This window comes from Mesorhizobium sp. B264B1B (assembly GCF_020165765.1).
Taxonomy (GTDB): domain Bacteria; phylum Pseudomonadota; class Alphaproteobacteria; order Rhizobiales; family Rhizobiaceae; genus Mesorhizobium.
Genome location: NZ_JAIUIS010000008.1, coordinates 1 through 223715, shown reverse-complemented (window position 1 = coordinate 223715; position 223715 = coordinate 1). Strand labels below are relative to the sequence as shown.

The window sequence follows — 223715 nt, the reverse complement described above, 5'->3', positions numbered from 1 at the left end:
GTCGCCAGGCTGTTCGTGCGTTCGATCGGCGACCTCGACGGCATCCTCGATCGGATCGCCGACAAGGCCGAGACCAGCACCGCCATCATCAAGGCGCAGCCGATCCGGCGGCGGCCGCCACCGCTCGGCGCATGACCGGTCCGCGTTTCTTGACTCTGCTTGGCGGTGGCGGAAATGCGTGGCGGCTCCGCCAGTCAGGCATATGAACAACGAGGAAAGAACATGGCGCAGAATGTCTATGATCAGCCGGACTTCTTCGCAAGCTACAGCCAACTCGGCCGGTCCGTCGAAGGGCTGGAGGGCGCCGCCGAATGGCCGGCGCTGCGCGCGATGCTTCCCGACGTCAGCGGCTTGCGAATCGTCGATCTCGGTTGCGGCTTCGGCTGGTTCTGCCGCTGGGCTCTTGAACACGGGGGCCAAGGAGGTTCTGGGTCTCGACCTGTCGGAAAAGATGCTCGCCCGGGCGCGTGCCGCCGGCCCGGACGCCGGCATCGTCTACGAACGCGCCGATCTCGATGAACTCAGCCTGCCGCCGACGGCTTTCGATCTCGCCTACAGCTCGCTTGCCCTGCACTATGTCAGCGATGCCGCGCGGCTGTTCCAGACCGTGCACCGGTGCCTGGTCCCCGGCGGGCATTTCGTCTTCTCGACGGAGCATCCGATCTATATGGCTCCGACGCATCCCGGCTGGTCTGTCGATGCCGAAGGCCGCAAGACATGGCCCGTCGACCGGTATCTGGTGGAGGGACCGCGCAAGACAGACTGGCTGGCCAAGGGAGTTGTGAAACACCACCGCACCATCGGCACCACGCTCAACACGCTCATCCGGTGCGGCTTCACCATCGAGCATGTCGAGGAATTCCGTCCGACGGACGCGCAGATCGCGGCCAAGCCCGAACTGGCGGAAGAGCTCGATCGGCCGATGTTCCTGCTGGTCTCGGCCCGGCGATAGGCAGAGCAGAATGGGCCGGCCTTGCTGTGGCGACGCCCACATTTGCTGTCGCTCCGCTCGGGAATCTGGGCTATTCAGGCGTTGACTCGCTTTCCCTCCAGACCAGTTCCTCCTCCATGTCAGGCCTGCTTTCCGATCCGTGGTTCTATGCGGCCGCCGTCCCGGCGGTCATTCTGGTCGGCCTGTCCAAGGGCGGATTTGGCGGCGCGGTCGGTTTCGTCGGCGTGCCGCTGATGGCGCTGACCATGCCGCCGGTGCAAGCGGCGGCCATCCTGCTGCCCATCCTATGCCTGATGGACATCGTTTCGGTATGGACATGGTGGGGCGTCTATAACAGAAAGATGCTGGTCGACATGATGCCCGGCGCGGTGATCGGCATCGGTCTCGGTTGGCTGACGGCCGCACTGGTCACCGAGGAGGCCGTGCGGCTGATCGTCGGCGCCGTCGCCATCATTTTTCGTGCTGCGCTGGCTCTATCTGAAGTACCGCCACGGCGCCGACCATGCGGCGCAGCCCAACCGCGTCGCCGCGGCCCTCTGGGGCACGGTCGCCGGCTTCACCAGCTTCGTCGCCCATGTCGGCGGCCCGCCCTTTCAGGTCTACGCGCTGCCGATCCGGCTCGACCCGAAGGTGTTGTCCGGCACGGCGGCGATCTTCTTTGCCGCCACCAACGCGCTGAAGCTCGTTCCCTATTTCGCGCTCGGCCAGTTCGACAGCACCAATCTGACCGCGTCGGCGGTGCTGATGCCGCTGGCGCCGCTATCCACCATCGCCGGCGCCTGGCTGGTGCGCCGCATGCGTCCGGAGATCTTCTATCCCTTCACCTATGCGACGGTGGCCGTCGTCGCGGTGAAGCTTCTGTGGGACGGGATCGCCGGCCTGATGTAGCCGCGACCGTTTTCGCCTGCCTCAGGCGACGCTCGGCACCATGCGCCTTGGTCGGCCGAGCGCCAGGGTGGCGCCAGCCGCCAACACAAGCCCCATGGCGGCAAGGACCGTGAAGTCGTCGATGGTCGGCTTCAGCACCATGTCGGCGATGATGATCAGCATTACCGCATAGTCGAAGCGCGCCGCCCGCAGGATGCGCTGGCCATAGGCTAGGGCGGCCGGCGTCACGCCATCCCTGGCGATCATCGCGCCCATGCGATCGGCGCTCGGCTTGAAGACGAACATGCCGATTGAAAAGGTGGTGGCGTAGCCGGCAAGGCCGATCAGGATCCACAGTTGCGAGAAGCCGACCCAGAACCAGCACATGATTAGCCCGAAGGCCAATGTCAGCATCGACATCGGCGCGAAGAAGCGGTTTCCCAATTCGCCCGTAGCCCGCATTGCCTGCAGCGTTCCCTGGATGTTTCCCGACCGATCGGCGAGCGTCGCCAGCACCATCAGCGCGAAACCGCCGCCGACCCATAGGGTCGCCGAAAGAATGTGCAGCAATTTAACGATCGAATACCAGTCCATGCTTCTCCCCGGCGCCTGATGTAGCGGAAGGAGCGAATCCTCGCCTGCCGCTTCGATGGCCAAGCGTTTATCGCCGCGCCTGTTTCGGAACGATGTCGTGAAAAAACCAGTTCTGTTTCAAGTGCCGGCTAACGTAAGGAGCCACTGATATTGCGAGCGCGCCATTCGGTTTTCTGCTATTATGAGGGGCGTCCGGGGGCGCGACATCGTCCAGAAACAGTGCCGATGCTAGTGCGCCCGCGCCGGGAGCCCGGTGGCGAGAGCAATCGCCTGACGATCAACCCTTTCCCGAACACGGGAAAGGCAACTCGGGGGAAAGATATGCAAGGGGTAGCACGGAATTTCTTCACGCTGGCCGTTATCTATGCGCTGTGCGGCATGGCGCTCGGCCTGTACATGGCGATCAGCCAGGACCATGGCCAGATGCCGACCCACGCCCATACGATGGTCGCTGGCTGGCTGATGTCGGCGGTCTTCGCCTTCTTCTATCACCTGTTTCCGGCGGTCGGACAGAAGACGGTTGCCGTCGTTCACTTCTGGCTGACCGCAATCAGCGGCATCGGCCTTTTGATCGGGCTCTACTTCCTGCTTGGCGGCGATGCCGCGATCGAACCGCTGGTGGCGGCGTCTTCGATGGGTTTCTACGCGGCCTTGCTGCTGTTTGCCTTCATTGCCTTGCCGGCGGTTTGGAAAACGGCCTGAGCCGAGGCTCGGCACATCCTTCAGGAACTGTGCTGTTACGGCACAGTGGCGCGGGGTTCGCTCAAAAAACATCGGCGCCGTTAAGGGTTCATTAAGCTTTACAGGCGTTTACTATGCGCATCCAGTGATCTGGATTCTTACCGAGTGGTTGGAGCCACTTTGTTTGACGCCTCCCTGTTAAACTCCTGAGAGCCGCCTTATCCGCGGCTCTTTTTTTGTCCGCTTTCCAGCGACACGGTCCGCACCGGATCACGTTAACCTTCTGTTAAACATGTGCTTGCCTTCACCCCGGACGAGGCGCATTTTCAAGCTTCAGTTATGTAGGGTTCCGGGTGTATCGGCAGTAAGCCGAATCGGCCGGTTGCAAGTGCAGGGGCGTATCGATGAACGAGCCTTCGAAGGGCAGCGCGAAAACCGTCAAGCTGGCGGAACGTCGGGTCTTTTCGCACTCCTTCAAACCGCTCTACCAGGAAGGCATGGGGCTAGTCGAACAGGCGGCGGAGTATCTCGACGGCAAGGGCCGGGCCGAGGCCAAGAAGCTGTCGCGGCTGGCGGCCACGCTCTATGCGGCCGAATCGATGCGGCTGACCACCAGGCTGATGCAGGTCGCCTCGTGGCTGCTTCTGCAGCGCGCCGCGAATTCCGGCGAGATGACCCGCGACCAGGTCGCATCGGAAAAGTCCAAGGTGCGCCTCGACACCGCCTCCGCCCATGACGAGGCGGCCGGCTGGGCCGAACTGCCCAAGGATTTCCTCGACCTCGTCAACCGGTCGCTGCGCCTGCAGGCACTGGTGCGCCGCATGGACGAGGAGATCTACGGCGCCGGCGCGGTGGTCGACATGCAGCCCATGAGCCGCCGGCCCAATCCGGTCTCGGACCAGATCAGCCTGCTCAACACGGCTTTCGCCCGAAACTGAACTATTCTGGAACGTTCCCGGTCAGCGCGTTACTGTTTCCGGTTTGTTCACATTTCGCTGGCATCGCTGTCTCCGGGAGATAGAGTAACCGGATGAGGGACGCGATTCGCATCATCGGTATCGATCCGGGGCTCAGGCGCACCGGCTGGGGTATTGTCGAAAGCCTCGGCAATTCGCTGCGCTTCGTCGCGTCCGGCACGGTGCGTTCCGAAGACAAGGCGGCGCTGGCGACGCGGCTGTGCCAGCTGCATGACGGGTTGGCTGAAATCCTGCATACGGCCATGCCGCATGAGGCGGCCGTCGAACAGACCTTCGTCAACAAGGATGCGGTGGCGACGCTGAAGCTTGGCCAGGCGCGCGGCATCGCCATGCTGGTGCCGGCACGCGCCGGCCTGGTCGTTGCCGAATATGCACCCAATGCCGTCAAGAAGGCGGTGATCGGCGTCGGCCATGGCGACAAGAAGCAGATCCACATGATGGTGAAGGTGCTGCTGCCGAAAGCGACCTTCGACACCGAACATGCCGCCGACGCGCTCGCCATAGCCATTTGCCATGCGCATCACCGGCAAAGCGTCGCCTATCGGATGGCACTTGCCGGTTGACGATGTTCTTGACTTGTTCCCTTGTCTGTCGTAGGTAATACTTTGAGGTATTACCATGCGCGTCACCACCAAAGGCCAAGTCACGATCCCCAAACAGATAAGGGATCACCTGGGTATCCGCCCGGGCTCCGAGGTGGAATTCGTGGCCACCGATGAGGGTGCTCGGCTTGTGGCCGTCAACGAGAATCTCCCCGAGGAGGAGAAATTGCGCAGGTTCAGTAATGTCCTTGACCGGATGGAGGGGACGTTGGATCTGGGTGGCATGACGACCGACGAGTATATGGAGTGGCTGAGGGGGCCGCGTGAAGATCTCGACGTTGATTGACACAAATGTCCTGATCGACGTTTGGGGGCCGGCCGGACCGCTGACAAAATGGTCGGCGTGTGCAATCGCCTCATGCCGCCGCGACGGCGACTTGGTGGTCAATACGATCATCTGGTCTGAATTGGCGCCGCTGATCGCCTCGGAGGCAGCGCTTCGAAAAGCGGTCGACATGCTCGAGATCGATCGCGAGTTTCTGCCCTGGGATGCGGCCTTCCTTGCAGGTGTGACGCATTCCCGTTATCGCCGTGCTGGTGGAATCCGCGAACGAACCTTGCCGGACTTCTTTATTGGCGCTCATGCGACCGTTGCCGGACATCGTCTTTTGACGCGCGACGCCGCGCGTTATCGCAGTTATTTCCCGGACCTTGACATCATTTCTCCTGAAACGCACCCATGAGGGCCTATCTTCCATGAAAGATTTGGCATGATCGGCAAGCTCAAGGGTATGCTCGACGAGATCGACGAGGATCATTGCCTGGTCGACGTGCATGGCGTCGGCTACGTCGCCTACTGCTCGGCGCGGACGCTGGCCGCGCTGCCTTCGCCCGGCGAAGCGGTGGTGCTGTTCATCGAGACCTATGTGCGCGAGGACATGATCCGGCTCTACGGCTTCCAGTCGGTGCTGGAGCGCGAATGGTTCCGGCTGTTGATGAGCAATGTGCAGGGCGTCGGCGCCAAGGTGGCGCTGGCCATCCTGTCGACACTGGCGCCGGCCGACCTTGCCAACGCGATCGCGTTGCGCGACATCGCCATGGTTTGCCGGGCGCCGGGCGTCGGCAAGAAGGTGGCCGAGCGCATCGTTACCGAATTGAAGAACAAGGCGCCGGCCTATGCCGGTGCCGCGTCGGGCACGATCGGCTTGAAGCAGGAGCTCGGCGAAGGCGTGGCAGCCGCGCCGATCACAGACGCGGTCTCGGCCCTAGTCAATCTCGGCTATTCCCGCGACACCGCCGCCAATGCGGTGGCGGCGGCACTGAAGACGGCGGGCGAGGAGGCGGACGCGTCGAAGCTGATTCGCTTCGGGCTCAAGGAACTGGCGCGATGAGCGCACGCTTGTTCGGTTCCCGGCCATATGCAAGGAAGGCGGCATGAGCCTTTCCCCCCGTCTGATCGCTCCGGAAAAACGCGGCGAGGATGCCGACCAGAGTTTGCGGCCGCAGACGCTTGACGATTTCGTCGGCCAGGCGGCGGTGCGGGCCAACCTCAAAGTGTTCATCGAGGCCGCCAAGGGGCGCAAGGAGGCGCTCGATCATGTGCTGTTCGTCGGGCCGCCAGGTCTAGGCAAGACGACGCTGGCGCAGATCATGGCGCGCGAGCTCGGCGTCAACTTCCGCTCAACCTCCGGACCGGTCATCGCCAAAGCCGGCGATCTCGCCGCACTCTTGACCAATCTCGAAGAAGGCGACGTCCTGTTCATCGACGAGATCCACAGGCTGAATCCTGCGGTGGAAGAGATCCTCTATCCGGCGATGGAGGATTTCCAGCTCGACCTGATCATCGGCGAGGGGCCGGCGGCGCGCTCGGTCAAGATCGACCTTGCCCGTTTCACCCTGGTCGCCGCCACCACGCGGCTCGGCCTGCTCACCAATCCGCTGCGCGACCGCTTCGGCATCCCGGTGCGGCTCAACTTCTACACGGTCGAGGAACTGGAGCAGATCGTGCGGCGCGGCGCACGCATCCTGCAAATGCCGCTCGGCGATGACGGCGCGCTGGAGATCGCGCGGCGCGCGCGAGGCACGCCGCGCATCGCCGGCCGGCTGTTGCGGCGCGTGCGCGATTTCGCTTCGGTCGCCGGCGATGGTCATGTGAACCGCTTGATCGCCGACGAGGCCTTGACCCGGCTGGAGGTCGACGCGCTCGGCCTCGATGCGCTCGACCGCCGGTATCTTTCGATGATCGCGCGCAATTTCGGCGGCGGGCCGGTCGGCATCGAGACGATCGCCGCCGGCCTGTCCGAGCCGCGCGATGCCATCGAGGACATCATCGAGCCCTATCTCATCCAGCAGGGTTTCATCCAGCGCACGCCGCGCGGCCGTGTGCTGACGGCCAATGCCTGGCGCCATCTCGGCCTCGACGCGCCGAAGGACCTGGCGCAACAGCAGATCAATTTGTTCCAGGAAGAATAGCGGCCCCAGCGGCGGCGTTCGGGCCGGCGATCAAGCGTCCGCAACCGCTTTGCGGCGTGCGACCGGAGATCTTGCTGATCGATCCCGGCGGCGTGGAGCAACGGCGCTCAGTGAAGCGACCGGATCACGTCCAGCACATCGTGCTCGGCCTTTTCGCCGTTGAAAGCATCGACAATGCCGAAAGCGCCGCCGTAACTCCAGACCGACCAGGAGAAGCCATGCGCCTCGGCGCGCGCGATCATGTCCCGGACATAGGCGGCACGATAGCCGGCCGGCATCACATAGGGATTGCCGTATTCCTGGCGGATCATGCCAAACTCGCCCAGCGTGACGTTTTCCGGCCTGATGCGGTTGGCCTTCGCCCAGGCATCGACGGCCTTGAACGGGGCGTCCATGAGACCAAGTAGCTTGGCGTCGGTGTCCATGCTGGCTACCTGCTCGTCGAGATAGGCAAGCAGCCCGTCCTGCCGCGCCCAAGGCGCCTCGGCCTTGATCCTGGCGCGGATGGTGTCGAGCGTGACGTCGAGCTCAGCCCGCGGCACCGCGGTCGGCGGGTAGGGCAGGCCGGTCACATAGGGAATGAAATCGCCGGCCCAGGTCGCGCCCTGATGGGTAAGCAGGAACGGATCGTAGGAATGGAAGGTCCAGATGACGTTGTCGTCCGGGATCGCCATCGGATCGATCTTTTCCAGCGACGACGCCGCGGAATAGCAGGCCCCGGTCAGCACAAGCGTCAATCTCGTCGCCGAAGAACGCGCCGCGGCGAACAACCTCTGCTGGCGTTGCGGCCACAGGCTGGTGCCGTCGGCGTCGCAGTCGACGATCGGTTCGTTCATCGGTTCGAAGGCCACTTGCCCCGGGTCTTCCCCGGCGAGCGTGTGCGCCATCTTGCGCACCATCTCGACATAGGCATCGAATGTCACCGGGTTGTTCATCACCTCGGCCATGCCGATCTTGCGCCCGCCGCCGGCTGGGATCAGATGCATGTCGACGACAACCTTCAGGCCGGCGCGGTTGATCATGCGGACAGAGTCCAGCACGCTGGCATAGAGATCCTCGCGCAAGGCCATCGTATTTTCGGAAAGGAAAGGCGAAGGATCGACCGGCATGCGCAGGAAATCGAAGCCTGCATGCTTCAAAGCCTCGAGATCGTCGTCCTTGAGAAATTTGCGCCATTCCGGGTAGGGCAGGATGGCCTTGGCGTTGCCCCATTGGTCTTCGCCCGGCCAGGTCACCCACTGGTCGAGATTGAGCCCGCGCTTCGTGGAGAAGGTCGCGGCCTGGCCCGGCCCGGCCAGAGCCATCACGACGAACAGAGCCATCACCACGAACAGCGCCGCCACCAAGGTCTTGATCATCGCCGTCAACAGTGCCATCCGATGCCATGTCACGCGCGGCACAGGTGCCTTGCCGCGACTGAAAAAGGAAGCGCAATGGATGATCATGGTGAATCCGCGACCTTGCTGGCGGGGATTTCCGGTGCGCTGACGGCGTTCGGCCACCGGCTGATGGCGCGGGTCTACTATGCCGACACCGATTTCTCCGGCGTCGTCTACCACGCCCGCTATCTCGAATTCCTCGAGCGCGGCCGCTCCGACTATCTGAGGCTGAGCGGCGTCCACCACACCGAACTTGCCGATGGCAAGCATGGCGAAAGAATAGTCTGGGTGGTGCGTCGCATGGAGATCGACTTCCGCATCCCGGCCCGCATGGACGACATCCTGACGATCGACACCCGGACCGAGGAAATTTCCGGCGCGCGCATCTTCATGGCCCAGCAGCTCAAGCGCGGCGACGAGGTGCTGGTCGAGGCCAGGGTGGAGGCGGCGATCATCGGCGAGAATGGCCGGCCACGCCGCTTCCCCAGGGAGTGGATAGCAGCGTTCATACCCAAGGCGGGCTAAAAGGGTCGGCGTCGTTGGTATCGCCGGCGCCGGCTTGAAGCGCGGCAATGCGCCGCGCCTGATGGACTAACCCATCCTTAACCATAACGGTTCATGAAGAGATTGGTGAAGATTGGCGCTATCCAGCGCCTTCCTTTCACCAACATTTGCCCCGAAAAGGCCGCGAAAGGCACGTTTTGGGGTTGTTCCGGTAGCTTCGCGCGAACCGACCACAAGGGATGCCAGGGGCCAGCCGCCAGCTTCGCCCGGAAATCTTAAGGACGTTACGATGGAAAATATCGCACTCGCCGAACCGGGCGCGCAATTGTCGATTTGGGCGCTGTTCATGCAGGCCAGCTGGGTGGTCAAGCTGGTCATGATCGGGCTGCTCTGCGCCTCGGTCTGGACCTGGGCGATCATCGTCGACAAGCTCGTATCCTATGCCCGCATGCGGCTGGCGCTGAACCGGTTCGAGCAGGTGTTCTGGTCGGGGCAGTCGCTGGAGGAGCTTTACCGCACGTTGGCCGACCGCAAGACATCGGGCATGGGCGCCATCTTCGTCGCTGCCATGCGCGAGTGGAAGAAGAGTTTCGAAAAGGGCGCCAAGACGCCGCTCGGCTTGCAAACCCGCATCGACAAGGCGATGGACCTGGCGCTGACCCGCGAGATGGAGAAGCTCGAAGGCCGCCTCGGCTTCCTCGCAACCACGGGCTCGGCGGCCCCGTTCATCGGCCTGTTCGGCACCGTCATCGGCATCATGACGTCGTTCCAGGCGATCGCCGGCTCCAAGAACACCAGCCTGTCGGTGGTCGCGCCCGGCATCGCCGAGGCGCTGCTGGCGACCGCCATCGGCCTGCTCGCCGCCATTCCGGCCGTCATTGCCTACAACAAGCTGTCATCGGATGCGAGCAAGATCGCGGTGCGCATGGAAGGGTTCTCCGACGAGTTCTCCGCCATACTCTCGCGCCAAATCGATGAAAAAGTAGCGCCGAAGGCCTGAGGAGTAAGCCGATGGGAATGTCCGTAGGCATGGCTGGACGCGGCGGGCGCGGCCACAGGCGGCGCGGCCGCCATCATGGCCTCATCGCCGAGATCAACGTCACGCCGATGGTCGACGTGATGCTGGTGCTGTTGATCATCTTCATGGTCGCGGCGCCGCTTTTGACGGTCGGCGTGCCGATCGATCTGCCGGATACGCAGGCCAAAGCGATGAATGCCGACACGCAGCCGATCACCGTTTCGATCAATGCCGCCGGCCAGATCTATCTCCAGGAGACCGAAATCCCGATCGAGGAACTGGTGGCGAAGCTGCAGGCGATCTCGAAGACCGGCTATGACGAGCGCATCTTCATCCGCGGTGACAAGTCCACCGACTATGGCACGGCGATGAAGGTGATGGCCCGCATTTCGGCCGCCGGCTACAAGAATATCGGCCTGGTTTCACTGCAGGAACAGGATCAATAGACCCACTATGAGGACCGGCCTCACCACATCGGTGATCATGCATGCGGCGCTGATTGGCTTCGGCCTGTTCACGCTGTCGGCACCGGCCGCGCTTCCGTCGGCCGACGTCGAGTCGGTCGCTGTCGACATCGTGCCGATCGAAGCCACTGCCCAGGTGCTGCAGGGCGACAAGAAATCGGTGGTGCATGAAAAGCCGGCGCCCTTGCCCACGCAGCGTCCCGATGTGGTGCCGGATGCGCAGAAGGTCGGCGAGAACAGCGTCGATACCGACAAGCCGATAACGCCCGAGGCCAAGCCGAAGCCGGTCGACATGACGTCGGCTCCGCCGCCGGCGCCAACGCCGATCGAAAAGCCGAAGACCGAGGACGTACCGAAGCCGCAGGAAAAGCCCAAGCCGACGCCGGCCACGGAAGTGGCTCCCGCGCCGCAGCCCAAGGAAGAGGTCAAGCCCGAGCCGGTCAAGCAGACCGAGCCGAAGCCGGCGCCGGCCAAGGAGCCGACGCCCGCACCGCCACAGGACAAGACCGCGGCCATCGAGCCGACGCCCGAGGTGAAGCCGGACGCGGTCGCCCAGGCGATCGCCAAGGACCAGCCTGACGATGCCCAACTGCCGGACTCCGCGCCCGCGCCTCAGGCGCGGCCGAAGCCGCAGCCGGCACAGGCCGAAAGCGCCAAGGCGCCGGAGCGCAAGGACGCCGACAAACCGGTCAAGGAGGCTTCATCCAAGCCGAAATCGGAGGACAAGCAGTTCAATTCCGACGAGATCTCGGCCCTGCTGGACAAGCAGAAGCCCTCCGGCGGCGGCGCCAAGCGTTCGACACAGCAGGCTTCGCTCGGCGGCGAGAAGGACCAGGGCCAGAAGCTGTCGAGATCAGAACTGGGCGCCCTGTCGGATCAGCTTGGCGGTTGCTGGACATTGCCGGCGGGGCTGGAGGGCTCGGAGAATTTCGTCGCCGTGGTCATGTTCAACCTCGACCCCTCGGGCAAGCTGGATGGCCGGCCCACCGTCGAGAAATCGAGCGGGAATCGCCAATTCGATGAAAGCGCCGTGCGTGCGGTTCAGAAATGCAACATGGCCGGCCTTCGGGTTCCGGCGGGCAAACAGGACATCTGGGCCCAGGTCCGTGTCACTTTCGATCCGAGGGAAATGCTTGGCCTTTGAGGCCTGCCCTCCGCAGAATCAGTGAAGAGAAGCGAGAAGACATGAAATTCATCCTCAAGCCGCTCCTGATGGTCGCGACAATGGCGCTGGGCTCGATGGCCGGCGCCGTCATGCCTGCGTGGGCGCTCGTCGAGATCAACGTCAACAAGGGCAATGTCGAGCCGCTGCCGATCGCTATCACCGATTTCCAGTCGGGCGATGGGCTTGGCGCGCAGATTTCCGGCATCGTCACCGCCGACCTGAAGCGCTCGGGCCTGTTCGCACCGATCGACAAAAGCGCCTTCATCGAGAAGATCGCCAATCCTGACGCAGCGCCTCGCTTCGACGACTGGAAGGTGATCAATGCCCAGGCTCTGGTCACCGGCAGCGTCAGCAAGGAGGCCGACGGGCGCATCCGCGCGCAGTATCGGCTGTGGGACACGTTCGCGGGACAGCAGATGTCGGGCGAACAATTCTTCGCCAACGACGCCAATCAGCGACGCGTCGCTCACATCATCGCCGACGCCATCTACGAGCGGCTGACCGGCGAGAAGGGCTATTTCGACACGCGCGTCGTTTTCATCGACGAGTCCGGCGCCAAGAATGCGCGCAAGAAGCGCCTCGCCATCATGGACCAGGACGGCGCCAATGTGCGCTATCTCTCGGACGGCAGGGCGATCGTCTTGACGCCGCGCTTCTCGCCGAACCGGCAGGAAATCACCTACATGTCCTATGAGAGCGGCCAGCCGCGGGTGTATCTCCTGCAGATCGAGACCGGCCAGCGCGAACTGGTCGGCAATTTTCCGGGCATGACGTTTGCGCCGCGCTTTTCGCCGGATGGCCAGAAGGTGATCATGAGCCTGCTGCGCGACGACGGCAATTCCAACATCTTCGCCATGGACCTCAGGAGCCGCTCGACGACCCGGCTCACCAACTCGACCGCCATCGACACTTCGCCTTCCTATTCGCCCGACGGCAGCAAGGTGGTGTTCACCTCCGACCGCGGCGGCCGCGCGCAGATCTATGTGATGGGCGCCGACGGTTCGGGCCAGACCCGCATCTCCTTCGGCGACGGGGTCTATTCGACGCCGGTGTGGTCGCCGCGCGGCGATCTCATCGCCTTCACCAAGCAGACCGGCGGCGAATTCCAGATCGGCGTTATGAAGACCGACGGTTCGGGCGAGCGCATCCTGTCATCCGGCTTCCAGCAGGAAGGACCGACCTGGGCGCCGAACGGCCGCGTGCTGATGTTCTTCCGCGATTCCGCCGGCGGCCCGAAACTGGTTTCTGTCGATCTCACCGGCCGCAACGAGCAGTCGATCCCGACCGCGAACTTTGCCTCCGATCCGGCCTGGTCGCCGCTGCTGGAGTGAGAGGAATTGGAGAAATGAAGAAATGAAGAATTGAGGGATGGAGAGAGAAGCGGGCTACATCAAGCGCGCGAAGGATTTGGATGTCTATAGGCACGCTTACGGGGTTTCCCTCGACGTCCACAAGGCCACGCTTGTTTTTCCGAAAAACAATACGCGTTGGCTGACCAAATGCGGCGATCCAGCAAGGCGATCTGTGCCAATCTGGCTGAAGGATTTGCCAAACAGACCCATTCCAGGCCCGAATTTGCGCGTTTCATTTCGATGGCCATGGGATCATGCAGCGAAGTAGAGACGTGGACTTCGTATGCGTTCGACCTTGGCTACATCACCCACGCGCAGCGCGATGAATGGCTGCAATCCTATGTCCATATCTATGGAATGCTGGTGAATCTCAGGAAGAAGTTGAAATGACCCTTTTCCTCATTTCTTCAATTCCTCAATTCTCCATTTCCACCTCTTTGTCGCGTTTTGGCCGCATTTCCGCCTAGGGTCCGCGCCAACTGTGGCCCGGATCAAAGGGCTGCGGACGGCAGCCTAAACCAAATTTTAACCGTGTTTCTTGAATGCCGGTTAACCCAAACGTGGTTACTGGGTGATCAACGAAATCACTCGAATGCGAAGGAGAGGCGGCATGAGCCGTATCGCAGCACTTACCAGAAATCCCGTCATGATCGCGCTGGTGGCGATGCTCGCCATTGCCGGTTGCGCTTCGAAGAAGACGCCCAACAGCGCCGCCGATCTCGGCCTCAACGGCGCCGGTGCCGCAACGCCCGGATCGGCGCAGGACTTCACCGTCAATATCGGCGACCGCATCTTCTTCGACACGGACTCCTCCTCGATCCGCGCCGACGCCCAGACGACGCTGTCGCGCCAGGCGCAGTGGCTGAACCAGTACAAGCAGTATGCGATCGTCGTTGAAGGCCATGCCGACGAACGCGGCACGCGCGAATACAATTTGGCGCTCGGTGCCCGCCGCGCCGCCGCCACGCGCGACTTCCTGGTCTCCAAGGGCGTCTCCGCCAACCGCCTGAAGACCATTTCCTACGGCAAGGAACGGCCGGTCGCGGTTTGCGACGACATCTCCTGCTGGTCGCAGAACCGCCGCGCGGTCACCACGCTCAGCGGCGCCGGTTCCTGACATTTTTCGCGCGTCGAGCGACGCGCGAAAAACACGACGACAAAAATGCAACACAGGTTTGCGAAAGGCGGCTGAAAGGCCGCCTTTTTCATGTTTGGTCCCTTCAAACAAAATTTGGCCGAAGTCTCGCGTCCTGCTATGAGCCGAGGGCGCTTGGCTGGTCCCATACCGATTGGAAGGCGCGAACAAGCTAACGACACGGCGAGAGGCATATGCATTTGAGATCAGTTCTGAGCGGCACGCTTGCGCTGCTGCTCCTTTCAGGCGTCACCGCGATGGCGGGTGGCTTAGGGACTGATGGCACGGGACAGCCAGCCGACAGCGGCTTCTCGTTCCATCTGCCCAGCATCGAGTTGCCTGGCGTTTTCGGCGAAAAGAAGAAGTCGGACCAGGTTCAGTTCGCGCAGCAGTCGACTGGCACAGGCGCCACCGGGCTCGAGGACCAACTGCGCCAGATGAACGGCAAGATCGAGGAACTGAACTTCCAGATCCTGCAAATGCAGGAGCAGATCCGCAAACAGCAGGAAGACAACGAGTTCCGCTTCCAGCAGCTCGAAGGCGGTACGCAGGGTGCGCAGCAGCCGGCCGGGCAGAAGAAGTCACAGGCCGCGCCCGCCGACAGCGATGACAGCGTGGCCGAGGCGCCGGCCACGCAACCGCCCGCGAAGGCCGACAATCGGGCAGCGGCCGGCCAGTCGGCTGGCGGCGGCCAGAGCGTCGAGGACGTCATCGTCGAATCCTCTGACGGTGATCCGGGCAAGGTTATCCCCGGAACGGGAGCGCCCGAAAAGACCTTCGGCAGCATCACCGTCGACAAGAACGGCAATGTGGTCGATGCCGGCGGCAGCACGCAGGCGACCGCACCGGCGCAGGATGTCGCTCCAGCCATCGGCGCTCCGGCCAAGAGCGGCAAGTCCGACGGCACGGTGGTTGCGGCGCTGCCTTCCACGAACGATCCCGAGGAGCTCTACCGCAACTCCTACCAGTTCATCCTTTCGGGCGACTACGGCACCGCCGAACAGGGTTTTCGCGACCACATCGCGCGTTTTCCCCGTGACGCGAAAACGGCGGATGCGCACTATTGGCTGGGCGAATCGCTGCTTGGCCAGCAGAAATACCGCGATGCCGCGGAGGTCTTCCTCGCCGCCAGCAAGGACTATCCCAAGGCCAAGAAGGCCCCCGACATGCTGCTGAAGCTCGGCGTGTCGCTGGTCGGCCTGAAGCAGCACGACGTGGCCTGCGCCACCTTCAGCGAGGTCGGCAAGCGCTACCCCGACATTTCCAACACGCTCAAGGAGCGCGTGAAGCAGGAAAAGGCCCTGGCGGCGTGCTAGCCCTTCTCCTGCCTGCCGTTGCCTTGCCCTCGGAGCCGTGTTCGGGCGACATGCATTGATGCTCGACACCGAGCCTGATCTTTCGAAAGACCTTTTTTCGCACATCGACTTTACCAGCGGCGCCGTTGCGGCCGTATCCGGCGGCAGCGACTCGACCGCCCTACTTCTCCTTCTCAAACGACATCTCGACCGAACCGCGCCGTCCGCGAAGCTGCTGGCGGTGACGATCGACCACGGTTTGCGGCAGGGCGCGGCGGCCGAAGCGGAAGCGGTGGCCAGGCTTTGCGCCGCGCACGCCATCGCGCACCGCATCGTCGCCTGGTCCGGACGCAAGCCGTCGACCGGGCTGCCGGCCGCCGCGCGGGAGGCTCGCTACCGGCTGCTGGCCGAGGCGGCGCGGGAGGAAGGCCTCGGTCTGATCGTGACCGGTCATACGGCGGACGACCAGGCCGAGACGGTGCTGATGCGGCTAGTCCGAGGCAAGGGCGCCCGCGAGGAAGGGCGCGGCCTTGCCGGCATGGCGCCGGTCACCTTGCACGACTGGCACGAATGGATCGTGCGGCCGCTCCTTGGCATTCGGCGCGCGGCTTTGCGCAACTTCCTGCGGCGCGAGCATGTCGGCTGGGCCGAGGATCCGACCAATGCCGACGCGGCCTTCGAGCGACCGCGCATGCGCGCGGCACTGGCCGGCGCTGACGGTGCGCAGCGCATTGATGACGCATTGACGCTGGCGGCGCGCGAGAGCGAGGCGCGCAGCCGGCTTGGCATCCGCGCCGCGGATTTAATCGCGCGCTTCGCCAGCCAGCCGGCGCCGGGTCTTGTCCGCCTCGATCCGACCCTGCTTTCGGCCGGCGACGATCCGGCGGCCGTCTATGCGCTGCGCATCCTCCTCGCCACAAGCGGGGGCGTTGCGTTTCTGCCGGACCAGGCGCGATGCGAGGCGCTGTTCGGTAGGCTGAAGGCTGGATTTCTTTGCGCCACATTGTCGCGGACGGTGGTCGATTCCAGGCGCGCCGGCATCTTTCTGCGCCGCGAGACGCGAGGCTTGCCGCGTGTGGTCGCGGCCACCGGCGGGCTGCTCTGGGACGGCCGCCGGAACATCACGTTGGACGACGGCGGCAGTGCATTGTTGATCGCGCCGTTCGGGGCAGCGGCGGCGAAGCGTCTGGCGATCGCGGAAGGCGAAACGCCACGCAGCCTCGTGCGCGCCGCGCTGGCCTGCGAGCCGGCATCGCGGCAAGCCGTTGAGAACCCTGGCCTGCCTCAGGGTGGGCAGGCGTCGCCGGGGTTCACGGCACAGGCCGTCGTCGCCCCTTTTGTCCGTTTCCTGCCGTCCTTCGACCTGGCGCCGGCGCGGGTCGTCGCCGAATTGATCGGCGCACCGTTGCCTCCCGCCCTGCCTTTCAAGCGGCCATAGCGCCGGTCGGTCATGGGCGAAAGCTTAACCCAGACGTGCTGTTCTGCTTGGCAAGGGGGGGCGCTCTCCCTATGTTAGGCTCAAGTTTCCTCTCACGACGCGTGTCCGCCCGCGGACGCCAACGGGACAATTGATGAATCCGAACTATCGCAACCTCGCGCTCTGGGCGATCATAGCGGTCCTGCTCATCGCCCTCTTCAATCTGTTCCAGACGCCGCAGACGCGTGGGGCTTCGAGCGATGTACCTTATTCGCAGTTCCTGCAGGATGTCGCGGCGGGCCGGGTCAAGACGGTGACCATCGCCGGCGCCCGCATCTCCGGCACCTACACCGACAATTCGAGCGGCTTCCAGACCTATTCGCCCGGCGATCCGTCGCTGGTCTCGCGGCTGCAGGACAAGAACGTCACCATCAATGCGCGGCCGGAGACCGACGGTTCAAACTCGCTGTTCGGCTACCTGATCTCGTGGCTGCCGATGATCCTGATCCTCGGCGTATGGATATTCTTCATGCGCCAGATGCAGTCCGGCTCCGGTCGTGCCATGGGCTTCGGCAAGTCGAAGGCCAAGCTTCTGACCGAGGCGCATGGCCGCGTCACCTTCCAGGACGTCGCCGGCGTCGACGAGGCCAAGGAAGACCTGGAGGAGATCGTCGAGTTCCTGCGCGATCCGCAGAAATTCCAGCGGCTCGGCGGCAAGATCCCGCGCGGCGTGCTCTTGGTCGGCCCTCCGGGAACCGGCAAGACGCTGCTCGCCCGCTCGGTCGCCGGCGAGGCAAACGTGCCGTTCTTCACCATTTCGGGTTCGGACTTCGTCGAGATGTTCGTCGGCGTCGGCGCCAGCCGCGTGCGCGACATGTTCGACCAGGCCAAGAAGAACGCGCCCTGCATCATCTTCATCGACGAAATCGACGCGGTCGGCCGTCACCGCGGCGCGGGTCTCGGCGGCGGTAATGATGAGCGCGAGCAGACGCTGAATCAGCTGCTGGTCGAGATGGACGGCTTCGAGTCCAACGAAAGCATCATCCTGATCGCCGCCACCAACCGGCCCGACGTGCTCGACCCGGCGCTGCTGAGGCCCGGCCGTTTCGACCGCCAGGTGGTGGTGCCGAACCCCGACATCGTCGGACGCGAGAAGATCCTGAAAGTGCATGTGCGCAACGTGCCGCTGGCGCCCAATGTCGACCTCAAGGTCGTCTCCCGCGGCACGCCGGGCTTCTCCGGCGCCGATCTGATGAACCTCGTCAACGAGGCCGCCCTGATGGCGGCGCGGCGTAACAAGCGCCTCGTGACCATGGCCGAGTTCGAGGACGCCAAGGACAAGATCATGATGGGCGCCGAGCGCCGCTCCTCGGCCATGACCCAGGCCGAGAAGGAGTTGACCGCCTATCACGAGGCCGGTCACGCCATACTGGCGCTCAACGTGCCGTCGGCCGATCCGCTGCACAAGGCGACAATCATTCCGCGCGGCCGCGCGCTCGGCATGGTCATGCAGTTGCCGGAAGGCGACCGCTATTCGATGAGCTACAAGTACATGATCTCACGGCTTGCCATCATGATGGGCGGCCGCGTCGCCGAGGAGTTCAAGTTCGGCAAGGAGAACATCACGTCGGGCGCTTCCTCCGATATCGAGCAGGCGACCAAGCTGGCGCGCGCCATGGTCACGCGCTGGGGCTTTTCCGACAAGCTCGGCCATGTCGCTTATGGCGACAACCAGGAGGAAGTGTTCCTCGGCCATTCGGTGGCGCGCACGCAGAACATCTCGGAAGAAACCGCGCAGATCATCGACGCCGAGGTGCGGCGCCTGATCGACGAGGCCTATTCGACCGCGAGGTCGGTGCTGACTAAGAAGAAGAAGGAATGGATCGCGCTGGCGCAGGGCCTGCTCGAATACGAGACGCTGTCGGGCGACGAGATCAAGCAGCTGATCGCCGGCGAGAAGCCCGCGCGCGATCTCGGCGACGACACGCCGCCGAGCCGTGGTTCGGCCGTGCCGAAGTCGGGCCGCCGCAAAAAGGGTCCCGAGCCCGAGGGCGGCATGGAACCGCAGCCGTCGAGCTGAACTCGGCCAAGAACAAATTGAGAAACGCCGCGGTTCGACCGCGGCGTTTTTGTTTGGGGCAGGCTGCTGAGTTTCTCCGTGGCCTGCGCCTGCAAGGTTGGCTAGGCGATTGGCGGAAGCCGGCGTGGCAGCAGCCAATCTTCCCACTTTGTGGAAGATGACGGGCAGCTCAGCGGGGGCAGCGTCCGCCGACAAATCGAGTTAGGCCTTCCGGGCTGCGGGGGAGGATCTCTCTTGCCGTTCGACGATTCCTCGAGCCACCCTCGCCCAGCTTTTCGTGAATGCGAGGCAACCTGGCCGGAGCAGGCAACGATCCTTCGTGCCCCCCCTCTGGCCTGCCGGCCATCTCCCCCACGAGGGGAGTTTGCAGCGTCGCCGGCAACGCGCCTCTCGTCAGCGGGGATTCCTGCTGAAGCTGCGGGCAAAAAAGCCCGCGAACCCTGCGGCTCGCGGGCCTTACTTTCCTCAAATAGTGCTGTCGCTCAGCTCTTCAGCTTGGCATTGCACAGGCTGTAGAAGCCGCCGCCCTTCTGGATCCACTTCAAGCCGCCAAGCGTGTTGGCGTCCTTGTTGGCATAGTACTGCTGGAGGCAGGTATGCATGCGGGCCTTGGCCGGGGTTTCGGTGGCGAATTTCGGCGAGATTGCGGTCGGGAAACTCACGCCCTTCGGCGCAGCGACAGTCGGCTTTGCCGGCTCCTTGGTGTAGGTCGCCTCTGTTGGAGCCGGGACGGTGTCATCGTCCGAGGCGCTGGCGCCGCATTCGGCCTTCCGGAAGTCGTTCCACTTCATGCCGTTGAGCGTATTGGCGGTCTTGGCAGCCTGGTACTTGCTGCTGCAGTCGGCCATGCTCAGGCCCTTGCCCGAGCTGTCGGTCGCCGCAGCCGTGGTCGCCGCCTTGGTGGTCGCCGGTTTGGTGGCGGCGGCAGCGGATGCGCCGGCGGCAGCGGACGCGCCGGTGGCGCATTCGCTCTTGCGGAAGTCGTTCCACTTCATGCCGTTGAGCGTGCCGGCGGCCTTGGCCGCCTGGTACTTGGTGCTGCATTCCTTTGCGGTCAGGCCTTTGGCTCCGTCGTCGGCGGCGGCCGCAGCCTTGGTCGCCTTGGCCGGCTTCGTATCGGCCGCCTTGGTGTCCGCTGCCTTGGCGTCGGGCTTGGCTGTCGCGGCGGCATCAGTGCCGCACTGCGCCTTGCGGAACTGGTTCCAGGTCTGGCCGGCAAGTGTCCCCGCGTCCTTGGCCGCGTTATACTTCGTGCTGCACTCGGCCATCGTCAGCGCGTTGGCTGGCGCGGCCAGGAATAACGTCGCGACCGCAAGGCCGGTCAAAGTGGCAAGTCGGTGGATGAGCATAGCGTTTCTCCGTTGCAGCAGCCCATTATACGTCCCAGCGAATCAATAACGCTCAACGGTCGGTTGCGCCAGATGCTAAGTGGCGTATACATCGCCGAAACCCGGCTTCTGCCGGCAAGGTGATGAAATCGTTGCCTGTTGCCGGCTGGAAGACAAGAATTTGTGGGTAAATCCATGTCGAATGGTCCACAGGCATGGTATATTGTGGCGAGGCAGCGCCATCACGCTAGGTTGCGCCAGTCTCTGTGCAATGCACAACAAGGGTTTTCTAAAGGATTGGTAACAGATAATCACGAAATGTGATCGTAGTGCGCCGGCCAATTATGGCATGACGTACCGGGCAAGAACCACCGGGGACACTGACTAGCATGGCAGGAAATTATTTCGGCACGGACGGTATTCGCGGGCGCGCCAACAAGTTTCCAATGACGGCGGAAATCGCGATGAGGGTCGGCATGGCGGCCGGCCTGTCCTTCCAGCGCGGCAGCCATCGTCACCGTGTGGTGCTCGGCAAGGACACCAGACTTTCCGGCTACATGATCGAGAACGCCATGGTGGCGGGCCTCTGCGCCGCCGGCATGGACGTGTTCCTGCTCGGCCCCATCCCGACGCCGGCGGTCGCCATGTTGGTGCGTTCGCTGCGCGCCGATATCGGCGTCATGATCTCGGCCTCGCACAATCCTTATTACGACAATGGCATCAAGCTGTTCGGTCCCGACGGCTACAAGCTCTCCGACGAGATCGAAGAGCGCATCGAGAGCATGCTGGACAAGGATATCGAACTGGCACTCGCCGATTCCGACGGACTTGGTCGCGCCAAGCGCGTCGATGGCGTGCATGACCGCTACATCGAGTTTGCAAAGCGCACCTTGCCGCGTTCGATGTCGCTTTCAGGTTTGAGGATCGTCGTCGATTGCGCCAATGGCGCCGCCTACAAGGTTGCCCCCGAGGCGCTTTGGGAACTGGGCGCCGAAGTGGTGGCCATCAATGTCGAGCCCAACGGCTTCAACATCAACAAGGAATGCGGCTCGACCCATCCGGCAGGCCTGCAGAAGAAAGTGCACGAGGTGCGCGCCGACATCGGCATCGCGCTCGACGGCGATGCCGACCGTGTCGTCATCGTTGACGAGAACGGCGCGATCGTCGACGGCGACCAGATCATGGCAATGATCGCCGAGTCCTGGCACCAGAGCGGGCGGCTTGCCGGCGGTGGCGTCGTTTCGACGGTCATGTCCAATCTCGGCCTCGAACGCTTCCTCGGCGACATGAAGCTGCAATTGCACCGCACCAAGGTCGGCGACCGCTACGTCGTCGAGCATATGCGCGCGCACGGGCTCAATGTCGGCGGCGAGCAGTCGGGCCACATCGTGCTGTCGGACTTCTCGACCACGGGCGACGGCCTGGTTTCGGCGCTGCAGGTGCTGGCCTGCATCAAGCGGCAGGGCCGGCCGGTCAGCGAATTGTCGAAGAAGTTCGAGCCGGTGCCGCAACTCCTCAAGAACGTCCGCATCGCCGGCGGCAAGCCGCTCGAGGAAGCTCCGGTCAAGGCTGCGATCGAGAACGCCCGTCAACGCCTCGGCAAGGCGGGGCGGCTCGTCATCCGGCCGTCCGGCACCGAGCCGCTGATCCGTGTCATGGCCGAGGGCGACGACCCGCAGCTGGTCGAGGCCGTCGTCAACGACATCGTCGAGGTCATCTCGGAAACACGCAGCGCCGCCTGATCTCAGGTGCATTCGGAGGGCCGACGCCGCTCTGATTGCTTAGAAGCCCGCCCGTCCGGCGGGCTTTTGTTTGCCTGCGAAACTGGCTCGAGACATGTGGAACCATCCGAATTCCTCAAATGCTCGAGATTCGTGGTTAATAGACAGGGTTAAATGCCTTTTAACCTTTGCAATTCATTATCCACGCCTGAAAGCCAATCTCATTCGGACGCGACCGCTGTTCCGAGGGTTTCTAGGGGTGACAAGCATGTTCAATACAGCAAGAAAGGCCCTGTTCGCCGCGCTGTTCGCGGGCCTGGCATGGCCGGTGTTCGCGGCCGACCTTCCGGAGCCGGTGGTCGAAGAGGCGCCGCCGCCGGTATACGAGCAGCCAGTCGATGTCGGCGGCTGGTACATTCGCGGCGATCTCGACTACCACAAGTCGAAAGTGCGCGGCATCGATTACACGACCTACACCATCGATCCCTGTAATTGTAACGTCATTCCCGGCGACAGGAGCTTCGATTTCGGCAAGCTCAAGGGCGGCTTCTCGCTCGGCGCCGGCGTCGGCTACAAGATCAACGATCATTTTCGTACGGATTTGACGGCCGATTACTGGTTCAAGTCGAACTTCGACGGCGGAACCTCGGACGCTTTCTCGACGTCGACCGAAGTGTCGAAAATGAGCGCCTTGCTGCTGCTGGCCAACGCCTATGTCGATCTCGGCACTTATCACGGCATCACGCCCTATGTCGGCGCCGGCATCGGCGGCGCGCATGTCAGATGGGACGATGTCAGGGACCCGAACACCACCGAGTTCAACCCCGGTGCGAAAAGCTGGCGCTTTGCCTACGCGCTCATGGCCGGCGCTTCCTACTGCCTGACCGACAAGCTGATCCTGGACGCGGGCTATCGCTACAGCCACATCCAGGGTGGCCGCATGTTCGAGTGGGATATCAGCAGCGCCGGGCCGGGCTTCGACCGCGGCATCGACACGCATGAGGTGCGCGGCGGCCTGCGGTACCAGTTCGGCGGCAACAACGGTTGCGCCGCGCCGACGGTGGCCTATCAGCCCGAACCCGAGCCGATCTACACCAAGTAACATCCGACCATCCAACGGTCCGAAACCGCCCGGCATCAGCCGGGCGGTTTTCGCTTGTCTGGCTGCCCGAAAATCATTCGCTAACGCTCTGTTAGCCTTAACCCCGACTTAACCACTATGGTTAACAATGCTTCCTGAAACGATGGCTGCCGTCTGGTGGCGCCGAAATCGGGAGCAGGGGATCATGAAACTCACATCGCGTATGGCGCCGGTGCTTGCCACATTCGCCATCATGCCGCTGACGCCTGCGCTGGCCGCCGACTATGATCCCCCGGTCTATGTCGACCAGGCGCCCGACTACGTGCCGGTCGAGGTCGGCTCGGGCTGGTATCTGCGCGGCGATGTCTCCTACCTGGTAGAGAAGAGCTTCAAGAATGAGGATTTCGCCTTCACGCCGGCGAGCTTCGACAACGAGGAAGACCCGGTCTTCGCCAGCATCGGCTTCGGCTACCACTTCAACGATTATCTGCGTGCCGATCTCAATCTGGGTTACCTGCCCGGCAACAAGATCGGCATTGGCTATGACGATTCAGCGACCGCGGCAGAGGCGACCCTGGCGTCGGCGTCCCTGAAGAACTATGCCTTTTCAGGCATGCTCAACGGCTATGTCGACCTTGGAACCTATGTCGGCATAACACCCTATCTCGGCGCCGGCATCGGCATCGTCAGGAGCACGCACAAGCTCTCGGCGAGCTATTTCACCGACAATGGCGATCCAACCGACGACTTCGGACTGAGTGACGACAAGACCAAGTATTCCTTCGCTTACACGCTGAATGCCGGCCTTGCCTATCAGGTGTCGAAGAATGTTTCCGTCGATCTCGGCTATCAGTATTTCTCGGCGCCCGACGCCGAATATGTGACGGCCGAGAGCCTGACCTCGTTTCCGGTCCACAAGGGAATCAGCAATCATCAGGTTAAGCTCGGGCTACGCTACGATCTCTGGTAGTAGGCTGGCATACATGAACCCTGGCGGCGGATCTCTTCGGTCCGCCGTTTGCGTTTGAAGCTCACGAGATCCTGATCGCGGATCGCCGATATCCTGCCCGCGACAAAAACTTTCCCCTTGACGCCCGAAGCCCGAGCGCATATCGCCGTCCGTGGGCCACCCCTCCCCAACGAGGGGCCACTATCTGGAAGGATAGACCACGATGACGACGCATACGAAGCCCGGATTCCGTCCGGCAAACCCCAATTTTTCCTCAGGTCCCTGCGCGAAACGTCCCGGCTGGTCGGTCGAGGCGCTGAAAGCTGCCGCGCTCGGCCGTTCCCATCGCGCCAAGATCGGCAAGACCAAGCTCGAACAGGCGATCGCGCTGACGCGCGAAATTCTCCAGGTTCCTGCCGACTACCGCATCGGCATCGTGCCGGCGTCCGACACAGGCGCCGTCGAGATGGCGCTTTGGTCGCTGCTGGGCGAGCGCGGCGTCGACATGGTCGCCTGGGAGAGTTTCGGCTCCGGCTGGATCACCGACGTGGTCAAGCAGTTGAAGCTTGCCGATGTGCGCAAGCTCGAGGCCGGTTACGGCGAACTGCCGGATCTCGGCAAGATCGATTTCGACCGCGACGTGGTCTTCACCTGGAACGGCACGACCTCGGGCGTGCGCGTGCCGAACGGCGATTTCATCCCGGCCGATCGCAAGGGTCTGACCATCTGCGACGCGACATCGGCCGCCTTCGCGCAGAAGCTCGACTTCGAGAAACTCGATGTCGTGACCTTCTCCTGGCAGAAGGTGCTGGGCGGCGAAGGCGCGCATGGCATGCTGATCCTGTCGCCCCGCGCCGTCGAGCGGCTGGAGAGCTATAAGCCTGCATGGCCGCTGCCGAAGATCTTCCGCCTGACCTCGGGCGGCAAATTGATCGAAGGCATCTTCAAGGGCGAAACCATCAACACGCCGTCGATGCTGTGCGTCGAGGACTATCTCGACGCGCTCAGCTGGGCGAAATCGATCGGCGGCCTCGATGCGCTGGTCGCCAGGGCCGACGCCAACGCGGCCGTGCTCGACCGTTTCGTCGCGAAATCCTCCTGGCTTGGCCATCTCGCCGTAGAGCCGGCGACGCGGTCGAACACGTCCGTCTGCCTGTCCTTCACCCACGGACAAGTCGCTGCACTCGACGCCGACGCACAGGCGGCCTTCGCCAAGGGTCTGGTTTCAGCGCTCGACAAGGAAGGTGTCGCCTATGACATCGGTTCCTATCGCGACGCGCCGCCTGGCCTGCGCATCTGGTGCGGCGCAACGGTCGAGACCTCCGATCTCGAAGCTCTGCTGCCCTGGCTCGACTGGGCCTTCGCCGGCCAGAAGGCGTCGCTGAAAGCGGCGGCCTGAAACTCAACAGTTATTTTCTGGAACAGCCCTCATCCGGCCGCTTCGCGGCCACCTTCTCCCACAAGGGGAGAAAGATCGGCGCCCGACCTTCTCCCCCGTGGAGAAGGTGCCTGAGCGAAGCGAAGGCGGGTGGGGTAAGCAACAAGGACCAATCCCATGCCTCGCGTTCTCGTCTCGGATAAACTTTCCACCACCGCTGTTCAGATCTTTAGGGATCGCGGCGTCGAGGTCGACTATCTTCCAGATCTCGGCAAGGACAAGGAGAAGCTGCTTGAAGTGATTGACCAGTATGACGGCCTCGCCATCCGCTCGGCGACCAAGGTTACCGAGAAGCTGATCAATGCCGCCACCAGGCTCAAGGTCGTCGGCCGGGCCGGTATCGGCGTCGACAATGTCGACATACCGGCCGCCAGCCGCAAGGGCATTATCGTGATGAACACGCCGTTCGGCAATTCGATCACGACAGCCGAGCATGCGGTAGCGATGATCTTCGCGCTCGCCCGCCAGATCCCGGAAGCCAACGCCTCGACGCATGCAGGCAAATGGGAAAAGAACCGCTTCATGGGCGTCGAGATCACCGGCAAGACGCTCGGCGTCATCGGCTGCGGCAATATCGGCTCGATCGTCGCCACGCGCGGCGTCGGCCTGAAGATGCATGTCGTCGCCTTCGATCCGTTCCTGTCGGACAAACGCGCCGAGGAACTCGGCGTCGACAAGGTTGAACTGGACGAGCTCTTCGCCCGCGCGGACTTCATCACGCTGCACACGCCGTTGACCGACAAGACGCGCAACATCATCGATGCCGCCGCGATCGCCAAAATGAAGGACGGCGTGCGCATCATCAACTGCGCCCGTGGCGGGCTGGTCGTCGAAGCCGACCTGGTGGCGGCGCTGAAGAGCGGCAAGGTGGCCGGCGCCGGCATCGACGTGTTCGAGGCCGAGCCGGCCGAACAGAACGCATTGTTCGGCATGGAGAATGTGGTGGCCACCCCCCATCTCGGTGCCTCGACGGCGGAAGCACAGGAGAACGTCGCGCTGCAGGTCGCCGAACAGATGGCCGACTATCTGATCAAGGGCGCCGTCTCCAACGCCATCAACATGCCGTCGATCACCGCGGAGGAAGCGCCGCGGCTCAAGCCCTTCGTCAAGCTCGCCGAAGTGCTTGGCGCCTTTGTCGGCCAGGTCACCGAGGACCCGATCAAGGAGGTGGAAATCCTGTTCGACGGCTCGACCGCGACGATGAATACGCGCGCGCTGATCAGCGCGGCCCTTGCCGGGCTGATCAGGCCGCAGGTAGCCGACGTCAACATGGTGTCGGCGCCAATCATGGTGAAGGAGCGCGGCATCATCGTCGCCGAGGTCAAGCGCGACAAATCGGGCGTGTTCGACGGCTATATCAAGCTGACGGTCAAGACCGAGCATATGACGCGCTCGATCGCCGGCACCTGTTTTTCCGACGGCAAGCCGCGCTTCATACAGATCAAGGGCATCAATCTCGATGCCGAGGTCGGCCAGCACATGCTCTATACGACCAATGCCGACGCGCCGGGCATTATCGGCCTGCTCGGCACGGTGTGCGGCGAGAACGGCGTCAACATCGCCAACTTCCAGCTCGGCCGCAACCGGCCGGGGGGCGATGCCATCGCGCTGCTCTATCTCGACGCACCGTTTCCGGAAAAAGTGCTGGAGCAGGTGCGGGCGCACAAATCGATCGATTCGGCCAAGCGGCTGCAGTTCGACGTCGGCAGCGTGTAGGGCTTGTCTGCTGGGGCAACGCCGCCCCGGCAGTCTCGTCCGACTACGTGGCGGCGGTGCGCAAGGAATTGCAGTAGTCCTGCGAATTGCCGGGCGAGCCGACGCTCTCCTTGAAGCTGACGATCGGGGCGCGAAGCGAGTTTACTGGCGCCTCGGCATGGCTGCCTTGCGGCCGCTATATTCGGCAAGCGCGATGCCGCCCAGCACAAGGACGAGCGCCAACGCCTGGTAGAGCTGGAATGTCTCGCCGACGATCAGCACCGATAGCAGGGTGCCGAAGATCGGCACCAGGTTGATGAACAGGCCGGCCCGGTTGGCGCCGATCAGCTCATTGCCCCTGATGTAGAATATCTGCGAGACGACCGAGGCGCCGATCGCAGTATAGACGATCACCGCCCAGCCGCGTGCGTCGGGAACGATGACCTTGCCGGCCGCGATTTCCCATAGGAAGAACGGCAGCGAGGTGACGAGCGCGGCGAGCGACATGGCCAGCATCAGGCTCTGCCATTGCATGGCCGGCTTCAGCCGCAATCCGACCGAATAGCCGCTGTAGAGGATGACCGCGACCAGCATGATGGCGTCGCCGAAATTGAGTTCCAATGTCAGCAGCCGGCGCGGATCGCCGTGGCAGGCGGTCAGGATGACGCCGAAGATCGTCAGCACCACGCCCGCGATCTGCGCCCAGTTCACGCGAAGGCGGAAGAAGATGAAATTGGCTACGATGATCAGGATAGGCATCGCCGCCTGCTCGATCGAAACGTTGATCGCGGTCGTGTAATTGAGCGCCGTATAGAAAATAGTGTTGAACAAGGTGAAGCCGCTGGCGCCAAGCGCGGCGAGCACGAACCAGTGCCTGCGCACGACGGGCCAATCTCTTTTCAGCGCATTCCAGCCGATCGGCAGCAGGATTGCTACTGCCAACACCCAGCGCAGGAAGACCAGCGTCATCGGTGAGACGTGATCGACCGCCAGCTTGCCGGCCACCGAGTTGCCGCCCCACAGCAAGGTGGTGAGCAGCAGGAACATGTAGGCGCTTCGGTGCATGGCGGGTCGCAGCGGGAAGAGGTGAATGGGGCGTGCCCGCCGGCCTATTGCCCGCGCCTGGACAAGTAAATGATGTCAAAGCTGAAAATTGTTGTGCCTCAGCCCATTTTCGGCGGCAAAGAAAGGTCGCATCGGCCTGCTCTTGACGTTATAGAGGCCTGTCGTTTCGAACCGTATCCAAGCCGCGCGGCGGCGCCTCGAAGGAAAAGAAACATGGCCAATGTGGTGGTCGTCGGCTCGCAATGGGGTGACGAAGGCAAGGGCAAGATCGTCGACTGGCTGTCGGAGCGCGCCGATGTCGTGGTGCGTTTCCAGGGCGGCCACAATGCCGGCCACACGCTGGTCGTCGACGGCAAGGTCTACAAGCTGTCGCTGTTGCCGTCGGGCGTCGTGCGGCAGGGCAAGCTGTCCATCATCGGCAATGGCGTCGTCTTCGATCCGCACGCATTCGTCGCCGAAGTGGCGAAGCTCAAGGGGCAGGGCGTCGAGGTAACGCCGGAGCGCCTGAAAATAGCCGAAAACACAGCGCTTATCCTGTCCCTGCACCGGGAACTGGACGGCTTCCGCGAGGACGCCGCTTCAAATTCCGGAACCAAGATTGGCACGACCCGCCGCGGTATCGGCCCCGCCTATGAGGACAAGGTGGGCCGGCGCGCGGTGCGGGTGATGGATCTGGCGGATTTGGAAACACTACCCTTGAAGGTCGACAGGCTGTTGACGCATCACAATGCACTGCGTCGCGGCCTTGGCCATGCCGAAGCCACGCATGACGCGGTCATGCAAGAGCTGACCTCGGTCGCCGGCGAAATCCTGCCCTACATGGACCGGGTCTGGAAGGTGCTCGACGACAAGCGCCGGGCCGGCGAGCGCATCCTGTTCGAGGGCGCGCAAGGCACGCTGCTCGACATCGATCATGGCACCTATCCGTTTGTCACCTCGTCCAACACCGTCGCCGGCCAGGCGGCAGCCGGTGCCGGCGTGGGCCCGGGCGCCATTGGCTATGTGCTTGGCATCACCAAGGCCTATACGACGCGCGTAGGCGAAGGTCCGTTCCCGACCGAGCAGCAGAACGAGATCGGTGAATTCCTCGGCACGCGCGGCCATGAATTCGGCGTCGTCACCGGCCGCAAGCGCCGCTGCGGCTGGTTCGACGCGGTGCTGGTGCGCCAGGCCGTCGCCGTCAACGGCATCAAGGGCATCGCCCTGACCAAGCTCGATGTGCTTGACGGGCTGGACGAGATCAAGGTCTGTACCGGCTACCGCCTCGACGGCGAGACGATCGACTATCTACCCGCCAGCCAGGGCGCGCAGGCCCGCGTCGAGCCAATCTACGAGACGCTGGAGGGGTGGAAAGGCACCACCGCCGGCGCGCGCAGCTGGAACGACCTTCCGGCCCAGGCCGTCAAATATGTCCGCCATATCGAGGAGTTGATCGGCGCGCCGGTCGCGCTCCTCTCCACCAGCCCGGAACGGGACGACACGATACTTGTGACCGATCCGTTTCAAGACTAGTTTCTCAAGCCTTTCCGGGCGTTGCGGCTGATTTGCGGAGGCCGGCCCGGAGCACAATACAGGTCGACTGACGCATGGCGAAAGATTTCGTTTCTGCTCTGAGGGATACGATAAACAATTTTGGCGATCCTACGCCGGAGCTGCGGGCCAAAGTCTACGACAAAGCGCGCTCGACGATTGCAAAGAAGATTGCCGAGCGCGAGCCGCCGCTTTCGCCGTCGGAAGCCGAAAGGCAGAAGCGCGGCCTGGAAGACGCCATATCGAGGCTCGAGCGCGAATATGCCAAAAGCGTGCCGGAGACCGATCCGCTTGCCGAACTGGAGCACATATTTTCCTCCATCGATCGCAACAAGAACCAGTCGAACCATACCAAACAGCCGGTAAAGGCGGAGCCGGCCTGGCCGGCAGCGCCTGCCTCGAAGGCTGAACCCTACAAGCCGCCGCCCCCCGCTCCGGAGCCCGACATCTCCAGGCCTGCATCGCCCGCCGCCGAGGTCGAGCCGAACTGGCAAAAGCCCGTACCGGTGCAGCCGGCCCCGGAGTTCGACGACAGGGCTCAGCCTGGCATGGATGTGGGTCAGGACGACGAGCATGCCGATGTCTTTGCGAGCGACGAAGAGGCTGCGGCCGCCGACACTTTCCAGCGCTTGCGTCCGGCTGAACGCAAGCGCAGCTATGGCGGGCTGATTGCCGCTGCCGTTGCGTTGCTGGTCATTGCCGGCGGCGGCTATGGCATCTGGCTGAACAAGGATGCCTTCGGCAAGATGCTGGGTCTGGGCGGCGGCAGCAAGGTCGCGACGACCGAGCCGGTCAAATCGACACCCGCCAAGCCGGCGAGCGATGCGGCGGCAACGCCCCCGGCACCTTCGGCTAGCGGTGCCGAGCCCGAAGGGACACCGAAGTTCACTCAAAGACTGACACCGCAAGGAAGCGAGGTCGATCCTGGCCCGGCCGGCGGACAGAGCGGCGTGGGCGAGGGCGAGTCCGTCGCGGCGCTGACGACGCCGCCTTCAGCCACGACCACCCCGGCCTTGTCGGCTCCGGCAGGAGGCACGCCGGCCGCAGGCGCGCCCGCCGGGACCACGCCCCCTGCGCCGGCGGCGCCACCCGCCAATCGGACCGCACCCGCGGCGCCGGCTGACAACGCCGCCACGCCGCCCTCGCCTGCCGGTGCGCCGACGCAAACCTCTCTGCCGGTCGGCCAGAAGGCGATCTTCTATGAGGAGCGCACCAGCACCGCGCAGGGTTCGGCCGAGCCGGGCAACATCGTCTGGTCGCTGGTGCAGGAATCGCCCGGCGGCGACCTGCCGCCTGAGCCGGCGATCCGCGCCGAGGCGACCATTCCCGGCAAGGACATCCAGTTGCGCATGACCATCCGCCGCAACACTGACCAGACGCTGCCGGCCAGCCACATCATCGAGATGATCTTCCTGACACCCGACGGTTTCGAAGGCGGCGGCGTCGACAACATCCTGCGCGTGGCCATGAAGAGTTCCGAGCAGGATGCCGGCAGCCCGCTGATCGGCATTCCGGCCAAGATCGCCGACGGCTTCTTCCTCGTCGCGCTCAACGATACCAAGGCCGACGAGGACGCCAATCTGACCTTGCTTCGGGGACAGGACTGGATCGACGTGCCGGTCGTCTACAAGACCGGACGACGAGCGTTGCTGACGATGGAAAAAGGCATTCCCGGCGAGAAGGTGTTCGACGAGGCGATCAAGGCTTGGCAGGCGAAGACGGCGGGCTGAGCCGACGGCAACGGTCGGCTCCGGTCAGAAGCCTTGGAACAGCATGTCGAGCGCGGCGACGATGTCGTCGTGGTGCTTGGAGAGATTTCCCTCGGCATCCGGCAATTCAGTGGCCATCAAGGCAGAGCCGGCGGCCAGGAACGGGGGCTGTGTCGGGCGGCATCAACGGAATGACGACTCTCGTGTTCAGCCTCTCAAGAAGGTCGGACTGAACATCGACAAGGTAACCACTGCCTCCGGCATTCCGATAGAGATCGTAACGGGCCCATCAAAACAGCGGGCGTGTGGCCAATGGCAACCCGTTCCGCTCGACATAGGCGTTGGAGCTCACAATCGCCTCAAAGTTCTCCTCTTGCCACCGACGCGTTTTTTCCGACGCGATGGCCTTCGCAATACCCGCCTCGGCGGCGCGCGAGAGATTGATACCCGACGCTTTGGCGTCTTTGATCAGCTGAGCGTCAATGGATGTATTGACAGACTTTCGCTGAGGTTTTGTCGTCGATTGAAGCACGGAGACAGCCCTCTTTTAAGCGCATAACGTAGCGCATACCATCTTCACCCCTCCATCTCCTCGCGCAACATCTCCAGTTCGAGCCACTCTTCCTCCAGTGCCGCCAGCGTCGCGCGCTCCTTGTCGAGGGCGGCGATGGTCTTCTGGAACGAGGCCGGATCGCGCTCGTAATAGGCCGGATCGGCGATGTTGTTCTCCAGCCGCGAGATCGAGGCTGTCACCGCCTCGATCTTCTTGGGCAGCGATTCCAGCGCGAATTTCTGCTTGAACGAGAGTTTTTTTGCCGGGGCTTTGGCGGTGGGGCTGTCCGCCTTCGCCGTCGGCGCCTCGCTTGCATCCGCCTTCGCCCGCGCCTTGCGGTCGTCGAGCCTGGTGCCGCCGCGCTGCGCCAGCATGTCGGAATAGCCGCCGGCATATTCGACCCAGCGGCCGCCGCCGTCCGGCGCGATCACGCTGGTCACGGTGCGGTCGAGGAAATCGCGGTCGTGGCTGACCAGGATGACCGTACCGGCAAAGCCGGCGACCAGTTCCTGCAGCAACTCCAGCGTTTCCATGTCGAGATCGTTGGTCGGCTCATCGAGCACCAGCAAGTTCGCCGGCCGGGCCAGCACGCGCGCAAGGATCAGCCGTGCCCGCTCGCCGCCCGACAGCTCGCGCACCGGCGTGCGTGTCTGCTCCGGCTTGAACAGGAAGTCCTTCATGTAGGAGACGACGTGGCGCTGCTCGCCATTGATGACAAGGTTCTCGCCGCGCCCGTCGGTGAGATACTGAGCCAGCGTCTCCTGCGGATCGACCGCCTCGCGCTTCTGGTCGAGCGTGGCGATCTCCAGATTGGTGCCGAGCCGCACCGAACCGGCATCCGGCTGCAATTCTCCGGTCAGCATCTTCAGAAGCGTCGTCTTGCCGGCGCCGTTCGGCCCGACGAGGCCGACGCGGTCGCCGCGTTGGATGCGGGTCGAGAACCCCTTGACCACGGTGAGGTCGCCAAAGCTCTTCTCGATGTTCCTGGCCTCGATCACCAGCTTGCCGGATTCGGCGGCGTCGCTGGCCACCATGGTCGCGGTGCCTTCGGCGCCGCGATGGCCGCGAAAACGCTGGCGCATGGTCTGCAATTCGCCCAGGCGGCGCATGTTGCGCTTGCGCCGCGCCGTCACGCCATAACGCATCCAGTGTTCCTCGCGCACGATCTGGCGGCCGAGCTTGTGCTGTTCGCGCTCTTCTTCCTCAAGCACCTGGTCGCGCCATTCCTCGAAATGGCCGAAGCCCTTATCCAGCCGGCGCGTCTGGCCCCGGTCGAGCCACACGGTGGCGCGCGAGACGCGCTCAAGGAAACGGCGGTCGTGCGAGATGACGATGAGGGCCGAGGAGGTGCGGACGAGTTCCTCTTCCAGCCATTCGATCACCGAGAGATCGAGGTGGTTGGTCGGCTCATCGAGCAGCAGGATATCAGGCTCGGGCGCCATGACGCGGGCAAGGGCGGCGCGCCTGGCCTCGCCGCCGGAGAGGTCGCCCGGCTGCTCCTCGCCCGAGAGGCCGAGGTGCTCCATCAGGTAGCTGGCGCGATAAGGATCGTCGGCGGGACCGAGGCCGGCCTCGACATAGGCGCGCACGGTTGCGAAGCCGTCCATGTCGGGCATTTGCGGCAGATAGCGGACGGTCGCCGATGGCTGGCGGAACACCTCGCCGTCCTGCGGCTCGATCAGGCCGGCGGCGATCTTGAGCAGCGTCGACTTGCCGGACCCGTTGCGGCCGACCAGCGCGATCTTGTCGCCTGCCGACGCAGCCAAGTCGGCGCCGTCGAGCAGGGGCGTGCCGCCGAACGTCAGTTTTATTCCGTCGAGATTGAGAAGAGGCGGCGCCATGTCAGCTTTCTGGCAAGGGATAGGGATGGGCGAGCAGCAGCGCGCGCCCCGCTCCCAGCGCGATCTCGAGCCTGCCCTTGACCTCATTAGAGATGGTCAGCGATGAGCCGAACGCGACCTTGACGCGGTCAAGCGGCCATTTCGCGCCGGCGACGGTCAGCCCGGCAAGCTCGGAAAAACCCAGGATCGAGAACAGGGTGCCGTCTGTATAGTCGAAGCGGACCGTGCCGTGCGCCAGGGGCATGCCTTCCTGCGCGCCGCTGGTCAACAGCACCTTTGTCCCGGCCCCGGCCAGCCGCAGGGCGAGCGCCATGTGCAGGAAGGCATGGTCGGCGCGCTTGCCGCCGAAGGCGCCGGCAAGCACGAGGCTGGTCGCGCCGCGCTCCAGGGCGGCCGATATCGCGAGTTCGCCATCGGTGGCGTCCTTCTCTGCCGGGAAGGTTCGGCGCGGCACGGCGGCCAACTCATCCGGCAGGCCGGCGGGCACGGAATCGAAATCGCCGACCCACAGTTCCGGCACAAGGCCGAGCGTGCTTGCATGGCCGATGCCGGCATCGGCGGCGATGACGCGGGTTCCCTCGACCTGACGGTCGAGCCGTGGCGTGCGGATGAGATCGCCGCCAAGCAGGATGGTGAATGTGCTCATATCGTGTGGCCCTTACCAGCCCGACAGCGGAAACGGAAGGCCGGCAAACAGCCACTTGCGCGGTTCACCGGCCGGGCCTATGTGTCGAGGCGCTCTAACGGGGTGCCGGACGCGATATTTCGCGGACCGGCTGAGAGGCAGTCTCGCCAACCCGCTGAACCTGATCCGGTTTGTACCGGCGGAGGGATTAGACGTTTCGGACAGTCCGACGCCTCAATTCCTTTAACCCGAACGAAGGAGGCGCCGATGCGCACGCTTTTATACGCCCTTGTCTCTGCAATGGTCGTGGTTCTGTCCGGGCCGGCCTTAGCCAAGGACAAGCTCACCGTCTACACTTATGAGAGCTTTACCGCCGACTGGGGCCCCGGCCCGGTGGTGAAGAAGGAATTCGAGGCCGAATGCGGCTGCGATGTCGACTTCGTCTCGGTTGCCGACGGCGTCGCGCTGCTCAACCGCGTCAAGCTGGAAGGGGCCGCGACCAAGGCCGACATCGTGCTTGGCCTCGACACCAATCTCACCGCCGATGCCAAGGCCACTGGCCTGTTTGCGCCGCATGGCGCCGTGACCGGGCTCAATGTGCCGGGCGGCTGGAACGACGACATCTTTGTCCCGTACGACTATGGCTATTTCGCCGTCGTCTATGACACGCAGAAGCTGAAGACGCCGCCCAAGAGCCTGAAGGAATTGGTCGAGGGCAGTGCCGACGACAAGATCGTTATCCAGGATCCGCGCACCTCGACGCCGGGCCTCGGCCTGCTGTTGTGGGTGAAGTCGGTCTATGGCGACAAGGCGCCGGAGGCCTGGGCCAAGCTCAAGGCGAAGGTCTTGACCGTGACGCCGGGCTGGAGCGAGGCCTACGGCCTGTTCACCAAGGGCGAGGCGCCGATGGTGCTGTCCTACACGACCTCGCCCGCCTACCACATGGTTGCCGAGAACACCGAGCGCTACCAGGCCGCTTCCTTCGAGGAGGGCGAGTATCTGCAGATCGAGGTCGCCGGCATCACCACGACGGGAGCCAAAAATCCGCTGGCGGAAAAGTTCATCGCCTTCATGACCGGGCCGAAATTCCAGGATGCCATCCCCGAGACCAACTGGATGTTCCCGGCCGGCAAGACCGACAAGCCGCTCAATCCGGCCTTCGACAGACTGGTCAAACCGACCAAAACCTTGCTGTTCAGTCCCGAGGAGGTCGCGGCCAACCGCAAGGCATGGGTGGATGAATGGCTGGCGGTGATGAGCAAGTAGTTTGGTCGTATGATCGGATGATGAGTGCTCTACAGCGCCCCCCACTGTCCTGCCGGACATCTCCCCCACGAGGGGGGAGATTGGCCGTCACGACGGCTTTCGCCAATTGGCGACGTCACAGGAGAGGGTGGAGCGCTGAAGCAGCCAATCTCTCCCCAAGTGGGGGAGATGTCCGGCAGGACAGAGGGGGGCGCGAAGGAACGCGACGCTCGCTAAAGGTCCTTTGGGTGGCGCAGCGTGCAGCGCGCGTCTGACCCCCGCATCTCCGCCGGTATCCTCGCGCTTGCGGCGATCGGGCTCCTGATCGGCGGCGCGTTTGCGGGTCTTCTTTTCGAAGGCGCGAACGATTTCTCCGGAGCCTGGGCAGCCTTCGATCCTTATCTCCTGCGCGTCGTGCGCTTTACGTTGTGGCAGGCGGCGCTTTCGACGCTGTTGTCGGTGGCGCCGGCCCTGTTCGTGGCTCGCGCGCTGTCGCGGCATCCGCGCTTTCCCGGCCGCGGCTTCATCCTCCAGCTCTTCGCCCTGCCGTTGGCGCTGCCGGCGATCGTGGCGGCGCTCGGCATCCTGGCGCTCTATGGCCGCGCCGGCTATTTCGCCGGCTTTCTTGGTGCCGTCGGCGGTTACAATTGGCCGGGCATCTATGGCCTCTCCGGCATCCTCGTTGCTCATGTCTTCTTCAACCTGCCGCTGGCCACGCGGCTGTTCCTCGAAGCGCTGCAAACCATCCAAGCCGACCAATGGCGGCTGGCGAGCCAGCTCGGCATGGGTGCCGCACCGGCTTTCCGGCTGATCGAGTGGCCGACACTGCGCGCCGCTCTGCCGGGCGTCGCCGGCCTGGTGTTCATGCTCTGCATCACATCCTTCACGATCGTGCTGACGCTGGGCGGTGGCCCCGGCGCGACGACGCTGGAGGTCGGCATCTACCAGGCTCTGCGTTTCGATTTCGATCCCGCGCGGGCGGTGGCGCTGACGCTGCTGCAGATCGCGCTGACCTTTGTCGTGGTGCTGGCGTTGACGCGGCTCGGCGCCAACACCACCGGTGACGCCAATCTGCCGGTGGCGCCGCGCCGCTACGTCTCGGCCGGCAGGACCGAGGCCGCGCTGAATGCCGCGCTCGTCGTGCTGGCCCTTTTGTTCGTCGCCGGGCCGATGACGGCGACGGTGATGTCAGGCCTCGGCGCCGACCTCGGTCGTCTCGCCGGCGAAGCGGCGGTGCGGCAGGCGACGCTGACCAGCGCCGTGCTGGCTTTCCTGTCGGCGCTGCTGTCGGTTGCGCTGTCGCTTTCGCTCGCCATGGCGCGCCGCGTGCTGGCCCTGAAGCGCCGCTCCGGTCCGCGGACCGTGCTCGAACACGCCACCGACACCGGTGCCGGCTTCGTCCTGGTCGTGCCGCCCATCGTCATCGGCGCCGGCTGGTTCCTTCTGCTGCGCCATGTCGGCGATGTCTTTGCCATAGCCCCGGTCATGGTCGTCACCGTCAATGCAGTCATGGCGATGCCTTTCGCCATCCGTGCCATCCGCCCCGCCTATGATGCGGCGAGCGAGCGCCATGAGCGGCTCTGCGCGCTTCTGGCAATAGCGGGCTGGGCCCGGTTGCGGCTGGTCGACTGGCCGTCGCTGCGACGGCCGCTGGCCACCGCCTTCGCGTTTGCCATGGCGCTGTCGCTTGGCGATCTCGGTGTCATCGCACTGTTCGGCAGTGATTCCGTGCAGACTTTGCCCTACCTTCTCCTGGCGCGCATGGGCAGCTACCGTACCGAGGACGCCGCCGGCCTGGCGCTGCTGCTCGGTCTGGTCTGCCTTGCGCTTGTGGTGGCGGCGAGCTGGCTGGGAAGGGGGGAACGAGACTGATGGCTGCGGGCGCCACCAATGGTGCGACAAGGGGAGCCGAGGTGCGGCTGGACACGGTCTCGTTCAGCTACGGCGACGCGCCGCTCGTTTTCGATGTCGATTTCGCCGCGTCGAAAATTACCGCCATCATGGGGCCGAGCGGCTCGGGCAAGTCGACGCTGCTCAATCTGGTGGCGGGCTTCGAGACGCCGCGAGCTGGCCGCGTGCTGATCGGCGGCGCCGATGTCGGCGCGGCGCCGCCTTCGGCGCGGCCCGTGTCGATGGTGTTCCAGGAAAACAATCTTTTTGCCCATCTTTCGGTCGAAGAGAATGTCGGGCTCGGCCGCTCGCCCTCGCTGCGGCTGACCGAGGCCGACCGCGCTGACATCGCGGAGGCGATCGCGCGCACCGGCCTCGCGGGCAAGGAAAGACGCCTGCCGCGCGAACTTTCGGGAGGCGAACGCCAGCGTGTCGCATTGGCGCGCGTGCTGGTTCGCAACCGCCCGGTGCTTCTTCTGGACGAGCCTTTCGCTTCACTCGGACCGGCCTTGCGCGACGACATGCTCGATCTTGTCGCCGACGTGCATGCCGAGCGGGGCATGACGCTGCTGTTCGTCACGCATCAGCCACAGGACGCACGCCGTATTTGTGAGGAGGTGGTGTTCCTCGACAACGGCATGGTTGCCGCCAAGGGCAAGGCGGATGATTTCTTTGCCGGGGCTGGTCCTGAAGTTTTCCGGCGCTATGTTGGCACAAGCGCCTGGGAGGCTGGATCACGAGATATTGCCCGGAAGCGGACATAATTTACGCTCAAACCGGCTCCTGGCGACGGGGCGATTGCTTGCCATGACAGAGGTAGTGTGGCTAGGTCCGCCCTGTACCGGTCCGGTGCAGGCCGTGATTTGCCTGCAGCATCCGCCGCGCGTTGGTATGGCGTGGATGCTGTAATGCTTTGATTTGCGCATGAGCCCTTGCGAGGATCGCCCCGATTTTCGCGGGCATGCGCCAGACCCGAAAGGAAGCCGTTCTGCCGACCGGCACGGAAAGACCAAGAGGGAAAATGCTGGCGCGCTTTCTGGCGCTGGCCGGCTTTGTCGTGGCCCTGGCAAGCTGCCAGATGTTCACACCTCCGGAAGTCCAGGAATCCGGCTTCCAGCCTTCCGACAAACCGATCACGGTCGACAATGTCGCGGCCAATAACAAATTGGCCGAACTGGCCAAGGCGCAGCATCCACGCATCCTGGCGACCTATGGCGGCGAATACTCCGATCCCAAGCTCGAGCGCATGGTCGCCAAGGTCGTAGGCAGCCTGACGGTGGTGTCGGCCAACCCGACCCAGACCTATCGTATCACCATCCTCAATTCGCCCAACGTCAATGCCTTCGCACTGCCGGGCGGCTACCTCTACGTCACGCGCGGCCTGCTGGCGCTGGCCAATGATTCGGCCGAGCTCGCCGCCGTCATCGCGCATGAGATGGGCCACGTCACCGCTAACCACGGCCTGCAGCGCCAGCAGCTCGAGGCCGAGGAGGGGCTCGCCACCAAGGTTGTTTCCGACGTGCTCGGCGACAGCCCGACCGCCAAGGCGGCGCTGATCCGCGGCAAGCTGAGACTGGCGCAGTTTTCGCGCAACCAGGAACTGGAGGCCGACGCGATCGGCATCAAGTCGATCGGCGAAGCCGGCTACGATCCTTACGCCGCCGGCCGCTTCCTGCAGTCCATGTCGGCCTACACCGATTTCCGCTCGATCAGCGGCGCCACCGACGCCAGCCTCGATTTCCTGGCAACGCATCCCAATACGCCGCAGCGTATCGACCTTGCGCAACGCCATGCCCGCCAGTTCGGCCCGCCGGGCGTCGGCACCCGCGATCGCGACGCCTTCCTCGCCGGGATAGACGGCCTGCTCTACGGCGACACGCCGGAAGAAGGGTATGTGCGCGGCGAGACCTTTCTGCATCCGGGCCTGGGCGTGTCCTTCTCGGTGCCGGAGGGCTTCATCATCGACAATTCGGCCGCCGCCGTGACAGCGACCGGGCCGGGCGACATTGCGATCCGCTTCGACGGCGTGTCGATCGACAAGAACCGTGCGCTGACCGATTATATCAGGAGCGGCTGGGTGGCCGGTCTCGACGACGCGAGCGTCAGGCAGGAAACGATCAACGGCAACGAGGCGGCGACGGCGCATGCAGGCGCCGAAGGCTGGCAGTTCGATATCGCGGTAATCCGCGCCGGCGGCCAGGTCTACCGGCTGCTGACGGCGGCACCATCCGCCAGCACGTCGCTCGACACCGTGGCGCGTTCCGTCAGCGGCTCGTTCCGCATTCTGAGTGCCGCCGAAAAGGCGGCGCTGAAGCCGCTGCATATCCGCGTGGTCACCGTCCAGCCGGGGCAGACGATGGGTTCGCTTTCGGCGCAGATGGTCGGCGTCGACCGCAAACTCGACCTGTTCCGGGTGCTCAACGCGCTGTCGCCGGGGGCTGCGGTTTCGGCCGGCGACAAGGTCAAGATCGTCACCGACAAATAGCCGATAGTCGGCGCTGACCCGCTCTCTCGTTTTTGGGACGAGAAACTTCTAGGTAGTTTTCCTGGAATGGATTTAGGCGGCGGTGGCGAGGAATTCCGGGTTCTGCTTCACCAGCGCCACTTTCAGCTTTTCCATGGCGCGGGCCTCGATCTGGCGCACGCGTTCCTTGGAAATGCCAAGCGTCTCGCCGAGCGCTTCGAGCGTCGCGCCCTCGTCGCTCAGCCGACGCTCCTCGATGATGCGCAGCTCACGCGCGTTGAGTGCGGCAAGCGCCGCCTTCAGCCACATCGAGCGGCGTTCGATATCGATGGTGTCGCTGACGACCTCGTCGGGCAAGGGATCGTCCGACACGAGGAAGTCCATCCGCTCGGTCGCGCCCCCATCGTCGGCAAGCGGGACATTGAGGGAGGAGTCGGGCGCCGAGAGCCGCGAATCCATCAGCGCGACATCGGCTTCGGAGACGCCGAGGGCCGCTGAAACCTCGCGGTACAGCGTCCTGTTCGACAGCGGCTCCGCGGCGCCGTTCGCCAGCCGGGCGCGCAGGCGCCGCAGGTTGAAGAACAGAGCCTTTTGCGCCGAGCTGGTGCCGCCGCGCACGATCGACCAATTGCGCAGGATGTAGTCCTGCATCGAGGCCCGGATCCACCAGGTCGCATAGGTCGAAAACCGCACTTCGCGCTCCGGCTCGAATCGGGCCGCGGCCTCGAGCAGGCCGACATGGCCCTCCTGGACCAGATCGCCAAGCGGCAGGCCATAGTGGCGGAATTTGGAAGCCATGGAAATGACCAGGCGCATATGCGCCACGGTGATGCTGTGCAGCGCGTTCTGGTCGTTGTCCTTTTTCCAGCGCAGCGCCAGCCGCAACTCCTCGTCGCGTTCGAGATAGGGAGCTCTCATTGCCGCGCGGACCATAATCCGTCCTGCCGTGTCTTCCATCATGAGGCGCTCCCTGGCTCAGGCGATACGGATTTCATTTCGAAGCCCGGCAGCCGCCTCGACTTGAAATGGCGGCGTCCTGCCCTACAACGAAGGCAAAACGTGCCATGCGCGGGAAAGGTTCCGCCGCCGGCGGCGCGGCGTGGAAGCTGCGCGAAAAAACTCAGGGCGGGTTCGATGCACCGCCAGAAACGTCAGTTGTAGAATCTCATTCCGAATAATGGACGTTTTTGAAATTCCATTCCTTATTTTTTCAACTCACATCTGTCAATTTCCAGCACTCACACCATGCCGGATATCAGGCCAGGACGGGATCACAGAAAAATGAAATGGCTCAAGTCGCTCATCGTCGCCGGAACTTTGCAGGTTCTGGCTGTTACCGCAGGCTATGCCGGCGCCAATCTCGACCAGATCAAGCAGGCCGGCGTCATCAAGGTCGGCACGGAGGGCACCTACGCACCCTTTACCTATCATGATGCCGGCGGAGCGCTGGTCGGCTTCGATGTCGAAATCGCCAAGGCGATCGGCGAAAAGCTCGGCGTGAAGGTAGAGTTCCTCGAGGGCAAATGGGACGGGCTGATCGCGGGCCTCGATGCCAACCGCTATGACGCGGTCATCAACGAAGTCGGCATCACCGACGCCCGCAAGGCGAAATACGATTTTTCCGACCCCTACATCGCCTCCAAGGCAGTGCTGATCGTGCGCGGCGACAACACCGATATCAAGAGCTTCGCCGATCTCAAAGGCAAGAAGTCGGCGCAGTCGCTGACTTCGAATTTCGGCAAGCTTGCCGAGGCCAACGGCGCCGAACTGGTCGGCACCGACGGGTTCGACCAGTCGATCCAGCTGCTTCTGACTGGCCGCGCCGACGCAACCATCAATGACAGCCTGTCCTTCCTCGATTTCAAGAAGCACAAGCCGGATGCCAATGTGAAGATCGCGGCCCAGGAAGAGAACGCCGACTATTCCGGCGTCATCGTTCGCAAGGGCGATCCGGAACTGGTTGCCGCGATCAACAAGGCGCTGGCCGACATCAAGGCGGACGGCACCTATCAGAAGATCGCAGACAAGTATTTCGGACAGGACGTTTCGAAGTAATTTACGGCCGGGCCGTTGGCCCGCGCGACATCGCCCGGCGGCGGACCGTTTTGACGGCCCGCCGCCTTTCGCGTGATATACGGCAGTCGCAAGAAGGAGCCCTTTCGTGCCGCACTGGCTGCAACTCATGCTGGAATCGCTGCCTTCGCTGCTGTGGGCCGCGTTGATCTTCACCGTACCGCTGACGCTCCTGTCCTTTGTGCTTGGCTTGAGCGTCGGTCTTGGAACCGCGCTGATCCGGCTCTTCGGGCCAATGCCCCTGGTCGCGGTGGCGCGCTTCTACGTGTGGATATTCCGCGGCACGCCGCTCCTGGTGCAGCTGTTCCTGATCTTCTACGGCCTGCCCTCGGTCGGCATCCTGCTTGACGCGTTTCCCGCAGCGTTGATCGGCTTCACGCTCAATATCGGGGCCTACTCGTCGGAAATCGTTCGCGCGGCGATAGGCGCGGTGCCAAAGGGGCAATGGGAGGCGGCCTATTCGATCGGCATGACCTGGAGCCAGGCGATGCGCCGCACCATCTTGCCGCAGGCTGGGCGCGTGGCGGTGCCGCCGCTCTCCAACACCTTCATCTCGCTGGTCAAGGACACGTCGCTGGCCGCCGCCATCACCGTGCCGGAAATGTTCCAGGCCGCGCAGCGTATCGTCGCCACCACCTATGAGCCGCTGATCCTCTATGTCGAGGCGGCGATCCTCTATCTGGCGATGAGTTCGGTGCTGTCGGCCTTGCAGACGCGGCTGGAGGCACGGCTCAATCGCTATGGCGGGTTCCTGGAGGCGCGCTCGTGATCGACCTTGCCAACATCGAAAAGCGCTTCGGCGACAATCTCGTGCTGAAGGGCGTGACGGTTGCCATTGCCGAAGGCAGCGTCACCGCGCTGGTCGGTCCTTCGGGTGGTGGCAAAAGTACGCTGCTGCGCTGCATCAACCTGCTTGAGATCCCAACTTCGGGCACAGTGCGTATCGGCGATCAGGCGCTGGAGTTCCATCCGGGAGCGAAGGTGGCGGCCCGGGACATTCAGCGGCTGCGGCTGCAGACCGGCATGGTGTTCCAGAACTTCCAACTGTTCCCGCATCGCACCGCGATCGAGAACGTCATGGAAGGGCTGGTGACGGTGCTGAAGTGGCCCCACGCACGGGCGCGCGAACGGGCGCTCGCGCTGCTGGAAAAGGTCGGCATGGCGCACAAGGTCGATGCCTGGCCGGCAACGCTGTCGGGCGGCCAGCAGCAGCGGGTAGCGATCGCCCGGGCGCTGGCGCCGTCGCCAAAGGTGCTTTTGTGCGACGAGCCGACCTCCGCGCTCGACCCGGAACTGGCGCAGGAAGTCGTGGACGTGCTCGGCCGGCTCGCCAGCGAGGGGACGACGATGGTGATGGCCACGCACGATCTGCGGCTTGCTTCAAAGATCGCTCGCGAGGTGGTGTTCCTCGAGGCTGGCATTGTCGTCGAAAAGGGCCCCGCGGCGGTGCTGTTCGGCAATCCGGAGCGCGAACGGACAAGACGGTTCATCGCGACGCTAAAGCAGGAAATGGCGGAGAAGGAGGGTGGGGGAGAAGGCGGCAATTTCTCGTCCTAGGCCTGCGCTGCGCTTGCTCCCTGCCGGGCATTTATCCTCGTGAGCCGCCGTCAGGCACGGTGTTTCTATTTCGATGGACGGGCGTGTCCATGCGCTGCAATAGTGGGGGCCGATGGTTCGCAACGTTGCTCTTGTTCTCGGTGGTGGCGGGGCCGCCGGAAATGCCTGGCTGATCGGCATCATCGCGGGCCTCGCCGACACTGGTGTCGATCTGACCGAGGCCGCCGATCTGGTGATCGGAACCTCGGCAGGCGCCAATGCGGCAGTGCAGGTGCGCAGCGGCATACCGCCGGGCGAGCTGCTGGCCGCGGTGCTGTCCCCGCTGCCGGTTCAACCGGCCGGACCGAGCCGTCAACCGCCGTTGCCGCCGATGGATAGTGTATTCGAGCGGATGCGTTCCATTTCCGCCGCCGCTACCTCGGCAGCCGATCTGCAACGGGCGATGGGCGCATTCGGATTGGAGAGCGATGCCAAATTCGGACCGGAAGTGGCCAAACAGCGGCGCGCGCTGGTCGCCGCCAGATTGCCTCGCCATGAATGGCCGGAAAGGCCGATGATCTTGGTGGCCGTCGACGCGCTTACCGGTGAACTGGCTGCGTTCGACCGCGATTCCGGCGTCGATCTGGTTGACGCGGCCACCGCGAGCACCGCGCTGCCCGGTGCGGGGCCAACGCACAGCATCAATGGCGTCCGCTACATCTCCGGTGGCGTGCGCTCCGCCGATAATGCCGACCTTGCCTCGGGCTATGCGAACGTGATCGTGCTCTCGCCGTTCAGCGGACGGAGCGGGCCGCTACCGGAAGGCCAGTTCGAGGGCCTGCGCAGACCGCCGGGCGCGGACCTTGCAAGCGAGGTCGAAGCCCTGCGCCAGCAGGGCAGCGAGGTGGTGGTGATCACGCCTGACGTCGATTCCCGCGCCGCAATGGGCACCAACCAGATGGATCTGGCGACCCGCATCCCCGCGGCCCGTGCCGGTTTCGCCCAAGGCAAGAAGGAAGCGACCCGCGTAACGTTCCTGTGACGATTCCACGCCCAGGGGCGTGCACCAACTTTCCAAATATTGCCTGCAACAAAAAACCCGGCGCAAGGCCGGGTTTTTCAAAAACTCAAAAGGCGCAAGGCCTCAGGCAGCTTCTTCCTGCTCGGCTTCCTCATTGTCGGCCTTGGCGCCGCGCTTAGGGCCCTTGTTGAGATTGACCTCGATCAAACGCACGGCTTCGGTTTCCGACATGCGGTTGACCGCGGCGATCTCACGGGCCATGCGGTCGAGCGCGGCCTCGTAGAGTTGGCGTTCGGAATAGGACTGCTCCGGCTGGTTGTCGGCGCGGTAGAGGTCGCGAACAACTTCCGAGATCGAGATCAGGTCGCCGGAATTGATCTTGGCATCATATTCCTGCGCGCGACGCGACCACATGGTGCGCTTGACGCGGGCGCGGCCTTGCACGACCTTCAGTGCGCGTTCGACATAATCCTCTTCCGACAGCTTGCGCATGCCGATCGAGGTTGCCTTGGCGACCGGCACCTTGAGGCGCATCTTGTCCTTCTGGAAATCGATGACGAACAGTTCCAGCTTGTGCCCGGCCACTTCCTGCTCGTCGATCGAGACGATCTGGCCGACACCATGCGCCGGATAGACGATGTACTCGCCGGTCTTGAAACCGTGACGTGCAGCGGTGGACTTCTTCTGCGGGGTGATCGTTGCCATTACGCCCTGAACTCCTTGTTGTGGGCCGGCGGCGGTGCCGGCTGAACTCGCGCGATCGGGTTACCGATCATTAGCCGCACAACAGATGAACCCACCGGAAAAGCCGGGACCGGCAAACCGCACGATTGCGATCGCCTGGCCCAGATCGCTCTGGTCCGATATGGGATTTTCACCTTTCAGTGATTTGGGGCGTTAGCGCCATAAATCGACGTTGTGTCACCGGCATGTTTCGCTCATGTAACACAAAAAGTCGGAAGAATCAAGGTTTTGCTGCATAAGCGAAGGCCACAGGTTCACGCCGCCTGTCAAGGCGGTTAATAGGCCGTACCTCTTACGCCGCGTCATGCCGGTTGAAACGGCAGCGCTGTCAGTCGCCTTCTCCGGGTTCAGCCGAGAAATATTTCTCGAACTTGCCGGCCTCGCCATCGAAGGCCTTGGCGTCGGCCGGCGGCTCCTTCTTGGCGGTGATATTAGGCCATTTCTCAGCGTATTCGGTGTTTATCTGCAGCCATTTGTCGAGGCCCGACTCAGTATCGGGCTTGATCGCGTCGGCGGGGCATTCCGGTTCGCAGACACCGCAGTCAATGCACTCGTCGGGATGGATGACGAGCATGTTCTCGCCCTCGTAGAAACAGTCGACCGGACAGACCTCGATGCAGTCCATATATTTGCATTTGATGCAATTGTCGGTCACGACATAGGTCATCGATCTGCTCCGGGACGTCCCGTTTTTGTTGGCTTTTTCCGTGAGGTAACGCCTTTGGCGCCCGCTTGCAAGGGCGGCCATTCCGGCCATGCCGGCATTGCCGGAATGGAATTCCAACGGCTCGGCAATGGCGGGCATCGGTCATGTGCTCGGACCGTTGTGTCGGCGGCGTGGAAGAACATACATGCCTCCGTGCACCGGCGGTCAGTCGTCGCCAAGCAAGCGGTCGGTCTCGCGGCGCTCCTTCTTCGTGGGGCGGCCGCTTCCGGCCTCGCGCAGCCCTGGGATCGCGTCGGGAGGCGCCTCGCCCGTCGGTGCGGCAGGCGGCGACATGTCTTCGTAGAGCGTGCGTGCCTCCACGGCGGGGCCGCGCCGGCTTCCCGCATCGAGCACCTTCCAGATGAAGATGCGCCGCTCCAGCGTGATGGTCAGGACGTCGCCAGGCTTGACCAGGTCGGAGGCCTGCGCTGCTTTGTCGCGATTGATGCGCACCCGGCCGGCCACGACCAGTTTGGCGGCCAGCGAGCGCGATTTCACCGCGCGCGAGAAGAACAGCCATTTGTCGATACGCTGGCGGTCGGTGGCCATCGGGGCGACCATCGGATCCTGTGCGGCTATTTCTTCAGCTGGTCGCGCAAAGCGGCGAGCTTGGCGAAGGGAGAGTCGGGATCGAAGCGCACCGGGCGCTCCTCGCGCGGTTTTGCCTGAAACGAGGGTTTGCCGCCTTGCGGGCCGCCCTTGCCTTCCGGACTGCCGCCCGGCCGGCCCTCACGGCGGTCAGAACGCTCGCCCTGCGGCTTTCCCTCCCGCCGTTCCCCGCCTTCGCCTTGCGGCCTGGGCTTGAACTTCGAGCGATCGAAACGCGGCTTGCCGGCGCCATCGCGGCGCCCTTCATGGGCGGGCCGGGTGCCGGGCTGGCCGACAGCGGCATCCGCCGGGGCATCGGAGCGCGCCGCCTGGCCGTTGCGCGGCCGGGCGCGGTTCTCGTGGTGACGGTGACGAGGCCGCTGGTCGAAGCGACCCTGCCGCCACAACAGGATCGGCTTAGGCTCTTCGGCTTCCGCGGCGGGCACGCCGGCTTCATCCTGTCCCTGTTGGGGAGCGTCGGCGCTGTCACCCCCCTCGCTTCGCTCCGCGACCTCCCCCGTCGAGGGGGAGGTGAGAGCGTCGGCGCTTTCGGCGGCAGAAGTCTCAGGCACGGCTTCTGCTACAGGCGCAACCTCTTGCGTCGCTTCGGCTGGAACTTCGGGTTGTTCTTCCGCAACAGTTTCGGCCGCTTCCGCAATGGGTTCAGCAGGAATTTCGACGGCGGTCTGGGCAGTCGCAGTTTGCGGATCTTCCGCCGATGTGTCCTCAGGCGTGTCCGTCGCAGCCGCCTCCGCCGCCTTGGCCTGCTCGGCGCGCGCGGCCTCTTCCGCTGCCAGCTTGGCCGCCACGGCTTCCCGGGCGGCATTGTCCTGCGCTTCCAGCCGTGCCTTGACTTCGGCCGCCGGCTTCGGCTCGGCACGGTAGCCAAGACCTTTCAGGATTTCTTCCATGTCATCGGCCGTGGCGCCGAGAATCGACATCATCGGCGGCGTCACCATGAAAGACTGGCCGTCATAGGCGCCATCCGGACGCTGGCCGAGGCCGGGCTTCCAGTTGGTCGCCGGGCGGATCAGGTCGGCCAGCCGTTCCAGAATGTCGATGCGCACGGCGCGGCGGCCGAGATTGCGGTAGCCGGCAAGCTTGTAGAAGGCCTTGTCGAAAGCCGGATCGATGACCACCGAGGTGCGGCCCGATGCCAGCGCATGGACGACGTCGCCGAAGCCGGGCTTGTCCTTGCCGTCGTTTTTCAGCGCCCACAGCAACGTCACCAATCCCGCGGGCGCCGGCTTGATCAGCGCCGGCACGAAGACATGATAGGCGCCGAAGCGCACGCCCAGCCGGCGCAATGCCGCGCGGCCTTCCTGGTCGAGCGACTTCATCTCCTCGGCGATGTCGCGGCGATTGATAAGGCCGAAATTCTCGACCAGCTGGAAGGCGATGCCGCGGCCGATACCCGATATCTGCTCGGCATTCTTCAAATCGACCAGCGGCTTCAGCAGGGATTCGATCTGGAAATTGACGAAGCGCTCGGCACGCGCCGCGACCTTGTCACGCGCCGGGCCGGTCAGCTGTTCATCGGCCAAAAGCACCAGGCGCGGCTTCAGCGCGTCCTCGCCGGCAACAAGCGTGCCGATCGGCGCGCCGATCCAGCGCAGCGTGCCGTCGGAACCGAGCGCGATGTCGCCATTGGCGCAGGCGCCGAAGCGTTCGGCGCGTGCCTCGAACTCCGCCGCCAGCGCCTTCTGGGCGGCCGCGCGCACGGCCTTGGCGTCTTCGCCGCCAGCGCTCTGATCGGCGGTGAAACGGAACCCCTGCAACTCGCCGACATGGTGGCCTTCGACGAGGACGGTTCCGGTTGGGCTTATTTCGGCTTCAGGCATGGTATTTTCTCTAAGGCGCCGCATGAGGACGGAAGTCCTGCGGTCTACGAAGCGTTTCGTCAACCGCTCATGCAGCGCATCCGACAATCTGTCTTCGATTTCGCGCGTCTTTTCCTGCCAGTGTGCCTGATCGGCCAGCCAGCCGGGCCGGTTCGACACGAATGTCCAGGTGCGGATCTGGGCGATGCGATGCGACAGCGTATCGATGTCGCCCTCGGTGGTGTCGGCGCGGCGCACCTGCTCGGCCATGTAATTCTCGTCGACATGGCCATGCCTGGCGAGGTCCATGTAGATCGACGCAATGAGGTCGGCGTGCTGGGCCGGCGCTATCTTGCGGTAGTCGGGGAGCGCGCAGGCCTCCCACAGCAGCGCGACGCGCCTTGCGTCGGTGGCGAGCGCCCTGATGTCCTCGTCACGCGACAGGTGCTCAAGCGCCTGCGCATCGACTGCCGGCAGCGCACGGGTCAGGCCCTCCACCGGGGCATTGGTCTCGATCGAGCGCTTCAGCGCGTCGAGGCTGGCGAAATTGAAACGCGCTGTGCGCCACTGCAGAACCTTCACGGGGTCGAAGTCGTGGCTTTCGATCTTCTTGACCAATTCCTCGTCCAGCGGGTCGACCTGGCCGGTGACGCCAAAGGTGCCGTCGCGCAGGTGCCGGCCGGCGCGCCCGGCGATCTGGCCAAGTTCGGCCGCCGTCAGGTTGCGATACTGATAGCCGTCGAACTTGCGGTTCTGGGCGAAGGCGACATGGTCGAGATCGAGGTTAAGGCCCATGCCGATGGCATCGGTCGCGACGAGATAATCGACGTCGCCCGACTGAAACAGCGCCACCTGGGCGTTGCGGGTGCGGGGCGAGAGCGCGCCAAGCACGACGGCCGCACCGCCCTGCTGGCGGCGGATCAGTTCGGCGATGGCATAGACCTCGTCGGCGGAGAAGGCGACGATCGCTGTGCGCCGGGGCAAGCGGGTCAGCTTCTTCGAACCGGCATAGGCCAGATGTGACAGCCGCGGTCGTGTCACCACCGAGACGCCTTTCAACAGGCGCTGCAAGATGCCGTGCATGGTGGCGGCGCCGAGCAGCAGCGTCTCCTGGCGGCCGCGCAGATGCAGGATGCGGTCGGTGAAGATGTGGCCGCGCTCGAGGTCCCCGGCAAGCTGCACCTCGTCGATGGCGACGAAGGCGGCATCGGTCTCGCGCGGCATGGCTTCGACGGTACAGACCGAATATCTGGCGCCTGGCGGCTGGATCTTCTCCTCGCCGGTGATGAGCGCCACCTTGTGGGCACCGACCTTTTCGCAGACGCGGGTATAGACCTCTCGCGCCAAGAGCCTGAGCGGCAGGCCGATGATGCCGCTTTCATGCGCCACCATGCGCTCGATGGCGAGATGGGTCTTGCCTGTGTTGGTCGGCCCAAGCACGGCAGTCACGTCGCGACCCGACAGGATCAGCGGCTCGGTGGGTTTCGGATGGATGTTCATCGGCTCGGAAATAAGGCTTTCTGGCCTCTCATTGTCGGGAGCACGCCTCGGGTGGCGCGTATGACAGGCGACACATAGGGATTTCAGGCGCGAAGCGAAAGCGGAATGTTCCGCTGGCGGCTCGAAGCCGCCTTCGTCAAGCTTCGGTTCGGCTGCTGATTAAGGGTTGGAACGAGTCTGGAACGAATCGGCGACGAATCGCTGACTCGCCCGGATTCATGTTTTGTTCACGGCTAGATGTGGAGTTGTGGCTGATGATTCTCACCACATGCTGAATCACGGAATTGGCCCGTTTCATGCTAGGCGAGAGCCGCCGTTAACTTTCGCCGGCAAAGCCGTGTGGCAGCCCGCCTTGCTTCATCCAAGCTTATGAAATTGTTGAACTTTCTTAATAGAAATTAACAGTTTGACAGGCGATTGCGACTGCTCTCGTTAACATTGCGGCCAAACATGGAACGAAAGGGCGACGAATCGGCGATGTCGGGATTTTCCCTGTTTGTTCACGACAAGATGTAGTGTTGCGCACAGGTTTTCCACCGACAATGCACAGCTTGTCCAGGTAGTTTTGCACAATACCCGCTGCCGCCATTAACCTTTGCGTGCCGGATTGGAACAGCAGACCGACAGCCGTCATCGGACGGCGTCACGGACATCCGAAGCGGATGGCGAACGAGCCCCCTTTCAATCGGCACCGGGAAGCCGGCAGCCCGGCGAGACCTCAGGCGAAGTACTGGCCGCCATTGGCGGTGATGGTCGATCCCGTGATGAAGCCGGCGTCCTCGGAGGCGAGGAAGACGACGCAGCGCGCGATCTCCTCCGGCTCGCCGAGGCGCCCGACCGGGATTTGCGGGATGATGCGTTCGTTGAGCACCTTCTCGTCGATCGCCCGGACCATTTCGGTGGCGATATAGCCTGGGCAGATGATGTTGACGGTGATGCCCGCGCGGGCTCCTTCCTGGGCCAGAGCCTTCGAGAAACCGATGTCGCCGGCCTTGGCCGCGGAGTAGTTGACCTGGCCGGCCTGGCCCTTCTGGCCATTGATGGAGGAGATGGTGATGACGCGGCCGAACTTGCGGTCGCGCATGCCGCTCCACAGCGGATGCGTCATGTTGAAAACGCCGGAGAGATTGGTGTCGATGACCTCCTTCCACTGCTCACGCGTCAGCTTGTGGAACATTGCGTCGCGCGTGATGCCGGCATTGTTGACCAGCACCGCGACCGGGCCCAGATCGGCCTCGACCTGCTTGATGCCGGCGGCGCAGGCGTCGTAGTCGGCGACCGACCATTTGTAGGTCTTGATGCCGGTTGTGGCCGTGAACTTGCTCGCCGCCTCATCATTGCCGGCGTAGTTGGCGGCAACCGAATAGCCGGCTTCCTTCAGCGCCATCGATATTGCCGCGCCGATGCCGCGCGATCCGCCCGTGACGATTGCAACCTTGGTCATGCGCTCCCTCCCTTTGGTTGGGAGAGTGAACAGGGAGTAGCGAATGACGAGCAGGGATCAGATATCCCATTGCGCCGACGCCGTTCTTCCCTATTCGCTACTCCCCATTCACTTCTCTTTTAGAGCGCTTCGACGCACATGGCGACGCCCATGCCGCCGCCGATGCACAGGGTGGAGAGACCCTTCTTGGCACCTCTTCGGCGCATCTCGTGGACCAGCGTGTTGAAAATGCGCGCGCCAGAGGCGCCGATCGGATGACCGATGGCGATGGCGCCGCCATTGACGTTGACGATCGAGGGATCCCAGCCCATGTCCTTGTTGACCGCGCAGGCCTGCGCGGCGAAAGCCTCGTTGGCCTCGATCAGGTCGAGATCGCCGACCGACCAGCCGGCCTTTTCCAGCGCTTTTCGCGAGGCGGGAATCGGACCGGTGCCCATGATCGCCGGGTCAACGCCCGCGGTCGCCCAGGAGACGATGCGCGCCAGCGGGGTGATGCCCCGCCTGGCAGCTTCCGCTTCGCTCATCAAAAGCGCGCCGGCGGCGCCGTCGTTGATGCCGGAGGCATTGGCGGCGGTCACAGTGCCGTCCTTGTCGAAGGCCGGCTTCAGTTTGGTCATGGCATCCAGCGTCGCGCCATGGCGGATGTATTCGTCCTGGTCGACAATTGTATCGCCCTTCTTGCCCTTGATGGTGAAGGCGACGATCTCGTCCTTGAACCGGCCGGCCTTCTGCGCGGCCTCGGCCTTGTTCTGCGAGGCCAGCGCGAACTGGTCCTGGTCCTCGCGGGTGATCTGGAACTGGCGGGCGACGTTCTCGGCCGTGTTGCCCATGTGATAGCCATTAAAGGCATCCCACAGTCCATCCTTGATCATGGTGTCGATCATCTTGTAGTCGCCCATCTTGACGCCAGCGCGCAGATGCTGGGCGTGCGGCGACATCGACATCGATTCCTGGCCGCCGGCGACAACCACCTTGGCATCGCCGGTGGCGATCTGCTGCATGCCGAGCGCGATGGCGCGCAGGCCCGAGCCGCACACCTGGTTGAGGCCCCAGGCGGTGGTCTCCCTGGGCAGCCCGGCGAGGATCGAAGCCTGGCGGGCGGGGTTCTGCCCTTGGGCCGCGGTCAGCACCTGGCCAAGAATGACCTCGTCGACTTCGGCCGCCTCGACGCCGGCGCGCGACAACAATTCCCTTACGACGACGGCGCCAAGCTCGTGAGCCGGGGTGGCGGCGAAAGCGCCGTTGAAGGAACCGACCGGTGTGCGCGCCGCGCTGGCGACGACGATGGCATTGGAAGCGGGCATTCTGTTCTCCAAACTTCAAGCTGATGTTCTGTCATTGAAGACTTTTCTTGCCCTTTCCCAACCCCGAGTCAAACCGGAAATCGGCAGGGCACCCATGCGTCGCAAGCAAGCTGCGCATGGCCGCGACATCAAGCTGTCCGCTGCTGCGCAGCATATTTCACCGGCCATGCAGCGATAATTAATCCCGCACTGCACAAACTGCTTGGAATTGTGACGCTTTTGCGCATATCCTTTGAACGGGCGCAATCGTTACCGGCGGCTTACTCAGGCGCGCCGGTGTCCGGGGAGGATGCAGATGGCTGCGAAAGACGATCCGATCGTCATCAAGAAATATGCCAATCGCCGGCTCTACAACACCGGCACCAGCACCTATGTGACGCTCGAGGACCTGGCCGAAATGGTCAAGAAGGGCGAAGAGTTCACGGTGCAGGACGCCAAGACCGGCGACGACATCACGCATCCGGTTCTGACCCAGATCATCTTCGAATTGGAGAACAAGGACGGGCAGAACATGCTGCCGATCCCGTTCCTGCGCCAGTTGATCGCCTTCTACGGCGACCAGATGCAGATGATCGTGCCGAGCTTCCTCGAACAGTCGATGATCGCCTTCTCCAAGGAACAGGAGCGCTTCCGCGAGCAGATGAAGGGCGCCATCGGCAAGTCACCACTCGACATGATGAAGATGGCCACGCCGATCAAGGCGCTGGAGGAGCAGACGCGCCGCAACATGGAAATGTTCCAGAATGCCATGCGGCTGTTCACGCCTTTCCCGCCGGCAGGCTCGGCACCTGCGGCGGCCCCCGCCGAACCGGCCAGGAAGGAAACGCCGGAAAAACCCGACGATCTGCAGCAGTTGAAGGACCAGATCGCGGCCATGCAGCGCAAGCTCGACACCATGTCGTGAGCGCGCAGCGCTTTTCTTCCGATCCTACGGCAATAATCCCTCATAGCGACCGCGCGGCCTGATGCTGCCGCCGCTCATTGCCTGTTCGACCATGTGGGCGGCCCAGCCAACGCTGCGCCCAAGCGCGAACAGCTGGAACGGCGCATCGCGCGGCAGGTCGAGGCTGCGCGTCAGAACGGCCAGGGCAAAGTCGACGTTCGGGCGGGCGCCGGTCGCGGCAATGGCGGCGATTTCCAGCGATCGCAATGTTCTGTCGGTGTTGTCGATGGCCGCCAAAAGCGCCGTGGCGCGGGGATCGCCTTCGGGATAGAGCGGATGGCCAAACGCTGGCAAAGGCCTGTCATGGCCGAGCCAGCGCCGGATCGCCGCATCGGCGCCGTGCCGCGCCGCATCGTCCGCGAGTTGCATCACCGCCTCGCCGGCGCCACCGTGCCGCGGACCGGAAAGTGTCGCCAGACCCGCGAGCAGGCAGGCGGCGGGCGAGGCTCCGGTCGAGGCCGCGACGCGCGCCGCGAAGGTCGATGCGTTGAGTTCGTGATCGGCAAGCAGCACAAGGGCGCGCCGGATAGCCTGCGCCCCGCCTTCATCCACCGACCAGCCTCGCGCCAACCGCATGTGCACCGGATCTGATCCCGCCGAGGCGCCAAGAGCGCCGGCTAGCACGCCGATCGCGCGCGCGGCGTCGGCGCACAGCGAGGCGGCGCCGCGCCCTAGTGAAGGCCGCGCCTGGCCGGCGAGCATGGCAAGTTGCATGAAGGCCGGGGCTCGGCCGAGTTGTTGGGATTGATCCGAGGCCGGAGCCTCGAAACCCACCGGCTCAGGCAGGGCCCACAGCACGGCGGCGGTCTCTTCGAGCGTGGCATGTTCGGACAGCGCAACGGCGTCGCGGCCCCGATAGACAAGGTGGCCGTGCGAAACGGTCGAGATCGAGGTGACGAGCGAGGGTTCGCCCCAGGCGATGGCGCTTTCGGCGATGGCCGATGGGCTGCGTCCGCGCTCTCTTCGCATCATCAGGGCCGCGATATCGTCGGCGCGATATTGGCTGCGGCGTGGATCGGCACTGTCCGGGCGCATGCCGATGCGCCCGCGACTGACATAGGCGTAGAGCGTCTGCGGCCGCACCTTGAGCCGTTCCAGCGCCTCGTCCCGCGACAGCCATTCGGACATGTCGGTCCCATATTGATTATGTTGATCAAGATTGATGCGCGTGTTGCCCATCCTTATCCTTAGTGTCGGAAAAGCTCAAGGAGACAAAGCCATGGCGAACGGGCTCGATGATGTGGTGGCGGCGGAAACGGTGCTGTCCGACGTGGATGGGCTGGGCGGCCGCTTGACGATCCGGGGGTACTTCCTGCCGGAACTGGCCGGGCGATGGAACTATCCGCAGGTCGTTCGCCTGCTTCTCGACGGCTTCTTCTACGACCTTCCCGGAGACGCGGAACTGGCCGCGAGACTGGACCAGGCGCGCGTCGAGGTGTTCGACCGGCTCTTGTCTTGCCTGCCCCTGCTGGCGCCGCTCGACGTCTATAGCGCCATGCGCGCCGGCATGGCGCTGCTGCCGGACGGCGAGACGCTGACGGACGCGCTTCGGCTGATCGCGGCGCCCGCCGTGCTGACGCCGGCGCTCTTGCGCCTGCAGCACGGCGAGCAGCCGGTCGCGCCGGATGGGAAGGCCGATCATGCCGCCGATATGCTGAGGATGCTCGACGGTTCCGTGCCGACGCCGGTTCTGGCAAAGGCACTCGACACTTACCTCGTGACCGTCTGCGACCATGGCCTCAATGCCTCGACCTTCGCCACGCGCATCGTCGCTTCGACGCAGGCCGGGCTGACATCGTCGGTGCTGGCTGGCCTCGGGGCGCTCAAGGGCCCACTGCATGGCGGCGCGCCCGGCCCTGTCATCGAGATGCTCGACGCCATCCAGGCGCATGGCGACGCCGCCGGCTGGCTGCGCGGCGAGATCGCGCGTGGTGAACGCATCATGGGCTTCGGCCACCGCATCTACCGCGTGCGCGATCCGCGCGCCGATGTGCTGAAGGCGGTGGTGCGGCAGCTCGGCGGCGAGCGCGAGACCGGTCGCCGGCTGGCCTTCGCCGAGACAGTCGAACAGACGGCGCTCGATGTGCTTCGGATTACCAAGCCGCAGCGCTCGCTGCAGACCAATGTCGAGTTCTACACCGCGTTGGTGCTGGAAGCGGCGGGTTTTCCCAGCCAAGCCTTCAGCAATGTCTTCGCGGCCGGGCGCGTCGCCGGTTGGGTCGCGCATGCGCGCGAGCAGCAGACGACGGGACGGCTGATCCGGCCGCTGTCGCGCTATGTCGGACCGATGCCGGACCTCGTCGCCTGAGCATCAAATCTGTTTCGAAGATGCGCCACCCTTCTGTCGCGAGGCGGAGGGGTGTTTCTGCATGATCGAAATTTCATGCGATCACGCGACCGTGCTCGTGTTCTTGCCTTGGTGTGTCCTTATATGCTGCACTGCAACATAGGTCTGCCGTGACGGTGACGCCCCGATTCCCGGGCGCGCGCAATAAGTCAGGCACCGGATCGACAGGAACGCCATGACGAAGAACGGCGAGGCGGAGGAAAAGAAGAAGATCAACATCGCGCTTCAGGGCGGCGGTTCCCACGGGGCTTTTTCCTGGGGCGTGCTCGACCGGCTTCTGGAGGATGGCCGGCTGGAGATCGCAGCGGTGTCCGGCACAAGCGCGGGCGCGATGAACGCGGTGGCGCTGGCCGACGGCTTCGTTCGCGGCGGCGTCGAAGGCGCGCGCAAGAAGCTCGACGACTTCTGGCATGCGGTGGCGGCGAAGGGCCGGTTCAGCCCGGTGCAGCGCATGCCGTGGGACGTCGCCTGGGGCAATTGGTCGATCGAGAACACGCCGGGTTATGTCTTCTTCGACACCATGTCGCGCGTGTTCTCGCCCTATGTCGCCAACCCGCTCGGCCTCAATCCGCTGCGCGACGTGGTCGCGCAGGGGATCGATTTCGACAATGTACGCGCCTGCAAGTCGATGGAACTGTTCATCTCGGCCACCAATGTCGAGACAGGGCAGTTGCGGGTGTTTTCCGATGGCGAGATCGACCTCGACACAGTGATGGCCTCGGCCTGCCTGCCGCAACTGTTCCGCGCCGTCGAGATCAAGGGCGTGCCCTATTGGGATGGCGGTTATGGCGGCAATCCGGCGCTCTATCCGTTCTTCAAGACGGCTGCCACCGAGGACGTGCTTTTGGTGCAGATCAATCCGGTCGTGCGCGAGGGAACGCCCAAAAGCGCCAATGAGATCCAGAACCGCATCGACGAGATCACCTTCAACGCCGGGCTGCTGCGCGAATTCCGTTCGATCGCCTTCGTCAAGGAACTGATCGCCGCCGGCCGCCTGCCGCGGGGCGAGTACCGGGACATCCGCATGCACCGCATCGACGCCGATGAGGCCTTCAAGGACCTGTCGGCATCATCGAAGGTCAATGCCGAATGGGCATTCCTGGCCTATCTGCGCGATCTTGGCCGCACCGCCGCCAGCGACTGGCTGGAGGAGAACTACGATGCCGTCGGCAAGCGGCCGACGCTCGACCTCTCCGGCGAGCTCGACGACGGCTTCAAGCCGGTGCGGGGTCCGGCACCTGGCCGACGGGTGAAGGAATTCCTGGCCGCGCGCAAGAACCCCGAAGCGGAGCGTCGCCGGGCCTGAACCCGCATCCGTCACACGGGCGTGATCTGCCGCGCGGTGCCAGCAAGTTCCTTCCGGCGCCAGCAACAACCATCGCGTGTGAGGCGCGCATCATCATGCTGACGCCTGCTGCCAGTGTCGTGCGGGCGCCGCTGTTGGGCGCCATCCCTCGACCGTATCCGGAACGGTGACTGGCGGGCGAGGAATACTGCCACGAACAGCACCAGCAGGCGTTTTGTTCGAGGCTATATCATGTCTCAAGCCTAGACGGCGGAACGCGATGGAGCAGACGCATCGAGGCGACCCGTCCTCGCTCCTGGAGCATCCGGCTTGACCAGGGAACGACGATCTGGATCAGAGTTGAACGGTCCGTTCTTCAAGCAATTCCAGTGTGTTGCGTGAAATGTCGCACGCCGGGATGGTCCGTCAGGCCGAGGTTATCATCGTGCTCGAAACCCGCGTGGGGTTGAAAATCGCCTCGCGCCGGCGTCGTGCCTCCGAGAGCAGACGCAGGCCCGGCGGCACCGGGCCTTCAACGGCCGATCATCGGTCGCCAACGAGCCCCGCTAAAGCCGCACCCTAGTTGGGCAAAAAAATGCTTCGCGAGGGCTATACTCTGTCCAGCTTCGCAATGCTGCTGCAACTTTCCGACTATATTGCGTTGCAAACTTGATGTAGAAGCGCGCTTCGCCGATCACGGCAATTTGAACACGGCCTGGCGCGCACCCATATCGGCGACGCGCTCCTCGAGGAGGACGCAGTCCCGGCCAAACCCCGCAGTGGAAAAAACGACGATGCCGAAAATCAGGTTTCACAAGCTTGCTGCCATTGTTGTGCTCATCGGTTTCGCCGCCTGGATGGCGACGGGCGAGTTTTCATCCGTTGGCAGTGCCGCCGCCGACGCCCAGAGGGCGGCAGAGGCCGAAAAGGCCAAGACGCCGGAGGCCGGCAAGCCGAACACGGCGCAAGCCGAGCCGAAAGCCGCGCCGCGCACCGTCGCGGTGGTGACGCCGCCGCGCAAGACCTATGCGCGCGCTATCCGCATTTCGGGGCTGACCGAGGCCGACAAGCGCGCGGTGCTGGCAACGCGCGTCGCCGGTGTCATCGACAAACTGCCGGTCAGCCAAGGCCAGCACGTCAAGACGGGCGATCTGGTTCTGATGCTGGCGGCCGAAGAGAAAATCTCGAATGTCGACAACGCCAAGCAATTGCTGGCGCAACGCAGGGCCGAGCTCGACGCCGCCGAACGGCTGGCCAAGACCGGCAATCTGCCGAAGCTGCAGCTCGACACGGCGCGCTCGAATTTGACCTCGGCGCAATCAATGCTGGAGACCGCGCAGGCCGAGCTCGACCGCAACGAGGTCAAGGCGCCGTTCGACGGCGTCATCGACAGGGTGCCGGTGGAACTCGGCAGCTCGGTCATGCAAGGCGGCGAGGTGGCGACCATCCTCAAGCTCGATCCGGTGATCGCCCGCGGCGAAATCAGCGAACGCGACCTGCGCTACATCAAGATCGGCGAAGAGGCCAATGTGCGCCTGGTCAACGACCAGAAGGTCACCGGCACCGTGCGGTATATCAGCCGCGACGCCTCCTCCCAGACCCGCACCTTCCGTGTCGAAGTGGCGATCCCCAATGCGGATGGCAGCATCCCCGCCGGTATGACGGCCGAGATCACGCTCAGCGCCGAGCCGACCGATGCGGTTCTGCTGCCGCGTTCGGTGGTGACGCTGGGTGACAAGGGTGATCTCGGCATCCGCGCCGTCGGCAGCGACGACAAGGTGGCCTTCTACCCGATCGACCTGGTGGACGACACGCCGAACGGTCTCGTGCTCGGCGGAATTCCGAAAGATGCGCGCATCATTGTCGCCGGCCAGGAACTGGTGAAGGAAGGCGATATCGTCAAGCCCGTCGAGGCCGACCAGGCGACCATCAACAAGCTGATCGGCGAAGCCACCGCCGGTACGCAGTAGCGCAAAGCCCGGCGTCGGGATCTCCGGCGCCTCCCGCCAGTTCGCCGCTTCCGAAGAAACAGCAGGCATCAAGTCATGGATATCGTCAGACTCGCAATCCACAACGCCCGCCTCACAATATCCGCCCTGCTGTTCCTGCTGGCGGCGGGCTGGGTCGCCTATCAGTCGACGCCCAAGGAAGCGGAACCCGACGTTCCGATCCCGATGATGTATATCAGCCTGATCTACCAGGGCATTTCGCCGGAGGATTCGGAACGCCTTCTCCTGCGGCCGATGGAAAGCAAGCTGAAGAGCCTGAAGGGCCTCAAGGAGATGCGCTCGGCCGCCTTCCAGGGCGGCGGCTACGTGCTTGTCGAGTTCCAGCCGCAAACCAATCTGGCCACGGCGCTCCAGGACACGCGCAGCAAGGTGCAGGACGCCAAGGCCGACCTGCCGCAGGCGGCCGAGGAGCCGACGGTCAACGAGGTCAACGTTTCCGAGTTTCCGGTCCTCGTCGTCACTCTGTCGGGCGACGTGCCGGAGCGCTTGCTGACGGCGGCTGCGCGCGAACTGCGCGACCGTATCGAAGAGGTACCGGGCGTGCTGGAAGGCTCGCTGCAGGGCGCGCGCGACGATCTGGTCGAAGTGGTCATCGATCCGGTGAAGCTGTCCTCCTACGGGCTGCAGCTCGACCAGCTGATGCAAGGCGTCGGCGCCTCCAACAGCCTGGTCGCCGCCGGCAATCTCGAAGGCTCGGAAGGCAAATACGCGGTCAAGGTGCCGTCGCTGATCGAGACGCCCGAGGACGTGGCCAACCTGCCGGTCGTCGCCACACCCAACGCCGTGGTGCAGGCCAAGGACATCGCCACCATACGCTCGACCTTCAAGGACGCCGAGACGGTCACTCGCCTCGACGGCAAGCCGGCCATCGCCATCGAGGTGAAGAAGCGCATCGGCGCCAACCTGATCGACACGCTGAACCATGTCAGGGAGGTGTCCGACACCTTCATCAAGACGATGCCCGAAGGCATGCATGTCACCTACACGCAGGACAAGTCGGTCTTCGTCAACCAGCTCTTGGGTGACCTCCAGAACCACGTCATGATCGCCGTGATCCTGGTGTTCATCGTCATTCTCTACGCGCTGTCGGGCCGCGCCTCGCTGCTCATCGGGCTGGCCATACCATCGTCCTTCCTGATCGGCATATTGCTGCTTGCCATGATGGGCTACACGATCAACATGATCGTGCTGTTCAGCCTCATCCTGGCTGTCGGCATGCTGGTCGACGACGCCATCATCGTCACCGAGTTCGCCGAGCGGCGCATGAGCGAAGGCATGCCGAAGGCGGATGCCTTCGCGCTCGCCGCCAAGCGCATGGCCGGCCCGGTTATCGCGGCGACGATGACGCGCATCGCCGCGTTCTCGCCGCTGCTGTTCTGGCCCGGCATCATCGGCGACTTCATGAAATACATGCCGATCACGCTGATCGTCACGCTGTCGGCCTCGATGCTCTATGCGCTGGTGTTCGCGCCGACGCTGGGCGCGATCTTCGCCAAGGCGCCGAAGCATCACGAGGACGACAACCGCGACGGCTGGTACATGGCCATCGTCAAGCAGGCGGTGCGCTTCCCGATCACCGTCCTGGTGCTCACCGTGGCGCTGCTGTTCGGCGTCGGCTACGCCTATTCGAAATACGGCGCCGGCGTCGAGTTCTTCCCCAGCGTCGAGCCGGACTACGGCCTGCTCTACGTGCATGCGCGCGGAAATCTTTCGCTGGCCGAGATGGATGCCGCCACCAGGACGGCGGAGAACAGGCTGCTCGGCTGGCCGGGCGTGAAATCGGTCTATACACGCGCCGGCAAGACTCAGGGCGGCGGCCAGGACATTCCCGAGGACGTCGTCGGCGTGATCCAGTACGAATTCGTCGACTGGCGCGAGCGCAAGTCCGCCAACCAGATCCTCAGCGACCTGCGCGGCGTCATGGCCGGCATTCCCGGCGTCGATGTCGAGGTGCGCGTGCCGGAGGCAGGTCCGCCGACCGGCAAGCCGATCCAGATCAGGCTTTCGGCCGCCGATCCCAAGGGGCTCGACGACAAGGCGCGCGCGGTGGCGGCGCGGATCGCCAAGGTGCCCAACGTCATCGACATTTCGGACGGCCTGCCGCCGCCCGGCGTCGACTGGGCGCTCGAGGTCGACCGCGCCAAGGCCGCCCAATACGGCATCAGCCCGACCTCGGTCGGCACCGTGGTGCAGCTGGTGACCAACGGCTTGAAGCTGTCGGAATACCGGCCGGCGGGCGCCGACGATGCCGTCGACATCCGCCTGCGCCTTCCGGAAGACCGGCGCACGCTGTCGACGCTCGACGAACTCAGGGTGCAGACGTCGCAAGGATCGGTGCCGATCTCGAATTTCGTCGTGCGCAAGCCCGAGCCGACGGTCGGCATCCTCAACCGCATCGACGGCGCGCGCACCGTGGTGGTGCAGGCCAATGTCGCCGCCGGCGCGCAGGTCGCCGCCGTACAGGAGCAGGTGACCAAGGCGGTCTCGGACATGGATCTCGGCAGCGGCATACGCTGGAAGCTCGCCGGCTCCAACGAGGACAGCGCGGAAGCGAGCGCCTTCCTCAGCAAGGCCTTCGGCGCGGCGATCTTCCTGATCTTCCTGGTGCTGCTGGCGCAGTTCAACAAGTTCACCAGCGTCTGGCTGGTGCTGTCCTGCGTGGTCATGGCAACGATCGGCGTGTTCCTGGGCCTGCTTCTGACAGGCGAGGCGTTCGGCATCGTCATGTCGGGCATCGGCGTCATCGCGCTGGCCGGCGTGGTGGTCAACAACAACATCGTGCTGATCGACACCTATGACCGGCTGCGCGAGGAGGGTTGGGACAAGATGGAAGCTGTGCTGCAGACCTGCCGCGAGCGTGCTCGCCCTGTGGTGCTGACGGCGGTTTCGGCTATCCTCGGCGTGCTGCCGATCGCCTTCGGCCTCGGTCTCGAGATCTTCCATCATGAGACGACGATCAACGCGCCTTCGACGCAGTGGTGGATTTCGCTGTCGTCGGCGATCGTGTTCGGCCTGTCCTTCGCCACCGTGCTGACGCTGGTGGTGACGCCGTCGATGCTGATGGTGTTCACCCGCGCCAAGGTCAAGCCCGGCGCGCGGCGAGGGTGGTTCAGCCGGCTGTTGCGACGCGGCAAGCGAGAGATCTCGCCGCAGGAGCCAGCGGCCGATGGCGACGCCGAGCCGGCAGTCGCCTTCCCGAAGGCCGCCGAATAGAGCGGTTTCGCAAGGCAGGTCAAAAGGCCGCCCGGGAACTACCGGGCGGCCTTTTGCATTGTTCCCTCGGATTCAACCAGACGGCGAGGGCTCTAAAATGACGATCAGCACGATTCTCATCATCATCCTGATCCTGATCCTGATCGGCGCGGTGCCGGCATGGCCGCATTCGCGCTCCTGGGGCTACGGGCCGTCGGGCATCGTCGGCGTCGTCCTCGTCGTGGTGCTTATCCTGCTTCTGATGGGCCGGATCTGACTGGCAACGATTTGCGGCCGAGCCCGCCGTTCCCGTCTTTTCGGCACGCTCGGCAATCACGCTGCTTGGTGCCAGGCCGGCGCGACGGCGACGCCGATATCCTGCAAGGCTTCGTGCACCGCCTGGTTCAGAGGGGTGTGCGGGATTTCACCGATGATCTCGTTCAGCCGCGCCGAGGCCAGCCGGTGCGCCTCGAAACGCAGATAGGACATCGAGACGATCTCGCGCCACATCGCCACGAACGGGCTGCCGGCGCGCAGCACCCACCAGGGCATGAAGCTTAGTTTAAGCTTGCGTCCGAGCGCCTTTTCGGCGGCCGTCTTGATCTCGATGTCGGTGACGGCATGGCCCGGAAAATTCAGCGCCTCGTAAGAGCCGAGCTTGTCGAGATTGCGCGCCAGTGCGACGAAACCGACAGCGAAATCCGGCAGATAGGCCCATTCATGCACCAGATCGGCCGGGCCGGGCGCAGTGTAGATGCCCTTGCTCATCTTGGCGGCGACGACGAGGTCGAACCAGGAGCCGTTGCCGGTGCCGCCGAAGAAATCGCCGGCGCGCAGAATGATCGTGCGCACCCGACCCGCCTCAGCTTCACGGCGGAACAGCTCCTCCATGGCGCAGCGGATCCGCCCTTTCTCGGTCGTCGGATGGAACGGCGTGTCTTCCGTGATCACCGCCGGCATCGGCGAGCCATAATTGTAGACGGTGCCGGGGGAAGAGATGCAGCGTGCCGTTGGCTCGGCAGGCGGTCATGACATTCTCGGCCATCGGCAGGCACTTGCCCCAGCCGGTGTAGATCGGGTTCAGGCCGTTGAAAATGATGTCGACGCCCTGCGTCGCGCGGATCAGAGACTCGCGGTCCAGCGCATCGCCGGCGACGGCCGTCGCGCCTGCAAGCTCAGCCGGCACCTTGCCGGTGCGGGTGATGGCGCGGACATCATAGCCCGCGTCGATGAAGGCCTTGGCGACCACGCGGCCGAGCCGGCCATTGGCGCCGAGGATTGCAATCTTGGTCATTCTTCGTCTCCTGTTTGCTGTGAAGCGACGGGACAAGCCCACCGCCTTGGGGATATCTCGGCGTCTGTTCAGCGGTTGCCGAAGAGGTCGCGGTTGCTGCCCTGGACGACCGGCTTCCGGATGATTGCATTCGACTTCTCGATCGATGTGGTGATCGTCTTGTCTTTGCTGGCGACAGGCGTCTGGCTGGCATTGTTCGAGCCGAACTTGTCGCTGCTTGCGAAAGCGGCGTTGGCGGCGATGAGGAGGGCAGCGGCGGTGAGTGCAATCCTGGTCATTTGGGTTACTCCTGATTGGCTTATTGCAGGGCGTATCGATGTTTGCAGGCCGAATATGATTGCCTTACCAATGAATTGAAATTGACCATGTGTGCAGTTCTGATATTCAGTTGTGAATGGCTGATATCGACTGGAACCTGATCAAGAGCTTCGTCACGGTCGCTGAGACCGGCAGCCTGTCGGCCGCGGCGAGAAAGCTATCGGCAAGCCAGCCGACGCTTGGCCGCCACATCTCGGAACTAGAACAAGCGCTCGGCGTCATCCTGTTCCGGCGCGGGCGAAGCGGCTACGCGCTGACCGAAGCCGGGGCCACTCTCTTCGAGCGCGGCAAGGCGGTGAGCGCGCAAGCGAGTGCCTTTTCACGGTTGGCGCTGGGTTCGGTCGAAGCGATCGAAGGCACGGTGCGCATCGCCGCCAGCGAGGTGGTGGCGGCCTATGTGCTGCCCGACATGATGGCGCGGCTCGGTGTCGAGGAGCCCGGCATCGAGGTCGAGATCGTCGCTTCCAACCAGGTCGAGAACCTGCTGCGCCGGGATGCCGACATCGCCATCCGCATGGTCAAGCCGACACAGAACGAGCTGGTGGCGCGCAAGGTCTGCGATATCGCGCTCTGCGCCTGTGCTTCCCTAGCCTATCTCGACCGGTGCGGCCGCCCGCGCGAGCCGGCCGACCTGCTCGACCACGCGCTGATCGGCTTCGACCGGAGCGAGGAGATGATCCGAGGCTTTACGCATTCCGGCATATCGGTCACCCGGAACAGTTTTCGCTTCCGGACCGACAACCAGATCGTGCTTTGGGAGGCGGTGCGGGCGGGAAACGGCATCGGCCTCGGCCAGGAGCCGCTGGCCAAGCGGGACCCCCTGGTGGAGGAGGTGCTGCCGGGCCTGCCGCTGCCCAAGCTGCCGGTGTGGCTGGCCATGCATCGCGACGTGCGCACCAGCGTGCGCATCCGACGCGTGGCGGATTTCCTTCACGAGGAACTGAAACGCTATTCGGCCGGCGCCGCTTCGGGAGCGAATTCGGCGCGATGAGCTAATCCGGCCATCAGCAGGACGACGATCAGCAGACCCGACATGGCGATGAAGATCGGGCCGAAGCTGGAATGCTCGGCGACGAAGCCGATCGCCGAGGGCGCCACGAGGATGCCGGAATAGCCCATGGTGGTGACGACGCTCATGCCGGTGCCCGATGACATGCCTTCCTGGTTGCCGCCGGCCGAAAAGATGATCGGCACCATATTGGCGATGCCGAAGCCGCACAGAGCGAAGGCGGAGATGGCAAGCCAGGGTGAGGGCGACAGGCCTGCGATCAGCATGCCGGCGGCAGCGATGATCGCCGAACCGCGCAACGTCGTCACGGCCCCGAAACGATTGCGCACGCCGTCGCCGAAGAAACGCATGATCGCCATGACACCGGAAAAGGCGGCGTAGGCGAGACCGGCAATGGCGAGATCGGCGCCGAGTTCCTGCCTGAGATAAAGCGCTGCCCAGTCGAGTACCGCGCCTTCGGAGACCATCGTCAGCAGCGCCATCAGGCCCACGAGGTAGACCAGCGGGTTTCCCGGCAAGGTGAATTTATGATGCTCCGCAGCCTGCGGCCTGCCCTCGGCGACGATATAGGGCACCGCCGCCGCGATCGCCGCTAAGGCAAGCGCCGTCACGACCGCGGCGTGGGCGAGGTGGCCGTAATTCTGGATGGCAAAGCCGCCAAGGGCACCGCCGGCGAAACCGCCGAGGCTCCAGAAGCCATGCGAGGAGGACATGATCCCGCGCGACAGCCGCCGCTCGACCACCACCGCATTGGCGTTCATGGCGACATCCATGCCGCCGATGGAGCCGCCAAAGATGAACATGGCGACGGCAGCCAGCGGCACGTTGGGCGCCAGCGCCACGACCAGCAGGCCGAGGCTGCCGCAGAGGCCAAACCAGCGCAGCACGGTGCGCGAGCCGTGTTTCGAAATCAGGTGACCGCACCAGGTCATGGCGGTGACGGCGCCGGCGCCGAACAGCAGGATCAAAAGCCCCAGAGTGAACTTGGAAATGTCGAGGCGGGTCAGGAACACCGGAATCTGCGGCGCCCAGCTGCCGGTCAGGAAGCCGTTGGCGAGGAAGATGGCCGCCACGGCCCAGCGGCCGCGAATGGCGGTCTGCATTGCATTCGACGCGTTCATAGGCGAATCCGGTCAGAAAGTGGCTTTGCGCGGCAAATTAGATCGATTCAATTTCCAGTCAAGCGCTGCGCTCGGGAAGCATTTGGGCCAAACCGAACGCTCAAGAAAATCGAGGACGTAAGAGACCACCTAGTGGTCTCTGGGTCGCCTGGCCTCGAATTCGGCCTTCTTGGCGTCGGAGGTTTCGGTCTGGTGCAGCGCCTGCCATTGCGCGTAAGGCATGCCGTAGACGATCTCGCGCGACTGGTCCTTGCTGAGATCGACGCCTTCGGCTTCCGCGGCCTCGCGATACCAGTTCGACAGGCAGTTGCGGCAGAAGCCGGCGAGGTTCATCAAATCGATGTTCTGCACGTCGCCACGCTCACGCAGATGCGCCACCAGCCGGCGAAAGGCGGCGGCCTCGAAGTCGCGTTTCTGTTCGTCGCTGAGTTCGGTCATCGAAACCTCCTCATAACGGCCCGGTGCGCGAGCCGAACATCTTCACTTGGTGTATATCGGGACGGCGATCGATCGCGTCAACGATCGGCGCCAGACGCTCAGCCCACGAAAGCGCATCCCCGCCGGTCGCGATCAGGTCCTGGCGGATTTCGATCAGCGCGTGGGCATAGCCGTTGACGATGGCGTGCCTGAACATGGTGTCGCCCCGCAGCGCGCCGTCATAGGGCTCGTTGTCGCCGACAACGAGGTTTTTGTCAGCGGCCAGCATGTCGATCAGCGGCCGCGCCACGCGGTCGTCGCGGTCCCACAGTACGCCGACATGCCACGGCCGCTGCCTGCCCTGCATGACCGGCGTGAAGGAATGCACGGAGAAGATGAAGGGTGCCTTGCCGGAAGCCTGCGCGACCGAGGCGATCGTGGCGCCGACGGCGTCGTGATAGGGCCGGTAGAAGCGGTCAAGCCGCCTTTCGCGCTCCTCCGGGGCGAGTGGATAGTTTCCTGTCACGACGGTGCCGTCATAGAGCTGACGGATCAGCGTTGGATCATCCTCACCACGATTGGGATCGATCAGCAGCCGCGAAAAATTGGCGAGCACCGCTGGCACATCGAGCAAGGCAGCGAGTTCGCGCGTCACCGCCTCGACGCCGATGTCATAGGCGATGTGGCGGTCGAACGCCGCCGCCGGCAGGCCAAGGCTGCCATAGTCTTCAGGCAGGTCGCGGCGGGCATGGTCGGCCAACAGCACCATGCCCCGCTTGCGGTCGCCCTCGACGACATCGAAAGGCGCGAAAACTGTGGATCGGGTCATTGGCGGGAAATGGTCTGTTCGCTGGCTTCCGGGGAGGATGCTATCGTCTTTCCACGAAGACGACGCGGGCGCAATGCCGTTGTTTGGCCAAGGTTTCCGCTGAAATCTGGCAAGGGGCGACGGATCGCGCGCCGGGAGCCTTCTTAAATCGATTGGAATTGGACAAAACGGCGCGTTGACATGCGCCCGGACTTTTCCGAAAAGGGGCGCAGAGAGATGCTGATGTGGTTCTTGAGGGGTTTCAGGATGAGTTCCGCCGGCGGGCGGCGCGTGCGCTTCGCCTTCGCCATGCCGCTCCTGACGCTCGCCGTGGGTTTGTCCGCGATGGTTGCGGCCTCGCCCGCCCGCGCTGATTTCCGCGTCTGCAACGCGACGCAAAACCTGGTCGGCGTCGGCATCGGCTATCGTGCCAAGGCCGGCTGGATCACCGAGGGCTGGTGGCACATCGAAGGATCGAGTTGCAAGACGCTGATCGAAGGGCCGCTGTCATCAAGGTTTTACTATCTTTATGCAGAAGACGCCGAACGCGGCGGACGCTGGGACGGCCCGATCAACATGTGCGTGGCTGAAAAAGAGTTCAAGATCGCCGGCGTCACCGATTGCGTCGCCCGGGGCTTCCAGCGCGCCGGATTCCAGGAATACGACACGGGCGAGCAGGCAAGCTGGATGGTCCAGCTAACCGACGACCCCGCAACGGGAGGCGCGCCAGCCGCCCCGGGAACAAACAGTCAATGAGACGCAGCCGCAAGGTCAAGATCCTAGCCACCATCGGTCCGGCCTCCTCTTCCGAGGAAATGCTGAAGAAGCTGTTCGAAGCGGGCGCCGATGTGTTCCGCATCAACATGAGCCATACCGATCACGAGTTGATGCGCACGCTGGTCGGACGCATCCGCGCCGTCGAGGAGACGGTCGGAAGGCCGATCGGCATCCTTGCCGACCTGCAAGGACCCAAGCTGCGCGTCGGCAAGTTCGCCAACGGCAAGGAGGTGCTGACCGTCGGCCAGACCTTCACGCTCGACGACAATCCCGAGCCCGGCACCGCGGCCAGGGTCTATCTGCCGCATCCCGAAATCCTGAGTTCGGTCGAGGCCGGCCACCGGCTGCTGATCGACGACGGAAAGCTGGAGCTGAAAGCGGTGAAGGCCAACGGCAAGGCGATCGTCTGCACCGTCGTTGCCGGCACCACGATTTCCGACAGAAAGGGCGTCAGCCTGCCCGATACCGACCTGCCGGTCGGCGCGCTGACCGAGAAGGACCGCAGGGATCTCGACGCGGTGCTCGCCACCGGCGTCGACTGGATAGCGCTGTCCTTCGTGCAGCGGCCGGAGGACCTGGCCGAAGCGCGCAAGATCGCACGCGGCCGGGCGCTGATCATGGCCAAGATCGAGAAGCCGCAGGCGGTTGCCCGTCTGGCCGAAATCATTGAACTCTCAGACGCGCTGATGGTCGCGCGCGGCGATCTCGGCGTCGAGATGCCGCTGGAAGCCGTGCCCGGGATCCAGAAGCAGATCACGCGCGCAGCGCGCCGCGCCGGCAAGCCGGTGGTGGTCGCCACGCAGATGCTGGAATCGATGATCACCGCGCCCGTGCCGACCCGCGCGGAAGTCTCCGACGTTTCGATCGCCGTCTTCGAAGGCGCCGACGCCATCATGCTTTCGGCCGAATCGGCCGCGGGCGCCTATCCGGTGGAAGCGGTGGCGATGATGAACCGCATCGCCACCAAGGTGGAAACCGATCCGACCTATGCAGGCATCATCAACGCCCAGCGTTCCGAGCCTGAAGCAACCGGCGCCGATGCGATCTCGCTGGCGGCCCGCGAAATCGCCGAGACGCTGAAACTGTCGGCGATCATCACCTACACGGCTTCCGGCACCACGGGCCTGCGCGCCGCGCGCGAGCGCCCGCAGGTGCCGATCGTGGCCCTGTCGCCGATCGTCAACACGGCGCGGCGGCTGTCGCTGCTGTGGGGCACGCACTGCGTCGTCTCCCCCGATGCCACCGATCTCGACGACATGGTCGATCGCGCCTGCCGCATCGCGCTTGAAGAGGAATTCGGCAAGCCCGGCGACCGCGTCATCATCACCGCCGGCGTGCCGCTAAGGACGCCCGGTTCGACCAATATGCTGCGCATCGCCTATGTCGGTTCGGACTTGGGCACCCGATAAGCCCGCCCCAGGGCTTCACCGCGTTGCGATCTTGAGAGCTCTTGTTGCCGCTGCGGCGTGGTCAATGCGCTGAAGGAAGCGACGCGCGGGGTATGGGATCTTGCAGATGTTGATCCGGTCCCCGCATCTTTCGCCGCTTAAGTTCGGCAGTGTCGAGCAGATCGAAATCGACCTTTTCCAGCGTGCAGTGCCAGTCGGCGCTGTGCGAACCCATCCTCGTTTGTGGTGTTCCAGAAGCCGTTCGCGGCTGGAATAGCCATGGTAGTCGAAGGCGATCACGCCGTTGGTCACATAGATATGGTTTCCGTAATGGTTCCCGCTTGGAATGATCCGCTCGCCGTAAAATCCGTCCAGGGGAGGATAACTAAGAAAGACGCCCGCAAGGATGGGGCAGGCGCCGTAACCGAAGAAGATGCGATCCGGCAGCGCCCAGAATTTTTCGGGATTTTTCTTTATGCCGTGTTTCAGGACGTACATGCCGCTCTGGCCCCGATACCGTTTTTCGACGACCGTTTTCGGAAGACGCACATCAGGTCGGCGCCAACTCCGCTTCGGGTTCCTTGAGGTCGGCGCATTTGCCGACGCCATAGGCATCGCCGGCGATCCGCGCTTCCACCGCCCTTGCCATCGCCTCCAGATCCACGCTCCTGCCGGCGGCCTTCTCGATGGCGCCAACGACCAGATCAGACGCGATCCAGTCCGGCTTGTGGCCGAGATTGCGCACCCAGACCAGTTCGGCGCCGGCAATGTTGCGCTCGAGGCCGACCGAATGGATATGGGCGTAGACGACCTTGTCTCGATCGCCCGAGATGACCACGGTCGGCGCCTTGATCTCGGCGTAGCGCGGCGCGGCCCCAAGCGCATAGCGGTAGAGGCCGACGACATCGCTGGCATTTGCGCGGAAGGCCGACGGTCTCAGCACCAGCGGGATCGAGGCCTCGGCGACATAATTGTCCGGCACTTTGTTGGGCGAGAAGACGCAGGTCGTAGCGTCGGCGATCCGCAGCATTCCTGCCGGATAGCTCAGCGTTTCGGAGAACAGCCGGCCGATCACCGGAATGGTGGTCAGGTCGTAGTACCAGGCGGTTGCGCCGCCGGGCCACGGATGGGTTGCCGGTGCCAGGAATACCAGCCCGAGCGTCTTGTCGGCATGCTCGCGGCCGAAGGCGGTCGTCACCGCGCCACCGAAGGAATGGCCGACGATGATAGCCTGCTTCATACCGAGATGGTCCATCAGCGCGGCGACGGTGTCGGCCTGCGACCACGGATCCTCGTTGTTGCCGGGCCCGCGTCCCGACCAACCGAATCCCGGCCGGTCGAAGAACAGCAATTCGGCGCGCCCTTCAAGCAACGGCCTGAGCGGCAGCATCTGATCCCTGAGATTGGCGCTGGCGCCGTGGATGAAGACAACAGGCGGCAGGTCGGCCTTGGCGGGGCCAGGAACGTGGACATAGTGGATGCGCGCGCCATCGATGTCGACGAATTCGCCGACGGCCGGGTTGCGGCGCTCGATCAGCCAGGAGCCGACGCGGGTGATGCCGACAAATCCAAAGACAAGTGCCAGAAGGAAGGCAAAGGCGGCATAGAGCAGGTTCATGTGGGATATACGAGAGGGAGTAGGGGAGTAGGGCAAGTATTTCCGGGCGATCTCTTTCCTACTGCCTTACTGCCTTATTCCCCTACTGCCTTAAATATCAAATGCCTTCGCCGGCGAGTTCTTCCGAAAGCGTACCGACTTGATCCTGGGCGCTGCGCAGCATCGGATAGATGGCAAGGACCTTCTGCCAGGCCTCGAGCGCCGATTGCTTGCGTCCGGTCACGGTCATGATCTGTGCCAGGCCCGACAGCGCGCCGAAATGGCGTGGTTCGAGTTGCAACGTATGGTCGATGTCGGACATCGACTTGCCGTAGTTCTTCATCATGAAATGCACCGTGGCGCGCCGGTTCCAGCCCTCGGCATAGGCCGGCTGCAAGGTGACCACCTGGTCGAGGAAATCGAGCGCGACGTCGAACTTCTGGTTCTCGATCGCCTTCTGCGACCATTGCATCATCAGGTCGATCGAGGCGCTGCCCGACTGGGACCATTCGCTCCAGATGATGCCGGCGATACGCTCTGCCGCCTTTTCGTTGCGCTCGCGCTTGAGATCGGCAAACAGCTTGTCGAGCCGGGCCTCCCTGTTCATTGCGGGAGGCGGGGCTTGCGGCACTGGCTGGGCATCCGGAGGCGCCGGCTCCGGGGCCGCTTGCACAGCGGCCCGGTCATCGGCCCGAGCCGGCAACGAGACGGCGCTGCAAAAAAGAAGGACCGTCAAAAATGCAAAAAGAATCCGCATCGCCCGAATCTAGTCCCGGGCGGCGGAACGTCAAACTGATTTTAGCGTGAACGGCCGGCGGACCGACGATAAACACCAACTGCGGAGGCAAAAGCCTCGCGACGAAGCTCAGCCCTGGCGCGCCTTATAGCGGGGGGCGGTCTTGTTGATGATGTAGACGCGGCCCTTGCGGCGAACCAGACGGTTGTCGCGATGACGCGCCTTCAGCGCCTTGAGCGAATTCTTGATCTTCATGGTCTTGCCTGTCGGTGTGGACCCAGTCCGGGTCGAAATTTTAAGGCGCGCCAGAAGACGCGCCTTTGAACTGTGGGTGGCTCATAAACGAGGAGCCTTGTCCGTGTCAACCGCAAGCATGCCCGGTAGCGGAGATGAATGCCCGGTGTCGTCAAATATCCGCAATCGGCCAATGGCTCGGCTCCGGCTGGTATGATGTGGTGGTCGCCACGTGACTTGGGAACGACATGCGCCGAGTTTTCCTGCCCGGTAGCTCGCGGCGTCGAGATTGCTGTCAGGCGCGGCGGCTGATCCGGGTGAAATGGCCCATCTTGCGGCCGGGCCGCGCTGCGGCCTTGCCGTAGAGATGCAACATCAGGTCTGGCTCCGCCAGCAATTCCGGAACGCGCAAGATATCGTCGCCGATCAGGTTCTCCATCACGCAGTCGGAATGGCGTCGCGGGTCGCCGAGCGGCAGGCCGGCCACGGCGCGGATATGCTGCTCGAACTGCGAAACGGTGCAGGCGGCTTCCGTCCAGTGGCCTGAATTGTGGACGCGCGGCGCGATCTCGTTGGCCAGCAGCGAGCCATCGGCCAGCACGAAGAACTCGATGCCGATGACGCCGACATAGTCGAGCGCCGACAGGATCTTCACCGCCGCCGTCCGGGCCGCCTCGGCTGTCCGGGGCGCGATCGCGGTCGGCACGGTCGATGTGTGGAGAATGCCGCTGCGGTGGACGTTCTCGGCCGGATCGTAAGTGGCGACGACGCCATCGATGCCGCGCGCGCCGATGACGGAGACTTCGCGCTCAAAGGAAACGAAGGCCTCGAGGACCAGCGGCACGTTGCCCATGGCCTCGCAGGTGCCGGCGAAGCCGCCGGCTTGCATGTCGCGGAAGACGCGCTGGCCCTTGCCGTCATAGCCCATGCGCCGCGTCTTCAATATGCCGCTGCCGCCAAAGGATTTCAGCGCTGCGGTCAGCTCGCCGTCATTGTCGACCGCGCGGAAATCCGCCGTGGCAATGCCGATGCCGTTGAGAAATGTCTTCTCGGTCACCCGGTCCTGCGCCACATCAAGCGCGCGCGCAGGCGGATAGACCGCCACCTTTGCGGCGAGCGCCTCGGCGGCGGCAACCGGAACGTTCTCGAATTCATAGGTGACGACGGCACTTGCCTCGGCCAATTCGGCAAGCGCGGCGGGGTCATCGTAGGCGGCCGTGACCTGACGGTTGGCGACCTGTGCCGCGGGGCAATCCGGCTGCGGCTCCAGCACCACGGTGCGGTAGCCGAGGCGAGCGGCCGCCATTGCCAGCATGCGGCCGAGCTGGCCGCCGCCGATGATGCCGATGGTCGATCCGGCGGGCAGGCTCATTGCGTGTCCGTGGGTTCGGCCGCGACCTTGGCGGTCTGTGAGGCGCGCCAGGCATCGAGCCGCCCGGCAAGCTTGTCGTCGTTGAGCGCCAGCACGGCGGCGGCCAACAGAGCCGCATTGGCCGCACCGGCCTTGCCGATGGCCAGCGTCCCCACCGGAATGCCGGCCGGCATCTGGACGATGGACAGCAGCGAATCCTGTCCCGACAGGGCCTTGGATTCCACCGGCACGCCGAACACCGGCAGCGGTGTCATCGCCGCCGTCATGCCGGGCAGGTGCGCCGCACCGCCGGCACCGGCGATGATGACCTTGTAGCCGGCGGCCTTGGCGCCCTTTGCGAAGGCGTAGAGCCGGTCGGGAGTGCGGTGCGCCGAGACGATCAGCCGTTTGTGCGGGATGCCAAGCGCCTCCAGTGTCTCGGCGGCATGGCGCATGGTCGCCCAGTCGGACTGGCTGCCCATGATAATGGCGACGTCGGCGCGTTGATCGTCCAAGCTTCTGCTCCCGGCGACAAAGGCGCGCCTTAGCGGAATTCGGCGGCGGCGGCAAGGATGCGGGGCATTGCCGGTGTCCGGCCGGGAAATCGGCCTATGCCGCAGCCTTGCGGAAGCGGGCGACGAAATCGTCGAGTTCGGGCCGCTCCATGTCGGAGATCGCCCAGTAGGAGAAGGCGCCGTCGCTCCACTGCACCAGCGAAAAGCCGCCCGAGGAAAGATCGTCAGGCTCGCTGACCTTGCCGCCCTGCTGCGGTTCGGCGACCAGCGTGATCAGATGCTCGCGGTGGCGGTAGACAAGTGCCGGCATCGGGCGGCCGGAAATCACCTCGACCCGGCCGCCGATCAGCGCAAAACCGTCCTTGGCAAGATCCGGTGCCGGCGGCGACACGCCGATCCGGGCGTCGAGCCAGGGTTTTACCGTATGGCGATCCGACGAGACGATGTCGATCGGGCTGGCGGCAAGCAGGCTGCGGCGATGGCCGCTGGCGACCGCCGCGGCGAAGCTGTCGGACGCGCCGTTGACCATCACCCATTGCGTTGCTCCGCTGGCCAGCACCGCGCTGATCATGATCGAGGCGGCAAGAGCGCGCCAGTCGAACGAGCCGAAGCGGCGCGCTCGACTCGGCGACAGCCGCGTATCGGCGTTTCGCCTCTGGCCTCCCCCGCCTGGGGCAAGCACCCCCGGGAGCGCCAGCGGGCCCTGCTGCGGCTTGGCCGTTTCGCCTGCCGGCTGTGCGGTGGGCGCGGCGCCAATGGCCGCAATGCGCGCGCGAAACGCGTCGCTGACATCTGGGCGCGGCAGGCGGCCAATCGCGCCCCGCAAGGCCACGATGCGGGCATGCTCTGAGGCAAGCCGCAGATCGGCCGCAATGCGCCGCTCCACCGCAAGCGCGGCCGCTGCATCAAGTTCGCCATCGACGAGGGCGTGGATCATCAGCCTGATGCCTTCCGGATCATTGGGCAGTCCATCGTCATGCATGGTCATGGCGCTCTCCCCAGGTCAGACATAAGCAGGCTCCGCGCGCGGGCCAGCCTGGACATCACCGTGCCCATCGGCACGCCGAGCATGGCCGCTATCTCGCGATAGCTGAGGCCGCTGATGTCGCGCAGCACAAGCGTCTCGCGAAACGGCTGCGGCAGGGCTGCTATCGCCGTTTCAAGCGCCACCGTGTCGGCCTTGGCGATCAGGCTTGCCTCCGGACCATATTCGTCCGGCACGCTGATGCCGTGTGCCGCCGCCATCTCGTCGAGATCGCCGAGATCACCGACGGCCAACATGCCGCGCGGCCGGTTGCGCGACATCCAGGTATAGGCGGTGTTGCGCACGATGGTCAGCAGCCAGGCGCGGGCATTGCCGCCGGCATAGCCTGATATGCCCGCATGCGCCTTTATGCAGGCGTCCTGCACGACGTCCTCGGCATCGGCGCCATTGCCGGTCAACCAGCGGGCAAGCGCCAGCGCGTCACCGAGATGAGGCACCACCACCTCGCTGAAGCGCTCGGCTCCGGCCTTCTCGCTCAAAGCAGCACCATCCGATACTCCACGAGGAACAGGCCGTGCGCTTTCAAGCAATACCGGCGGTCTCGCCCCGCCCGTGCGGGCGAAACCCTCGGCAACAGGCAAAGCCGCCTGCCGTGGCGAAAGTGAATTCATCTGCGTCACCAGTGTCAAGCGCAATGGGAAAGCCGTGCATCATGGGAGAGAGGCCGGTTGAGGTCATGCGCTCCAGCACATGGCGGCCGCCGACGCCGCGGCCATGTTCGCTGTCGTGTTCATGATGACGGACATGCGGATCTCCTCAACGCCTGTAGCGGCCTATGTCGAGGAGACCCGTTGCGGCCGAGATTTATTCCCGCGGCGTACGCATCCGGCTGTTCACGGTCACGTGATCAGCCGGTGCTTTGGGTTCGTTGGTCCGCTTGGCGCTCAATCCGGCCAGCGCAAGGCGCCGGAAGAGACCTTGCGAGCAATCTTCATGGCGTCGGCGGGCCGGTCCTTCGCGGTCAACAGGGCGCGCAGCCGTTCGGTGACGATCTCCGCCTCTCCGGGATGAAGATTACAGGGGTCGAGGAAGAAATGGCCGCGTTCGACCTCGTGATTGCGCACGATGATGGGCGGCGATCCACCGGCAAGCGCCGAGGCAAGGCCGGCGGCGGTGAAGCGGCTTTCCGGCAGCACGAAGACCTGCAGGCGGTCGAGCGGGTTGGAGGTCGGGTCGGGAATGATCTCCGCGCCAATGCCCGGGATACCCTGCAGAGCATCCTTCCAAAGGTTGAGGGCGGCCTCTTCGCGCCGGCGGATGCCGGCGTGGTCGCGCTTCTCCCATGCCTCGAGCGCGGCCATGGTGCCGGCGATGCTTTCCTTGCCGACCTTCATGGCGCGGGCGACGCCGCGGTTCTGCAGATAGGCGCCGCGCACCAGATCCTTGCGTCCGGTGACGATGCCGCTGGTCGGGCCGCTCAGGAATTTATGGCCGCTGTAGATGACGATGTCGGCACCACGCGCCAGGAAGCCGCGCAGGTCATATTCGGAAGCCGCGTCGACGATCACCGGCACGCCCCTGGCGTGGCAGATTTCACAGAACTCCTCCAGCGACAGCATGCCGTATTGCACCGTGTGATGCGCGACGACATAGAGCCCTGCCGCCGTGCGGTCGTTGATCGCGTCGCGGACATGATAGTCCTGCGTGACGCTGACCGTGCCGGCGGGCACCACCTTGGCGCCGGCGACGCGGACCGACTGGTCGATCGGGGCGCCGTAGTTGACGATGTGGCCAAGCTGGATGATCACCTCTGACTTGAGGTCGCCGGTGTCGTCCGGCAGGCGTTCGATGGCGAGCAGGTTGGTTCCCGTCATCGCGCCGGCGATCGCCATGGTGATGCCGCTGGCGCAGCAGGCGGTGATGAAGCCGGCCTCGCCGCCGGTGAGGCGCGCGACGACGGCGCTTGCGGCGCGCTGCAGATCGTCCATCTCCACCCATTGCGATGCCATTTCAGACATCGCGCTGATCGCTTCAGGCACAATGATCGACGCACCGAGCGCCGTCATCGTGCCGGAGACGTTGATGATCGGACGAAGGCCGAGCCGTTCGCGGATCGTCGTGTTGGAGCCGGTGTCTGAATATGTTTTCATGTGAGCAATCCCGTGGATGACAGATCAGGCAGCGATCTCGACGACCGCTTCGATTTCGACGGTGATGTTTCCCGGCAAGGAGCCGACGCCGATCGCCGAGCGGGCATGCCCGCCGATCGTGGCGAAAACGTCGGCGAAAAGATCGGAGCAGCCATTCACCACTTTGGGGTGGTCGCTGAAGGTCGGCGTGGCGTTGACGAAGCCGAGCAGCTTGACGACGCGCACGATGCGGCCGAGATCGCCGGCGGCAGCATGCATGACGGCAAGCAGGTTGAGGCCGGTGAGGCGGGCATGCTGATAAGCCTCCTCCACCGTCACATCCTCGCCCACCTTCCCGGTGCAGAGCGAGCCGTCGGCCCGCAGCGGTCCCTGGCCGGACAGGAAGATCAGCCGGCCGCTCTCGGCATGGGTAACGAAGTTGGCGATGGGCGTCGGCGGCTCGGGCAATGTGAGGCCGAGTTCGGCGAGCCTGGTGTAAGGCGTCATGGAAGAAGGCTCCTTGGGATGGCGTCAACCATCCGATGTCAGAAGTGCGAGGCGCGGAAGCGCGCCAGGAAATTGCGCAGACGCTCATTGTCGGCGTCCGCAGCAAGGATCTCCTTCGGCGGGCCGACGGCGCCGACGCCGCCATCGGCCATGAAGACGATGCGGCTCGAGGCGTCGCGGGCAAAGGCCATCTCATGCGTGACCATCACCATCGTCATGCCGTCCTCGGCGAGGCTGCGCACCACTTCAAGCACCTCGCCGACGAGTTCCGGATCGAGGGCGGAGGTTATCTCGTCGAGCAGCAGGATTTTCGGCCCCATGGCCACGGCGCGCGCAATTCCGACGCGCTGCTGCTGGCCGCCGGAGAGCTCCGCCGGCAGGCTGTCGGCCTTATGGGCAAGACCGACGCGGCCGAGCCAGTGTTCGGCAATCGTGCGCGCCTCCGCTGTGCTTTTGCCGCGCACCTTGGTGAGGCCGAGCATGATGTTGCCGGCGGCGGTGAGATGCGGAAACAGGTTGAAGCTCTGGAACACCATGCCGGTCTCGGCGCGCATCGCGGCAAGGTCGCGTTCGCTGCGGCGCTGGCGGGCTCCGGTTTCTCGGAAGCCGACCTCCTTGCCGTCGATGCGGATGGACCCGCTGTCATAGCTCTCCAGGAAGTTGACGCAGCGCAGCAGCGTGGTCTTGCCGCTGCCCGAGGGCCCGATGACCGTCACCACCTCGCCGCGCGCCACGCGCAGGCTGACCGAGCGCAGGACCTGGACGGCGCCAAAGGATTTGGACACATCGCGGATGTCGAGAAGGGCCTGGGCATCGTTCGAGCTTGTGGACATTGCTATTCCCGGATGAAGGAGAAACGCCGCTCCAGCCGCCTGCTGGCAAGCGAAAGCGCATAGTTGACGGCGAAGTAGATGAGGGCGCCAAGGATGTAGAGCGGCATGGCCTCATAGGTGCGGCCGATGACCTGGTTGATGGCCTGCATGAGATCGGTGATGCCGAGCAGCGAGACCAGCGCGCTGCCCTTGACCGCGTCGGTGACGCCATTGATCCAGGGCGGCAGGAAACGCCTGAACGCTTGCGGAAAGATGACATGGGCCAGCCGCTGGCGGAAGGTCAGGCCGATCGCCATTGCGGCCTCCGATTGTCCCTTCGGAATGGAGCCGACGGCGCCCCGCAGGTATTCGACGACCTGGGCCGTCTTGAACAAGGTCAGCGCCAGCACGGCAGCCCAGAAGGACGGCAGGTGAAGCCCGACGGCCGGCATCCCGTAATAGACGAAGAAGATGAGCACCAGGATCGGTATGCCGCGAATGGTGTCGCTGAAGATGCGAACCGCCCAGCGCGCCGGCGCCGGGCCGTAGACCAGGCCGACGCCGAGGACGACGCCGGCGACGAGCGAAAACGTCACGACCAGCAGCGACACCCAAAGCGTCAGCGCAAAACCCTGAGCCAGGAAAGGCAAGGCGTAGGCGATCTGGCCAAGCATGCTAGTGCACCACCTTGAACCAGCGTTCGACGAGCCGGAGCGCGTAAAGCAGGGCGTAGCCGGTCAGCAGATACATCGCCGTCACGACGAGATAGACCTCGACGATGCGGAAGGTGTTGAAGTTGATCCATTGCGCGCCGAAGGTCAGTTCGGGCACCGAGATGACCGAGGCGACGGAGGTGTCCTTGAACAGCGATATGAAGGTGTTGGAAAGCGCCGGCAGCGTGATGCGCAGCATGGTCGGCAGGCGCACATGCAGCAGCCTTTGCCAGGGCGTCAGGCCGATCGCCTTGCCGGCGTCGAGCTGGCCGCGCGGAACCGCTTCGAGACCAGAGCGGAACACCTCGACCAGATAGGCGCCGCTGTAGAGCGCCAGCGTGGCGACGAACGAGGTTTGCGCGCTGTAGGCGATGTCGACCACGGTCGGCAGACCGTAGAAGACGAGATAGACGAGCAGGATCAGCGGCACGTTTCGGATGAATTCGACATAGGCGGCAATGATGCCGCGCACCATGCGTCCGGCCGACACGTACCAGACCGCCAGGACCAGGCCGATGACGATGCCGATGGCGATCGAGATGACGGCGAGCTCCAGGCTGAGCAGCAGACCGCCCCACAGCTTGTCGAAATGCCGCCAGATCAGGTTGAAATTGAGCGCATAACCCATGCGTCGGCCTCAGTGCTCCCGATGTGACGCAAAGCTGGCCGCGTCGCCAGGAAAAAAGGCGGAAGGGTCGGCGCCCTTCCGCCGATGACGTCAGATAACCGGGAAGCCGGGGTGGCGCGCCGGCGGCTCCTGCCCGAAATAGTCCTTGAACGCGGCGTCATAGAGCGCCGTTTCATGGCCGAACATGGCGATGGTGAAGGTCTGGTTGACGAAGGTCAGCCAATCGAGATCGCCTTGCCGGAGCGCCGCGCCATAAAGCATCGAGTACCAGCTCTTGCCGGCATCGAAGTATTTGTCCGGATTGCGCGAGGCGAGCCAGCGCACGGTGGAGAGGTCGACGGCAGCGGCATCGGCACGCTTGGATTCCAATGCCTGCAGCACGTTGGCCTGTGTATCGATCTGCATCACCTGCGCCTCCGGCAAGGCAAAATGCACCGAAGATTCGGCGTCGACATTCTGCAGGATGGAAACGCGCGTCGCGGAGCCTGCGGCAAGCAGCTTGTCGAAGGTCTTGTTCTCGGCGCCGGGCAAAGTCAGCAAGGCGACGCCCTCGACGTAGTAAGGCCTGGAGAAGTTGATCAGCTGCGAGCGCTGCGCGGTCATGGTCATGAACTGGATGGTGATGTCGACCTTGTTCGTCGTCACGTTCGGAATGCGCTGCGCCGGGTCCTGCATGACGAACTCGACCTTGGCCGGGTCATCGAACAAGCCCTTTGCCAGGATGCGCCCCATGGTGATGTCCATGCCGACGAGTTCGCCGGCGTCGTTCTCGAAATGCCATGGCGCATTGGTGCTTCCGGTGCCGACAATCAATTTGCCGCGCTCCAGCACGGTGCGTAGCAGGCTATCGGGCGCAGCCTGCGCCGCCGCCTTCTGGACGTCGACCGTTGCCGCCGCGCTCATGACGCCGGCCGTTGCCAGTCCGGCCATACCCAGTTTCAGAAAATCACGCCTTTTGGATGTGTCGTCCACAGCGACCTCCTTTCGTGTTGTGTTCCCCTACGCACAGGCAATACGCGCACCCGGATCGTTACAGAAATTGTCTCTTACAAGGGACTAGTGTATCCTGTACAAGACAGATACTAACATCAGGAATCGACAATGCAAGATGGCAGCGCCTTGGCGGTCTCAGCGGACGCAAAGATTTCGGTCTCTCGGGAGAAGGGCCTCAACCGGGTGCTCGAGATTCTGGAGTTCCTTCATTCGACGCAGCGCGCCATCGGTATCGGCGACCTCGCCAAGGGGGTCAACGCGCCGCGTTCGACCACCTACACACTGGTGCGATCGCTGGTCGATGCGGGCCTCCTGGAGATGGCCGGCGACGGCAACCGCGTCTATTTCGGTAAGAAGCTCTATCTCTATGGAATGGATTATGTGCGCGGCAACGACCTCTTGAGGCGAGGACGCCAGGAGGTCGACAACCTGTCGCGCGAGACCGGCGAGACCTCCGAACTGTGCATGCTGCAGAGCGGCCGCTACACGATCGTCCACTCGAGCCCGGGCACCCGGCCGTTCCGCATCAGCTCCGCCACCGGTTTGCAGATCCCGCTGCCCTGGACCGCGTCAGGCAGGCTGCTGCTCGCCGGCCTCGAACAGGCCCGGATCGAGGCCATGATATCGGAAGACGATCTCATCCTGCCCGATGGCCGCAGATTGCGGCTGGACGATTTCATCGCCGACATAGCGACGGCGCGAGCCACCGGCTATTGCATCACTTCGGGGCTCGTCGACGCCTATACGAAATGCCTCGCCGCGCCGGTGTTTTCAGCACCCGGCACCGTCGAGGCGACGATGTGCCTGGTGGTGCCCATCGACACGTCGCAGGAGAAGACAGGCGAACTCCTGGCCCTGTTGCGCGAACGCGCGGCGCGGCTTTCGATCGCGGCCTGGACCTGAAGTCAGGCGATGATGTCCGGGATGATCCTGTCTTCCAGCTTCATCAGCCGATCCTTCAGCGCAAGCTTCTTCTTCTTCATGCGCTGGATCTGCAGCGGGTCGCAGTTCATGGCGATCATCGCATTGATAGCGGCGTCGAAATCGGCGTGTTCCTGCTTCAGCCGGGAAAATTCGAGGCGAATATCGGCCTGTTCCTGATCGGACATTCTCTACCGTCTGCACGTCTGCGGCGCCCAAAACTGGGCCTGATTGGGCGGGGGCGGCTCTTTTTGCCACCGGCGCGCAGCCCATATCACATTTCACATTGCCGTGGAATGCTACCACGGATCATTCGACATCGCTGCGCGAAGGTGGCACACTGTCATTGTGCCGTCACAGAGCGAGCCTGCGGTGGACGAGCCTTTGGCGGCTGCAATCGAGGAAACCATGAAAGGGAGAACCAATCATGTCTCTTGCATCCCATCTTGATGAGTTGCAGCGGAAACACGGCGACATCGAACGCGAGCTCGATGACGCGATGAATCACCCGTCGGTGGACGACCTCGAAATCGTGAATCTCAAGCGACGCAAGCTGGCAATCAAGGACGAGATTGAAAAACTGAGGGCCAAACCCACGACGCATTGATGCCCCACTGACATAACCGCTCACCATTCGGGTCTTTCCTGCCGGCGGCAATTGCCGCCGGACTGGTGGTTTTGATCTTCGGTTTCAGGTCGACCATCACAGATATTCGTACCAGGCAGAGGCCTTCCGACTTCCTAGTCCCAGGACGAGCAGGGGCGAAGCTCGTCGCGGCTCCCCTTTACCGTAACTGACCGAAGAGTGCAGCGGAGCAGAATTCCGCCTTGCCGCGGCGCTCTGAGGTCAGGGCTTGGATTCTGGGACTGCGCTGCGTCGCTCTTCTCCTTGCTCCTCCCCGAAATGACGGACTCGTTCCGGGAAAGACAAAGCGATGGGGCCTGCCAATCGCCAGGTAGCCGATTGGCCGACGCAAGCGAGCGATAAAAGTCGGGCGCCGAGCAACCGGCGGCGGCATCGATTGCGGCCAGTGGCGACCTGTCGCCATTGACAAGCCATCTTTGCTCCTCCACCTCATGCCCGGACTTCAGCGCATCGGCCCGGAGCGCGCTTTTGTGCGTCCAAGTGGACGCGCGGCGCTCCAGAGATTAAAGGCTGCCGGCATGACCGGATATTATTCCTTTCCCTTCCCGCGCCGCACCTCGGTTGGCGTCGATGTGGGCGGCGTGGTGGTTGGCGGCGGTGCTCCCGTCGTCGTGCAGTCGATGACCAATACGGATACCGCCGATGTCGACCAGACGGTCGCCCAGGTCGCGGCGCTGCATCGCGCCGGCTCCGAGATCGTGCGCATCACCGTAGACCGCGATGAAAGCGCCGCCGCCGTGCCGCGCATCCGGGAGCGGCTGGCGCGGCTCGGTATCAACGTGCCCATCGTCGGCGACTTCCACTATATTGGTCACAAGCTCCTGGCCGATCATCCGGCCTGCGCCGAGGCGCTGGCCAAATACCGCATCAATCCCGGCAATGTCGGCTTCAAGGACAAGAAGGACCGGCAGTTCGGGGCAATCGTCGAGATGGCGATCAAACATGACAAGCCGGTGCGCATCGGCGTCAACTGGGGCTCGCTCGACCAGGAACTCCTGACCCGGCTGATGGACGACAACCAGGCCCGCGGCTTTCCGTTGACCGCACAGCAAGTGACGCGCGAGGCGATCGTGCAGTCGGCGATCCTCTCGGCCGAGATGGCCGAGGAGATCGGCCTTGGCCGCGACAAGATCATCCTCTCGGCCAAGGTCAGCGGCGTGCAGGACCTGATAGCCGTCTACACCGAGCTCGCCAGCCGTTCCGACCATGCGCTGCATCTCGGCCTCACCGAAGCCGGCATGGGCTCGAAAGGCATCGTCGCCTCATCCGCCGCCATGGGCATCCTGTTGCAGCAAGGCATCGGCGACACCATCCGCATATCGCTGACGCCGGAGCCGAACGGCGATCGCACGCGCGAGGTACAGGTGTCGCAAGAATTGCTGCAGACCATGGGTTTCAGGCAATTCGTGCCGATCGTCGCCGCTTGCCCCGGCTGCGGCCGCACAACCTCGACCGTGTTCCAGGAACTGGCCCAGAACATCCAGGCCGATCTCAGGAAAAACATGCCGGCGTGGCGTGAGAAATACCCAGGGGTCGAGAACCTCAAGGTCGCCGTGATGGGCTGCATCGTCAACGGCCCGGGCGAGTCCAAACATGCCGATATCGGCATTTCGCTGCCAGGCACCGGCGAGACGCCGACAGCGCCCGTCTTCGTCGACGGCAAGAAGGCGGCGACGCTGCGCGGACCCTCGATCGCGCAGGATTTCGAAAAGATGGTCACCGACTATATCGAACAACGATTTGGTCGCGGCAAGGCCGCGGCAGAGTAGGTCGAATGCTGCGCTTCCTCCCGGTGGCGCTAATCCTGCTGTGCGGGTGGCCCACCTTGGCCCAGGCCGATCCGCCGCAATCGGCCAAGCAGCGGCTGATCGACAAGGTCTGCAACCTGATCCAGGCTCATGCCGACCAGAACGGCCTGCCCAGGGATTTCTTCGCCCGGCTGATCTGGAAGGAAAGTCGGTTCGATCCCAACGCCGTCAGTCCGGTCGGCGCCGAAGGAATCGCCCAGTTCATGCCGGGGACCGCCAAGATGCGCGGGCTCGCCAATTCCTTCGACATCAACCAGGCGATCCCGGCCTCGGCGAAATACCTCGCCGAGATGAAGACCAGCTATGGCAATCTCGGCCTGGCGGCCGCCGCCTACAATGCCGGCGAAAACCGGGTCTCGCGCTGGCTGGGCTCGGGCGGCTTCCTGCCGATGGAAACCGAAAGCTATGTCTTCGACATCATGGGCGAGCCGGTCGATAAGTTCGCCGACCGCGCCTATGCCGGAAGCGTGCGACCGCTCGACGCGAAATCCGATTTCGTCGCGGCCTGCCGTAAGCTCCCGGTGATCATGTCGCGCACGGTGGCGATGGCTTCCATCAACATAAAGCCGTGGGGAATCCAGGTGGCCGGCAATTTCCGCCGCAGCGCCGCGATCAACCAGTGGCTCAGGGTGAGAGGCCGCTTCCCGGCCCTGCTAGGCGGGCATGATCCGGTGGTCAGCCGGGTGCGCACGCCGATCGGCCGGCGCGGCATCTACGCGGTCAGGATCGGGGTCGACGACCGTGCCGCCGCCGGCGCTATCTGCCAGAAACTGCAAAGTGTCGGCGGGGCATGCGTGGTGGTGCGCAACCGGTAGAGGGTGTGTCGTTGCGGGTGAAGGGGCGATAAAAAATGCCGGCCGCGGCTATAGGCGACCCTGGATTGGCCGGCATTGCCCTGCCTTCGACGAGCAATGAGGGCCGCAGGATGGTCGACGCATATATTATCTGCGGCACGCCCAGGACCGGAAGCACTTTGCTGTGCAAACTCCTGGCCTCCACGAAGGCGGCGGGCGATCCTCATTCGTTCTATCGGCGGCAGGACGTGCCCGAATGGGCCGAAGAGTGGGGGCTGCCCGGCCGCGACACGATGGGCGAACTCGAATTCAATGCCGCCTATCTCAATGCGGCCATCGCCGCCGGCAAGGATGGGACCGGTATTTTCGGCCTGCGCCTGATGCGAGAGAATCTGGATGAGCTTTCAGCGATACTCGACCGGATTTTCCCGGGGCTTGTCTCGGATAAAGCTCGTTTCGAGAGGGCGTTTGGCCGTGTTCTCTACATACATCTGTCACGCGAGGACAAGCTTGCGCAGGCCGTATCGCTGGTCAAGGCGCAGCAAACCGGCCTTTGGCATGTCGCTCCTGATGGAACCGAGCTGGAAAGGGTGGGGCCTCCCCGGGAACCTCAATATGATTTCGGGCGGATCAAGGATGAGGTTGCCGAGCTCGGAGCTTATGACGCTGCCTGGAACATGTGGTTCGCGGAGCAAGAGGTAATCCCGCTGCGGATCGGCTATGAGCGCCTGTCGAGCGATCCGGTTGCAACGTTGGCGTCCGTTTGCGACGCCTTGGGGGTTCAGGCACCGGATGCTGGGGATATAAGACCCGGCGTCGCAAGGCTTGCCGACGAGACAAGCCTCAACTGGATGCGCCGTTATCATCTGGATGCGGCGTCCGAGGCGTCGACGGTATAGCTATGCCGTCTTCGCCACCACCGTTTCGCTGAGCCAGGTGCCGATCTTGGCGCCGAGGCGGTCGGGTGAAACCGGCTTCGGCAGATAGTCGTCCATGCCGGCTTCGATGCACTTGTCGCGGTCGCCCTTCAGCGCATGCGCGGTGACGCCGATGATCGGAATGTGGCTGCCATCCGAGGCCTCCGTCGCCCGGATGGCGCGGGTCGCCTCGTAACCGTTCATCTCCGGCATGGAGACGTCCATCAGGATCAGCCTCGGGCGCAACGAGCGGTACATCTCGACCGCCGTGCGGCCGTTGCCGGCTATACGATAGCTCAAGCCCAACCCGTTGAGAATCTGGCCGAACACCAGCTGGTTCACCTCGTTGTCCTCGGCGATGAGGATGTCGATCGGACCATTCGGCGCGACCGTCGGTTCCGGCACGGGGACGGCTGGCATTGCCGGGCCGCGGATGACGGTAAAGGCGGGCGGCGCCGCCTGCGGCAGCGCCGGTACGGGTTCGCGAACGAACTGCGCCCTGCCGACCTGCGAGCGGGCTTTCTGGACGACCGAGATGACGGTGCCGAGCAGGACCGCGGAGCGCGCCGGCTTGGTCAGGTGCGCGGCAATGCCGAAATCAATGATCATCTTGCCGAAATCGACCTGGTCGACCGAGGTCAGGAGCACGACCGGTATGGCCGACAGCCGGCTGTCGGCGGCGATGGCTTTCGCGACATCGGCGCCGTTCATACCGGGCATCTGGTAATCGAGGATGATGCAATCGACGGCGGCCCCCAGCTGGCAGGCGCGGTCGAGGAAAGCCAAGCCGACCGCACCGCTTTCGGCGGCGGCGCAGTCGAAGCTCCAGCTCCTGAGCTGTTCGAGCAGGATCTCGCGGTTGACCGGATTGTCGTCGATGACCAGAACGCGGGCGCCGGTGACGTCGACCGGCACGATCTCGTCGCGAGCCTCGGCACGATGCACGGGCAGGGGCACCGCGAACCAGAATACGGAGCCGCGGCCGATCTCGCTCTCGACGCCAATCTTGCCGGCCATCAGGTCGACGAGGCGGGCGGCGATGGCGAGACCAAGGCCGGTGCCCTCGTGACGGCGGGTCGAGGAGCCGTCGACCTGGGCGAATTTTTCGAACACGTTCTGCAACTTTTCGGCCGGGATGCCGATGCCGGTGTCCTCGACGCGCAACTTGAGCTGGACGACGTCATTGACGGTTTCGCCGCCGACGTCGATCAGCACATGGCCCTTCTCGGTGAACTTCACCGCGTTGCCGAGCAGGTTGGTGACAATCTGGCGGAACCGCCCGGCGTCGCCGACGACGTAGGCCGGCAGGCGCGGGTCGACGCGCACGATCAGTTCGAGGTTCTTTTCGGCGACATGGGCGGAGACGAGCGTGGCCACATCCTCGACCGCCTCGGCAAGGCGGAACGGCGCCGGGTCGAGCGTGAGCTGGCCGGCATTGATCTTGGAGAAATCGAGGATGTCGTTGATGATGGTGAGCAGCGCATTGCCGGATTTGACGATGACGTCGGTGAAGGTCTTCTGGCGCGCGGTCAGCTCGGTCTTGGCCAGCAGCTCGGCCATGCCGAGCACGCCGTTCATCGGCGTGCGGATTTCGTGGCTCATATTGGCGAGGAATTCCGATTTGGCGCGGTCGGCCGCCTCGGCCTTGAACAGCGACTCGGCGGATTCGGCGAAGGCGCGGCGGATGGCTTGCTCCATCGGCCGGAAGATCCAGAAAGCGGCGATGGAGAGCACCGCGAACAGCAATCCGCTCGCCCACAGCAGCAGCCGGTCACTGGAGGCGTCGGCCAAATGGCGCTCGTCGTCCATGGCGGTGCGGACGCGGACCAGCATCGGCTGGGCAAACAGGTCGTTCTGGTTGCGGATTTCGCGATAGCTCCACTCATCGACCTTCTGCGCCACCGACATCAGGTTGAAGTTTCGAATCATGTCGCGCGGAGACCAGAACAGGTCGCCATTGACCGAAGCGGATTCGAGCTCGTTGATCGTCTTTGTCGACAGGCGTGGACGCAATGCAGCGATCTGGGCCGCAAGCGTCCCAATCTCGCTGGTCAGGCGTTCCGAATGGCCGCGCGCCGACGCGGTCAGCGCATCGCGCGTCTCCGCTCGCCAGGCGGTTCCCGTCGTCTCGGCGAAGCTGGTCGCGTTGCGCAGATCGCGGGTAAAGATGACAAGGTTGCTGCTCAGGGCATCGATCTGGTGGCGGAAGGAATTGACGCGATCAAGTGCGAGCATGATCGCGAGCGAAGCCAACGCGAAGATCAGCAATCCCGAGAGATAACGGCTCCGGATGGACCGTATGAAGGAAGAATATTCCGGCATGCGCAACCCCAACACATACGCATTATTTTAACGGTCGGGATTACGCTTGATTTACATTAAGATTTCGTTCTGGCGACCGAGAATTTCGGATTCCCGCAGCCTCCCATGTAGCCTGCCGGCTGCGCCGAGATGAAGGGCCGCGGCCACTTCAAGGGACGGTCAAGCTTCGGATATTATTTCAATCCGCGGGCCGTTTGTGATGCCGGGATTCCTGGTTCGAGCCGCGAAGCATTTCACGGTCATCGGCATCGACCAGATCGACGTCGCCGCCCCTGAGCGACTGGCCCTGCTGGCGAGCCGTTCTTTCCTGCTTCGACCGCTTCAGTTCGTCCTCGGCGTTGAAATTCTTGTCCGCATTCTTGGTGTTCACCCGCTCCTCGATGATTTGCACCTGCTGTTCGTGGGTCTTCTTGCCGGTCATGGGATATCTCCCTCTATTTGTTCGTCCGGCCGGTCTGGTCGGGGTTCACACCGCCTTGCGGGGTGGTGTCGTTCTCGACATCGCCCCGAAAAGTATTTTCGCCATCGAGTTCCTCGTCGTCGTCAAGAATGTCGCCACCCTTGATGGTGCCTTTGGATGCGCCGATGCCGGGATCGTTGCGCAAGTCGCGATCGCTTGGCCTCGGCTGTTTGCGATGCTTGTTGTCGTTCATGGGTTGCCTCCTGCTTCTGGTCCCGAACGTCGCGACGGGTGCAATTGTTCCCGAAACGCAAGGTCCCCAAACGCTCTGGCCGGGAGTGAGACCACCGCAGCCGCGTATCTTCGAACAGCGGAATGCTGCCACGAGTGATGTCAGCTCCGCGTCAACCGGTTATCGATCGGGCAGCATTTGGCGCGCCTGCCTGTTCGGCGCGGCGGATCAGATCGACGCTGTGATGCCGCCGTCCACATAGAGAATATGGCCGTTTACGAAAGAGGAGGCCTCGCTGGCCAGGAAGACGCAGGCGCCGACCAGTTCCTCGACCTTTCCCCAGCGGCCGGCTGGCGTGCGCTTTTCCAGCCAGGTGCTGAACGCAGGGTCGGCGACAAGGGCAGCGTTGAGCGGCGTATCGAAATAGCCGGGTGCAACGGCATTGCATTGCAGGCCATGTTTGGCCCAATCCGTAGCCATGCCCTTGGTCAGGTTGCCGACCGCGCCTTTCGTCGCCGTGTAGGGCGCGATGCCCGGACGGGCGAGCGCGGTCTGCACGCTGGCGATGTTGATGATCTTGCCGCGGCCGCGCCTGATCATATGGCGCGCCACGGCCTGGCCGACATGGAAGACGCTGGCGACGTTGGTCTGCAGCAGGCGCTCGAACGCATCGGCGGGAAACTCCTCGAGCGGCGCGCGGAATTGCATGCCGGCATTGTTCACCAAAATGTCGATCGCTCCGCCGTCCAGTTCGAAACCGTCGACCGCCGAGCGAACCGCTTCATGATCGGTAGCATCGAAGGCCAGCTTTTCCGCTCCGGGAATCTGCCTGATCGCGGTGGCGAGCCTTGCCTCGTCACGGCCGTTGAGGATCACCCTGGCGCCGGCTTCGGCCAAACCCTTGGCCAAGGCGAAGCCTATGCCTTGCGAGGAGCCGGTTACGAGGGCGGTGCGCCCGCTGAGATCGAACAATTTGGTCGACATCGAACCTGATCCTCCCGATTGGCCCGTTAAACAGAAACCTTCACGCCAAGCCTCGGGGTCTGCCCCGATCTCAATTGTTGCGCGTCGCCACGAAGGTCGCGGCTGCCTTCAGCAGGCCAGCCTGCTCGCCATAGGGTTCGAGCAGCGCATGCGCCTGATGGACAAGGCCATGCAACTGGGCGCGTGCCCATGCCTCCCCGTGCAGCGCCACCAGCGTTGCCTTGCCGGCGGCGGCGTCCTTGCCCGTCGCCTTGCCCATCTGTGCGGCATCCGCGGTCAAATCGAGAAGATCGTCGGCAAGCTGGAAGGCAAGCCCGATCGCCGAGCCGAACTCGGCCAGTCTTTCGCGGTCCCCGGCAGGCACGCCGGCGACGACCGCGCCCGCCTCGCAGCCAAAGCGGATCAGCGCACCGGTCTTCATCGCCTGCAGCCGGATGATCCCGGCCTCGTCCGGCGCGATGCGCTCGGCCTCGAGGTCCAGCGTCTGGCCGCCGACCATGCCGCCGGCCCCGGCGGCGCGGGCGAGCGCCAGCACAAGGGCGGCCCGCCGCTCCGCCGGCAGCGCCGTAGTCTCGTCGGCGAGGATGTCGAAGGCAAGCGTCAGCAGGGCGTCGCCGGCGAGGATGGCAGTCGCCTCGTCGAAGGCCCTGTGCACGGTAGGCTGGCCGCGGCGCAGATCGTCGTCGTCCATCGCCGGCAGGTCGTCATGGATCAGCGAATAGCAGTGCACGCATTCCAGTGCGGCCGCCACGCGCAGTGCCGCTTCGCCGTCGGCGGAAAACAGGGCCGCGCTTTCCATCACCAGAAAGGGGCGCAGGCGCTTACCGCCGTTGAGCACGCCGTGCCGCATCGCCGCCATAAGGCGCTCGGGCCGCGCGATCTCGCCCGTGAGCGCGCGGTCGTCGAGCAATCGCCGCAGCAACGTCTCGACGGCGGCGGCCCGTGCGACGAGCGCCGTTTCGAACGCCATTTCATCGTCATTCGTCATGGCCCGGACCGGTAGCCGACACTCAGACGTTGCGCAAGAAGACAAGCGCCATTATGCCGGGGGAGGGAGAGACACGGGTTGGGCGACTTGGCGGAACCGATCGTCGATCATGAAACCGAAAAGCTGGACATGGCGACGAGATCCCGTGGCGTGAACCGTCGTGCTCTCAAACGCTGGGTCCGGCGCGGTATCGTCGTGGCTGCCGTGCTGGCGCTTATCCCTACGGTGCTGACCTTTCTCTATCTGCCGTCTTTCGTGCATCCGGTGTCGACGCTGATGCTGAAGGATCTTGCCACCTTCTCCGGCTATGACCGCCGCTGGGTGTCGATCGACGACGTGGCACCGGTGCTGGCCAATTCGGTGATCATGTCGGAGGACGGACAGTTCTGTTTCCATCGCGGCGTCGACCTCGGCGAATTGCGGGGTGTCGTCGACGACGCGCTGGCCGGCGAGGGGACGCGCGGCGCCTCGACCATCACCATGCAGACGGTGAAGAACCTGTTTTTGTGGTCTCGTCCGCTGGGCACGGTTCGTAAAGTGGTCGAGTTGCCGCTGGCCGTGTATCTCGACGCGGTGATGTCGAAGCGGCGCATCATGGAAATCTACCTCAACATCGCCGAGTGGGGGCCGGGCATATACGGCATCGAGGCGGCGGCGCGGCACCATTTCGGTATTTCGGCAAAACAGCTGTCGCGCCGTCAGGCCGCGCTGCTTGCCGTCAGCTTGCCAAATCCGATCGCCCGCAACCCGGCCAAGCCCGGGCCGGGGCTGAGGAGGCTGGCCAACCTGATCGAGCGGCGCGCCGGCCGATCCGGCGCTTATGTCGGCTGCCTCCAGTAGCCGACATAAAAAAATTCGCGGGCAGCGCTGGCCAAAACGGCACCGGGCGTGTATAGGCACCCGACTTTCTCAGATTCCGGCCCCTGACACGGCCCTTTCACGAGGGCGGGCGGGGCTTTTGACCATGTAGTGGAGCATATCCATGGCCGTTCCGAAACGAAAAACCTCTCCGTCCAAGCGCGGCATGCGCCGCTCGGCAGACGCCCTCAAGGCCCCGACCTATGTCGAGGACAAGAACTCCGGCGAAATGCGCCGCCCGCACCATATCGACCTGAAGACCGGCATGTATCGCGGCCGCCAGGTGCTGACGCCCAAGGAAAGCTGAGACCAGCTTTCCTGATGTTTGAGCTAAAAAGACCGGCCGCTGGCCGGTCTTTTTGCGTCTGGCGGGACCGACGACCGACAGCGTAGCTGCGTCTCCAGGCCTTGATCTCCGATCGGCCCGGACGCCGCCTCATCGTGCATCCTCGAGGCATGGCCGATTGCATACCGCACATCGCCTTCGACTCGGTCGACACGACTTTTCCCAATGATCGAACCGTGAGCCCGATGCGCGGCAATCGCCGGAGGCAGCGTCGCTGGTGTTTTTCGCAATCTGTGGGATTGCCATAGACGGTTTCTTATGCGATTTTTGAATTTATAGTCGGAAATCGACACAGATTGGGAATTCGATGTGGGATTTCGTCAGCACAAGTGATCTCGACGATACCGAGCAGGCCGTCCTTTCCCAACTCAAAGTCGATGGGCGGATGTCGAGTGTGGATATCGCCAAGCGCATCGGCGTCACCGAAGCGACGGTGCGGCGGAAAATGGCCCGTGTGCTCGAGGACCCGGATATCTGCATCCAGGCGGTCGTGCGCCCTTTGCGCAGCGATGTCGGCATTGCGGCCATTGTCGGGCTCGACGTCGACCGCGAGCACATCATCAGCGTTGCTCGAAAACTGTCGGAATACTCGTTCGTCGACAGCGTCTACGCCATGACCGGGCCGTTCGACATCATCATCCAGCTCACTTTGCCATCCACGACCAGCCTGCACGATTTCCTCGTCAGTGAACTGGCCAACGTTCCCGGGATCAAGGATTCCGAGAGCTACATGATCGGTCGCGTCTTCAAGCATAGCGGCCGGGCTTACCAGCACAGCAAAACCGAAGAAAAAAGAGGGTAACAATGGGTGAGTTTCTTTCCGCTTCGCGCCGCCGCGTCCTGACCCTTCTTGCCGCCGCGCCGCTCCTCCTGCCGTTCGCTGCCACCGCCCATGCCGATGGGCTGGTCGACCAAATCAAGCAGCGCGGCACCATCCTCGTCGGAACCGAGGCCGCGTTCGAGCCGTTCGAATTCGTCCGCGACGGCCAGATCGTCGGCTATAACAAGGACATTCTCGACTATGTGGTCAGCCAGCTCGGCGTGAAGCTCGACCAGCTCAACCTGCCTTTCCAAGGCTTGCTGCCAGGGCTGCTGGCCAAGAAGTTCGACCTGATGGCGACCTCGACCGGCATCAACGCCGAGCGGGCGGCGAAATACGCCTATACGCGGCCGACCGGTTCGTTCGAGAACGTCGTCGTCGTGCGCGTCGACGAGGAGCGCATCAAGAAGCCGGAGGACATCAACGGCATGGTGGTGGCCACGCAACTCGCCTCCTCCGTGCAGCCCATCATCGAGGCCTATGACAAGGAGCTCAAGGATAAAGGCGGCAAGGGTGTCGGCGAGATGAAGCTGTTCACCTCCTTCCCCGAGACCCATGTCGCTCTGGCCTCCGGCCAGGTCGACGCCATCGTCATCGCCTCGCCTTCGGCGGCCGTTCTGATGAAGAACGTTCCCGATACCTACAAGGTCGTCGGCTCGATCGGCGAATTCTCCTATCTCTCCTGGGTGGTGCGGCCGGAGGACAAGGATCTGCGCGCCTTCATCAACGCCAAAATCGGCGACTTGAAGGACAGCGGCAAGCTGAAGGAGCTTCAGCTCAAATGGTTCGGGTTCGAGATGAAGACGCCCGACGAGGGTTATCTGCCGCCTGGCGCGCTCTAAGCCCCCAACCAGGCGCCCGGCGCTGCCGGACCGGTGGTTCCAGTCATTGGACGCGCCGGTCTCGGATGGCCCGGACGTCCAGGGATCATTCGAGCTGAAAAATGTTCCATTTTTCAAAGACGCTGACCTTCCTGCCGGAATTCCTGGCCGGCGCCGGCATCACGCTGAGCGTCTCGGCGCTGGGGTTTCTGGTGGGCACATTGATCGGCTTCGGCCTGCTCGCATGTGGCAGGTCGCGCTGGCGCGTGATCCGCTGGATCGGCGCGGTCTACACCAGCTTCATCCGAGGCACGCCGCTGATCGTGCAGATCTTCATGGTCTACTACGTGCTGCCGGGCCTCGTCGGTATCGACCTGCCGCCGCTCCTGGCCGGCGTGCTGGCGCTCAGCTTCAACAGCGCGGCCTTCGTCGCCGAAATCCTGCGCGCCGGGCTGACGCGCATTCCCGCCGGCCAGTACGAGGCGGCCAAGGCGCTCGGGCTGAAGCCTGCCGTGACCTGGTTCAAGGTCATCCTGCCGCAGCTCTTCCGCGCCATTATCCCACCGATGGTCAACGAGTTCACCATGCTGGTGAAGGCATCCTCGATCCTGTCGGTGATCGCGGTGGTGGAACTGACCCGCACCGCGCAGAACATCATGAACGTCACCTACCGGCCGGTCGAGGCCTTCTGCATCGCGGCGGTGCTGTATTTCGTCGTGCTGCTCTCATGCAGCGTGCTGACCAAGCGCCTGGAACGCAAGGCGCAAGGCGTACGCGCATGACCTTCGATTTTTCCGTCATAGCGGACAACTGGCAGATCCTCGCCAAGGGCTTCGGCAACACGGTGCTGATGTGCGCTGTCGCATTGCCGTTCGGCTTCGCGCTCGGCACCGTGCTGGCGCTTATCCGGCTGCGCGGCGGACGGGTGCCGACGGCGATCGTCTCAGCCTATGTCGAAATATTCCGCAATATCCCGTTCCTGATCCAGATATTCCTTTTGTTCTACGCCTTGCCGATGTTCGGTGTCAGGCTCTCGCCCGTGGTCGTTTCGATCGGCGCGCTGTCAGCCTATGCCAGCGCCTATTCGGCCGAGATCATCAGGGGCGCGATCCAGTCGATTTCGTACGGCCAGGTCGAGGCCGGCTACGCGCTGGGACTGCGCTACCTGACCATCTTCCGCAAGATCCTGGTGCCGCAGGTGCTCGGCTACATCCTGCCCGCGGCCACCAATCTCACCATCACGCTGATCAAGGAATCGGCGATCCTGTCGGCGATCACCGTGCCGGAACTCACCTACATGGCCCAGAACATCATTGGCCGCACATTCTCGCCGGTGGAGATCTTCACCGCCATCGCATTGCTGTACTGGGGGCTGACGGCCTTCGTGGCAGCGATCTCGCGCAGCCTGGAGCACAGGCTGCAGCCTCATCTCGCAGCCCGCCGTGGCGCCTGATCCAAAAAAGCTTCAACGCAGAGGAGACCCCATGTCCAAACTCACCACCGCGCCGCGCGATGTCTTCCAGACATTCATGAAGTTTCCGCTGGTCGAGGATCTCGACACGCTGAAGGCCGATGTCGCCATCATCGGCATGCCCTATGGCGATCCCTACACGATCGACGAGTTGATCAACGACCAGACCAATGCGCCGACCGCGGTGCGGCGCGCCTCGCAGCGGATCAGCCAGGCGCTCGACCGCTATGATTTCGACATCGGTGGGCCAGTCTTCGACGGCAAGGACATCAAGGTGGTAGACGTCGGCGACGTTCCCGGCGCGGCGGCCGATCATGTCGGGCACTACGGCAGAGCCGAAGCGGCGATCCGCAAGATCCGCGCCGCGGGCGCACTGCCGATCACAATCGGCGGCGACCACGGCATTCCGATCCCGATCTTCCGGGCGCTTGACGGCGAGGGTCCGATCACGCTGGTCCAGCTCGATGCCCATCTCGACTGGCGTGACAACGTCAACGGGGTCAAGGAGGGCTATTCCAGCACCATCCGCCGGGCCTCAGAAATGACGCATATCAAGGATATTTTCCAAGTCGGCGTTCGCGGCCAAGGCAGCGCGCGCACCGAGGAGGTCGAGGCCGCCCGCGCCTATGGCGCCAACATCATCACCACCAATGAATGGCAGGACATCGGCACCGCCGCGCTCCTGAAGCGAATTCCCGACGGCGGTCGCTACTATCTCACCATCGATGCCGACGGCCTCGATCCGGCGGTGATGCCGGCGGTCGAGGGGCCACAGCCGGGCGGCGTCAGCTACCGGCAGACGATTGAGCTCATCAAGGGGCTGGTCGGCAAAGGAAGGCTGGTCGGCATGGATATCGTCGAGATCGCGCCGGCGCGCGACGTCAACGAGATCACCTCGATGACGGCCGGCCATATCATCCTCAACGTCATCGGCGCGGCCGTGCGCGCCGGCTACTTCAAGCGCTGATCGCGAGCGGGGTGCGCGTTCACGCATCCCGCGGCTCAATTTCAAAGATGTCGGCCGGACAACCGGCTGACATCGTTGTTGCATTCGGTCTTCTAGCGTGTTTAGGGCGTGCTGCGAAAATTCTTGACGGCGTGCCGGTGGCGCACTCTACAAAGGGGTGCCCCAAATGGAGACGCCAGATGTTCGGTGCCGTCCCGCTGCTGATCGTGCCCTTTGTCCTCTACAATCTCGGGCTGCTCGGAATATTCGGCAGCGGTGACGATCCCTGGGCAAGCGAGGTCTTTTCCGTCGGCATGATGTCCGGCGGGGTGTTCTCGATGACGCTCGGCGACCTTATGGTGCTGATCGGGCTCATCTTCCTCTTCGTCGAGATCGTGAAATCGGCGCGCACTACGAACGCCTCGATCATGGACCATCTGTTGTCGACGCTGGTCTTCGTGGCCTTCCTGGTCGAGTTCCTACTGGTCAAGGGCGCCGCGCATTCGGTCTTCTTCACGCTGATGATCATCGCGCTGTTCGACGTGCTCGCCGGCTTCTCGGTGTCGATGCGGTCGGCGAGCAGGGATATCAACCTGAATTAGCCTCAGCCCGGATCGGCGGTGAAGCCGGCGGCCTCGATGCCGGCGATGGCGGCGGCTTCGTCATTGTCCGAGCTGTCGCCCGAAATACCGACCGCGCCTATGATGCTGCCTGCCTTGTCGCGGATCAGCACGCCGCCCACGACCGGCAACACGCGTCCGCCCGAGACGTCGGAGATGCCGGTCATGAGATGCGGGCGCTCCTTGGCGAAGGCCTCGACGCGGCGCGAGCCCATGCCGATGGCGAGCGCGCCATAGGCCTTGCCGGCCGACATTTGCGGGCGCAGGAACGAGGCGCCGTCCTGGCGCTGGAAGGCGACGAGATGGCCGCCGGCGTCGAGCACCGAGACGCCGAGCGGCCTGAGCTTGAGCTCCGCGCCCTTGGTGAAGGCGGCATCGATGATCTCGAGGGCTTTGTCGAGCGGCAGTGCGGTCATGGCGATCTCCTGTTTGAACGGATAATCATCGGCAGCCAGCCGGACGAGGCAATCCAGGTTCCGGTTGAAATTGCTTCGTGGAAAGCGGGGTGAACGCGCCGATCCGGATCGCGCCTATGCCGCGATCCACCAAATGCGATCAACGGCCACCGGCTCAGGGCCGGCAACGAAGCAACCGGGAGCGGCGTGCTACTTCTTCTTGGCGCGGGCGGGCTTCTTGGCGGGCACTGCCGGCGCGTTGGCAAGGTCTTCGGCTTCCTTGGCCAGCCGCAGCGCCCGCAGCTTGTCGGTCTTGACCTTGCGGGCATCGCTCTCGGCGACATACTCGGCCATCGCCTTCTGTCGGACCGTGGCCGCTTCCTCCTGCTTCTTGAAGCGCAGATCGGCGCGCGCGCGGGCAGTATCCCTAGAGTTCTCAACCAAGAGTCTGTTCCAATCTCGTGACGTGATTTTCGGCCTCTTGTAGCAGAGCCGGCCATTCAACGGGGAAAATAGTTGGTCACGCGGCCGGGTTGCCGCCGAGAGCCTTGCTGGCGAGCACGGCCTCATAGGCGGCCTGCAGGGTCGCGCGTACAGAGGGGCCGGACGCTGCATCGAGGGGCGTGCCGAGATGCTCGTGGCGCAACTCACCCATGAATTTCTCCCATAGCGGCGGCCCGCCCTTTTCCAGAAGCTCGGCCCGGATCGACAATTCCTCGCTGACCGGCAGCCAGACGCGGCCCCAGGCGCCGAGATGGGCCAGGATCGGCACCAGGGTGATCGCCATTTCGGTCAGGCTGTAGATCGCCTTCTGCTTGTGCGAAGGATCGTCGGCCTTGGTCAGCATGCCCAGATCCATCAGCCGCTTCAGCCGGTCGGCCAGTATGTTGGAAGCAATGCCTTCCATCGACCCGTTGAGCAACTCGCGAAAATGGCGCCTGCCGCCAAAAATCATATCGCGAAGGATGATCAGGCTCCAGCGGTCGCCGAACACTTCCAGCGAAAGATTGATCGGGCAACCCGAGCGGCGATCGATGTTCATTCGATTTCTCCAAAACCGGTTGCATTATTGTATCGGTTTTATTATGGTGCAACCGATTGCAAAATGCAAGCAGATGAGGAGGCCACGCGATGACGAAGACCGGACGCCCCACTATCATATCCGAAGCCTTTGGCGACCCCGCCGACCCCGCTCTGCTGCTGATCATGGGAGCGATGGCCTCAATGCTGTGGTGGCCGGAGGCGTTTTGCCGGAAACTCGCCGCCGCGGGACTGTTCGTAATCCGCTATGATAATCGAGATACCGGCCGCTCGACCAAATACCCGCCGGGAGAGCCGCCCTACACGTTCGACGACATGGCTGACGATGCGATCGGCGTTCTCGACAGCCACGGCCTCGACAAGGCGCATATCGCCGGCATGTCGATGGGCGGCATGATCGCGCAGCTCGTGGCGCTCAAGCATCCGTCCCGCGTCGCGTCGCTGACCGTGATCAGCAGCTCGCCGATGGGGGTGGACACCTCGTACCTGCCGCAGACCAGCGATGCCTATATCAAACATTCGGCTGAAGGCGCGCACATTGACTGGTCGGATCGCCGTCAGGTCATCGACTTCATGATCAAAGATGCCAAGGCGATCGCCAGCACAGCACATCCCTTCGACGAGGGCCGCATGAAAGCCTTCATCGAGCGGGACTATGATCGCCCCGCCGGCCTGCTCAGCGCGACCAATCATTTCCTGCTCAAGGGCGATAGTGACCGATGGAGGGGCCGACTGCACGAGATGAACGCGCCGCTGCTGGTCATCCATGGTACGGCCGATCCCATCTTTCCGGTCGAGCATGGCGAAGCGCTGGCCGGGGCGGTCGCCGGCGCGAAACTTCTCCGGGTTGAAGGCGGTGGCCACGAACTGCATCCGGACGATTGGGATGTGATCGTCGCCGGCATCGTTGCTCATATCCGGGCCGATTGGCACTCAAAGCGCGGTCCTGACGCCACAAGTTTGGGCAATAGTTAAGTAAACATTTCGGTACTAGACGACGTGAACCCCGAGACAGGTGAGCAAAAATGTCCCTGACGCTTCACTATCATCCGCTGGCCTCGTTTTGCTGGAAGCCGCTGATCGCGCTCTACGAGAACGGCACGCCGTTCGCGTCCGTCATCGTCGATCTCGGCGACGAGCAGTCGCGAGCAGCCTTCCTGAAGATAGCGCCCTGGGGCAAGATGCCCGCTTTGCGTGACGATGCGCGCGACCGCACCGTGCTGGAGTCGACCCTCGTCATCGAGTATCTGGCCGCGCACTATCCCGGACCGGTCGACCTCGTTCCCGCCGATATCGACCTCGCAATCGCGGTTCGCCAGGCCGATCGCTTTTACGATCTCTATGTGCAGGAACCGATGCAGAAGATCGTCGGGGACCGGCTGCGCCCGGAACGTAGGACCGATCCGTTCGGCGTCGAACAGGCGCGCGACCAGTTGCGCAATTCCTACGCGATCATCGAGCAGGAGATGGCGTCGAGGAACTGGGCTGTGGGCGACGCCTTCACCATGGCCGATTGCGCGGCCTCGCCGGCCCTGTTCTACGCCAACAAGGTCGAGCCATTCGGCGACAGATATCCTGCCGTGAGTCGCTACCATGACCGGCTGTTGCAGCGGCCGGCCTTCGCCCAGGTGATTGAGGAGGCGCAGCCCTATTTCAAGCTCTTCCCCTATAATGATGGCTGATCGTGGTGCGTGACCGGTCGTTTGAACAGGAACGATCAAGTCTCCCAAAATTGGTCGAGCCAGATGTTGAGTTTCAGGAAGCCGGCATTGCTCACCGTATAGACGCGCCGCGTGCCTTCGGCCTTGGCGTGGACAAGGCCGGCATCGAGCAACACCTTCAGATGCTGCGATACGGCCGGACGTGAGACCGGCAGCCCGGCTGCCAGTTGATTAACGGTTTTGGGACCGCGTCGAAGTTCTTCCAGGAGATGGCGCCGGTTGGGATCGGCGATCGCCATGAAGGCGTCGGAAAGCATCATGCCTCATTTGTGGGGCAAAGTTCTTCGAATCTCAACCGTTTGCTTCTGCTTTTCTTCTTGGGTCAAGCCGCAATGCTTCCGGCGTCACCGAACGGTCGGCGGGCTGCGTCTTGAAGGCGTCGCGGTCCTCGATCGGCACCGGCGCGCGGCGGCTGATGCGCAGCAGCGTGTAGCCTGCCAGGGAAAGATGCGCGAAGGCGGTCGCCAGAAACAGGCCCTCCGGACGCATCCAGCCCATCAGGGCGGCCGCCAGCAAGGGTCCGATCATGGTGCCGAAGCCATAGAGCAGCAGCAGGCCGCCCGAAACCTTGACGAAGTCCTCGGCACTGGCGTGGTCGTTGGCATGCGCCACGGCGATCGAATAGAGCGTATAGGCGAAAGCACCGTAGGCGGCGGTGAACACGATGACGAAGACGCCGGAGCGCGGCTCGAACAGGAAGATCAAGAGCGCGAACAGCGCAGCGCCGAAAGCGGCACCCGCCAGCACGAAGCGCCGGTCGGTCTTGTCGGAGAAACGCCCGGCCGGAAGCTGCATGGCGGCACCCGCCACCACCACCAGGCTCATCATCAAGGCGATCTCAGCGGTGGAGATGCCGATGCGGGCGCCATAGACGGCGCCAAGCGTGCCCCATGCGCCGTTGGCGATGCCGATGAGGACGCAAGCGATGGCCGAGACCGGCGAGTTGGCGTAGAGCCCCTTGACGTCGAGCTTGACGTCCTGGAGCGGCTTGGGGTGCGAGGCGGTCGATACCGCGGTCGGGATCAGTGACAGGCAGAACAGGATGCCGGTGATCATGAAGAGTGAGGCCGATTTCACGTCGCCGCCGGCGACGATCATCTGCCCGCCCATGATCGAGGCATAGGTGACCATCATATAGAGGCCGAAAACGGTGCCGCGATTCTCGTTGGTGGCCTTTTCGTTCAGCCAGCTTTCGATGACCATGAAGGCGCCGGCCATGGTGAAGCCGGTGAAGGCGCGCAACAGGATCCAGACATATTCGTCGATGACCAGTCCGGTGAGCAGCGCAACGATGGCGCCGGACGCGGCGAAGGCGCCGAAGGCGCGCACGTGGCCGGCACGGCGCACGATACGTGGTGCAAAGAAGCAGCCGGTGACGAAGCCGCCGGCCCAGGCTGTGCCCATCAGGCCAAGCGATGCGGTGGAGAAGCCTTCCACCTGGCCGCGCAGCGGCAACAGCAAGCCGTGCAATCCCGACGCTGCCAAAAGGAAGGCGGTGCCCCGAAGCAGCGAAAGGATCGGTCTGTAGGCTGCGAGCATTTTTTGATCCGGCTGAAATCGAGGAGAGACGCAGAGTCTGAAGACAGTCGCATTCGGGCTTTTCGGAGGCGGGTCTTTTCGGCCTTATCCGCGGCGGAACAGCGCCTCGGCCGCGGATTTGGTGCTGTCCTTCGACTTGAGTTCAGCCTCCAACCGGGCGATCTCGTCACGCAGGATGCCGATCCGTTCCGACAACTCGCCGACGGAGAGCAGCGACAGGTCCTGCCCGATCTCGTGCGGACGCGCCTTCTTCTTGGGTTCGTCGTCGAAGATCGCCATTTGTGCTCCTCCTCCGCCATACCGATTGGCCATTTGCCTGATTTGCCAATGAGCATACATAGGGCAGGGGCGTCGATGCAAACAGCCGGCAAGAATGCGGCGAGGAAAGACGGGAGATTTCATGGCGAGCGGATCTAAAATTCCGGCAAGGATGACGGCCATCGCGATCTCCGAGCCGGGTGGGCCCAGGGTGCTGAAACCGGAGACGCGCGATGTGCCTGTGCCCGGTCCCGGCGAGATATTGATCAAGGTGCGCGCCGCCGGCGTCAACAGGCCCGACGTGCAGCAGCGGAAGGGCGCCTATCCGCCGCCGCCCGGTGCGTCGGACCTGCCGGGCCTGGAGGCGTCGGGCGAAGTGGCCGCGCTCGGCGACGAAATCTCTCGCTGGCGCCTTGGCGAGCGCGTCTGCGCGCTCACCCCCGGCGGCGGCTATGCCGAATATGTCAAGGTTCATGCCGGCAGCGTGCTGCCGCTGCCGGCCGGTTTCACCCACACGGAAGCGGCGGCCGTGCCGGAAAACTATTTCACCGTCTGGCACAATGTGTTCGAGCGCGGCGGCTTGAAGAAAGGCGAAACGCTGCTGGTTCATGGCGGCTCTTCGGGTATCGGCACAACGGCGATCCAGCTTGCATCGGCCTTCGGTGCCCATGTCATCACTACGGCCGGCAACAAGGAGAAATGCGATGCCTGCCTGAAGCTCGGAGCCGACCGGGCGATCAACTACCGCGAGGAGGATTTCGTCGCGGCGGTCAAGGAAGCGACGGGCGGCAAGGGTGCCGACGTCATCCTCGACATGGTCGGCGGCGACTATGTGGCGCGCAACTACGAGGCCGCGGCGGTCGAGGGCCGGATCGTCCAGATCGCCCTGCAAGGCGGCGCGGTGGCGAGCGCCGATTTCTCGAAAATCATGGTCAAGCGGCTTGTTCATACCGGTTCGACACTGAGGCCGCGCACCGTCGAGTTCAAGGCGGCGCTGGCAGCCGCGCTCGAAGCGCAGGTGTGGCCGTTGCTCGGCACGCGCCGGATCGCGCCCGTCATGGACATGATCTTCCCGCTTGCCGATGCCTGGCGGGCGCATGAGCGTATGGAGGAAGGCGATCATATCGGCAAGATCGTGCTCGACGTCGGCTGACGGCAACATTGCCGATGCCCGGCTGGCCGAGGCGGGCTCATACCCGCGACCCGGCCCCTGCCTGCAAGCTGAACAAAAGCTTAATGGTGCAATGCAGCATTTGCATCATTGCTATGCAAAATCAGCCATTCAAGTGCCGCTCGATGATGACTATTTGAGCATCATTGAAACGAACACCCCATTTGGAGGACTGACATGAACCCGATCCGCGCTTTCCGTAACTGGCGTATGTACAACGAGACCGTGCGCGAACTGAACCGCCTCAACGCGCGCCAGCTCAGCGATCTCGGCATCAACCGCGCCGACATCGAAAAGATCGCCCGCCAGGCGATCTGACTTCAAGAACCGCCCCGCCGCAAGGCGGGGTCGCAAAGCAGAGCCGCCGCAGACGCTTGCTCGTCGCCGGCTCCGAACCCGCCGGACCTGTCCGGCGGGTTTTGTCTTTCTGGACCCCAAACATATTCGCGGCACCATTTTCATGCCGCCCGTGATTGATCTGCCCCGGTGTGGTTGCCAGATCGACGGGCGTTCCCAAAAACGCCTTCCCAAAAACATTGCGGAACCGCCGGAGAGCGGTTATATAACCTGCGAATTTCCCATTTTGGTGGCTCTAAACCACCGCCCGCGCGGGAACGCGGGCGAACGAGAAGGATTTTTAAAATGGCCAATACGCTGCTGATGCCAAAGGCGACCGCTGTCTGGCTGGTCGACAACACCGCGCTTTCCTTCGAGCAGATAGCACAGTTCTGCGGGCTGCATCCGCTCGAGGTCAAGGCGATCGCCGACGGCGAATCGGCGCAAGGCATCAAGGGCATGGATCCGATCATGACCGGCCAGTTGACCCGCGACGAGATCGCGCGTGCCGAGAAGGATCCGAACCAGCGGTTGAAGCTTTCGGACCCCAAGGTGCGGGTGCCGGAATCCAAGCGCAAGGGGCCGCGCTACACCCCGCTGTCGAAGCGTCAGGACCGACCGAACGCCATTCTCTGGTTAGTGCGCAACCATCCCGAATTGAAGGACGCGCAGATCTCGCGCCTCGTCGGCACCACCAAGTCCACGATCGAGCAGATCCGCGAGCGCAAGCACTGGAACTCTGCCAACCTGCAGCCGATGGACCCGGTGACGCTCGGTCTCGCCTCGCAGATCGATCTTGACATGGAAGTCAACCGCGCATCGCGCGGCCGCGAGCAGGCACAGCCGGTCGGCGACACACTGCTGCCGGCGGCGCTGACCGAGCGCCTGGTTCCGGCTCCCGAAAAGCCGAAGGACGAGGATGCCGAACTCGACGCCAACGCCGTGTTCGCCAAGCTCTCGGCTCTGAAGTCGAAGGACAGGGATAACGACGAGGAGTAGAATTCTCGCGAACTCGACCGAAAAGCCCGCTTCGAGCGGGCTTTTTTACTTACGGGTTGGAGATCTCAGCTTCGCGCCGCACGGTCCGGCGCCATGCCGTAATCCTCGCTGCGTTCCACCGCCCGGTAAAAATCGGCGAGCTGCTTGCCGCGCTCCGGCTTGAAGACGCGGCCTGCGATGACCACCGAGGCGATGCGATCGATGCGGAAGGCGCGGAAATCGTCGCGCATCTCGCACCAGGCGACCAGTGTCCACACCTTGCCCCAGAACCAAAGGCCCAAGGGCCTGATGTCGCGGGCGGTGCCGCGGCCAGCTTCGTCCGAATAGTCGATGGTCAGCACCTGGCGCTTCTCTATGGCGCGCTCGATCAGGTCGATCGCTTCGCGCGCGGCGTCGCTCACCACCCACATCGGCGTGTGGATCTCGGTGCGGGCGATACGGTCCTTTTCGGCATCGGGCAGCACAGCGCCGATCTTGACCAAAGCCTCATCAGCGGCCCGGGCCATGGCCGCACCGCCAAAGGCACGCACCATGCGGGCGCCGGCGACCAGCGCCACGATCTCGTCACGCGTGAACATCAGCGGTGGAAGGTCGAAACCCTCCCTCATCATGTAGCCGACGCCCGCTTCCCCATCGATCGGCACTCCGGTCGACTGAAGGTCGGCTATGTCGCGATAGATGGTTCGCTCGGAAACCTCGAGCCATGTGCCAAGCTTCTGCGCGGTGACCAGACGGCCACCGCGCAAATGCTGCACGATCTGGAAGAGCCTGTCGGCGCGTCGCATCGTATGGTCCCTCGATGTTGTTCCTATGCATGTCGCCCAAAACCGGTTGGGCTGCATGCATCGTGTTCTTGCGCATGCCTTTATTCCGAAACCGCAGAACACTCGGCGGCATGCATCATGGTTTCAAGCCTTCGCACTTGCGCTGCGCGGCCACAAATTCCGCGCCGAAGGACAATTTCCTCGTTGTCGGCGTCATTGGCATCGAGCTCGCGCCAGAAAGGCGCGACATCGCTCAGCGTCATGCCGCGCCCGAGATACTCAATGGCTGCTTCGGCAACGGTACGCCGATGATAGCCGATCGCGACCGGGCATGTCACTTCGGCGCCACGTTCAAAGGGAAGCGCCGTGCGCAGCACGCGAACGTCCATCTCGACGCCTTCGGGAATCGAGCGGATGAATTCGTCGACCTGTTGCGCCGTCGGCACCAGCGTCGTCTGGTCTTCGACTCCATCTGCCACCGTGCGCGGGGCCGGTCTGATGCCGTTGACCCCCGGCGTGTTCAATCTGTCGGTCCAGCTCTTCATCGCTCGTCCTGTTCACCGCTCGCATCTATGGCATGGCGCTCCTGACACCATTCTGTCAGGAGGGTTCAGCATACTCCCTGGCGAACAGCGTCCGCATCTCGGCAAGTTCGCCGTTTCGTTCAGGATAGAGCGTCTTCAGGAAAGCCAGCGCGAAGGTGCCGGGCGCCGAACCTGGCGCGGAAACGATCTTGCCATCGGACACGGCATGCGGCACGTCCTGATAATTGTGATCGCCGGCATAGCCAGCAATGTGGCGGTTGATCCAGTCACGGCCATTGCTGGTGTGCCTCGCCTTCTCGAACATGCCGGCCCGGGCCAGCGCCAGCGTTCCAGCGCAGATACCGCCGACGACACCATCCCGCATCGCAACATCCCTGAGCAATTCCGCCACCTCGGGCGGCGCCTCGCCCGCCCATCGGTCGGAGCCAATGACGGCGATTGCATCGAGATCGGCATTTTCATCGGCGCCGGCCGAGCGGTCGGGCGTCAGCCGGAAACCGCTGATCCCGCTCACGGGCCTGCCATCGGGTGTCAGCGAAACTGCGCGGGCGCCGAACCATTCGACCGCCGAGGCGGCCAGCAGGCCATATTCCCAGTCGGCGAAGCCGTCTATGAAAAGAAGGCCGATTGTCTTCTGCTTGGGCATACGCTCGCTCCGTCCCTCGCGTGCCGGACTTATCATCTGGGCGTTGGGGCGCCTACATCCAACCGCTTTGCCGAAAAATTCGTCTCAATTGTCGCGAAGGCGACGTTCGGCATACATGTCCGGCCAGCCGATATCCTTGCGAATGTCCGCCGGCAGCGAGTTGATAAACCGCTGGGTGCGGATCTCGTTGCGCATCGTACGAATCTTGCCGACATAATGCTGCATGCCGCGCAGAATGGTGGAACCGGTCATGGCTAGTCTCCTCTCTGTGAATGAAGACAGTATCGCACACCCCTCCTGACAGCAGTCTGTCAGGAGGATGGCAGGGCCTGGATAATAGTTGCGATCGGTGCGTTATCCCTGTGAAGGTATCGTTTTCACTGCATCAGACCGCGGCCCGAAGCAGGTTTAGAAGGCCGAGATCGTTCACTAATGCATGCCTGGTCATGATCCATTGTTCAGCCTTTGGCGACGGACTGTCAGGATACGTGGTCTCCAGCCAGGGATCCGAAGTTCTGATATGGAAGGAGAAAATTCTTCCCCAAAAACAGGGAGACGACCATGAGCCTTCAACTGACAGGAATTCACCATCTGACCGCCATCACCGCCAATGCGCGTGGAAATCTTCATTTCTATACAAGGGTGCTGGGCTTGCGGCTGGTCAAGAAGACGGTGAACCAGGACGATACCTCAGCCTACCACCTCTTCTATGCCGATGGCGAAGCGACGCCGGGCACCGACCTTACTTTCTTCGACTGGCCGGTCGGCCGCGAGCGACGCGGCACCCACAGCATTGTGCGGACCAGCCTCAGGGTTGGTGGCCAGGACAGCCTTGCCTGGTGGAAGCAACACTTGACTGACGAAAATATCGTCACGAGTGAGATTGCCGACATCGGTGGCTACGCCAGCCTGGATTTCGAGGACCCCGAGGGCCAGCGTCTGCGCCTCGTCAGCGATGACGGCAAGGGCGACAGCCGCCCCTGGGCGCAAAGCCGCGTGCCGGTCGAACACCAGATCCGCGGGCTCGGGCCGATCGTCATCAGCGTTCCCGACCTCACCAATACCGAAGCAGTGGTGACGCAAGTGATGAACATGCGCAAGGTCCGAGACTATGCCTCGCCGGAGGGCCAGGTTCAGGTCTTTGAAATGGGCGAGGGTGGGCCGGCGGCGGAATTGCACGTCCTGGTGCAGCCGGGACTGGCGCCGGCAAGGCAAGGTGCCGGTGCGGTTCATCACGTCGCCTTCAGGGCGCCGGACCAGGAGACGCTGCATCAATGGACGGCGCGGCTGGCCGAATTCCGTCTGCCGTCGAGCGGCGAGGTCGAGCGCTATTATTTCCGCTCGCTCTATTTCCGCGAGCCGAATGGCATCCTGTTCGAGATCGCCACTGACGGGCCGGGGTTCACCGCCGACGAACCGCTGGAGACGCTGGGCGAAAAGTTGGCCCTGCCGCCATTCCTGGAATCGAAGCGCGCTTCGATCGAGGCCGGCCTCAAGCCGCTGAAGTAGATCGTTCCCCGATCAAAGGCTGGCGCCGCGTTCCAGTCCGGATCGCGGCGCCTATTTTATTCGAGCGACGAACGACGCGCTTTGACAGCCGACCGCGATGCTGGTCAAAGGCGGCATGTCGAAACTCCTCGCCCTCGTCATCCTTGGCATCATGGTCATCCAGTTGATCAAGCCGCTCGGCTGGCCGGGGCTGAAACGGCGCAGCGACTTCTGGAAGCTGGCGCTCCTGGCCATGGCGGCCATTTCGATAACGGCCGTGCTTGGACATTGGACGTAGCGCAGTTCCAGGAAGCCTGGAATGCGCAGGATGGAATATCGGGCCGGCACGAGCCGGCGGCAATCACTCTTCGATCACGCAGCCGACGAGGTGCTCGGCCCAGGCCCGGTAACCGGCTTCCGATGCATGAAATCCGTCCGAGGCGAAGCCGGCTTCGGGATTGGTGATCGGCAAGCGCGGCGCCGGCACCGCACCGCGTTCGAGGCAAAGACGTTTGCCCATCCGGTTCATCTCACCGGCGCGAATTTCCAGGATCTTGCCGAGCAGCGGCGGCATGGCTGGCGCTTGCGTGAACTCCAGCACAGGAGACCACACCACGCGGGCCTCAGGCCATTTAGCGCGCAGGGCGTAGAGCAGACCGCCGAACGCCCTCTTGAAGCGGGGCACGGAGTGGAAATTCTTGGTGTCGTTGGTGCCAATGGCGAGCACGATATGCGTCCACGGATCGGCCGAGAGATTGGGCAGGACGTGGTCGCGGATCTGCCCCGACGTCGCCGAATTGAACCCGGCGGCGCGCCAGCGCACGGCGCGGCCGGTTCGCTGCGAGATCAGGACGGCCAGCTGCGCGGCCAGGCCATTCTCGGATTTTTCGATGCCGACCGAGGCGGCGGAGGAATCGCCCAGCACCAGCAGCCAGACCGCCGGCTGGCCGCCGGCGATCTCATGCATGACCGGGCCTTGCGCGGGCAGCATGCGCGAGGTGCGTCGGCGTACGCCAAGCCCTTGCCAGACATAGACAGGGAAGGCGAGCCAGGTGAGGAGAGCCGGAAAGCGTCGCATCGAGCAGCAATTAACGCATGTTGCGCCGGAGGTGAACGATCCTTGCACCGGTGGCGGACGCCTTCAAGCGTCCAATGTTCGATGGGATCGCTGAATGCCTAAGCCCTGTCCGCTTGCGACCTGTTTCCATACTGGTCATGCAGCCGCACCCAGTCCATCAAGGTTCTATAAGGCCCGGTCTCGTCGCGGCCTTTCGGCGCAAGGTCGAGATATTGATAGGCGCCGATCAGCTGTTCGCTGCCGCGGGCGCGCGACATGAAGGTCAGGAAGATGTCGCCGGTCTCGTCCCGGTAGAACACGGTGGTGCCCGGCAGGTCTTTCGATTTCAGAACGGGCGTCTCGAAATTGTAGATCGCTTCACCGGATGCGATCTGCTTGTCGGTGAACGACACCTGCATGTCGAAGTTGAAGTCCGAGGCATAGGATGAGACCCAGTCGAATTTCCAACCCATGCGCTCTCGGTAGGGCAGCAGCTCGGCGAGCGGCGCGCGTGACACCGCGACAAGCGACACGTCATGGTGTCTCAGATGCTGATTGGCACCGTCCATGTGGTCGGCGACGAACGCACAGCTTTCGCAATGATGGGTCGACCCGGGCCCGAACACGAAATGATAGACGATCAGTTGGCTGCGGCCGGCGAACAGTTCGGCCAGGCATCTTGGACCCTGCTCGGTTTCGAAGACGTAGTCCTTTCTCACCTTCAGCCAAGGCAGTTCGCGCCGTTCCGCCGCGATGCGCTCGCGAAATCGCGTCAATTCCTTCTCGCGCGCCAGATGCGCTTTGTGTGCCCGGAACCAATCCTCGCGTGAAACGACCTTGTTGCGATGCATGAACCTCTCCCTGGCTTCATCCCAAGGACGTTCGGGACGGGCATGAGCCGACATCGCGCCGGCTGCGCTGGAGAGAAATAGGGATGGAGGCGCTTCATCCCAAGTCCGGCGGAGCGCAGCAAAACCCGGGCGCATGGCCCGGGTCCGATAGAGACGGAAAACCGTGGTCAGGCAGCCTGCTCCAGGCTCGGCTTCCATTGTCCAAGCGCCGCCAGGTGGTTCATGTGGGCACGGTGGGTGAAGGCGGCCTGACCCGCGGCAACATTGGATGCCTTGCCGCTCCAGGCCTTCTGCGGGGCAGCCTGCAGGGCGCGGCCATAGGAGAAGGTCAGCTTCCACGGATGCGGGCCGATGGCGTTGATGGCGTTGAGGTTGGCGGTCGCTTCCTCGTCCTCCTGGCCGCCGGAGAGGAAGGCGATGCCCGGCACCGCCGCCGGCACGGCCTCACGGAACAGTTTTATGGTCTTTTGCGCGACCTCTTCAGGGCTGCTCACCGCGCCCGACTTCCTGCCCGCCAGCACCATGTTGGGCTTCAGGATCGTGCCCTCGAGCACCACCCGGGCCGCGTAGAGCTCGTCGTAGAGCTTCGTCAGCGTCGCCCTCGAGATTTCATAGCACGTGTCGATGTCGTGGGCGCCGTCCATCAGCACTTCCGGCTCGACGATCGGCACGATGCCGGCTTCCTGGCAAAGGGCCGCATAGCGGGCGAGCGCATGGGTGTTCGCGCTGATCGAGGTGACCGACGGCACGCCCTTTGCCTTGTCGATGTCGATCACGGCACGCCATTTGGCGAAGCGGGCGCCGAGCTTGTAATAGTCGGCGAGCCGCTCGCGCAGGCCGTCGAGGCCCTCGGTGACCGTGTCGCCGGGAAAGCCGGCCAGGGGCTTGGCGCCGGCATCGACCTTGATTCCGGGGATGGCGCCTGAAGCCTTGATGATATCGACCAGCGGCGTGCCATCGGCCGCTTTCTGCCGAATAGTCTCGTCGTAAAGGATGACGCCGGAAATATACCTGGTCATGGCGTCACTGGTGCGGAACATCATCTCGCGGTAGTCGCGCCGGCTGTCCGCGGTCGATTCGACGCCGATGACGTCGAAGCGCTTCTTGATGGTTCCCGAGCTTTCGTCGGCGGCCAGCAGGCCCTTGCCGTTGGCCACCATCGCGGCGGCAATGTCTTCGAGACGTTCGCTCATCGTGCTTCTCCTTGACGGTGTTGTTCTGCGCCTGACAGGACACTACCGCCAAAGGAATGACGCCGGAAAGCTCCAATCGATCGAAAGTCCCGGCAACGCCGCGCGCTCGCCTCGAGTTGATCGTCTCAATGCTTGAGCACGTCGACGCCCGGCAGCGGCTTGCCTTCCATCCATTCGAGGAAGGCGCCGCCGGCAGTCGAGACATAGGTGAAATCGTCGGCAACCCCGGCCTGGTTGAGCGCCGCCACGGTATCGCCGCCACCGGCCACCGAAACCAGCTTGCCGGCCTTGGTGCGCGCCGCCGCATGCCTGGCTGCCGCCATCGTCGCGCGATCGAAGGGTTCGATCTCGAACGCGCCGAGCGGCCCGTTCCAGACCAAGGTCGCGGCGCGGTCGATCCAGTCGGCAACGGCCCTCACGGTCTTTTCGCCGACATCGAGGATCATGCCATCCGCAGGCACGTCGGCGATGGCCACGGTTTCGCTGGCCGCGCCCCCCTTGAATTCCTTCGCCACGACGCCGTCGACGGGCAGGATGATGGCGCAGCCGGCCTCGGCCGCCTCGGTCATGATCTGCTTGGCGGTAGCGGCGAGGTCGTGCTCGCACAGCGACTTGCCGACATCGGTGCCGCGTGCGGCGAGAAAGGTGTTGGCCATGCCGCCGCCGATGACCAGCGCGTCGACTTTCTTGACCAGGTTCATCAGCAGGTCGATCTTGGTCGAGACCTTGGCGCCGCCGACCATGGCGACCACCGGGCGAACAGGATTTCCAAGGCCCTTCTCCAGCGCTTCCAGTTCGGCTTGCATGGTGCGGCCGGCAAAGGCTGGCAACAGATGCGCCAGTCCCTCGGTCGAGGAATGCGCCCGGTGGGCAGCGGAGAAGGCGTCGTTGACGAAGATATCGCCATTGGCGGCGAGCCGTTCGGTGAAGGCCGGGTCGTTCTTCTCCTCGGCCTTGTAGAAGCGGGTGTTCTCGAGCAGCAGCACGTCGCCCTTGTTCATGGCGGCGACCGCGCTTCCCGCCGTGTCGCCGACGCAGTCGCCGGCAAAGCCCACGGGACGGCCAAGCACCTCGGCCGTCGCCCTGGCGATCGGCTCCAGCGAGAATTCCGGCGAGGGACCGTCCTTGGGCCGGCCGAAATGGGCGAGCAGGATGACCTTGGCGCCCTTGCCTGACAATTCAGCGATGGTCGGCGCTATGCGTTCGATGCGGGTCGTGTCGGTGACCTTGCCGTCAGCGACGGGAACGTTGAGGTCGACGCGCACCAGCACGCGCTTGCCATTGATGTTGCCGATATCGTCCAGTGTCTTGAAGCTGGCCATGCTGGTTCCTTTCGCTGAGAAATCGCCGGGACCATACCCCGCACCGACGACGATGCAAGACTTGGCTGGGGAGGGCGCGAAATTTTCAAGGCGAAGGCGAAGGCGAAGGCGAAGGCGAAGGCGTCGACGTCGCGAAGCGTCACGGCAGGCGGATGGGTGCGGCGCAAAGGATCGCCGTGTCAGCTTTCGGTCGTTGCCTTTTCCACCGCCGGCTCGGTTTTCTCGTCTGCGCGTGCGGCGGTGATCGGTGTTTCCACCGGCTTGCGCCAGGTCTGGACGAAGGCTTTGATCCGGTCGGCGATCTCGCCGGCGCTGAGGAAGACCGGTACCCGCGCCCCGGGCGCGGTCGGTTCGAAGGAGAGGCCCAGGCCTGTGATCCTGCCCTTGTCGTCGACGTCGCGCACGATCAGCTCGATCGGGCCGATCAGCACGCGGTCGGCATATTCGGCATGGCCGCCGAGCCGCGCCGTGACCAGGGCGCCGACGGTGAGCTTCTGTTCCGCCTCGCTCAGGCCCGGCGCGTATGCGGCTTCCAGTTCGGCAGCGGAACGCGCCGGATCGACGGCGAAGGCGCCGAAGAAATCGGCGTCCTCGGGGTCGACGACGGCGCGGCTGGCGAACAGCTTGTCGAGCAGGCGTGGATAGCGGTCCGGCACGAAGATGTAGACTTGGTCGCCGGCGGCAAGCCTGCCCATGTCCTGGAAACGCATCGAGCGTCCGTCGCGCAACACCAGCGAGGGCCGCGCCCAGCGAGGGATGCGCTCGCCGCGCGCCACCGGGCTGCCCGGCGCGACGCGGTAGGCGAGGAGTTCGTGATGGGCCGAGCCCGGCAGTTCGAGCTCGACCTTGTCCAGAGGTCCGAGCCGCGCCGGCACGATCAGGCCGAGACGGCGCGCCAGCGGACCAACGGTCCAGCCCTGGATGACGAGTGACACCAGGACGATGATGAAGGCGGCGTTGAAGATGGTGCGGCCATTCTCCAGCCCGCCGAGCAAGGGAGTGATGGCAAGCAGGATCGAGACGGCGCCGCGCAGGCCGACCCAGGAAACAAACGCGACTTCGGGGCGCGGCAGACGAAACGGGACCAGGCAAAGCCAGACCGCGATCGGCCGGGCGACGAACATCAGGAACAGGCCAAGCAGCACCGCCGGCACCATGATCGCCGGGAATTGCGAGGGCGTCGCGAACAGGCCGAGGATCAGGAACATGATGATCTGCGCCAGCCAGGACATGCCGTCCTGGAAGCGCTTGAGGATGGTGACGGCGCGGATGTCGGAATTACCCGCGATGAGACCGGCAAGATAGACCGCCAGGAAACCGGAGCCGCCGATGGCGCCGGCGGCGGCGAAGACCATCAGCGATAGGGTCAGCACGAAGATCGGCAGCAGGCCATGGTCGAGATTGAGCCGGTCGACGAGGCGCACGATGGCGAGGCCCCCCAGCACGCCGACAATGGCGCCCAGGCCCATGTTAATGAGGAAGCCGAGGACGAGGTTGGTGACCAGGACATTGGCCTCGGGGTCGGCATGGGCGGCTATGATCTCGACCAGGGTGATGGTCAGGAAGATGGCGATCGGATCGTTGGTGCCGGACTCCACCTCCAGCGTGGAGCGCACGCGCTCGCGCAGATTGATCTCGCCGGCGCGCAAAAGGAAGAACACGGCGGCCGCGTCGGTGGAGGCGACGGCGGCACCGAGCAGGAAGGATTCCAGCCAGGTGAGATCGAGCATATAGTAGGCGGCGGCGCCGAACAGGCCAGTGGTGAGGATCACGCCGAATGTGGCCAGAGACAGCGCCGGCCCGGCTGCCTGCCGCAAGGCATTGAGAGGCGTGCCGAAGCCGGAATCGAACAGGATCACCGCCAGCGCCAGTGAGCCGGCAAAATAGGCGATGCGGGCGTTGTCGAACTCGATGCCGAGGCCATCGGTCCCGGTGGCGAGCCCGATGCAGAGAAACAGAAGCAGCAGCGGTGCGCCGAAGCGGAAGGCGATCAGGCTCGAAAACGCGGCGACGACGACAAGCGCGGTGCCCACCAGCGTGACGAGATAGATCGCATGCTCCATCCGTGACTTGTCCCCTGCCTCTTCTCTCGATTCAAGGAAGAGTGGGGCGAAGGCATGGCCGGCGCAAGGCGGGAGAGCGGTTTTTTGGGCCGAAGCCCCACAACTTCGTCGTCCTTGGGCTTAGCAGGAGCGAAGCGACGCGTTGCCGAGCACTCCGACGAAAACGCCCGGACGAAACCGGGCGTTTCAAGTCTCTGGAAGATGGGCCCGCGATCAGGCGATGGTCTTGCCGAAGGCGACCGCGGTATCGCCCATGCGATTGGAGAAGCCCCATTCATTGTCGTACCAGGACAGCACCGAAACGAAGTTGCCGTCCATCACCTTGGTCTGGTCGAGCGCCACGATCGAGGAGTGCGGGTCGTGGTTGAAGTCGATCGACACGTTCGGATGATGGGTAACCGACAGGATGCCCTTGAGCTTGCCATTGGAGGCGGCGATCACCGCCTCGTTGATCTCCTGCGCCGACGTCGAGCGCTTGGCGATGAACTTGAAGTCGACGAGCGAGACGTTCGGCGTCGGCACGCGGATCGAGATGCCGTCGAGCTTGCCCTTGAGCTCGGGCAGCACCAGGCCGATGGCCTTGGCGGCACCGGTCGAGGTCGGGATCTGCGAGAGTGCCGCGGCGCGGGCGCGGTAGAGATCCTTGTGCATGGTGTCCAGCGTCGGCTGGTCGCCGGTGTAGGAATGGATCGTCGTCATCATGCCCTTTTCGATGCCGACCGTCTCGTGCAGGACTGCGGCCAGCGGCGCCAGGCAATTGGTGGTGCAGGACGCGTTCGAGATGACGATGTGGTCCTTGTTCAGCTTGTCGTGATTGATGCCGTAGACGACGGTGAGGTCGGCGCCTTCACCGGGCGCCGAAACGAGGACGCGCTTGGCGCCGGCGGTCAGGTGTGCGGCTGCCTTGTCGCGGGCGGTGAAGATGCCGGTGCATTCGAGCGCGATGTCGACGCCGAGCTCCTTCCACGGCAGCTGGGTCGGATCCTTGATCGCGGTGACCTTGAACGTCTCCTTGCCGACGGTGATCTGGTCGCCGGAAACCGATACTTCGTGCGGGAAGCGGCCGTGTACGCTGTCGTAGCGCAGGAGGTGGGCGTTGGTTTCAACCGGGCCGAGGTCGTTGACGGCGACGACGTCGATGTCCTTGCGGCCGGATTCATGGATGGCGCGCAGGATGTTGCGGCCGATGCGGCCGAATCCGTTGATGGCAACTCTGACGGTCATTTTTCTCTCCTTGGGAGCTGGAGGGCAGACGATTGGTCCGCAGCTTCATAGCGGCGGAAGCGGAAAGAATCCAGCCGCGGCGACGTGGATTTAAATCGATTAGGTCAGGCCAGTCCGGCGGAACCGCTGTACGCGGTTTCGCCGAGCGTTCTTGTTTCATACATGTCGCTGTCCCAAAATCGAGATACACTTTTGGGCAACAAGCACGGCCTTACTTGCCATGCAGGCGGGCTTCCGCCGCCTTGGCGGCCGCCTCGGCGGTGATGCCGAAATGCGGATAGAGCTGCTCGATCGTTCCCGAGGCGCCGAAGCCGGTCATGCCGATGAAGATGCCATCGGAGCCGATGAGGTGATCCCAGCCCTGGCGGATGCCGGCTTCGATCGCCATCTTCACCTTCGCATTGCCGATCGTCTTGCGGCGGTAGTCCTCGCTCTGCTTATCGAACAGTTCGAAGCAAGGAACCGAGACGACGCGGGTCGGATGGCCGTGCTTCTCCAGGAGGTCGCGGGCGCCGAGCGCGATCTCGACTTCCGAACCCGTGGCGAAGATCGTCACCGCGGCTTCGCCGCTGGCGGCGGCGAGCTCATAGGCGCCCTGGCTGCTCAGGTTCTTCTCTGTGAATTCGGTGCGCACGGTCGGCAGGTTCTGTCGGGTCAGCGCCAGCGTTGACGGCGTCTTTTCCGATTCAAGGGCCAACTGCCAGCATTCGGCGGTCTCGACCGCGTCCGCCGGACGGAACACGTTGTGGTTGGGGATGGCGCGCAGTGCCGCCACATGCTCGACCGGCTGATGGGTCGGGCCGTCTTCGCCGAGACCGATGGAGTCATGGGTCATGACGAAGATCGAGCGGATGCCCATCAGCGAGGCCAGTCGCATCGAGGGGCGGGCATAGTCTGAGAAGCACAGGAAAGTGCCGCCATAGGCGATCAGGCCGCCATGCAGCGTCAGCCCGTTGATGGCGGCAGCCATGCCGTGTTCGCGGATGCCGTAGTGAACATATCGCTGGCCGTAATCGTCCGGCGTGATGTTCTTGGTCTGGCTGGTCTTGGTGTTGTTGGAGCCGGTGAGATCGGCTGAGCCGCCGATGGTTTCGGGCACGGCGCCGTTGATGACTTCCAGCGCCATTTCGGAAGATTTGCGAGTGGCGACCTTCGGCTTGTCGGCGGAGAGCTTCTTTTTGTAGTCGGCAATGACGGCGTCGAAGTTGGACGGTAGCTTGCCGGCAACGCGGCGCTCGAACTCTGCCCTGAGCTTGGCGTCGGCCTTGGCGAGGCGGCCTTCCCAGTCGGCGCGCGCCTCGGCGCCGGCCGTGCCGGCGGTGCGCCAGGCATCGAGGATGTCGGCTGGGACCTCGAAGGGGGGTGACTCCCAGTTGAAGAACTTGCGCGCGCCGGCGATCTCGTCGGCGCCGAGGGGCGAGCCGTGCGCCTTGTTGGTGCCGGCCTTGGTCGGGGCGCCGAAGCCGATGGTCGTCTTGCAGGCGATCATCGTCGGCTTGTCGGAATGGCGGGCGGCTTCGATCGCATAGGCGACGGCTTCCGGATCCGTGCCGTCGATGTGGCTGGCGTTCCAACCGGAAGCCTGGAAGCGCGCGACCTGGTCGGTATTGTCAGCCAGCGACACCGGGCCGTCGATCGAGATGTTGTTGTTGTCCCAGAACACGATCAGCTTGTTGAGCTTGAGGTGCCCGGCAAGCGCGATCGCCTCCTGGGAGACACCTTCCATCAGGCAGCCGTCGCCGGCCAGCACATAGGTGTAGTGGCTGACGAGGTCGTTGCCGAAGGCGGCGTTCATGATGCGCTCGCCGAGCGCGAACCCGACAGAATTGGCAAGGCCCTGGCCGAGCGGGCCGGTGGTCGTTTCGATGCCGGCGGCGTGGCCATATTCGGGATGGCCGGCGGTTTTCGAGCCCAACTGGCGGAAGTGCTTGATCTGGTCGATCGTCATGTCTTCGTAGCCGGTCAGGTAGAGCAGCGAGTAGAGCAGCATCGAGCCGTGGCCGGCCGACAGGATGAAGCGGTCGCGGTCGGCCCAATGCGGCGCCTTGGCGTCGAATTTCAGGAAACGGGTGAACAGCACCGTGGCAATGTCGGCGCAGCCCATGGGCAGGCCGGGATGGCCGGAGTTCGCCTTCTCGACCGCGTCCATGGAGAGAAAGCGGATCGCATTGGCCATCCGGTCATGTTGTTCACGCGACGTCATGGTTCCTCCGGGGTGGGGTTTGGGGCCTTGGGAGAGCCCTTGAAAAGCGTGCGCGACACATAGCAGGCGCGCACTTTTAGTCAACAAACCGGTGCGCATTTGCCGGCCTTGTGATGCCGCGGGCAGGCCTATATTAGCGTTAGCAGGGGACAGTCGCGAGAGCTTTGTTGACGTCGCCTTCACCCGGTGCCTAATGTTTCAGAGATAACGCGTTCTGAACGCGAGCGATTCGGTGATGGGCAGGGCACAGGACGAGGCCATGACCGGGGAAACGACACTCAAGGAAGTCATCGCAAGGCTGGGCAAGGCCATGGAAGGCCTGGAAAACGCCGTCGCGGCCAAGCTCGAGCATGAGCGCGATTATTCGGAAGCCGAGGCCGAGGTGCAGCGGATGAATGCCGACCGCTCGCGGCTGGCGCAGGAGCTCGACAGTTCCGAGGCGCGCGCCGAGCGGCTGGAGGATGCCAACAAGGAAGTGTCGCGACGACTGGTGACCGCCATGGAAACCATCCGCGCTGTGTTGGATAGGTAGGCTGATGGCACAGGTCACGGTTTCCATCGACGGCAAGCAGTATCGGATGGCCTGCGACGAAGGCCAGGAAGAGCATCTGATCGATCTCGCCGAGCGTTTCGACCGCTACGTCTCGCATCTGAAGGATTCATTCGGCGAGATCGGCGACCAGCGGCTGACGGTCATGGCCGGCATCATGGTCATGGATGAACTCTCGGAGCTGCAGAAGCGCGTCAAGGGCATGGAAAGCGAAGTGCTGACCTTGCGCAAGACCCGCGACGAGGCGCTGACCAAGGCCGACAAGAGCGACAGCGTGCTGACCAACGCGCTTGGCGCGCTGGCGCAGCGCATGGAAGATCTTGCGGCGACGCTGGCCGTCAACAAGGCATAAGCGGTCTCCTCGGAAATTCCTGCCGAACTTGGCGGCAAGAAGAGAAATTTTTTCGCGGGCGTGACGGGCGCCTGTGGCTTTAGGCATTTGTGGGTTGCCGCCGAGGTGTTAAAAAGATTTGAGCGCTCGCCAGCCGTTGCCGGCAACATTTCAAGGGTAGGGAAACAACATGAGCCTTCGCATCAACGATATCGCCCCGGATTTCACCGCCGAGACCACGCAAGGACCGATCAGCTTTCACCAGTGGATCGGTGACGGCTGGGCGGTGCTGTTCAGCCACCCGAAGAATTTCACTCCCGTCTGCACGACCGAGTTGGGCACGATGGCGGGGCTCGAGGGCGAGTTCAAGAAGCGCAACGTCAAGATCATCGGCATTTCGGTCGATCCGGTCGAAAGCCACGGCAAATGGCAGGACGATATCAAGACGGCGACCGGCCATTCGGTGAACTATCCGCTGATCGGCGACAAGGATCTCAAGGTCGCCAAGCTTTACGACATGCTGCCTGCCGGTGCCGGCGAGACCTCGGAAGGCCGCACGCCCGCCGACAATGCCACCGTGCGTTCGGTCTATGTCATTGGGCCCGACAAGAAGATCAAGCTGGTGCTGACCTATCCGATGACCACGGGCCGCAACTTTGACGAGATCCTGCGCGCGGTCGATTCCATGCAGTTGACCGCCAAGCACCAGGTGGCGACGCCGGCGAACTGGAAACAGGGCGAGGACGTCATCATCACCGCGGCCGTTTCCAACGAGGACGCCATCAAGCGCTTCGGCGCCTACGAGACCATCCTGCCCTATCTCAGGAAGACCAAGCAGCCTTCCGCGTAAAGCGGCTCTCCGGTTCACGGAAACGGCGAACCATCTCTTTGTTTTTGCGCAATTCCTTGGGCAAAGCGCCACGCGCCTTTCCCGGGAAACCGCTTGGAATTGCTCCAGTTGCCTGGCCGGCATTTTTCGACTTCCGTCGCTTTTCTGGCAAGGCGTGCTTGACGGCAGGGCCCCGCTAGACAAGCATGCTCTTATGTTGCTCTGGCAGAGAAAATCATTCCTGTCTGGCTAACGGAGGGGACGTCGGATTGGACATAGGTTCGGCAAAGCCTGAGGTCACCGGTTTCCACGACAAGCCGACCGGCGCCATCCAGTATGTCGTCGCCGACCGGGTGACGAAGCGGTGTGCCATAATCGATCCGGTCCTCGACTTCGACGAGAAGTCCGGCGCAGTTTCGACAACCAATGCCGATGCGCTGCTGGATTTCGTCAGGGCGGAGGGACTGAGCGTCGAATGGATTCTCGACACCCATCCGCATGCCGATCATTTCTCGGCCGCGCAGTACCTGAAGCAAAGGACCGCGGCGCCGACGGCGATCGGCGAGAGGATCGTCGAGGTCCAGAAATTGTGGAAGGCGATCTACAACTGGCCGGATTTCCCCGCCGACGGCTCGCAGTGGGACCGGCTGTTCGGCGACGGCGAGGTTTTTCGGGTGGGAACGCTTCCAGCAAGGGTGCTTTTCTCGCCCGGGCACACGCTGGCGTCGATCACCTATGTGATCGGGGATGCAGCCTTTGTTCACGACACGCTGTTCATGCCCGACAGCGGCACGGCAAGGACGGATTTTCCCGGCGGCAGCGCCGCGCGCCTGTGGCACTCGATCCAGGGCATTCTGGCCCTGCCGGAGGACACGCGCGTCTTTGTCGGCCATGATTATCAGCCCGGCGGGCGCCAGGCGTTATGGGAGAGCACGGTTGCCGCGCAGAAAGCCGACAACATACATCTTGCCGCCGCGCGCGGCGAGGCCGAGTTCGTTGCCCTGCGCGAGGCGCGCGACCGGACATTGCCGATGCCGAGGCTGATCCTGCATGCGCTGCAGGTCAACATGAATGGCGGACGCCTGCCGGAACCGGAAGCCAATGGCCGACGGTATCTGAAGTTTCCGCTGGATGGGCTTTGAAGCAATCACAGCACCCGCTGCGGTATACAAAAAGGCGGCGCCAGTCTCCTGACGCCGCCGTTTTATCTTGTTGCCGATGCCGGCTTTAAGCCGCCGGCTGCGCCTCGATGGTGCGCAGCGCCTGGGTCTGGCGCTTGGCGGCGGCCTTGACGGCATCCTGCACCTTCTCGAAAGCGCGCACTTCGATCTGGCGCACGCGCTCGCGGCTGATGTCGAACTCAGCCGACAGTTCTTCCAGGGTCAGCGGCTCATCGGCGAGGCGGCGCGCCTCGAAGATGCGCCGTTCGCGTTCGTTGAGCACCGCAAGAGCACCCGACAGCATGCCGCGCCGGTTTTCCAGCTCGTCCTGCTCGATCAGCATCTCTTCCTGGCTTTCGTGGTCGTCGACCAGCCAGTCCTGCCATTCGCCGGACTCGCCTTCCGTCGCCCGGATCGGCGCGTTGAGTGAGGCGTCGCCCGACAGGCGGCGGTTCATCGACACGACTTCCGCTTCCGAGACGTTCAGCCTCGTGGCGATTTCGGCGATCTGGTCGGGCTTGAGGTCGCCGTCGTCAAGCGCCTGGATCTTGCCCTTCACCTTGCGCAGGTTGAAGAACAGACGCTTCTGGTTGGCGGTCGTGCCCATCTTGACCAGGCTCCACGAGCGCAGGATGTATTCCTGGATCGAGGCCTTGATCCACCACATGGCGTAGGTCGCGAGGCGGAAGCCACGCTCTGGCTCGAATTTCTTGACGGCCTGCATCAGGCCGACATTGCCTTCCGAGATCACTTCGCCAATCGGCAGGCCGTAGCCGCGATAGCCCATGGCGATCTTGGCGACGAGCCGCAAATGGCTGGTGACGAGCTTGTGCGCTGCGGAAGTGTCCTCATGCTCGGCATAACGCTTGGCGAGCATGTACTCTTCCTGCGGCTGAAGCATCGGAAAGCGGCGGATCTCTTCCAGGTAGCGGCTGAGGCCGCCTTCGCCGGAAACGATACTGGGTAGTGACTGGGCCATGATAGCGCCCCCTCTCTATTGGAGTGATGCCCCCGAAACGCGGCGGGCATGTGACGCGAGCACCAAAGGCTCGCTCGCGACATCAGATATATACAGGAACAAAACCAGAAAAGACAGGCATTTGTTCAACACGAAACAGTGTGTCACGCTGAAGTGAACAACGCCAGTCAGGTTTTTTGATGGTTGATTTGAAGCTTGCCGGGCGGCGGATTCAGAGACTGCGAAAGCCGCCGACGAGTTCCTCCATGTCCCTCGGTATCGGTGCCTCGAACCTCATCGATAGATGGGTAGTCGGATGGCGAAATTCAAGGAGCCAGGCGTGCAAAGCTTGCCGGGAGAAGGCCTTGACCTGGCTTCTCAGCGGTTCGGGCAACCGGTTGGCCTTGGTGCGAAAGGCTTGGCCGTAATCGGGATCACCGAGCACCGGATGACCGATATGGGCCATGTGGACGCGGATCTGATGGGTGCGGCCGGTCTCCAGCCGGCATTCAACCAGACTTGCGGTTGCGAATTCCTTTTGGTTTTCGCCGAAGCGCTCCTGCACCGCAAAATGGGTGACGGCGTGGCGGGCATCGTCGCGTCCTTCGGGTACTACGGCGCGACGCACACGGTCGGCGGCGCGGCCGAGTGGGGCATCCACCGTTCCGGCCGGCCGCTGCGGTATGCCCCAGACCAGCGCCAGGTAGGCGCGCTCGAGATCGCCTGTCAGGCCGTGATCGGCAAAGGCCTCCGAAAGCGCCTTGTGGGCGCGGTCGGTCTTGGCCACGACCATGACGCCGCTGGTTTGCTTGTCGAGGCGATGAACGATGCCCGGCCGGCGCACGCCGCCGATGCCGGACAGGCTGTCGCCGCAATGATGGATCAGCGCATTGACCAGCGTGCCGGTCCAATTGCCGGCGCCGGGATGGACGACAAGCCCGGCGGGTTTGTTGATGACGATCAGTTCGTCATCTTCATAGAGGATATCGAGGGCGATGTTTTCCCCCTGTGGCTCCGCCGGTTCCGGCTCCGGCATGGCGACCGAGACAGTTTCGCCCGGCGACATCTTGCGCTTGGTCTCGACAACGGCCTTGCCGTCGACCAAGACCGCGCCCTGCCTGATCAGCATCTGCACGCGGCTGCGCGACATTTCCGGGCCGAGCCTGCCTGCCAGCCACTGATCGATGCGCTGGCCGGCATCGTCGGCGCCGGCCACGAGCACGATCGGTTCTGCCTGCATGAATTGGTCCTCTATCAATCCGGGGGCCTCTTCGTTATGAGCGCTCATCGAGAATCGTTCCGGAATGTTTGCCATGGCCCGCCCCGCCGCCGACGAAGACGCCGTTGTTGAAGGCGGGGAAAAGCCGCTCAACCCCGAGATCGAAAAGGTGCGCGGCAGGCTCATCCGCTTCATGGCCATCAATCTCGGCCTGCTCTTGCTGGCCCTTATGGTGGTGATCGCGGCGATTGTCTACAAATCACGCAAGGCAGCGCCGGTGAGCCCGCCGCTGGCCGGCGACATCCAGGTGCCCGCCGGCGAACCGCTCAGCGGAGACATCGTGCTGCCGGTCGGCGCCAGGGTGGTCAGCCAGTCGCTATCCGGCAATCGCGTCTCGATCGAGGCCGAACTTGTCGATGGCAGCCGCACGATCTTCGTCTACGATATGGGCGAGCGGCGCATAATCGGCCGCTTCGCAATCCGCAACAAATGAAGCCCGGCGCGCAATGACCGGCTTTGCCGAAAACCGTCATATCGCCACCGTTGCGCTGGTCGTCGACAGCTATGACGAAGCAATCGACTGGTATGTCGGGCGAATGGGCTTTGTGCTCCTGGAGAATGTGGACCTTGGCGGCGGCAAGCGCTGGGTGACGGTCGCGCCGGCCAGCGGGCGCGGCGCGCGGCTGCTTCTGGCCCAGGCCTCCGACGAGGCACAAAGGAAGAGCATCGGCAACCAGACCGGCGGGCGGGTTTTTCTCTTCCTGGAAACCGACAACTTTGCCCGCGATCATGCGGCGATGGTGGCGAAGGGCGTCGAATTTCGCGAGCCACCGCGCTTGGAGCCCTACGGCACGGTGGCGGTTTTCGCCGATCTCCACGGCAATCTATGGGACCTGATCGAGCCAAAACGCTAGCAGCAGCCAGCTTTTTCTTGATCCCGGGAAAGCCGGCGGACCCCAGTTGCTTTTTCTCCGCCGCCAGCCTATATCGCCGGTTCTTGAACGCGCCCATCGTCTAGCGGTCAGGACACCGCCCTCTCACGGCGGGAACAGGGGTTCGATTCCCCTTGGGCGTACCAAGAAGGCGACGGCTCAGCCGTTGATGATCCCTCCAGCATCAAACAATGTTCAAGGCCTCCGCGGAAGCTTCGTCATATGCGCGCATATGACCGCATGGAGCGCTGGCAAAAGCCGGGCTCGGAGCTATGGCATGGCGGCTTCGATTAACGTTTCGTTTACCTATAATCTGTCTATTGGAGACAATTCACCCGCGACCACGGATGTACTGGCGCTGCGGTGAAAACAAAGGTCGGCCCACTGCCGGCCTTTTGTTTTTTGGCCGGCCGCTGCGGGCAGGGCTGCCTCCAATGCTTTCGGCAAGAGCTTTCGCCAAAGCATATTGCCCTTGCCATCTCCAGCCCTACCATCAATCCTGACGATCGCACGCGGGCGGCCGGAAGGGTCGACGGTGGAGGAATTGCAATGAAAAGAACCGCTGGAATGCTCCTGATTAGCGGCGCATTGGCGATTGGCGCCACCTGCCCGTCGGCTGCCGCCCAGCTCAACACGATGGACGAAGTCGGCACGGCGATCCAGGCATGCTGGACGCCGCCGGCGGATGCTGGAAATTCCATCGTCACTCTGAGCTTCAGCTTCAAGCGCGACGGCACGCTGCTTGGTCCGCCACGGCCGACCGCCGCCAAGGTGGCCGGCGACGACAAGGCGCGAAAGTCGTTCATCGACGCCGCAATGACCGCGGTGAAGAATTGCACGCCGCTCAGCCTTTCGCCGCAACTGGCGCAAGGGATTGCCGGCAACGTGTTCACCTTGCAATTCGTATCTCCCAAGATCGGCCAATAGCTGTTTTCCGCAACTCTCCGCGCAGGGCGCGCCGCGGCTTAATGCGCTAGAGCCGTTCGGCGTTCGGATCGCCGATCCCGCTTCAATTTTTTACGCAATCCTGACGGAAAACGTCTGCCAGCCAGCCGCTCAGGTAGCGACTACCACCAAACCATCTCGCCCAGCACCGCCTTCACCGGTCAGTGGCTGGTACGCCGCGCCTCGGCGTGCCGCGCCAGGTCGGGTGTCTCGAAGACGTAGTCGTTCCAAGCCGATTCCGGGATTTGCCCGGCCAGATAGCATTCCAGCAGCAGGTTTTGCTCGGCGCTCAGGGGCCTCGGATCAAGTCCCAGGGAATGAAAAAGATTTCTTGTCAGTTCCGATACCGTGACCTGGATCGACATCTGCGTTCTCCTTCGCGCTTCAACGCGAAAGGACGGGCAAAGGTTTCAGGGCCCGTTTCCGGTAACGCCGGAGTGATTCGGCAGGCCTGCCAGCCGTCGGTCCGGCTGCATTGTTTTGCAGTTCGTCTCAACCTTGAAATAAAAATGCAATATTGAATTCACAGAGGTTCTTCTATTAAACTAAAGACAAGTCTCTCAATGCATGGAGACTAGAAAGATTAGATAAAACTCATTTAGCGAAAGCTTACCGAAGTCGAAAGAGTTGTCATTCCAGGTTCTCAGCAACAAGGACCGCGTCCTTCCGATGATCCGTTTCTGGTCCCCCATGATGATCGCGTTCGTCACCCTGACCGTGCTCGCGCTCGGCATGTCCAGTTCTTATGCCGACAGTTGCAGTGCAATAAGAAATCAGTTGTCTTCGGCCGGCCGTGGCGGCGGCACGAGCCCCGAGCTTGCCCAGTTGCACCGCCAGCTTGCCGCGATCCAAGGCATCGAGAGGCAGCGCAAGTGTACGGCGAAAAATTCCCTCGGTGGTTTCTTCAACGCATGCGCCGATCTTGCCAGGAACAGGAGCGAGGTGCAGCGCCAGATCGCTGCGGCCTCCAATTCAGGCCGGGACATGTCGGGGCTGCGGGCACGCTTTGTCGCGCTTGGCTGCGCGCCAGCGGCAAAGCGCGCGGCGGCGAAGACCCAATCGGTGTCTGCGGCGGCGCCAGCGGCGAGGGCAACGGGCGCCGGCAACGCGATGCTGTTCTGCGTGCGCCTTTCGGATGGATATTTCTTCCCAGCACCCAAGTCGCAGTTCGCCGGCAGCGACGATGTGAAGGATATGGCCGATCAATGCCGCTACATCTGCGACGAGCCGGGCGTCGACCTCTATACGCTCAGCGACGTCAGCCTCGAAACCGAAAAGATGGTCTCTCTCGACACGCGCAAGCCCTACACCGATCTGCCGACCGCATTCCGCTACCGCGACGACGTCAATTTCAAGGCATGTGACCTAAAACGCTACTACAGCAGGGTCGCCGAATTGAGGGCCCGAACGGTAACGCCCACAAACATGACCAATGCCATCATCCCCTTGCCGTCGGCCAAGCCGGACCTCGGCAGCGTCGCGGCAATTCCCGCGGCGGACGCCGAAGCCTCCGGGGCGGCCCAGCATCAGTCGATAGAGGCCGGCAAGCGGCCGGTGAGAATAGTCGGCCCGGCCTTCTTCCCAGCCGAATGATCATCCGCCCCCGGTTGTAGGCGCCGGTTTCTCAGCCAAGGTCAGTTTTGGGTGGCACCCATCAGTCGCAGACCATGCGAACCCTCTTTCCGGGTTCGCTGACATTCCTGCATGCCAGGGGCTTTTCCTCATCGGAGGACGGCGGAGGTGGCCTCGAAACTCTTGAAAGATGACGTCTCGGTGCGGCGCGCGGCGCGGGCCTGCGCTCGGAAAACCGGGTTGGCGGTTGTGGCGGCGCCGGAAAAGCGCCGTTTTCCATTCCGGACGGCCCGTATTCCACATTGGGCGGCGGCCGGTCCCAGAAACGCCGGGCATCGAGCGGGCGCGGAATGACGACGGTGCCGTCATAGCTGCGCGAACAGCCGCTGCCGAAAAGCAGCGCCGCGCTCAGCAAGCAAGGCACAATCCGTCCAAACATCAGCAACACCCCAATATTGGCTTATAGCGCGGCTTCGATCAGGCCGACAACCGGGCGCAATGGCGCAGGCCAGGGCCCGTCCGGTGCGCAACGGCTTGTTAAGGTTAGCGGATCGTTAATGCTTCTCGGGCACATTCCGCCGACGAACCGCGGAGGGAGGGTTCGGCCTTGGATTCGGGGTGGGGACGGCATGGCTGAAGCGAACGAGACAGCCGGCGTGCGCGGCGAGCGCGGGTCGGGCGAAATGGCGGTGAACGACGCGGCTTCGTTCACCGCAGGCATGGATTTGGCCATGCTACGCCAGCTGGTCGAAACGGGCTCGGACTGGATCTGGGAGACCGACGCCGAGCTGCGCTTTTCCTGGCTTTCGCACAACTACCAGGCGGTCACGGGCATCGACCCGGCCGCTGTGCTTGGCCGCTTCCGGTTCGATTTCCTGAAGCAGGTCCTGAACGGCAACCGCAGCGCAGCAATGCATCTGGAGGATCTGCAGGCACATCGGCCGTTCCGTGACTTTGTCTACGAACTGAAGGGAGGTCGCGCCGATTGCCGCTGGGTGCTGACCTCAGGCTTTCCACGCTTCGATGACGAGGGGAAATTCGCCGGCTATCGTGGCATTGGACGCAATGTCACCGGATTGGCCGTCGCCTTCGAAGAACTGGAGCAGAAGCAGCAAGGAGAGGCGTCTTCGGGAGGCCTTCCCGACCTTCGCACGATGGTCGATTCGATGCCGATCGGGATCATGGTCCTCGACGCCGACCTGCGCGCCGAAGTGATCAACCAGGCCTTCTACAATTTGTGGAAAATCGATCCCCAGTGCGCCGGGATCGGCTCGGGCTTCCGCGAGTTGATGGAGGCCAGCCGCGCCGCCGATTCCTACGGCGCCGACGACGTTGCCTGGCAGCGTCATACCGCCGAGCGCGAGGCCGAGATCAGGGCCGGCGTCGCCGGCTCGAGACAATTGCCGCGCAATGACGGGCGTACCCTGGTTGCGTCGCTGGCCCCGCTGGCCGGCGGCAAGCGGCTCATCTCCTATGTCGATGTCACCGACATGAAGGATCGCGAGGCCGAGCTGGCCGACGCGCTGGAAAAGGCGCGACTGGCGGAAGCGGTGATCAACGGCGTCAAGGATCCGATCTTCGTCAAGGATGACGATCTGCGCTTCGTCTTCGTCAACGAAGCGTTTGCGGGCCTGTTCGGCCAGACCCCGCAAACCATGCTTGGCAAGCCCGGCGGCAATTTTCTCGCGCCGGCCGAGGTCGCGCTGTTCGAGGAAAGCGAGCGCGAGGTGCTGGCGACCGGGCGGCCTTACGAGGTGGAGGAAAGTTTCGAGGTCGACGGCGTCGACCGCTCGCGCGTCGTCAGGAAGAACCGCGTTAGAATGGCAAGCGGCCGCAACTACGTGGCCGGCTTCCTGTTCGACGTCTCGGACATGAAGGGCCGTGAGACCGAGGCGCAGGACGCCCGCAAACACCTGGCCAGCGTGCTGGAATCGCTGCCGGCCGCCGTGATCATCTACGACCGCGATGACAATTTCGTTTTCGCCAACCGCAAGATGCAGGACACGCTGCCGGCGTTGAAGCCGGCATGGCAGCCCGGCCGCACCTTCCGCGACGCGCTGGCGCTCGGTCATTCGGCTGGCTATTTCCGCTCGAGCGGCGATCCGCGGGTCGATGCGCTCTATGATGGCGATCTCGATGGCTGGCTGGACAGCATCCTCGCCCGCTACCACCTGCCATACTCATCCTTCGAACGTCTCAATCCCGACGGCCGCTGGTACCAGGTTTATGACATGCGCACCGATGACGGCACGTTCATCGGCGTGCGCGTCGACATCTCCGAGATCAAGAGCCGCGAAAAGGCGCTGCACGATTCGATGCGGCAGATCGACCTGTTCCGGCACGTGCTGGACGAACTGCCCGTGGCCGCCTTCATCAAGGCGCAGGACCTCAGCATCGAGTTCGTCAACAAGGCCTGGTGCGCGATCACCGGGCTCGCCAAGGAAGACGTCATCGGCCGCACCGATCGGCAGCTGTTCGGCGACGGGGATGGAGAAAGCTACAGCCTGGACGATACCGAGGTTGCCCTCACGGGCAGCGTCAGGGAGGTCGAGGAGCCCGTCACCCATCGCGACGGCACGGTGCGGCAGTTGATGACGCGCAAGAGCCGGCTGGTGGCGCTGGACGGATCGGTGCATCTGGTCGGCTCCAGCACCGACATCACCGAGGTCAAGGCGCGCGAGCGGGCGCTGGAAGAAAGCATGCGCGAGAACGAGGTGTTCCGCAGCCTGATCGACAACGTGCCGGTGTCGATCTATGCCAAACGCTCCGATCTCAGGCAATTCTACGTCAACAAGGGGTGGTGCGATCTCACCGGCTTCAGCAAGCAGGACGCGATCGGCAAGACCGATATCGAAATTTTCGGGCCCGACGGCGAAGCCTTCGTCAATGGCGACCTCGCGGTGCTGCGCAGCGGCGAAACCCAGGAGGTCGAGGAGACGGTGATGCTCCCGGACGGCAGCGTGCGCCACCAGTTCGCCCGCAAGGGCGCGATGATCGCGTCCGACGGGTCGCTCTACCTGATCGGGTCGACCACCGACATCACCGAATTGAAGCTGCGCGAGGCGGAACTGCGCGAGGCGCGCCAGCGCGCCATACTTGCCGACCGCGCCAAGTCGGAATTCCTCGCCAATATGAGCCATGAGATTCGCACCCCGATGAACGGCGTGCTGGGCATGGCCGAACTCCTGGCCAAATCCGATCTCGATCCGAAGCAGAAGACCTTCACCGACATCATCGTCAAATCGGGCAACGCGCTGCTCACCATCATCAACGATATCCTGGATTTCTCCAAGATCGATGCCGGCCAGTTGGTGCTCGATCCCGCCCCCTTCAATCTCGCCGAGGCGATCGAGGACGTGGCGACGCTGGTGTCGACGCGGGCCAAGGAAAAGGACCTCGAGCTCATCGTGCGCATCGAGCCTGGGCTCGAAAGCCTGTTCATCGGCGATGTCGGCCGCATCCGGCAGATCGTCACCAACCTGCTCGGCAATGCGGTGAAGTTCACCGAAGAAGGCCATGTGCTCGTCGACGTCACCGGCGAAAGTGTGCCGGACGGAACCAGGCTGACGATCTCGGTCACCGACACCGGGATCGGCATCCCTGAGGAAAAGCTGAAACAGGTGTTCGAGAAATTCAGCCAGGTCGACACCTCCTCGACGAGGCGGCATGAGGGCACTGGGCTCGGGCTCGCGATCACCTCGCGGCTGGTCGAATTGATGGGCGGCGACATCGGCGTGGAAAGCGCCGAAGGCAAGGGGTCGACCTTCTGGTTCACGGTCACGCTGCCCAGGGCCGGACAACAGAACGCGCAGCGCATCATGCCGGTGGACGTGACCGGCGCGCGGGTGCTGATCGTCGACGACAATGCCGTCAACCGCGCCATCCTGACCGAGCAGATGACGTCATGGACCTTCGATTCCTGCGCGGCCGAGAGCGGCGCCGAGGGACTGAAAGTGCTGATCGCGGCCGCCGCCTACGGCGTGCCGGTCGATTGCGTCGTGCTCGATTATCAGATGCCCGAGATGAGCGGCGCCGAGATGGCAGGTGTCGTGCGCAACACCGCCGGGCTTGCCGACACGCCGATCATCATGCTGACCTCCGTCGACCAGTCGCTGGCCAACACCAGTTACCGCGATCTCGGCATTGATGCCCAACTCATCAAGCCCGCACGCTCCTCGGTGCTCCTGGAAACGCTGGTCGCCACCATCCAGCGGCATCGCCACGCCACGGATGTCGCCCGGCCGCTTGCTGTCGAGGGAGGCGGCGGGAACAATCCACAGTCACCGCCACCGGCGGCAGGGCAACGCGCGTTGCTGCAGCCGCCGCCGGTCAGGCCTCGGCTTGCCGCGACTGGCGGCGAGCAGCGGCTGGACATCCTCGTGGCCGAGGACAATGAGGTCAACCAGATGGTCTTCACCCAGATCCTCGGCGAGACCGGCTACGGTTTCGAGATCGTCGGCAATGGCCGCAAGGCGCTGGACGCTTTCGGCAGGCTCAATCCGTGCATGATCCTGATGGACGTCTCGATGCCGGAGATGAACGGGCTCGAGGCAACCGCCGCCATCCGCCGGCTGGAAGAGGAAACCGGCACGCATGTGCCGATCGTCGGGGTCACCGCGCATGCGCTCAAGGGCGATCGCGAACGCTGCCTGGACGCCGGCATGGATGACTATCTGCCCAAGCCGATCAGCCCCAGGGCCCTGCTCGAAAAGGTCGAGCGCTGGGTCGGCGCCGGTCGCCAGGCCCGGCGCAACGCGGGATAGACTTTGCGCCTTCGGCCGGATTGCGGCGAGAATCACCCGGGGCCGGCCGCAGCCCTTCGAGCAAGACTATGGTGCGATCGCACCATATCAAAGCCGGCGTCCAGCCGGGACAATGACGGCATTGAATTTCCGCTCTCTTCTAGTTACGGGCGGGAGCAGCGACCGCCAGTATGAAGCAGCGTCAATCTACCCCAACGGACCTGTTTTTGGCGATGGCCCGGCCAAGACATCCTCTGGCCTCGAGCAACGCGCTCCCGTCCGGCTTTTCTTCGATCAGCGGTCCATGCCGAATCCGATGGCTGTTTGGGTGGCCGGATAGCGCAAGTCCCTGATTCCCGAAGGCAAACCGGCGCCATGCCGCAGCCGCTAATCGCCATCGCCTTTCCAAGCGCCGGCGACGCGTTACCGGGCTGACACGAAACTGTCATGCGACTGTTATAATCGAACGCTATTGGCCTCAGCGGGCGCTGGCAAGGAATGGCGCCGAGAGACCATCTTCCGAACAGGAGCAGGCCATATGAGACATTTCATCCGCTCGGCGGCCGTTGCGATCGCAATGGCTGCGGCGTCCACCCTCACCCTTTCCGCGGCAATGGCAGCTGACATCTCCGGTGCCGGCGCCACCTTCCCTTACCCGATCTATGCGAAGTGGGCCGATGCCTACAAGAAGGAGACCGGCATCGGTCTCAACTACCAGTCGATCGGCTCGGGCGGCGGCATCAAGCAGATCAAAGCCAAGACCGTCACCTTCGGCGCTTCCGATGCGCCGCTGAAGGGTGAGGATCTCGAATCCACCGGACTTGCACAGTTCCCGATGGTGATGGGCGGCATCGTTCCGGTCGTCAATCTCGAAGGCATCAAGCCGGGCGAACTGGTGCTCGACGGCCCGACGCTGGCCGATATCTTCGTCGGCAAGATCACCAACTGGAATGACGCGGCGATCGCCAAGCTCAATCCCGACGTCAAGCTTCCCGACCAGGCGATCGCCGTCGTGCATCGCTCCGACGGTTCGGGCACCACGTTCAACTTCAGCTACTACCTGGCCGACGTCAGCGCCGACTGGAAGTCGAAGGTCGGCGTCAACACCGCGCTCGAATGGCCGGTTGGCATCGGCGCCAAGGGCAATGAAGGCGTCGCCAACAACGTCTCGCAGACCGGTGGCTCGATCGGCTATGTCGAATACGCCTACGCCAAGCAGAACAAGTTGACCTATGCCGACATGATCAACAAGGACGGCAAGAAGGTCGAGCCGACGGCGGCGGCGTTCTCGGCGGCGGCGGCCAATGCCGACTGGAGCTCGCAGCCTGGTTATGGCGTCATCCTGGCCAACCAGCCGGGCGCCGAATCCTGGCCGATGACGTCGGCGACCTGGATCCTGGTCTACAAGAAGCCCGGCGACGTGGCGGCGACCGGTGAAGCGCTCAAGTTCTTCGCCTGGTCCTACGCCAAGGGCGACGACATGGCCGGGGCGCTGGACTACGTTCCGATCCCCGACGCGGTCGTCAAGAGCGTCGAGGACATGTGGGCCAAGGACATCGTCGGCGAAGACGGCAAGCCGCTCTATTCCGCCATGTAATCCCTGCTGAACGAGGAGGGCGCTTCACGGCGCCCTCCCTGTCTTCCTTGAAACGCGAGGGCCAGATGACCGCCGTCTCCGAAGCCATGCCATCGTCGGCCGCCATGCGGGCCAGGGAAGCGACGGTCCGACGCTTCGCGCTCACCGATACGATTTTCCGAACGGCGACACGCTTTTCCGCCATCCTCGTCCTGCTCATCCTCGGCGGCGTGGCGATTTCGCTGTTTGCCGGCTCGTGGGAAGCGCTGTCGAAATTCGGGTTCTCCTTCCTGACGACCGAATCGTGGAACCCGGTCACCGAGAATTTCGGAGCGCTGGCCCCGATCTACGGAACCATCGTCACCGCCGCCATCGCTATCCTGATCGCCGTTCCCATCGGCATCGGCATCGCCATCTTCCTTACCGAACTCTGCCCGCGGCCACTCCGACGCCCCATCGGCATCGCCGTCGAGCTGCTTGCCGGCATACCCTCCATCATCTACGGCATCTGGGGCCTGTTCGTGTTCGCGCCGTTCCTGCAGACGACGGTGCAGCCCTTCATCATCAAGCTTTTCCACGACGTGCCGGGACTCTCCAGCCTGTTTGCCGGCCCGCCCTACGGCATCGGCCTTCTGACCTCGGCGATGATCCTTGCCATCATGGTCCTGCCCTTCATCACCTCGATCACCAAGGATGTCTTCGACACGGTGCCGGCGGTGCTGAAGGAATCGGCCTACGGCATCGGCTGCACGACCTGGGAGGTCACGCGCCGCGTCGTCATCCCCTATACCCGCGTCGGCATCATGGGCGGCGTCATGCTCGGCCTCGGCCGCGCGCTCGGCGAAACCATGGCGGTAACCTTCGTCATCGGCAACGCCCACCGCATCAGCGGCTCGCTGTTCGCGCCCGGCACGACGATCTCGGCGACCATCGCCAACGAGTTCACCGAAGCCGACGGCGATCTCTATACGTCTTCGCTGGTGGCGCTCGGCCTGATCCTGTTCGTCATCACTTTCCTGATCCTTGCCCTTGCGCGCTACATGCTGCTGCGCATGGACAGCCGCACGGGAGCCTGACCGATGTCGACGGCCACATCGCTTCACAATCGACGCAAGCGCAGGAATGCCGTGATGATGACGCTATGCGTCACGGCGGCGGGCATCGGCCTGGCCTGGCTGGCGCTCATCCTCGGCGCACTGCTCTATAAGGGCCTGTCGGGTGTTTCGCTCTCTGTGTTCACCGAAATGACACCGCCGCCCGGCGATGCCGGCGGCCTGCTCAATGCCATCTACGGCAGTATCATGATGACAGTCATCGCCGTCATCGTCGGCACGCCGATCGGTGTCCTCGCTGGGACCTACATGGCCGAATATGGCCGCTTCTCGCGCCTCACCACCGTCGTGCGCTTCATCAACGACATCCTGCTGTCGGCACCCTCGATCATCGTCGGCCTGTTCGTCTACGAGCTGCTGGTGCGGCCGATGGGACATTTCTCGGCGATCGCCGGTGCCGTCGCGCTGGCCATCCTGGTCATCCCGGTCGTCGTGCGCACCACCGAGGACATGCTCAACCTCGTGCCGAACGCCCTGCGCGAGGCCGGCGCCGCGATCGGCGCGCCGCGCTGGGTGGTCATCCGCTCGGTCGCCTACCGTGCGGCGCTGTCGGGCATCGTCACGGGCATATTGCTGGCCATCGCCCGCATTTCCGGCGAGACGGCGCCGCTGCTCTTCACGGCGCTCAACAACCAGTTCTGGTCGAGTAATCTCAATGCGCCGATGGCCAGCCTGCCCGTCACCATCTTCCAGTTCGCTCTCAGCCCCTACGAGGAATGGCAGCAGCTGGCGTGGACCGGCGCACTCATAATCACCCTTACGGTTCTCGGGCTGAGCATCTTCGCCCGCAGCCTTACCGGACGCAGAGAGGACAGATGAAACCGATGTTGTCCACCGAATTGAACACGCCCGAAGTCGCGGTCGAGAAAGCCAAGATCGAGGTCAAGAATCTCAATTTCTACTATGGCCAGTCGAAGGCGCTGAAGGATATCAGCCTGTCGCTGCCCGAGCGCAGCGTCACCGCCTTCATCGGGCCTTCGGGCTGCGGGAAGTCGACGCTGCTGCGCGTCTTCAACCGCATCTACGAGCTCTACCCGAGGCAGAGCGCCGAGGGCCAGGTGCTGCTCGACGGCCAGAATATCCTCGACCGCTCGCAGGACCTCAACCTGCTCAGGACCAAGATCGGCATGGTGTTCCAGAAGCCGACGCCGTTCCCGATGTCGATCTACGAGAACATCGCCTTCGGCGTCAGGCTCTATGAGAAGCTCAGCAAGGCGGAGATGGACGGCCGTGTCGAGCAGGCGCTGAAGCGCGCGGCACTGTGGAGCGAGGTCAAGGACAAGCTCAACGCCAGCGGCCTCAGCCTTTCGGGCGGCCAGCAGCAGCGCCTCTGCATCGCCCGCACGGTGGCGGTGAAGCCGGAGGTCATCCTGCTCGACGAGCCTGCCTCGGCGCTCGATCCGCTGTCGACCGCCAAGATCGAGGAGCTGATCGATGAGCTGCAGGCCGACTATACGATCGTCATCGTCACCCACAACATGCAGCAGGCGGCGCGCGTGTCGAAGCAGACCGCGTTCATGTATCTGGGCGAGTTGGTCGAGTTCGACCGCACCGAGAAGATCTTCACATCGCCCCGCGAGAAGCGCACGCAGGACTATATCACCGGCCGCTTCGGCTGATCCCAGGCATACGAGGACCAAGATCATGGCCGAACACACAGTCGCAGCCTTTGACGAAGATCTCGGACAGATCAGCAGGCTGATCCGCGACATGGGCGATCTCGCCTCATCGATGGTCGGCGGCGCCACCAAGGCGCTCCTGAATTCCGACAACGCGCTCGCCCAGCGCGTCGTCTCCGACGACGCCATCATGGACGCGCGCCAGCGCGAACTCGACGACCGCGCCATCACCCTGATCGCCAAGCGGCAGCCCATGGCGGACGATCTGCGCCATGTCGTCGGCTCGATCCGCATGGCGGGCGATCTCGAACGCATCGGCGATCTCGCCAAGAACATCGCCAAGCGCGTCGGCACCGTCGGCCTTGCCGCCACGCCGCGCGACCTGTCGCACTCCATCGACGCCATGGCGCAGCTTGTGCTGATCCAGGTGCAAGGCGTGATCGAGGAGTATGCGGCGCGCGATGCCGCGGCACTTGCGAAGCTGCGCGCCGACGATGAACGCATCGACGTCAAATACACGTCGGTCTTCCGCGAGCTGCTGACCTACATGATGGAGGATCCGCGCAACATCACCGCCTGCACGCATCTTTTGTTCTGCGCCAAGAATCTCGAGCGCATCGGCGATCACGTGACCAACATTGCCGAAAATGCCTATTATGTGCTGACCGGCACGCAATTGCCCGCCAATCGCCCGAAGCAGGACGAGACGGCGATGTCGGCGCCAGCGGCTTGACGGCAGGGGTGACCAGTCGATGATCGCGCCACGCATCATGGTGGTGGAGGACGAGGAGCCGCTGGGTGTGCTGCTCCGTTACAATCTGGAATCGGAGGGTTATCAGGTAGAGGTGGTGACGCGCGGCGACGAAGCCGAGATCCGCTTGCAGGAGAATGTCCCTGACCTTCTTGTGCTCGACTGGATGGTGCCGGCGGTGTCCGGCATCGAGCTCTGCCGCCGTCTCCGCATGCGGCCCGAGACCGAGCGGCTGCCGATCATCATGCTGACGGCGCGCGGCGAGGAAAGCGACCGGGTGCGCGGTCTCTCCACCGGCGCCGACGACTATCTGGTCAAGCCGTTCTCAACGCCGGAATTCATGGCACGCGTCAAGGCGCTGCTGCGCCGCGCCAAGCCCGAAGTTCTGTCCAGCGTGCTCAAGGTCGGCGACATCGTGCTCGACCGTGAATCGCACCGGGTCTACCGCAAGAAAAGCGAGATCCGGCTCGGGCCGACCGAGTTCCGCCTGCTCGAATTCATGATGCGACATCCCGGCCGCGTGTTCTCGCGCAGCCAACTGCTCGACAATGTCTGGGGCGAAACGATCTATATCGACGAGCGCACCGTGGACGTGCATGTCGGCCGGCTGCGCAAGGCGGTCAACAATGGCCGCATGCCTGACGTGATCCGCACCATTCGGGGCGCGGGGTATGCGATTCGCGAAGACTAGGGATATGTCACGCAACGTTCTCGCCCACGCCTGATTTCGCCTGTGCCCCCGGCGCGAAAATCTCCTGGTCGACGAAGGTCAGCGCGCGCATGGCGCAGCCCTCGCGGATCAGTGGCAGTTCGTTCGGCTCGGTGTCGAAGGAAATCGATTTCGAGTGCTGGCCGCCGGCGGTCTGGGCAATGGCCTCGCGCAGAGCCGGCTCGATCAGGTCGAAGGCGGCGGCGCTGACGCCGACCATGGCGACCGGCGCCGGATCGATCAGCGCGAACAGGCTGCCAAGGCCGTAACCCAGCGCCTCGCCGGCCTTGCGGTAGGCTTCGCGCTCCGGCCCGTCCTTTTCGCGCGCCGAGGCCGCCAGGGTGCGCATGTCGGCGTCGCTGACGTCGACGGGCTCGGTGTCCTCGCCAAGCTGCCTCGCGTTGCGCCAGATGGCATAGTTGCCGGCATAGGCCTCGACGCAGCCGCGCCGCCCGCAGCGGCAGAGCGCCCCGCCGGGGCGATGGATCATGTGGCCGAACTCGCCTCCGGATGAATGGGTGCCGGTGAACAGTTCACCCTTCAGCACCAAGCCCATGCCGATGCCGTGCGACAAAAGGATGGCGATGAAGTCGTCGCGGTAGCGCTGGGGATCGCGCCAGCGCAGCGCCACCGCCATCATGTTGCAATCGTTCTCCATGGTGGCGGGAATGCCGAACTCGGCCTCCAGTATGTCGGCGAAGGCGATGTCGGTCTGCGGCGTGATCGGCGACCACAGCATGGTGCGCGCATCCGTGTCGGTGATGCCCTGGATCGCCAGCGCGATACGGGCGATGCTGCCGACGTCGAGGTCGGGATCCTCGAACCGCCGCCTGACGATGGCCACGCATTCGCCGATCAGCGCCTCGCGCGACAGGGTGAGCGTGTCCAGCCGGCGCTGCTCTTCAGATATCACCTGGCCGGCATAGTCGATGACGGCGACGGAGAGAAAATTCAGCGACAGCACCACGGTCATCACCGCCGCGGCTTCAGGGTTGAGGCTGAGGCCGACCTGCGGCCGGCCGCGTTTCAGCGCACCGGCCTCGCTCGGCTTGCTCTGCGCCAGGATGCCTTCGCCAATCAGGTCGGAGGAGATCGCCGATATGGTGGAATGGCTGAGCCCGGTGGTCGCGGCAATCTCGGTGCGCGAGGGCTGCCCGGCACGGCGCACGGCCGCGATCACCATCGCCCGGTTGCGTCGGCGCAAATCGTCGTGGCGGATTCCGACCGACATGTTTCTCGCATCCTCCCCGTCGCCGCGTTCTCTCCCCAGGATCCCGACGACCGTCAAATACTGGCAGAACCGGCCTTGGCTGTCATTATTTATTCCGGAGCTCGAAAAAAATTCACGAGGACATCAAAATACATCAGAATCGACGTTGACAGCGTTCCGACGATGGACCAGTGTTTTTTCGAGGCTCGAAAAAATAGAGCCTTTGTGCCGGCCTACGGGCCTGTTTGGTCGCGCCATACGCGGCGCAGGGAGGATTAAGATGAAGAGATTCACAGCCGCCATCCTGGCGGGTGTCGCCATGTCGCTGACGCTCGCGTCGGTCGCGCAGGCGAAGGACAAGGTCATCGGCGTTTCCTGGTCGAACTTCCAGGAAGAGCGCTGGAAGACCGACGAGGCCGCCATGAAGAAGGCGATCGAAGCCGCCGGCGACAAGTATATTTCCGCCGACGCCCAGTCCAATCCCGGCAAGCAGCTCACCGACGTCGAGAGCCTGATCTCCCAGGGCGCCAATTCGCTGATCATCCTGGCGCAGGACGCCTCCGCCATCGGCCCGGCGGTGCAGAAGGCGCTCGACGAAGGCATTCCGGTCGTCGGCTATGACCGCCTGATCGAGAACAAGGACGTCTTCTATCTGACCTTCGACAACAAGGAAGTCGGCCGCATGCAGGCCCGCGAAGTGTTCAAGGTGAAGCCGGAAGGCAACTACGTCTTCATCAAGGGCTCGGGTGCCGATCCGAATGCCGATTTCCTGTTCTCGGGCTCCATGGAAGTGCTCAAGGACGCCATCGACAGCGGCAAGATCAAGAATGTCGGCGAAGCCTATACGGATGGCTGGCTGCCGGCCAATGCGCAGAAGAACATGGAGCAGTTCCTGACCGCCAACGACAACAAGGTCGACGCGGTCGTCGCGGCCAATGACGGCACTGCCGGCGGCGTCGTCGCGGCGCTGACGGCTCAAGGCCTGGCCGGTACCGTTCCGGTCTCGGGCCAGGACGGCGACCACGCGGCGCTGAACCGCATCGCGCTCGGCACGCAGACCGTGTCGGTGTGGAAGGACGCGCGTGAACTCGGCAAGAATGCCGCCGAGATCGCCTCGCAGCTGGCCGACGGCAAGAAGATGACCGATATCGCCGGCGTCAAGGACTTCACAACGCCCGGTGGGAACACCGTCAAATCGCTGTTCCTGACCCCGGTTGCGATCACCAAGGACAATCTCAACGTCGTCATCGACGCCGGCTGGATCAAGAAAGACGAGGTCTGTGCCGGCGTCGCGGCGGGCAGCGTAGCGGCCTGCAACTGATCTTCCATTTCATGCGATGAACGCCGCGGCTGCCAAGCCGCGGCGTTTTTTCAAGAAAATTTGTTTTTCCGCCCCGGGCGGGTAACTTCTAGGCTGGCTTCCGGCATCCCGCATCGGACGGGCAGGCCGGCGGGAGAAAATCATGACCGATACGACGTCCAACCCGCAGGCCGACACCGCGCGTGCGTCGGAACTCGGCGCCGTCGCCCGGTTCCTTAAGGCGACCGAGATCGACACGCGCATGCTCGGCATGATCGGCGCGCTGCTGCTGATCTGGATCGGGTTGCATGTCTTGTCCAGCCTGCGTCTCGGCGTCAATCCGCTCGATTTCGACAGCCGTACCTTTCTCACGCCGCGTAATCTGTGGAACCTGTCGGTGCAGACCTCGGCCGTCGCCATCATGGCCTGCGGCATGGTGCTGGTCATCGTCATGCGCAATATCGATCTGTCCGTCGGTTCCGCCGAAGGGTTGATCGGCATGGTCATGGGCTTCGCCCAAGTGCATTTCCTAGTGCGCTTCGTCGGGCTTGAGCTTGGCAACCCATGGATCTGGGTGCTGGCGCTGGTCATCGGCCTGGTGCTCGGTCTGTTGATCGGCGCCTTCCAGGGCTTTGTCATCGCCTATCTCGAAGTGCCGGCCTTTATCGTGACGCTGGGCGGGCTTCTGGTCTGGCGCGGTGCGGCATGGTGGGTTACCAGCGGCCAGACGGTGGCGCCGCTCAACGCGACGTTCCAGCTGATGGGCGGCGGCCCGGCCGGATCGATCGGCGCGACCTGGAGCTGGGTGGTCGGCATCGCCGCCTGCCTTGCGGTGGTGCTTGCGCTGTTCAACGGGCGGGTACAGCGCAAGCGCTTCCGTTTCCCGCTGCGTCCGATCTGGGCCGAGACGCTGATCGGCGTGGTCACCTGCGCCGTCATCATGGGCGCGGTTTGGCTGGCCAATTCCTATCCATGGCCTGTCGGCATCGTGAACAGATATGCAGCCGCCAACAACATAACCGTGCCCGAGGGCGGCCTGTTCATCGCCCACGGCATCGCCATACCGGTGCTGATGGCCATCGCCGTCGGGCTGGTCATGACCTTCATCACCAAACGCACCCGTTTTGGTCGCTATGTCTTTGCCATTGGCGGCAATCCGGAAGCAGCCAACCTCGCCGGCATCAATACGCGCTGGATCACGATGAAAGTGTTCATGATCATGGGCGTGCTGGCCACGATCGCCGCCGCGATCTCGTCGGCCCGGCAGAACTCGGCCACCAACGTGCTCGGAACGCTCGATGAATTGCTGGTGATCGCGGCGGCCGTCATCGGCGGCACGTCGCTCGCCGGCGGTTCGGGAACGATCATCGGCGCCATGCTGGGCGCGCTTCTGATGCAGTCGCTGCAATCCGGCATGGTGCTGCTCGGCGTCGACTCGCCTCTGCAGAGCATCGTCGTCGGCGCCGTGCTGGTCATCGCGGTGTGGCTCGACACCGTCTATCGCAAACGCGTTTGAGGGAGGAGGACAATCATGGCTGACAGGATCGCTCCCGCCGGCAACCCGCTGGTCGACATGCGCAACATCTCAATCGCGTTCGGCGGCATTCGCGCCGTCGACGATGCCTCGATCGATCTTTTCCCCGGCGAGGTCGTGGCCCTGCTCGGCCATAACGGCGCCGGCAAGTCGACACTGATCAAGATCCTGTCGGGCGCCTACAAGCGTGACGCGGGCCAAATCTTCGTCAACGGCGAAGAGGCTTCGATCTCCAACCCACGCGATGCCAAGAAATACGGCATCGAGACGATCTACCAGACCCTGGCGCTCGCCGACAATGTCGACGCCGCCGCCAACCTGTTCCTCGGCCGCGAGCTGAGGACCGCCTGGGGCACGCTCGATGATGTCGCCATGGAGGCCGAGGCGCGCAAGGTGATGGGCAGGCTCAATCCCCGCTTCCAGCGCTTCAAGGAGCCGGTGATCAAGCTGTCGGGCGGACAGCGGCAGTCGGTGGCGATCGCACGCGCGATCCTGTTCAACGCCCGCATCCTGATCATGGACGAGCCGACGGCAGCACTTGGACCGCAGGAAACGGCCCAGGTCGGGGAACTGGTCAGGCAGCTCAAGTCCGACGGCATCGGCATCTTCCTGATCAGCCATGACATTCACGACGTATTCGAACTGGCCGACCGGGTGTGCGTCATGAAAAACGGCCAGGTCGTCGGCACTGCCCGCACCACCGATGTGACGCAGGACGAGGTGCTGGGCATGATCATCCTGGGCAAATGTCCGCCTGGCGCCATTCCCGGACCAGGCGCGTTGAAGATCGCCGCCTGAAGCCTGCTGGCCTGAGCCCGTTACCGATCTGCCGATCAGGTGATATGCCAGCCGGCGGGATGGCTTGGCCTTGCCATTGTGTTGACCGGGCGACTTGCCCATAAAGGGCTCACATGCTGATAGGCCGCATTGTCCGTTGAAGAAGCTTTTTCCAATCGTCGCTTTCGTTGCCGTTGCGCTGATCAGCATGACAATGGCGGGGTTCGCCTATTTCGCGACGCAAGAGGCGGCTCGCATCAAGTTCGACGCGACCGCGGACGATGCGCTCAACCGTATCGAGAGCCGGATCGACCTGCAGCTGTCGCTGCTGCGCTCGTCGCAAGCCTTGTTCGACGCCCGCAATGGCGACATCTCGCAGAGCGAGTTCAAAGCGTTCTTCAATGCCCTCAATGTCGATACCAATTTCGCCGGCCTGCGCGGCATCGGCTTTCTCCGGCTGGTGAAAGCAGGCGACGAGGCAACGGTCGAACGCGACATGCTGCATGACCAGGGCGTCAGGCGTGCGATCTATCCGGATACGACGCAGCCATGGCGCACGCCCGTTGTGCTGTTCGAGCCGCTCGATCCGTCCAACAAGGCCAGCATCGGCTATGACATGTTCACCGAGCCCGTGCGGCGCGCGGCAATCGAGAAGGCAATGGCAGATGACCAGCAGCACGCGAGCGGGCTGGTGCAACTCGGCCAGGACACGGGTGCAGCACAGACCTTCACCGGCTTTCTCGTCTTCGTGCGGCTCAACGTCGAGACCGCACCTGATGCCATAAACGCATCGCGATCCTCGACGGTAGGCTTTCTCTACGCGGCCTTCCGGGCCAGGGAGTTGTTCCAGATCGCGCTCAGCCGCGCGCCGCTGCTGCCGGTCAACACCGAAATCTACGATGGCGGCGTCGATCCGGATCATTTGCTGTTCCGGTCGGAGACGCCGCCCGTGTCGGGCTTTGGCGACAGGCTGTTGGTCACCCGCAAGATCAGCGTGGCGGGCCGTCCGTGGACCGTGCAGTTCAGGCCGACAAGCGCCTTCTCGCAGCCATCGTCGCGGGCCATCCCAGTCATGCTCGGCCTGTTCGGGTTGCTGCTGGCCGGCGCCATCGCGCTTGTCGCGCGCTATCAGGAGCGAGCCTACGAGGCAGCATCGCTGCTGCATGAGACGACGGAAAAGAGCCTGCTCGAAAAGGATTTGATGCTGCAGGAGATGAAGCATCGCATCAAGAATTCGATCACGCGAGTGCTGGCGATCGCGCGCCAGACCGCGTCACGTGCCAGCGACGTCAATGAGTTCTCGGCATCTTTCTCGGCCCGGCTACAGGCAATGGCCGCGTCCCAGGACATGCTGACGCGCTCGCGCTGGCAGAAGGCGGATCTCGGCGATCTCCTGCGCATCGAGCTTGGCCAAGTGTTCGGAAAGGAGCTGCCGGAAGAGCTTTTGTCCGGGCCGGAGGTGCTGCTTGACGAAACCACGACGCAGGCACTGGGCCTCACCTTCCACGAACTGGCAACGAATGCGCTGAAATACGGCGAGGCCGGCAATACGGTCGGCGCCCTCAGGATCGAATGGTCGGTCGAAGGGCGCGGGCGTGACCGGGTCTTGGCTCTGAGCTGGCAGGAAACCGGGCAGAAGAAGGTCGACGCCCCGGCCACGACCGGCTTCGGCACCAAATTGATTGACCTCAATGTCACGCGTGAGCTGCGTGGCACGATCCACCGCGATTATCGCGATGACGGATTGAATGTGGAAATCAGGATTCCGCTGCCGGCGTGAATGCCATCGGGCTTGGCGGAATCGCTCCAGGCTTCGCGCGGCGGCCAATAAATTGCCGCACCGCTGCCGGGTTCGCGAATGAGCCCGACAGCGCGCGATTCAAGTTGCTCGGAGCGGTTCAGCGTCGATAGATCGCCGATCCGCTCCTTGCTCGCAATTAGTTGCAGCGAGCCGTGTAGATGCGACCCCGATGATCGCGATACTGGCAGTATCCATTGCGCAGGTTGCGGACCAGCAGGCCGGAGCCGGCACCGACGGCCGCGCCGATCAGCGCGCCCTTGCCGCCGCCGACCAAGCCGCCCACGCCGGCGCCGATCAAGCCACCGCCGACGACATCCTGCTCGGTCGAGGTACAGCCGCTGACGGCGACCACGGCAGCCATGGCAATAAGAATTTTCCGCATAGGGTCACTCCTCACTTCGTGTCCTCACTTTAATAAGCTCCAGCCGTCACTTAGCATGAAAAAACGACCTTTGCTGCTCCAATTTATTGTTGGTGAAGAGAGTCTTTTTCTGGGCGCAGCTTTCCGATGCCTCGGCCGCCGAAAAACCCGAGCGATGTGCGCGCGCGAACGTGGGGGCGGGATCAGGCCAGCTGGGACAGGGCGATCAGGACAATTGCCGCGGCCAACGCCGGAGCGACGATGGGCAGGATGCCATGAGCAACCGGCGATGCCGTGGATGTCTCGGGATCCTGGAATTCGCTCATCGAAATGCGAGCGGCCTGCTCGAGTCTGTTGATATCGGCGACCGTCAAGGCGCTCCTCCCCACTATGCTGCGGCAAAGCCCTCGAAAGCCTGCTCGTCGGCTCGGCAGTTCCATCGGTATCTGGCAAAAACAGCATCTGCTTCTATGGTGAACAGCCGGTTAAAAAATGGCGGTCGCCTACTCCGTCTCGAAATTGCCGTGCGGAACAACGAGATGGTATTCGAGGCGACCATCCGCGATCTCGAGGCGCGCCGTTCCGTTCAGGGAAGAGGGCACTACGCGTTCCAGTGCGACGCTGCCGAAGCGCTTTTTGCCCTCTTGGTTGCTGTCGGTTCCTATGGTTTCGGCCCAGGTCAGCGACAGGGCAATGCCGCCATCGGCGGCGGTGTCGAGGACGGCGGTCACTTCGACGAAGCCCTCCGGCCGCGACAGGGCGCCATAGCTGACCGAGTTGACGGCCAGTTCATGCATCGCAAGGCCGATATGCAGCGCGGCGTTGGGGTTGAGGTAAGGATTTGCGCCGCGGAAGCGAAGGCTGTGCGACGCGTCCGTCCCGTAGCGGCCGACCTGACCGGCGACGAGTTCGCGAAGGGCAGCACCGCGCCAGTTGGAGGAGGTTACCAAATCCTGGGAGGAGGCCAGCGACTGGAGCCGGCCGCGAAAGCGGGTCAGGAAATCGCCGATGCTGTCGGAATAGCGTCCCGTCTGGGTGGCGATGCTCTGGATGATTGCCAGCAAATTCTTCGAGCGGTGCGTGACTTCGCGCAACAGCGTCGTCAGCGTCTGTTCGCGGCGTCGCTGCTCGGTCGTCTCGACCATGGTGGTGACGACACCTTGCACGTCGCCGGCCTCGCCATGGTCGGCGTCGATCCAGACCTGAAACCAGCGCATGCCGTCCTCCATCGGGACGCCGATCTCGAGGCGCTGCGGATCGCCGCTTGCGACGACGTTGCGCTTGGCAGCGCCAATGCGGTCGGCCTGTGCCGGCGGCAGGATGCCGTCGCCCTCGCTGCTGTCGGCGGCCCAGGGCGCACGCATGTTCCGCGCCCAGACGGTTTTCATGTCGCGGTCCTGGTAGAGGACGGAAATACCGGCATTGTGCAGTGCGTGGAGAAGCGCCCGGCCAAGTTGCATGCCGCTCTCGGCGGGATGCAGGGCGATGACCTCGTCCCCCCGCTCGTTCTTCTTGGTATCTCGAGCCCTGGAACGCATCCGACCTGTTCACCCAACTCAGGCTGAACGGCTCACCGTCCAATGGGTTCCAAGGCAGGTTTTACGGGAACCAGACGCCCAAAAGCGGTCCGCCGGGCGGCGTCCTTGTGGGACACCACCCGGCGGTGGCTGGAAACCGTTTGAGGGGTGCGGCTTCCAGTGTTCGCCTGATAACTCTCAGGCCCGTCTGAACAGGCCGGCGAGAAGCGAAATGATGAGGAAAGCGAGAAAGATGAAGAACAATATCTGCGCTATCCCGGCAGATGTACCGGCAATGCCGCCGAAACCAAGCGCGCCGGCGATGATTGCCACGACAAGAAATACGAGCGCCCAGTAAAGCATGGTTCCATCTCCTTCCAACTATGTGAGAAAAACGTGGGTGGATGCGGTTTGTTCCACTTTTCGCCGAAAAAGACGATCCCCCCGCGCACCATCGTGGCGCGGAAAAGCAAGGCGCGGCCAGCGGAACCTTCCGGCTGGTCGCGCCCTGCTTTTGCGCGCGTTTGCGACTTCAGTTGCGCATGGCTATGCGGCTGCTTTCGCCTGCCGGTCGAAGAACAGAGCCTGGCTGATCAACGCCTTGACCATGTCCGGGTTGAACGGCTTCGTCACCAGGAAAGCCGGTTCGGGGCGCTCGCCGGTCAGGAGACGCTCGGGAAAGGCGGTGATGAAGATCACCGGCACGGAAGTCGACGACAGAATCTCGTTCACCGCCTCGATGCCCGAGCTGCCGTCGGCGAGTTGGATGTCCGCGAGCACCATCTTCGGCCGCGTCTTGCCGAACATCGTCACCGCTTCGGCATGGGTGCGGGCGGTGCCGACGACCCGATGGCCCAGGCTCTCGACCATCTCCTCTATGTCCATGGCGATCAGCGGTTCGTCCTCGATGATCAACACGTCGGTCGCCACCTGACGGGAAATCTCGTTGCTCGCCTGGGCAAGCAGTTCTGAGAATTCCTGTTCGCCGACGCCAAGAATTTCGGCCGCCTCATCCTCGCTGAAACCCTCAACGGCCACCAGAAGGAAGGCCTGGCGGGGAAGCGGCGCGATCGCATTGAGATTGGCCGCAGCGCGCTGTTCCCATGCCGATTGCGCCTGTTCTTGTGGAACGCGGATGGCGACGGACGTGAACAGTTTGGCGAAGACCTTGTACAGCGCGATTCGGTCGCTGGATGCCTCGGGAAAAATGTCGACATCGGCGATGATGGCCTCAAGCATCGCGGCAACCAGCGCGTCGCCGCTCTCCTGCGATCCCGATACGGCACGCGAGAAGCGGCGCAGGAACGGCAGGTGCGGAGCGATGGTGGCGGATAAACTCATGACGGACGTCTCCCTCAGATGACGTGATTGACTAAAAATGCAGGTCAAGCCCCATTGCAAGCCCCAACGACACAAACGCGGGCTTTCGCAAAAAGTTCCGGCCCCGGGAACTAATACGCCTGAACGGCGTTTGAATTGGGGATGGGCAACCAGACGAGGATGCCGCTTGTGTTGTGTTGAGTTATGTTGAGCGGCTATGGGGCTGGATTAAAGGGCGAAATGAAGGAAATGACGAAAGATGTCTTGACTGGCGCCTCAATCAGGCGCCGGAACGGCGTGGGCGACCCGCTCGGGCCGAATTCCGAAATCGGACGCAAACTCAAGCAGTATTACGACGAGCTGGTCTCCGACGATGTGCCGGATCGTTTCGCGCAGTTGCTCAGCCAACTGGAGCGGGCCGAGCCCGCACAGAAAAAGGACTGAGGCATGGCAACGGTCTCACAAGGCTTCAAGACCGATCTGCTTGGGGCAATACCGAGCTTGCGTGCCTTCGCAGTGTCACTGACGCAGAATGCCGACAAGGCCGACGACCTCGTGCAGGAAACGCTGGTCAAGGCCTGGGACAAGCATGAGAGCTTTCAGCCCGGTACCAACCTGAAGGCATGGCTCTTCACCATCCTGCGCAACGAGTTCTATTCGCAGATGCGCAAACGCGGCCGCGAGGTGCAGGACAGCGACGGCATCATGACAGCCAGGCTTGCGGTGCATCCCGCCCAGCACGGCCAGCTCGACCTCAAGGATTTCCGCGGTGCGCTCGAGCAGCTGCCCGAAGACCAGCGCGAGGCCATCATCCTCATCGGCGCCTCGGGCTTCTCTTACGAGGAGGCGGCCGAGATTTGCGGTTGCGCGGTCGGGACGATCAAGAGCCGCGTCAGCCGAGCCCGCACGCGCCTGCAGGAGATACTGAAAATCTCCGGCGAAGACGAGTACGGTCCCGATGCGATCTCAGCACAGGTCACGGGCACGGCGGCGCACTAAAAAAGCGTCGCATCGAAACGGCTGACAGAATCGCCATCGCATCCGCTCTGACTCTTACGCGATGCGACGTCGTCAGGCGGGCGGGACTCGTCCGCAGGCCCGGGCCACCGCTTCCACAAGATCTTCGCCCGAATAAGGTTTGCTGACCAGCCTTATCCCTGGAAAGGCAACCTTGATCTCGTCCGCATCCGAATAACCGGAGGCAAAGACGAAGGGCACGCCCGTTTCACGCAGGCGCGATGCAAAGTCGAAAGTCGGAGTGCCCCCCAGCATGAGGTCGACGATCGCCGCATCGAATTGGGTGGCAACCTGTCGGCCATCGATCTCGGCCAGGTCACGGACAAGCACCACGTCGTCGGCGCCGTGATCACGGCAAAGCTGCTCGACATCCATGGCGATGAGAAATTCATCTTCCAGGACAAGAATGCGCAATCCGTCAAGCAAAGGCGACACAGGCAATGGCTCCTTGAAACGCAGCGAGTCATGATCGCTATTTGACGCGCTGTCATTTAAAAAAGACATGCTAACGCAGCGGCTGAGCCCGCGGCTCTCGAGGAGCGGTCGAAATGTCAATCCAGAACGGCCTTGCTTCCTCCAGCCGCCGGTACGATTGCGAGAATTGCCCACTGCGGCCGCTGCCGGTTTCCGCAAATTCGAGAGATCGGAACTGGCCTTCATCGACAAATTGAAGAAAGGCGAGCTCGCGGTCGACAAGGGCGCAACGGTGCTGGTGGAAGGACGCCGCAGCGCCCATCTCTACACGGTGCTGTCGGGCTGGGCTTTCCGTTACAAGCTGTTGTCGGATGGCCGCCGTCAAATCCTCAACTACGCCGTCCCCGGAGATCTCATCGGGCTGCAAGGCGGCGTGATGGGCGAAATGCAGCATTCCGTCGAAGCCTTGTCGCCGATGCTGCTTTGCGTGTTCGAGCGGGAGTCCCTGTATGAGCTTTTCCGCAACCATCCGGGCCTGGCCTATGACATCACCTGGATCGCGTCGCGCGAGGAGCGGATGCTGGATGAGAACCTGCTCAGCGTCGGCCGCCGCAGCGCGATCGAGCGCACCGCCTATCTCATCGCCTTCATCGGCAGCCGGGCCAAGGCCGTTGGCCTCAATGGCGGGCGGTTCACCCGGATCGCGTTCACGCAGCAGCACATCGCCGATACCCTCGGCCTGTCTTTGGTCCATACCAACAAGACGATTCGCAAGCTGATGGATCGCAAGCTGATCGCTTGGCGCGATGGCGGCTGCGAGATCATCGATCATGAAGGGTTGAAGCAGCTTGCCGGCTGGGAGGGGCTGGGCAAGGAACGGCGGCCGCTGATCTGACCGGATGCAGGAGGACCCGTTTTGAGCTAGGGTCCAGATCGATGGAACCAGGATGGCCTCTATCCATTGGATTGAGCGTGATCTTTTCGGCAAACCGACACCCGCTTTGCGGGATCATGCCCGTTTATCCGAGGGGCTCGGAACCTTGAGACATGCAGCGCGTTGAAACCACAGCAATCACAGGGAGTTAAGCGATGGCAGCTGCCGCAGGAAAGAACGCAAGCGAAGCGCGGGCGAACTCGGACCTCGAAGCCGATATCAGGCAGTTGAAGGCCGATATCGACAAGCTTACGAAGCAGTTGGCCAAGACAGGCGAGCATGGATACGGCACCGCCCGCCGTGCCGCCGCCGAAGGTGTCGAGCATCTGCGCGCCCAAGGCGAGGCAGCCTTTGACAGCCTGCGCAGCAACACCAGGGATATCGAGGCGCAGATAGCGGCAAGCGTGCGCGAGAAGCCGGTGACTTCATTGGCGATCGCCGCCGGCGTCGGCTTCCTGTTTGCGCTCCTGGCGCGCCGCTAGTCCCGCTCAAATGGGATTGCTGGCTTCCCTTGTCTCGGGCCTGGCTTCGGGCGAAACCGTTGCAGCCATGCGCCGCGCGCGCACGGCTGCAATTGTCTATGCGCTTGCCGCGCTTGCGGCGCTGTGCGGTCTCGGCTTCCTGATCGGGGCCGGCTATATCTGGGCTGCGGACCGCTATGGGCCGCTCGCTGCGGCGTTGGGATTCGGCGTCGGCTTTCTGATCGTCGCGGGCCTGATCTTGCTGATCTATCGCTTCTCGGCCGGCTCGCGCGCACGGCGCCGGGCAGAACGGCGCAAGGCGGACATGACGGCAATCGGGGTCACCGCCGCACTGGCCGCTCTGCCGGCGCTGCTCAAGGGAAAGGGCGGCCTCGGGGCCATTCTCGGTCCCGCCGTGGCGTTGGCGGCTTATGCCATCTACCGCGAGAACGTGAAACCAGGTCCCGGCGGGCCGGCTGGCGGCGATCCTGATTGAGGCTGACCGGATGAAGGCTGGGCCCGGATTAAAGGTGGGCCGGTCACTTGGAGAGATCCTCCAGCGGCATGGATATTTCGGCAAAGACGCCTTCCGGCCGGAACTCGTGCGCCACTTCGCTGGAGATGACCTTGGCCAGGCTGCGGCGGATCAGGATCGAGCCGAAACCGTGCCGCTCGGGCGGGGCAACCGCAGGACCGCCGCTTTCGCGCCAGGTCAAGACAAGGCGCCGGTCGCTTTTTCTGCCTTGTGTCTTCCAGCTCAGATCGACCTTGCCGGATGTCGCCGACAGCGACCCATATTGCAGGGCGTTGCTGGCCAGTTCGTGCAAGATCAGGCCCAGCCCCACTGCCTGGTCCGGCGACAGCAACAGATCGGGACCGGTGATCGTCATGCGCAGTTGCTCGGCGGTGTCGAAGGGCCTCACCTCGATCTGGACGAGTTCATGGATGCCGATGCCGCGCCATTCCCGGTCGGACAGCAGATTATGGGCGATGCCGAGTGCCTGGAGCCGGGCGCCGAAGGCTTCCAGGAAAGCGCTCGGCTGCCGGGCATGGCGCACGGTCTGCGTCGCCAGCGCCTGAACGGTCGCCAGCGTGTTCTTGACGCGATGATTGAGTTCGCGAAGCAGCAGCCTTTGCCTTTCCTCCCCAAGCTTGCGTTCTGATATGTCGTAATTGACCCCGAAGATCAGCGTCGGCTTGCCGTCGCCATCGCGCTCGATGACGCGGCCGCGCGTCGCCAGCCAGCGGGGTGGATGGAAGCCTTTCACGCGGTACTCGCCGAAATAGTCGTCGCCGCCGGCCAAGGCGTCGCGGAAGCGGGTTTCGGTTTGATAGACGTCGCGTGGATCTATTGCCATCAGGATGTCGCGCGCCCGCAACCGGTTCGATCGCGGCAGATTGAACAATTCCGGCAGCAAACCATCGCATTCGATCATGTCGGTGCGGATGTCCCAGGCCCAGCTGGCAAGCGATGCCGCGTCGAGCGCTATGGCGCGCCGTTTTTCTTCGCGAACCAGCGCCGCCTCGGCGATGGCGCCGCTGCGCGTCGCATCCTTCAGCGTGAACAGACTGGCGGCTAGGCCGGCCAGCGCCTTCAACTGGTCGAGCCTGACGCGCGATGGATAGGGACGGGGCTTGCGGTCGAAAATGCAGAGCGTTCCGATCCTGGCGCCGGCGACGGTCACCGGCGCGCCCGCAAAGAAGCGGATGTGATGCTTGCCCGTGACCAGTGAGTTGGCTTTAAAACGCGGATCCAAGGTCGCGTCGGGTACCACCATCAGTTCGCCGCCCGCGGCAATCGCATGGGCGGAGAAGGAGATGTCGGTTGCGGTCTCGATCTCGTCCAGGCCGACACGCGACTTGAACCATTGCCGCTCGACGTCGACGAGCGTAACCAGCGCGATCGGTGCGCGCATGGCGGCCGCGGCAAGGCGGCTGACGCCGTCGAAGTCGGCGTCAGCCATCGTATCCAGCGCCTGCAAGCCGTGCAGCACGGCCAGCCGGCCGGCGTCGTTGACGACGTGCATTACTTCGGCCGGAAGGCCCGGCGCCAATTTCGCCGCCTTGTTCACCAGCGCCCCCAACGCTTCCTCGCGAGCCCTCCGACTTCGCCTTCCCGACTTGCCGGCGAAGGGCTTGGCCAAACGCGGAACCTTCGTAGCAAGGAACCGTTACCCGAAGATGTTTTGCCAGAGACGCTCAACGCGTCCACATCGCATCGAGGCCGGCTATGCCCAAGACCATTCCTGAAAACAAAGCGCGTCAGGGACACTGGGGCTGGCACGGCTTGCGGATCCTGATTGCGGGACTTCTCCTGGCCTTTGTCGTTTGGGGCATCGTCGAGATTTACGGCGAGTACACGAAATCCCCGACCACCGAACAAGGCAGCGCTCCGAGCGGCTAGTCTTCTGTTCCTCGTCGGCTGCCCCTGCATCAGGCCGCCTTTGCCCGCATGGCGTGCCGCGGCACCAGCACGTTCAAGGCGCCCGGGTGGATTTCGATGGTAATTTCGTCCTCGAGCTTGATAAGTTCACCGTCGAGGACGGCGCGGTATTTCCTGGCCGCCGACCGGATCTTCAGCACAGCCCGCTCTGTCTGATGGATTTCGACATGTTCATTGTCCCGCCATTTGCCACGCGCGACGTTGAAGAAGAACTTGACCAGTTCGGCGCGCTGCCGCGCGACCGTGACATAAATGCCGAGCACGCCGCCCGCCGGATTGTCGGCAAAGGGCAGGTGACCCTCTCCAAACAGGTTGTTGGTGACGCCGACGCCGGTGGTTCGCGCCGTGATCTCGGCCTCGCCAATGGTCAGGGTGACCGTCATCGCCGGCGGATTCTTGATCGTCTGCCAAGCCGCTTTCGCGGATGCCCGCATCTTGCCCAGCCGGGAGCCGAACTCCATGTTCTGGCGTAGCTGCACCATCTTGGCGTGCATGCCGATCGAGAACTGATGCACGAAAGGCCGGCCATTGGCGGTGGCGATGTCCACCGCCATCACCTCGCCATCGGCGAAGGATCGCAAAGCCGCATCGAGCGTCTGCGGGATGCCGAGCCCGCGCGCGAAGAGGTTCATGGTGCCTGCGGGCAATATGGCCAGCGCCTTTTTCTTGCCCATCAGCCGCGCCGCCGCCGCCGATATCGTGCCATCGCCGCCGCCGGCGAGAACCACGTCGATGCCGCGACGCGAAGCCGCGTTGTCCAATGCCGGCACGATGTCCTTGCCGGCAACCACGTCGATATCGATGGAATGGCCTGCCGCCTCCAGCAGGTCGCGCATGCGATCGCGAAAGCTATCCAGGTCGAGGGTGCGCAAGGTGCCACCGTCCCGGTTCAGCACCGCCGCAAACCGCATGTCCCCTCCGTGTTCTCAAAAAAACTCCGAGCCGGAGAAGCTCCAGCCGTCGGCTGAACGGCGCAAGTAGCAAAAAGGTTCCGGATGATGCGGCGAATTTCCCTTTGCAGGACGCAAGTTGCGAGCCGCGTGTGCGGAGAATATGCGTCCTGGCTTTTGTCGGAACAATGGGCGCAGTCACGACGTTGTGATCAGGCGAATGCCGCGTTCGCCCGTCGCCGGTGACGGCGGAGGCCGGTGCGGCATGCATGAAATCAGGCACGAGGAGACACCATCATGATCCGCAATCTTTTAGCCACGACTGCTCTTGCCATGTTCGTGGCGACGGGCGCGCATGCGCAGACAACTCCGACACCGGCTGCGCCTGGCGCGGAGCAACCCGCCGCTCCTGTGGTGCACGCCGAGGGCAGCATCGCCACCAACATCATCGGTGAATCGGTCTATAACGGCACCGGCGACAATGCCGAGAATATCGGCAAAGTAACCGACATCGTCTTCGACAAAGACGGTCAGGCCAAATCCATAGTCATCGGCGTCGGGGGCTTTCTGGGCGTCGGGACGAAGAATGTCGCGTTCGATTACGACAAGCTGCAGTGGGCCGAGAAAAACGGCGACCGCTGGCTGGTCGCCCAGACGACCAAGGACCAGTTGACGGCGCAGCCGGAGTTCGACACCAAGCCCTATGCTCCGACACCGGCCGCATCGACAGCGGCACAGGCGCCGTCAACATCCGCGCCGAGCGATACCGCCCAGGCGCCAGTCGACATGAACGCGGCTCCGGCGGAACCGGTGAAGCGCGCCGACGGCAATCTCGCCACCAATATCATCGGTGAGAGCGTCTATAACGGGACCGGCGACGATGCGCAGAACATCGGCAACGTCAACGACATCGTCCTGACCAAGGAAGGCAAGGCGCAATCACTGGTCATCGGCGTCGGCGGCTTCCTCGGCATCGGCGAGAAGAACGTCACCTATGATTTCGGCAAGGCCCAGTGGGCCGAGAAAAACGGCGACCGCTGGCTGGTGGCCCAAACCACCAAGGAAGAGCTGCAGGCATTGCCGGACTTCAACCGCAAGGCTTATGATCCGGCTCCGGTCACGACCGCATCCAACGCACCTGCTGCGTCCACCCCGGCCGTCGCGCCGACAACCAATACGGCTCCGATGGACAAGACGGCGCAGGCCCCGTCCGCCTCCACGCCTGATGCGACCGCTCCCGACCAGACGAAGACCGCAGCGATCGACAAATCCAAACTGACCGAAATGCCTGTCGGAGAGGTCAGGGGCGACGATCTCAAGGGTACCACAGTCTATGGCGCCAACGACGTCAAGGTCGGCGAGATCGGCGATGTCGTGCTGACGCCCGACAACAAGACCGACGCGGTCATCGTGGATGTCGGCGGTTTCCTCGGCGTCGGCGAGAAGGAAGTCGCCGTCGGTATGGACAACCTGAAATTCATGACCGACAAGGACGGTAACAAATATCTCTACACGACCTTCACCAAGGAGCAGCTCGAGGCCCAGGCCGCCTATGACAAAGGCAGCTATGCGCAGAACCGCGAGCAGCAGCGGATGATCGTGAGATAGCAACAACGGCAGTAGGGCAATAGGGATTCCCTATTCCCCTACTGCCCTACTTGCATAGCCCACAATGCCATCCCTGGTCAGCTCCGCCAGCGTCAGCGACTGGTCGAGATGTTCGGCCCGCCAGGCAAGCAGCCGTTCGGCGAACTCGAGCCTGATCGGGAGATAGGCGGGATCGGCGGCCAGATTGGCGAGCTCGGCGGGATCCTTCTCCAGATCGAACAGCAATGGCGGCAGGCCGCCGCCGAAATGCACATATTTGAATTTTTCCGTGCGGATCACGGCGAGATTGCACTGGCGCGAGGCAAGGCCGAAATGCCGTTCGGCTTCGCCTTTCGCGATCGAACGAAAATCGAATTCCCAATGCGCGGCGTCGCGCCAGTCCGACGGCTCCTCGCCGGCGATGAACGGCCGCAGCGAGTGACCGTCGAGGTGCGGCGCCGGTTCGCCGCCCAGCAGGTCGAGCAAGGTCGGCAATATGTCCACCGCCTCGGTAAAGCGGTCGACGGCCACGCCTGCGGTGTGGCCGTGACGTGGGTCGCGGATGACCAGGGGGATATGATAGCTGGCGTCGAAGAAGCCGCCTTTGCCCAGCATGAAATGGTCGCCCATCATCTCGGCATGGTCGGAGGTAAGCACAATGACCGTGTCGTCCCACGCGCCCGCCGTCTTGACCGCCTGCCAGATACGGCCGAGCTGCGCATCGACTTCCGAGATCATGCCGTAATAGATCGCGCGGATGCGGCGGAAATCATCCTCGCTCCAGTCATGTACGCTGCCGGCGGCGCCAGGTCGAAACTTGTGCTTTTTCTGCCTGCCGAAATCGTAGGCGAGATAGGGATGGCTGTCCGCCTCTTTCTGCCAGCCTGCCGCGCGGCGAAAGCCGGGGCCGTCGGCGGGGTCGTACATCGCGTCGTATGGTGCAGGCGCGATGAAGGGCGGATGTGGGCTGATGAAAGAGAGATGCGCGAACCAGGGCGCGGCATGATCCTGTTCGCCCAGCCATCGGATGAATTCGCCGGCAAGAAAAGCCGTCGGCGTCTGCTCCTTCGAATAGACGGGCGGCGCAGTCGTCACGGAGCCGGCGTCGCCTGCCCCGTTCGCCGGTCGATGGATCGCGGGGGAGCCGGCGTCGGTATCGATGCCCTGCATTCCCAGCCATGACAGCCACTGCTTCTGATGCTCTGGCAGCAATTGGCGCACCGTGAAACCAGGAAGCACGCCTTCATAGCTTCGCAGCCGCGGATCAGCCGGAGCGAGCCGGCGCGGATCCAGCGATACGTCGGTGTAGCCGAACAGCGTCGGATCGTAGCCCAGCGCGCGCGCCGAAAGCGCTATATTGCCGTGACGGGCATCGAGCGGCGTGCCGTTGCGGCAAACCCGGTTATTCATCTGGTAGAGGCCGGTATAGAGGCAGGCACGGGCCGGCGAGCAGGGTGCCGCGCCGCCATAGTGCCGCTTGAACAATACGCCTTCCGCTGCCAATGCGTCGGCATTCGGCGTCTTCACCAGGGGATGGCCGGCCGCCGAAAGGCAATCGCCGCGCCATTGGTCGCAGGTGATCAGGAGAACGTTCGGACGCCTGCCTTTTCCGGTCACTGGCGATAATCCTTGGCTAATGTGCGAGCGTCGCTCATGGAACCGAAATCCCGCCCCGGCGCAAGCCTGGGCTGCTGGTGGATCGGTGAACAAACTGCTTTCGATTGTTCACTTCCAGAGTACAGTCCATCCCGTCTTTGTCGCCTTTGACGGGAACAGGCCGATGCTCATATTGGCGAGGACAGCGGCAGGGGCCGCAACAGAACAAGGGAGCAGCACTCATGCTCGATCAGATCAAGGGTTTGCATCACGTCACCTCGATGGCCAGCGATGCCCGCCAGAACAATGAGTTCTTCACTGGGAAGCTTGGCCTGCGCCGGGTCAAGAAAACGGTCAATTTCGACGCGCCCGACGTCTACCACCTCTACTATGCCGACGAGCTCGGCACGCCGGGTTCGGTGATGACCTATTTTCCGTTTCCCAATATCGGCAAGGGCCGTCACGGCGTCGGCGAAGTCGGCACCACCGCCTATTCGGTGCCGGAAGGCACGCTCGCCTATTGGGAAAGGCGCTTCGCCGAGGAAGGTATCGCCGGCCTGTCGCGCGAAGAGACCTTTGGCGAGAAGCGTCTGGCCTTCGCCGGACCGGACGGCGACGGTTTCGCGCTCGTCGAGGACAGGGCCGACACGCGCGCGCCATGGGCGAAGGGCGGCATTCCCGCCGACGAGGCGATCCGCGGCTTTCACTCCGTGTCGCTGCGCCTGAAGGATGGCGGCGCCACCGAGGAACTCTTGAAGTTCATGGGCTATGAGGAGGTCGACAAATCCGGCAATGTCCGGCGGCTGGCGATCAGGAACGGCAATGGCGCCGACGTCGTCGACATCGAATCGCTACCCGGTGCCGCCTTTGCCGATCTCGGCGCGGGCTCGGTCCATCACGTCGCTTTCGCCGTCGAGGATCGAGCCAGGCAGCTCGAAGTGCGCAAGGCGCTGATGGATACCGGCTACCAGGTGACGCCAGTGATCGACCGCGATTACTTCTGGGCGATCTATTTCCGCACGCCGGGCGGCGTTCTGTTCGAAGTCGCCACCAACGAGCCGGGCTTCGACCGCGACGAGGACACCGCCCATCTCGGTGAAGCCTTGAAGCTGCCGGCGCAGCATCAGCACCTGCGGCCCTATCTCGAAAAGCATCTGCAGAAGTTGGAAGACTGAGGGGCGGGGTCATGAGCACAGACAGCTACATCCACAAGGTGCTGCCCGGTTCGCCGGGCGGTCCGCTGCTCTTCGTCTTCCATGGCACCGGAGGCGACGAGGGCCAGCTCGTCTCGCTGGGGCGCGATCTCGCGCCCCAGGCAACCATCATCTCGCCACGCGGCGATGTGTCTGAACAAGGCGCTGCGCGCTTTTTCCGTCGCACCGGCGAGGGCGTCTATGACATGCAGGACCTGGCGCGCGCGACTCGGAAGATGGCGGGCTTCGTCAAGGCGCAGATAGCAGCGGCGAAGCCGTCGGCGATACACGCTCTCGGCTACTCCAACGGCGCCAACATCCTGGCGTCGCTGCTGTTCGAAGCCCCTGACCTGTTCGACGCGGCGGTGCTGATGCACCCGCTGATCCCGTTCGAACCGGAGGTGAACGGCAGTCTTGCCGGGCGCCGCATTCTGGTGACCGCCGGCAGGCGGGATCCGATCTGTCCGCCGAACCTGACTTCGCGGCTCGAAGCCTATTTGCGCGCCGATGGCGCCGATGTCACAGTGGAGTGGCATGAAGGCGGGCACGAAGTGCGGCCGAACGAAATCGAGGCGGCGCGGCAGCTCCTTGCCGGCGTGGCCCAAGGAGTAAGTGATGCCTGACCAACTGCCGGAGATCGAACTCGAAGATCGTGGTTCCAAGGGCCGCTACGTGCTGCGTGGTCCGGGCGGCGCCGAGGCGGAGATGACCTTCACCAGGATCGGCGAGCACCAGATCATCATCGACCACACCGAAGTGCCCGACGCGTTTCGCGGCCAGGGTGCTGGGCTTCGGCTCGTCACCCGCGCCGTCGAGGACGCGCGCGCGGCGGGCAAGAAGATCATCCCGCTCTGTCCCTTCGCCAACGCCCAGTTCCGCCGCCATCCGGAGTGGGCCGACGTGCTGAAGGGGTAGGATCAGCCGGCGCTTTACCATTCGGGACCCGCGGGAGTAAAACAGTCTGATAGGCCAGCACGGCTTTGGCATTTGCACGCTCGGCCCATCTTGCCTAAGTAGATATGATATATCGCGGGCAGCGTGCGACACATCGAACCGAATGATCCCTTCATGACCGAAACCGATCTCGTTCCCGTCTTCGACGGCCATAACGACACGCTGCTCAGACTCTATCAGTCGAAAGACCCGGACGTCGAAAAGCTGTTCATGGAAGGGAAATCGGGCGGCCATATCGACCTGCCGCGCGCACGGGCCGGCGGGCTCGCCGGCGGCATGTTCGCGATCTTCCCGCCGCCTGTCGAGAGAGGCCGGCGCGGCGCTGTCCCGTCGACGCCCAGCGATGCCGAGCCTTTGCCGCCCGAACTCCCGCACAGCGATGCGCTGGCCTCGACGATTGCGATGGCCTCGATCCTGTTCAGGCTGGAACGGGCCGGAGCGCTGAGCGTCTGCCGCAATGCCGCAGATGTGCGCGGCGCCATGGCGCGCGAGTCGATCGCTGCGGTATTCCATATCGAAGGGGTCGAGGCGATCGATCCCGAACTCACCATGCTCGACGTGCTGCATGCCGCCGGCTTGCGCTCGCTCGGCATCGTCTGGAGCCGCCCGAACGCTTTCGGCCATGGCGTGCCGTTCCGCTTTCCGTCCTCGCCCGATACCGGTCCCGGCTTGACCGATGCCGGCAAGGCGCTGGTCAAGGCCTGCAACCAACTCAGGATCATGATCGACCTGTCGCATCTCAACGAGAAGGGGTTTCGTGACGTCGCCGCGCTCAGCGATGCGCCGCTGGTCGCGACCCATTCCAACGTGCATGCGATCTGCGGCCACTCACGCAATCTCACCGACTGGCAGCTCGGCGCGATTCGCGAAACCGGCGGCATGGTCGGGCTGAACTTCGCCACCGGCTTCCTGCGCGAGGACGGAAAGATGAATGCCGATACCGGCCTCGACATCATGGTGCGCCACATCGATTCCCTGCTGCAGGCGCTGGGTGAGGATGGGGTTGGCCTCGGCTCCGATTTCGACGGAGCCATGATCCCGGCCGTCATTGGCGACGCCGCCGGTCTGCCGAAGCTCATCGATGCGCTCGCCGCACGCGGCTTCGGCCGCGCGCTGATCGAAAAGATCGCCTACCGAAACTGGCTGGCCATGCTGGAAAGAACCATAGGATAGGCAGGTCAGCCGAACCCCATGCGCTTCAGCCAGTCCTTGCCGACGCCGCGGTCGCGGATGATCGGCAGCGGGTTTTCCGAATCGAGCCGCGCGCAGATGCGGTAGACCTCAAGCGTCTCGGCGCTCATCTCGCCGCGCTTGTAGAAGAACATGGCGGCGGCATAGCGTGTGCGGCCCGACCATTTTTCGCCGAGCGGCGTGTTGACCAGTTCCCACTGTTCGGCCGCCTCTTCTTGCTGCTTGTCGGCTTCCTCGTCCATGGTCAGAAATCCGCCGGCGGATTGGCGGTGCGGCGATCGAGCTTGATGAACGGCCGCGGCACCACCTTGGCCCGCTTCATCAGCTTTTGGTATTGCAGCTCGCGCATTGCGTAGATCTCGACCCAGAGGTCGTCGACGACAGTATCACCATATGGTCGCACCAGCGAAGCGATGGCGATGTTGCGCTTGGCCATCGGCGACCACATGGCGGCGCTGACCAGCCCGACCTCCTGGCTCTTTCTGTGATAGACGATGGCGTGTTCGGCCGGGATGTTGCCTTCGATCTCCAGCCCGACCAGCACATGCCGCAGCTTGCGCTTGGCGCGCGCCTCGAAGATGGCGCGACGGCCGTTGAAATGGGCCTTTTCCAGGTCGATCATGAAGCCGAGCCCGATCTCATCGGGCATGCGCAAGCGGTCGGCGCGGATGGCGTGTTCGGCCGTCGTGAAGTCGGCATTGGCGACGATCAGCCCGGCCTCGATCCGGGCGCGGCTGAGCGCGGCATAGCCGATGGCGCGGATGCCGCGCAGTTCGCCGGCCGCCATCAGCCGGTCCCACAGGCTCAGCGCCTTGTCGACCGGCATGAACAGTTCATAGCCGAGGTCGCCGGTGAAGCCGGTGCGCGAGATGGTGACGGTTTCGCCATCATGCGGGAATTCGGCGAGGTCGAATGCCTTCAGCTTTTCGACATCGGCAAAACCGGCATCACGCAGCACGGCGAAAGAGGTCGGACCTTGCAGTGCCAGGCCCGCGACGGCTTCGGTCTCTTCCTCCACCGTCACATCGAACCCGATGGCGCTGTCGAGCAGCCAAGGCAAATGCCGCTCCTGCGAGCACAGCCGGAACCGCGTTGGCGAGAGCCGGAACAGCGTGCCGTCATCGAGGACGAAGCCCTCGTCGTCGCACCACGCGGTATAATGGACGCGGCCCGGCTTCAGCCTGGTCACGTCGCGCAGCGTGACGCGGTCGAGGAAGGCCTCGGCGTCCGGTCCCTCGACGCGGTACTTGGTCATCGGCGAGATGTCGAAGAGCGCCGACTGGCTGCGAATGGCGAAATATTCGAGCTCCTCGTCCCACAGCGAATGGGGGGCGCGGTAGCCCGCCCAGTTGTACCAATCCTGGGTCTTGGCCAGAGCATCGATGCGCGGCTGGAACGGCGTGCCGAGACGCAACGTGCGGAAGTGGGATTGGGCGGCGATGCGGGCGGATGATGGTTGCTGATTCATGCTGGCGATCCTTCGCCGTAGAACGCGACTGCCGCCAACTGAAACATCGCCTTACCCCTTCATCGCAATAATGCGTCGAGCGGCGTTCAATCCAGGTGCGCCGGAGACGCCGCCGCCGGGATGTGAACCGGCACCGGCGAGAAACAGCCCGTCGAGCGGTGTGTCGTAGCCGGACCAGCCCGAGACCGGGCGCGAGATCAGCATCTGGTCGGCCTGCAACTCGCCGTGGTGCCAGTGGCCGCCCGGCATGCGGTAGCGCGTTTCGATGTCGGCGGGCGTCAAGAGCTCGGTGTGGCGCACCGTCTTGCCGATGCCTGGCGCGTAGGCTTCGAGCTGAGCCATGATTGCCTCCAGGAATTTCGCCTTGCCGGCGCCCCATCCCTCTTTCAGAGCATAGGGCGCGTATTGCACCACCGCCGACAGCACGCAGGCGCCGTCGGGCGCGAGCGATGGATCGGCGAGGCTTGGCAGCGTGATCTCCATCACCGGTTCGGGCGAGAACGCGCCGTATTTGGATGGATTGAAGGCGCGCTCGACATGATCGGGCGAGGGGGCGATAACCAGCCGCCCCCTGTGGCCGGCGGCATCGGCACCTGTGAATTGCGGCGGCCTGTCGAGCGCCAGGTGAAGCTTGGCGACATCACCCTTCATGCGGATGTTGTTCACCTTGCGCACGAAGCCGGTGTCGAGTTCGCGTGGACCGACAAGGTCGAGCAAAGTCGTCGCCGGATTTGTCGCGGAGACGATCGTCCTGGCGCGCAGCACCTCGCCATTGTCCAATGCGACACCGACGGCGCGGTCTTTCTCGACAATGATCCTTGCGACAGGCGCCGATGTGCGGACGTTCACGCCGGCCTTTTCGGCCGAGGCGCGGATGGCGGCGATCACCGCGCCCATGCCGCCCTTCGGCACTATCTGCGCGCCGGCCACACCGCCGGCCTCGCCGGCCAGCCGGTAATAGAGGCCGAGCAGCGAGGTGGGCGAGCGCGGACCGAGATGGCTGCCGAGCGTCGCGTCGAAGGCAAGCAGCCCTTTCAGCCTGATGTCGGCAAGCTGCTCGTCGAGCAGGTCGGCGACGTTCATCAAAAGCACGCGCAGGAAATCGCGCATGTTTTCCTTGCCGAGCCTTTTCAGCGCCAGTGCGGCCTGGCCGAGCGCCGCTGTCTCCAGCAGCGACATGCCGGCCAGCTCGGGCGGACGACGCGAGAGGAAGGGTTCCAGGATGCCGGCGTAGCGCAGCAGCTGCGCGCGCAACTGCTTCCACGCCGATTGCTCCGACGAACTTGCGCCGGTCAGCATTTCGCCATAGGCGCGGTGCAGGACCAGCGGGGAGCCGTCCATCGACAGCGCAACCGACGGCGCGAAGTCGTCTGGGGTGATCCGCAAGCCATGCTTCTCCAGCTCCAGCGTCTTCACCACGTCGGGATGCAGGCGGTTCAGCAGATGGGCGATCGACGAGACATGAAAACCCGGCGCGAATTCCTCCGTGCGCGCGGCGCCGCCGAGATCGGCTCCCGCTTCCAGCAGCAGCACCTTGCGCCCTGCCTTCGCCAGCGTGACAGCAGTGACGAGGCCATTATGGCCGCCGCCAATGACGATTGCATCATATGACGTCATGGGCCGGGCTCATATGCGAGGTCGATTTGGCGAGATCGCGCAGGATCTCGGCCGCGGCATTTCGGCCGGGCGCGCCCATGACGCCGCCGCCGGGATGGGTCGAGGAGCCGCACATATAAAGACCGCCGACCGGCGAGCGGTATTGCGCGTAGCCCGGCACCGGGCGGTTGAACAGAAGCTGGTCGAAGGTCAGTTCGCCCTGGAAGATGTTGCCTTCGGTGAGCCCGACCTCGGCCTCGATTTCGCGCGGCGTGCGCACCTCCATGTGGACGATGCGGTCGCGAAAGCCGGGCGAGTAGTCGGCAATCTGCGCAATCACGCTTTCGGCGAATCCGTCGCGATCGGCGTCGGTCCATTCATGGCCGTTCACCTTGGGCGGCGCGTATTGCACGAAGCAGCTCATGAAGTGTTTTCCCGGCGGCGCCATCGTCGGGTCGAGCGTCGTCGGGATGACCATGTCGAGGAAGGGGTCGGCCGACCAGCGCCCGGCCTTCCAGTCGTCATAGGCGCGCTCCATCCGCTCCATCGAATCGGTGAAATGCATGTCGCCGCGATAAACCGGCGAATCCTTCGGCAGAGCTGGGAATTCGGGCATCGAGTCCAGCGCGATGTTGACCTTGCCGGACGAACCTCGGATCTTGAAGTTCCTGACCCGGCGCAGGAAAATCTCGGGCAGTTCCTTTTCCTCGACCAGTTTCAGGAAGGTTCGTTTCACGTCGGCGTTGGAGACGACGAGCTTGCCACGGATCTCCTCACCGCCAGCCAGCACCACACCCTTGGCCTTGCCGCGGCTCACCAGAACATGGTCGACCTCGGCGCCGGTGCGAATGGTTCCACCCGACGCCCTGAAGGATGCCGCCAGCGCTTTTGTCACCGCGCCCATGCCGCCGCGCGCATAGCCCCAGGCGCCGACCGAGCCGTCGACCTCGCCCATATAGTGGTGCAGCAGCACATAAGCCGTGCCGGGCGACATCGGCCCGAGCGCCGTGCCGATGATGCCGGACAAAGCGAAATTGGCCTTGATGACATCGGTCTCGAAATATTCATCGAGGAAGTCCGAGATCGACATGGTCCAGAAGCGCAGCGTCAGCGCCATTTCCTCCGCCGACAGGCCCGCGAATTTCTTGCCCAGATAAAGGAGCTCGCCCAGATCCCGCGGCCGCAGACTGGTCGGGTCGGGCGCGGTGCGCATCAACAGCGGCTGGATGAAACGGCACTGGCGCGTCACGTCGCGCGCATAACGGTCGTAGGCTTCGGCATCGCGTTTCGAGAAGCGCGCAAATTCGCGCCGGTGTGCATCATGGTCCCGGTAATTGGCGAGATAATCGCCATCCCTGGTGAACACCGCGCCGCCCTCATAGGAAATAACCTGCAGGCCGAAGCGCGGCAGTTCGAGGTCGCGCATGATTTCAGGGCGAAACAGCGAACAAACATAGGAACAGTTGGAATAGAGGAAGCCCGGCGTCAGTTCCCGGCTGGTGGCGGCGCCGCCGACCCAGGGATTCTTCTCCACCACCAGCACGTCGAGCCCGGCGCGCTGGAGATAGCAGGCATTGACCAGTCCGTTGTGTCCGCCGCCGATGACGATCGCATCCCAAGCTTTCATTTTGGCCCAGTCTTTCCATGCGATCCGCTGTTCATCTTGGCGTAATCCGTCCCCTCAATGCGCGAAATTTGGCATGGTAGTCGTCGTTTTGTCCAGCTATATTGAATGAATGTTCAACAAATGATGTTGCGTTTTCCCAGACATGGGCTAGGCTTTGCAGGCGTTCGAGACGGACATTCGTCGATTGGGGATCGAGGGTTGATGATCGAAACGGCCGAGGCCGAGCCGGAGTATGACGGAGCCGCCATCCGCTTCCTCGAGGCGCTGTGGGGCGACGGCTACCTGTCGCCGGGCGGGCCCGACGAAGTCGACCGCGTGCTCGAGGGACTTTCGCTCGCAGGCAAGACCGTGCTCGACATCGGCTGCGGGTCCGGAGGCATCACGCTGCATCTGGTCGAACGGCATGGCGCCGCGCACGTCACCGGCTTCGATGTCGAGCGGCCGGTGATCGAAACGGCCAGGCGCCGGGCAGCCTCCCGCGGGCTTGCCGACCGCGCCAGCTTCATCCAGGCGCCGCCTGGGCGGTTGCCTTTCGAGGATCAGTCGTTCGACGTCGTCTTCTCCAAGGATGCGCTGCTGCATGTCGCCGACAAGGATGCGCTGTTTGCGGAGATATTCCGCGTGCTCAAGGCCGGCGGCGCCTTTGCGGCATCAAACTGGATGATCTCGCATGACGGCGAACCATCACCGGAGATGAAGGCCTATGTCGCCGCCGAAGGGCTGTCCTTCGCGATGGCCTCGCCGGCGCGCTACGCACAGGCGATGCGCCAGGCGGGCTTTGCCGAGATCGCGGTTCGCGACCGCAATCCCTGGTACCGCGAGGTGGCGCGGGGCGAACTGGAAAGGCTGAAGGGGCCGCTCTATCCGACGGTCGCGGCGGCAGTGGGCGCCGCCTATGTCGACAAGAACATACGAACCTGGGAGGCCATGCAGAAGGTGCTTGACAGTGGCGAGCACCGTCCCACTCATCTTCGCGGGCAAAAACCGAAGATGGTCGGCTAGCCGGCGATGTGGAGCATGACCGCACCCATGAAAATTGCAGCACGCCAAGAGCAGTCCGCCGAGGCATCGAGCGAACCCGAGAAACGCGGGCGTAAGGCTTCCAAGGAGGTCAGGCAGCTTCAGCTGATCGAGGCGACGATCGATTCGTTGGCCAAGCGCGGCTATTCGGAGACGACGATGGCCGACGTCGCCGATGGCGCGGGCCTGTCGCGCGGCATCGTCAATTTCCATTTCGAGAGCAAGGAAAAACTGCTGATCGCGACCTTGCAGCATATGTATGACGAGTACTCGGCGCATTGGCGCAATGCCTTGGAGAAAGCGGGGAACGATCCCGCCGACCAGTTGCGGACCCTGGTCGCGGCCGATTTCGACCGTTCGATCTGCAACAAGCGCAAGCTGGCGGCCTGGTGCGCCTTCTGGGGCGAGGCCAAGTCGCGGCCGACCTACCAGGCGCTGAGCAGCGCCCGCGATGCCGTCTACCAGAACATCTTCATCGAGCTTTGCGCGACGCTCAAGCAAAGCGGCGGCTATGCCTATGAGCCGCAGGTCATGGCGCTGGCGCTCAGCGCGACGCTGGAGGGACTGTGGCTGCGCTTGATGATGGGCACCGAAGACACTACCCGCGAGAGCGCCTTGCAGGCAGCCAACGAATTCCTGTCGGCCGCATTCCCCAAACATTACCAGGGAGCAGCCGCCACCCGTCGCAAGGCATGAAGCAATCGATAAATAAAAGAGGATGGAACAGCAATGAAGACATCAATCCAGCGGCTGACATTGGCCCGACGCCTGACATTGACCCTGGCATTGACCGGCGTGCTGGCGGCCTCGGCCGCAGCCCTGGCGGTTGCCGCCGACAAAGACCTGGTCGTGTTCGACTGGTCCGGCTATGAGGATCCGAGCTTCCATCCGAAATATGTCGAGAAGAACGGCGATTCGCCGACCTTCGCCTTCTTTGGCGACGAGGACGAGGCGTTCGAAAAAGTGCGCTCGGGTTTCAAGGCCGATCTCGGCCATCCCTGCTCGCAGAGCGTGGTGAAATGGCGCGAGGCCGGCCTGCTGCGGCCGCTCGACACATCGAAGATAACAGGCTGGAAAGATCTCAATCCCGGAATCATGGCGATGAAGGATCTCGCCACGACCGCCGATGGCAAGGCCTGGTTCATGCCCTGGGACTGGGGCAACACCCAGCTCACCTATAATTCCGAAAAGGTCGACGCCAAGGACGTGCAGTCGCTGAAGGCGTTCGCCGATCCGAAGTTCAAGGGCCGGGTTTCGATCGGCGACAATGTCGACGACGCCTATGCGCTGGCGAGCCTCGCCATCGGCGTCAAGGACTGGACCAAGATGACCGACGACCAGTTCAAGCAGGCGTCGGATTTCCTGCGCCAGGTGCATAAGAACGTGCGCTCCTACTGGACCGACACAACGGACGTGGTGCAGCTTTTGAGCGGCGGCGAGGTCGATCTTGCCTGGGCATGGAACGACGCCACCGTGCAATCGGTCGCCGCCGGCGTGCCGATCAAGGCCAAGAAGGACACGGACGAAGGCATTTCGACCTGGGTCTGCGGCTATGTGCTGTTCAAGGATGCGCCCGGCAATGTCGACAAGGCATATGATTATCTGAACGCCGTCAACGATCCCGAAACCGCCAAGGTGCTGGTCAAGGATTGGGGCTATGGCCAGGCCAACGCCAAGGGCATGGCCGGCGTCGATCAGGCCGTGCTGAAGGAAAAAGGCTATGACGACGTGCAGAAATTCGTCGACAAGACGCTGTTCCAGTCGCCGGTGCCGTCGCAGCTCAAGCTCAAGATGATCGCCGAATTCGAGAAGATCAAAGCCGGATATTGAGCCGGTTCGGCCGCCCGCCCGCCTGCGGAGATGGTGGGCGGGCGGGCTCGCCAAGAGAGGCGAATTCTCATAACCTCGCGGCAGCCTTTCGCGACGGGGGAATTCGCACCATGAAGCCAGTGCTACGCAGCCTTGCCCTTGCCGCCGCCTGCGTGATCGGCGCCGGCGCCGTCTATGCCTGGGCGGAAGGTGGCGGCGACCTCGTCGTGTTCGACTGGTCCGGCTATGAGGACCCGCTGCTGCACCCCGCCTATGCCGCCAAATACGGCGCCGAGCCGACCTTCGCCTTCTTCGGCGACGAGGACGAGGCCTTCGAGAAGATGCGGGCCGGCTTCAAGGCCGACATCGCGCATCCCTGTTCGCAAAGCGTGGTCAAGTGGCGCGAGGCGGGCTTGCTGCAGCCGCTCGACACGTCGAGGATAGCAGGCTGGAAAGACCTCAATTCCGGCATCATGGCGATGAAGGATCTCGCCACCACCGACGACGGCAAAGCGTGGTTCATGCCGTTCGACTGGGGCAACACCTCGCTTCTCTACCGCACCGACAAGGTGACGCCGGAGCAGGCGCAATCGCTCAGGATCTTCGCCGACCCGAAGTTCAAGGGCCGCGTCACCATCGGCGACAATGTCGACGACGCCTATGCGCTGGCGAGTCTCGTCATCGGGCTGAAAGACTGGACCGGGATGACCGATGCCCAGTTCCAGGAGGCGTCCGCCTTCCTGCGCGACGTGCACAAGAACATCCGTTTCTATTGGACCAACGACACCGATCTCAACCAGGCCTTCATCGGCAATGAGGTCGATCTCGTCTGGGGCTGGAACGAGACCTATGTGACGCTGAAGGGGCAAGGCCTGCCGATCGCCATGAACCGCGACAGCAAGGAAGGCATCTCGACCTGGGTGTGCGGCTATGTGCTGATGAAGGATGCGCCGGGCAAGCTCGACCAGGCCTATGATTTCTTGAACGCGGTCAACGCGCCCGGGGTGTCGGACTATATGGTCAAGACCTTCGGCTACGGCCATGGCAACGGTGCCGGCATGGCCGCAGTCGATCACCAGGTGCTGGCCGACCGCGGCTTCGACGATCTCGACAAATTCCTCGACAAGACGCTGTTCCAACAGCCGGTGCCGCCTGAGCTCAAGCAGCGCATGGTCGCCGAGTTCGAGAAGATCAAGGCCGGCTATTGAACAGCGAGTCCACAAGAGCCGATGTCGTCATCATCGGCGCCGGCTTCACCGGGCTGTCGGCCGCGCTCGAGCTGAAAAAGGCCGGCGTCGATTTCGTGCTGCTCGAGGCGCGGGGCCGTGTCGGCGGGCGCGTCGAGTCGGCGGAGATCGGTTCCGGCGAGCGCATCGACAGTGGCGGCCAGTTCCTGTGCGAGGACATGCCGGAGCTGATGGCCCTTGTCGAAGCGCGCGGCAAGATGCTGGTCGAAACCCATGTCGAGGGCGCGTTTGTCGCCCAGCCGCCAATCTCCGCCGCCGAGGCGAAGCGAACCTATTCTGGTTCGATGGCGATCCGCGAGCGGATGAACGCGATCGCGCCGGACGATCCCTCGATTGCCGGGCTGACGGTTGCCGCCTGGCTCGACCGGCAAGACGATGCCGATGCCGCCAAGGCAGCCTTCCGCTCGATGATCGAAGGCCTGTGGTGCCTGACGCTGGAGAAACTGCCGCTCTGGCACCTGATCGACAACGATCGGCGCATCACCAATGAGGTGCCGGAGCTCCAGTATTTCCTGCGCGAGACGATGCAGTCGGTGGCCGAGGACCTGGCCAGCGATCTCGGCGACCGGCTGTGGCTCAACGCGGCCGTTTCATGCATCGAGCATGGACCGCAAGCCGTTCGCATCGTCTCGGCGGCGGGTGTCATTGAAGCGCGGGCGGCACTTGTCGCGGTGCCGCCGGTCATGGCGGCGAAACTGGGCTTCGCACCCGCCCTGCCCGAATCCCTGGCGAAGGCGCTCGGCGTTTGGGAAAGCGGCGCCGTGATCAAGGTGCTAGTGCGCTACCCCGCTGCCTTCTGGCGCCGCCGCGGCTTGAGCGGCATGGTGATGTGGCGCGACCCGCCGGGGCTGTTCGCTTGCGATGCCAGTCCGGATGAAGGCCACGCGGCGCTGGTCGTCTTCGTCGGCGGCCCGCTCGCCTTGCGCTGGGGTGAGCTTGGCGAGACGGCACTGCGCGCCGAAGTGACCGGGAAACTGGTGGAAGCCCTCGGTCCCGACGCGGCCGAAATCGCGGGTTTCAGCCAGCGCGACTGGACGCATGACCGCTGGAGCGGCGGCGGCTACAGCGACCTCATCGTCGACGTCGCGGCGACCGATGCCGAACCTGTGCTCCTGGCCGGCGCGCCGCCTGTTCATTTCGCATCGTCGGAGCTGTCGCCGTCATTTCCCGGCTATGTCGAAGGGGCGATCGTTGCCGGTCGCATAGCGGCGCGAAAGATCATCGCGGACCGTCAATCCGCCACCGCCACCAGGGCTTCGGGATCGTAGGCGAGGCGAATCGAAGTGCCGACCGGAATATCGTCGGCGCCGAAATCGTTGGTCTCGGTTACCGACAGCGGCTTTTCCAGGCCGGGGATCTCGACGATCAAATGGGTGATCTCGCCAAAATAGTGGCGTTCGACCACCTTTCCGGCAACCTCGAACTTGGCCGTCGCATTGTCCCACAGGACGCGCAGGCGCTCCGGGCGGATGCCGAGCGTGGCGCCGCCGCCATTGCGCACGAAGGCCTTCGGCTTGTCGGTCTTCACACGGCCGAAGCCCAGCGTGTCGACGACCAGCGAGGCGCCGTTCTCCTCGACGATCTCGGCCTTGACGAAATTCATGCCGCCGAGGAAGTCGGCGACCTGGCGGTTGACCGGCCGCTGGTAGATCTCCTTGGGCGAGGCGACCTGCGCGATCCTGCCGCCGAACATCACGGCGATGCGGTCGGACATGGCCAGCGCCTCATACTGGTCGTGGGTGACCAGCACAAAGGTGATGCCGACAGCCTGCTGCAGGCGGCGCAGTTCGACCTGCATCTGCTCGCGCAGCTTCTTGTCGAGCGCCGACAGCGGCTCGTCGAGCAGCAGCACCTTGGGCCGCATCACCAGCGCGCGGGCGAGCGCGACGCGTTGCCGCTGGCCGCCGGACAGTTCGGTGGCGAGCCGCTTGCCGAGACCGGTTAGCGACACCTGCGCCAAGGCCTCCTCGACGCGGCGCTTCTCCTCGCCGCCCTGCAATTTCAGCCGCTTCAGGCCATAGGCGACGTTCTGCTCGACATTGAGATGCGGGAAGATCGCATAGCTCTGGAACACCATGTTGGTCGGTCGGCGATTGGGCGCAATGCCTTCCATCGGCTGGCCGCCGACCGAAATCGAACCGCTCGTCGGGTTGTCGAAGCCGGCGATCATGCGCAACAGCGTGGTCTTGCCGCAGCCGGACGGGCCGAGCAGCGAGAAGAATTCGCCCTCGCGAATGGTCAAGGACGCATCGTCGAGCGCCTTGAAGGCGCCGTAGCTGCGGGTGACGCCGTTGATCTCGATCATCGTCCGTTCGGACAGGGTTCGTGCGGATGGGGCCTGCTCAGGCATAAAGCCCTCCCTCGTTCTTCGTGCGTCTGGCGGCGCGGCGGCGCAGGATTTCGGCGACGGTCATCAGCAGGAAGGAGGCGACCAGCAGCAGCGTGCCGAGCGCGAGCACGCCCGGCAGTTTCGCCGCGAAGCGCAACTGGCCCCAGATATAGATCGGCAGCGTCGCCTCGGTACCGGTCAGGAAGAAGGCGATGATGAACTCGTCCAGCGAAATGGTGAAGCAGACCAGCAGGCTGGAGATGATTGCCGGCGCCACCATCGGCAGCGTCACCCGCCGGAAGGTGCCGAAGGCGCTCTCGCCGAGGTCGGCCGAGGCCTCCTCGAGGCTGCGATCGAAACCCTCGAAGCCGGAGGTCAGCACCGTCATCGAATAGGGGATGCAGACCAGGACATGGCCGAGCACGACGGTAAACAGAGAGAGGCTCAAGCCGAGCTGCAGCATCACCAGCAGCATCGAGATGGCGACGATGACTTCCGGCAGCACGAGCGGCGCCATGATCAGACCGTTGATGGCCCGCCGGCCGGGATAGCGGTAGCGGGTGATCGAGCGGGCAGCGAGGATGCCGAGAACCGTCGAAAGGACGGACGCCGAGACGCCGACGATCAGGCTGTTCCAGGTGGCGTCGAGCAGCGCCGGCGTGTTGGGCAGGTCCTCGTACCATTTGAGGGTGTAGCCGGTCAGCGGGAATTTCGGTGTGGCCGCAGTGTTGATCGAAAAGATCGGCAGGAAGATCACGGGCAGATAAAGGAAGCCGACATAGAGGAAGGCGTAGGCCGACAGCCAGCCGCCCGGCAGCAGACGTCGCGCCGCGCTCATCGCGCAAGCCTCTGGGCGGCACGGATGACCAGCACCGTGGCGCCGGCCATCAACGTCACGACCAGCATGGTGGTGACGGAAAGGGCGGCGCCCAGCGGCCAGTTCGAGGCCTTGCCGAACTGCGCCTGGATGGCGTTGGCGATCATGACGCCGTCCTTGCCGCCGACGAGTTTGGGGGTGACATAGTCGCCGACCGTCGGGATCATGACGATCAGCGCCGCCGAGATGATGCCTGGCGCCGACAGCGGCAAAGTCACGCGAAGGAACGAACGAAAGGGACCATCGCCGAGATCCGTAGCCGCCTCCACCAGGGTCCGGTCGATCTTCTCCAGCGAGACGAAGATCGGCAGGATGGCGAAGGCCGCCCAGGCGTGGGTCAGCGTGATGATGACGGCGCTCGAATTGTAGAGCAGCGCCGTCGACGGCTCGTTGATGATGCCGAGGCCGATCAGCCCGGAGTTCAAGACGCCGTTATAGCCGAGAATGACCTTCCACGACATCACGCGCAGGAGATAGCTGGTCCAGAACGGGATGGTGATGAGGAACAGCCACAGGCTCTTGTGGCGGCCGCCGTGGAAGGAAATGAAATAGGCGATCGGATAAGCCAGGACGACGGTGAAGAAGCTGACCGTCAGCGAGATATACAGCGAGCGCCACAACAGATCGCGATAGATCGGCTCGGTCAGGGCGACGCGGTAGTTTTCCAGCGTGAAGGTGCGGTCGATGGTCAGATAGTTCTGCGTCCAGAAGGAGTGGGCGATGACCACCAGGATCGGCAGGACCAGGAGGATGAGCGCGTAGAGAAAGGTTGGGCTGATCAGGGCAAAGCCCTGCACGGGTTCGGATTGCAGAAGGGCATTTCGTCTGGCCCGCGTCATGCGCAACGGGGGCGACCCTTCCACCGCCGCCGTCATTGCCAGACTCCGGGGGGCAGGGCTCCGGCTGTGATCTCGGTTGCTGGCCTGGAGCGTCCCGCCATGCGGTATCCCGTTGGACTGGCGCCGGCTGTTTGTTCCCAATTTTGTTTTGGAGCGCGATCGAACGCAAAACCGGTGACCAGTTTTGCTGATCGCGCTCCGAGCTTGCCGGCTTTCTTTCATCATGCCCGCATCCGCGGATTGAAATCAAGCGCTATTTCTGAGATATTGATTGAACGGACATTCAAAATTGTGGGGATTATGCCGGAAATTTCCAGCATTGCCGGCCAAATTTCGAAATCCTGAATTCGACAAGTGATGTGGAGATGACGATGGCGGCTGCGAGGGACCTGAAGGCGAGCGAAATGGCCGGAGCCGGAGCTGCCGATGCCGTCGAGTTGGCCAGGCGCCATCTCGTCCAGCCTTGGCCGTATGCCGGTTCGGTCGGCGCGGAAGCGCGCGCGCTGATCGGCGAAGGCGACGGCATCTACATCACCGACGGCACCGGCAAGCGGTTGATCGACGGGCCGGCCGGCATGTGGTGCGTCAATGTCGGCCATCGGCGCGAGGAGCTCGCCAGGGTGATGTACGACCAGGCGATGGCACTGTCCTACAATACGCCCTGGTACACGATGAACGCGCCGTCGGCGGAACTTGCCGGTCGCATAGCAGGTCATGCGCCTGGCGATCTCAGCCACGTCTTCTACACCACAGGCGGCTCCTCGGCGGTGGAGACGGCGCTGCGCTTCATGCAGTTCTACAACAATGTGCGGGGCCGGCCGGAGAAGAAGCTGATCCTGTCGCGCGGCGGCGCCTATCACGGCTCGACCTATCTGTCGGCCTCGCTCAATGGCCGCCCGCGTGACCGCGACTGGATGGACGGCGCCGACGAGCTGGTGATCAAGCTGTCCTCGCCCGATCCGTTCCGTCGTCCGCAGGGCATGAGCATGGCTGATTTCACCGACTTCCTCGTCGACCAGTTCCGCGACACCGTCGCGCGAGTCGGTGCTGACCGGATCGGCGCTTTCGTCGGCGAGCCGGTGCAGGCCTCCGGCGGCGTTATCGTGCCGCCGGACGGCTACCTCAAGCGCATCCGCGAGATCTGCCGCGACAACGACATCCTCTATGTCTCCGACGAGGTGGTGACGGGCTTTGGACGGCTGGGCCATGTCTTCGCCTCCGGCGATGTGTTCGGCATCGATCCCGACATGATCACCTTCGCCAAGGGTGTGACGTCAGGCTATTTCCCGCTCGGCGGCGTCATCATATCGGAACGGCTGCTGGAGGAACTGCGCCGGTCGAACCATCCCGACGCGATGTTCGGCCATGGCCTGACCTACACCTCCCATCCGGTCGGCTGCGCAGTGGCGCTCAGGAATCTCGACCTTCTGGAGCAGGGCGTACTTGCCCACACGCAAGCGGTCGCGCCCTACTTCCAGGCGCAGATGAAGACGCTGGAAGAATTGCCGTTGGTCGGCGAGGTGCGCGGGCTGGGATTGATGGGCTGCGTCGAATGTGTCGCCGACCGCGAAAGCAAGGACCCGCTGCAGCTCGACAAGGATGTCGGCAAACGCATCGACGCGCATTGCCACGAGCTCGGCCTGCTGGTGCGGCCGCTGATCAACATGTGCGTGATGTCGCCGCCGCTGGTCATCACGCGCGAGCAGATCGACGACATGGTCGGCATTTTGCGCGAGGGCATTTCGCGCACGATGGATGATCTCAGGAAAGAAGGGGTGTGGCGGGGATGACGTTCTTTCTTCGCCCCGCATAGGACGGGGAGAGGAGCGCTCTCACCGATGGTTTCGCCAATTATCGGCGTCGCCTATCCACGCGACCGCAGCGCGTCGTTCAAGTTCCACATGTCCTTCTCCTCCGGCGCCGTTTCGAGCCCAAGCACGGGGATCTGCCTGCGCAGATGGTCGTGGTGGGTGCGCACTCCGTATTCGAGGTCGGAGAGGTAAAAACCCTCGAAGGCTTCCGACAGCATGGATTCGTTCGACCACACCGAAAGCTGGACATCCTCCGACATGGTGTCGCGGTCGATGCGGAAGGAGAGATAGCGGGCCGCAGCCTGCTCGCGGCTTTCGTCGCGATAGCGGTAAATGGCGCCGCGCAGCAGGGTCTCACCCGTCGACAGCGGGAACTCCTGATAGAACTGCACCGATTCCGGCATCACCGAGAGGACGGCATTGGGGAAGATGCCATAATAGACCCAGGCCTTCTTCAGATAGTCCGGCAGATGCGCCGGCTCCGGCGCGATCTTGACGTAGTTCCTCACGCTCCAGCGACGGCCGGCATGCGGGTTGTAGCTGGCGAAGGAGCGCGACACGCCGTTGACGAAGGGTTCGTCGAAATAGGTCGCGCCATAGAGGTCCTGCAGAGCCGGGTGCGCCATGGCGACGTGATAGCCCTCATTGTCGACGTCGCGCACCGACTTCCAGTTGACCGGAGTTTTCTGGGTCCAGATGCCCCAGGAGGGCACCATGTCGGCGGCCTTGTAGTGCGAGAATTCGGGCTCGATCGGCTTCATCAGCTCGGCGACGGAGGGCTGCGGGCCGCCAGCGCGGAAGCGAATGAAGATAAAGCCCATCCAGACCTCCAGATCGAGCGGCATCAGGCCGAACTCGGTCTTGTCGAGATCGGGAAAGGAACGCGGGCGGGCAGCGCCGCGCAACGTGCCATCGAGATTGTAGACCCAGCCGTGGAATGGGCACACAAGCGCGTTCTTGCAGTTGCCCTGGCTGTCGGCGACGACACGGCTGCCGCGATGGCGGCACATATTGTTGAAACCGCGCACGACGCCGTCCTTGCCGCGCACGATCAGAGCGCGTTCGCCGACGACGTCCATGGCCAGGTAGTCGCCTGCGTCAGGGATGTCGCTGACATGTCCGGCGATTTGCCAATGGTTGCGGAAAACGTGCTCCTTCTCGAGTTCGAGGAGGGCATCGGAATGGTAGCTCCAGCCAGGCAGTCCCCGCCGGTCCCAATCGTTGGGAATGGCCACGTCACGGAGATGCGGGTTCATAAAACGTCTCTTCTTTTTATTGAATATCCGTTCAATATAATCATATTTTTCATTGAAATGCAATGGCTTGTGGAAACGAGCATATTTTCGAAAGAAAATTGGCGCGCCGATTTCAATCCAATCCGATGTGACGGCTGGCCCCGAAAACCCCGGAGAATCCGGGCGTTAGCCCGGGTTTCAAAGCTTGGTTCCGGCAAGGTTTCGAAGCAAATCCTGCCACGGCGGAAGCCGAGGCAAAAGGCGTCGCCGCGCGTCTTGCCCGCTTGCCGATCCGCCGAGCCGGGATCGGCAAGCGGGCGCGTGATGCCAGTTGGTGGGGTCTGGCCGCGGGTGCCGTTTCAAGGCGGTTACAATGTCAGATTCACGCCAGCTTTCCGCTGATACAGAGCGCGACTAAGTTCGTTTTATCAAAAAAAGAAAGTCAACGAAGGGGATGATGATGCATGCGAAAGTTCAGATTGCCAGCAACGACCGCCGGTCCCAGGCTCCAGAGCGCGTTAGCCGCCGCCCGAAGCTGGCGTTGCGCCAGCGCGCCAGCGACCACCCCATGGCGATGTTCATGGCGCTGGCTGCTTGCGCCTTCGCCGGCATGGCGTTCGCGCCGACGGTCGGCCCGGCCTTTGCTTCGCTCAATCCACCGGCCAACGTCGTCGGCGGCGCAATGACCACCACCAGAACCGCACGCCTGCCGATGCCGATGATCGACTTTGCCTGCAAGGGTCAGGCTTGGGGCGCCGAGAGCGTCGATTGCCTGCGGGCCATAGCCGAGCAGTCCGGAGCCCACAAAGCCCGTGCGGTCCGGATGATCGCCAATGCCGCGCCGCTGACCAACACGCCGAATATTTTCTGAGTTTTGGCTGAAACATGGTTCCGAAGCGGCTCCGCTTTGGAACGTGCCGCGGCGCTCCCCGAGCGCGTCCAGCGCTCCCTTCGGCTCCCGCCGCATGTCGGCCGGGGGCTTTTTTTACCGGTTGGTGCGGTCTATCCCTTCGAAACCACCTGGTCGGCAATGGCGGACAGGACGCTGCGCACATCCAGCGTGCTGAACGGTTTCTCCAGGATCTGCGGACGCTGCAGTAGCGGCAGCGCCTCGATTTCGGCCTTGGCGCCGATCAGGTCGCCAGTGACCAGCACGAAACGCCGCGCCAGTTCCGGTCTTTCGGCAAGCAACTCTCGATAGATGGTCATGCCGCTTGTTCCAGGCATGCGCAGGTCCGAAAAGACGATGTCGGGCGGCATGTGGCCAGCCAATATGGCTGTGGCCGTGTCCCAGAGGGGCGCGATCCGTGACTTGATGCCCATCAGTTCGAGTATGTCGGAGAGCGAACCGGCGACGTCGGGCTCGTCATCGATGATCAAGGCGTGGCGCAGCCCGCTCGATCGCGGCTGGCTCTCGCCGGCGATGGCGACGCCGGCTACAATGGCCGGCAGCTGGACGACGAAACGGGCGCCACTTGGCAGCACTTCCTCGAACCAGACATTGCCATTGTGCCGCTCGATGATCGATTTCGAGATCGACAGGCCGATGCCGGTTCCGACGCCGACCGGCTTGGTGGTGAAATAGGATTCGAAGATGCGGGACCGGATCGCTTCCGGTACGCCAGGCCCATTGTCCTCGACCGAGAAACCGGGATCGCCGCGCTCGCTGCGGAAGGTCCGCACCTTGATCAGCCGGTCGCCGCCTATGCCTGCCAGCGCATGCTGGCTGTTGATGAGGAAATTGGCGGCCACCTGGGTGACGTGATCGGCATCGGCCATGGCCAGCAACGGGCCAGGCGCGAAATCGGTGTCGATGATGATGCCGCTCGAGCGCGCGCCGTAGGCGGTCACCTCGAGCGCCGCGCGGATCACCTGGTTGAGGTCCGTCTCGGCCCGCTCCGTCGGATGCAGCCGGACCATCGACAGGAAGCTCTTGACGATGCGGCCGCAGCGCTCGGCGGCGGCGCGCACTTTCTCGGCGCGAACCTTGGTCTGCGGATCGGAGGCGAATTCGTGCAGCAGCGTCGACTGGGCGACAACCACGGCCAGCGGGTTGTTGAGTTCATGCGAGACACCCGCAAGCAGCGAACCCATCGCCGCCATCTTCTCGTTCTGGTGCAACTTCTCGCGCTGCCGATTGATCTCCTCCTCGGCGCGCAGCTTGTCGCGCAGGTCGCGGATGGAGCCGAAGATCAGGCGGCGGTCGGCGACTCGCATCTCGGTCGCCGTCAGTTCGATGGGGAAAATCTCGCCGGCGGCGTTCTGGGTCACCGTCTCGAGCCGCTGTCCGACCATTGGCGCGCCGCGGCCGGACATGTATTCGGCCCCCGACGCATAGCCCTTGCGGTAATAGATCGGCACGATGGTGTCGAGCAGGTCCTTGCCGAGGATATCGCTGCGCAGGAAGCCGAACATCTTCTCGGCGGCCGGATTGAATTCGACGATCGAGCCGGTCTCGTCGATGACGAGGATGGCATCGAGCGAGGCTTGCAGCATGGTGCGGCGGATGACCTCGCTGGCGTGGGCGTCGGAGGGCGAGCGTTCGATCGCGTCGCCGATGGCCAGCGCGATGATGTGCAGCGTCGCTTCTTCCTCGTCGGTCCATTCGCGCTCCTCGATGCAGTCATTGACCGCCAGCGTCCCCCATAGGTGGCCATGCGCGAACACGGACACCGACAGGAACGATTTAATGCTCTGTTTTTCGAAATCGGCTCTCAGGAAGCCGTCCAGGTCGCGCGTATGGCCGGCGAAAATCTTGCCCTGCCGTTCATCCTCCTGCAGCCGTTCCAGCAGCGGATCGGCGTTGATGATCGACTGCACGATCACCGTCGGCGAGGCCAACTCGCCACCGAGCACGGGATCGATCCAGTAGGCGGCCACCGACTGGGCAAATCCCTGGCCGGGCAGTTCGCGCAGGCGGAACAGGATGCCGCGCTGGCAGTCCATTGCGTGGCAAAGCGTTTCCAGTATGGCTTCCATCTCGCGCTGCCAGTCGCCGGCCTCGCGCAGCCGCCGCACCACGCGCACGGCCGCCATCGCCGCGCCTTGCCGGCCGTCTTGCATGTCCGTGCCTGCTGCTTCAGCGGTCATTTTCAGCCATTGTTGCGGTGCCAAGCGGATTTCATGCGCCGCGTCTCAAATCCTTGTTTTTATGCGTTGTCCCAAAACCAAGAGCGTTTTTGGGCGACAAGTATTGCGACGGATCCGTCCACAGACCAGCACAGGCGCGGGAGCAATCCCCCGCGCCCACTTAGTGGCCGTCGCCGGCCGGCAGCGAGAAGATATAGCCTTCGCCGCGCACCGTGCGCAGGAATTTCGGGCTGGCCGGATCCGTTTCTATCTTCTTGCGCAGGCGCATGATGCGAATGTCGACCGCGCGCGAGGATTCCGGATCTTCGGTGAGGCCGATCGCTTCGGAAATGGCAGCACGTGTCAGCAGCCGGTTGGCGCGGGTCAGGAAAACCTCCAGCACGTCGAACTCGCTCTTGGCCATGTCGATCACCGCGCCGTTGGCGCCGGTGACCAGCCTGCCGTCGAGATCAGCCTGGAAGGAGCCGAAAGCGACGGAGCGGCGGGGATCGCTCGCCTTTTGGCCGTGCATCGGCGCGTGCTGCGGAACCCGGCGCAGCACGCTGCGGACCCTGGCCAGCACCTCGCGCAGCTCGTAGGGTTTGACGATGTAGTCGTCGGCGCCGAGCTCAAGTCCGACGATGCGATCAAGCGCGGTGCCGGCGGCGGTGGCATAGATGATGCCGATCGGCAGTCTCGAGCGCAACCAGCGGCCGAGCGATAGCCCATCCTCACCCGGCATGGCGATGTCGAGGATGGCGAGGTGGAATGATTGCGTTTCGACCAGGCTGCGCGCGGCGGCCGCGGTTTCGGCGGTCGCCACGTCATAGCCGGCGGCGCCGAGATATTCGGCGACCGCCTCTCTTAGATCGGGCTCATCCTCGACAATTAAAATTCTTGCCCGCACGATGCGCTCGCTCCCACTTTCGGTGGAAAGTAGATTGGGTATAAACATGATGTCCAGCACTCATATCGGGTTGCCAGGAAATGGTTGGAAAACATGGCTGCACGCGCCGTTATCGGGCTTATCTGCGTCGCCGACGTGGTGGCGACCGAACTCGCCGATCACCTTGAGCGGCGAGGCCACGACGTGCGTCAGGCGCGCCAGCCCTGGGAAGCGGAATCTATGCTGGCGGGAAAGGGCGTCGACGTCGTCGTCGTCGGTGACAGCCTCAGCCAGGCGGAGGGACGTGATCTGCTCAGGCGTTATGGCAGCCAAGGCGGGGGCGGTGAAGGCGGACCGGATTTCATCCTGATCTGCCGGCCGTGCGACCTCGTCGACAAGGTGCTGGCGCTCGAGCTCGGCGCGGCCGACGTCATCGAAAGTCCGCTCAATGTCAGGGAACTCGCCGCCCGCGTCGGCGGCCTGCTGACGCGGCGGGGCAGGGCCGCCCAGGAACTGATCGTGTTGGAGAACGCGACCGTCGATTTGAGGTCGGCCATCGTCATGCACCGCTCGGGCACGGAGGAGCAGCTTTCGCCCGGCCAGGTGGCGCTGCTTCGGCTGTTCCTGGCCAGTCCCCGCAAGGTGCTGACGCGCGACGACATAATCGCGGCGGCGCCGGCCGAGAATGTCGACGCTTTCGACCGCTCGATCGATTCGCGCATCGTGCGGCTGCGCCGCAAGCTCGATACGGAAGCCATCATCACCATACGCGGCGCCGGCTACCGTTTCGATCCGCCGGCGCAATTCGCCGATTGACGGCCGGGCGCTCACGCAATTCCTCTGGTTGAGCATCGGATTTCCAAACCGGTTTTCACCTCGGGCCCGATTGCCCTGCGCTCAGCGCACCACCAGTAGCGATGGCCCCGGCGGCATGTCGCTGCCTGCCGCGAACTCGCCTGCATGCGCGCGCTCTTTCAAGAGCACGGTGGCGAGCCCGGCAAAGCCGAGCAGGCCCTGTGCGTAGAGCAGTGCCGAAAGCACAGAGGCTGCAAGTTTCGTTTTCATTGCGTCAATCCCCAGTAAATCATGTTGCGGCAGCTTGTTTTCCGAAGACCAACGCCCGTCTTGGGTGGGCGCGTGACGCCTCGGCATACTTCAGGAACTCCCGAAGTGCCCGCGCCGTCTACGGAGCCCCCCGTCACGGCGCGGGCCTTCGGTCCTCTCAGCAGCAAGTTGCCGGAGGGGCCGCGCAATGCCAGCAGCCGAAGGCCAACCCGCCAGTGGGCCTTGAGCCGGACGATGCGCAGGCTGGAACAATCCAGACCGTGGCACAAAACAGGACGGTATAGAGGGTTGAGATCTCACTCGAACTCATCGCCGCGAGGCTGGCCATGGAACCGTCGGCAACCGTGCCGGCGCCGCTAATGGCTGCTGCTGCGATGCTGATCCCGAGAAACCAGGACCGCATGTTCGTTTTCGTTCCCGTGGTCGTTGCCGTCTGCTTTCGTTACGTCAACTTTGCCGACGGCCTGTATCCGCTTCATGCCGCCGAAAATGCGCTTTGTTGCAGATTCTGTTTCGAAATAGGGCTCCAACCTTTCAATTTTGGCTAATCCGAACTTTCGTTTCGGGCTGGATACCTATGTGCCTACTCCTGTCCAGGATGACAGCGTCAATGTTCGCCATTTGGAAACTTTGGCCCATTAACCAGAGGAAACATATTCGAAACACAAACGAGCATTTCACGAAATCTCTCCGAAACATGATGCAGGGATAAGCCGCTCATCGAATTTGGGGCCGGCCAGCCCGGCAGAGAGAGGGACATCATGCATACTGCTATTTCCGCCAAGCTCATCAACATCACCGCCGCCGCTGCCCTGACGGGTGCGGCGCTTCTGTTCGGCGCCAGCACGGGTACCGCGCATGCCGCCAACAAGATCGTGGCGCGCGTCTCGCTTTCGCAACAGGTGATGGAAGTCTCGGTCGACGGCCGCCCGGCCTTCGCCTGGAAGGTTTCCACCGGCGACAGGGCGCATGTGACGCCGACCGGCTCGTTCAAGCCGACGCGCATGCATGAAATGTGGTATTCGAAGAAGTACGACAACGCGCCGATGCCGCATTCGGTGTTCTTCAGCGGCGGCTATGCGGTGCACGCCACCTATGCCATCAAGCGGCTTGGCCGGCCGGCCTCGCATGGTTGCGTGCGGCTGCATCCCGACAATGCCGCCGATTTCTACCAGCTCGTCGAAACCTTCGGGCCGGCCAACACCAGCATCGTCATCGTCAAGTAGCTGGCTGGCAACGGATCGGCACAGCAGCCATATCCGTTCAGGGCTCCCGCCGGAACATTTTCCCGCGGTAATCGAGCACAGCCAAAGAAAGAGGCCGGGACGTTTCGGCCTCTTTTCTTTGTTAGTTTTTGTTAGTTCGGCAATGCCGTTTCCATCAGCTCGGCAATGCCGGCATCAATTTGGGATCCGGCTTCTCGGCCAGCTGGGGCAAGTCCTTGCTGGCAATGAAGGTATAGAACATGGGCACGACGAAGAGCGTGAACATGGTGCCTACCAGGATGCCGGTGAAAATGACCAGGCCCATCGAATAGCGGGCAGCGGCGCCGGCGCCGCTGGACGTGATCAGCGGCACCACGCCAAGCGCCATCGCCGCCGTCGTCATCAGGATAGGCCGCAGCCGCACCTTGGCCGAAGCGATGATGGCGTCGCGCCGCCGCATACCGTGGATCTCGCGCTGCTGGTTGGCGAACTCGACCAGCAGGATGCCGTGCTTGGTGATCAGGCCGATCAGCGTGATCAGTCCGACCTGCGTGTAGATGTTGAGTGTGCCGAGGCCCAGATTGAGCGGCACGATGGCGCCGAAGATCGACAGCGGCACCGCCATCATGATGATCAGCGGATCACGGAAGCTTTCGAACTGCGCCGCCAGCACCAGATAGATGACGATGACGGCCGCCCCGAAAGCGATCAGGATCGTGTTGCCCTGTTCCTTCTCCTGCCTGGACTGGCCCGAATAGTCGATGAAGAAGGTGTCGGGCAGGCTCTCCCTGGCTATGTCCTCGAGGACTTTCAATCCATCGCCCGTGGTGACGCCGGGCAGCGGCAGCGCCGAGATCGTCGACGAATTCAGCTGGTTGAACTGCTCGATCGCGGCCGGCGACGCATTGGTCGAGATCTTCACCACCGCAGACAGCGGCACCATCTCGCCCGTTACGCTGCGCACGAAGTACTCGCCGAGTTTTTCGGGATTGTCGCGGAATTCTTTCGGCACCTGCGGGATGATGTCGTAGCTGTTGGAGTCGCGGTCGAACTGCGCCACTTCGGCGCCGCCGACCAGCAGCGTCAGCGTCCGGCCGATATCGGCGATCGGCAGGTTCAGCGCCGCGGCGCGGTCGCGATCGATGGTCACCGTCACCTGCGGCGCGTCATAGGCCATCGAATTCTGCACGACGATGAAGCGGCCGGAGGCCTGTGCCTTGTTCTTGATCTTCTCGGCCACGTCGTACACTTCCGAGGAGTCGCCGGTCGATCGCACCACCAGGGCGATGGGCAGGCCGCCGCCGGAGCCCGGCAGCGTCGGTGGCGCAAAGACGAAGGCCTGGACGCCCGCCACCTTGGCGAGACGGGCTGTGATGTCGGCCTGCAGCTCCTTCGAGTTTCGCTTGCGCTCCGCCCAGTCCTTGAAGGCGAAACCGACGAACGCGCTGTTCGTCGTGCCGCCGAACGCGACGGCCGAGAACTGCGCCCGCGTCTCGGGAATATCCTTCACCAGACCGAGCATCTGGTTGACGTAAGTCTCGGTGTAGTCGGATGTCGCGTAACGCGGCGCCGTTACAAGCGAGAGCAGGAAGCCCTGGTCTTCTTCCGGCGCCAGTTCGGTTGAGGTCTTGGTGAACATGAAGCCGGTCACCCCGACAAGCGCCAGCACGATGATCAGCGTCAGCGGGCGATAGTTGAGCGACCCGGTGACGGCCCGCTCATAGACGTGCTCGACCCGCGCGAAAGTGCCGTCGACAATGCGCTGGAAACGGCCTGGCGTGCCGGACTTCAGCAGGCGCGCCGACATCATTGGCGTGATGGTGATGGCGATCACGCCCGACAGCACCACCGAGCCGGCGAGCGTGACGGCGAATTCGCGGAACAGCGCGCCGGTCAGGCCGCCGGTGAAGGCCAATGGCGCGAACACCGCGGCCAGCGTCATGGTCATGGCGACGATGGCGGTGGCGATCTCGCGCATGCCGTTGAAGGCCGCCTGCATCGGCGACATGTGGTCTTCTTCCATGTGGCGGTGGATATTCTCCACCACCACGATGGCGTCGTCGACGACGAGGCCGATCGCCAGAACCATGGCGAGCAGGGACAGAAGGTTGATCGAATAGCCCACCGCGAACAACAGAAAGCAGACGCCGATCAGCGACAGCGGGATGGTGACGATGGGCATCATCACCGAACGGAAAGAGCCAAGGAACAGAAGGATGACGACGACGACGATGGCAACGGCCTCGCCGATGGTCTTGAACACTTCGTCGATCGAGGCGCTGATCTGCCCGGTCGCGTCGTAGACGATCTCGATCGTCATGCCTTTCGGCAACGTCTCCTGGATTTGAGGCACCAGCCTGGTGAGCGCCGCCGCCGTGGTCAGGGGATTGGCAGCCGGGGTCGGGAAGATGGCGAGGAAGGTGCCTGGCTTGCCGTTGAAAGAAACCCTAGTGTCGGTATTCTCGGCGCCCAGTTCGACGCGGGCGACATCGCGCAGCCGCACCACATTGCCGTCGGTCGAGCGCAGCGGCAGCTCGGCGAAGGCTTCCGGCGTCTGCAGCGTCGAGCGCACGGTGATCGAGGAGACGACATATTCGTTCTCGGTGTTGCCGGGCGCCGACAGGAAGTTGGAGTTGTTGATCGCCGTCAGCACTTCCGATGCCGTCACGCCGCGCGCGGCGAGCCTGACCGGATCGATCCAGACGCGCATCGAGTATTCCTGGGCACCGAAGATCTGCACGTCGGCGACGCCTTCGACCGTCGACATGCGGGGCCTGATGACGCGCTCGATATACTCGGTCAGCTGCTCCTTGGTCATGTTCGGGTTCTGCATCGAGATGTACATCATCGCGAACTGCTGGCCCGTGCCCTTGACGATGACGGGATCCTTGGAGGCGTCCGGCAAGGTGCCGCGCACGCCCTGGACCTTGGACAGCACTTCGGTCAGCGCGACGTCCGGGTTGGAGCCGAGCTTCATCTGCACCGTCACGGTGCTGGAGGACGGTCGGCTCGACGACGTGACGTAATCGATGTTCTCGGTCGAGGCGACGGCGCGCGCGATCGGAGCGGAAATGAAGCCCTGGATCAGGTCGGCGCTGGCGCCCGGATAGGCCGTCGTGATGGTGATCGCGGTTTCGTCAACCTTCGGATACTGGCGGATCGACAGGCTGAATATGCCCTGGAACCCCAGGAGCAGGATCATGCATGCAAGGACCGTGGAGAGGACGGGGCGGCGAATGAAGAGATCGGAAACGCTCATTGCTGGTCGGCCTGCTTGTTCGCCGATTTGGTTGGATCGATGGTGTTGTCGACGTTGACGGACATGCCGTTGAAGAGGCGATTCTGACCTGCCGTGACAACCTCATCGCCCGCCTTGAGGCCCTCGACGATCTCGACCATGCCCTCGTTGCGGCGGCCGGGCTTGACGAATACCTGCGACAGGACCAGGGCAGGCTGCTCGCCCCCCGCGGCCGGCTTGGCCTGATCGGCGGCGGCCTTGTCCGCTGGTTTTGCCGCATCCGCGGCAGGGTTCGCGGCTTCGGCCGGTTTGGCATCGGCCGCGGGCTTGGCGTCCGCCGGCTTGTCGGTCGCCGCCGCGGCGGGGTTTGTCTCCGGCTTGGTCGACTGCGCCTCGGCGGGCTTTGCCGGGTGCACCACGAATATGTAGTCGCCATAGAGGCTGGTGGTCAGCGCCGTCTGCGGCAGCGCCAGCACATTCTGCTCCTCGGGCAGTTCGACACGCACTTGCACGAACTGGCCGGGGGTCAGCTTGCCTTCGGGATTGGCGACTTCCGCCCGGATGTTCACCAGCCGGCTGGACGGGTCGATCTTGGGATCGATACCGCGAATGGTCCCGGCAAAAGGCATGTCGCCGCCGCTGAGGCCCAGCCGAACCGTCTGCCCGATCTTGAGCAGCGGCAGTTGCTGTTCGGGAACCGTGAAGTCGACCCGCATCGTGTCGAGATCCTGCAGCGTCACCACGGCGGTGCCGGGCGCCAGATATTGGCCTAGATCGATCTTCGGGATGCCGACGGTTCCAGCAAAGGGCGCCGTCAGCTGCTTCTGGTCGAGCACTGCCTGAAGCCTGTTGACCTGGGATGCCGAGGCGGACGCGGCCGCACGTGCGGTGTCCAAGGTCGAGTCCGAGCCGACACCGCGCTTGGTCAGTTCGAGTGCACGGGTCAGCGATGTCTGATCGAGCGCCGCCTGCGCCTTCTGTGCCGCGAGATCGGCACGCTCTACGGCGTCGTCGAGCTGCAGCAGCACCGCATTGGCCGCCACTTTCTCGTTGGCATGGAAGGGGATCTCCTTGACGATGCCGGCGGTCTCAACCGTCAGGTCGACACCGCGCACGGCGCGGACCGTGCCGATCGCCTCGATGCCCGGCGTCCAGTTCGACGGCTTGACGATGGTTGTCGACACGGTTGCCGCTGGCGGCTTCATCGTGGCGAAATATTGCTTGATGCCGTTGTCACGCAGGAAATTGAACCCGACGATGCCGCCGACCACGATGACGAGCACGGCCAACACAAGAATGATGATAACGAAACGGAGTATGCGCTTGAACAAGGAAGTCCCCTCAGTCGAAATCCGGCGCGAAGCGCGGATATCGGGACACATATCGACTGCGGGCCCCGATTTCAAATGACCGCGGTCTTACTGTACCGTCTGGACGGTCTTGTCAATTGGGCCTAAGCTTGCGATGGGAGGCGCCATGAAAGCCCAACGAACGAACTCGCGCGAGAGGATTCTCGCTGCGGCGGCGGACGTCGCACGGGAATCCGGCCCCGGTAGCCTGTCCCTGGATGCCGTCGCCAGCCGCGCCGGCGTATCGAAGGGCGGACTGCTCTACAATTTCCCGACCAAGGCCAAATTGATGCAGGGCCTGGTCGAAGGCTATCTGCGCGAGTTCGAGCAGGCGCTGGAGACCGCCAGCAGCAACGACAATGGCGCAAATCCGCTCGCCGTCTACATCAGGCTTTCGGCCAAGGATTGCGAGGACAAGCAGCCATCGGCGTCGTGGATATTTTCGGCGATCGCCGAGGATCCGGACTTCATGTCGCCCATAAAGACGTTCAAGCGACAACTCTTCCAACGACTGAAGAGCGAGACGCCGGATCTCAAATCGCTGCTGGTCTGCTATCTCGCCATCGAGGGCCTGCGCAGCATGAATCTGTTCGACGCGGATGTGCTTTCCCCAGACGAGCGGCAATTGCTGGTGTCGTCGCTGCTGGAAATCGCCGGATCGCCCGATGTCGGTCCTGCCCGGGCCAAGCGACCCTGACGGACCATCAGGGCCATTTGACCTATGGCCAGGGCGCCGCGGCCGAACTCGTCGCCATGGTGACCATCGGCATGGCCGACAGGCTCGGCCTGCCGGTGTCGACGACCCATGTGCTGTCGTCCGGCATCGCCGGAACCATGGCCGCCAATGGCTCGGGCCTGCAATGGTCGACGGTGCGCAACCTGCTGCTGGCCTGGGTGCTGACGCTGCCGTGCTCGATCACGCTGGCCTTCGTGCTGTTCTTCATCTTTCACCAGGTGTTCTGAGCCGGGGCAGGCACTTTCAGAAAAAAAGGCAGGCCGGTCGCCGGCGCTGCTTTTTTCTTTGCGCGAGGCTCTGTCATTATCATGCTGCGACGCACAATTATATCGTCATCTTCCCTCCCACTTCTCGCGAGATCGCCATGGCTTCCCTGTCTTCGAAAAACGCCCTCGTCACCGGCTCGACCAGCGGCATCGGCCTGGCTATCGCCCGCGCCTTCGCCGCCGAAGGCGCCAATCTCACCATCAACGGCCTGGGCGACGCCACGACCATCGAGCAGGAGCGCGCCGGCATCGAGAAGGATTTCGGTGTCAAATGCCGCTACTCCGACGCCAACATGATGGACGGCGCGGCGGTCAGCGCCATGGTGCATGAGGCGGAAGAGGCGTTCGGCAGCCTCGACATCCTGGTCAACAACGCCGGCATCCAGCATGTCGCGCCGATCGAGGAATTCCCGGACGACAAATGGGAAGCGATCATCCGCATCAACCTCGTGTCGGCCTTCTACGCGATAAAAGCGGCGCTGCCTGGCATGAAGAGCCGCAAATGGGGCCGCATCATCAACACGGCTTCGGCGCATGCGCTCGTCGCCTCGCCGTTCAAATCCGCCTATGTCTCGGCCAAGCACGGCATATCAGGCCTGACCAAAACGGTGGCGCTGGAAGTCGCGCAGGACGGCATCACCGTCAACGCGATCGCGCCCGGCTATGTCTGGACGCCGCTGGTCGAGAAGCAGATTCCCGACACCATGAAGGCGCGCGGCATGACCGAGGAACAGGTCAAGCGCGATGTGCTTCTGGCCGCACAGCCGACAAAGGAATTCGTCGCCGTCGAGGACCTTGCCGCCCTGGCGCTGTTCCTGTGCTCGGATTCAGCCAGGCAGATCACCGGCACGACCTTGCCGATGGACGGCGGCTGGACGGCACAGTAAAGCCCAGGCGAGGCGTTCTGTTCCCGGCTGATGCCGCAGGCGCCGGCAAGCGGTTGCAAGAGGCACCGGACCGGTCGGTCCTCCTGTTTATGCACCACCCGCCGTTCGGCATCCACATGCCGGTGCTCGACGAGGTCACGCTAACCGACGCCGATGCCCTTCAAGAGCTATTCCAACGCCATGGCAGTGTCCGTCACATCTTCGCCGGACGTGTCCACCGGCTGATCGCCGGCAAATGGCGCGGCATTCCGGTCAGCACCATCATCCATTTCCACGATTTTCCGGTTGGCTAGCACTTAAGCAGGGGGCGCCCCTTCTCTCGCCATCAAGCGCGCTCACGGTTGAAGTTTTTCCGGGCCCGAATGCGTCGAACCGTCGCGAGCGTTTGGTTGTCGGATTTGCCGGTTTTCCCACCTTGCTCGTGATGCTGGAAAGGGTACAAAAGTGCTACGAATCTGGACATTAGTCTTGACAGAAATACAGATGTTCAATACCCGTCAGGTGATTGAATAGCAGCATTACGGGAGGAATGAGCGGTATGGCTTCCAATGTTTCGTTGACGGGCCTTGCCCGTGATCTCGAGGTGCGGGCCAAGTCGGGCAAGCCAATCCGCATCGGCTTGATCGGTTCGGGCGAGATGGGAACCGACATCGTCACCCGCGTCGCCCATATGTCCGGCATCGAGATCGGCGCCATTTCCGAGCTGAACCTGCCCGCCGCCAGCAAGGCCGTGGATATCGCCTTCCAGGAAACCGGGCATGCGCGCGAAGTGTCGAACGCCTCGGCGATGACGGCCGCCATGGAGGCCGGCAAGGTGGCGGTCACCAACGACGCCAGCCTGGTCATCAACAATGACCTGATCGACGTCGTCATCGACGCCACCGGCGTTCCCGCCGTCGGCGCCGAGATCGGCTTGCGCGCCATGGAGCACGGCAAGCACCTGGTGATGATGAATGTCGAGGCCGACGTCACCATCGGCGCCTATCTCAAGAGCGAGGCCGACCGGCTCGGCGTCACCTATTCGCTGGGCGCCGGCGACGAGCCGTCTTCCTGCATGGAGCTTATCGAATTCGTCTCGGCGATGGGCCATCCGATCGTCGCCGCCGGCAAGGGCAAGAACAATCCGCTCAACATCGACGCCACGCCGCCCGACTATGAAGAGGAAGCCAAGCGCCGGCACATGAATGTGCGTATGCTGGTCGAGTTCGTCGACGGCTCCAAGACCATGGTCGAGATGGCGGCGATCGCCAACGCCACCGGGCTGGTGCCCGACAAGGCCGGCATGCATGGTCCGGCGGCGACGCTCGGCGAATTGTCCAAGGTGCTGGTGCCGCAGAAGGACGGCGGCGTGCTGTCGAAGGTCGGCGTCGTCGACTATTCGGTCGGCAAGGGTGTCGCGCCCGGCGTGTTCGTCGTCGCCGACATGTCGCATCCGCGCATTTCGGAGCGCATGGAAGATTTGAAGATGGGCAAGGGCCCGTACTTCACCTTCCATCGGCCCTACCATCTGACCTCGCTCGAAGTGCCCCTGACCTGCGCCCGCGTCGTGCTCTACGGCAAGGCCGACATGGTGCCGCTGGCAAAGCCGGTGGCCGAAGTCGCAGCCGTGGCCAAGAAGGACATGAAGCCGGGCGAGAAGCTCGATGCGATCGGCGAATATTGCTACCGCGCCTGGATCATGACGGCGCCGGAAGCACATGCCGCCAGGGCCATTCCCTGCGGTCTGCTGCAAGGCGGTTCGGTGACGGCGCCGATCAAGAAGGGCGAGCTCATCACCTACGCCAATGCCGCCCCGGCTCCCGGCTCCAAGATCGCCGAACTGCGCGCGCGCCAGGACAAGCTCGTCTACGGAACCGTGGAGGTGTGATCATGGCCGCAGCCAGCAAAGCCGTCGCGGACAGCCGCGCCAACCTGCCCTTCGTCTATCGCCAGTACAGCGCCGAGCAGCTCAGACAGGTGCTCTACAAGATGTACCTCATCCGCCGCTTCGAAGAGGGCGCGGAGGAGAGCTACACGCGCGGCCTCATCCACGGCACCATGCATCTGTCGATCGGGCAGGAAGCCAGCGCCATGGGCATCTGCATGCCGCTCGGCGAGGATGACCAGATCACCTCGACGCATCGCGGCCACGGCCACTGCATCGCCAAGGGCGCCGAGGTCAAGCGCATGTTCGCCGAGTTCTTCGGCAAGACCACCGGCTACTGCAAGGGACGCGGCGGCTCGATGCACATCGCCGACGTGGCCAAGGGCAATCTGGGCGCCAATGGTATCGTCGGCGGCGGCATTCCGATCGCCGTCGGGGCGGCGCTCTCCTCCAAGATGATGAAGACCGGCAAGGTCGTGGTCTCCTTCTTCGGCGACGGCGCCAACAATGAGGGCGCTTTCCACGAGGCGCTGAACATGGCGGCGATCTGGAAGCTGCCGGTGATTTTCGTGTGCGAGAACAATGGCTACGGCATGTCGACGTCGACGGCCCGCTCGACCGCGGTCAAGAACATCGCCGAGCGCGCCGCCGCCTATTCGATGCCCGGCGTCATCGTCAACGGCAACATTTTTTCGGAGGTCGCCGAGGCGTCCTACAAGGCCGTCGAGCGCGCACGCGCGGGCGAGGGGCCGACGCTGATCGAGTCCAAGACCTACCGCCATCGCGGCCATTCCAAGAGCGACCGCAACCGCTATCGCACCAAGGAGGAGATCGAGGACTGGATGTCGAACCGCGATCCGATCACCCTGTTCGAAAGCGAGCTGCGCGACTTCGGGTTCATTGACGACAAGGGCATCGAGGCGATCCGCGAAGCGGTGGCCAAGGAAATCGCCGACGGCATCGAGTTCGCCAAGGCGAGCCCGTCGCCTGATGTCAGCGAGACCGGAAATTACGTGTATACGGAGCAGGCGTGATGGACGCGATGGTGCGTGAACTGAGCTACGCCCAGGCGATCCAGGAAGCCATGGCGATCGCCATGGACATGGACGAACGCGTCTTCCTGATGGGCGAGGACATCGGCGTCTATGGCGGCGCCTTCCAGGTGACCGGCGATCTGGTCGAGCGCTACGGCGCGGACCGGGTGATGGATACGCCGATCTCGGAACTGGGCGGCGCGGGTGTCGCGGTGGGTGCGGCCCTCACCGGGATGCGGCCGATCTTCGAGTTCCAGTTCTCCGACTTTGCCACGCTCGCCATGGAGCAGATCGTCAACCAGGCGGCCAAGATGCGCTTCATGCTGGGCGGTGAGGTTTCCGTTCCCGTGGTGATGCGCTTTCCCGCCGGTTCCGGCACCGGTGCCGCCGCGCAGCACAGCCAGAGCCTGGAGGCCTGGCTCGGCCATGTGCCGGGCCTAAAGGTCATCCAGCCGGCGACGCCGCACGATGCCAAGGGCATGCTTTTGGCTGCCGTCGCCGATCCCGATCCGGTGATGATCTTCGAGCACAAGCTGCTCTACAAGATGAAGGGCCCGGTTCCGGAAGGCTACTACACGGTGCCGATCGGCAAGGCCGATATCCGCCGCGAAGGGCGCGATCTCACCATCGTCGCCACCTCGATCATGGTGCAGAAGGCGCTCGACGCCGCGGCCGCGCTGGAAGCGGAAGGCATCGACGTCGAAGTCGTCGACCTCAGGACGATCCGGCCGATGGACAAGCAGACCGTCATCGACAGCGTCAAGAAGACGTCGCGGCTGATGTGCGTCTACGAAGCGGTCAAGACGCTGGGCATCGGCGCCGAGGTCAGCGCCATGATCGCCGAGAGCGAGGCGTTCGACTATCTCGACGCGCCGATCGTGCGGCTGGGCGGCGCGGAGACGCCGATCCCGTACAATCCGGAGCTGGAGAAGGCGACGGTGCCGCAGGTTCCCGGCATCATCACCGCCGCCCGCGACCTCGTGAGAGGGGTTCGCTGAGACATGCCGACCGAAGTCATTCTTCCCAAGGTCGACATGGACATGGCGACCGGACAGATCTCGCGCTGGTTCGCCGAGGAAGGCGCCCGGGTCAAGAAGGGCGACGTGCTGTTCGAGATCGAGACCGACAAGGCGGCGATGGAAATCGACGCGCCGGCCAGCGGCATCCTGCGCGATGTCTCCGGCAAGGAAGGCGTCGATATCCCCGTCGGCGCGCCGGTTGCGTGGATCTATGCCGATGATGAAAGCTACGGGGCCAAGCAGGACAAGGCGCCAATCTCCCCCCTTGAGGGGGAGATGTCGACGAAGTCGACAGAGGGGGTTGCCTCAGAAGGCACCGCCCTCGCGCTGAGCCCGGTCGAACCGACCCCACCCGACCGGCCTTCGGCCGGCCACCCTCCCCTCGAGGGGGAGGGAAAAACCCGCGCTACACCCTTGGCGCGTCGATTGGCTCGTGAAGCAGGACTGAATCTCTCCGGCATATCAGGCACAGGCCCACATGGCCGCGTCGTGAAGGCGGATATCGATGCGGTACTCTCCTCCCCCCTCGAGGGGGAGGTGTCCGCGAAGCGGACGGAGGGGGTCGTCTCAGGAGGCACCGCTTTTGCGCCGAGCCCCGTCGAAGCGACCCCACCCGACCGGCCTGCGGCCGGCCACTCTCCCCTCAAGGGGGAGGGGGACGTGCTGCGCCTGTTCGAGGAAGGCTCCTACGATCTCGTCCCGCACGACAATATGCGCAAGACCATCGCGCGCCGGCTGGTCGAGGCCAAGACCACCATCCCGCATTTCTACCTGACGCTCGACTGCGAGCTCGATGCGCTGCTTTCGCTGCGCACGCAGCTCAATGCGGCCGCACCGGTAAAGAAGACCGACAAGGGCGAGGCGCCCGCCTACAAGCTGTCGGTCAACGACATGGTGATCAAGGCGATGGCCATGGCCCTGAAAGCGGTGCCGGATGCCAATGCCTCGTGGACCGAAAGCGCCATGGTCAAGCACAGGCATGCCGATGTCGGCGTCGCCGTGTCGATCCCCGGCGGTCTGATCACGCCGATTATCCGCAAGGCGGACCAAAAGACGCTGTCGGTGATCTCCAACGAGATGAAGGACCTGGCCAGCCGCGCGCGCAGCCGCAAGCTGAAGCCGGAGGAATATCAAGGCGGCACCACGGCGGTGTCGAACCTTGGCATGTTCGGCATCAAGGATTTCGCCGCCGTCATCAACCCGCCGCATGCGACGATCCTGGCGGTGGGCGCCGGCGAGGAGCGGGCGGTGGCCAAGAACGGCGAGATCAGAATCGCCACGGTGATGTCGGTGACGCTGTCGACCGACCATCGCGCCGTGGACGGAGCACTCGGTGCCGAACTGCTGGTCGCCTTCAAGAAGCTGATCGAGAACCCGATGGGCATGCTGGTGTAGGTCACGTTGACGTGGGCCGGCGTCGGATGATGCGCCGGCCCACCACAGAATCGACTTGTCAGGCGCGAACCCTTCGCCCATGTTTCAGGTGGACTGTGATCAAGGGAGGTCCGCATGCCCGCATTCGATCCATCCGACGTCAAGACCCTGTTCGGCAAGGTGATGGGCGCGTCTCCGTCCGACATCAAGCTGGTGGCGCAGCGCCTGCACGATCACGCTTTCGAGCCGCGCATGTCGGCGGACGAAACCAAGCAACTCGTCGCCAGTCTCGGCTATGAGAGCCTGGATGCGTTCTGCGCCGACATCGGCTTGCCTGCGCATATCGCGGAGCGCTGGGGCCGCTTCGGCGTTTCCGGCGAGATGAAGCAGGTGTTCACGCTGCTGGCGGCCCAGCGCAGGCGGGTGGCCGAGGCGATCGCCGAATTCGAATCCATGACCCATGTCGGCGTCGAGGATTTCTTGCGCGAACGCGGCCTGATCTAAGCGGCACTGGAAGCAGCGTCAGCCAGCCTTTGCCAGCAGCGCCGTCGCCGTATCGCTGTCGGTGATCAGCACATTGGTGCTGACGGCCTTCAGCGCGGCGAGGATCGCGGCCACCTTGCGTTTTCCGCCGGCGGCCAGCACGACATTCGGCACCTGGCCGACGACATCGAGGTCGATGGCCATGACGCGGCCGTTGACTTCGTGGTCGACCAGCCTGCCTGAGGCATCGACGAAATAGCACAGCATGTTGGCGACCGCGCCCTTCGCTTTCAGCGACGCGATGAGCGACGACGGCACGATGCCGTGGCGGAAGATGGTCGCGTCCGGCGACATGTCGCCGACGGTAAGCAGCGCGATATCGGCGGCGGCCGCGCGCGGCCGCACGTCTTGCAGCGCCGGCTGCGCCCAGAGCAGGTCACGCAGCGAGGGGTTGTCGACCGTCACCGGCGCGGTGATCTGGTAGCTGTCGACCTCGAAGACATCGGCGACCTTGGCGGCGACGATGGACGGATTGATCCATTGCGAATGCGGCAGACTGCCGACGAGCGCCACGACCGAGGCGTGCTTCAGCTGCCGGCGGGCGAGAAAGCCCAAACTGGCATGCAGGGTCGCGCCGCCGCCGATTGCCAGCGTCATGCCGTCCTGCATCTGCTCGCCGAGATAGGCCGCCACGGCGTGGCCGATCGCTTTCTCCAGGTGGTCTTGCGCCGAAGGCGTCGGGATGACGACGGCGGCGTCGAGGCCCCAGCGCTTCTCGAGTGCACGTTCGAGCGCCACCTGTTCGGCGGTCGGCGCGTTGATCATGGTGACGACGATGCCTTCGGCCGTGCACGCGGCCAGCGTGCGCATGACCTTCACCCTGGAGACGTCGAGCTTCTCGGCGATCTGCTCCTGCGTGAAGCCCTCCACATAATAGAGCCACGCCGTCTTGACGTTGAGATCCGACGACACCATCGGCAATCCGGAGCGGGCCGGTCTGGGTTTTTCCACGGGCATCGCTTTTCGTCCTCATGAGCCTTGGCCTGGGCCCCGCATCGCCTCTTCGGAGAAAGGCCGGCCGCGTGTCAACTGGCACCGGATGTCCGGCGTGTCGATTGTTGCACAGTTTTGTTCATTTGTAATTGACATCGAACATATGAACATATTTTGTATATCTCACGCGCTGTGTCATCCACCAGTCATATGCGCCGTGCAGGGAGGAAGAGACAGGGAACCGGCCGGGGCCGGGCCAGTCGTGCACAGACAGGACAGGAGGTCTTATGAAGACGCTATTCATCAAGCTGCTGGGAAGCCAGCTGGCGCTCGCGGCAACTTTGTTTGCCGGCATGGCAAGTGCCGAAACGTTGACGCTCTACACATCCCAGCCGGAAGCCGATGCGGCCAAGACCGTCGAGGCCTTCAAGAAGGCGCAGCCCGGCATCGACGTGGCAATCTATCGTTCCGGTACCAGCGACATCCTCACCAAGATGGCGGCCGAATTCGCCGCCGGCAGCCCGCAGGCCGACGTGCTGTTGATCGCCGATGCGGTCTCGATGGAGCTGCTGAAGAAGGACGGCCGGCTGCTGCCTTATCCCGAGGCAAAGCTCGACGGCATCGAGCCGGATGCTTACGACGCCGACAAGACCTATTTCGGCAGCAAGCTGATCACCACCGGCATCGTCTACAACACCGCGGCCGCCGAGAAGCCGGAACATTGGGCCGATCTCGCCAAGCCGGCCTATGCCGATGGTCTCGTCATGCCGAGCCCGCTCTATTCAGGTGCCGCCGCCTACCTGCTTTCGGGCTTCGCCGGCGATGCCGATTACGGCTGGGATTTCTTCCAGAAGCTGAAGGCCAACAACACCGTCAGCGTGCGCGGCAATGGCGCGGTGCTGAAGTCCGTGGCATCAGGCGAGAAGCCCTATGGCATCCTCGTCGACTTCATGGCGATGAACGCCAAGAAGAAGGGCTCGCCGGTGGAATTCGTGTTCCCCTCGGAAGGCGTGCCGGCCGTGACCGAACCGGTCGCGATCATGAAGACGGCCAAGAATGTCGACGGCGCCAAGAAGTTCGTCGACTTCATTCTTTCGGACGAAGGCCAGAAGCTGGCGCTTTCCATGGGCTACCTGCCGGCACGGGCCTCGGTCGGCCGGCCCGAATGGCTGCCGGAAGGCGTCAAGGTCAAGGTGATGTCGTTCGACACCAAGGCAATCGTCGCCAAGACCGACGCCGACAAGGCGAAGTTCTCGGAACTGTTCGGCGGCTGACAAGGCTCGGCGATCCGGCCGGGATGCCGCTTCGGCGGCATCCCCACTGCGCGCTGGTCGAATTTCAGGAAAGCAACCATGCCATCAACGATCAGGGAAAGCCGGGGCCAGGAAATGGTCCTGACGGCGGCGGTAGCCGTCGTCATCGTGCTGCTGTCCCTGCTGCCGATGCTGCGCCTGATCAAGGAAATCGTGGCACCCGGCGGCACGGTGTCGACGATGGCCCTGGAGGCCGGACTGAGAAGTCCGGCGACCTGGATCGCTACTTGGCATACGCTTGTCGTCGGCATAGGCGGCACGGTGCTTGCCGTGCTGTCGGGAACGCTGGTGGCGGTGCTCATCACGCTGACCGACATACGCGGCCGAAGCGCGCTGGTGCTCTGCTACGTCATGCCGCTGATGATCGCGCCGCAGGTCACGGCGCTTGCCTGGCTGCAACTGTTCGGACCGGCCAGCCCGTTCCTCAAGCTGTTCGGCGCCGCACCGCCGCTGGGCACCAAGAACCCGCTCTATTCCACGTCGGGCATCATCCTGCTGCTCGGCGTGCAGTATGGCCCGCTGGTGTTCCTGCTGGTGCGCGCCGGCCTGCGCAAGCTGCCGCGCGAACTGGTCGAGGCGGCGCGAGCCGGCGGCGCGAGCTGGTTCACCGTGCTCGTCACCATCGTGCTACCCCTGATGACACCGTCGATCATGGCGGCAGCGGCACTGGCCTTCGTGTCCTGCGTCGGCAATTTCGGCATTCCCGCCTTTCTCGGCATTCCCGCCAATTATCTCGTGCTGCCGACCTTGATCTATCAAAAGCTGGCCGGCGGCGGGCCGGCCGTGCTCGGCGAGACGGCGTTCCTGTCGGTGCTGATCGGCATCATCGCCATGGCCGGCATTATCCCCCAGGAGGTCATGAGCCGGCGCCGCGACTACCGCATCAGCTCCACCTCGCTGCCCGCCGAGCCCTACGAGCTTGGCCGCTGGCGTCCGGTCGTCCAGGCCGGCATGTGGCTGCTGGTCGTACTGGTGTTGTTCCTGCCGCTGTTCGGGCTGGTGCTGACGTCGCTGGTTCCCGGCTACGGCATCGCGCTCAGCGCCAAGACGGCGACGCTCGACAACTACCGCTTCGTGCTGTTCGAGCACGCTGCCGCCAGCCGCGCCTTCTTCAACAGCTTCTGGCTGTCTATCGCCGCCGCCTTCTTCGCGGTCCTCGTCGCCGTGCCGATCGGCTATCTCATTGCCTGGGGCAAGCAGCGCTGGGTGCGGCTGCTCAATCTTTCGGTCGAACTGCCCTATGCCTTGCCCGGCGTGGTGCTGGCGATCGCATCGCTGCTGCTGTTCCTGCGGCCGATCCCGCTGACCGGCATACAGCTCTACAACACGGTCTGGATCATCCTCTACGCCTATCTCGCCCGCTTCCTGGTGCTGGCCTTGCGGCCGACCATCAGCGGCTATCACCAGATCGACCGGACGCTGGAGGAGGCTGCACAAGTGGCGGGCGCCGGCCTGTTCACGCGCATGCGCACCATCGTCTTTCCTTTGGTGGCGCCGGCGGCGATCGCCGGCGGCCTGCTGATCTTCATGACGGCGCTCAGCGAGCTCACGGTCTCGGCGCTGCTGTGGTCGTCGGGTTCCGAGACAATCGGCGTGGTGATGTTCTCGTTCGAACAGGGCGGCGATTCCAACTACGCGGCGGCGATGTCCGTCATCACGGTCGCGGTCACCTTCGTGCTGATGCTGGTGACCAACCTGCTTGCCCCTCACCTTCCGAGTGGAGTTCTGCCATGGCGCGATTGACCCTGGACCATGTGACCAAGAGCTTCGCCGAGTTCGATGCGGTCAAGGACGTTTCGATCGATGTCGGCGACGGCGAATTCCTTGCCGTGCTCGGGCCTTCCGGCTGCGGCAAGACGACGTTGCTGCGACTTGTCGCCGGCTTCGAGAAGGTGACGTCGGGCGAAATCCGGGTCGGCAGCGAGGTCGTGTCGGGTGCAGGCGGCAGCGTTCCACCAGAGAAGCGGCGGGTCGGCATCGTCTTCCAGAACTACGCATTGTGGCCGCACATGACGGTCGCCGAGAACATCGGCTATTCGCTCAAGGTTGCAAAGCTGGACAAGGCGGTCGCCCGCCGGAAGGTTGCCGACGCGCTGGCCCTGGTCAATCTACAGGGGTTGGGAGACCGTAGGCCGGCCAACCTCTCCGGCGGCCAGCGCCAGCGCGTGGCCCTGGCGCGCTGCCTGGTCGCCGCGCCCTCGCTGGTATTGTTCGACGAGCCACTCGCCAATCTCGACGTGCATCTCAGGGCCTCGATGGAGGACGAGTTCGCCGCCTTTCACAAGCGCACCGGCACGACCATCGTCTACATCACCCACGATCAGGCCGAGGCCATGGCGCTGGCCGATCGCATCGCGGTGATGGATCACGGTCGCCTGGTCCAGCTCGCGACGCCGCGCGAGCTCTATCATGAGCCGGCGAATGAAATGGTGGCCTCCTTCATTTCACAGGGCATTCTGCTTCCGGCCGACGTGCTGAACGCCGAGGAAGCCGGTCATTGCAAGGTCCGGGTTCTCGGAACCGAGCTGGTCGTCCGCTGCCGGGCAGGCGAGCGGCCGCGCGCCGGCGCAAGGATCTGCTGCCGGTCGGCCGATCTCGACGTCTCGCCGGACGGCCCCGGCTTCGATGGCCTCGTCAAGCGGGTGATCTACCAGGGTGGCTCGGCGCGCATCGAATTTACGCCTTCCGCAGGACCTGATCTTACCTTGCATTTCGGGCAGCCCGACCCGGTCGTGCTGGAGAGCGGAGCCCAGGCGCGCCTGCGCATTAAGTCCGGCTGGGTAATCCCGGCGGAGGCGGCGTCGTGATGAAGCTGGACCTGGCCGGCGGCTTCGGCGAAAAGGGCCGCACCAGCGTTGCCGTCCGCAGCGGAAACGATCGCATCCTGCTCGATATCGGCATCAAGGTCGGCGCCACAGGGGCGGAGTACTATCCGGCACTTGACGGGTCGATCGCCGACATCGACGCGTTGTTTGTCTCGCATGCGCACGAGGATCACGTCGGTGCTCTGAGCTGGCTTTTGTCGCGCGGCTATGCCGGTCCGATTTTCATGACGGCCGAAACCCGCGCCGAGGCTCCGGCCACGCTCGCCGGCTATGCCGATCCCGGGGATCTCAAGCGATTTCCCTTTCCGGAAGATCGCATCGAGATTTTCGAACCCGGCGATTTGCTGAAGAGCGGCAATCTCACGGTCAGGACGGGGAGGTCGGGACATGTCGTCGGCGGCGTCTGGTTTGCCGTTGACGATGGCAAGAGCCGCGTCGTCTATTCGGCCGACGTGGTGCCGGACAGCAATGTCTTCGTGATGGACGCGATCCCCGAATGCGATCTTCTCGTTCTCGACGCGTCCTATGGCGCCGATCCCGTGCCGGGTGCGGCGCGCGCCGAGGCCATTTCGGGCTGGGTGGCGCGCCATTCGAACGGATGCCTTCTGCCGACGCCGCTGTCGGGGCGGTCGCTGGAATTGATCGCGGCCTTGCCGGGACCCTTCGCCATCCACGCCGGCATGCGTGCTTCGCTCGAAGCGCAGATCGCCGCCACTTCAGCGCTGCTTCCTGGCGTATCCGAGATGCTGCGCTTGCGGCTGGGTAGTGCCGCAGACTGGACCGACGCCGACCCGCTGCCCTCGCTGCCCTTGCTGGCCGATGACGGCATGGGCGAGGCTGGGCCTTCGTCCCGCCTGCTGCCGCGCGCCGACCGGGCCGGCTTTCCGGTTCTGCTGACCGGGCATCTGCCGTCCGGCTCCCCCGGCGATCTGCTGCACAAGGCCGGCCGGGCGGACTGGGTGCGCATGCCCACCCACCCGACCCTGTCGGGCAATGTCGGTATCTGGGAGAAGGCAGGGCGCCCGGAGACGCTCGGTCATTCCTGCGCGAGCGAACTCCTCGACGACCTGAAAGCCCATATTCCATCGCTGCGCCCGCAATGCCGCACCGGCCAGAACATCACGGTGCGCCGAGGAAACGAGACATGAGACTCCTGATCTGTAACGATGACGGCATCGAGGCGCCGGGCCTTGCCCGGCTGGTCAAGGCGGCCGGCGGCCTGAGCGACGATTTGTGGGTGGTGGCACCCGACGGCAAGCGCACCGCCGCGGGCGCATCGCTGACGATCGCGCGGCCGTTGATCATGCGGCGCGTCAAGCCCGGCTGGTATTCGTGTTCCGGTACTCCGGCCGACTGCGTGGTGAGTGCGATGGCCTGGCTGTTCGCGGATGGCCAAAAGCCCGACCTGGTTCTGGCGGGCGTCAATGACGGGCGCAACGTCGCCGAGGACCTTGCCTATTCCGGGACGCTGGGCATTGCGCGCGAGGCGACATTCTGGGGTATTCCGGCGATCGGCTTTTCCCGGGTGAAGAATCCGGACTTCAGCGGTGCCGACGACGAGTGGCTCGGCGCGTTGATCGCCTCGCTCTGGCGGTCGCGTGAAGAGTGGGCGGCGGATGGCCATTGGCTCAGCATCAACCTGCCGGCTTCGCTGCCGGCCGGGATCCGGCAGCCGCGCATCGGCCGCGACAAGATCGGCCGCAAGGCCGAAATCCTGGAGAGCGACGGCGACCGCACTGTCATCACAGTTCCGCGCGGGCGCGCTCACGCAAGTGAGCCGGGCGACGAGAACGAGGCGATCGACGCCGGCTTCGTCAGCATCAACCGGCTGAACTGGTTTGGCGAAACGCGGCTGGACGGACGGTTTCTGGACGGGATCCAGCCCCAGCGGCAAGGCTAGTCTTTGGCCACAGAACTGGGTTGCCGCGAATATTCAGGACGGCACGGCCGTTCGTCCAGCGGCGCCAACGCCTCGACGGCGGCGCAGCGACACGGTTTTCCAGATCACCGAGCTGTGCAGCGGTTAAATTGCGTCAATCCAAAGCCGATGCTTGAAGCCGCCGCTATTTCATTCCACATCGGTCAGCATGAAGGACGAGGCACGAGAGCGGCGTCGGGATCTGTTGTGGGCGCTGCCCGCATCGCTGATCCTGCATGCGCTCCTCGCAGCGCTGGTGTTCTACAACCTGCCGAGGCCAGCCCAGGAGCCGCAGCAGGACCAGCCGGTAAATGTCGCGCTCGTGCCTCCGCCCGACCAGCCAAAACCGAAACCTGCTCCCGCACCGCCAAAGGAGCCCAAAGCCGAGAAGCCGCCGGAAACGAAGCCTGAAGAACCGCCCGAAAAGCAGTCGCGCAAGACGCCGCCGATCGAGACCTTGAGACCTGTCTTTCAGTTCGGCGACAAGGACGCCGGCCCCAGGAAATCCCTAGACGGAGCCAGCGCTCAAGACAGTTCGCCAGCGCCTGCCAAGGAGGAGACGTCCAAGCCGCCCGTGACGCCTGAGCCTGCGGAGACCAAGTCTGGCGCGCCGGCGGCCACCGAAAAGCCGGCAGAGTTGCCCGAGACCGGCGAGAAGCCGGCAACCGCCGCGAAGGATGCCGAGTCCCTGAAGGATGCTGAGGAGGCGGAAACCCCCGACGCCGACAACCAAACGGCTGCGGCAGCGCCGTTGGCCGCCGATGACGGCGACACTGAGGTCGAGCTTCCCATATCGGCTGAAAAGCCGACGCCCAAACCCGCAAATGCGCCGAAGCCCGGCTCTTCAAAGGTCTCGAAGTCCCCCAAGGGGAGCGCGGGAGACCCAGCTTCCCCTGATGTCGCCAGTGCCGCGTCGCGTCGCTATTCCGGGCTTCCGGGCGTTCGCAAGCTCTATTCGCAAGACGCTACCGGCGATGCGCTGGCCACGACCTCGATGGGCGGCGTGCCGCGCGCCCAGCGTGGTGCCAAACTTTGCGCCAGCGCATTGCAGCAGCAATTGCTGGACGCCTCTTATTTCCCCGACTTGATCCCAAGCGTGCCGCTGAAGGCCGGCAATATTCTCAACGCCCCGGATGTCGCTTTCCGCGCAACGGGCACGTGGTACCATCTGGGCTTCCGCTGCGAGGTCGACAGCGATGTGACCAGGGTTTTGTCGTTCGGCCTACGTGTCGGATCTGTAATCCCGCCCGACGAATGGGTTCGGCTTGGACTACCCACTCGCTAGAACAAGCTCTTAGGCGGGGACACCGCGCCCGGACAATTGCCGGCTGATCTCTTGCCAGTCGGTGCAGACGAAATCGGCGCCGGCCGCCTTCAGTCGCGCGCCATGCTCGGGATAGGTGTGGCCGCCGCCGGTGTAGCCGATCGCCGTCATGCCGGCGGCAACCGCGCCCTGGATACCGAAGGGCGAATCCTCGATGACGATGCAGTCCGCCGGATTGGCGCCCCTCTTTGCCGCGGCGAACAGGAAAATGTCCGGCGCGGGCTTGCCGTTCTTAACCATCGAGGAGCTGTAAATTGCGTCGCCGAAGAACCGTGCCAGCGCCGTCACTGCCAGGCTGTGGTTTATGCGCTCGACGGAGGACGACGAGGCAATGCAGCGGTCGCCCTCAAGCGCCTCCAGAAACGCGGCGATTCCTGGTGTCGGCTTCAGTTCCTGCGAAAACAGGATCCTGGTCTCGGTCCAGATGTCGCCATCCGCCGCCGCCGGAAACTGATGGCCGGTCAATTCCCTGATTTTGACGATGATGTCGGACTGTTTCATGCCGATGCACTGAGCGATGATGCCGCCGTGCACGCCCGGCATGCCGTGCTTTTCATAGACGCGCTCATAGGCCCTCGCGGCCAGCGGTTCGCTGTCGACGAGAACGCCGTCGCAATCGAAAATGATAGGCCTTGATCGCGCCACGCGCTTCTCCCCGGAGTTTTGCACTTTGCTACCGGCAAAAAGCCAAATGTTCAATAGCGTGGTGGTCGGGCGCCAAAATCTGTCAAAGCTGGCGTAGCGCATCGCTGGCCCGGGCCGACCCAAGCGCCCTTTGCATGGCCTGCCGCGATTGCGCGCGATCCGGCGTGATCCAGTTCGGTTCGGCGCCAAGGAAGCGGTCGAGGAAAGCCACGGCATAGGCCGGCATCTCGGTCACGTTCTCGCGATAGGACCACCATGTGCGCAGGTCGTCGGCGCATTTGTCGATGCTGGGCGCTGAGCCGAATTCCTGCTCGTAGATCGCCGAAATCACCGAAACGCAATAATTGGTGTAGAGGAACCCCTCAGGCCAGAAGCGGACGATTTCCAGCGTGCCGGCATTCTGCTCGGTCTCGACGAGATGGCTGAGGCCGGAGACTTCCCTGGCCGGCGCCTGCCGTATCAGTTCGCGCAGCACGAGGCCGGCGGCAAAGACGATGAAGTCGGCGCGGTCGATCGCGGCGAAACGCTTCTGCGCCTCCATGATCTCGACCCAGTCGAGAAAAGCCCTTGTGAGCCTGGCTTCGTCGATTTCAAAACGCACGCCGAATGTGTCGGACACCACCTTGGCGCTGCCGCGAAACGTGGCGCGGAACCAGCGCAATTGCCGCAACCGATGGCGAAGGTCGGGCATAAGGGCCAGTTCATCCCTGAAGGGCAGTTCCATTTCACATATCCCGTTTGACGACAGGCTAGCACAACCGTGCCGTCGCCGAAATCGGCCGACGGCCCTGTGGATGACCGTGACCGAGGTCAATATCATACATATTGACATTCTCGGAAACAAATGTTCTCACTTTGCTGTTGTCGCGCATCCGTCCAAGATGCGGTTCAATGAAGGCTTCGGGAGGAGAACCGAATGGCGATTTGGCAGTGGGGACTGCTTCTTCTGGTTATCGTGTGGGCGCTGCAGTCGCTCGGCGTCTGGCTGCAGATGCGGCACTATTCGGATGTCTTCCGGGGCGTCACCGACCAGTACAAGGATGGCTTCGTCGGGGCCGGCAATTTTCGCGGCCGGCTGGCCAAGGGCACCATCGCGCTCGTCGTGGTGACGCCGGACCTCATCGTGCGCCGCATGATGGTCATGAGCGGGCGCTCGGTGTTCACCAAATTCAAACGACATCAACAATTCGAGGGTGTTCCCCTCGATCAACTCCGGTCCAACCCTGCGATCATGGGGGAGGGGGAACCCGGTGTGGCCGAGGCCGTGAAACGGGCGATCGAACAGATCGACAAAGCACGGTCGGAGCCGGGGAAGAAGCCGGGCTTGTCCGGCTTGAACGTAGCAAGGGCCTAGAGGACGCCGCGCACCGGCCGGGATCAACCGGCGGGCGGCATAAGGAGGAGAAATGTCTGTATTTTCGTTATTGGCGCAGCATGCCGACATGGCCGTGCATAACCTGCATGTTGCAGGCACCATGGTCTCGGATGCTGCCTGGCACGGCAGGCTCGGCGTCGAGCATGCCACCGATCATCTCGTGGTGTTGGCGCAGGCGCAGACCGACAGCGCGCCTGTCACCGCCGATCAGCTGAAGGAACAGCTGAAAAACGTGCAGCAGGAAGAGCAACTCGGCTGGCTGACCGCAATCGGCAAATACTTCATCGGCATCTTCCAGAAAGGCGGCGAAGTGTTCGCCGGCTTCGTTACCGGCATCATCCCGACACTGGTGGTGCTGATGACCGCCTTCTACGCCGTCACCGAACTGGTCGGCGAGGAGCGCGTCCACGGCCTGGCACGCGGCGCCGGCAGGATCGCGCTGACCCGCTATACGCTGCTGCCTCTGCTGGCGGTGTTCTTCCTCACCAACCCGATGGCTTACACCTTCGGATCGTTCCTGGAAGAAAAGCACAAGCCCGCCTTCTATGACGCGGCTGTCTCCTATGTGCATCCGCCGCTCGGCCTGTTCCCGCATATCAACCCGGGCGAATACTTCGTCTGGGGCGGCATGCTGGTCGCGTTGCTTGACCTCGAGAAGCGGGGTGTCGTCGCCGGAGGTTATCACGTCAAGGTGGCGATCTGGTACGCCATCGTCGGCCTCGTCGTCATCCTGCTCAAGGGCATGCTGACCGAGCGCATCACCGCCATCATGGCACGCCGCCAGGGCATCGAGCTGTAACGGCGGGGAGGACATCATGGCCAAGACATACAAAGCCGTAAGGATCTCCCGGGGCTCCACAGGCTGGGGCGGCCCGCTCGTCATCGAGCCGACCGCACAGCGCGACAAGATCGTCTCCGTCACCGGAGGCGGCATCCATCCCGTGGCACAGCTCATCGCCGACATGACCGGCGCCACGGCCGTCGACGGCTTCAAGGCGCCGCCGATCGAAAGCGAGATGGCGGTCGTCGTCGTCGACTGCGGCGGCACCGCACGCTGCGGCGTCTATCCGCGCAAGCGCATCCCGACCGTCAACCTGACGCCGGTCGGCCAGGCTGGGCCGCTCGCCCAGTTCATCACCGAGGACATCTACGTTTCGGGCGTGAAGCCGGCCAATGTCACGATGGCGGACGGATCCGAGGCGGTCACCACTGCGGGGGGAGCAGCATCGATGAGTCCAGGCAACAACACCGCGGCCGCGGCACCACAGCCGCTACCGAGCGAAGGCGGGCTGATCGGCCTGATCAGCTCGATCGGCCGCGTCATGGGCCGCGTGGTCGGCATCTTCTTCAATGCCGGCCGCCGTACGATCGACCAGGTGGTGCGCAACGTGCTGCCGTTCATGGCCTTCGTGACCATGCTCATCGGCCTGATCCTGTACACCGGCATCGGCGACGTGCTTGCCCAGCCGATGGGACCGCTCGCCAACAACATCGTCGGCCTGCTGATCATCTCGGCCATCTGCGGCCTGCCGTTCCTGTCCCCCATCCTGGGACCGGGCGCGGTCATCGCGCAGGTCATCGGCGTCGCCATCATCGGTCCGCAGATCGCCAACGGCACGATTTCGCCGGCGATGGCGCTGCCGGCGCTGTTTGCCTACAACACCCAGGTGGGCTGCGACTTTGTCCCGGTCGGCCTGGCGCTCGGTGAAGCCAAGCCCAAGACGATCGAAATCGGCGTCCCGGCGGTTCTCATCAGCCGCCAGATCATGGGCCCGGTCTCGGTGCTGATCGCCTGGGTCGTCAGCCTGATCGTGTTCTAAGCAAATTCCGGGAAAGCCTGAAACGGCTTTCCCGGAAAAAGGCGCGTAGCGCTTTCCCTTGGGAATTGCGCCAAAGCACGGAGATAGAGGGGTTCACGGGCGTCCGTGACCCCCTCGAGGAAAGTAAGGAAATGAGGTTCGCCATATGACGGTTCTGCTGAGAACACGGGTCACTTCCATCGGGCCTGAGGTGGCGGACCTTGCCGAAGGGGGCGTGCTCATCCTGTTCGCGGATGGCTCGCCGCCGGAGCTTGCCGAGGTTTCCGTGCTCCACAAGACGGAACTCGGGCCCAGCGAAGGCGCGCCGCAGAAGGGCGCGTCGATCACCCTTGGACCTGTTTCCGCGACAATCACGGCGGTCGGCTCCAGCGCCTGGAGCAAGGTGCTCGAGATGGGGCATGTCGTCATCTCGTTCAATGGCGCCACCGAGGCCGAGCGGCCGGGCGAGATCTGCGCTTCGCAGGTCGACACTCAAGCGCTCGTGGCCGCCCTGAAGACAGACGCGATCATCACCATCGCCGCCTGAAGCATTCGCGCCGCGACCCATGTCGGCGCGGCGCCACAACAGAGTATTTGCCATGGAACGCTCGACCATCGTCAGAGTGCATGAAGGTTTGCACGCCCGTCCCGCCACGCGCTTCGTCAAGCTTGCCAAGGGTTTCGAATCCGATGTCGAGCTGGTCAAGGACGGCAAGGCGGTCAGCGCCAAGAGCTCGGTCAAGCTGATGCTGCTGGCGGTGAAGGAAAACCAGGAAGTCACCGTGCGGGCGAATGGCGCGGACGCCATCGAAGCGATCGAGGCGCTGATCGGCTATCTCGAGAACCCGAAGGCAGGTCTCGACGATGACGATCCGCAATCGGCCGCCAACACGGGCGAGGAAACTGTGCCGGCGTCCGAACCCGTACCGGCTGTTTCAGGCGCGGCCGGTTTGCGCGGCGTCGCGGCGAGCGAGGGCGTCGCCATCGGGCCTGCCTTCGCGCATTTTCCACCTGACATCGCTGGACAGGGCCGCATGCTGCGGGCGGAGGAGATCGCCGGCGAGATCGACAGGTTCCGCGCCGCCGTCGCCGCCGTTCAGGCGCCCATGGACAAGGCGCTGGCGCAGGACACCCTGTCCGCCGGAGATCGCGGCATCATCGCGGCGCTGCGGGACATCGCCGCCGACGACAGCCTGACCGGCGAGGCCGAGGAGGCGATCAAAAGCGGAAACGATGCGGTTTCGGCCGTCATCACCGCCGCCTCCACCATTGCCGCCGATTTCAGCGCGGTCGACGATCACTATCTCAACGCGCGCGCCGACGACGTGCATGCGGTCGGACGACAGATCTGTCTGGCGTTGCTCGGCCAGGATGACGCCAGCCTCGAAAATATCCCCGAAGGCGCCATCCTGATCGCCGACGATATCGGCGCCTGGGACCTGGCGCGGGCGCCGCTGAAGCGCATCGGCGGGGTGGTATGCGGCCATGGCGGGGCCACCTCGCATATTGCCATCATCGCCCGTTCGCACGGCATTCCGGCAGTGCTGGGCCTTGGCGACCAGATCAATGCCCTGCGCAGCGCGCGCGAAGTGGCCGTGGACGGCAATGGCGGGCAGGTGATCGTCGACCCCGATGCGGCGACCCGCGCGGACTTCGCCGCCCGCGTCCAGGCGGCGGCCAAGGAGCGCGCCGGACTGGCCGTGTTCAAGACCGTGACGCCCAAACTCGCGGACGGCAGGATCATCGAGGTCGCCGCCAATATCGGCTCGCTGGAGGAAATCGCGGCAGCGCAGGAAGCCGGCGCCATGGGCGTCGGCCTGTTCCGCACCGAGCTTCTGTTCATGCGCCATATGCATCTGCCCTCCGAGGACATGCAGGCCGAGACCTATGCGGCGCTGGCCAAGGCATTCGCGCCCTATCCCGTCATCGTGCGCACGCTCGACATAGGCGGTGACAAGCCGATCGCCGGCATCGAATTTCCCGACGAGGAAAATCCCTTCCTCGGCTGGCGCGGCATTCGCATGTGCCTCGACCGGCCGGATATCTTCAAGCGCCAACTCAGGGCGCTGCTCAGGGCAGCCGTGCACGGCAACATCAAGGTGATGCTCCCGATGGTCTCCGACATATCGGAGGTACGGCAGACGCGGGTTCTGGTTGCCGAGTGCGCGGCGGAACTGAAGGCGCAAGGCGTGCCGCATGCGGCGTTCGATCTTGGTGTGATGATCGAAACGCCGGCCGCCGTTCTGATCGCGCCGGCGCTGGCGAAAGAGGTGTCGTTCTTCTCGATCGGCACCAACGACCTGACCCAGTACATCATGGCCGCCGACCGGCTCAACCCGACCGTGGCCAAGCTCAATGATGTCGCCAACCCGGCCGTCATGTCGGCGATCGAGTTGACGGCAAGAGCCGGCGTGGCCGCCGGCATCATGGTGGGCATGTGCGGCGAGGCGGCCGGACGCCCCGACCTCATCCCGGCCTTTCTCAAGATGGGGCTGACCGAGCTCTCGATGAGCCCGGCCTCGATCCAGCGCGCCAAGAAGACCATCGCGGACATGGCGCTCGGGCGATAGTCTCGGCCAGAACCGGCAGCTACGGCAAATGGGCAAGCAAGGTGGCGAAGACAGGTGTCAATTCATCGACCGGGCTCGCCTTGGCACAGGCCTTGACGATGCGGTCGTGACGGATGCCGGCCGCCAGAACAGCGGTCTCCAGCATGTCGGGCTCCGGCGCACCGTCGCTGGCCGTTGTGGCCAGGCCGCAGGCCAGGACGACAGGGGCCAGGCAAGCTATGTCCAGCGCCCGGTCGCCGATTGCATCCGGTTCGGCTTCGGCAAAGCGGACAGGCCGGTGGTTGAGGCACTCGACCAGCAGCCCCGCACAGGCAGCGGCGACGGCCGGCAGCGCGGCGGGGCCGGGTCTGGCGGGTATCGCGGCCAGCAGACCGGCGTGGCGTTTTCGCATGGCGGCGTGGACGGCGGCGAAATCCGCCTCGTGGATCCGGGCATTGTCGATCTTCAGGGCGGCGAGCACGGTCCTGGTCAGATAGTACATGTCGCGCCGGAAGACGCGCTCGGCGCTCGACCGGCGTTCCTCGTTGCCGGCCGGGAAATAGATGCCAAGGCCTTTCACGGTCGTTCCGTCGATCTTCGTCGGGCGGTCATGCGGGACAAAGGATTCGGCGATCGACAAGGCTTCGTCGACGGCACTGGCGGCATGGCCGAGCAGGCCTTCGATGCCTTTGCCCGGGAACGGCGGCAAATGGCTGGTTGCTTCCCGCACGAGATTGGCCTCGCTGTCGCTGTCGTGGCGGCTCTGGCGAATGATGTCGCGGACGTCGCGCAGCCGGTCCTTCAAATTGACGCGGACATCCCTGGAGATTTGTCGGAGCATCGCGAATCGCCTCGAAAACGTCTACCGGCCTCGGCCGCCGAGAGCCGGCCGCTGACCCTACATTGTTCCTATCGATTGGTAGATCAATAGGCGATATTAAACCAGCGTGGAGAATCGGCGAGGGACTCCTACATCGCCGAGCGGGGAGACAGACAGTTGGGCAGGCGACGGCAGGGCGATAGCGAAAACGGCGGGGCCGAGGCGCCCGAACAGGTCGTCAACGAGAGCCGTACGGACCGCCTCCGGATCCGCGCCGCCTGGATGTATTTCGTCGAGCAGATGACGCAGAACGAGATCGCCGACGTGCTCGGCGTCGGCCGCGTCACCATCGTGCGCATGCTGGCGGAGGCGAGATCCCGCAACGAGGTGAAAATCACCATCGAAAGCGAGTTGTCAGAGATCGTGCGGCTGGAGCGCGCGCTGGAGCGCACGTTCGGCCTGAAGCAGGCGCTGGTGGCGCCGCTGACCGCGCCCAATGCCGATCCGATTCCCGCGATCAGCGCGAAGACCGGGATTTTCCTGTCCGACACGATGAAATCCGGCATGCGCGTCGGCGTCGGCTGGGGTCAGACGCTTTTCTCGAGCCTGCCCTTCATCAGCACCAAATCGCTCACCGACTTCAAGGTCATTTCGCTGCTGGGCGGTGTGGGCGTCGTGCGCCGCTACAACCCGGCCGAGTTCGCCTGGCGCTTCGCCCAAATCTTCCAGGGCGACGGCTATCTGATCCCGACGCCGGCCGTCGTCGACAGCGTCGAGACAAAGATCGCGCTGGTCGAGCGTTGCGGCCTGCAGGAAGTTTTTGAGATGGCCAACGTGCTCGATGCCGTTCTGCTGAGCGTCGGCGGCATCGCTTCGGCCACCACCTTCTCTCGCGGCGGCTTTCTTAAGGAGGCGGACCGCGAGGCCTTGGTTGCGCGTGGCGCCGTTGGCGACCTTCTGTTCCATTTCTTCGACCGCAATGGCGATTTGGTCGACCATCCCGTCAACAGCCATGTGATGTCAGTGGAGGTCGATCGGCTGCGCAAGGCGCCGATCCGCATTCTCACGTCCGGCGGCGAAGAGAAGACAGCGGCGCTGCTCGGCGCCATGAACTTGATCGCCCCGACGATCCTGATCACCGACGAGGAGAGCGCAAGGCGCATGCTCGAGGCGGTCAACGGAAGCTGAAGGACCCCGTGACGTAGTCCGGCCAGGCCTGCTCCTCGTCGAAAACAGCGACAAGATCCGAAGTGTCCGCCAATATCCCGCTCAGGACCAGCGCCGTGGCGATGCCGGAGCCGTTTCCGCCCGCTATGTCATGCTCGACACTGTCGCCGACGCAGACCACGCTGGCACGGTCGGGCTCGCCGGCCAGCGCCAGTGCGGCATCGAAGATCGCCGGACCGGGCTTGCCGATGCGGGTGACGCTGCCGCCCAGGCTCTCGTAGAGATCGGCGATCTCGCCGGCGCCGAAGCGAGGCCCGACCGCCGTCAGCATGATCTTGTCGGGATTGGTGCAGAAGCATGGCACCTTTCGCGCCGCCGCCGGCGCCAGCAGGCGGCGATAATGGTCCAGGTCGTAGCGGTCGCCCTCGCTGGCCGCGATCAGTACCAGGTTGGCGGTATCGCCGGCTCCGGTCAACACAAAAGGCAGGCCCTCGATCGCTGTGCGGTCATTATCGCGGCTGATCAACAGGCAGTTCGTGCCGGGCCGCAACGCTCCGGTCCCCCCCATTTCGTGGAAGGATCGCCACGCCACCTCGCCGGAGGAAACGAAATGATCCCAGCTTCCGGCCTCGAAGCCGAGCCTCAGCAAACGGTCCTCGTTGGGCTTGGCGCGCCTGCCGGAGTTGGAGACCAGCACCACGGTCTTTCCGGCGCGCTTCAGTGCCGCCAAGGCCGCCACCGCGCCGGGATAGGGGGCCGAGCCGTCATGCAGCACGCCGAACTGGTCGACCAGGAAGACCTGGTAGCGCTCCGCCAGCGGTCCGATGCCGTCGAGGCGTTCAGCCAGTTTCCGGTTCATAGCAGCCCCGCCTCGTTCGCACCCTTCAACGCCAGCCGCGCCGTTCCGGCAGCGGCCTCGTCCGACAAAGCCGGCAAGAATGCAACGCCGAGCTTACGCTGCCGGATCGCGCTCCACGCCGGATTTGCCGCGCCGCCGCCGACGCTGCGCACCGAAGTCAGCGCCGGCGCGCCGAGCTCGCCAAGCCGGCGATAGCCGAGCGCTTCGATCGCGGCCATGCCTTCGAACATCGCCTTGAGATAGTCGGCATCATCCACCGGGCGCGGGACGAGGCGCGGGGGGAGCGCCGGATCGGCGATCGGGAACCGTTCGCCCGATGTGGCGAGCGGATAATAGTCGAGGCCGGTCTCGGTCGCCGGGTCGATCATGGCACTGAGCTCGATGATGCGCGCGAGGGGAAAATGCTGCGCCAGCACCTTGCCGCCGGAATTCGAGGCCCCGCCGGCCAGCCAGGCATTGCCCAGCCGATGGCTGTAGATGCCGTATCGCGGCGCCGAGATCGGCCGGTCGGACAGGATCTTGATGGTAAGCGAGGAGCCAAGCGCCGTGACTCCGTCGCCGACCCCCGCCGCACCCGTCGCCAGGAAAGAGGCGCAGCCATCGGTCGTGCCGGCAACGACGATCACGTCGCGGCCCAAGCCAAACAGATCCGCCATCGCCGTGGTGAGCGTGCCGGTGACGTCGCCCGGCTCGACGACGTCAGGCAGCAAATCCATGCGCATTCCGGTCGCCGCGATCCAGTCCGGCCAGCGGCGGGCCTCGACATCGTAGCCGGTTTTCAAGGCGTTGTTCTCGTCGCTGACGTCGAAGCGGCCCGAGAACTGTCCGGCGATCCAGTCCGCCTGATGCAGCACCGCCGCCACGCCCGGCAGATGCTGGAAGTGAAGCGCCTTGGCGAGGCCTGAGGTCGCGCCGTGCGCGGCGCTGCCCGCCGGCGCCTCGCGCGCGATCGCGGCCAGTATATCGTCGCCGGCGACCTTGTCGTTGTACATCAGCGGTTCGGCGAGCGGCCGTCCGGCACCGTCGACCGGCAGCAACGTGCCCGAGGTGCCATCCACGGCGATGGCGCGGACCGTGGTTCGGTCGATGCCCGCAATCAACTCCGCCAGCGCTGCCCGGACCGCTTGCCACCAGGCCGCCGGACTGCGTGGATCCTGGCCAAATGCGTCGAGGCGGACGGCGGCTTGGCCGGCAATTGAAAAGTTCGGACGCATGGCTACGGCGCGGGCGCCCGAGGTGCCGATATCGACGCCGATGACGAGACGATCCGAGAGAGGCGAGCCGGCGACGGGCGACATGTCAGCCACCGGAGGCGTTCAGTTTCTGGCGGTACTGCTCGGCGTCCCAGTTGACGAGTTCGTCGTTCTCCGCCTCGGTAAGATAATTCAACGTCGCCGTAACATCGACCCGCGCCGTCACGTCGGCAAGGCAACGCTGCATGGCGTCGGCGCCGGCGCTGGCATTGGCGCGCATCAGGACGCCGAGCCCCGGGAACAGGATCGACACGGGCTGGGCGCCGCGGCGCCTGACGACAGCGGCGACGTCCTCGCCGGGCGCAGCCACCACCGAACCCTTGCCGAGGAAGATGACATGGTCGGGATAAAGGCTGCCGCCCGATGCCATGCGGCGGCTGTCGGAATCGATGGCGACCGCGTGCGCCTCGATATCGGCGGGCAAGCGGTAGCCGGAATTTGCGGCAAGCGCGGTCAGTGCCGCGATGTCGGGCGCGGCCGCGTCGCGCGGCGCCCTTGCCAGAAGCCCGGTCACGCGGCGCAACAGCGCCTCGGCCCCGGTGACGGTCTCGGCCGCGACGACGAGGCCGTGATTGCCCAGAATCAGGACGTCGACGCCCGGCCGCAGCCTTTCGGAGATGCCCTGGGCCAGCGGCAGGCCCGGCCGGCGGTAGGGAACATAGGCCCATTGGATGCCTGCGAGCCGGCGCGCGGCCAGGACCTCGCAATCGGCCTGCACCGCTAGCGAAATGGTGTCGACGCAGTGGACATGCAGGACCACGCGCTGCGGCATCAAGGCATGCACCGTGGTCTCGATCGAGGGACGCAGCCCGCGCGGGTTGAGCGCGCCGATGGCGAAGGCCTGAGGCTGGTCGGCGGCGGGGTCGCGTCGTTCAACCGCCTCGAGCAATGGCGCCATCGCCACCGGCACCATGATGTCATCGGCGAGCGCGTCTTTCAGCCAGGTCCCGGAAGCCTTGATCCACAGCGTGTCTGCGGCTTTCAGCGAGGTGTTGCCGCCGGCGGCCTGGGTCAGATGCGGATCCTGTCCGATGGCGGCCGAAAGCGCCCGCAGCGCCGCCAATTCCTGCGCATCCGCCTGGGTCGCCATCACGCATCTCCTCCAACAATCCGCCAACCGTCGAATGCGGTGGTCGGGCATTCGACGGGTTGATATCGCAGATAAGAGTGAGTTCCGTCAACCGTGATCGAATACCGTCAGTTGCGGCTTGCAATCGAGCTAATGTTGAGTAAGTTACACCAACTGCCGTCGCAGAACGGCGTTTTGGAGGAAACAGTTGAGCGACTCCGGCCGCCAGCGTCAGATCGTCGAACTCTTGCGTGATCGCCCCTTCGCCTCGGTGCGGGAGCTGCAGGAGCGGCTCGGCGTTTCGGCCGCGACGGTGCGGCGCGACATCGACCGGATCGACGAGGCGGGCGAGGCGCGCAAGGTCTATGGCGGTGTTTCGGCGCTCGACGGCACGTCGCAGGCCGGCGTCGCCTATGCCCGGCCCTATGACGAGAATCGCGACCTCGCGGTCGAGGCCAAGCGGCAGATCGCCAACCTAGCCGCGACCATGGTGCGCGACGGCGACGCGGTTATCGTGCATGGCGGCTCGACCTGTTTCCATCTCGGGGTCAAGCTCGCCGAGCGCAGCATCCGGCTCTACACCAACTCGATGCCGCTGGCGGCGTATCTGAGCGATCATGGCCATTGCAGCCTGACCGTTGCCGGCGGCGACCTGCATCGCGAGCCGGGCATCATTCACTCGCTCACCCATCCGGCACCTTTCTACGCTTCGAAGTTCTTTCTCGGCGCGCAAGGCATCGGCCAGGAAGGCTTGCTGGAATCGCACCCGCTGCTGGTGCGCTCGATCGTCGAGCTTAGCCAGTGCGCCGACCAGATCGTCGTGCTGGCCGACAGCCGCAAGCTTTCGATCCAGGCCCGTAACGTTGCGCTGCCCCTGTCGCGCATCGGCACGCTGGTCACCGACGACGGTCTTTCCGATGCCGACGCGCGCATGCTGGAGGATGCCGGCGTCATGGTGCGGATTGCTTCGACCATGGGAGCCATCGCATGAAGGTCGCGGTGCTCGACTTCGGCAAGACCAATTCGAAGCTGTTCGTCTTCGGCCAGGACGGACGCATTCTCGACGAGCGCCGGACCCAGCCGAAATGGGCGCGCCAAGGCGGCTTCAGCGTGCTCGATGAGGCCGACCTCCACGATTGGGCGCTGGGCGCCGTCACCGCTGCGATCGAAAACCATGGCGTGGAAGGGGTGATGGTGTCGGGCCATGGCTGCACCTTCGCCCTCGTCGACGACGCGGCGCTGACGCATCCGATCCTCGATTATGAGCAGGAGCCGCCGGCCGAGATCGCCGCGCGGATCGATCGCCGCATTCCGGACTACGCCGAGACGTTCTCGCCGCGGCTGCCGCTCGGTTTCAACTACGGCCGCCACATGCTGTGGCTGCAGGAGGCCGCACCCGACGCTTTCGCGACGGCGAAATGGATCCTCGGTTATCCGCAATATTGGAGCTGGCGCCTTGGCGGCAGGCCGGTTTGCGAAGTGTCCTATCTCGGCTGCCATTCGCATCTGTGGGCGCCGCGTCGTCACGATTTTTCCTCACTGGTCGACGCCGAGGGGTGGCGCCACCAGATGCCGGCCTTCGCGCGTGCCGGTACTGTCATCGGCGAACAGGACTTCGGCAGCGCGTCGCGGCCGCTCGCCATCCACAACGGCGTCCACGACTCGAATGCCGCGCTCCATGCCTATCGGCGGCAGGGGCTGGGCTCGGTGACAGTGGTTTCGACCGGCACCTGGGTCATCGTGCTCAATCCCGACTGTCCGCTCGAGGCGCTCGACCGCGATCGCGACATGCTGGTCAATGTCGATGTCGAGGGCGGCCCGGTGCCGACCATCCGCTTCATGGGCGGACGCGAATTCGCCGCCATCAGCGACGGCTGGCAAGGCCCGGTCGAAGGCGCGGCGGTGCAGCGGGCGATCGATGCCGGCATGATGGCATTGCCGAGCTTCGCGCCGGGTGGGCCGATGCCCGGCCGTTCGGGCCGGCTGGTCGGACGCACGCCTGATGCCGGCGAGCGTGCGGCCGTGGCACTGCTCTATGTCGCGCTGATGCTCGACCTCTGCCTCGGCCTCATCCATTCCAGCAACACCGTGATCGTCGACGGCGGGCTCAACACTGGCGGCCTGCTCGCCAGCCTGCTGGCGCAGCTGCGGCCGGAGCAGGCCTTCATGCAGGGCGCTTCGCTGCAAGGCAGCGCCACGGGCGCTGCGGCCCTGGCTTTCGAGAGCGTCGGGCGTGAATTCGCCGCCGAGCCGCCGGAGCCGGTGAAAGCAGCGCGCTTCACCAGCCTCGCCGGCTACCGCGACGGCTGGCGCGATCTGGTCGCCGGGACCGCCGGCAAGGTCGCAGCCCGATGAGCGCGCAGGCCAAAACGGAGACAGCCGGCATGGGGGCGGAACGCCACCCGGTGCTGGAAATGCGCCATATTTCGAAGACGTTCGGCGCGATCCGCGCCCTGCAGGATGTTTCGCTTACCGTCCAGGCCGGCGAGCTGCACGCGCTGATGGGCGAGAACGGCGCCGGCAAGTCGACGCTGATGAAGGTGCTGTCGGGCGCCTATCGTCCCGATCCCGGCGGCGAGATCCTGATCGATGGCATGCCGGCGGCAACCGGCGATCCGATCAAGGCGCGCGCCAGCGGCGTCGCGGTGATCTACCAGGAACTGTCGCTGGCGCCCAATCTGACCGTGGCGCAGAACATTTTCCTCGGCAACGAACCGCGCCGTTTCGGCATCGTCGACCGCGACCAGTGCAACCGGCGCGCGACCGAGATCATTGGCCGGCTCGGCGTTTCCTTTTCGGCGCGTGCCCTGGTTTCCGGCCTGTCACTGGGCGAGCGCCAGCTGGTCGAGATCGCGCGTGCGCTGTCGACCAATGCGCGCATCATCGTCATGGACGAGCCGACGACGTCGCTGACCTCGCGCGAGACCGAGCGGCTGTTCGAGGTGATCGCGACGCTGAAGGCGCAAGGCATCGCCATCATCTACATCAGCCATCGCATGGAAGAGGTCTACCAGCTCGCCGACCGCGTCAGCGTGCTGCGCGACAGCGGCTATGTCGGCACGCTGGAGCGCGCCGACCTCAGCGCCTCGCGCCTCGTTTCGATGATGGTCGGCCGCGATCTCTCGGCGTTCTACAAGAAGGATCACCGCGCGCCGGGCGAAAAGCGTGCCGTGGCGCTGTCGGTGCGCGGCATGTCCGACGGCAGGCTGCTGAAGGACTGCTCCTTCGACCTCTATCACGGCGAGGTGCTGGCGCTGGCGGGCCTGGTCGGCTCGGGTCGCACCGAACTTGCCAGGCTCATCTTCGGCGCCGACCGGCGCAGCGCCGGCACGCTGGAGCTCGACGGCAAGCCGATCGCCATCGGCTCGCCGCGCGAGGCGCTCGATGCCGGCATCGCCTATCTCACCGAGGACCGCAAGGAACTCGGCCTGTTCCTCGACATGTCTATTTCCGACAACATCAACATGGGCGTGCTGGCCAGGGATGCGCGCGCCGGCGGCTTGCGGGACTTCGCCGCCGCCGACAGGCGCGCTGCGAAAGCCGTCGCCGATCTCTCGATCCGCACCCGCTCGGCGCAGGCCAATGCCGGTTCGCTGTCGGGCGGCAACCAGCAGAAGGTGCTGCTGGCCCGCCTGCTGGAGACCGAACCCAAAGTGGTCATCCTCGATGAGCCGACGCGCGGCGTCGATGTCGGCGCCAAATCGGAAATCTACCGGCTGATCGACAATCTCGCCAACAGGGGCATCGCCATACTGATGATCTCCAGCGAACTGCCGGAAGTAGTCGGCGTCGCCGACCGGGTTCTGGTGATGCGCGACGGCGCCATAGCAGGCGAGGTGACGGCATCCCGGGGCGAGCCGCTTCGCCAGGAAGCAATCATGGAACTTGCGACGGGAGCGGCCCAAGAAGGACCGAAGGAATGACCGACAGAACCACCACGACGACGACAGTGGACCAGGCGGCAGTCAGGAGCCGGCGGTTGCGCACGGCTCTCGCCGCGCTCGGCATGCTGCCGGTGCTGGTGTTGCTGGCGGCCGGCTTCCAGTTCATCAATCCGCGTTTTCTCACCGGCACCAACCTGTTGATCGTCACGCAGCAATCGTCGATCAACATCGTGCTCGCCGCCGGCATGACCTTCGTCATCCTCACCGGCGGCATCGACCTGTCGGTCGGCTCGATCCTTGCCGCTTCCGCAATGGTGGCGGTGCTGGTGTCGCTGGTGCCGGACTGGGGCCTGCTCGGCGTGCCGGCGGCCATTCTGGTCGGTCTCGGCTTCGGGGTCATCAACGGGCTGCTCATCGCCTATATCAGGCTGCCGCCCTTCATCGTCACGCTGGGCTCGCTGACCGCCGTGCGCGGCGTCGCCCGCCTGCTCGGTGAAGACACGACGGTGTTCAACTCCGACCTGCCGTTCGACTTCATCGGCAATGGATCGCTGTTCGGCGTTCCCTGGCTGGTCATCATCGCGCTGACGGTGGTGGTGGTGTCGTGGCTGGTGCTGAAACGCACCGTGCTCGGCACCTGGATCTATGCCGTGGGCGGCAATGCCGAGGCGGCGCGGCTGACCGGCATCAAGGTGCCGCTGGTGCTGCTCTTCGTCTATGGCGTGTCCGGCCTGCTGGCAGGTCTCGGCGGCGCCATGTCGGCGGCCAGGCTCTATGCCGCCAACGGCCTGCAGCTCGGCCAGTCCTACGAACTCGACGCCATCGCCGCGGTCATCCTGGGCGGCACAAGCTTCGTCGGCGGCGTCGGCTCGATCTGGGGCACGCTGATCGGCGGGCTGATCATCGCCGTGCTGTCCAACGGGCTCATCCTGGCCGGCGTCTCGGACATCTGGCAGTACATCATCAAGGGATTGGTCATCATCGTGGCGGTCGCCCTCGACCGCTACAGGCTCCAGGCAGGGGCAAGAACGTGAGTGACCTTGTCGCCGGCATCAAAGACCGGCTTGTGTAACGCACCGTGAGAGGCGCGGGGCATCAGGAGGAAGTAAGCGTAATGAAGACAATCGCCAAACTGCTCTGCGGCGCCGCGTTCGCGGCCGTCGCCATTGCGCCGGCATCGGCCAAGGACCTGAACAAGGTCGGCATCTCGGTCGGCCTGCTCGGCAACCCCTTCTTCGTCGCCACCATCAAGGGCATCGAGGACGCGGCCAAGAAGATCAATCCGAACGTCGAGGTGACGTCGGTGTCGGCCGACTATGACTTGAACAAGCAGGTCTCGCAGGTCGATTCCTTCATCGCCGCCGGCGTCGACGTCATCATGCTCAACGCCGTCGATGCCAAGGCGATCGCGCCCGCGGTGAAGAAGGCGCAGGCGGCGGGCATCGTGGTCGCGGCCTTCGACGTCTCCGCGCCAGGCGCCGACGTCACCGTGATGACCAACAATGTCAAGGCCGGCGAGGAGGCCTGCCAATATCTGGTCGACCAAACTGGCGGCAAGGGCAACTACGTCATCCTCAACGGTCCGGCGTCCTCGTCGATCCTGGAGCGCGTGAAGGGCTGCAAGAACGTGCTTGCCCAGCATCCCGACATCAAGATCCTGTCCGACGACCAGAACGCCGAAGGCTCGCGCGACGGCGGCCTGAAGGTGTTCCAGTCGCTGCTGACCCGTTTCGACAAGATCGACGCGGTGTTCGCCATCAACGATCCGACGGCGATCGGCGCCGAGCTCGCCGCCAAGCAGCTCAACCGCTCGGAGTTCATCTTCACCGCCGTCGACGGCGCGCCGGACATCGAGAAGGAACTGGCATCCGGCAAGTCCATGATCAAGGCTTCTGCCTCGCAGGATCCCTACGTGATGGCCGGCCAGTCGCTGACGATGGCCGCCGACGTGCTTGCCGGCAAGAAGCCGGCGGAGCCGGTGGTGCTGCTCGATCCGAAGCTGATCACCGCCGAGAATCTGAAGGACTACAAGGGCTGGACCGCGGCCCGCTGATCAGTCCAAGGCGGACGCGGCCGGGCTGACCTGCCGCGTCCTCCTCATTTCGTCGCAAAACCGGAGACGATCATGTCGCGCATCGGAATCCACTCTTTCGTCTGGTCGGCGAGCTCGACGCAGGCCGAGCTCGAACGCACGCTGGCCAACACCAAGGAGGCCGGCTTCGACCTGATCGAATTCTCCTATCTCGACCCCGCCAATGTCGATATTGGCGGGCTCGCCAAGCGCATCGCCGATCTCGACCTCGGCGTGGCGATCAGCATCGGCCTGCCGGTCGACGGCGACATTTCGAGCGCCGACAAGGCGGTCGCCGCGCGCGGCGTCGGGATCCTCAACGACACCGTCGCCCTGACGCGCGACCTCGGCGGCCAGAAGGTCGCCGGTATCCTCTCGACCAGCCACGGATTGCAGACCGAGGCGCCGACGCGAGACCAGTGGAACCGCAGCGCCGGGACGCTGGCCAAGGTCGCCGAAACCGCGAAGGCGGCAGGCGTCACGCTCAACCTCGAGATCGTCAACCGCTTCGAGAGCAATCTGCTCAACACTGCGGCGCAAGGCTTGGCCTTCATCGAGGACACCGGCTCCGACAACATCTTTCTCCACCTCGACACCTTCCACATGAACATCGAGGAGGCCGATGTCGGGCTGGCCATCCGCCATGCCGCCGGCAAGATCGGCTATGTCCATATCGGCGAGAGCCATCGCGGCTTCCTCGGCACCGGCAATATCGACTTCGCCGCGATATTCGATGCGCTGACGGCGATCGGCTATGCCGACGATCTCAGCTTCGAATCCTTCTCCTCGGAGATCGTCGACGAGAACCTGTCGAAGAAGACCGCCATCTGGCGTAATCTGTGGACGGACAACATGGCGCTGGCCAAGCACGCGCGCGCCTTCATCGGGCTGGGAATGGAAACGGCAAGGCGCAAGGCGGAACTCGTCGCGGCGCGCCACAAGCCCTGAGGATTTCAGACTGAGGAGCAGCAGGAATTGCCAAATCGCCCACCCCAGGCGCGGACGCGCCTGGTTCCTGGTGCAAGGCCGCGAACTCAGCTTCATTGACTGTGAAGGCAGTTAATGCTACAAATTGCCTATGGTGCTGAGTCGCGCCAGGGACCCGCCGAGCAGGCGGGTTTTTTCGTTCAGAGCTCCGTCAAACAGTGCGAAGGCGCCGGTGAACCCGGATTGGTTGCCCTGGTCCCCCTGGCGGCATTGCCCACGCCACGCGTAACGGCTATCCGACGGTGCGACAGCGAAGCAAAACGGAGCCCCGGCATGACGAACAAGACGATCCTGAAATTCGGCACCGTCGAACACGCGGAAGCCGGCGACCTGCCTGGCTGGATCGCGGTCGAGGGCCGGCCGACCATGCAAACCGCAGTCCAGCACACGACCGCGGACGGCAAGGTGATCTCCGGAACCTGGCGCGCGTCGCCCGGTACGTATCACGCCACCTACACCGACTATGAGTTCGTGCACATGATCGCGGGCCGCATCATCATCACGCCCGACGGCGGCACGCCGGTCGAAGTCGGCCCCGGCGACGCCTTCGTGGTGGAAGCCGATTTCAAGGGAACCTGGAAGATCATCGAGCCGGTGACGAAGCATTTCGTGGTCAGGGTGGGCTGAGGCAGGCTGTCAGACAGACAAGCCAGCCGCTCGCTGGCCTTTGATACCTTTCGTCAATCCCGGCCATCCTCGCATGTCCACGCAACTGGCGGGGCCGTGACTGGCGCCCGGTTGGAGCGAACGGGACCAGAATGCCGGCAGGGCGAACGGTGTCCGCCTTGCTCATCGTGCCATCGCGTGAGACCCCACGGCGAGCAACCCCGCTGTTGGAGCACGCGGAACAACAGGATCCGTGGTCATTTCATTGTTTAGTGAGGAAGGCCTTGCAAGCCGGCGTGACTTCGCTGAGGTGCTGTTTAAGGCAGCCTTGCGCCTTAACTTCGTTGTCCATGTGGCACACCCGCTTGGCGTCCGCTCTACAGGGTGTCTTGTAGGCATCTTTCGCTAAAGCGGCGTCGGTGAGAAAAAGCGATATACAAGCCAAAAGCGCCAGTTGGAGTGACTTTCGATTCCGCATGGTTGTGTTCCCATCGTGAGTGCAGAAGCGCGGTCTTTATATGCGTTAATGCTAAAGAATGGGAATCCACCATAAGGAGGAGGGTGCGAGCACCCGCGCAAAATCGGATGAGCAATGTAGCGCAAAACACGGCTTACATAAGCGCAGTGCTGACCAACTGTCTCGCGCACGGCTCAATCAAAAGCGCTAATATAATCTCCGGTTTGTCGAGCTTGTTTCCAATTTTGTGTTGGAGTAACCCAATATCGCTTGGGAACACGAAATGGAGAGAGTCGTTAGGCTGCGTGCAGGGTAGGTTTTTTCCTGCCATTTTTCTGAAACACGGAATTGTTCCTTGGCAATGTCGGGGGGAAGACTCTCCGTCTTGAATAAAATAACGAAGCCGTGATTACGGGCGTTTTATTCCTGATTTGTCGATGACGCGAAGAATATTCGATCCGTAATCGAGCAGTTTTCATATACTTATAAATGAGGGGCGAGATGTCTACCGTGTTTAGACGCGCGTACATCAAACTAGGTTGGTGTTTTCTTCTCGTGGTCACGTCGGTTGCGTTCCTCATTTGCCTGGGGGGTGGGGAGCTCACTGCGGGTGAGTTCAAGAAAACCAGCTGTTGGTTCGAAATTCCCCGGGATCGGGCAATGACGTGTGGGACCGTGAATGTTCCAGAAAATCGAAAGAAGACGGGCGGTACCGAGGTCGTCCTGTCCGTGGTCGTATTCGAACCGGACCGCGAACGGCACGAACCGGTGGTGTTTCTCACAGGAGGACCGGGGCAGCCTACCGACATTGCCAATAGCGACGACATCGATGGATGGTGGGAATTCATCGGCGCCCAGAGTTGGATGATCGGACGCCGAGTAATCGTCGCTGATCAGCGGGGTATCGGAAAGTCCGCTCCCGCCTTGGACTGTTCTCAATATTTCAAGCCCGATCATTGGAACGCCATTCTCTCGAGCGTTGAGGTCGAAACCACCTTTAGCAAGCTCAAAAAAGATGAAGTTCTTGCATGCAGGACGGCGTTGATCGCAAAGGGCATTGATCTTGATGCCTACAACACTGAGGAGAATGCGGAGGATATTGATGACCTTCGGAAGGCTCTCGGGATAGAAAAGTGGGTTCTCTATGGCGTCTCGTATGGCACCAGGCTTGCACTCGAAGTGATGAACCAGCACCCCGAAGGGGTATCGGCGAGTATACTGGATTCAGTTGTTCCTCTGGACATCAATTACCTGAACGAAGATGGGCCGAATCTCGACCGATCGTTAAAATTGCTAGAGCGAGACTGTGAGGCAGCGAACAGATGCATGAATGGGATATCCAATGCTGTTCAGCTTATTGCAAGACAGCTGGATCGGCAGCCTTTGCTCTTGCGCAGCACAGATAAAGAGGCGCGCTACACATATGTCTCCGGGGCAGATTTCCTCGAGCTTATATTCGGCATTTTATACGATCGCGATGCGCTCCTGACCCTGCCGGAGCTGATCGAGAGGACATACAAACAGGATTTCAGACCGCTGGCGGAGATACTTTTCGATGCTGGCGACCTGGAGATCTCCCAAGGTATGGACTTCTCTGTAAGTTGTTCCGACAGCGATCTCCCCGATCTGAATGGCAAGCAGGACAAATACTGGTCGAAATGGGTTGAGCTGAACGACTACTCCTGGGCATGCCCTCTTTGGATGCTTGAGAACGGGCCAGCATCGCAGGTGCAGCCGCGCCGCACTGACATACCCACTCTTCTGTTGTCGGGAGAATATGATCCAGCAACGCCGACAGCATGGGCGGACCACGCGGCGAAGACCCTTCCTTTCGGCCAGGTGGTGGTCTTTCGGGGGATCGGACACGATGTCATTGATTCCGATCCGTGCGGGTCGAAAGTAGTTGCTGATTTCCTTGCAAACCCCAAGCTCAAGTTGAAGACTGAGTGTATCGGTGAGATGGGGGCCCCGCAATTTCCAAGCCCGCCAAAGGAACTGTGGTCGGGAGCGGAGACACTACACTCTATATCAGCAAATCGCTCAAGGAAGGACAGGTTGAGATTTCGATTTGGGCACTGAAATTCCTCTTAGCCAAAATTGTGAAATCCGATATTTTGCTGACGACGAAGTTAAGCTAAAGCGAAACTCGCAAATCAACTAAACACTACGGTAGCATCGCTTAAGGACGCCTCTCGTCTTGCGGGTGGAAGTCGCGTGCGTGTCGCATTTCGATTATCAAATTCCGAAGTTTCACAGAAATTGTAGGAGGATCGAACAGTGTTTACGTCTCGTCGTGTATTGCTTTCGGCCTTGGGTGCAAGCATCGCATACGCCGCCTTTGGTGGCATCGCGCGTGCGAAGGGCGGTGGCGGGGGAGGAGG

The 223715-nt window shown here is 63.7% G+C and carries 220 protein-coding genes, 1 tRNA gene, 6 pseudogenes and 1 riboswitch (1 of these 228 running past the window's edge); of the genes and pseudogenes, 136 read left to right on the top strand and 91 right to left on the bottom strand.

The window, feature by feature from the left end; translation table 11 throughout:
* From LB547_RS18505 to LB547_RS18495, 3 genes and pseudogenes are all read left to right on the top strand, one after another.
* Positions 1 to 135 carry the final stretch of an Lrp/AsnC family transcriptional regulator gene (locus LB547_RS18505; RefSeq protein ID WP_140566836.1) on the top strand. It extends 306 nt beyond the left edge of the window, so only the last 135 of its 441 coding nucleotides appear in the window; its start codon lies off the left edge, out of view; the stop codon is at positions 133 to 135.
* A gap of 87 nt (positions 136 to 222) precedes the next feature.
* Positions 223 to 952, top strand: a pseudogene (locus tag LB547_RS18500) (class I SAM-dependent methyltransferase).
* Positions 953 to 1068: 116 nt separating this feature from the next.
* Positions 1069 to 1840, top strand: a pseudogene (locus tag LB547_RS18495) (sulfite exporter TauE/SafE family protein).
* A gap of 21 nt (positions 1841 to 1861) precedes the next feature.
* On the opposite strand, the gene LB547_RS18490 reads toward LB547_RS18495, so the two are convergent.
* Positions 1862 to 2413 (bottom strand): DUF2269 family protein, encoded by a 552-nt coding sequence (locus tag LB547_RS18490; RefSeq protein ID WP_140759245.1) that lies wholly within the window; start codon positions 2411 to 2413, stop codon positions 1862 to 1864.
* A gap of 321 nt (positions 2414 to 2734) precedes the next feature.
* Between LB547_RS18490 and LB547_RS18485 the strand changes: the two genes are divergently transcribed.
* The 7 genes from LB547_RS18485 to ruvB all read left to right on the top strand — a co-directional run bounded on the left by LB547_RS18485 (position 2735) and on the right by ruvB (position 7085).
* Positions 2735 to 3115: a cbb3-type cytochrome c oxidase subunit I gene (locus tag LB547_RS18485; protein WP_140493202.1), complete on the top strand. Its 381-nt coding sequence runs from the start codon at positions 2735 to 2737 to the stop codon at positions 3113 to 3115.
* Between the two features lie 383 nt (positions 3116 to 3498).
* A complete protein-coding gene (locus LB547_RS18480; protein ID WP_140493205.1) occupies positions 3499 to 4032 on the top strand; it encodes a DUF1465 family protein in 534 nt (177 codons plus the stop codon).
* A gap of 92 nt (positions 4033 to 4124) precedes the next feature.
* Positions 4125 to 4634, top strand: a complete 510-nt coding sequence (gene ruvC, locus LB547_RS18475) for a crossover junction endodeoxyribonuclease RuvC (protein WP_140560793.1) — start codon at positions 4125 to 4127, stop codon at positions 4632 to 4634.
* 55 nt (positions 4635 to 4689) lie between these two features.
* The gene (locus tag LB547_RS18470) at positions 4690 to 4959 is read left to right on the top strand and encodes an AbrB/MazE/SpoVT family DNA-binding domain-containing protein (protein ID WP_140493211.1); all 270 of its coding nucleotides are present in this window, start codon (positions 4690 to 4692) and stop codon (positions 4957 to 4959) included.
* Positions 4937 to 5356, top strand: a complete 420-nt coding sequence (locus LB547_RS18465) for a type II toxin-antitoxin system VapC family toxin (protein ID WP_140759247.1) — start codon at positions 4937 to 4939, stop codon at positions 5354 to 5356. Before LB547_RS18470 ends, LB547_RS18465 begins: the two co-directional genes overlap by 23 nt.
* A gap of 27 nt (positions 5357 to 5383) precedes the next feature.
* Positions 5384 to 6004, top strand: a complete 621-nt coding sequence (ruvA, locus tag LB547_RS18460) for a Holliday junction branch migration protein RuvA (protein WP_140759249.1) — start codon at positions 5384 to 5386, stop codon at positions 6002 to 6004.
* A 43-nt stretch (positions 6005 to 6047) separates the two neighbouring features.
* A complete protein-coding gene (gene ruvB, locus LB547_RS18455) occupies positions 6048 to 7085 on the top strand; it encodes a Holliday junction branch migration DNA helicase RuvB (protein ID WP_140493220.1) in 1038 nt (345 codons plus the stop codon).
* A 107-nt stretch (positions 7086 to 7192) separates the two neighbouring features.
* Here ruvB and LB547_RS18450 read toward each other — a convergent pair whose 3' ends face one another.
* Positions 7193 to 8461, bottom strand: coding sequence for a glycoside hydrolase family 5 protein (locus LB547_RS18450; RefSeq protein ID WP_140554917.1), 1269 nt, complete (start codon positions 8459 to 8461; stop codon positions 7193 to 7195).
* A gap of 57 nt (positions 8462 to 8518) precedes the next feature.
* On the opposite strand from LB547_RS18450, the gene ybgC reads away from it, so the two are divergent.
* From ybgC to ftsH, 10 genes are all read left to right on the top strand, one after another.
* Positions 8519 to 8989: a tol-pal system-associated acyl-CoA thioesterase gene (gene ybgC / locus LB547_RS18445; RefSeq protein WP_140493226.1), complete on the top strand. Its 471-nt coding sequence runs from the start codon at positions 8519 to 8521 to the stop codon at positions 8987 to 8989.
* 268 nt (positions 8990 to 9257) lie between these two features.
* The gene (tolQ, locus tag LB547_RS18440) at positions 9258 to 9968 is read left to right on the top strand and encodes a protein TolQ (RefSeq protein ID WP_140493236.1); all 711 of its coding nucleotides are present in this window, start codon (positions 9258 to 9260) and stop codon (positions 9966 to 9968) included.
* Positions 9969 to 9979: 11 nt separating this feature from the next.
* Positions 9980 to 10432: a protein TolR gene (gene tolR, locus LB547_RS18435; RefSeq protein WP_140493239.1), complete on the top strand. Its 453-nt coding sequence runs from the start codon at positions 9980 to 9982 to the stop codon at positions 10430 to 10432.
* Between the two features lie 7 nt (positions 10433 to 10439).
* Positions 10440 to 11594 carry an energy transducer TonB gene (locus LB547_RS18430; RefSeq protein WP_140759251.1) on the top strand — a complete coding sequence of 385 codons (1155 nt, stop codon included), beginning with the start codon at positions 10440 to 10442 and terminating at the stop codon, positions 11592 to 11594.
* 41 nt (positions 11595 to 11635) lie between these two features.
* Complete coding sequence (tolB, locus tag LB547_RS18425) at positions 11636 to 12946, top strand: Tol-Pal system beta propeller repeat protein TolB (RefSeq protein WP_140493245.1); 1311 nt, start codon at positions 11636 to 11638, stop codon at positions 12944 to 12946.
* A gap of 168 nt (positions 12947 to 13114) precedes the next feature.
* Positions 13115 to 13357 (top strand): four helix bundle protein, encoded by a 243-nt coding sequence (locus tag LB547_RS18420; RefSeq protein WP_263483330.1) that lies wholly within the window; start codon positions 13115 to 13117, stop codon positions 13355 to 13357.
* A 220-nt stretch (positions 13358 to 13577) separates the two neighbouring features.
* Complete coding sequence (gene pal, locus LB547_RS18415) at positions 13578 to 14084, top strand: peptidoglycan-associated lipoprotein Pal (RefSeq protein WP_140493251.1); 507 nt, start codon at positions 13578 to 13580, stop codon at positions 14082 to 14084.
* A gap of 212 nt (positions 14085 to 14296) precedes the next feature.
* Positions 14297 to 15418 (top strand): tol-pal system protein YbgF, encoded by a 1122-nt coding sequence (gene ybgF / locus LB547_RS18410; protein WP_140554923.1) that lies wholly within the window; start codon positions 14297 to 14299, stop codon positions 15416 to 15418.
* A 58-nt stretch (positions 15419 to 15476) separates the two neighbouring features.
* Positions 15477 to 16835, top strand: coding sequence for a tRNA lysidine(34) synthetase TilS (gene tilS / locus LB547_RS18405; protein ID WP_140554970.1), 1359 nt, complete (start codon positions 15477 to 15479; stop codon positions 16833 to 16835).
* A 133-nt stretch (positions 16836 to 16968) separates the two neighbouring features.
* On the top strand, positions 16969 to 18894 hold the full coding sequence (ftsH, locus tag LB547_RS18400) for an ATP-dependent zinc metalloprotease FtsH (protein WP_140493260.1): 1926 nt from the start codon (positions 16969 to 16971) through the stop codon (positions 18892 to 18894).
* Positions 18895 to 19376: 482 nt separating this feature from the next.
* On the opposite strand, the gene LB547_RS18395 is transcribed toward ftsH, so the two are convergent.
* Positions 19377 to 20243 (bottom strand): hypothetical protein, encoded by an 867-nt coding sequence (locus tag LB547_RS18395; protein ID WP_140493263.1) that lies wholly within the window; start codon positions 20241 to 20243, stop codon positions 19377 to 19379.
* A 368-nt stretch (positions 20244 to 20611) separates the two neighbouring features.
* Between LB547_RS18395 and glmM the strand changes: the two genes are divergently transcribed.
* The 5 genes from glmM to serA all read left to right on the top strand — a co-directional run bounded on the left by glmM (position 20612) and on the right by serA (position 27127).
* A complete protein-coding gene (gene glmM / locus LB547_RS18390; RefSeq protein ID WP_140554924.1) occupies positions 20612 to 21964 on the top strand; it encodes a phosphoglucosamine mutase in 1353 nt (450 codons plus the stop codon).
* A 247-nt stretch (positions 21965 to 22211) separates the two neighbouring features.
* Complete coding sequence (locus LB547_RS18385) at positions 22212 to 23045, top strand: outer membrane protein (protein WP_140493269.1); 834 nt, start codon at positions 22212 to 22214, stop codon at positions 23043 to 23045.
* 184 nt (positions 23046 to 23229) lie between these two features.
* Positions 23230 to 23994, top strand: a complete 765-nt coding sequence (locus tag LB547_RS18380; protein ID WP_140493272.1) for an outer membrane protein — start codon at positions 23230 to 23232, stop codon at positions 23992 to 23994.
* A 202-nt stretch (positions 23995 to 24196) separates the two neighbouring features.
* Complete coding sequence (locus LB547_RS18375; protein WP_140627997.1) at positions 24197 to 25372, top strand: phosphoserine transaminase; 1176 nt, start codon at positions 24197 to 24199, stop codon at positions 25370 to 25372.
* 156 nt (positions 25373 to 25528) lie between these two features.
* Positions 25529 to 27127, top strand: a complete 1599-nt coding sequence (serA, locus tag LB547_RS18370) for a phosphoglycerate dehydrogenase (protein ID WP_140554925.1) — start codon at positions 25529 to 25531, stop codon at positions 27125 to 27127.
* Between the two features lie 141 nt (positions 27128 to 27268).
* Here serA and LB547_RS18365 read toward each other — a convergent pair whose 3' ends face one another.
* Positions 27269 to 28171: a DMT family transporter gene (locus LB547_RS18365; protein ID WP_140670716.1), complete on the bottom strand. Its 903-nt coding sequence runs from the start codon at positions 28169 to 28171 to the stop codon at positions 27269 to 27271.
* A 213-nt stretch (positions 28172 to 28384) separates the two neighbouring features.
* On the opposite strand from LB547_RS18365, the gene LB547_RS18360 reads away from it, so the two are divergent.
* Positions 28385 to 29683 (top strand): adenylosuccinate synthase, encoded by a 1299-nt coding sequence (locus LB547_RS18360; protein WP_140493285.1) that lies wholly within the window; start codon positions 28385 to 28387, stop codon positions 29681 to 29683.
* Between the two features lie 74 nt (positions 29684 to 29757).
* The gene (locus tag LB547_RS18355; RefSeq protein WP_140759253.1) at positions 29758 to 31431 is read left to right on the top strand and encodes a hypothetical protein; all 1674 of its coding nucleotides are present in this window, start codon (positions 29758 to 29760) and stop codon (positions 31429 to 31431) included.
* A 106-nt stretch (positions 31432 to 31537) separates the two neighbouring features.
* On the opposite strand, the pseudogene LB547_RS32510 reads toward LB547_RS18355, so the two are convergent.
* From LB547_RS32510 to LB547_RS18335, 4 genes and pseudogenes are all read right to left on the bottom strand, one after another.
* A pseudogene (locus LB547_RS32510) lies at positions 31538 to 31633 on the bottom strand (hypothetical protein); the annotation flags it as partial.
* A gap of 66 nt (positions 31634 to 31699) precedes the next feature.
* Positions 31700 to 31942 (bottom strand): type II toxin-antitoxin system CcdA family antitoxin, encoded by a 243-nt coding sequence (locus LB547_RS18345; protein WP_140580085.1) that lies wholly within the window; start codon positions 31940 to 31942, stop codon positions 31700 to 31702.
* A gap of 44 nt (positions 31943 to 31986) precedes the next feature.
* The gene (locus LB547_RS18340) at positions 31987 to 33804 is read right to left on the bottom strand and encodes an ABC-F family ATP-binding cassette domain-containing protein (protein WP_140759255.1); all 1818 of its coding nucleotides are present in this window, start codon (positions 33802 to 33804) and stop codon (positions 31987 to 31989) included.
* Between the two features lies 1 nt (position 33805).
* On the bottom strand, positions 33806 to 34450 hold the full coding sequence (locus LB547_RS18335; RefSeq protein WP_140759257.1) for a thiamine diphosphokinase: 645 nt from the start codon (positions 34448 to 34450) through the stop codon (positions 33806 to 33808).
* 88 nt (positions 34451 to 34538) lie between these two features.
* A riboswitch (TPP riboswitch) is annotated at positions 34539 to 34654 on the top strand.
* A 42-nt stretch (positions 34655 to 34696) separates the two neighbouring features.
* On the opposite strand from LB547_RS18335, the gene thiB reads away from it, so the two are divergent.
* The 4 genes from thiB to LB547_RS18315 all read left to right on the top strand — a co-directional run bounded on the left by thiB (position 34697) and on the right by LB547_RS18315 (position 40049).
* Positions 34697 to 35695, top strand: a complete 999-nt coding sequence (thiB, locus tag LB547_RS18330) for a thiamine ABC transporter substrate binding subunit (protein WP_140554930.1) — start codon at positions 34697 to 34699, stop codon at positions 35693 to 35695.
* A gap of 237 nt (positions 35696 to 35932) precedes the next feature.
* On the top strand, positions 35933 to 37546 hold the full coding sequence (thiP, locus tag LB547_RS18325; protein WP_140759259.1) for a thiamine/thiamine pyrophosphate ABC transporter permease: 1614 nt from the start codon (positions 35933 to 35935) through the stop codon (positions 37544 to 37546).
* A complete protein-coding gene (gene thiQ, locus LB547_RS18320) occupies positions 37546 to 38328 on the top strand; it encodes a thiamine ABC transporter ATP-binding protein (protein ID WP_140759261.1) in 783 nt (260 codons plus the stop codon). The genes thiP and thiQ overlap by 1 nt, the downstream gene beginning before the upstream one ends.
* Before the next feature lie 257 nt (positions 38329 to 38585).
* Positions 38586 to 40049: a M48 family metalloprotease gene (locus LB547_RS18315; protein WP_140493312.1), complete on the top strand. Its 1464-nt coding sequence runs from the start codon at positions 38586 to 38588 to the stop codon at positions 40047 to 40049.
* Positions 40050 to 40121: 72 nt separating this feature from the next.
* Here LB547_RS18315 and LB547_RS18310 read toward each other — a convergent pair whose 3' ends face one another.
* Positions 40122 to 40988, bottom strand: a complete 867-nt coding sequence (locus LB547_RS18310) for an RNA polymerase factor sigma-32 (protein WP_140517570.1) — start codon at positions 40986 to 40988, stop codon at positions 40122 to 40124.
* Between the two features lie 321 nt (positions 40989 to 41309).
* On the opposite strand from LB547_RS18310, the gene LB547_RS18305 reads away from it, so the two are divergent.
* From LB547_RS18305 to LB547_RS18290, 4 genes are all read left to right on the top strand, one after another.
* A complete protein-coding gene (locus LB547_RS18305) occupies positions 41310 to 42083 on the top strand; it encodes an amino acid ABC transporter substrate-binding protein (RefSeq protein WP_140624989.1) in 774 nt (257 codons plus the stop codon).
* A 106-nt stretch (positions 42084 to 42189) separates the two neighbouring features.
* Positions 42190 to 42870, top strand: a complete 681-nt coding sequence (locus LB547_RS18300) for an ABC transporter permease subunit (RefSeq protein ID WP_140550874.1) — start codon at positions 42190 to 42192, stop codon at positions 42868 to 42870.
* Positions 42867 to 43658 (top strand): amino acid ABC transporter ATP-binding protein, encoded by a 792-nt coding sequence (locus LB547_RS18295; RefSeq protein ID WP_140566896.1) that lies wholly within the window; start codon positions 42867 to 42869, stop codon positions 43656 to 43658. Before LB547_RS18300 ends, LB547_RS18295 begins: the two co-directional genes overlap by 4 nt.
* 112 nt (positions 43659 to 43770) lie before the next feature.
* The gene (locus tag LB547_RS18290; protein WP_140624991.1) at positions 43771 to 44679 is read left to right on the top strand and encodes a patatin-like phospholipase family protein; all 909 of its coding nucleotides are present in this window, start codon (positions 43771 to 43773) and stop codon (positions 44677 to 44679) included.
* 102 nt (positions 44680 to 44781) lie between these two features.
* Here LB547_RS18290 and LB547_RS18285 read toward each other — a convergent pair whose 3' ends face one another.
* The 6 genes from LB547_RS18285 to LB547_RS18260 all read right to left on the bottom strand — a co-directional run bounded on the left by LB547_RS18285 (position 44782) and on the right by LB547_RS18260 (position 52764).
* Positions 44782 to 45363, bottom strand: coding sequence for a CarD family transcriptional regulator (locus LB547_RS18285; protein ID WP_006327799.1), 582 nt, complete (start codon positions 45361 to 45363; stop codon positions 44782 to 44784).
* A 367-nt stretch (positions 45364 to 45730) separates the two neighbouring features.
* The gene (fdxA, locus tag LB547_RS18280) at positions 45731 to 46069 is read right to left on the bottom strand and encodes a ferredoxin FdxA (RefSeq protein WP_140493333.1); all 339 of its coding nucleotides are present in this window, start codon (positions 46067 to 46069) and stop codon (positions 45731 to 45733) included.
* A 204-nt stretch (positions 46070 to 46273) separates the two neighbouring features.
* Positions 46274 to 46657 carry an RNA-binding S4 domain-containing protein gene (locus LB547_RS18275; protein WP_140517614.1) on the bottom strand — a complete coding sequence of 128 codons (384 nt, stop codon included), beginning with the start codon at positions 46655 to 46657 and terminating at the stop codon, positions 46274 to 46276.
* A 26-nt stretch (positions 46658 to 46683) separates the two neighbouring features.
* Entirely contained in the window at positions 46684 to 50016 is a 3333-nt protein-coding gene (locus LB547_RS18270; protein ID WP_140759263.1) for a helicase-related protein, read from the bottom strand.
* Positions 50017 to 50734: 718 nt separating this feature from the next.
* Positions 50735 to 51460, bottom strand: a complete 726-nt coding sequence (phbB, locus tag LB547_RS18265; protein ID WP_140627981.1) for an acetoacetyl-CoA reductase — start codon at positions 51458 to 51460, stop codon at positions 50735 to 50737.
* A 119-nt stretch (positions 51461 to 51579) separates the two neighbouring features.
* Entirely contained in the window at positions 51580 to 52764 is a 1185-nt protein-coding gene (locus LB547_RS18260; protein WP_140493342.1) for an acetyl-CoA C-acetyltransferase, read from the bottom strand.
* Between LB547_RS18260 and LB547_RS18255 the strand changes: the two genes are divergently transcribed.
* Positions 52745 to 52942, top strand: coding sequence for a hypothetical protein (locus LB547_RS18255; protein ID WP_140493345.1), 198 nt, complete (start codon positions 52745 to 52747; stop codon positions 52940 to 52942). The two genes, LB547_RS18260 and LB547_RS18255, sit on opposite strands and share 20 nt — an antisense overlap.
* Positions 52943 to 53059: 117 nt before the next feature.
* Entirely contained in the window at positions 53060 to 53668 is a 609-nt protein-coding gene (gene phaR / locus LB547_RS18250) for a polyhydroxyalkanoate synthesis repressor PhaR (RefSeq protein ID WP_140493348.1), read from the top strand.
* Positions 53669 to 53692: 24 nt separating this feature from the next.
* Here the strand turns inward: phaR and LB547_RS18245 are convergent, their stop codons facing one another.
* The gene (locus LB547_RS18245; protein WP_140759265.1) at positions 53693 to 54835 is read right to left on the bottom strand and encodes a citrate synthase; all 1143 of its coding nucleotides are present in this window, start codon (positions 54833 to 54835) and stop codon (positions 53693 to 53695) included.
* Between the two features lie 91 nt (positions 54836 to 54926).
* Here LB547_RS18245 and LB547_RS18240 point away from each other — a divergent pair, with 91 nt between their 5' ends.
* The 5 genes from LB547_RS18240 (at position 54927) to LB547_RS18220 (ending at position 62817) form a co-directional block, all read left to right on the top strand.
* Positions 54927 to 56015 carry a citrate synthase/methylcitrate synthase gene (locus tag LB547_RS18240; RefSeq protein ID WP_140759267.1) on the top strand — a complete coding sequence of 363 codons (1089 nt, stop codon included), beginning with the start codon at positions 54927 to 54929 and terminating at the stop codon, positions 56013 to 56015.
* Between the two features lie 214 nt (positions 56016 to 56229).
* Positions 56230 to 57360, top strand: a complete 1131-nt coding sequence (locus tag LB547_RS18235; RefSeq protein WP_140676708.1) for a patatin-like phospholipase family protein — start codon at positions 56230 to 56232, stop codon at positions 57358 to 57360.
* 773 nt (positions 57361 to 58133) lie between these two features.
* A complete protein-coding gene (locus LB547_RS18230) occupies positions 58134 to 59309 on the top strand; it encodes an efflux RND transporter periplasmic adaptor subunit (RefSeq protein WP_140554937.1) in 1176 nt (391 codons plus the stop codon).
* A gap of 75 nt (positions 59310 to 59384) precedes the next feature.
* Positions 59385 to 62561, top strand: a complete 3177-nt coding sequence (locus LB547_RS18225) for an efflux RND transporter permease subunit (RefSeq protein WP_140560810.1) — start codon at positions 59385 to 59387, stop codon at positions 62559 to 62561.
* 97 nt (positions 62562 to 62658) lie between these two features.
* Entirely contained in the window at positions 62659 to 62817 is a 159-nt protein-coding gene (locus LB547_RS18220; RefSeq protein ID WP_140493366.1) for a DUF3309 family protein, read from the top strand.
* A gap of 56 nt (positions 62818 to 62873) precedes the next feature.
* Here the strand turns inward: LB547_RS18220 and LB547_RS18215 are convergent.
* Positions 62874 to 63834, bottom strand: a pseudogene (locus LB547_RS18215) (SDR family oxidoreductase).
* Between the two features lie 68 nt (positions 63835 to 63902).
* The gene (locus LB547_RS18210) at positions 63903 to 64112 is read right to left on the bottom strand and encodes a DUF680 domain-containing protein (RefSeq protein WP_140566908.1); all 210 of its coding nucleotides are present in this window, start codon (positions 64110 to 64112) and stop codon (positions 63903 to 63905) included.
* Between the two features lie 116 nt (positions 64113 to 64228).
* Here LB547_RS18210 and LB547_RS18205 point away from each other — a divergent pair, with 116 nt between their 5' ends.
* A complete protein-coding gene (locus LB547_RS18205; RefSeq protein WP_140759269.1) occupies positions 64229 to 65143 on the top strand; it encodes a LysR family transcriptional regulator in 915 nt (304 codons plus the stop codon).
* Here LB547_RS18205 and LB547_RS18200 read toward each other — a convergent pair.
* The 3 genes from LB547_RS18200 to LB547_RS18190 all read right to left on the bottom strand — a co-directional run bounded on the left by LB547_RS18200 (position 65101) and on the right by LB547_RS18190 (position 67528).
* A complete protein-coding gene (locus LB547_RS18200) occupies positions 65101 to 66282 on the bottom strand; it encodes an MFS transporter (RefSeq protein WP_140759271.1) in 1182 nt (393 codons plus the stop codon). The two genes, LB547_RS18205 and LB547_RS18200, sit on opposite strands and share 43 nt — an antisense overlap.
* A gap of 129 nt (positions 66283 to 66411) precedes the next feature.
* Positions 66412 to 66720 carry a DUF1244 domain-containing protein gene (locus tag LB547_RS18195; RefSeq protein ID WP_140493382.1) on the bottom strand — a complete coding sequence of 103 codons (309 nt, stop codon included), beginning with the start codon at positions 66718 to 66720 and terminating at the stop codon, positions 66412 to 66414.
* Positions 66721 to 66730: 10 nt separating this feature from the next.
* Entirely contained in the window at positions 66731 to 67528 is a 798-nt protein-coding gene (locus LB547_RS18190) for an N-formylglutamate amidohydrolase (RefSeq protein WP_140654745.1), read from the bottom strand.
* A gap of 270 nt (positions 67529 to 67798) precedes the next feature.
* On the opposite strand from LB547_RS18190, the gene LB547_RS18185 reads away from it, so the two are divergent.
* Entirely contained in the window at positions 67799 to 68263 is a 465-nt protein-coding gene (locus LB547_RS18185) for a DUF1036 domain-containing protein (RefSeq protein ID WP_404928014.1), read from the top strand.
* Positions 68260 to 69693 carry a pyruvate kinase gene (gene pyk / locus LB547_RS18180; protein WP_140493391.1) on the top strand — a complete coding sequence of 478 codons (1434 nt, stop codon included), beginning with the start codon at positions 68260 to 68262 and terminating at the stop codon, positions 69691 to 69693. Before LB547_RS18185 ends, pyk begins: the two co-directional genes overlap by 4 nt.
* A 15-nt stretch (positions 69694 to 69708) precedes the next feature.
* Here the strand turns inward: pyk and LB547_RS18175 are convergent, their stop codons facing one another.
* The 14 genes from LB547_RS18175 to LB547_RS18110 all read right to left on the bottom strand — a co-directional run bounded on the left by LB547_RS18175 (position 69709) and on the right by LB547_RS18110 (position 80851).
* Positions 69709 to 70170 (bottom strand): hypothetical protein, encoded by a 462-nt coding sequence (locus tag LB547_RS18175; RefSeq protein WP_411970480.1) that lies wholly within the window; start codon positions 70168 to 70170, stop codon positions 69709 to 69711.
* A 52-nt stretch (positions 70171 to 70222) separates the two neighbouring features.
* Positions 70223 to 71290, bottom strand: a complete 1068-nt coding sequence (locus LB547_RS18170) for an alpha/beta fold hydrolase (RefSeq protein ID WP_140759273.1) — start codon at positions 71288 to 71290, stop codon at positions 70223 to 70225.
* 97 nt (positions 71291 to 71387) lie between these two features.
* Positions 71388 to 72026: a tetratricopeptide repeat protein gene (locus tag LB547_RS18165; RefSeq protein WP_140658583.1), complete on the bottom strand. Its 639-nt coding sequence runs from the start codon at positions 72024 to 72026 to the stop codon at positions 71388 to 71390.
* A gap of 108 nt (positions 72027 to 72134) precedes the next feature.
* Positions 72135 to 72260, bottom strand: coding sequence for a type B 50S ribosomal protein L36 (gene ykgO / locus LB547_RS18160; RefSeq protein ID WP_125004464.1), 126 nt, complete (start codon positions 72258 to 72260; stop codon positions 72135 to 72137).
* A gap of 274 nt (positions 72261 to 72534) precedes the next feature.
* A complete protein-coding gene (locus LB547_RS18155) occupies positions 72535 to 73611 on the bottom strand; it encodes a 5-(carboxyamino)imidazole ribonucleotide synthase (RefSeq protein WP_140759275.1) in 1077 nt (358 codons plus the stop codon).
* Positions 73608 to 74105, bottom strand: a complete 498-nt coding sequence (purE, locus tag LB547_RS18150; RefSeq protein ID WP_140517590.1) for a 5-(carboxyamino)imidazole ribonucleotide mutase — start codon at positions 74103 to 74105, stop codon at positions 73608 to 73610. Before purE ends, LB547_RS18155 begins: the two co-directional genes overlap by 4 nt.
* 94 nt (positions 74106 to 74199) lie before the next feature.
* Positions 74200 to 75093: an anti-sigma factor family protein gene (locus tag LB547_RS18145; protein ID WP_140759277.1), complete on the bottom strand. Its 894-nt coding sequence runs from the start codon at positions 75091 to 75093 to the stop codon at positions 74200 to 74202.
* The gene (locus LB547_RS18140; RefSeq protein ID WP_140759279.1) at positions 75090 to 75629 is read right to left on the bottom strand and encodes a sigma-70 family RNA polymerase sigma factor; all 540 of its coding nucleotides are present in this window, start codon (positions 75627 to 75629) and stop codon (positions 75090 to 75092) included. The genes LB547_RS18145 and LB547_RS18140 overlap by 4 nt, the downstream gene beginning before the upstream one ends.
* Before the next feature lie 405 nt (positions 75630 to 76034).
* Entirely contained in the window at positions 76035 to 77240 is a 1206-nt protein-coding gene (locus tag LB547_RS18135; RefSeq protein ID WP_140759281.1) for an aminotransferase class V-fold PLP-dependent enzyme, read from the bottom strand.
* Between the two features lie 24 nt (positions 77241 to 77264).
* Positions 77265 to 77726 (bottom strand): RidA family protein, encoded by a 462-nt coding sequence (locus LB547_RS18130; protein ID WP_140525749.1) that lies wholly within the window; start codon positions 77724 to 77726, stop codon positions 77265 to 77267.
* Between the two features lie 38 nt (positions 77727 to 77764).
* Positions 77765 to 78559: an amino acid ABC transporter ATP-binding protein gene (locus tag LB547_RS18125; RefSeq protein ID WP_140759283.1), complete on the bottom strand. Its 795-nt coding sequence runs from the start codon at positions 78557 to 78559 to the stop codon at positions 77765 to 77767.
* Positions 78560 to 78561: 2 nt separating this feature from the next.
* On the bottom strand, positions 78562 to 79212 hold the full coding sequence (locus LB547_RS18120) for an amino acid ABC transporter permease (RefSeq protein ID WP_140500483.1): 651 nt from the start codon (positions 79210 to 79212) through the stop codon (positions 78562 to 78564).
* Between the two features lies 1 nt (position 79213).
* Positions 79214 to 79879: an amino acid ABC transporter permease gene (locus LB547_RS18115; RefSeq protein WP_140500485.1), complete on the bottom strand. Its 666-nt coding sequence runs from the start codon at positions 79877 to 79879 to the stop codon at positions 79214 to 79216.
* Positions 79880 to 79969: 90 nt separating this feature from the next.
* Positions 79970 to 80851, bottom strand: coding sequence for a transporter substrate-binding domain-containing protein (locus LB547_RS18110; protein ID WP_140500486.1), 882 nt, complete (start codon positions 80849 to 80851; stop codon positions 79970 to 79972).
* 129 nt (positions 80852 to 80980) lie between these two features.
* On the opposite strand from LB547_RS18110, the gene LB547_RS18105 reads away from it, so the two are divergent.
* Positions 80981 to 81775, top strand: a complete 795-nt coding sequence (locus LB547_RS18105) for an IclR family transcriptional regulator (protein WP_140627967.1) — start codon at positions 80981 to 80983, stop codon at positions 81773 to 81775.
* 2 nt (positions 81776 to 81777) lie between these two features.
* Here LB547_RS18105 and LB547_RS18100 read toward each other — a convergent pair whose 3' ends face one another.
* Complete coding sequence (locus LB547_RS18100; protein ID WP_140500489.1) at positions 81778 to 81981, bottom strand: YdcH family protein; 204 nt, start codon at positions 81979 to 81981, stop codon at positions 81778 to 81780.
* Between the two features lie 239 nt (positions 81982 to 82220).
* Here LB547_RS18100 and LB547_RS18095 point away from each other — a divergent pair, with 239 nt between their 5' ends.
* From LB547_RS18095 to LB547_RS18080, 4 genes are all read left to right on the top strand, one after another.
* Positions 82221 to 82400, top strand: coding sequence for a YdcH family protein (locus LB547_RS18095; RefSeq protein WP_097571999.1), 180 nt, complete (start codon positions 82221 to 82223; stop codon positions 82398 to 82400).
* A gap of 557 nt (positions 82401 to 82957) precedes the next feature.
* Positions 82958 to 84208, top strand: coding sequence for a flavodoxin-dependent (E)-4-hydroxy-3-methylbut-2-enyl-diphosphate synthase (ispG, locus tag LB547_RS18090; protein ID WP_140759285.1), 1251 nt, complete (start codon positions 82958 to 82960; stop codon positions 84206 to 84208).
* A gap of 5 nt (positions 84209 to 84213) precedes the next feature.
* Positions 84214 to 85062, top strand: coding sequence for a lytic transglycosylase domain-containing protein (locus LB547_RS18085; RefSeq protein ID WP_140525751.1), 849 nt, complete (start codon positions 84214 to 84216; stop codon positions 85060 to 85062).
* 65 nt (positions 85063 to 85127) lie between these two features.
* Positions 85128 to 85940 (top strand): Stf0 family sulfotransferase, encoded by an 813-nt coding sequence (locus tag LB547_RS18080; RefSeq protein ID WP_224655905.1) that lies wholly within the window; start codon positions 85128 to 85130, stop codon positions 85938 to 85940.
* Here the strand turns inward: LB547_RS18080 and LB547_RS18075 are convergent, their stop codons facing one another.
* From LB547_RS18075 to LB547_RS18055, 5 genes are all read right to left on the bottom strand, one after another.
* A complete protein-coding gene (locus LB547_RS18075) occupies positions 85941 to 88280 on the bottom strand; it encodes a response regulator (protein WP_140625009.1) in 2340 nt (779 codons plus the stop codon).
* Between the two features lie 178 nt (positions 88281 to 88458).
* Entirely contained in the window at positions 88459 to 88701 is a 243-nt protein-coding gene (locus LB547_RS18070; protein ID WP_140500496.1) for a hypothetical protein, read from the bottom strand.
* 13 nt (positions 88702 to 88714) lie between these two features.
* Positions 88715 to 88933 (bottom strand): hypothetical protein, encoded by a 219-nt coding sequence (locus LB547_RS18065; protein WP_140517598.1) that lies wholly within the window; start codon positions 88931 to 88933, stop codon positions 88715 to 88717.
* A 207-nt stretch (positions 88934 to 89140) separates the two neighbouring features.
* Positions 89141 to 89896 (bottom strand): SDR family oxidoreductase, encoded by a 756-nt coding sequence (locus LB547_RS18060; RefSeq protein ID WP_140500499.1) that lies wholly within the window; start codon positions 89894 to 89896, stop codon positions 89141 to 89143.
* A gap of 70 nt (positions 89897 to 89966) precedes the next feature.
* Positions 89967 to 90884: a polyprenyl synthetase family protein gene (locus LB547_RS18055; protein WP_140500501.1), complete on the bottom strand. Its 918-nt coding sequence runs from the start codon at positions 90882 to 90884 to the stop codon at positions 89967 to 89969.
* 78 nt (positions 90885 to 90962) lie between these two features.
* On the opposite strand from LB547_RS18055, the gene LB547_RS18050 reads away from it, so the two are divergent.
* The 8 genes from LB547_RS18050 (at position 90963) to LB547_RS18015 (ending at position 96748) form a co-directional block, all read left to right on the top strand.
* A complete protein-coding gene (locus LB547_RS18050) occupies positions 90963 to 91724 on the top strand; it encodes a transglycosylase domain-containing protein (protein WP_140500502.1) in 762 nt (253 codons plus the stop codon).
* 142 nt (positions 91725 to 91866) lie between these two features.
* Positions 91867 to 92049, top strand: coding sequence for a 50S ribosomal protein L32 (gene rpmF / locus LB547_RS18045; protein WP_008834724.1), 183 nt, complete (start codon positions 91867 to 91869; stop codon positions 92047 to 92049).
* Positions 92050 to 92395: 346 nt separating this feature from the next.
* Complete coding sequence (locus LB547_RS18040) at positions 92396 to 92890, top strand: Lrp/AsnC family transcriptional regulator (protein ID WP_140500504.1); 495 nt, start codon at positions 92396 to 92398, stop codon at positions 92888 to 92890.
* A gap of 2 nt (positions 92891 to 92892) precedes the next feature.
* Positions 92893 to 93750: a transporter substrate-binding domain-containing protein gene (locus LB547_RS18035; protein WP_140517600.1), complete on the top strand. Its 858-nt coding sequence runs from the start codon at positions 92893 to 92895 to the stop codon at positions 93748 to 93750.
* Positions 93751 to 93851: 101 nt separating this feature from the next.
* Positions 93852 to 94511 (top strand): amino acid ABC transporter permease, encoded by a 660-nt coding sequence (locus LB547_RS18030; RefSeq protein WP_140568180.1) that lies wholly within the window; start codon positions 93852 to 93854, stop codon positions 94509 to 94511.
* Positions 94508 to 95182, top strand: coding sequence for an amino acid ABC transporter permease (locus LB547_RS18025; RefSeq protein ID WP_181177960.1), 675 nt, complete (start codon positions 94508 to 94510; stop codon positions 95180 to 95182). The genes LB547_RS18030 and LB547_RS18025 overlap by 4 nt, the downstream gene beginning before the upstream one ends.
* A 31-nt stretch (positions 95183 to 95213) precedes the next feature.
* Positions 95214 to 96167, top strand: a complete 954-nt coding sequence (locus LB547_RS18020) for an agmatinase (RefSeq protein ID WP_140759289.1) — start codon at positions 95214 to 95216, stop codon at positions 96165 to 96167.
* A gap of 179 nt (positions 96168 to 96346) precedes the next feature.
* Entirely contained in the window at positions 96347 to 96748 is a 402-nt protein-coding gene (locus LB547_RS18015; RefSeq protein ID WP_140500511.1) for a hypothetical protein, read from the top strand.
* 2 nt (positions 96749 to 96750) lie between these two features.
* On the opposite strand, the gene LB547_RS18010 is transcribed toward LB547_RS18015, so the two are convergent.
* From LB547_RS18010 to LB547_RS18000, 3 genes are all read right to left on the bottom strand, one after another.
* Complete coding sequence (locus LB547_RS18010) at positions 96751 to 97182, bottom strand: GlcG/HbpS family heme-binding protein (protein ID WP_140562417.1); 432 nt, start codon at positions 97180 to 97182, stop codon at positions 96751 to 96753.
* Between the two features lie 189 nt (positions 97183 to 97371).
* Positions 97372 to 97605, bottom strand: a complete 234-nt coding sequence (locus LB547_RS18005) for a hypothetical protein (protein WP_140500515.1) — start codon at positions 97603 to 97605, stop codon at positions 97372 to 97374.
* A gap of 76 nt (positions 97606 to 97681) precedes the next feature.
* The gene (locus tag LB547_RS18000) at positions 97682 to 98203 is read right to left on the bottom strand and encodes a winged helix-turn-helix transcriptional regulator (RefSeq protein ID WP_140676875.1); all 522 of its coding nucleotides are present in this window, start codon (positions 98201 to 98203) and stop codon (positions 97682 to 97684) included.
* Positions 98204 to 98292: 89 nt separating this feature from the next.
* On the opposite strand from LB547_RS18000, the gene LB547_RS17995 reads away from it, so the two are divergent.
* Both LB547_RS17995 and LB547_RS17990 read left to right on the top strand, forming a co-directional pair.
* Entirely contained in the window at positions 98293 to 99177 is an 885-nt protein-coding gene (locus LB547_RS17995) for an alpha/beta fold hydrolase (RefSeq protein ID WP_140759291.1), read from the top strand.
* A 50-nt stretch (positions 99178 to 99227) separates the two neighbouring features.
* Positions 99228 to 99884, top strand: coding sequence for a glutathione S-transferase family protein (locus LB547_RS17990; RefSeq protein ID WP_140517605.1), 657 nt, complete (start codon positions 99228 to 99230; stop codon positions 99882 to 99884).
* Positions 99885 to 99919: 35 nt separating this feature from the next.
* Here LB547_RS17990 and LB547_RS17985 read toward each other — a convergent pair whose 3' ends face one another.
* The 3 genes from LB547_RS17985 to LB547_RS17975 all read right to left on the bottom strand — a co-directional run bounded on the left by LB547_RS17985 (position 99920) and on the right by LB547_RS17975 (position 101741).
* Positions 99920 to 100183: an ArsR/SmtB family transcription factor gene (locus tag LB547_RS17985; protein ID WP_140500522.1), complete on the bottom strand. Its 264-nt coding sequence runs from the start codon at positions 100181 to 100183 to the stop codon at positions 99920 to 99922.
* Positions 100184 to 100214: 31 nt separating this feature from the next.
* Positions 100215 to 101462 (bottom strand): MFS transporter, encoded by a 1248-nt coding sequence (locus LB547_RS17980; protein WP_140500523.1) that lies wholly within the window; start codon positions 101460 to 101462, stop codon positions 100215 to 100217.
* 84 nt (positions 101463 to 101546) lie between these two features.
* Entirely contained in the window at positions 101547 to 101741 is a 195-nt protein-coding gene (locus LB547_RS17975) for a DUF1192 domain-containing protein (RefSeq protein WP_140500525.1), read from the bottom strand.
* Positions 101742 to 101862: 121 nt separating this feature from the next.
* Here LB547_RS17975 and LB547_RS17970 point away from each other — a divergent pair, with 121 nt between their 5' ends.
* The 3 genes from LB547_RS17970 (at position 101863) to LB547_RS17960 (ending at position 104226) form a co-directional block, all read left to right on the top strand.
* A complete protein-coding gene (locus LB547_RS17970; protein WP_140500527.1) occupies positions 101863 to 102873 on the top strand; it encodes an NAD(P)H-quinone oxidoreductase in 1011 nt (336 codons plus the stop codon).
* A 195-nt stretch (positions 102874 to 103068) separates the two neighbouring features.
* Entirely contained in the window at positions 103069 to 103209 is a 141-nt protein-coding gene (locus tag LB547_RS17965) for a DUF1127 domain-containing protein (protein WP_140500528.1), read from the top strand.
* Between the two features lie 324 nt (positions 103210 to 103533).
* The gene (locus tag LB547_RS17960; protein WP_140517606.1) at positions 103534 to 104226 is read left to right on the top strand and encodes a DUF1013 domain-containing protein; all 693 of its coding nucleotides are present in this window, start codon (positions 103534 to 103536) and stop codon (positions 104224 to 104226) included.
* A 65-nt stretch (positions 104227 to 104291) separates the two neighbouring features.
* On the opposite strand, the gene LB547_RS17955 is transcribed toward LB547_RS17960, so the two are convergent.
* The 4 genes from LB547_RS17955 to LB547_RS17940 form a co-directional block, all read right to left on the bottom strand.
* Complete coding sequence (locus LB547_RS17955) at positions 104292 to 105011, bottom strand: helix-turn-helix transcriptional regulator (protein ID WP_140500532.1); 720 nt, start codon at positions 105009 to 105011, stop codon at positions 104292 to 104294.
* An 80-nt stretch (positions 105012 to 105091) separates the two neighbouring features.
* Entirely contained in the window at positions 105092 to 105535 is a 444-nt protein-coding gene (locus LB547_RS17950) for a hypothetical protein (RefSeq protein WP_224655904.1), read from the bottom strand.
* 55 nt (positions 105536 to 105590) lie between these two features.
* A complete protein-coding gene (locus LB547_RS17945; protein WP_140517872.1) occupies positions 105591 to 106181 on the bottom strand; it encodes a DJ-1/PfpI family protein in 591 nt (196 codons plus the stop codon).
* 84 nt (positions 106182 to 106265) lie between these two features.
* Entirely contained in the window at positions 106266 to 106433 is a 168-nt protein-coding gene (locus tag LB547_RS17940) for a hypothetical protein (RefSeq protein WP_140500534.1), read from the bottom strand.
* Positions 106434 to 106742: 309 nt separating this feature from the next.
* Here LB547_RS17940 and LB547_RS17935 point away from each other — a divergent pair, with 309 nt between their 5' ends.
* Complete coding sequence (locus LB547_RS17935; RefSeq protein WP_140517873.1) at positions 106743 to 107690, top strand: ring-cleaving dioxygenase; 948 nt, start codon at positions 106743 to 106745, stop codon at positions 107688 to 107690.
* Between the two features lie 97 nt (positions 107691 to 107787).
* Complete coding sequence (locus LB547_RS17930) at positions 107788 to 107967, top strand: hypothetical protein (RefSeq protein WP_181165425.1); 180 nt, start codon at positions 107788 to 107790, stop codon at positions 107965 to 107967.
* Positions 107968 to 108030: 63 nt separating this feature from the next.
* On the opposite strand, the gene LB547_RS17925 is transcribed toward LB547_RS17930, so the two are convergent.
* From LB547_RS17925 to tkt, 7 genes are all read right to left on the bottom strand, one after another.
* Positions 108031 to 108747, bottom strand: coding sequence for an SGNH/GDSL hydrolase family protein (locus tag LB547_RS17925; protein WP_140500537.1), 717 nt, complete (start codon positions 108745 to 108747; stop codon positions 108031 to 108033).
* A gap of 98 nt (positions 108748 to 108845) precedes the next feature.
* Entirely contained in the window at positions 108846 to 109577 is a 732-nt protein-coding gene (locus tag LB547_RS17920; protein ID WP_140517874.1) for a DUF899 domain-containing protein, read from the bottom strand.
* 167 nt (positions 109578 to 109744) lie between these two features.
* Complete coding sequence (locus LB547_RS17915) at positions 109745 to 110770, bottom strand: class I fructose-bisphosphate aldolase (RefSeq protein WP_140500540.1); 1026 nt, start codon at positions 110768 to 110770, stop codon at positions 109745 to 109747.
* 125 nt (positions 110771 to 110895) lie between these two features.
* Complete coding sequence (locus LB547_RS17910) at positions 110896 to 112092, bottom strand: phosphoglycerate kinase (protein ID WP_140763777.1); 1197 nt, start codon at positions 112090 to 112092, stop codon at positions 110896 to 110898.
* Positions 112093 to 112271: 179 nt separating this feature from the next.
* Complete coding sequence (locus LB547_RS17905) at positions 112272 to 114155, bottom strand: potassium/proton antiporter (protein WP_224655903.1); 1884 nt, start codon at positions 114153 to 114155, stop codon at positions 112272 to 112274.
* Between the two features lie 213 nt (positions 114156 to 114368).
* Positions 114369 to 115379 carry a type I glyceraldehyde-3-phosphate dehydrogenase gene (gene gap, locus LB547_RS17900; protein ID WP_140500546.1) on the bottom strand — a complete coding sequence of 337 codons (1011 nt, stop codon included), beginning with the start codon at positions 115377 to 115379 and terminating at the stop codon, positions 114369 to 114371.
* Positions 115380 to 115590: 211 nt separating this feature from the next.
* Positions 115591 to 117582, bottom strand: a complete 1992-nt coding sequence (gene tkt / locus LB547_RS17895; protein ID WP_140763780.1) for a transketolase — start codon at positions 117580 to 117582, stop codon at positions 115591 to 115593.
* A gap of 259 nt (positions 117583 to 117841) precedes the next feature.
* Here tkt and LB547_RS17890 point away from each other — a divergent pair, with 259 nt between their 5' ends.
* The 4 genes from LB547_RS17890 (at position 117842) to LB547_RS17875 (ending at position 120434) form a co-directional block, all read left to right on the top strand.
* Positions 117842 to 118114 (top strand): DUF4164 domain-containing protein, encoded by a 273-nt coding sequence (locus LB547_RS17890; protein ID WP_140500550.1) that lies wholly within the window; start codon positions 117842 to 117844, stop codon positions 118112 to 118114.
* A gap of 4 nt (positions 118115 to 118118) precedes the next feature.
* Entirely contained in the window at positions 118119 to 118484 is a 366-nt protein-coding gene (locus LB547_RS17885) for a cell division protein ZapA (protein ID WP_140500552.1), read from the top strand.
* A gap of 169 nt (positions 118485 to 118653) precedes the next feature.
* A complete protein-coding gene (locus LB547_RS17880) occupies positions 118654 to 119313 on the top strand; it encodes a peroxiredoxin (RefSeq protein ID WP_140500553.1) in 660 nt (219 codons plus the stop codon).
* A 248-nt stretch (positions 119314 to 119561) separates the two neighbouring features.
* Complete coding sequence (locus tag LB547_RS17875; protein ID WP_140763783.1) at positions 119562 to 120434, top strand: MBL fold metallo-hydrolase; 873 nt, start codon at positions 119562 to 119564, stop codon at positions 120432 to 120434.
* An 85-nt stretch (positions 120435 to 120519) separates the two neighbouring features.
* On the opposite strand, the gene rpoH is transcribed toward LB547_RS17875, so the two are convergent.
* Together rpoH and LB547_RS17865 are read right to left on the bottom strand one after the other, a co-directional pair.
* Positions 120520 to 121431 carry an RNA polymerase sigma factor RpoH gene (gene rpoH, locus LB547_RS17870; protein ID WP_027023478.1) on the bottom strand — a complete coding sequence of 304 codons (912 nt, stop codon included), beginning with the start codon at positions 121429 to 121431 and terminating at the stop codon, positions 120520 to 120522.
* A gap of 211 nt (positions 121432 to 121642) precedes the next feature.
* Positions 121643 to 122698 (bottom strand): RluA family pseudouridine synthase, encoded by a 1056-nt coding sequence (locus LB547_RS17865; protein ID WP_140763786.1) that lies wholly within the window; start codon positions 122696 to 122698, stop codon positions 121643 to 121645.
* 25 nt (positions 122699 to 122723) lie between these two features.
* Between LB547_RS17865 and LB547_RS17860 the strand changes: the two genes are divergently transcribed.
* The 4 genes from LB547_RS17860 (at position 122724) to LB547_RS17845 (ending at position 124488) form a co-directional block, all read left to right on the top strand.
* Positions 122724 to 123122: a fimbrial protein gene (locus LB547_RS17860; protein ID WP_140517879.1), complete on the top strand. Its 399-nt coding sequence runs from the start codon at positions 122724 to 122726 to the stop codon at positions 123120 to 123122.
* A gap of 13 nt (positions 123123 to 123135) precedes the next feature.
* On the top strand, positions 123136 to 123543 hold the full coding sequence (locus LB547_RS17855; RefSeq protein ID WP_140763789.1) for a VOC family protein: 408 nt from the start codon (positions 123136 to 123138) through the stop codon (positions 123541 to 123543).
* Positions 123544 to 123632: 89 nt separating this feature from the next.
* Positions 123633 to 123707: transfer RNA gene (locus LB547_RS17850), tRNA-Glu, on the top strand.
* Between the two features lie 403 nt (positions 123708 to 124110).
* Positions 124111 to 124488, top strand: coding sequence for a hypothetical protein (locus LB547_RS17845; protein ID WP_140500560.1), 378 nt, complete (start codon positions 124111 to 124113; stop codon positions 124486 to 124488).
* Between the two features lie 179 nt (positions 124489 to 124667).
* Here the strand turns inward: LB547_RS17845 and LB547_RS17840 are convergent, their stop codons facing one another.
* Positions 124668 to 124871, bottom strand: coding sequence for a hypothetical protein (locus LB547_RS17840; protein WP_140500562.1), 204 nt, complete (start codon positions 124869 to 124871; stop codon positions 124668 to 124670).
* A 304-nt stretch (positions 124872 to 125175) separates the two neighbouring features.
* On the opposite strand from LB547_RS17840, the gene LB547_RS17835 reads away from it, so the two are divergent.
* From LB547_RS17835 to phoB, 8 genes are all read left to right on the top strand, one after another.
* The gene (locus tag LB547_RS17835; RefSeq protein ID WP_140525468.1) at positions 125176 to 126099 is read left to right on the top strand and encodes a DUF2865 domain-containing protein; all 924 of its coding nucleotides are present in this window, start codon (positions 125176 to 125178) and stop codon (positions 126097 to 126099) included.
* Between the two features lie 608 nt (positions 126100 to 126707).
* Entirely contained in the window at positions 126708 to 130841 is a 4134-nt protein-coding gene (locus tag LB547_RS17830; protein WP_181178045.1) for a PAS domain-containing protein, read from the top strand.
* 517 nt (positions 130842 to 131358) lie between these two features.
* Entirely contained in the window at positions 131359 to 132417 is a 1059-nt protein-coding gene (gene pstS, locus LB547_RS17825) for a phosphate ABC transporter substrate-binding protein PstS (protein ID WP_140517885.1), read from the top strand.
* A 65-nt stretch (positions 132418 to 132482) separates the two neighbouring features.
* Complete coding sequence (gene pstC / locus LB547_RS17820) at positions 132483 to 133472, top strand: phosphate ABC transporter permease subunit PstC (RefSeq protein ID WP_140500571.1); 990 nt, start codon at positions 132483 to 132485, stop codon at positions 133470 to 133472.
* Positions 133473 to 133475: 3 nt separating this feature from the next.
* Positions 133476 to 134327 (top strand): phosphate ABC transporter permease PstA, encoded by an 852-nt coding sequence (pstA, locus tag LB547_RS17815; RefSeq protein WP_140500572.1) that lies wholly within the window; start codon positions 133476 to 133478, stop codon positions 134325 to 134327.
* Positions 134324 to 135127: a phosphate ABC transporter ATP-binding protein PstB gene (gene pstB, locus LB547_RS17810; RefSeq protein ID WP_140561568.1), complete on the top strand. Its 804-nt coding sequence runs from the start codon at positions 134324 to 134326 to the stop codon at positions 135125 to 135127. Before pstA ends, pstB begins: the two co-directional genes overlap by 4 nt.
* Before the next feature lie 25 nt (positions 135128 to 135152).
* Positions 135153 to 135860: a phosphate signaling complex protein PhoU gene (phoU, locus tag LB547_RS17805; RefSeq protein ID WP_140500575.1), complete on the top strand. Its 708-nt coding sequence runs from the start codon at positions 135153 to 135155 to the stop codon at positions 135858 to 135860.
* Between the two features lie 19 nt (positions 135861 to 135879).
* Positions 135880 to 136569: a phosphate regulon transcriptional regulator PhoB gene (gene phoB / locus LB547_RS17800; RefSeq protein ID WP_010911896.1), complete on the top strand. Its 690-nt coding sequence runs from the start codon at positions 135880 to 135882 to the stop codon at positions 136567 to 136569.
* A gap of 7 nt (positions 136570 to 136576) precedes the next feature.
* Here phoB and LB547_RS17795 read toward each other — a convergent pair whose 3' ends face one another.
* Positions 136577 to 137818 (bottom strand): ROK family protein, encoded by a 1242-nt coding sequence (locus LB547_RS17795; RefSeq protein WP_140500577.1) that lies wholly within the window; start codon positions 137816 to 137818, stop codon positions 136577 to 136579.
* 259 nt (positions 137819 to 138077) lie between these two features.
* Here LB547_RS17795 and xylF point away from each other — a divergent pair, with 259 nt between their 5' ends.
* The 4 genes from xylF to LB547_RS17775 all read left to right on the top strand — a co-directional run bounded on the left by xylF (position 138078) and on the right by LB547_RS17775 (position 143188).
* Complete coding sequence (gene xylF, locus LB547_RS17790) at positions 138078 to 139118, top strand: D-xylose ABC transporter substrate-binding protein (protein ID WP_140500579.1); 1041 nt, start codon at positions 138078 to 138080, stop codon at positions 139116 to 139118.
* Positions 139119 to 139260: 142 nt separating this feature from the next.
* Positions 139261 to 140613, top strand: a complete 1353-nt coding sequence (locus LB547_RS17785; RefSeq protein ID WP_140561572.1) for a sugar ABC transporter permease — start codon at positions 139261 to 139263, stop codon at positions 140611 to 140613.
* 15 nt (positions 140614 to 140628) lie between these two features.
* Complete coding sequence (locus LB547_RS17780; RefSeq protein ID WP_140500582.1) at positions 140629 to 141429, top strand: ATP-binding cassette domain-containing protein; 801 nt, start codon at positions 140629 to 140631, stop codon at positions 141427 to 141429.
* A 136-nt stretch (positions 141430 to 141565) separates the two neighbouring features.
* Entirely contained in the window at positions 141566 to 143188 is a 1623-nt protein-coding gene (locus tag LB547_RS17775; RefSeq protein WP_140517889.1) for a CHASE domain-containing protein, read from the top strand.
* 157 nt (positions 143189 to 143345) lie between these two features.
* Here LB547_RS17775 and LB547_RS17770 read toward each other — a convergent pair whose 3' ends face one another.
* The 5 genes from LB547_RS17770 to LB547_RS17750 all read right to left on the bottom strand — a co-directional run bounded on the left by LB547_RS17770 (position 143346) and on the right by LB547_RS17750 (position 146428).
* Entirely contained in the window at positions 143346 to 143591 is a 246-nt protein-coding gene (locus LB547_RS17770) for a YMGG-like glycine zipper-containing protein (RefSeq protein WP_140500585.1), read from the bottom strand.
* A 182-nt stretch (positions 143592 to 143773) separates the two neighbouring features.
* Positions 143774 to 143944 carry a hypothetical protein gene (locus LB547_RS17765; RefSeq protein ID WP_181167424.1) on the bottom strand — a complete coding sequence of 57 codons (171 nt, stop codon included), beginning with the start codon at positions 143942 to 143944 and terminating at the stop codon, positions 143774 to 143776.
* Between the two features lie 129 nt (positions 143945 to 144073).
* Positions 144074 to 145108, bottom strand: a complete 1035-nt coding sequence (locus LB547_RS17760) for a sensor histidine kinase (RefSeq protein ID WP_140500587.1) — start codon at positions 145106 to 145108, stop codon at positions 144074 to 144076.
* A 177-nt stretch (positions 145109 to 145285) separates the two neighbouring features.
* Entirely contained in the window at positions 145286 to 145450 is a 165-nt protein-coding gene (locus LB547_RS17755) for a DUF1328 domain-containing protein (RefSeq protein ID WP_006203859.1), read from the bottom strand.
* 183 nt (positions 145451 to 145633) lie between these two features.
* The gene (locus tag LB547_RS17750) at positions 145634 to 146428 is read right to left on the bottom strand and encodes a response regulator (protein ID WP_140500589.1); all 795 of its coding nucleotides are present in this window, start codon (positions 146426 to 146428) and stop codon (positions 145634 to 145636) included.
* A gap of 219 nt (positions 146429 to 146647) precedes the next feature.
* On the opposite strand from LB547_RS17750, the gene LB547_RS17745 reads away from it, so the two are divergent.
* Together LB547_RS17745 and LB547_RS17740 are read left to right on the top strand one after the other, a co-directional pair.
* Positions 146648 to 146851: a NepR family anti-sigma factor gene (locus tag LB547_RS17745; protein ID WP_181165418.1), complete on the top strand. Its 204-nt coding sequence runs from the start codon at positions 146648 to 146650 to the stop codon at positions 146849 to 146851.
* 3 nt (positions 146852 to 146854) lie between these two features.
* Positions 146855 to 147406: an RNA polymerase sigma factor gene (locus LB547_RS17740; RefSeq protein ID WP_140500591.1), complete on the top strand. Its 552-nt coding sequence runs from the start codon at positions 146855 to 146857 to the stop codon at positions 147404 to 147406.
* A gap of 72 nt (positions 147407 to 147478) precedes the next feature.
* Here the strand turns inward: LB547_RS17740 and LB547_RS17735 are convergent, their stop codons facing one another.
* Positions 147479 to 147928, bottom strand: a complete 450-nt coding sequence (locus tag LB547_RS17735; protein ID WP_140500637.1) for a response regulator — start codon at positions 147926 to 147928, stop codon at positions 147479 to 147481.
* A 44-nt stretch (positions 147929 to 147972) separates the two neighbouring features.
* Between LB547_RS17735 and LB547_RS17730 the strand changes: the two are divergent.
* The 3 genes and pseudogenes from LB547_RS17730 to LB547_RS17720 all read left to right on the top strand — a co-directional run bounded on the left by LB547_RS17730 (position 147973) and on the right by LB547_RS17720 (position 149729).
* A pseudogene (locus tag LB547_RS17730) lies at positions 147973 to 148733 on the top strand (Crp/Fnr family transcriptional regulator).
* Between the two features lie 194 nt (positions 148734 to 148927).
* Complete coding sequence (locus tag LB547_RS17725) at positions 148928 to 149254, top strand: DUF883 family protein (protein ID WP_140517891.1); 327 nt, start codon at positions 148928 to 148930, stop codon at positions 149252 to 149254.
* Positions 149255 to 149264: 10 nt separating this feature from the next.
* Positions 149265 to 149729, top strand: coding sequence for a hypothetical protein (locus LB547_RS17720; protein WP_140500594.1), 465 nt, complete (start codon positions 149265 to 149267; stop codon positions 149727 to 149729).
* A 43-nt stretch (positions 149730 to 149772) separates the two neighbouring features.
* On the opposite strand, the gene LB547_RS17715 is transcribed toward LB547_RS17720, so the two are convergent.
* On the bottom strand, positions 149773 to 151260 hold the full coding sequence (locus LB547_RS17715) for a sensor histidine kinase (RefSeq protein WP_181178046.1): 1488 nt from the start codon (positions 151258 to 151260) through the stop codon (positions 149773 to 149775).
* Positions 151261 to 151463: 203 nt separating this feature from the next.
* Between LB547_RS17715 and LB547_RS17710 the strand changes: the two genes are divergently transcribed.
* Positions 151464 to 151637: a hypothetical protein gene (locus LB547_RS17710; RefSeq protein WP_181165417.1), complete on the top strand. Its 174-nt coding sequence runs from the start codon at positions 151464 to 151466 to the stop codon at positions 151635 to 151637.
* 29 nt (positions 151638 to 151666) lie between these two features.
* On the opposite strand, the gene LB547_RS17705 is transcribed toward LB547_RS17710, so the two are convergent.
* Positions 151667 to 152587 carry a diacylglycerol/lipid kinase family protein gene (locus LB547_RS17705; RefSeq protein ID WP_140763795.1) on the bottom strand — a complete coding sequence of 307 codons (921 nt, stop codon included), beginning with the start codon at positions 152585 to 152587 and terminating at the stop codon, positions 151667 to 151669.
* Between the two features lie 276 nt (positions 152588 to 152863).
* On the opposite strand from LB547_RS17705, the gene LB547_RS17700 reads away from it, so the two are divergent.
* Positions 152864 to 154174 carry a PRC-barrel domain-containing protein gene (locus tag LB547_RS17700; protein ID WP_140763798.1) on the top strand — a complete coding sequence of 437 codons (1311 nt, stop codon included), beginning with the start codon at positions 152864 to 152866 and terminating at the stop codon, positions 154172 to 154174.
* Between the two features lie 30 nt (positions 154175 to 154204).
* Here the strand turns inward: LB547_RS17700 and LB547_RS17695 are convergent, their stop codons facing one another.
* The gene (locus LB547_RS17695; protein WP_140763801.1) at positions 154205 to 155770 is read right to left on the bottom strand and encodes an alkaline phosphatase family protein; all 1566 of its coding nucleotides are present in this window, start codon (positions 155768 to 155770) and stop codon (positions 154205 to 154207) included.
* 221 nt (positions 155771 to 155991) lie between these two features.
* Here LB547_RS17695 and LB547_RS17690 point away from each other — a divergent pair, with 221 nt between their 5' ends.
* The 4 genes from LB547_RS17690 (at position 155992) to LB547_RS17675 (ending at position 159069) form a co-directional block, all read left to right on the top strand.
* Positions 155992 to 156924, top strand: a complete 933-nt coding sequence (locus LB547_RS17690) for a VOC family protein (RefSeq protein WP_140763804.1) — start codon at positions 155992 to 155994, stop codon at positions 156922 to 156924.
* Positions 156925 to 156935: 11 nt separating this feature from the next.
* Positions 156936 to 157565, top strand: coding sequence for an alpha/beta hydrolase (locus tag LB547_RS17685; RefSeq protein WP_140525475.1), 630 nt, complete (start codon positions 156936 to 156938; stop codon positions 157563 to 157565).
* Positions 157558 to 157857: a GNAT family N-acetyltransferase gene (locus LB547_RS17680; protein ID WP_140500600.1), complete on the top strand. Its 300-nt coding sequence runs from the start codon at positions 157558 to 157560 to the stop codon at positions 157855 to 157857. The genes LB547_RS17685 and LB547_RS17680 overlap by 8 nt, the downstream gene beginning before the upstream one ends.
* A gap of 153 nt (positions 157858 to 158010) precedes the next feature.
* On the top strand, positions 158011 to 159069 hold the full coding sequence (locus LB547_RS17675) for a dipeptidase (protein ID WP_140763807.1): 1059 nt from the start codon (positions 158011 to 158013) through the stop codon (positions 159067 to 159069).
* Positions 159070 to 159074: 5 nt separating this feature from the next.
* On the opposite strand, the gene LB547_RS17670 is transcribed toward LB547_RS17675, so the two are convergent.
* From LB547_RS17670 to LB547_RS17655, 4 genes are read right to left on the bottom strand one after another with little or no spacing between them, the layout of a single operon-like run.
* Complete coding sequence (locus tag LB547_RS17670; RefSeq protein ID WP_140500602.1) at positions 159075 to 159329, bottom strand: hypothetical protein; 255 nt, start codon at positions 159327 to 159329, stop codon at positions 159075 to 159077.
* A gap of 2 nt (positions 159330 to 159331) precedes the next feature.
* Complete coding sequence (locus LB547_RS17665) at positions 159332 to 160555, bottom strand: aminomethyltransferase family protein (RefSeq protein ID WP_140729398.1); 1224 nt, start codon at positions 160553 to 160555, stop codon at positions 159332 to 159334.
* A gap of 51 nt (positions 160556 to 160606) precedes the next feature.
* The gene (locus tag LB547_RS17660; protein ID WP_140729397.1) at positions 160607 to 162172 is read right to left on the bottom strand and encodes a phytoene desaturase family protein; all 1566 of its coding nucleotides are present in this window, start codon (positions 162170 to 162172) and stop codon (positions 160607 to 160609) included.
* Positions 162159 to 163778 carry a phytoene desaturase family protein gene (locus LB547_RS17655; RefSeq protein WP_140729396.1) on the bottom strand — a complete coding sequence of 540 codons (1620 nt, stop codon included), beginning with the start codon at positions 163776 to 163778 and terminating at the stop codon, positions 162159 to 162161. Before LB547_RS17655 ends, LB547_RS17660 begins: the two co-directional genes overlap by 14 nt.
* A 201-nt stretch (positions 163779 to 163979) precedes the next feature.
* Between LB547_RS17655 and LB547_RS17650 the strand changes: the two genes are divergently transcribed.
* The 5 genes from LB547_RS17650 to LB547_RS17630 all read left to right on the top strand — a co-directional run bounded on the left by LB547_RS17650 (position 163980) and on the right by LB547_RS17630 (position 169122).
* Complete coding sequence (locus LB547_RS17650) at positions 163980 to 164780, top strand: class I SAM-dependent methyltransferase (protein ID WP_140517901.1); 801 nt, start codon at positions 163980 to 163982, stop codon at positions 164778 to 164780.
* Positions 164781 to 164807: 27 nt separating this feature from the next.
* Positions 164808 to 165494: a transcriptional regulator BetI gene (gene betI / locus LB547_RS17645; RefSeq protein ID WP_224655901.1), complete on the top strand. Its 687-nt coding sequence runs from the start codon at positions 164808 to 164810 to the stop codon at positions 165492 to 165494.
* A 33-nt stretch (positions 165495 to 165527) separates the two neighbouring features.
* The gene (locus LB547_RS17640) at positions 165528 to 166628 is read left to right on the top strand and encodes an ABC transporter substrate-binding protein (protein WP_140525481.1); all 1101 of its coding nucleotides are present in this window, start codon (positions 165528 to 165530) and stop codon (positions 166626 to 166628) included.
* A 110-nt stretch (positions 166629 to 166738) separates the two neighbouring features.
* A complete protein-coding gene (locus tag LB547_RS17635) occupies positions 166739 to 167815 on the top strand; it encodes an extracellular solute-binding protein (RefSeq protein ID WP_140763810.1) in 1077 nt (358 codons plus the stop codon).
* Entirely contained in the window at positions 167812 to 169122 is a 1311-nt protein-coding gene (locus LB547_RS17630; RefSeq protein ID WP_224702934.1) for a flavin monoamine oxidase family protein, read from the top strand. Before LB547_RS17635 ends, LB547_RS17630 begins: the two co-directional genes overlap by 4 nt.
* On the opposite strand, the gene LB547_RS17625 is transcribed toward LB547_RS17630, so the two are convergent.
* From LB547_RS17625 to LB547_RS17615, 3 genes are read right to left on the bottom strand one after another with little or no spacing between them, the layout of a single operon-like run.
* On the bottom strand, positions 169086 to 170159 hold the full coding sequence (locus tag LB547_RS17625; RefSeq protein ID WP_140525502.1) for an ABC transporter ATP-binding protein: 1074 nt from the start codon (positions 170157 to 170159) through the stop codon (positions 169086 to 169088). The genes LB547_RS17630 and LB547_RS17625 overlap by 37 nt on opposite strands.
* A gap of 37 nt (positions 170160 to 170196) precedes the next feature.
* Positions 170197 to 171021, bottom strand: coding sequence for an ABC transporter permease (locus LB547_RS17620; protein WP_140658314.1), 825 nt, complete (start codon positions 171019 to 171021; stop codon positions 170197 to 170199).
* Positions 171018 to 171935 carry an ABC transporter permease gene (locus LB547_RS17615; protein ID WP_140517906.1) on the bottom strand — a complete coding sequence of 306 codons (918 nt, stop codon included), beginning with the start codon at positions 171933 to 171935 and terminating at the stop codon, positions 171018 to 171020. Before LB547_RS17615 ends, LB547_RS17620 begins: the two co-directional genes overlap by 4 nt.
* A 63-nt stretch (positions 171936 to 171998) precedes the next feature.
* On the opposite strand from LB547_RS17615, the gene LB547_RS17610 reads away from it, so the two are divergent.
* Both LB547_RS17610 and LB547_RS17605 read left to right on the top strand, forming a co-directional pair.
* Positions 171999 to 172244 (top strand): hypothetical protein, encoded by a 246-nt coding sequence (locus tag LB547_RS17610; protein WP_140558452.1) that lies wholly within the window; start codon positions 171999 to 172001, stop codon positions 172242 to 172244.
* Positions 172245 to 172270: 26 nt separating this feature from the next.
* Positions 172271 to 173689, top strand: a complete 1419-nt coding sequence (locus LB547_RS17605; RefSeq protein WP_140558454.1) for an aminotransferase — start codon at positions 172271 to 172273, stop codon at positions 173687 to 173689.
* 74 nt (positions 173690 to 173763) lie between these two features.
* Here LB547_RS17605 and LB547_RS17600 read toward each other — a convergent pair whose 3' ends face one another.
* Entirely contained in the window at positions 173764 to 174966 is a 1203-nt protein-coding gene (locus LB547_RS17600) for an aromatic ring-hydroxylating oxygenase subunit alpha (protein WP_140500615.1), read from the bottom strand.
* Between the two features lie 439 nt (positions 174967 to 175405).
* On the opposite strand from LB547_RS17600, the gene LB547_RS17595 reads away from it, so the two are divergent.
* Entirely contained in the window at positions 175406 to 175816 is a 411-nt protein-coding gene (locus LB547_RS17595) for a hypothetical protein (protein ID WP_140763816.1), read from the top strand.
* 131 nt (positions 175817 to 175947) lie between these two features.
* Here LB547_RS17595 and LB547_RS17590 read toward each other — a convergent pair whose 3' ends face one another.
* The gene (locus LB547_RS17590) at positions 175948 to 178035 is read right to left on the bottom strand and encodes a sensor histidine kinase (protein WP_181172799.1); all 2088 of its coding nucleotides are present in this window, start codon (positions 178033 to 178035) and stop codon (positions 175948 to 175950) included.
* A gap of 160 nt (positions 178036 to 178195) precedes the next feature.
* The gene (locus tag LB547_RS17585) at positions 178196 to 178969 is read right to left on the bottom strand and encodes a response regulator (protein ID WP_181167426.1); all 774 of its coding nucleotides are present in this window, start codon (positions 178967 to 178969) and stop codon (positions 178196 to 178198) included.
* Positions 178970 to 179014: 45 nt separating this feature from the next.
* Here LB547_RS17585 and LB547_RS17580 point away from each other — a divergent pair, with 45 nt between their 5' ends.
* Positions 179015 to 179716 carry a response regulator transcription factor gene (locus tag LB547_RS17580; protein WP_140500617.1) on the top strand — a complete coding sequence of 234 codons (702 nt, stop codon included), beginning with the start codon at positions 179015 to 179017 and terminating at the stop codon, positions 179714 to 179716.
* An 81-nt stretch (positions 179717 to 179797) separates the two neighbouring features.
* Here the strand turns inward: LB547_RS17580 and LB547_RS17575 are convergent, their stop codons facing one another.
* Positions 179798 to 179965 (bottom strand): hypothetical protein, encoded by a 168-nt coding sequence (locus LB547_RS17575; protein WP_140558462.1) that lies wholly within the window; start codon positions 179963 to 179965, stop codon positions 179798 to 179800.
* A 326-nt stretch (positions 179966 to 180291) separates the two neighbouring features.
* Here LB547_RS17575 and LB547_RS17570 point away from each other — a divergent pair, with 326 nt between their 5' ends.
* Positions 180292 to 180513: a hypothetical protein gene (locus LB547_RS17570; protein WP_181171662.1), complete on the top strand. Its 222-nt coding sequence runs from the start codon at positions 180292 to 180294 to the stop codon at positions 180511 to 180513.
* A 213-nt stretch (positions 180514 to 180726) separates the two neighbouring features.
* The gene (locus tag LB547_RS17565) at positions 180727 to 181191 is read left to right on the top strand and encodes a L,D-transpeptidase (protein WP_140561605.1); all 465 of its coding nucleotides are present in this window, start codon (positions 180727 to 180729) and stop codon (positions 181189 to 181191) included.
* A 154-nt stretch (positions 181192 to 181345) separates the two neighbouring features.
* Here the strand turns inward: LB547_RS17565 and LB547_RS17560 are convergent, their stop codons facing one another.
* Together LB547_RS17560 and LB547_RS17555 are read right to left on the bottom strand one after the other, a co-directional pair.
* Positions 181346 to 184429: an efflux RND transporter permease subunit gene (locus LB547_RS17560; protein ID WP_140517912.1), complete on the bottom strand. Its 3084-nt coding sequence runs from the start codon at positions 184427 to 184429 to the stop codon at positions 181346 to 181348.
* Positions 184426 to 185739: an efflux RND transporter periplasmic adaptor subunit gene (locus LB547_RS17555; protein ID WP_140763819.1), complete on the bottom strand. Its 1314-nt coding sequence runs from the start codon at positions 185737 to 185739 to the stop codon at positions 184426 to 184428. Before LB547_RS17555 ends, LB547_RS17560 begins: the two co-directional genes overlap by 4 nt.
* Before the next feature lie 145 nt (positions 185740 to 185884).
* On the opposite strand from LB547_RS17555, the gene LB547_RS17550 reads away from it, so the two are divergent.
* From LB547_RS17550 to LB547_RS17510, 9 genes and pseudogenes are all read left to right on the top strand, one after another.
* Positions 185885 to 186454: a TetR/AcrR family transcriptional regulator gene (locus LB547_RS17550; RefSeq protein ID WP_140517913.1), complete on the top strand. Its 570-nt coding sequence runs from the start codon at positions 185885 to 185887 to the stop codon at positions 186452 to 186454.
* 14 nt (positions 186455 to 186468) lie between these two features.
* Positions 186469 to 186720: pseudogene (locus LB547_RS17545) on the top strand (inorganic phosphate transporter); the annotation flags it as partial.
* A 137-nt stretch (positions 186721 to 186857) separates the two neighbouring features.
* The gene (locus tag LB547_RS17540; protein ID WP_140561607.1) at positions 186858 to 187646 is read left to right on the top strand and encodes a 3-hydroxybutyrate dehydrogenase; all 789 of its coding nucleotides are present in this window, start codon (positions 186858 to 186860) and stop codon (positions 187644 to 187646) included.
* Between the two features lie 116 nt (positions 187647 to 187762).
* Entirely contained in the window at positions 187763 to 187939 is a 177-nt protein-coding gene (locus LB547_RS17535) for a hypothetical protein (RefSeq protein WP_224619737.1), read from the top strand.
* Between the two features lie 245 nt (positions 187940 to 188184).
* The gene (locus tag LB547_RS17530) at positions 188185 to 189513 is read left to right on the top strand and encodes an NAD(P)H-dependent oxidoreductase (RefSeq protein ID WP_140763822.1); all 1329 of its coding nucleotides are present in this window, start codon (positions 188185 to 188187) and stop codon (positions 189511 to 189513) included.
* Positions 189514 to 189515: 2 nt separating this feature from the next.
* Positions 189516 to 190544 carry a thiamine pyrophosphate-dependent dehydrogenase E1 component subunit alpha gene (locus LB547_RS17525; RefSeq protein WP_140500625.1) on the top strand — a complete coding sequence of 343 codons (1029 nt, stop codon included), beginning with the start codon at positions 189516 to 189518 and terminating at the stop codon, positions 190542 to 190544.
* Positions 190544 to 191542: an alpha-ketoacid dehydrogenase subunit beta gene (locus LB547_RS17520; RefSeq protein WP_140558466.1), complete on the top strand. Its 999-nt coding sequence runs from the start codon at positions 190544 to 190546 to the stop codon at positions 191540 to 191542. The genes LB547_RS17525 and LB547_RS17520 overlap by 1 nt, the downstream gene beginning before the upstream one ends.
* A gap of 3 nt (positions 191543 to 191545) precedes the next feature.
* A complete protein-coding gene (locus tag LB547_RS17515) occupies positions 191546 to 192958 on the top strand; it encodes a pyruvate dehydrogenase complex dihydrolipoamide acetyltransferase (protein WP_140672594.1) in 1413 nt (470 codons plus the stop codon).
* Positions 192959 to 193072: 114 nt separating this feature from the next.
* Complete coding sequence (locus tag LB547_RS17510) at positions 193073 to 193441, top strand: hypothetical protein (protein WP_140500628.1); 369 nt, start codon at positions 193073 to 193075, stop codon at positions 193439 to 193441.
* Positions 193442 to 193459: 18 nt separating this feature from the next.
* Here the strand turns inward: LB547_RS17510 and LB547_RS17505 are convergent, their stop codons facing one another.
* Complete coding sequence (locus LB547_RS17505; RefSeq protein WP_224620068.1) at positions 193460 to 194437, bottom strand: sugar-binding transcriptional regulator; 978 nt, start codon at positions 194435 to 194437, stop codon at positions 193460 to 193462.
* A 263-nt stretch (positions 194438 to 194700) separates the two neighbouring features.
* Here LB547_RS17505 and LB547_RS17500 point away from each other — a divergent pair, with 263 nt between their 5' ends.
* The 6 genes from LB547_RS17500 to LB547_RS17475 all read left to right on the top strand — a co-directional run bounded on the left by LB547_RS17500 (position 194701) and on the right by LB547_RS17475 (position 201754).
* Positions 194701 to 195687 (top strand): ABC transporter substrate-binding protein, encoded by a 987-nt coding sequence (locus tag LB547_RS17500; RefSeq protein WP_140500630.1) that lies wholly within the window; start codon positions 194701 to 194703, stop codon positions 195685 to 195687.
* Between the two features lie 78 nt (positions 195688 to 195765).
* Complete coding sequence (locus LB547_RS17495) at positions 195766 to 197469, top strand: ABC transporter permease (RefSeq protein WP_140763825.1); 1704 nt, start codon at positions 195766 to 195768, stop codon at positions 197467 to 197469.
* A complete protein-coding gene (locus tag LB547_RS17490; RefSeq protein WP_140672595.1) occupies positions 197457 to 198533 on the top strand; it encodes an ABC transporter ATP-binding protein in 1077 nt (358 codons plus the stop codon). Before LB547_RS17495 ends, LB547_RS17490 begins: the two co-directional genes overlap by 13 nt.
* A complete protein-coding gene (locus LB547_RS17485) occupies positions 198533 to 199699 on the top strand; it encodes an MBL fold metallo-hydrolase (protein ID WP_140650663.1) in 1167 nt (388 codons plus the stop codon). Before LB547_RS17490 ends, LB547_RS17485 begins: the two co-directional genes overlap by 1 nt.
* A complete protein-coding gene (locus LB547_RS17480; protein WP_140764384.1) occupies positions 199696 to 200451 on the top strand; it encodes a 5'/3'-nucleotidase SurE in 756 nt (251 codons plus the stop codon). The genes LB547_RS17485 and LB547_RS17480 overlap by 4 nt, the downstream gene beginning before the upstream one ends.
* A gap of 187 nt (positions 200452 to 200638) precedes the next feature.
* Positions 200639 to 201754 (top strand): DUF930 domain-containing protein, encoded by a 1116-nt coding sequence (locus tag LB547_RS17475; RefSeq protein WP_140764387.1) that lies wholly within the window; start codon positions 200639 to 200641, stop codon positions 201752 to 201754.
* 9 nt (positions 201755 to 201763) lie between these two features.
* On the opposite strand, the gene LB547_RS17470 is transcribed toward LB547_RS17475, so the two are convergent.
* Both LB547_RS17470 and LB547_RS17465 read right to left on the bottom strand, forming a co-directional pair.
* Positions 201764 to 202438, bottom strand: a complete 675-nt coding sequence (locus LB547_RS17470) for an HAD family hydrolase (RefSeq protein WP_140764390.1) — start codon at positions 202436 to 202438, stop codon at positions 201764 to 201766.
* 82 nt (positions 202439 to 202520) lie between these two features.
* Positions 202521 to 203162, bottom strand: coding sequence for a hypothetical protein (locus LB547_RS17465; protein ID WP_140517923.1), 642 nt, complete (start codon positions 203160 to 203162; stop codon positions 202521 to 202523).
* Between the two features lie 192 nt (positions 203163 to 203354).
* Here LB547_RS17465 and LB547_RS17460 point away from each other — a divergent pair, with 192 nt between their 5' ends.
* The 5 genes from LB547_RS17460 to ptsP all read left to right on the top strand — a co-directional run bounded on the left by LB547_RS17460 (position 203355) and on the right by ptsP (position 208182).
* A complete protein-coding gene (locus LB547_RS17460) occupies positions 203355 to 203792 on the top strand; it encodes a transcriptional regulator GutM (RefSeq protein WP_140501610.1) in 438 nt (145 codons plus the stop codon).
* A gap of 52 nt (positions 203793 to 203844) precedes the next feature.
* Positions 203845 to 204612 (top strand): PTS glucitol/sorbitol transporter subunit IIC, encoded by a 768-nt coding sequence (locus LB547_RS17455; RefSeq protein WP_140501608.1) that lies wholly within the window; start codon positions 203845 to 203847, stop codon positions 204610 to 204612.
* A 16-nt stretch (positions 204613 to 204628) separates the two neighbouring features.
* Positions 204629 to 205633 (top strand): PTS glucitol/sorbitol transporter subunit IIB, encoded by a 1005-nt coding sequence (locus LB547_RS17450; protein WP_140558471.1) that lies wholly within the window; start codon positions 204629 to 204631, stop codon positions 205631 to 205633.
* 145 nt (positions 205634 to 205778) lie between these two features.
* Positions 205779 to 206159 carry a PTS glucitol/sorbitol transporter subunit IIA gene (locus tag LB547_RS17445; RefSeq protein ID WP_140501604.1) on the top strand — a complete coding sequence of 127 codons (381 nt, stop codon included), beginning with the start codon at positions 205779 to 205781 and terminating at the stop codon, positions 206157 to 206159.
* 52 nt (positions 206160 to 206211) lie between these two features.
* Positions 206212 to 208182 carry a phosphoenolpyruvate--protein phosphotransferase gene (ptsP, locus tag LB547_RS17440; protein ID WP_140764393.1) on the top strand — a complete coding sequence of 657 codons (1971 nt, stop codon included), beginning with the start codon at positions 206212 to 206214 and terminating at the stop codon, positions 208180 to 208182.
* A 19-nt stretch (positions 208183 to 208201) separates the two neighbouring features.
* Here the strand turns inward: ptsP and LB547_RS17435 are convergent, their stop codons facing one another.
* On the bottom strand, positions 208202 to 209002 hold the full coding sequence (locus tag LB547_RS17435) for a hypothetical protein (protein WP_140501600.1): 801 nt from the start codon (positions 209000 to 209002) through the stop codon (positions 208202 to 208204).
* A 156-nt stretch (positions 209003 to 209158) separates the two neighbouring features.
* Between LB547_RS17435 and LB547_RS17430 the strand changes: the two genes are divergently transcribed.
* Complete coding sequence (locus LB547_RS17430; protein ID WP_140501598.1) at positions 209159 to 210169, top strand: sugar-binding transcriptional regulator; 1011 nt, start codon at positions 209159 to 209161, stop codon at positions 210167 to 210169.
* Here LB547_RS17430 and LB547_RS17425 read toward each other — a convergent pair.
* The 3 genes from LB547_RS17425 to LB547_RS17415 are packed head-to-tail and all read right to left on the bottom strand — an operon-like array spanning position 210156 to position 213350.
* Positions 210156 to 211007: a TIGR01459 family HAD-type hydrolase gene (locus LB547_RS17425; RefSeq protein ID WP_140764396.1), complete on the bottom strand. Its 852-nt coding sequence runs from the start codon at positions 211005 to 211007 to the stop codon at positions 210156 to 210158. The genes LB547_RS17430 and LB547_RS17425 overlap by 14 nt on opposite strands.
* Positions 211004 to 212305: an FGGY-family carbohydrate kinase gene (locus LB547_RS17420; protein ID WP_140764399.1), complete on the bottom strand. Its 1302-nt coding sequence runs from the start codon at positions 212303 to 212305 to the stop codon at positions 211004 to 211006. Before LB547_RS17420 ends, LB547_RS17425 begins: the two co-directional genes overlap by 4 nt.
* 1 nt (position 212306) lies before the next feature.
* Positions 212307 to 213350, bottom strand: a complete 1044-nt coding sequence (locus LB547_RS17415; protein WP_140764402.1) for a class II aldolase/adducin family protein — start codon at positions 213348 to 213350, stop codon at positions 212307 to 212309.
* A gap of 187 nt (positions 213351 to 213537) precedes the next feature.
* Between LB547_RS17415 and LB547_RS17410 the strand changes: the two genes are divergently transcribed.
* The 8 genes from LB547_RS17410 (at position 213538) to LB547_RS17375 (ending at position 223413) form a co-directional block, all read left to right on the top strand.
* On the top strand, positions 213538 to 214320 hold the full coding sequence (locus LB547_RS17410; protein ID WP_140517930.1) for a DeoR/GlpR family DNA-binding transcription regulator: 783 nt from the start codon (positions 213538 to 213540) through the stop codon (positions 214318 to 214320).
* Entirely contained in the window at positions 214317 to 215684 is a 1368-nt protein-coding gene (locus LB547_RS17405) for an FGGY-family carbohydrate kinase (protein WP_140764405.1), read from the top strand. The genes LB547_RS17410 and LB547_RS17405 overlap by 4 nt, the downstream gene beginning before the upstream one ends.
* Positions 215681 to 217252 (top strand): sugar ABC transporter ATP-binding protein, encoded by a 1572-nt coding sequence (locus LB547_RS17400; RefSeq protein ID WP_140764408.1) that lies wholly within the window; start codon positions 215681 to 215683, stop codon positions 217250 to 217252. Before LB547_RS17405 ends, LB547_RS17400 begins: the two co-directional genes overlap by 4 nt.
* The gene (locus tag LB547_RS17395) at positions 217249 to 218247 is read left to right on the top strand and encodes an ABC transporter permease subunit (protein ID WP_140501584.1); all 999 of its coding nucleotides are present in this window, start codon (positions 217249 to 217251) and stop codon (positions 218245 to 218247) included. The genes LB547_RS17400 and LB547_RS17395 overlap by 4 nt, the downstream gene beginning before the upstream one ends.
* A gap of 80 nt (positions 218248 to 218327) precedes the next feature.
* Complete coding sequence (locus LB547_RS17390) at positions 218328 to 219266, top strand: ABC transporter substrate-binding protein (protein WP_140517934.1); 939 nt, start codon at positions 218328 to 218330, stop codon at positions 219264 to 219266.
* Positions 219267 to 219338: 72 nt separating this feature from the next.
* Positions 219339 to 220232: a sugar phosphate isomerase/epimerase family protein gene (locus tag LB547_RS17385; protein ID WP_140501580.1), complete on the top strand. Its 894-nt coding sequence runs from the start codon at positions 219339 to 219341 to the stop codon at positions 220230 to 220232.
* 312 nt (positions 220233 to 220544) lie between these two features.
* Positions 220545 to 220898, top strand: a complete 354-nt coding sequence (locus LB547_RS17380) for a cupin domain-containing protein (protein ID WP_140501578.1) — start codon at positions 220545 to 220547, stop codon at positions 220896 to 220898.
* A gap of 937 nt (positions 220899 to 221835) precedes the next feature.
* Positions 221836 to 223413: an alpha/beta hydrolase gene (locus LB547_RS17375; RefSeq protein WP_181178058.1), complete on the top strand. Its 1578-nt coding sequence runs from the start codon at positions 221836 to 221838 to the stop codon at positions 223411 to 223413.
* The last annotated feature ends 302 nt before the right edge of the window (positions 223414 to 223715 follow it).

Excerpts from the sequence above, each read along its gene's own strand:
- LB547_RS18490 (WP_140759245.1), bottom strand. The coding sequence starts at position 2,413 with ATGGACTGGTATTCGATCGTTAAATTGCTGCACATTCTTTCGGCGACC.
- LB547_RS18485 (WP_140493202.1), top strand. The coding sequence starts at position 2,735 with ATGCAAGGGGTAGCACGGAATTTCTTCACGCTGGCCGTTATCTATGCG.
- LB547_RS18480 (WP_140493205.1), top strand. The coding sequence starts at position 3,499 with ATGAACGAGCCTTCGAAGGGCAGCGCGAAAACCGTCAAGCTGGCGGAA.
- ruvC (WP_140560793.1), top strand. The coding sequence starts at position 4,125 with ATGAGGGACGCGATTCGCATCATCGGTATCGATCCGGGGCTCAGGCGC.
- LB547_RS18470 (WP_140493211.1), top strand. The coding sequence starts at position 4,690 with ATGCGCGTCACCACCAAAGGCCAAGTCACGATCCCCAAACAGATAAGG.
- ruvA (WP_140759249.1), top strand. The coding sequence starts at position 5,384 with ATGATCGGCAAGCTCAAGGGTATGCTCGACGAGATCGACGAGGATCAT.
- ruvB (WP_140493220.1), top strand. The coding sequence starts at position 6,048 with ATGAGCCTTTCCCCCCGTCTGATCGCTCCGGAAAAACGCGGCGAGGAT.
- LB547_RS18450 (WP_140554917.1), bottom strand. The coding sequence starts at position 8,461 with ATGGCACTGTTGACGGCGATGATCAAGACCTTGGTGGCGGCGCTGTTC.
- ybgC (WP_140493226.1), top strand. The coding sequence starts at position 8,519 with ATGGATGATCATGGTGAATCCGCGACCTTGCTGGCGGGGATTTCCGGT.
- tolQ (WP_140493236.1), top strand. The coding sequence starts at position 9,258 with ATGGAAAATATCGCACTCGCCGAACCGGGCGCGCAATTGTCGATTTGG.
- tolR (WP_140493239.1), top strand. The coding sequence starts at position 9,980 with ATGGGAATGTCCGTAGGCATGGCTGGACGCGGCGGGCGCGGCCACAGG.
- LB547_RS18430 (WP_140759251.1), top strand. The coding sequence starts at position 10,440 with ATGAGGACCGGCCTCACCACATCGGTGATCATGCATGCGGCGCTGATT.
- tolB (WP_140493245.1), top strand. The coding sequence starts at position 11,636 with ATGAAATTCATCCTCAAGCCGCTCCTGATGGTCGCGACAATGGCGCTG.
- LB547_RS18420 (WP_263483330.1), top strand. The coding sequence starts at position 13,115 with ATGCGGCGATCCAGCAAGGCGATCTGTGCCAATCTGGCTGAAGGATTT.
- pal (WP_140493251.1), top strand. The coding sequence starts at position 13,578 with ATGAGCCGTATCGCAGCACTTACCAGAAATCCCGTCATGATCGCGCTG.
- ybgF (WP_140554923.1), top strand. The coding sequence starts at position 14,297 with ATGCATTTGAGATCAGTTCTGAGCGGCACGCTTGCGCTGCTGCTCCTT.
- tilS (WP_140554970.1), top strand. The coding sequence starts at position 15,477 with ATGCTCGACACCGAGCCTGATCTTTCGAAAGACCTTTTTTCGCACATC.
- ftsH (WP_140493260.1), top strand. The coding sequence starts at position 16,969 with ATGAATCCGAACTATCGCAACCTCGCGCTCTGGGCGATCATAGCGGTC.
- LB547_RS18395 (WP_140493263.1), bottom strand. The coding sequence starts at position 20,243 with ATGCTCATCCACCGACTTGCCACTTTGACCGGCCTTGCGGTCGCGACG.
- glmM (WP_140554924.1), top strand. The coding sequence starts at position 20,612 with ATGGCAGGAAATTATTTCGGCACGGACGGTATTCGCGGGCGCGCCAAC.
- LB547_RS18385 (WP_140493269.1), top strand. The coding sequence starts at position 22,212 with ATGTTCAATACAGCAAGAAAGGCCCTGTTCGCCGCGCTGTTCGCGGGC.
- LB547_RS18380 (WP_140493272.1), top strand. The coding sequence starts at position 23,230 with ATGAAACTCACATCGCGTATGGCGCCGGTGCTTGCCACATTCGCCATC.
- LB547_RS18375 (WP_140627997.1), top strand. The coding sequence starts at position 24,197 with ATGACGACGCATACGAAGCCCGGATTCCGTCCGGCAAACCCCAATTTT.
- serA (WP_140554925.1), top strand. The coding sequence starts at position 25,529 with ATGCCTCGCGTTCTCGTCTCGGATAAACTTTCCACCACCGCTGTTCAG.
- LB547_RS18365 (WP_140670716.1), bottom strand. The coding sequence starts at position 28,171 with ATGCACCGAAGCGCCTACATGTTCCTGCTGCTCACCACCTTGCTGTGG.
- LB547_RS18360 (WP_140493285.1), top strand. The coding sequence starts at position 28,385 with ATGGCCAATGTGGTGGTCGTCGGCTCGCAATGGGGTGACGAAGGCAAG.
- LB547_RS18355 (WP_140759253.1), top strand. The coding sequence starts at position 29,758 with ATGGCGAAAGATTTCGTTTCTGCTCTGAGGGATACGATAAACAATTTT.
- LB547_RS18340 (WP_140759255.1), bottom strand. The coding sequence starts at position 33,804 with ATGGCGCCGCCTCTTCTCAATCTCGACGGAATAAAACTGACGTTCGGC.
- LB547_RS18335 (WP_140759257.1), bottom strand. The coding sequence starts at position 34,450 with ATGAGCACATTCACCATCCTGCTTGGCGGCGATCTCATCCGCACGCCA.
- thiB (WP_140554930.1), top strand. The coding sequence starts at position 34,697 with ATGCGCACGCTTTTATACGCCCTTGTCTCTGCAATGGTCGTGGTTCTG.
- thiQ (WP_140759261.1), top strand. The coding sequence starts at position 37,546 with ATGGCTGCGGGCGCCACCAATGGTGCGACAAGGGGAGCCGAGGTGCGG.
- LB547_RS18315 (WP_140493312.1), top strand. The coding sequence starts at position 38,586 with ATGCTGGCGCGCTTTCTGGCGCTGGCCGGCTTTGTCGTGGCCCTGGCA.
- LB547_RS18310 (WP_140517570.1), bottom strand. The coding sequence starts at position 40,988 with ATGATGGAAGACACGGCAGGACGGATTATGGTCCGCGCGGCAATGAGA.
- LB547_RS18305 (WP_140624989.1), top strand. The coding sequence starts at position 41,310 with ATGAAATGGCTCAAGTCGCTCATCGTCGCCGGAACTTTGCAGGTTCTG.
- LB547_RS18290 (WP_140624991.1), top strand. The coding sequence starts at position 43,771 with ATGGTTCGCAACGTTGCTCTTGTTCTCGGTGGTGGCGGGGCCGCCGGA.
- LB547_RS18285 (WP_006327799.1), bottom strand. The coding sequence starts at position 45,363 with ATGGCAACGATCACCCCGCAGAAGAAGTCCACCGCTGCACGTCACGGT.
- fdxA (WP_140493333.1), bottom strand. The coding sequence starts at position 46,069 with ATGACCTATGTCGTGACCGACAATTGCATCAAATGCAAATATATGGAC.
- LB547_RS18275 (WP_140517614.1), bottom strand. The coding sequence starts at position 46,657 with ATGGCCACCGACCGCCAGCGTATCGACAAATGGCTGTTCTTCTCGCGC.
- LB547_RS18270 (WP_140759263.1), bottom strand. The coding sequence starts at position 50,016 with ATGAACATCCATCCGAAACCCACCGAGCCGCTGATCCTGTCGGGTCGC.
- phbB (WP_140627981.1), bottom strand. The coding sequence starts at position 51,460 with ATGACCAAGGTTGCAATCGTCACGGGCGGATCGCGCGGCATCGGCGCG.
- LB547_RS18255 (WP_140493345.1), top strand. The coding sequence starts at position 52,745 with ATGGCATTGGAAGCGGGCATTCTGTTCTCCAAACTTCAAGCTGATGTT.
- LB547_RS18260 (WP_140493342.1), bottom strand. The coding sequence starts at position 52,764 with ATGCCCGCTTCCAATGCCATCGTCGTCGCCAGCGCGGCGCGCACACCG.
- phaR (WP_140493348.1), top strand. The coding sequence starts at position 53,060 with ATGGCTGCGAAAGACGATCCGATCGTCATCAAGAAATATGCCAATCGC.
- LB547_RS18245 (WP_140759265.1), bottom strand. The coding sequence starts at position 54,835 with ATGTCCGAATGGCTGTCGCGGGACGAGGCGCTGGAACGGCTCAAGGTG.
- LB547_RS18240 (WP_140759267.1), top strand. The coding sequence starts at position 54,927 with ATGGCGAACGGGCTCGATGATGTGGTGGCGGCGGAAACGGTGCTGTCC.
- LB547_RS18235 (WP_140676708.1), top strand. The coding sequence starts at position 56,230 with ATGACGAAGAACGGCGAGGCGGAGGAAAAGAAGAAGATCAACATCGCG.
- LB547_RS18230 (WP_140554937.1), top strand. The coding sequence starts at position 58,134 with ATGCCGAAAATCAGGTTTCACAAGCTTGCTGCCATTGTTGTGCTCATC.
- LB547_RS18225 (WP_140560810.1), top strand. The coding sequence starts at position 59,385 with ATGGATATCGTCAGACTCGCAATCCACAACGCCCGCCTCACAATATCC.
- LB547_RS18220 (WP_140493366.1), top strand. The coding sequence starts at position 62,659 with ATGACGATCAGCACGATTCTCATCATCATCCTGATCCTGATCCTGATC.
- LB547_RS18210 (WP_140566908.1), bottom strand. The coding sequence starts at position 64,112 with ATGACCAGGATTGCACTCACCGCCGCTGCCCTCCTCATCGCCGCCAAC.
- LB547_RS18205 (WP_140759269.1), top strand. The coding sequence starts at position 64,229 with ATGGCTGATATCGACTGGAACCTGATCAAGAGCTTCGTCACGGTCGCT.
- LB547_RS18200 (WP_140759271.1), bottom strand. The coding sequence starts at position 66,282 with ATGAACGCGTCGAATGCAATGCAGACCGCCATTCGCGGCCGCTGGGCC.
- LB547_RS18195 (WP_140493382.1), bottom strand. The coding sequence starts at position 66,720 with ATGACCGAACTCAGCGACGAACAGAAACGCGACTTCGAGGCCGCCGCC.
- LB547_RS18190 (WP_140654745.1), bottom strand. The coding sequence starts at position 67,528 with ATGACCCGATCCACAGTTTTCGCGCCTTTCGATGTCGTCGAGGGCGAC.
- pyk (WP_140493391.1), top strand. The coding sequence starts at position 68,260 with ATGAGACGCAGCCGCAAGGTCAAGATCCTAGCCACCATCGGTCCGGCC.
- LB547_RS18175 (WP_411970480.1), bottom strand. The coding sequence starts at position 70,170 with ATGTACGTCCTGAAACACGGCATAAAGAAAAATCCCGAAAAATTCTGG.
- LB547_RS18170 (WP_140759273.1), bottom strand. The coding sequence starts at position 71,290 with ATGAACCTGCTCTATGCCGCCTTTGCCTTCCTTCTGGCACTTGTCTTT.
- LB547_RS18165 (WP_140658583.1), bottom strand. The coding sequence starts at position 72,026 with ATGCGGATTCTTTTTGCATTTTTGACGGTCCTTCTTTTTTGCAGCGCC.
- ykgO (WP_125004464.1), bottom strand. The coding sequence starts at position 72,260 with ATGAAGATCAAGAATTCGCTCAAGGCGCTGAAGGCGCGTCATCGCGAC.
- LB547_RS18155 (WP_140759275.1), bottom strand. The coding sequence starts at position 73,611 with ATGAGCCTGCCCGCCGGATCGACCATCGGCATCATCGGCGGCGGCCAG.
- LB547_RS18145 (WP_140759277.1), bottom strand. The coding sequence starts at position 75,093 with ATGACCATGCATGACGATGGACTGCCCAATGATCCGGAAGGCATCAGG.
- LB547_RS18135 (WP_140759281.1), bottom strand. The coding sequence starts at position 77,240 with ATGAAAACATATTCAGACACCGGCTCCAACACGACGATCCGCGAACGG.
- LB547_RS18130 (WP_140525749.1), bottom strand. The coding sequence starts at position 77,726 with ATGACGCCTTACACCAGGCTCGCCGAACTCGGCCTCACATTGCCCGAG.
- LB547_RS18125 (WP_140759283.1), bottom strand. The coding sequence starts at position 78,559 with ATGTCCACAAGCTCGAACGATGCCCAGGCCCTTCTCGACATCCGCGAT.
- LB547_RS18120 (WP_140500483.1), bottom strand. The coding sequence starts at position 79,212 with ATGCTTGGCCAGATCGCCTACGCCTTGCCTTTCCTGGCTCAGGGTTTT.
- LB547_RS18115 (WP_140500485.1), bottom strand. The coding sequence starts at position 79,879 with ATGGGTTATGCGCTCAATTTCAACCTGATCTGGCGGCATTTCGACAAG.
- LB547_RS18105 (WP_140627967.1), top strand. The coding sequence starts at position 80,981 with ATGCAAGATGGCAGCGCCTTGGCGGTCTCAGCGGACGCAAAGATTTCG.
- LB547_RS18100 (WP_140500489.1), bottom strand. The coding sequence starts at position 81,981 with ATGTCCGATCAGGAACAGGCCGATATTCGCCTCGAATTTTCCCGGCTG.
- LB547_RS18095 (WP_097571999.1), top strand. The coding sequence starts at position 82,221 with ATGTCTCTTGCATCCCATCTTGATGAGTTGCAGCGGAAACACGGCGAC.
- ispG (WP_140759285.1), top strand. The coding sequence starts at position 82,958 with ATGACCGGATATTATTCCTTTCCCTTCCCGCGCCGCACCTCGGTTGGC.
- LB547_RS18085 (WP_140525751.1), top strand. The coding sequence starts at position 84,214 with ATGCTGCGCTTCCTCCCGGTGGCGCTAATCCTGCTGTGCGGGTGGCCC.
- LB547_RS18075 (WP_140625009.1), bottom strand. The coding sequence starts at position 88,280 with ATGCCGGAATATTCTTCCTTCATACGGTCCATCCGGAGCCGTTATCTC.
- LB547_RS18070 (WP_140500496.1), bottom strand. The coding sequence starts at position 88,701 with ATGACCGGCAAGAAGACCCACGAACAGCAGGTGCAAATCATCGAGGAG.
- LB547_RS18065 (WP_140517598.1), bottom strand. The coding sequence starts at position 88,933 with ATGAACGACAACAAGCATCGCAAACAGCCGAGGCCAAGCGATCGCGAC.
- LB547_RS18060 (WP_140500499.1), bottom strand. The coding sequence starts at position 89,896 with ATGTCGACCAAATTGTTCGATCTCAGCGGGCGCACCGCCCTCGTAACC.
- LB547_RS18055 (WP_140500501.1), bottom strand. The coding sequence starts at position 90,884 with ATGACGAATGACGATGAAATGGCGTTCGAAACGGCGCTCGTCGCACGG.
- rpmF (WP_008834724.1), top strand. The coding sequence starts at position 91,867 with ATGGCCGTTCCGAAACGAAAAACCTCTCCGTCCAAGCGCGGCATGCGC.
- LB547_RS18040 (WP_140500504.1), top strand. The coding sequence starts at position 92,396 with ATGTGGGATTTCGTCAGCACAAGTGATCTCGACGATACCGAGCAGGCC.
- LB547_RS18035 (WP_140517600.1), top strand. The coding sequence starts at position 92,893 with ATGGGTGAGTTTCTTTCCGCTTCGCGCCGCCGCGTCCTGACCCTTCTT.
- LB547_RS18030 (WP_140568180.1), top strand. The coding sequence starts at position 93,852 with ATGTTCCATTTTTCAAAGACGCTGACCTTCCTGCCGGAATTCCTGGCC.
- LB547_RS18025 (WP_181177960.1), top strand. The coding sequence starts at position 94,508 with ATGACCTTCGATTTTTCCGTCATAGCGGACAACTGGCAGATCCTCGCC.
- LB547_RS18020 (WP_140759289.1), top strand. The coding sequence starts at position 95,214 with ATGTCCAAACTCACCACCGCGCCGCGCGATGTCTTCCAGACATTCATG.
- LB547_RS18015 (WP_140500511.1), top strand. The coding sequence starts at position 96,347 with ATGTTCGGTGCCGTCCCGCTGCTGATCGTGCCCTTTGTCCTCTACAAT.
- LB547_RS18010 (WP_140562417.1), bottom strand. The coding sequence starts at position 97,182 with ATGACCGCACTGCCGCTCGACAAAGCCCTCGAGATCATCGATGCCGCC.
- LB547_RS18000 (WP_140676875.1), bottom strand. The coding sequence starts at position 98,203 with ATGAACATCGATCGCCGCTCGGGTTGCCCGATCAATCTTTCGCTGGAA.
- LB547_RS17995 (WP_140759291.1), top strand. The coding sequence starts at position 98,293 with ATGACGAAGACCGGACGCCCCACTATCATATCCGAAGCCTTTGGCGAC.
- LB547_RS17990 (WP_140517605.1), top strand. The coding sequence starts at position 99,228 with ATGTCCCTGACGCTTCACTATCATCCGCTGGCCTCGTTTTGCTGGAAG.
- LB547_RS17985 (WP_140500522.1), bottom strand. The coding sequence starts at position 100,183 with ATGATGCTTTCCGACGCCTTCATGGCGATCGCCGATCCCAACCGGCGC.
- LB547_RS17980 (WP_140500523.1), bottom strand. The coding sequence starts at position 101,462 with ATGCTCGCAGCCTACAGACCGATCCTTTCGCTGCTTCGGGGCACCGCC.
- LB547_RS17975 (WP_140500525.1), bottom strand. The coding sequence starts at position 101,741 with ATGGCGATCTTCGACGACGAACCCAAGAAGAAGGCGCGTCCGCACGAG.
- LB547_RS17970 (WP_140500527.1), top strand. The coding sequence starts at position 101,863 with ATGGCGAGCGGATCTAAAATTCCGGCAAGGATGACGGCCATCGCGATC.
- LB547_RS17965 (WP_140500528.1), top strand. The coding sequence starts at position 103,069 with ATGAACCCGATCCGCGCTTTCCGTAACTGGCGTATGTACAACGAGACC.
- LB547_RS17960 (WP_140517606.1), top strand. The coding sequence starts at position 103,534 with ATGGCCAATACGCTGCTGATGCCAAAGGCGACCGCTGTCTGGCTGGTC.
- LB547_RS17955 (WP_140500532.1), bottom strand. The coding sequence starts at position 105,011 with ATGCGACGCGCCGACAGGCTCTTCCAGATCGTGCAGCATTTGCGCGGT.
- LB547_RS17950 (WP_224655904.1), bottom strand. The coding sequence starts at position 105,535 with ATGAAGAGCTGGACCGACAGATTGAACACGCCGGGGGTCAACGGCATC.
- LB547_RS17945 (WP_140517872.1), bottom strand. The coding sequence starts at position 106,181 with ATGCCCAAGCAGAAGACAATCGGCCTTCTTTTCATAGACGGCTTCGCC.
- LB547_RS17940 (WP_140500534.1), bottom strand. The coding sequence starts at position 106,433 with ATGACCGGTTCCACCATTCTGCGCGGCATGCAGCATTATGTCGGCAAG.
- LB547_RS17935 (WP_140517873.1), top strand. The coding sequence starts at position 106,743 with ATGAGCCTTCAACTGACAGGAATTCACCATCTGACCGCCATCACCGCC.
- LB547_RS17930 (WP_181165425.1), top strand. The coding sequence starts at position 107,788 with ATGCTGGTCAAAGGCGGCATGTCGAAACTCCTCGCCCTCGTCATCCTT.
- LB547_RS17925 (WP_140500537.1), bottom strand. The coding sequence starts at position 108,747 with ATGCGACGCTTTCCGGCTCTCCTCACCTGGCTCGCCTTCCCTGTCTAT.
- LB547_RS17920 (WP_140517874.1), bottom strand. The coding sequence starts at position 109,577 with ATGCATCGCAACAAGGTCGTTTCACGCGAGGATTGGTTCCGGGCACAC.
- LB547_RS17915 (WP_140500540.1), bottom strand. The coding sequence starts at position 110,770 with ATGAGCGAACGTCTCGAAGACATTGCCGCCGCGATGGTGGCCAACGGC.
- LB547_RS17910 (WP_140763777.1), bottom strand. The coding sequence starts at position 112,092 with ATGGCCAGCTTCAAGACACTGGACGATATCGGCAACATCAATGGCAAG.
- LB547_RS17905 (WP_224655903.1), bottom strand. The coding sequence starts at position 114,155 with ATGGAGCATGCGATCTATCTCGTCACGCTGGTGGGCACCGCGCTTGTC.
- gap (WP_140500546.1), bottom strand. The coding sequence starts at position 115,379 with ATGACCGTCAGAGTTGCCATCAACGGATTCGGCCGCATCGGCCGCAAC.
- tkt (WP_140763780.1), bottom strand. The coding sequence starts at position 117,582 with ATGACGTCGCGTGAACAACATGACCGGATGGCCAATGCGATCCGCTTT.
- LB547_RS17890 (WP_140500550.1), top strand. The coding sequence starts at position 117,842 with ATGACCGGGGAAACGACACTCAAGGAAGTCATCGCAAGGCTGGGCAAG.
- LB547_RS17885 (WP_140500552.1), top strand. The coding sequence starts at position 118,119 with ATGGCACAGGTCACGGTTTCCATCGACGGCAAGCAGTATCGGATGGCC.
- LB547_RS17880 (WP_140500553.1), top strand. The coding sequence starts at position 118,654 with ATGAGCCTTCGCATCAACGATATCGCCCCGGATTTCACCGCCGAGACC.
- rpoH (WP_027023478.1), bottom strand. The coding sequence starts at position 121,431 with ATGGCCCAGTCACTACCCAGTATCGTTTCCGGCGAAGGCGGCCTCAGC.
- LB547_RS17865 (WP_140763786.1), bottom strand. The coding sequence starts at position 122,698 with ATGAGCGCTCATAACGAAGAGGCCCCCGGATTGATAGAGGACCAATTC.
- LB547_RS17860 (WP_140517879.1), top strand. The coding sequence starts at position 122,724 with ATGGCCCGCCCCGCCGCCGACGAAGACGCCGTTGTTGAAGGCGGGGAA.
- LB547_RS17855 (WP_140763789.1), top strand. The coding sequence starts at position 123,136 with ATGACCGGCTTTGCCGAAAACCGTCATATCGCCACCGTTGCGCTGGTC.
- LB547_RS17845 (WP_140500560.1), top strand. The coding sequence starts at position 124,111 with ATGAAAAGAACCGCTGGAATGCTCCTGATTAGCGGCGCATTGGCGATT.
- LB547_RS17840 (WP_140500562.1), bottom strand. The coding sequence starts at position 124,871 with ATGTCGATCCAGGTCACGGTATCGGAACTGACAAGAAATCTTTTTCAT.
- LB547_RS17835 (WP_140525468.1), top strand. The coding sequence starts at position 125,176 with ATGATCCGTTTCTGGTCCCCCATGATGATCGCGTTCGTCACCCTGACC.
- LB547_RS17830 (WP_181178045.1), top strand. The coding sequence starts at position 126,708 with ATGGCTGAAGCGAACGAGACAGCCGGCGTGCGCGGCGAGCGCGGGTCG.
- pstS (WP_140517885.1), top strand. The coding sequence starts at position 131,359 with ATGAGACATTTCATCCGCTCGGCGGCCGTTGCGATCGCAATGGCTGCG.
- pstC (WP_140500571.1), top strand. The coding sequence starts at position 132,483 with ATGACCGCCGTCTCCGAAGCCATGCCATCGTCGGCCGCCATGCGGGCC.
- pstA (WP_140500572.1), top strand. The coding sequence starts at position 133,476 with ATGTCGACGGCCACATCGCTTCACAATCGACGCAAGCGCAGGAATGCC.
- pstB (WP_140561568.1), top strand. The coding sequence starts at position 134,324 with ATGAAACCGATGTTGTCCACCGAATTGAACACGCCCGAAGTCGCGGTC.
- phoU (WP_140500575.1), top strand. The coding sequence starts at position 135,153 with ATGGCCGAACACACAGTCGCAGCCTTTGACGAAGATCTCGGACAGATC.
- phoB (WP_010911896.1), top strand. The coding sequence starts at position 135,880 with ATGATCGCGCCACGCATCATGGTGGTGGAGGACGAGGAGCCGCTGGGT.
- LB547_RS17795 (WP_140500577.1), bottom strand. The coding sequence starts at position 137,818 with ATGTCGGTCGGAATCCGCCACGACGATTTGCGCCGACGCAACCGGGCG.
- xylF (WP_140500579.1), top strand. The coding sequence starts at position 138,078 with ATGAAGAGATTCACAGCCGCCATCCTGGCGGGTGTCGCCATGTCGCTG.
- LB547_RS17785 (WP_140561572.1), top strand. The coding sequence starts at position 139,261 with ATGACCGATACGACGTCCAACCCGCAGGCCGACACCGCGCGTGCGTCG.
- LB547_RS17780 (WP_140500582.1), top strand. The coding sequence starts at position 140,629 with ATGGCTGACAGGATCGCTCCCGCCGGCAACCCGCTGGTCGACATGCGC.
- LB547_RS17770 (WP_140500585.1), bottom strand. The coding sequence starts at position 143,591 with ATGCGGAAAATTCTTATTGCCATGGCTGCCGTGGTCGCCGTCAGCGGC.
- LB547_RS17760 (WP_140500587.1), bottom strand. The coding sequence starts at position 145,108 with ATGCGTTCCAGGGCTCGAGATACCAAGAAGAACGAGCGGGGGGACGAG.
- LB547_RS17755 (WP_006203859.1), bottom strand. The coding sequence starts at position 145,450 with ATGCTTTACTGGGCGCTCGTATTTCTTGTCGTGGCAATCATCGCCGGC.
- LB547_RS17750 (WP_140500589.1), bottom strand. The coding sequence starts at position 146,428 with ATGAGTTTATCCGCCACCATCGCTCCGCACCTGCCGTTCCTGCGCCGC.
- LB547_RS17745 (WP_181165418.1), top strand. The coding sequence starts at position 146,648 with ATGAAGGAAATGACGAAAGATGTCTTGACTGGCGCCTCAATCAGGCGC.
- LB547_RS17740 (WP_140500591.1), top strand. The coding sequence starts at position 146,855 with ATGGCAACGGTCTCACAAGGCTTCAAGACCGATCTGCTTGGGGCAATA.
- LB547_RS17735 (WP_140500637.1), bottom strand. The coding sequence starts at position 147,928 with ATGTCTTTTTTAAATGACAGCGCGTCAAATAGCGATCATGACTCGCTG.
- LB547_RS17725 (WP_140517891.1), top strand. The coding sequence starts at position 148,928 with ATGGCAGCTGCCGCAGGAAAGAACGCAAGCGAAGCGCGGGCGAACTCG.
- LB547_RS17720 (WP_140500594.1), top strand. The coding sequence starts at position 149,265 with ATGGGATTGCTGGCTTCCCTTGTCTCGGGCCTGGCTTCGGGCGAAACC.
- LB547_RS17715 (WP_181178046.1), bottom strand. The coding sequence starts at position 151,260 with ATGCACGTCGTCAACGACGCCGGCCGGCTGGCCGTGCTGCACGGCTTG.
- LB547_RS17710 (WP_181165417.1), top strand. The coding sequence starts at position 151,464 with ATGCCCAAGACCATTCCTGAAAACAAAGCGCGTCAGGGACACTGGGGC.
- LB547_RS17705 (WP_140763795.1), bottom strand. The coding sequence starts at position 152,587 with ATGCGGTTTGCGGCGGTGCTGAACCGGGACGGTGGCACCTTGCGCACC.
- LB547_RS17700 (WP_140763798.1), top strand. The coding sequence starts at position 152,864 with ATGATCCGCAATCTTTTAGCCACGACTGCTCTTGCCATGTTCGTGGCG.
- LB547_RS17690 (WP_140763804.1), top strand. The coding sequence starts at position 155,992 with ATGCTCGATCAGATCAAGGGTTTGCATCACGTCACCTCGATGGCCAGC.
- LB547_RS17685 (WP_140525475.1), top strand. The coding sequence starts at position 156,936 with ATGAGCACAGACAGCTACATCCACAAGGTGCTGCCCGGTTCGCCGGGC.
- LB547_RS17680 (WP_140500600.1), top strand. The coding sequence starts at position 157,558 with ATGCCTGACCAACTGCCGGAGATCGAACTCGAAGATCGTGGTTCCAAG.
- LB547_RS17675 (WP_140763807.1), top strand. The coding sequence starts at position 158,011 with ATGACCGAAACCGATCTCGTTCCCGTCTTCGACGGCCATAACGACACG.
- LB547_RS17670 (WP_140500602.1), bottom strand. The coding sequence starts at position 159,329 with ATGGACGAGGAAGCCGACAAGCAGCAAGAAGAGGCGGCCGAACAGTGG.
- LB547_RS17665 (WP_140729398.1), bottom strand. The coding sequence starts at position 160,555 with ATGAATCAGCAACCATCATCCGCCCGCATCGCCGCCCAATCCCACTTC.
- LB547_RS17660 (WP_140729397.1), bottom strand. The coding sequence starts at position 162,172 with ATGACGTCATATGATGCAATCGTCATTGGCGGCGGCCATAATGGCCTC.
- LB547_RS17655 (WP_140729396.1), bottom strand. The coding sequence starts at position 163,778 with ATGAAAGCTTGGGATGCGATCGTCATCGGCGGCGGACACAACGGACTG.
- LB547_RS17650 (WP_140517901.1), top strand. The coding sequence starts at position 163,980 with ATGATCGAAACGGCCGAGGCCGAGCCGGAGTATGACGGAGCCGCCATC.
- betI (WP_224655901.1), top strand. The coding sequence starts at position 164,808 with ATGAAAATTGCAGCACGCCAAGAGCAGTCCGCCGAGGCATCGAGCGAA.
- LB547_RS17640 (WP_140525481.1), top strand. The coding sequence starts at position 165,528 with ATGAAGACATCAATCCAGCGGCTGACATTGGCCCGACGCCTGACATTG.
- LB547_RS17635 (WP_140763810.1), top strand. The coding sequence starts at position 166,739 with ATGAAGCCAGTGCTACGCAGCCTTGCCCTTGCCGCCGCCTGCGTGATC.
- LB547_RS17625 (WP_140525502.1), bottom strand. The coding sequence starts at position 170,159 with ATGATCGAGATCAACGGCGTCACCCGCAGCTACGGCGCCTTCAAGGCG.
- LB547_RS17620 (WP_140658314.1), bottom strand. The coding sequence starts at position 171,021 with ATGAGCGCGGCGCGACGTCTGCTGCCGGGCGGCTGGCTGTCGGCCTAC.
- LB547_RS17615 (WP_140517906.1), bottom strand. The coding sequence starts at position 171,935 with ATGACGGCGGCGGTGGAAGGGTCGCCCCCGTTGCGCATGACGCGGGCC.
- LB547_RS17610 (WP_140558452.1), top strand. The coding sequence starts at position 171,999 with ATGCGGTATCCCGTTGGACTGGCGCCGGCTGTTTGTTCCCAATTTTGT.
- LB547_RS17605 (WP_140558454.1), top strand. The coding sequence starts at position 172,271 with ATGGCGGCTGCGAGGGACCTGAAGGCGAGCGAAATGGCCGGAGCCGGA.
- LB547_RS17600 (WP_140500615.1), bottom strand. The coding sequence starts at position 174,966 with ATGAACCCGCATCTCCGTGACGTGGCCATTCCCAACGATTGGGACCGG.
- LB547_RS17595 (WP_140763816.1), top strand. The coding sequence starts at position 175,406 with ATGCATGCGAAAGTTCAGATTGCCAGCAACGACCGCCGGTCCCAGGCT.
- LB547_RS17590 (WP_181172799.1), bottom strand. The coding sequence starts at position 178,035 with ATGACCGCTGAAGCAGCAGGCACGGACATGCAAGACGGCCGGCAAGGC.
- LB547_RS17585 (WP_181167426.1), bottom strand. The coding sequence starts at position 178,969 with ATGTTTATACCCAATCTACTTTCCACCGAAAGTGGGAGCGAGCGCATC.
- LB547_RS17580 (WP_140500617.1), top strand. The coding sequence starts at position 179,015 with ATGGCTGCACGCGCCGTTATCGGGCTTATCTGCGTCGCCGACGTGGTG.
- LB547_RS17575 (WP_140558462.1), bottom strand. The coding sequence starts at position 179,965 with ATGAAAACGAAACTTGCAGCCTCTGTGCTTTCGGCACTGCTCTACGCA.
- LB547_RS17570 (WP_181171662.1), top strand. The coding sequence starts at position 180,292 with ATGGAACCGTCGGCAACCGTGCCGGCGCCGCTAATGGCTGCTGCTGCG.
- LB547_RS17565 (WP_140561605.1), top strand. The coding sequence starts at position 180,727 with ATGCATACTGCTATTTCCGCCAAGCTCATCAACATCACCGCCGCCGCT.
- LB547_RS17560 (WP_140517912.1), bottom strand. The coding sequence starts at position 184,429 with ATGAGCGTTTCCGATCTCTTCATTCGCCGCCCCGTCCTCTCCACGGTC.
- LB547_RS17550 (WP_140517913.1), top strand. The coding sequence starts at position 185,885 with ATGAAAGCCCAACGAACGAACTCGCGCGAGAGGATTCTCGCTGCGGCG.
- LB547_RS17540 (WP_140561607.1), top strand. The coding sequence starts at position 186,858 with ATGGCTTCCCTGTCTTCGAAAAACGCCCTCGTCACCGGCTCGACCAGC.
- LB547_RS17535 (WP_224619737.1), top strand. The coding sequence starts at position 187,763 with ATGCCGGTGCTCGACGAGGTCACGCTAACCGACGCCGATGCCCTTCAA.
- LB547_RS17530 (WP_140763822.1), top strand. The coding sequence starts at position 188,185 with ATGGCTTCCAATGTTTCGTTGACGGGCCTTGCCCGTGATCTCGAGGTG.
- LB547_RS17525 (WP_140500625.1), top strand. The coding sequence starts at position 189,516 with ATGGCCGCAGCCAGCAAAGCCGTCGCGGACAGCCGCGCCAACCTGCCC.
- LB547_RS17520 (WP_140558466.1), top strand. The coding sequence starts at position 190,544 with ATGGACGCGATGGTGCGTGAACTGAGCTACGCCCAGGCGATCCAGGAA.
- LB547_RS17515 (WP_140672594.1), top strand. The coding sequence starts at position 191,546 with ATGCCGACCGAAGTCATTCTTCCCAAGGTCGACATGGACATGGCGACC.
- LB547_RS17510 (WP_140500628.1), top strand. The coding sequence starts at position 193,073 with ATGCCCGCATTCGATCCATCCGACGTCAAGACCCTGTTCGGCAAGGTG.
- LB547_RS17505 (WP_224620068.1), bottom strand. The coding sequence starts at position 194,437 with ATGCCCGTGGAAAAACCCAGACCGGCCCGCTCCGGATTGCCGATGGTG.
- LB547_RS17500 (WP_140500630.1), top strand. The coding sequence starts at position 194,701 with ATGAAGACGCTATTCATCAAGCTGCTGGGAAGCCAGCTGGCGCTCGCG.
- LB547_RS17495 (WP_140763825.1), top strand. The coding sequence starts at position 195,766 with ATGCCATCAACGATCAGGGAAAGCCGGGGCCAGGAAATGGTCCTGACG.
- LB547_RS17490 (WP_140672595.1), top strand. The coding sequence starts at position 197,457 with ATGGCGCGATTGACCCTGGACCATGTGACCAAGAGCTTCGCCGAGTTC.
- LB547_RS17485 (WP_140650663.1), top strand. The coding sequence starts at position 198,533 with ATGAAGCTGGACCTGGCCGGCGGCTTCGGCGAAAAGGGCCGCACCAGC.
- LB547_RS17480 (WP_140764384.1), top strand. The coding sequence starts at position 199,696 with ATGAGACTCCTGATCTGTAACGATGACGGCATCGAGGCGCCGGGCCTT.
- LB547_RS17475 (WP_140764387.1), top strand. The coding sequence starts at position 200,639 with ATGAAGGACGAGGCACGAGAGCGGCGTCGGGATCTGTTGTGGGCGCTG.
- LB547_RS17465 (WP_140517923.1), bottom strand. The coding sequence starts at position 203,162 with ATGGAACTGCCCTTCAGGGATGAACTGGCCCTTATGCCCGACCTTCGC.
- LB547_RS17460 (WP_140501610.1), top strand. The coding sequence starts at position 203,355 with ATGGCGATTTGGCAGTGGGGACTGCTTCTTCTGGTTATCGTGTGGGCG.
- LB547_RS17455 (WP_140501608.1), top strand. The coding sequence starts at position 203,845 with ATGTCTGTATTTTCGTTATTGGCGCAGCATGCCGACATGGCCGTGCAT.
- LB547_RS17450 (WP_140558471.1), top strand. The coding sequence starts at position 204,629 with ATGGCCAAGACATACAAAGCCGTAAGGATCTCCCGGGGCTCCACAGGC.
- LB547_RS17445 (WP_140501604.1), top strand. The coding sequence starts at position 205,779 with ATGACGGTTCTGCTGAGAACACGGGTCACTTCCATCGGGCCTGAGGTG.
- ptsP (WP_140764393.1), top strand. The coding sequence starts at position 206,212 with ATGGAACGCTCGACCATCGTCAGAGTGCATGAAGGTTTGCACGCCCGT.
- LB547_RS17435 (WP_140501600.1), bottom strand. The coding sequence starts at position 209,002 with ATGCTCCGACAAATCTCCAGGGATGTCCGCGTCAATTTGAAGGACCGG.
- LB547_RS17425 (WP_140764396.1), bottom strand. The coding sequence starts at position 211,007 with ATGAACCGGAAACTGGCTGAACGCCTCGACGGCATCGGACCGCTGGCG.
- LB547_RS17420 (WP_140764399.1), bottom strand. The coding sequence starts at position 212,305 with ATGTCGCCCGTCGCCGGCTCGCCTCTCTCGGATCGTCTCGTCATCGGC.
- LB547_RS17415 (WP_140764402.1), bottom strand. The coding sequence starts at position 213,350 with ATGGCGACCCAGGCGGATGCGCAGGAATTGGCGGCGCTGCGGGCGCTT.
- LB547_RS17405 (WP_140764405.1), top strand. The coding sequence starts at position 214,317 with ATGAAGGTCGCGGTGCTCGACTTCGGCAAGACCAATTCGAAGCTGTTC.
- LB547_RS17400 (WP_140764408.1), top strand. The coding sequence starts at position 215,681 with ATGAGCGCGCAGGCCAAAACGGAGACAGCCGGCATGGGGGCGGAACGC.
- LB547_RS17395 (WP_140501584.1), top strand. The coding sequence starts at position 217,249 with ATGACCGACAGAACCACCACGACGACGACAGTGGACCAGGCGGCAGTC.
- LB547_RS17390 (WP_140517934.1), top strand. The coding sequence starts at position 218,328 with ATGAAGACAATCGCCAAACTGCTCTGCGGCGCCGCGTTCGCGGCCGTC.
- LB547_RS17385 (WP_140501580.1), top strand. The coding sequence starts at position 219,339 with ATGTCGCGCATCGGAATCCACTCTTTCGTCTGGTCGGCGAGCTCGACG.
- LB547_RS17380 (WP_140501578.1), top strand. The coding sequence starts at position 220,545 with ATGACGAACAAGACGATCCTGAAATTCGGCACCGTCGAACACGCGGAA.
- LB547_RS17375 (WP_181178058.1), top strand. The coding sequence starts at position 221,836 with ATGTCTACCGTGTTTAGACGCGCGTACATCAAACTAGGTTGGTGTTTT.